The organism is Streptomyces sp. NPDC107454 (assembly GCF_055582885.1).
In genome coordinates this window covers 112,270-337,726 of record NZ_JBVJPA010000006.1, presented here as the reverse complement: position 1 = coordinate 337,726, position 225,457 = coordinate 112,270, and the positions used below count along the sequence as shown (strand labels likewise).

Below are 225,457 nucleotides of genomic sequence, written 5' to 3'. Positions count from 1 at the left end.
CCGTCTGACAGGCACCTCCTTCCCCGGCGCCCGCACCTCGCTGCCCTCCCCGCACGGCCGCGCCTACTCCGCCGACGGCACCGACGTGACCGCCCTCGACCCGCGCGTCGCCGGCGCGGCGGGTGAACTGGTCACCACGCTCGCCGACCTGAACCGCTTCTACGCGGCCCTGCTCGCGGGCGACCTGCTCCCGTCCCGCCAACTGCACGAAATGCTCGACACCCGCACCGCACAAGGCCTGTACGGCATGGGTCTGTATCCGGTGAAGCTGTCGTGCGGCACCACGGTGTGGGGGCACGACGGCCATATCTCCGGCAGCTACGTGCGCACCGCGGCCACCGTCGACGGCCGTCGTGTCCTCACCTTCCGGGTGAACACGGACGGGATCGAGGACCCGGACCTCGAACCCGACCTGCTCGCCGCCGAGTTCTGCCCCCGCACCCAGTAGAACGACCGGGTTTCGAGCAAAGATCCCAGCTCACGACACCCGTTCGAGTGACATGCACGGGAACTCCCGGGCAGGCCCTCATGGGCAGCGGGGCCGATCAGCGCGGCACGATGTCCGGCGCCCCCAGCCGCGCCGCGTCCGCCGTCTGGTCGTCCGGCTGGCGCTGGGACTCCCGCTCGGCCTCGACCCGCTTCTCGTAGTGCTCCACCTCGCGCTCGATCTGGTCCTTGTCCCAGCCGAGGACCGGCGCCATCAGCTCGGCGGCCTCGCGGGCGCTGCGCGTACCGCGGTCGAAGGTCTCGATGGAGATGCGGGTGCGCCGGGTCAGCACGTCGTCCAGGTGCCGCGCGCCCTCGTGCGAGGCGGCGTAGACGATCTCGGCCTTGAGGTAGTCCTCGGCGGCCGGAAGGGGTTCGCCCAGCGCGGGGTTGGCCGCGATGAGCTCGAATATCTCCTCGGCCAGCACACCGAACCGGTTCAGCAGATGCTCCACGCGCACCACATGGAGTCCGGTGCGCTGCGCGATGCGCGCCCGCGCGTTCCACAGCGCCCGGTACCCCTCGGCCCCGAGCAGGGGGACGTCCTCGGTGACGCATTCGGCGACCCGCTGGTCGAGGCCGTGCACCGCCTCGTCGACCGCGTCCTTGGCCATCACCCGGTACGTCGTGTACTTGCCGCCCGCCACGACCACCAGTCCCGGCACCGGGTGGGCCACGGTGTGCTCGCGCGAGAGCTTGCTGGTGGCGTCCGACTCGCCCGCGAGCAGCGGCCGCAGTCCCGCGTACACACCCTCCACGTCGTCGCGGGTCAGGGGCACCGAGAGCACCGAGTTCACATGCTCCAGCAGGTAGTCGATGTCGGCGCTGGAGGCCGCGGGGTGGGCCTTGTCGAGGTTCCAGTCGGTGTCCGTGGTGCCGATGATCCAGTGCCGTCCCCAGGGGATCACGAAGAGGACGGACTTCTCCGTGCGCAGGATCAGACCCGTCGCGGCGTTGATCCGGTCCTTCGGCACGACCAGGTGGATGCCCTTGGAGGCCCGTACGTGGAACTGGCCTCTCTCGCCCACCATGGCCTGGGTGTCGTCGGTCCACACGCCCGTTGCGTTGACGATCTGCTTGGCGTGGATCTCGTACTCCCCGCCGCCCTCGACGTCCTGCACCCTGGCGCCGACCACGCGCTCGCCCTCGCGCAGGAATCCGGTCACGCGGGCGCGGTTGGCGACCTTCGCGCCGTACGCCGCCGCCGTGCGCACCAACGTGGCCACATAGCGGGCGTCGTCCACCTGCGCGTCGTAGTACTGCAACGCGCCGACCAGCGCGTCCTTCTTCAAGGCGGGTGCTATGCGCAGGGCGTGGCCGCGCGTCAGATGGCGGTGGGTGGGCAGTCCGCGTCCATGTCCGCTCGTCATCGACATGGCGTCGTACAGCGCGACGCCCGATCCCGCGTACAGCCGCTCCCAGCCCTTGTGCTGGAGCGGGTAGAGGAAGGGCACCGGCTTCACCAGGTGCGGTGCGAGGCGCTCCAGCAGGAGTCCACGCTCCTTCAGTGCCTCGCGCACGAGGGCGAAGTCGAGCATCTCGAGATAGCGCAGTCCGCCGTGGATCAGCTTGCTGGACCTGCTGGAGGTGCCCGACGCCCAGTCGCGTGCCTCGACCAGGCCCGTGGACAGGCCGCGTGTCACGGCGTCGAGCGCCGTCCCCGCGCCGACCACGCCCGCGCCCACCACCAGCACATCCAGCTCACGCTCGGCCATTCCCGCCAGGGACTCGGCGCGCTCCGCCGGCCCCAGTTTCGCTGTCCTCACCGCTGCCTCCCGCTGTCTGTCGCGCTGGCCGCACCTGTCCGGCGACGCCCGGCTCACGTCCCCCTGACCCAAAGTCTGACCGCGATGTCCGTCATCGGCCACCACGCGCCCCCAGCCTGTGGACAACACTCCCGGAAACTCGCCCGCCCAATACCGTAAATCGGTCATATTTACTCCTAGTCTGACATTGCGCTCGCTCGTTCTGTCCACAGGGCTTGCGCACCTGTCCCGCTTCGGTTACTGGGAAGGACGGCCCACGCCATGCCCGCAGATCTCGCCGTCATCGGACTCGGACATCTCGGCCTGCCCCTGGCCCAGGCCGCCGTCGCCGCCGGCATCCCCACGCTCGGCTACAAGACCGGGCCGGAGGGCGGTTCACTCACCCCGGCCGAACTGCGCCGGATGCTCTCGGGGGGCTTCCGGCCGACCACCAACCCCGCCGAACTCGGCCGCGTCCGCACCGCCGTCATCTGCGCCCCGACCCCACCCGGCCCGGACGGCACCCCCGACCTGGGCCAAGTGGCCTCGGCCGCCCGCACCCTGGCCGAACAGCTGCGCCCGCACACCACCGTGATCCTGGAGTCGCCGGTTCACCCCGGCACCACCGAGGACTTCCTGCGCCCGTTCCTCGAAGAGGGCTCGGGCCTGCGCGCGGGGCGCGACTTCCACCTCGCGTACTCGCCCAGCCGCGTCGATCCCGGCAACCGCGACTTCACCCCCGCCAACACCCCCAAGGTCATCGGCGGCCTCACCCCCGCCTGCACCGAGTCGGCCGCCGCCTTCTACGGGCGCCTCACCGACAAGGTCGTACGCGCGCGTGGCCCCCGCGAGGCGGAGACCGTGCAGCTCCTGGAGACCAACTACCGGCACGTCAACATCGCCCTGGTCAACGAGATGGCCGTGCTCTGCCACGATCTGAACGTCGACCTGTGGGACGTCATCCGCTGCGCCGAGACCAAGCCGTTCGGATTCCAGGCGTTCCGGCCGGGACCCGGCGTCGGCGGCCACGGCATCGCCCAGGACCTCACGGGCCATTCGGGCCGCACCCTCCGGATGGTCGAACTGGCCCAGCAGGTCAACAGCCACATGCCGCAGTACGTCATCCAGCGCGCCGCCACGCTCCTCAACGAGCACGGGAAGTCGGCCCGCGCCGCACGCGTGCTCCTCCTCGGCGTCACCTACAAGCCCGACCTCGCCGACCAACAGGGCTCGCCCGCCCGGGAGATCGCCCTGCGGCTGATGGAACTCGGCGCGTCCGTCAGCTACCACGACCCGCACGTCCCGGCCTGGAACGTCCTCGGCCGCCCCGTGCCGCGCGCCGACTCCCTTTACGAGGCCGCCGCCGACGCCGACCTCACGATCCTGCTCCAGCAGCACCGCACATACGACCTCCAGGGGCTCTCCGTGAAGGCCCAGGTCCTGCTGGACACCAGAGGAGCGACCCCGACCGGAGCCGCGCACCGACTCTGACCCCGGCGAAACCCCTGGACGGGATGTCACTGCCGACTGCTACTGTGCGTCAGCTCTCGCACACCAGTGCGCCCGCGTCCCGGGCGCTCGCAGGTGTGCGCTCACATCCCTGGGGGGAACCGCATGAGTCAGTCGTCTCCGCCGCCGTCCGGTCCACCGGTCGACAACCCGTACGCGGACCAGAACCCGTACGCCGGCCGGCCGGGCCAGCCGCTCGCGCCGCAGCAGGACGCCGCCCAGGCCGGGTTCCCGCAGCAGGGTGTCCCGCAGGGCGCACCTCAGCCGGGCTTCCCGATGGCCCCCGTCGCCCCGGCCGCTCCGGTGCGCGACAAGCTCGGGCTCGGGCTCGCGGCCGCCGTCGGTGCCGCCCTGGTCGCGGCGGGCGTCTACGGAGTCATCATCGGCCTCACCAAGCACGAGATCGGCTGGGCGGCCGTCGGCGTCGGCTTCCTGATCGGCCTCGCCGCGGGCCGCGTCGGCGGGCGCAACCCGATCCTGCCGATCGCCGGCGTGATCCTTTCGGTGGCCTCGGTCTACCTCGGCCAGCTGGTCGGCGAGGCCATGATCGGCGCCAAGGAGGCCGGTGTCGGTTTCAACGAGATCTTCTTCCACCACTTCGGCATGGTCCAGGAAGCCTGGAAGGCCGAGGCCGACCCGCTGACCTTCCTCTTCTTCGCCATCGCCGCGTACGCGGCCTTCTCCGGCGCCAGGAAGGCCGGTCAGTAACCCCGCCCGGCATGCGCGAGGGCCCGCCCACCTCATGGTGGACGGGCCCTTCGGCGTCGTACGAGCCGGCGTACCGCTGCCGCTAGCGCTTGTGCTGCGAGTCCGCGACCGTCACCTCGACGCGCTGGAACTCCTTGAGCTCGCTGTAGCCGGTGGTGGCCATGGCACGGCGGAGGGCGCCGAAGATGTTCATGGAGCCGTCGGGGATGTGCGAGGGCCCGGTGAGGATCTCCTCGATGGTGCCGACGGTGCCCAGGTCGACCTTCTTGCCGCGCGGCAGCTCCTCGTTGACCGCTTCCATGCCCCAGTGGTGGCCTCTGCCGGGCGCGTCCGTGGCACGGGCCAGCGGGGAGCCCATCATCACCGAGTCGGCGCCGCAGGCGATCGCCTTGGGGAGGTCGCCGGACCAGCCGACACCGCCGTCCGCGATCACGTGCACATAGCGGCCGCCGGACTCGTCCATGTAGTCGCGGCGGGCCGCGGCCACGTCGGCGACGGCGGTCGCCATCGGGACCTGGATGCCCAGCACGTTGCGCGTGGTGTGCGCGGCGCCGCCGCCGAAGCCGACCAGGACACCGGCCGCGCCCGTGCGCATCAGGTGCAGCGCCGCCGTGTACGTGGCGCAGCCGCCGACGATCACGGGGACGTCGAGCTCGTAGATGAACTGCTTCAGGTTCAGCGGTTCGGCGGCACCGGAGACGTGCTCCGCGGAGACCGTCGTACCGCGGATGACGAAGATGTCCACGCCCGCGTCGACGACGGCCTTGGAGAACTGGGCCGTGCGCTGCGGCGACAGGGCGGCCGCGGTGACGACGCCCGAGTCGCGCACCTCCTTGATGCGCTGCCCGATCAGCTCCTCCTTGATGGGAGCGGCGTAGATCTCCTGGAGGCGGCGGGTCGCGGTCTCCGCGTCCAGCTCGGCGATCTCGTCGAGCAGCGGCTGCGGGTCCTCGTACCGCGTCCACAGGCCTTCGAGGTTCAGTACGCCCAGGCCGCCCAGCTCGCCGATGCGGATCGCGGTGGCCGGGGAGACGACCGAGTCCATCGGGGCTGCCAGGAACGGCAGCTCGAAGCGGTAGGCGTCGATCTGCCAGGCGATCGAGACCTCCTTCGGGTCTCGCGTACGGCGGCTCGGGACGACGGCGATGTCGTCGAAGGCGTACGCCCGGCGGCCGCGCTTGCCGCGCCCGATCTCGATCTCAGTCACGTGTGTGGCCTTTCCCTCTTCGCTTCTGCGCCTCCCAGTATCCCCGACACCTACGACAAGGGCGGCCCCGGAACCTCCGGGACCGCCCTCACGTACCTGTACGGCTGGTCGTCAGTACAGGTACGGCTAGTCGTTACGGCTGTAGTTCGGCGCCTCGACCGTCATCTGGATGTCGTGCGGGTGGCTCTCCTTGAGACCCGCCGAGGTGATCCGGACGAACCGGCCCTTGGACTCCATCTCGTCGATGGTGGCGGCACCCACGTACCCCATGGTCTGGCGCAGACCGCCGACGAGCTGGTGCAGCACGTTGGCCAGGGGGCCGCGGTAGGGCACCTGTCCCTCGATGCCCTCGGGTACGAGCTTGTCGTCGGAGGCCACGTCCGCCTGGAAGTAGCGGTCCTTCGAGTACGACCTGCCCTGGCCCCGGGACTGCATGGCGCCGAGGGAGCCCATGCCGCGGTAGGACTTGAACTGCTTGCCGTTGATGAAGAGCAGCTCGCCGGGCGACTCCTCACAGCCCGCCAGGAGGCTGCCGAGCATCACCGTGTCGGCACCGGCGGCCAGCGCCTTGCCGATGTCGCCGGAGTACTGCAGACCGCCGTCGCCGATCACCGGGACACCCGCGGCACGGGCCGCGAGGGCCGCTTCGTAGATGGCGGTGACCTGCGGGACGCCGATGCCGGCGACCACACGGGTGGTACAGATCGAGCCGGGGCCCACGCCCACCTTGACGCCGTCGACACCGGCGTCGATCAGGGCCTGAGCACCGTCACGGGTGGCGACGTTGCCGCCGATCACGTCGACGTGCACGCTCGACTTGATCTTCGCCATCCAGTTGAGCGCGTTGCTGTTGTGCCCGTGCGAGGTGTCGACGATCAGGAAGTCCACGCCGGCCTCGGCCAGCGCCTGAGCGCGCTCCAGTGCCTCGGGGCTGGCGCCGACGGCGGCACCCACCAGCAGCCGGCCCTCGGCGTCCTTCGCGGCGTTCGGGTACTTCTCGGCCTTCACAAAGTCCTTGACCGTGATGAGGCCCTTGAGGACGCCCGAGTCGTCGACCAGCGGAAGCTTCTCGATCTTGTGGCGGCGCAGCAGTTCCATGGCGTCGGTGCCGGAGATGCCGACCTTGCCGGTGACCAGGGGCATCGGCGTCATGACCTCGCGCACCTGGCGCGAACGGTCGGTCTCGAAGGCCATGTCACGGTTGGTGACGATGCCGAGCAGCTTGCCGCCACCGTCGGTGACGGGGACACCGCTGATGCGGAACTTGGCACACAGGGCGTCGGCCTCGGCCAGCGTCGCGTCCGGGTGCACCGTGATCGGGTCGGTGACCATGCCGGACTCGGAGCGCTTCACCAGGTCGACCTGGTTGACCTGGTCCTCGATGGAGAGGTTGCGGTGCAGTACACCGACGCCTCCCTGCCGGGCCATGGCGATCGCCATGCGCGACTCGGTCACCTTGTCCATCGCCGCGGAGAGCAGCGGGATGTTCACACGTACGTTGCGGGAGATGCGCGACGAGGTGTCGACCGCGTTGGGCAGCACCTCTGAGGCGCCCGGCAGCAGCAGCACGTCGTCGTAGGTCAGCCCGAGTGTCGCGAATTTGGCGGGCACTCCGTCGACGTTGGCAGTCATGACACCTTCCCCAAATGGCCTTGATCGGTGCGGATGTCCATGCTAACGGGAAGCAGGGGGCTTCCATTCCACGGTTCGGATCGCCCTCGGGCTTCGTAGGTTCGTACGGGCGGGATGGCGATGCCGTTCAGTTGTGGGCCGGGGCCCGGTCCTCGCCGGGGAACGACGCGCACCCCGCGCCCGGGAAAAACCGGTCCGCCCCTTGAAAGGGCGGACCCGTCGCGCCGGCCGACGCGTCCCCAGAGGTCCCGGGTGCCGCAGGCCCCTGGGACTCGCCTACTGCTCCGCCAGCGCCCGCAACCGGCTCAGTGCGCGGTGCTGGGCCACCCGAACGGCGCCCGGTGACATTCCCAACATCTGGCCCGTCTCCTCGGCCGTGAGGCCCACCGCGATGCGCAGCAGAAGCAGCTCGCGCTGGTTCTCGGGGAGGTTGGCCAGGAGTTTCTTGGCCCACTCGGCGTCGCTGCTGAGGAGAGCGCGCTCCTCCGGGCCGAGGGAGTCGTCGGGGCGCTCGGGCATCTCGTCCGAGGGAACCGCCGTCGAACCGGGGTGGCGCATCGCGGCACGCTGCAGGTCGGCGACCTTGTGCGCGGCGATGGCGAAGACGAACGCCTCGAAGGGGCGCCCGGTGTCCTTGTAGCGCGGCAGTGCGAGGAGCACCGCTACGCAGACCTCCTGGGCCAGGTCCTCGACGAAGTGCCGCGCGTCGCCCGGAAGCCGGGAGAGGCGGGTGCGGCAGTAGCGCAACGCCAAGGGGTGTACATGCGCGAGCAGGTCGTGCGTGGCCTGCTCGTCGCCGTCGACCGCGCGATGGACGAGCGCACCAATCGCCCCTTGGGCACTGGCAGCCTCGTCGTCGCGCATCGGTCCATGGTGCCTTGGCGTCGTCTTGTCCGTGGCACCGCGTCCGTAGTTGTGCACCGAAGCGTTATGAGCAGGTGCGCCGGAACTCATCTCCTGCGCCCTCCCCTTCCGCTCGACCGACTCGTCCCCGAGGAACTCCACACCTCAAGCATGCGGCATCCGCGGCGAAACGAGCAGCGGGCACTCGGCGGGCGCTGTTGTCGGCCCCGCCCACCATGAGGTAGGCGGGGTGCGTCGTACCCCCGCGACGGCTCACCTAACGAACCAGGCCCCACCGGAAACCGAGCGCCACGGCGTGCGCGCGGTCCGAGGCGCCGAGCTTCTTGAACAGCCGCCGGGCGTGCGTCTTCACGGTGTCCTCGGAGAGGAACAGCTCGCGGCCGATCTCGGCGTTGGAGCGACCGTGGCTCATGCCTTCCAGCACCTGGATCTCACGCGCCGTGAGCGTCGGCGCCGCGCCCATCTCGGCCGACCGCAGTCTGCGCGGGGCGAGCCGCCAGGTGGGGTCGGCGAGCGCCTGGGTCACGGTCGCGCGCAGCTCGGCGCGGGAGGCGTCCTTGTGCAGATAGCCGCGGGCCCCGGCGGCGACAGCGAGCGCCACACCGTCCAGGTCCTCGGCCACGGTGAGCATGATGATGCGCGCACCGGGGTCGGCGGACAGCAGCCGCCGGACGGTCTCGACGCCACCCAGTCCGGGCATGCGTACGTCCATCAGAATCAGGTCCGAGCGGTCGGCACCCCAGCGGCGGAGGACTTCCTCGCCGTTGGCTGCCGTCGTCACGCGCTCGACGCCGGGCACGGTCGCCACCGCTCGGCGGAGCGCCTCTCGGGCAAGCGGGGAGTCGTCGCAGACGAGGACGGATGTCATGGCCGCCCTCCGCAGCTGATGCGCGTCACCTTGAGCCTCCAGGCTGGTACGAATCGTCATCTGTGCGGTCGACACTCGCCGACGGAACTGCCGTCTGCCCGAGCGCTTGTTCCTTCAACCGCCTCCGCCCTCTCAACGATGGTCACTCGAAAGAGTTACGGGGCAGTCGGTCGCCTTCGGCACTCTACGTGAGGGCGCGGACACGAGGCAGACATGCGCAACGGACCCTCAACGTTTCATCACAACCTATGCCCCATTCAGCCTGTTTTCTTCCCCTTTGCTGGTGTCTGCGGCTAGATTCGCAATGAGTCATATTTTCATCTCCTTAGATCGTAGATGTACGGTCGGTGGGCACAGAGCGGCCCAGAACGGCAACAAGGGGACAAAGCAATGGCAGATTTCTCCCGCCTTCCCGGTCCGAACGCGGACCTCTGGGACTGGCAGCTCCTCGCGGCCTGCCGCGGGGTCGACAGCTCGCTCTTCTTCCACCCGGAGGGCGAGCGCGGTGCGGCACGGAGCGCTCGCGAGAACTCGGCCAAAGAGGTCTGCATGCGATGCCCGGTACGCGCCCAGTGCGCGGCGCACGCCCTGGCGGTGCGCGAACCGTACGGCGTGTGGGGCGGCCTGACCGAGGACGAGCGCGAGGAACTCATGGGGCGGGCGCGCAACCGGCTGGTGGCGGCGTCGACCACCGGGAGCGGCGATCCCGCTTCGAACAACTGAAGGAACGTTTCTGCTTTTTGGTCCACCGTCGGGCACGCGTACGCGTGCCCATGCTTTTTGATGGCGTCAGCCGCTTTCGGGCGGCGTCAGCGGCTCGCGGCCCGCGCCAGTTGGTCGAGCGTCGCCGCCACCGCCGGCACCTGTGCCAGGTCCGGCAGGGTGAGTGCGACGATCTCGCGCCGCACCGGCGGCTCCACCGTCACGGTGCGTGCGCCCTTGGGGCGTACGGACTCGATCGCGAGCTCCGGCAGGACCGCGACCCCGAGGCCCGCGCCGACCAGCCCGACCACGGCCGGGTAGTCGTCGGTGGCGAAGTCGATGCGGGGCACGAAGCCCGCGGCGCGGCAGACCTCCACCAGTTGTCCGCGACAGCGCGGGCAGCCCGCGATCCAGGGCTCCCCGGCGAGTTCGGCGATCGCGACCGAACCGGCCCGCGCGAGCCGGTGCTTCTCGGGGACCAGCCCGACGAGCCGGTCCCGCAGCAGGGGCCGTACGACCAGGTCGTCCCACTCCTCGGCACCCGCGGCCCCCTCGTAGCGGAACGCGAGGGCGATGTCGCAGTCCCCGGCCCGGAGCTTCTCGACGGACTCCGGCGGCTCGGCCTCCTCCAGGGAGACCCGGGTGCCGGGATGCGCGGCGCGCAGCGCGGCGAGGGCCGTGGGGACGAGCGTGGAACTGCCGCTGGGGAAGGAGACGAGCCGGACCCGGCCCGCGCGCAGGCCCGCGATCGCTGCGACCTCCTCCTCGGCCGCGGTCAGGCCCGCGATGATGCCCGCCGCGTGCCGGACCAGCGCCTCGCCCGCCTGGGTGAGGCGCATCTCGCGGCCGGTGCGGACGAGCAGCGGGGTGCCGACGGACGATTCGAGCGCCTTCATCTGCTGGCTGACGGCGGGCTGGGTACAGCCCAGTTCACGTCCCGCCGCCGAGAAGGAGCCGGTGGCGGCGACGGCGCGCAGAACACGGAGATGACGGGCCTCGATCACCTTTCGAGCATAAGTGAGCCTTGGGTGCGGCGGCGAATATCGCGTGGCCGCTTTGGCCCTCATCACCTAGCGTGCTGTCATGAAGCTTCTGTCCTTGAACATCGGCAGCCCGCGGGCCGTCCCGTACACGGACCAGCCGGAGGGCGTGACCGGCATCGACAAGCGACCGGTGGACGGGCCGGTGCGGGTGGCGGCACCCGGGCCCAAGGGGGTCGGCGCGAGCGGCCTCGCCGGGGACGCCGTGTGCGACCTGCGCCATCACGGCGGGAACGACCAGGCGGTGTACGCGGTCGCCCGCGAGGACCTCGACGACTGGGGGCGCGAGCTCGGCCGGCCGCTGGCGAGCGGCGCGTTCGGCGAGAACCTGACGACCCAGGGGCTCGACGTGTCCGGCGCGCGGATCGGCGAGCGCTGGCGCGTCGGCTCCGAGGTGGTCCTCGAAGTCACCTGCGGGCGCATCCCCTGCCGTACGTTCCAGGAGCACATCGGTGAGCGGCGCTGGGTGAAGCGGTTCACCCAGAAGGGGGCGCCCGGCGCCTATCTGCGGGTGATCGAGCCGGGCGAGATCCGGGCGGGCGACCCGATCGAGGTCGTGCACCGGCCCGGCCACGAGGTGACGGTCGCCCTCGCCTTCCGCGCCGAGACGACCGAACGGGCGCTGCTGCCAAGGGTGTTGGCCGCGGGCGACGCGCTGCACCCGGAGTTGCTGGAGATGGCGGAGAAGTACGTGGCACGGCACAGCGACTGACCGCTCGAAGCGGGGGCGCGGGACGGGGGCGTCCGGAGTGTGCGGGGGACTCGTGGAGCAAGCTCGGGCGTTGGGTGGCGGGGGCGCGGTGGGCCTGGTCAGGTCACTAGCCTTGGGCCATGACAACGGCTCTGATTACGGGATCGACCGCGGGCATCGGCGCCGCCTTCGCGCGGCGGCTGGCGGCTGACGGGCACAACCTCGTGCTGGTGGCGCGCGACACCAAGCGGCTGGGCGAGCAGGCGACCGAACTGCACGACCGGCACGGTATCGAGGCGGAGGTGCTGACCGCCGACCTGGCGACGGACGGGGGCATCGAGGCGGTGGCCGCCCGCCTCTCCGACCGCAAGAACCCGGTCGACCTGCTGATCAACAACGCGGGCTTCGGCAACAAGGGCCGCTATCTCGAGGTGTCGATGGCCGACGAGCTGACGATGCTCAAGGTGCACTGCGAGGCGGTGCTGCGGTTGACGTCGGCGGCGACCGAGGGCATGCGGGAGCGCGGCCGGGGCGGAGTCGTCAACGTCGCGTCGGTGGCCGCGTTCGTGCCGCGGGGTACGTACGGGGCGTCCAAGGCGTGGGTCGTGCAGTTCACGCAGGGCGCGGCGCGGGATCTGGCGGGCACCGGCGTACGGCTGATGGCGCTGGCCCCCGGCTTCGTCCGCACCGAGTTCCACCAGCGGGCCGGGATGGGCACGGACAACATCCCGAACTGGATGTGGCTGGATGCGGACAAGCTGGTCGCGGCGGCGCTCGCGGACCTGGCCCGCGGCAAGTCGCTGTCCGTCCCCGACCCCCGCTACAAGGCGCTGATGGGCCTGGTGAAGGTGGCGCCGCGAGGGCTGCTGGGCGGGGTCACGTCGAAGACGGGCCGGAAGTACGGCCCCCAGTAGGGGCCACCGCGCAGTGGGTGGTGTCGTCCCTCCGGTGGGAAACTGAGGGTGTTCAGCCGGACCCAGGGGGCCGGAGGCGACGCCATGACATTCGTACAGCTCATCGATTGCAGGACCAGCCGGTTCGACGAGATGAACCAGCTGATGGACACATGGGTCGAGAAGACCAGGGGCAAGCGGACCGCGACGCACAGTGTGATCGGCAAGGACCGCTCGGACGCGACCCACTTCATAGAGATCGTGGAGTTCCCCTCGTTCGAGGAGGCGATGCGGAACTCGAACCTCCCCGAGACCGACAGGGTCTTCCAGGAGATGGTGGCGCTCTGCGACGGGCTGCCGACGTTCACCGACCTGGACGTGGTGCGGGACGAGCAGTTGTTCGCGGCCAACATCCGCAGGTTCTTCGAGACGTTGGCCGGCCTGGGTGAACTGCCGCCGCTCAACGGTCTGATGGTGGAGAGCTACCACGACCACGATCCCGCCAACGAGCAGGACACCATCGGCCTCGACGCGATGCGGCGCGAGATCGAGATGTGGCGCGGCGGTTTCGACTTCACGTTCATCGTCGAGGACCAGCTCACCCAGGGCGACCGGGTCTGCACCCGGTGGGCCTGGAACGGCACCCACAAAGGCGACTTCATGGGGATCCCGGCGACCGGGAAGCAGGTCACCATGACCGGCACGACCGTCTTCCGCTGTCAGGAGGACGGGAAGATCGCCGAGGGCTGGTGGCAGTACGACCGGCTGGGGCTGTTGGCTCAGCTGGGGGCGCTGGACGCGCTGGAGCAGTAGTGCGGTGGCCGGTGGCGCGGTAGTCGGCCGTCGGCCGTCGAACAGTCGGTAGTCGGTAGTGCCGGGTACGGGAGAAGCCCCCGTTCCGTGTGGAACGGGGGCTTCTTCGGGAGTACGAGACTCAGTGGGAGTGCCCGTGGCCGTGGCCGTGACCGGCGTCGGCCTCCTCCTCGGCCGGCTTCTCGACGACCAGGGTCTCGGTCGTGAGGAGCAGGGAGGCGATGGAGGCGGCGTTCTCCAGGGCGGAGCGGGTGACCTTGACCGGGTCGATGACACCGGACTTGACCAGGTCGCCGTACTCGCCGGTGGCCGCGTTGAAGCCCTGGCCCTTGTCGAGCTCGGCGACCTTGGAGGTGATGACGTAACCCTCCAGGCCGGCGTTCTCGGCGATCCAGCGCAGCGGCTCGACGGCGGCGCGGCGGACGACCGCGACACCCGTGGCCTCGTCGCCGGTCTTGTCGAGGTTGCCCTCGAGGATCTTCACGGCGTGGACGAGCGCGGAGCCACCACCGGAGACGATGCCCTCCTCGACCGCGGCGCGGGTCGCGGAGATGGCGTCCTCCAGACGGTGCTTCTTCTCCTTGAGCTCGACCTCGGTGGCGGCGCCGACCTTGATCACGCACACGCCGCCGGCCAGCTTCGCGAGGCGCTCCTGGAGCTTCTCGCGGTCCCAGTCGGAGTCGGTGTTCTCGATTTCGGCCTTGATCTGGTTGACCCGGCCGACGACCTCCTCGGAGTTGCCGCCACCGTCGACGATGGTGGTGTCGTCCTTGGTGACGGTCACGCGGCGGGCGGTGCCCAGCACGTCCAGACCGACCTGGTCGAGCTTGAGGCCGACCTCCTCGGCGATGACCTGACCACCGGTGAGGGTGGCGATGTCGCCGAGCATGGCCTTGCGGCGGTCACCGAAGCCGGGAGCCTTCACGGCGACGGCGTTGAACGTGCCGCGGATCTTGTTCACGACCAGGGTCGACAGGGCCTCGCCCTCGACGTCCTCGGCGATGATCAGCAGCGGCCGGGAGGCGTTGGACTGGATGACCTTCTCCAGCAGCGGCAGCAGGTCCTGGATGGAGCTGATCTTGCCCTGGTGGATGAGGATGTACGGGTCGTCGAGGACGGCCTCCATACGCTCCTGGTCGGACACCATGTACGGCGACAGGTAGCCCTTGTCGAAGGCCATGCCCTCGGTGAAGTCGAGCTCCAGGCCGAAGGTGTTGGACTCCTCGACGGTGATGACACCGTCCTTGCCGACCTTGTCCATCGCCTCGGCGATGAGCTCGCCGACCTGCGGGTCCTGGGCGGACAGCGCGGCGACGGCGGCGATGTCGGACTTCTCGTCGATCGGGCGCGCGGTGGCGAGGAGCTCGTCCGAGACCGCCTTGACGGCCGCGTCGATGCCCTTCTTCAGCAGCGCCGGGGAGGCACCCGCGGCGACGTTCTTCAGGCCCTCGCGGACGAGCGCCTGGGCCAGCACGGTGGCGGTGGTCGTACCGTCACCCGCGATGTCGTTGGTCTTGGTCGCCACCTCCTTCACCAGCTGGGCGCCGAGGTTCTCGTACGGGTCGTCGAGCTCGACCTCGCGGGCGATGGTGACACCGTCGTTGGTGATGGTGGGTGCGCCGAACTTCTTGTCGATGACGACGTTGCGGCCCTTGGGGCCGATCGTCACCTTGACCGTGTCGGCAAGCTTGTTGACGCCGCGCTCGAGGGCGCGACGGGCGTCCTCGTCGAACTTCAGGATCTTCGCCATGGGAGCGATTCAGCCCTCTCGGAAAACTGGGGTGAACGAACCGCGCCCCCGACGCCCGGCTGGTTATGGTCGCGGGGGCCAGGGGCGCAGTTCACTGCAAAACTGGGTGGAACGGTGAAGCTCGGTGAACTACTTCTCGATGATCGCGAGCACGTCGCGAGCCGAGAGGACGAGGTACTCCTCGCCGTTGTACTTCACCTCGGTGCCGCCGTACTTGCTGTACAGCACGATGTCGCCGGTGCTGACGTCGAGCGGCAGGCGCTCGCCGTTCTCGAAGCGGCCCGGGCCCACGGCGAGGACGACGCCCTCCTGGGGCTTCTCCTTCGCGGTGTCCGGGATGACCAGGCCGGAAGCCGTGGTCTGCTCGGCGTCCAGCGGCTGGACCACAACACGGTCCTCGAGCGGCTTGATGGCAACCTTGGAGCTGGTGGTCGTCACGATCCGACCTCCCCCTTCGGAGATCTCACGGGGTTAACTGTCTGAGGTGGCGACCAGGTGGATCCGTCGTCGCGGGTGCCGGACCTGCCCGTCGCTATTGGCACTCTCCAGGGGGGAGTGCCAGGGCCGAGACTATGACCGCGATTAGCACTCGGTCAAGCGGAGTGCCAAAGCGTGCGGCGTGGCGCGGGGTTTTGGGCACCCGGCGTGCGTGTCGGCGCGCCCGGGGCCGGCCGCCCCCGGACCCCCGCCCGGGGCCTGAACGGCCTCGTCCTCGAACGCCGGACGGGCTGATGGACACCGGCCCGAGAGGTTCAGAGGTAGTTCTCCAGGCGCGCCGGTGTGAGGCCCTCCGCCTGGATGCGTCGCAGGAGTCTGACCGTCGCCTCCGTGAGGTTGGGCTCCTCGAAGCCGGAGAGGATGTCACCCCGTCGCAGGCGGCGGGCGTCGGGCTCCCGGCCGAGGACGACGGCCGCGACCCCGCAGTCGGCGGCGGCGCGCAGCGTGGTGGTGTCGTAGGTGCCGTAGGGCGGACGGAAGAGCCGGGGGCGGACGCCGAAGCGGGCCTTGAGCTTCTCCTGCTGGCCGCAGATCTCGGCCCGTTGCCCCGCGTACGGCAGTCCGCGCAGTGAGGCGTGGTGGAGGGTGTGGTTCTGCACGCTCGCGCCGACCGTCCGCAGCTGGGCGAAGTGCCCGTACCCCGGCCCGACGACACTGTCCGTGAGGAACATGCTGACGGGCAGCCGCAGTTCACGGACCATGTCGACGAACCGCGGATCGCGCTCGGCACCGTCGTCGTACGTCAGGAAGACCACCTTGTCGCGGGTGGGTACGCGGTCCACGACGGGGGCCAGCCCCGGCGCCGCGCCGCGGAGGGCGGGCCGGGCGGGCCGCCGCGGGGCGGCGGCGAGCGGGGTGGGCAGCCCCCAGTGCCGGTACGTCGACGGGGTCGGCCCGTTCGGCCGGGACCTGCGCACCTCCTGTGCGGCCTTCTTGCCCAGCCGTTCGATCGGGTCGACGGACTGGGCACAGCCGGTGCAGCCGGTCAGGAGCGCCGCGGTGAGCGCCCCCGCGACCAGCGCCCGCGTTCTCACAGGTAGTCCTCCAGCCGTGCCACCGCGTACCCCTTGTCGGTGACCAGCTTCAGGAAGCGGCGGATCATGTCGGGCATGGTGCCGTCCCAGTCCTCCCTGCCGCGGAAGTGGGTGAGGACGATGTCGCCGGGGTGCAGGTCGCGGTCCCAGTCGCGGTACTCCCAGTGGTCGACGAAGACCTCCTCGTCCCAGATGGGCGCGTACTTGATGCCGCAGGACTTGGCGGCACGCAGGGTGTCCCGGTTGTAGTTGCCGTAGGGCGGCCTGAAGACCTTCGGACGCTTGCCGAACTGCTTCTCCATGATGTCCTGCATGCCGCAGATCTCGTGCCGCTGCTCCTCGTACGACAGCCCCGGCAGGTAGGGGTGGGTGAGGGTGTGGTTGTTGAGGGTGACACCCCGGTCGCGCATCTTCCGGAAGTACCCGTAGTCGTCCTTGACCAGGTAGTTGCTCAGGAAGGCGGTGTAGGGGATCTTCAGGTCGCTCATCATCCTGAGGAACGCCGGGTCCTTCTCGGAGCCGTCGTCGATGGTGAGGAAGACGACCTTGTCCTTGGTGGGGACGGTCGTGAAGACCGGCGGCAGGCCGAGCTCTTCCTGATCGGTGACCTCGAAGCCGTCGCGGGGTCCGATGACCGGCTTCCTCGCCGGGGCCGGCGGTGCGGCGAGCGGGACCTTCGTGAGCCCCCAGTGCTTGGCCGCGACGGCCCGGGCGGCCTGCTGCGCGCGGAGTCTGGCGGCGTAGGAGTCGAGGGCGCGGGCCGGGGGCGCGTGCAGCGCCTGCTCGGGTCCCTCGACGGGACGGGCGCCGTTGGTGTCGTCGTCGGCGCAACCGGACGCGAGGGCGGCGACGGCGAGGACGGCCACTCCGCCCCAGACGCGCGCCCTCTTTGCATTGTTTTTGTACTTTTGTCGTACTGATCGCATGGTGTCGGATCCTCGCAGGCCACCGCCCGTCCAGGGCTCCGACACCGCGACCGGGGGCGCACCGTCCACCGACTGGCCCACACCCACCCGCGCTGACCGACAATGGGCCGGTGAACGACGTCTCCTTCGCCTCTCTCCTCACCCCCGAGGGCCACGCCCTGCTCGACGAGGTGCGCGGCACCGAACCGGCCCAGGAGCTGGCCGTCGCCACCCGGCTGCGCCGCGACCACCCGGCCGAACTGGTCTCGGCCGCACTCGGGCAGGCGCGGCTGCGGCAGCGGGCGGCGGCGAAGTTCGGCGCCGAGGACGCGGAGCGGATGTACTTCACCCCGAACGGGGTCGAGCAGTCCACGCGCACCGCGGTCGCCACCCATCGCGCGCGGCGGCTGCGGTCCCTGGGTGTGCGCTCGGTCGCCGACCTGTGCTCCGGCATCGGCGGCGACGCGATCGCGCTGGCCCGCGCCGGGATCCGCGTCCTCGCCGTCGACCGCGACCCGCTGACGGTGGCGGTGGCGCGCGCGAACGCCGAGGCGCTCGGGCTCGCCGACCTGATCGAGGTGCGCGAGGCCGATGTCACCGAGGTCGGCACGGAGGCGTACGACGCGGTCTTCGTGGACCCGGCGCGGCGCGGCGGACGCGGCCGGATCTTCGACCCGGAGGCGTACTCGCCCCCGCTCTCCTGGGCGATCGCGACGGCTCTGAAGGCCCCGCTCGCCGCCCTGAAGATCGCCCCTGGCATCCCCCACGAGGCGGTCCCCGCCGAGGCCGAGGCCGAGTGGATCTCGGACGCCGGTGATGTGAAGGAAGCGGTGCTGTGGTTCGGCACCGAGCCGGGGCTGGTGCGGGCCACCCTGCTGCCCGGCCCGCGCGAGCTGCGCGGCCGCGGCCTGCCCGACCCCGCGGTGCGAGAGGTCGGGCGCTACCTGTACGAGCCCGACGGCGCCGTCATCCGCGCCCATCTGGTGGCCGAGGTCGCCGAGGAAGTCGACGGCGGCCTGGTCGACGAGACGATCGCGTACATCACGGCGGACGAACTGCGCCCGACGCCGTACGCCGCCGCCTACGAGATCACCGACCGACTTCCCTTCAACGTGAAGAAGTTGAAGGCGCTGCTGCGGGAGCGGGGGGTCGGGGTACTGACGGTGAAGAAGCGGGGGTCGGCCGTCGAGCCGGAGGAACTCCGCAAGAAGGCCCTGCCCAAGCAGCACGGCCCCCACTCGGCCACCGTCTTCCTGACCAGGGTCGCGGGGGCACCGACGATGCTGCTCGGCCACCCGGCCCAGCGACACGCCTCCTAGGCCCTGTCGTGCGGACCGGCTCTAGCGACAGTCCCGCGCCCTCGTCTCCAGCAGCTCGCGTTCCCGTTCGTTGCGGGCCAGGCCCGCGGCTCGTTCGAACTCCGCGCGGGCCTCCTTCGTACGGCCGAGGCGGGCCAGCAGGTCCCCTCGGACGCTGGGCAGCAGGTGGTAGTCGCGCAGGGCCGGCTCGCCGGCCAGCCGGTCGACGATCTCCAGCGCCGGGGCGGGGCCCTCGGCCATGGAGACGGCGACGGCGCGGTTCAGCTCGACCACGGGAGACGGGGAACGGGTCGCCAGCAGCCCGTACAGGGTGGCGATCTGCCGCCAGTCCGTGTCCTCGTACGCGTACGCCTGGGCGTGGCAGGCGGCAATGGCGGCCTGGAGGGCGTACGGACCGGGGGGTCCGGTGGTGACGGCGCTCGCCCGGCCGAGGGCGGCGAAGCCGCGGCGGATCAGCAGGCGGTTCCAGCGGCGCCGGTTCTGGTCCTTGAGGAGGACGGGCTCGCCCGAGGGGCCGGTGCGGGCGGCGGCGCGGGACTCCTGGAGTTCCAACAGGGACACAAGACCGTGCACTTCGGGCTCTTTGGGCATCAACTCGGCGAGCACGCGGGCCAGTCGCAGCGCGTCCTCGCACAGGGCGGGGCGCAGCAGGTCGTCGCCCGCCGTGGCCGCGTATCCCTCGTTGAAGACCAGGTAGATGACCTCGAGCACGGACCCGAGGCGCGCCTCGCGGTCCGGGCCGTAGGGGACCTCGAAAGGGACGCCCTTCGTCGCCAGGGTCCGCTTGGCGCGCACGATGCGCTGGGCGACGGTCGCTTCCGGGGCGAGGAAGGCGCGGGCGATCTCGGGGGTGGTGAGACCGCCGACCAGGCGCAGGGTGAGGGCGATGCGGGCCTCGGCGGAGAGGACGGGGTGGCAGGCGGTGAAGACGAGCCGCAGCAGGTCGTCGTCGATGTCGTCCGGGTCGGAGGGTTCGTCGAGGTGGTGCGGGGCGGTCACCGAGAGGTCCCGCCCCACCTCCGCCAGCTTGCGCGCGTAACTCTCCCGGCGGCGTACGAGATCGATCGCGCGGCGCTTGGCCGTGGTCGTCAGCCAGGCGCCCGGGTTGTCCGGGACGCCGTCCCGCGGCCACTGTTCCAACGCCGCGACCAGGGCGTCCTGCGCGAGCTCCTCGGCGATGCCGACGTCGCCGACGATGCGGGAGACGCCCGCGATGACGCGGGGCGACTCGATCCGGAAGATCGTCTCGACGGCTTCGACGGCCTCGTCGGCACCTCCGGTGGCCCCGGACGCGACGGCCTGTGTGACGGGCGTGACGGTGGGCTGTTGCTCTTCCACAACCCACCATCAGACACCCGCGACGGCCGCAGACCAAGAAACCGCTCGGGCCTAGCCCTCGGCGATCTCCCGTACCTCGCAGGTCACCGTCCAGTGCTCCTCGTGCACCTTCAGGAACCGCTTGGTCCACTCCAGGGCCTCGGCCATGTCCTTGCACTGCATGAGCGCGTAGCCGCCGACGACCTCCTTGGACTCGGTGAAGGGCCCGTCGGTGACGGACAGCTGCCCGCCCGACCAGTGCACCCGCTTGCCCTGGGCGGACGGCGTCAGCCCGGCGGTGTCGAGCATGACCCCCGCCTTGGTGATCTCCTCGATCAGCTCGCCCATCCGCTGCATCAGCTCCGGGCTCGGGCCCTCGGCGGGTGCGGTGCTCTCGTCGATCTGGACCAGCGACAGGTAACGCGGCATGGTGACTCCTCGTGTCCGTGGTGCCTCGGAGGCGGGGCTTCTCCCTGCCTCTCACCCGTGCGTCGAACGGGAGACATCTGTTTCGACACCGTCCCCGAAATCCTTTGAACTTTCTCGCCGGGCGCTGCCCCTGGCTCCGTGTGGGCAGGGTCCTCGTATGCCCTTCGACCACAACGATCACTACCACCGGATGCTGCTGCGGAAGTTACCGAAGCACGGGCGTGTCGCCCTCGACGTCGGCTGTGGCACCGGGGGTTTCGCGCGGCGGATGGCGGCGCGGGGCTATGAGGTAGACGCCGTCGATCCGTCCGCCGAGGTGATCACCGCGGCGCGGCGGATCGGCGGTGGCCCCCGGTTCCGGCGGACGGACGTGGCCTCCGCCGGGCTGCCGAAGGGGCACTACGACGTCATCACCTGTCTGGCGAGCCTGCACCACATGCCGTTCGGCACGGTGACCAGGTTCCGGGAGGCGCTCGCGCCCGGCGGAGTGCTGCTGGTGCTGGGCTGCTACGCGGGGATCACCTGGTGGGACCTCGCCGCCGTGCCCGCCAATGCGGTGGCACGGGCGGGGGTGGCGATGGGTGAGCGGCTGCGCGGAGAGGAGGCCGTGCCCCTGCGGGCGCCGGTGCGCGAGCCGCGGATGTCGCTGGCGGACGTCCGGAGCGAGGCGGACCGGCTGCTGCCCGGCTCCCGTGTCCGCCAACTCCTCTACTGGCGTTATCTGTTGACGTACCGGGTCGGCGGGATCGACCGGGTCACTTGAGCGAGGTCCACAAGTCGCTCGCCTCCGGCTCGTCGGCCACCACCCGGTTGGGGTTCGACGGAGCCGTCACCACCGGCATGGTGATCGTCTTGACCTTGTCGGAGGAGAGGGACTTCAGGCTCTGGCCGAGTTTCATCAGTTCGCCGAGCGAGTCGAGCCCCGTGTCCGTCGTCAGACTGCCGGTGACGGCGTCGGCGACCTTGTAGAGCTTGGTGGGGTCGGTCAGCAGGGATGTCGACGCCATCTGTTCCAGCAGTGCCTTCACCAGCTTCTGCTGGAGGCCTATGCGGCCGAGGTCGCTGCCGTCGCCTATGCCGTGCCGGGTGCGGGCCAGCGCCAGGGCCTGGGTGCCGCCCAGGTGGTGCGTGCCCGCCTTCAGGCGCAGATGGCTCTTGTCGTCGTCGATGTTCTGGTCCGTCGTCACCGTGACGCCGCCGAGCGCGTCCACCAGCTTCGCGAAGCCGGAGAAGTCGATCTCGATGTAGTGGTCCATGCGGACGTCGGTGAGGGACTCGACGGTCTTCACCGCGCAGACCGGACCGCCCACCGAGTACGCGCTGTTGAACATCGCGCTGTACGCCACCGAGGTCGACCCGCCGGACGAGGTCGGGCACGACGGGCGGGTCACCAGGGTGTCCCGGGGAATGCTCACCACCGTCGCCTCGGTGCGGCCCTCGTCGATGTGGACGACCATCGCCGTGTCGGAACGGGCGCCCGAGCTGTCACCGCCCCCGAGCGTGGCGTTCGCCTTCCCGCTGCGCGAGTCGGAGCCGAGCACCAGGATGTTCACGGCGCCGCTCGGCAGCGGGGCGGCCGAGGCGGACGCGGACGCCGACGGGGCCGACACCGCCTTCGCCGGGCGGTCGTCGCCCAGCGCGCTGTTGATGTCCACGCTCTTGATGTTCTGGTTCAGATGCCAGTAGACCCAGCCCGCCCCCGCCGCGGAGAGCACGAGGACGCCGGCGAGCGTGATGCCGGCGGCTTTCAGCAGACCTCTCCGCCGTCCGGCACGTCTCGCGGCGCCCTCGTTCCCGTCCCCGCTCCCGACCCCGTTCCCGTCCCCGCGCCCGGCCCCACGTCCGCCCCCGCGCTCCTCTTCTGCAGTCACGCGGAGGAACGTAAGTCCGAATTATTACGAGCAGGAACCTCTTCTGGGGTTTCCTTCGGAAAATCTAAGACTTCTCACGCCGCCCTCAGCCCAGCGTCACCGTGGGCACCGGATTGCTCCCGCTCCATGACGCGTTGAACCCGAACGTCACTGATCCGCCGTTCGGTACCGTTCCGTTGTAGGAGGCGTTCGCGCACGTCACCGCCGCACCGGACTGGGTGCAGTCGGCGTTCCAGGCCTGGGTGATCCGCTGGCCCGCGCCGTACGTCCAGTTCACCTTCCACGACGACAGCGCGGTCCCGGAACAGGCGACCGTCACCTGCCCCGTGAACCCCGTGTTCCACTGGCTCTGGACGCTGTACGTCGCCGTGCAGGCGCCCGTGGGCGGTGGTGTCGTGGTCCCGCCCAGCGAGCCCGCGATCGCGTAGTACGCCGGTTTCGGCAGGTAGTTCTCGTCGTACGGGGTCGCCGCGCCGTAGCCGGAGAAGACGTCCGGGATCCAGGAGTCGGAGTCGGTGAAGCCCCAGACGGTGACGCCGTAGCACCGGGACACCGCCACGCACGCGTCGATCACGGCCTTGTAGTCGGCGGCCTGCTGCGTCAGCTTCGCGCTGTCGGAGGGGAGTTGCATACGGATGTCGAGCTCCGTGACCGCCACGTCGACGCCGAGGTCGGCGAAGCGCTGGATGTTCTGCTGGAGCGTGGACGGCACCTGGCCGAGGATGAGGTGGGCCTGGAGACCGACCCCGTCGATCGGGACGCCGCGCTCCTTCAGCGACTTGACCAGGTTGTAGAGGGCGGTGCTCTTGGCGTTGACGCCCTCGACGTTGTAGTCGTTGATGTAGAGCTTGGCGCTCGGGTCGGCCGCGTGCGCCCAGGTCAGGGCCTGGGCGATGTAGTCGGAGCCAAGGCCGTTGTACCAGAGGGTCGAGCGGTAGGTGCCGTCCTCGTTGAAGGGCTCGTTCACCACGTCCCAGGCGGCCAGCTTCCCCTTGTAGCGGGTGACCTCGGTGGTGATGTGGTCCTGGAGCAGCGAACTGAGCTGGGCGGACGTCCAGGTGCCGTTCGTCAGCCAGCTCGGGTTCTGGCTGTGCCAGACCAGCGTGTGGCCGCGCACCTGCTGGTTGTGGGCCTGCGCGAAGGCCACGATCTGGTCGGCCTCGGCCCAGTTGTAGGTGCCCCGGGTGGGCTCGACGGTCTCCCACTTCATGGCGTTGCCAGGAGTGAGCGAGTTGAACTGGGCCCCGGCGATGTCGCCGTACGTCCCCGTCAGCTTGGACCCGGTGACGGCGGTGCCGACCACCTTGCCCTTGGCGGCGGCGAGGTCACGCAGCGGGGTGTCGGCCGCGTGGGCGGCGGGGGCCGCGACCAGCAGGGCGCCGAGGGCGGCGATGCCGGTGAGGACGGACCCCAGGGATAAGCCTGTTCTCAGAGATCTCATGCGGGTGCCTCCGAAAGTTTCGGTCTTGCAACCGACTGGCTTCGGAGGAGTGTGGGGCGAGATGCCCCACACGTCAATACGTCCACTTCACTCCAGGCCGACCGCCGGAGCCGCCCCCGTGCTGCTGCGCACCACCAGACTCGTCGCCAGCTCCACCCTGGTCCCCGCCGCCGGCCGCTCCTCGCGCCCCAGCTCCAGCACCAGCTTGGCCGCCGCCTCCGCCATCTCCGTCAGCGGCTGCCGTACGGTCGTCAGCGGCGGCCCGACCCAGCGTGCCACCGGCAGATCGTCGAACCCCACGACGCTCAGGTCCTCCGGAATGCGCAGACCCAGCTCGCGGGCGGCCTCGTACAGGCCGAGCGCCTGGAGGTCGTTGCCGGTGAAGACGGCCGTCGGGCGGTCGGGGCGGCGCAACAGGTCGAGGCCCAGCCGGTAGCCGTCCTCGTGGTGGAAGTTCCCGACCCTGATCAGCTCCGGGTCCACGGGCAGTCCCGCCGTCTCCAGCGCCGCCCGGTATCCGTCGACCCGGGCACGGCTGCACATCATCCGCGAGGGCCCGCTGATCGCGCCGATCCGCCGGTGCCCCAGATCGACGAGATGGCGGGTCGCGGCCAGCCCGCCGTGCCAGTTGGTGGCGCCGATGGACGGCACGTCGTCGCCCGGGTCGCCCGCCGGGTCCATCACCACGAACGGGATGGACCTGCTGGTCAGCAGCGCGCGCTGGGACTCGTCCAGCCGGGACAGGACGAGGATCACGCCGTGCGGGCGACGGGCGGCGACCTGGTCGGCCCAGGTCCGCCCGGGGGTCAGCCGTCCCGCGCTCTCCGAGAGGACCACGCTCAGCCCCTCGTCCCGCGCCACGTTCTCGACGCCCCGGATCACCTCCATCGCCCAGGCGCTCTCCAGCTCGTGGAAGACCACGTCGATGAGGGGCGAGCGGGTCGCCTCGGCCCGGCGGCGCCGGTAGCCGTACGCGCGCAGCAGTTCCTCGACCCGGGTGCGGGTGGCCGGGGCGACATCGGCCCTGCCATTGAGCACCTTCGAAACAGTCGGCGGGGAGACGCCGGCCTCGCGGGCGATCTCGGCGAGGGTCGCGGTCCCCGAGGCACGGTCCGCCATCCGCTTCTCCACGGGCTTCGCGGGATTCATGGGCGCGATCGTATCCCCGGGTGCACGCCGGGCGACCCCTCTCCGACCTCAGTGAGGTCCTTAACATTCGGAGACTGGCGAGAAACATTCGGCCGCTGCGGGAACCGACGGCTCACTTCACGCGCACCTCGCACCGCATCCGCCGCTCCCGGCCCACCACCCGCTCGGGCCCGGTCAGCGTCACCGGTACTGCGTACCGCACGTCGCCCTCGGCGCTGGACACCCCCAACCGCAGCTCCAGCTCCCCCGGTTCGACGATCCGGTCGCCGTCCGGGCCGGTGTACGCGGCCAGGTCCGCCGGGACCGTGAAGTGGACCTCCGCCGACGCGCCCGCCTCCAGCGGCACCCGCGCGTAGCCCACCAGCCGGGCCACCGGCCGCGCCACCTTGCCGACCGGGTCGTGGAGATAGAGCTGCACGACCTCGGTACCGGCCCGCTCCCCCGTGTTGCGGACGGTCAGCCGCAGGGTCGTCTCGCCGTCCGTCGCGAACGCGGTGTCGTCGACCGACGGCGCCTGCCAGTCGTACGTCGTGTACGACAGCCCGTGTCCGAAGGCGAACAGCGGCGTCGGGTCGAGGTTGCTGGCCCCGCTGAGCTGTCCGAGCGGCGGCGCGAGATACGTCCACGGCTGTCCGGCCCGCTCGCGCGGCACGCTCACCGGGAGCCGCCCCGACGGGTTCACCCGCCCGGACAGCACCCCGGCCACCGCGGGACCTCCCTCCTGTCCCGCGAAGAACGCCTGCACCACCGCCGCGCACCGGTCCGCCCAGCGCCCGAGCGCGTACGGCCGCCCCGACAGCAGCACCAGCACGACCGGTGTCCCGGAGGCCAGCATCTTGTCGACCAGCTCTCCCTGCCCCTCGGGCAGTTCGAGGTCGGCCGCGTCGCACCCCTCGCCCGAGGTGCCCCGCCCGAACAGCCCCGACCGGTCGCCGACCGCGACCACACACACGTCGGCGGCCACCGGATCGTCGGTGAACTCCACGTCCGGCAGCTCGGCGCGCAGCGCCTCCAGCAGCGTCGGCACGCCCACCCCCATCTCGACCTCGGGATGGTCGAGGAGGACATGGCGGGGGAAGGTGTAGCAGCCGAGCATGGCCGCGGGATCGTCGGCGAGCGGACCGAGCACGGCGATCCGCCGCACCCGGGACGCCAGCGGCAACGTACCCCCGTTGGCGAGCAGGACGACCGACTCCTGCGCCAGCTGCCGGGCCAGCTCCCGCATGTGCGGCGGATCGAGATCGGCGGAAGCGGAGTCGGCGGGCGGTGCCCAGTCGGGGTCCAGCAGCCCCAGTTCGCACTTCTGCGTCAGCACCCGCAGCGCGGCCCGGTCCACATACTCCTCGTCGAGGGGCCCGGCGCCGTAACAGCGCACGGCGGGCAGCTCGACGTCCACGCCCGCCGCGAGCGCGAGCGCGGCCGCCCCCGAAGGGGAGTCGGTGAGCCCGTGCGCGGACTCCAGGAGGGACACCCCGAAGTAGTCGGCCACGACCGTGCCGGTGAACCCCCATTCCTCCCGCAGGAGTTCGGTGAGCAGTCGGCGGTGCGCGTGGGCGGGCAGTCCGTCGAGGTCGTTGTACGAGGCCATCACCGAGCGCGCCCCGCCCTCCCGTACGGCCATCTCGAACGGCGGCAGGATGACGTCCGCGAGTTCGCGCGGGCCGAGCGAGGCGGGCGCGTGGTTGCGGGCGCCTCGGGAGGCCGAGTAGCCGGCGAAGTGCTTGAGGGTGGCGACGACACCCGCCGACTCCAGGCCCTGGACATAGGCGGTGCCGACGGTCGCCACGAGGTAGGGGTCCTCGCCGATCGACTCCTCCGTACGGCCCCAGCGGGGATCGCGTACGACGTCGAGGACCGGGGCGAGGCCCTGGTGGACTCCGACCGAGCGCATCGAGGCGCCGATCGCCGCCGCCATCTCCTTCACCAGGGCCGGATCGAAGCTCGCGCCCCAGGCGAGCGGGGTCGGGAAGACCGTCGCCCGCCAGGCCGTGAACCCGGTGAGGCACTCCTCGTGGGCGAGCGCCGGCAGTCGGAAGCGGTTCGCGGACCGGATGCGCTCCTGGAGTGCGGCAAGACGGGCGGCGCCCTCGGCCGGGTCGACCGGTGCGGTGCCGAAGGGGCGGGTCAGCTGGCCGAGCCCGTGCGGGAGCAGCCGCGTCAGGTCGATGTCCTCGGACAGGGCGTGCTGCAGCGGCGCCATGTCCCCGCCCGGGGTCTGGTCCGAGCCGGGCCACACGCTGTAGAGCTGGGCGACTTTCTCTTCCGTGGTCATACGGGCGAGCAGGTCGGCGGCGCGGACGCCTGCGGGCAGAGCGGTGTCCTGCCAGGGGTCGGTCATGTAACTCCTCACATCCACAGGGGCATCTGGAGAGGCTGGTGCTCAGCCCTTGGTCGCGCCGAGCGTGATGCCGCCGATCAGCTGTCGTTCGGCGACCGCGTAGAAGGCCAGGGCGGGCGCCATGGCGAGGACCAGATACGCGAAGATGCGGGCCACGTCGGAGGCGTACTGGCCCTGGAACTGCTGGATCCCGACGGGGACCGTCCACCAGGTGGGTTCGCTGAAGACGAGCAGGGGGAGCAGGAAGTTGTTCCAGCTGCCCACGATGGCGAGGACGGAGACGGTGCCGAGCGCCGGGCGGGCCAGCGGCAGCAGGATGCGCCAGAAGAAGCCGAACGGGGAGCAGCCGTCGAGGGTGGCGGCCTCCTCCAGTTCGCCGGGGATCTCCCGGAAGAAGCCGCGCAGGATGACGATCGTCATGGGCAGGCCGAAGGCGGCCTGGGGCAGGATCACGCCCCAGGGGTTGTCCAGCAGCCCGAAGGTGCGCAGCAGGATGAACAGCGGCAGGATCGCCACCGCGAAGGGGAACATCAGCCCCATCGTGAAGACGGTGAAGAGCACTTCCCTGCCCCGGAAGGCGAACCGGGCGAGCGCGTAGGCGGCGAGCGCCGACGCCCCCACGGTCAACAGGGCGGTGGCGACCGCGATGAGGGTGCTGCTGCCCACGGACCGCCAGAACGGTCCCGAGCCGAGCAGCGAGGTGTAGTTCGAGGTCACCCAGGGGTGGGGAAGGCCGAAGGTGTTGCTGGAGAGCTGGTCGGTGGACTTGAAGCCGGAGACCAGGGCGTACAGCAGTGGGGTCACCATGACCGCGCCGACCAGCCACAGGGTCACGTACACGGGCAGCGTGCGCAGCCTGCGACGGCGTACGACACTCTTCGGGACGGTGTTCTTCACGACGGTGCTCATCGGCCTGCTCGCATGGTGGTGATGGCTCCTTCGGTGTCGCGGCGCAGCACGAAACGCTGGTAGGCGAGGGCGAAGACGAGGCTGATCAGGAACATCGCCACGCTGATCGCGCTGGCGTAGCCCATCTGGTAGCGCTTGAAGCCGTACTGGAACATGCTGATGACCATGGTTTCGGAGTGGTGGTCGGGACCGCCCGCGGAGATCACCCACACCAGGTCGAAGAGCTGGATGGCGCCGATCACGGACAGGAACACGCTGATCCGCAGGGTCGGCGCGAGCAGCGGGAGCGTGACGTGGCGGAAGCGCTGCCAGCTGCCGGCGCCGTCGATGCGTGCCGCCTCGTGCAGCTCCGCCGGGATGCCCTGGAGGCCTGCCAGGTAGAGCATCATGTGGAAGCCGAAGTACTTCCAGGTCATGACCAGGAAGAGGGTGGGCAGGACGGTGTTCTGGCCCGCGAACCAGAGCCCGCCCAGGCCGTCGAGACCGACCGCGCCGAGGACCTTGTCGGCGAGTCCGTCGCCCGGCGCGAAGATCATGCTGAACAGCACGCCGGTGATGACCTCGGACAGGATGTACGGCGCGAAGAACAGCATCCGGTAGACGGCCCGGCCGCGCAGTCTCTGGTTGAGCAGCACGGCCATGGCGAGCGCGAACGGCAGCTGGAGGACGAGGGAGAAGGCGATGAGCAGCAAGCCGCGCCACAGGTCCCCGAGGAACACCGGGTCGTGGAAGAGCCGGGTGTAGTTGTCGAACCCCACGGAGTCGGTGGGCGAGCCGAATCCGCCCCAGTTGAAGAAGCTGACGTAGAAGGCGTAGCCCATCGGCAGGAGGACGAGCATCCCGAACAGGGCGAGCGCCGGGACCGTGAAGACGAAGGCCGCGAACCAGTCGCGCACGCGCCGCAGGACGGGACGGCGGGGGCTCCCGCCCGGTGAAACGGCCGTCGCGCCGGTCGACTTGCCGAGATCGGGCACATACGTCGACGCGGTCGAGGTCGAGGTCGAGTGCGTCATCGCCGGCCGCTAGCTCTTCTCGCTCTTGGCGACCTGGGTCACCGAACGCGTGACCTGCTCGGGCGACTTGGAGCCGGCGATGAGCGCGGCGACGCTGTCGTTGATCTCCTGGCCGACGGCGGGGGCGTAGGCCTGGTCGAGGTAGAGCTGGAAGCCGGTGGACTTGTTCAGGGCGTCCGACACGGCGGTGAGGTTGGGGTCGGTCAGGGCGGGGAGCGCGTCCTTGGACACCGGTATCAGTCCGGTCTCCTTGACGAGGGTCTCGGCGAACTGCTTCTCCGCGAAGAACTTCAGGAACTCCACCGCCGCGTCCGGCGCCCCCTTGCGCACCGCGTGGCCGCCGCCCCCGCCGAACACCTCGGTGAGCGCGCCCTTTCCGCCCTCCACGGAGGGGAAGGAGAAGAAGCCGAGATCGGCGCCGAGGCCCTTGCCGGAGGACTTTTCGACGCTCGGTGCCCACTGGCCCATCAGCTCCATGGCCGCCTTGCCGTTGCCCATGGTGGCGGCCTGGCCGTTGGGCTCGGAGTAGGCGGCGCCGAGGACCCCCTTCTGGAAGGGTTCGAGCGCGACGAGGTCCTTGAGGTGCTGGCCGGCCGTGACGAACCCGGCGCCGGTGAAGTCGGCGTCGGTGGCGGCCTTCTGCATCGCCTCCAGCCCGGCGACACGCATCGACAGGTACGCCCAGTAGTACATGCCGGGCCACTTCTCCTTGCCAGCCAGCGCGATGGGCGTGATCCCGGCGCTCTTGAGGGCCTTGACGGCGTCGAGGTAGGCGGACCAGGTGGTGGGCGGGGTGGTGATCTTGGCCTTCTTGAAGAGCGCCTTGTTGTACCAGAAGCCGACCATGCCGATGTCGAACGGGACGGCGTACGTCTTGCTGTCGAACTGGTAGGCCGACATCGCGGCGGGTACGAAGTTCGTCGTCCACGGGGAGACCTTGTCCGTCAGGTCCTCGACCAGACCCGCGTCGATCTGCTGCTTGAGGACTCCGCCGCCCCAGGTGTGGAAGATGTCCGGCAGTTTCCCGGAGGTGGTCAGCGCGGTCATCTTGGACTTGTACGCCTCGTTCTCCAGCGTGACGATCTTGACCTTCACGTCCGGGTGCGCGGCCTCGAAGTCCTTGGCGCGCTGGGCCCACAGCTTCTTCGCCGGGTCGGTGGTGGTGATGTTCCACCACTCGATCGTCGTCTTGCCCGAACTGTTCCCGCTGTCGGAGGAACCGCACGCGCTCAGGGCTGCCGCCCCCAGTCCGGTCGCCGCGGATGCCGCCAGGAACCTCCGGCGGGAGAAAGAGGTGTAGGTGTTGCCCAACGCTCGCATCGCACACCTTCCGGAAGAGAGCCGATAATTATCGGCCGAGTGCGCCGGAAGTTACGGGGGTACGACAGGCGTGTCAACGCCCCTGACAAATATCGGGAGTTCTTTGACCGCGGGTGGTTCGTGGCTGGTCGCAGCCCCGCAACAACCTCAAGCCCCCGCCCGTGGGGCCGCCGTCAGCCCCGTCGCGCCGTACTCGCCCGAACGACCAGCTCAGTGGCCAGTTCGACCCTCGGAGAGACCGGTTCCTCGCCCAGCGCCAGCCGCAGCACCGTCCGGGTGGCCAGCTTCCCCATGTCCGCGAGCGGCTGCCGCACCGTCGTGAGCGGCGGCGCCGACCACCGGACCTCCGGCAGGTCGTCGAACCCGACGACACTCATGTCCTCGGGCACCCGCATCCCCCGCCGCCGCAACGCCTCGATCGCCCCGAGCGCCATCTGGTCACTCGCCGCGAACACGGCGGTCGGCGGTTCCTCCAGGTCGAGCAGCGTGTTGCAGCCGTCGAAGCCGGCCTGATGGTAGAAGTCACCCGGCACGATCAGCGCGTCGTCGACCGCGACCCCCGCGCCGTCCAGCGCCGCCCGGTACCCGTCGAGCCGCGCCCGCGAGCACAGCAACCGCACGGGCCCGGCGACAAAGCCGATCCGCCGGTGCCCGAGCCCGAGCAGATGCTCCGTCGCCGCCATCCCGCCCGCCCAGTTGGCGGCGCCGACGGTCGGCACGTCGAGGGTCGGGGACCCCGCCGGATCGATCACGACCAGCGGCACCCCGAGCCGCCGCAACTCCTCGTGCAGCCGGGGTTCGAGGACCGAGGTGACGAGGATCACGCCGTCCGAGGCGCGGGCGCGCAGATTGGTCATCCACTGCCGCGCCGAGCCCGACGCGCCGTGAATCGCGGACACGACCGTCCCCACACCCGCCGCGTGCGCGACCTCCTCGACCCCCCGGATGATCTCCACGGCCCAGGGGCTGTCGAGGTCGTTGAAGACCAGGTCGATCAGGGCCGCCCGGTCCCCCGGCGCGGACGACCTGCGCTGGTAGCCGTGGCGCCGCAGCAGGTCCTCGATGCGGGCCCGGGTCTCCGGCGACACGTCGGAGCGGCCGTTGACGACACGCGACACGGTGGGCACCGAGACACCGGCCTGCCGGGCGATCTCGGTGATCGTCACCTTGTTCTTGATGCTCTCCCGGGCCACTGCGCCCACCTCCGTCGACACGTCGAACCGCCCCTCTACCGTTCCACACCCACACACGAAACTTTGCAGGAGTCTTCCGGAAAAGCGAGGTCGGCGTGAAACCCGGCCGGGGACGAAGGCGTCAGGAGACCGACTCGAACCGCCACCGATGGACCGTCCGGGTCACCAACTCCCCTTCCGGCTCCGGGAGTTCCGGCAGGTCGGCGTCGTAGGGCGCATCCCACCAGGTGATGACGAGGACCCGGTCCTGCGGTGCGCGCAGGACCTCCCGGCGCAGCGGCTCGCTCACCAGCTGCTGTCTCCGCACCCAGGCGAGCAGCTCGTCGCCCCGCCCGGGGACGGCCCGCGCCTCCCACATCAGCGCGACGCTCACGAGTACAGGTTCTCCTTGGAGACCTCGTGCACATGGTCGTGGTCGTGGCCATGCTCGTGTGAACGGCCGGGCACATGCGGGTCCGTCACCGGGAGGGACGAGTCCGCCGACAGGTCCCAGTCGGAGGCGGCCCGGTTGCGGGAGACCATCTCCGCGCCCAGCGCGGCCACCATCGCCCCGTTGTCCGTGCACAGCTTCGGCCGCGGCACCCGCAGCCGGATCCCCGCGGCCTCGCACCGCTCCTGGGCGAGCGCACGCAGCCGTGAGTTCGCGGCCACGCCACCGCCGATCATGAGGTGGTCGACGCCCTGGTCCTTGCAGGCCCGTACGGCCTTGCGGGTCAGCACGTCGACGACCGCCTCCTGGAAGGACGCCGACACGTCACGCACCGGCACCTCCTCGCCCGCCGCCCGCTTGGCCTCGATCCAGCGCGCCACGGCCGTCTTCAGGCCGGAGAAGGAGAAGTCGTACGCCGGGTCGCGCGGCCCGGTGAGCCCGCGAGGGAAGGCGATCGCGGTGGGGTCGCCCTCCTTCGCGTACCGGTCGATGACCGGACCGCCGGGGAAGCCGAGGTTGAGCACGCGCGCGATCTTGTCGAAGGCCTCGCCCGCGGCGTCGTCGATGGTCGCGCCCATGGGCCGTACGTCGGAGGTGATGTCGGTCGAGAGCAGCAGGGACGAGTGGCCGCCCGACACGAGCAGGGCCATCGTCGGCTCCGGCAGCGGGCCGTGCTCCAGCTGGTCCACGCAGATGTGGGAGGCGAGGTGGTTGACGCCGTACAGGGGCTTGCCCAGCGCGTAGGCGTACGCCTTCGCCGCCGAGACCCCGACGAGCAGCGCGCCGGCCAGCCCGGGCCCCGCGGTGACGGCGATGCCGTCCAGGTCCCTGGCGCTCACCCCCGCGTCCTTGAGCGCCCGGTCGATGGTCGGCACCATCGCCTCCAGGTGGGCGCGGGAGGCGACCTCGGGCACGACGCCGCCGAAACGGGCGTGCTCGTCGACGCTGGACGCGACGGCGTCCGCGAGCAGCGTGTTGCCGCGGACGATGCCGACGCCGGTCTCGTCGCAGGAGGTCTCGATACCCAGGACCAGCGGTTCGTCAGCCATTGCTCTCTGTTCCTTGTACGCCGTTTACTGAGGGTGAACCCGGGGCGGAGCCGCTGTCGGACGCGGTGCGCATCCGCATGACCAGGGCGTCGACGTTGCCCGGCTGGTAGTAGCCGCGGCGGAAGCCGATGGGCTCGAAGCCGAAGCGCTCGTACAGCTTCTGCGCGCGGACGTTGTCCACGCGGCACTCGAGCATGACCTCGGCGCACTCGAACGCGGTCGCGGCCCGCAGCAGCTCGGTCAGCAGCCGGGCGCCGAGGCCGGTGCCCCACTGATCACGTCGTACGGCGATGGTCTGTACGTCGCCCAGGTCACCGGAGGCGGCGAGCCCGGCGTATCCGACGAGCCGGCCGCTCTCGGTCGCCACCACGTACCGGCGCGTCGCCCCGGGCCCGCGGGCGTGGGCCAGCTCGGACCAGAACATCCCCCGCGACCAGGCGTCCTCGGGGAAGAGGTCCTTCTCCAGCTCCAGTACGGGATCGATGTCCCACCAGCGCATCTCGCGCAGCTCGGCGGTCACTTCGGGGTGACCACCTTGTAGTTCTTGGGCACCTGGGCGTCCGGACGGCGCAGGTAGAGCGGCCGGGGCGCCTCCAGCTCCTCGCCCGCGGCGAGCTTCTCCGCCGCCAGGGACGCGAGCGCGCCGGCCGGGACATGCTCGGGAGCACGGGCGTCCGGGAAGGTGTCGGGATAGAGCAGCGCACCCGCACCCACGGCGGGCAGACCGGCGACCGTCCCGGCGATGTCGGCGGGCCGGTCGACGGCGGGCGCGGAGGCACGCGTACGGGGGTCGTCGTACAGCGCCCAGTACACCTCCTTGCGCCGGGCGTCCGTCGCGACGACGAACGGGCCCTCGACGCCGGTGCCGTCGGCGGCGTACGCGAGCCCGTCGAGGGTGCACAGGCCGTGCACGGGCACGCCGAGCACGAGGCCGAAGGTGTCGGCGGTCATGAGGCCGACGCGCAGCCCCGTGTACGGGCCGGGGCCTACGCCCACGACGATGCCGGTGACGGCGTCCAGTTCGAGACCTGCCTCGGCGAGCACCCGGTCGACGGCCGGCAGCAGCAGCTCTCCGTGCCGGCGCGCGTCCACCTGGCTCGACGAGGCGATGACGGACGTGCCGTCGTGCAGGGCGACGGTCACGGCGGGGGTGGCGGTATCCAGAGCGAGCAAGAGCACGCAAACAGCCTACGGCGCCCGAGCGGGACGCACGGCCGTCCCGGTCTGCGGGGCGGCGGCTGCTACCGTCACCACAAAGGACGTAATGGACACGAGCGCGGTACGAGAGGCGGGTACACAAGGTGGCCAGGAGCAGCTCGGGAATCGTGGCCGGGCTCACCGCGGCGGCTGTCGCGGTGGTCGGCTTCCTCGCCTACCAGGCGTCCGCGAACGTGCCCGACACCCTGAGCAAGCCCCCCGCGGGCGCGTCCAAGGTCCCCACCACGAAGGCTCCCCGGGACAAGAAGAACCCGGTGGCGCTGCCGACCGCCTCGGGCAGGGGTGAGCGGGTCGTCTACTCGGTCGACGACGACCGCGTGTGGCTGGTCACCGCGAACAACAGGACCGAGCGCACCTTCAAGGTCACCCCCGGCACGGTGGATCCGGCGGTCGGCACCTACGCCGTCACCTCTCGCTCCAAGGCCGTCACCGGATCGGACGGCGCCCAGATCGAGCACGTCGTCCGCTTCGCCGTCGTGGACGGCGTGGCGATCGGCTTCAGCTCCGCCATAGACGGCTCCACGGGCTCCCCCGACTCCACCAAGAAACTCGGCGGTATCCGGGAGTCCCGCAAGAACGGCACCGCGATGTGGAACTTCGCGACGGTCGGCGTGAAGGTAATCGTCATCCGGTAGTCGGCGGACCTGTGCGAAGGCGCGCCCTCAGGGGCGCGGGGCTGTGTACATCAGCGGCTCCGCCGCGGGGCGCGACCAGCCCCCACCGGGCCCGCGGCCGAGGAACCACCCGCGGAGCGCTCACGCGGCTTTGCGCGGCCGCGCCTGCGCACGCGGAGCCTCCGGCGCGGGCGCCCGAGGCGGCCTGGACACCGCGTCGGCCGCCGCACACGACGCCAAGAGGTCCCGCATCGACACCCCACCGCACGGCTGCTGCACCGGCACGTCACGTTCCGAAGCCGACATGGACGCCTCCTGGGGATTCGGGGGCAAGCGTGGTTAGGTAGACCTAACTACGGACTGAGGTCCATGTGACCACGGCCTGGACACCGAACGCAACATCTTGCCGACGACTTGTCGGAACCTTCACGTCCCCCGGCACCCTCACCCAGGGTGATCAGGCCGCGAGCACGCTCAGATCGGTCGTCGCCCAGCGCTCCCCGAGCCCGGTGATCGTGACGTGCCGTACCTCGTCCGTGGTGTCGCCGACGGCCCGGTGGATGACGACGTCGAGCCGGTCGTCGGTGAGCTCCTCGACCTTGCCCTCGCCCCACTCCACGACGATCACCGAGTCGGAGAGCGACACGTCGAGGTCGAGGTCCTCCATCTCGTCGAGCCCCCCGCCCAGCCGGTACGCGTCCACGTGCACGAGCGGCGGACCGTCACCGAGAGAGGGGTGCACCCGTGCGATGACGAACGTCGGCGAGGTGACCGCGCCCCGTACGCCGAGCCCCTCGCCGAGGCCGCGGGTCAGCGTCGTCTTGCCCGCGCCGAGTTCCCCGTTCAGCATCACGAGATCGCCCGCGCGCAGCAGCTTGGCCAGGTGAAGGCCCAACTCCCGCATCTGTTCCGGCGAGTTGACGGTGATCCGGACGTTCACGCCCTCGGCGGCGGGCTCAGCCGGGTTGTGCGCTGCTGCTGGTGCTGGTGCTTCCATAGCCACCCACGGTAGCCCCTGCCGGGACGGCGCCCGCGCGCATCAGAAGGTCGGCGAGACGGTCTATGACCACCTCGGGGTGCTCCAGCATGACCAGGTGCCCGGCGTCCGGGACGAGCACCAGTTCGGCGTCCGGCAGCAGGTCCGCGATCGCCTCACTGTGCTCACTCGGTGTCACCATGTCGCCGACTCCGGCCAGCACCAGCACCGGCAGTTCGGCGAAGTACGCGAGGGCCTCGGTCTTGTCGTGTTCGGTGAACGCCGGGTAGAACTCCGCGACGACGTCGATCGGGGTGCCCTCGATCATCCGTTCGGCGAACCGCACGATGGCCGGGTCGACGTCCCGGGACGCGAACGAGTACCGCTTGATGATCCCCGCGAACAGGTCGGCCGTGGCCCGCCGCCCCCGCTCCACCAGGGCGGCCTGCTGACCGAGCGCCTTCAGCACCCCGGGAAGCACCCGGCGTACCGCGTTGACGCCCGCGACGGGCAGCCCGAAGTTGACCTCGCCGAGCCGCCCCGACGACGTACCGACGAGCGCGACGGCGACGACCCGCTCGCGGACGAGGTCCGGATACCGGTCGGCCAGCGCCATGACGGTCATCCCGCCCATGGAGTGCCCCACCAGCACGATCGGCCCCTCGGGCACGGCCGCGTCGATGACGGCCTTCAGGTCCTGGCCGAGCTGGTCGATGGAGACGGGCGTGCCGTCCTGCGTCTGCGCGACCCCGCGCCCGGAGCGGCCGTGACTGCGCTGGTCCCAGTGCACCGTGCGCACCACCCCGCGCAGCGCGGCCCGCTGGAAGTGCCAGGAGTCCTGGTTGAGGCAGTACCCGTGGCTGAAGACGACGGTGACGGGGGCCGGGGCCTTGCGTCCGAAGAGCCGGCGCCGGCGCGGGGTGAACGTCACATCCTGCTCGATGTCGTCCACCTCGTAGTACAGCTCGGTGCCGTCGTCGGCGTACGCCTTGCCCGGCGTGCCGCGCAGCGAGCCGTACGGGCCCGTCGAGTCGAGAGCGAGGCGGGCCTTGTTGCGCATGCCGCGGCCCACCGTCAGCCGCTCTATGGCGACTCCGGCGGCGGCGCCCGCGGCGACCACGCCTATGGCGACGCCGGCGATACCGGCCTTGCGCCAGTTCCCGGCGGCGGAGGCGACGGCCGCCGCGGCGACGTCCGTGACGGCCTCCGCGCTGCTCTCGCTCACGTACCGCTCCTCTTCGCCGGGGTGTCGTTCACTTCAGTAGGTCGTGCTGGGGGTGGTGCCGGTCGTGCTGAGGGTGGTGCCGGAGGTACCGCCGGTGGTGCAACTATGTCCTGTTGCCCTGTTGTCCTGCGCGGGGCACCCCCTGTACTCCTTGCGGGTTACCCGCCTTGTTCCTTATTCACGTATACGCGCGGCACTCGGGTTCCGATCCGGGTGACGATTTCGTACGCGATCGTCCCCGCCGCCCGTGCCCAGTCCTCGGCGGTCGGCTCGCCCCGGTCACCCGGCCCGAACAGGATCGCCTCCGAGCCGGGCACCGGCTCGTCCCCGCCCAGGTCGACCACGAACTGGTCCATCGCGACCCGCCCCGCCACCGTCCGCCACTTGCCGCCCACCAGCACCGGTCCGGTGCCGGAGGCGTGGCGCGGCACGCCGTCCGCGTAGCCGACGGGGACGAGGCCGAGGGTGGTGGCACCCGCGGTGACGTAGTGATGCCCGTAACTGACCCCGTGGCCCCCCGGTACGTGCTTCACCAGCGCGAGGGACGCGCTCAGCGTCATGACCGGGCGCAGCCCGAAATCGGCCGGGGTGCCGATCTCGGGGCTGGGCGAGATGCCGTAGACCGCGATCCCCGTCCGTACGAGGTCGAAGTGGCTCTCCGGGAGGGTCAGCGTGGCCGGCGAGTTCGCGATGTGCCGCACCTCGGGGCGCACGCCCCGCTCCTCGGCGTACGTCACCATCTCGCGGAAACGGTCCAGTTGGGCACGGATGGAGGGATGCCCGGGTTCGTCGGCGCAGGCGAAGTGCGACCACAGACCGGTGATGCCGATCAGCCCGCGTTCCTCGGCGCGCAGTGCCTCGCGCACGAGTTCGGGCCAGTCGGCGGGCTGGCAGCCGCCGCGCCCGAGCCCGGTGTCGGCCTTGAGCTGGACCCGGGCAGCCGTCCCGGCCGCCTCGGCCGCGGCGGTGACCTCCCGCAGGGCCCACATCCCGCTCACCGACACGTCGAGGTCGGCCTCGATGGCCTCCCGCCACGGCCCGCCCGGCGTCCACAGCCAGCACATGATCCGGCTGTCGGTCAGGCCGGCCGCGCGCAGGGCGAGGGCCTCCTCGGGGGTGGCGGTGCCGAGCCAGGTGGCGCCCGCCTCCAGCGCGGCGCGGGCGCACGGGACCGCCCCGTGGCCGTACGCGTCGGACTTGACCACGGCCATCAAGGCCGCGGACGGCGCGTGGGCACGCAGGGTCCGCACGTTGGCTCGCAGGGCGGCCAGGTCGATCTCTGCGCGGGCGCGCAGGGGTGCTGTCTCGTTCATCGCGCCCCCAGTGTCTCAGAGGGGCCCGAGGGCCCCCGGAGGACGGTCAGGTGCCGGCCCTGTGGCCCCACACGTACACGTGGTCGTTCGTCTTGGTGACGTTCCACAGGGAGCGGGCGTCGGCCAGGCGCAGATTGACACAGCCGTACGAGCCGTTCGGGTCGTAGATGCTGCCGTAGATGGCGTGGAAGGCCTCTCCGCCGCTGAAGAACTGGCTGTACGGCATCGGGGTGTTGTACAGCGTCGACCAGTGGCTCTTGTGCTTCCAGTAGACCTTGAACGAGCCGGTCCTGGTCCGGTACCCGGCCCGGCCGCTGCGCATCGGCACCGGTCCCCACAGCACCTTCTTCCCCTTCTGCACCCAGGTGAGCTGCCGGGTCAGGTCCACACACGCGACGCGGTACGACCGCACGGGACACTTCCCGGCCGCGTTCGGGTTCTTCTTCGCGGACAGCAGCTGCATCCGGGCCCAGGTGACGGCGCCGGCGAAGCCGGTGTTCGGCTTGATCCCCTGCTTCGTCTGGAACGCCCGGATGGCGGCGCAGTCGCCCGCCGACTGCTTCCCGTCGACCTTCAGCTTCAGCCACCGCTCGACCTGCCGCTGGTACGGCCCGGTCAGCTTGGTGCACGTCACGGACTTGCCCGCGACGGCCTCACTGAGGGGGACGTACTCGATGAGCGCGTCCGTCTCCGCGGGGGCGTCCCTCGGCTCGACGGCGTCCTCCCGCGCGCTCGGTGTGTACACCCTGGGCGGCAGCATCTGGTCCGGCGTGTCCACCTGCCACGGCTGATGGGCCCCCGGCGGCACGCCGGGCACCAGCTCGCTTCCCGGCCCGGGGGCCGGGGGCCCGGCCTGCGCCGCCGCCCCCTCCACCGGCATCACCACCAGCAGTGCGAGGAGCACACCCACACTCCCGCGTCTCATTCGTCTGTTCATCATCATGCGACCAGCGATACGCAACCCCGACGCGAGCGGGGGTGAGCCGCGCGGACGGGGTCCCCCGTAATGGGCAACGCAGCGCCCCCGTAAGGGGCGCGGGGGGCCGCCCCAGGGGCACGGGGAACTGCGCGCTCAGCCCACACCCACCCGCAGCCAGATAACGCGCAGTCAGCGGAGCACGTCGCGGACGTCCCGCCACGCCCGAGGAATCGCCGCCGCGACATCATGCGCCCCCAAGGGCGCCCCGTCCGCCGCGAGCCTCCCCGCCAGCCCATGCAGATACGCGCCCACGCTTCCCGCGTCCAACGCCGACAACCCGGCCGCGAGCAACGACCCCGCAAGCCCCGACAGCACGTCCCCGCTCCCGGCCGTGGCCAGCCACGCCGTCCCCGTCGGATTCACCCGCACCGCACCGCCCGCCGGGTCCGCGACCAGAGTCGTCGACCCCTTCAGCAGCACGGTCGCCCCGTACCGAAGGGCCAACTCCCGCGCCGCAGCCAGCCGAGCCGCCTCGACCGACTCCCGCGAGACCCCGAGCAACGCCGCCGCCTCCCCGGCATGCGGAGTCATCAGCGTGGGCGCGGTACGGGCCCGTACGGCGGACCGGTCGGCGAGCCGCAGCCCGTCCGCGTCCACCAGCACCGGCACATCCGCCTCGAGCACCTGCGCCACCGCCGACGCGTCGTCCCCGACCCCGGGCCCCGCCACCCACGCCTGGACCCGCCCGGCCCGTGCGGGCCCCTGGTCCGACACGAGCGTCTCGGGAAAGCGGGAGATCACGGCATCCGCCGCGGGCCCGACGTAGCGCACCGCCCCCGCCCCACCCCGCAACGCGCCGGACACGGCGAGCACGGCGGCGCCGGGATACCGCGCGGACCCGGCCGCGATCCCGACGACCCCGCGCCGGTACTTGTCGCTCCCGGCCCCCGGCACCGGCAGCCGCGCCGCCACGTCCGCGTGCTGAAGGGCCTCCAGTTCGGCCTCCTCGGGCAGTTCGAGCCCGATGTCGACGAGGCGTACGGAACCGGCGTACTCACGCCCCGGGTCGATGAGCAGCCCGGGCTTGTGCGTCCCGAAGGTCACCGTCAGATCGGCGCGGACGGCGGTGCCCAGGACCTCTCCCGTGTCGGCCTCGATCCCGCTCGGCAGGTCCACGGCGACCACGGCGGCCCGGGAGTCCGCCGCGTACTGGGCCAGCGGCACCGCCTCGGGCCGCAGCCCGCCCTTGCCCCCGATGCCGACGATCCCGTCCACGACGAGGTCGGCCCGCAGGATCAACTCCTCGGCGGCGCCGGACCCGGCGACCGTGCCCCCGGCCCCCCGCAGCGCGGCCAGGCCCGCGCCGTGCGTCCGTTCGGGCACGAGCAGCACGGCGGTGACCCCCGCCCCCCGCCGCGCCAGCCGGGCCCCGGCGTACAGGGCGTCGCCGCCGTTGTCCCCGCTGCCCACGAGCAGCACGACCCGGCTGCCGTACACCCGTCCCAGCAAGTCCGCGCAGGCAGCGGCCAGTCCGGCCGCGGCGCGCTGCATCAGCGCACCCTCCGCAAGCCGCGCCATCAGCTCACGCTCTGCCGCCCTGACCGTCTCCACGCTGTACGCAGTACGCATGGGTCGAGTCTCCCGTACGCGCGCGCACCGCGCCGCCCCGGACGCCGGCCCCTCCCCCGCCCTACCCCTCTGCCACCACCACGGCCGAGGCCACCCCCGCGTCATGGCTCAGCGACACATGCCACGAGCGGACGCCCAGTTCGGCCGCGCGCGCCGCCACGGTCCCCGTCACCCGCAGCCGCGGCCTGCCGCTGTCCTCGACGTAGACCTCCGCGTCCGTCCAGTGCATGCCCGCCGGAGCGCCCAGCGCCTTGGCGACCGCCTCCTTCGCGGCGAAGCGCGCGGCCAGGGACGCGATGCCGCGGCGCTCCCCGTTCGGCAGGTGCAACTCCTGATCCAGGAAGAGCCGATGGGCCAGCCCCGGCGTACGCTCCAGCGCCGCCAGGAACCGGTCGATCTCGGCCACGTCGATACCGACCCCGATGATGCTCATGCCCAGCACCCTATGGGCCGGACGGCCGCCGACGTGCCGACCTCTCGGCGTTGATTGCGCGAGCTCAGTGCTCGGCGTTCTCCGGCACGGTGATCTGGTGCTCGCCCCAGCTCATCCGCGTCGTCGCCTCGTAGTTCACCGTCGTACCCGCGTCGAGACCCGCCTCCCGTGCCCTGGCCGACGGTTCGACCAGCACGCTCTGCTCGCTGAGCATCGCGCCGGTGGACGGGTCCACGACCAGCCGCTGCTGCACGCTCCCCAGCGGGGTCCGTGTCGTGCCGGGGAACGCGACACCGACGCCCTCGCGCCCGAGTGGATCGGTGACACGCCCGAGCCCCCGGACGCCGGGCAGGTCCGCGATCACCCGGTACGCGGCCGCCCGTACGGCGGGCTTCACCGGCATCGTGATGAGGTCGGCCGCCTGGCGCAGCACCGAGGCCGTGCGGCCGCCGCTGGTCTCGGCACCGCTGCTGTCCTCCTCGTACAGCTTCTCCAGCCGACGGCGCAACTCCGCACTGTTGGAGGGGAGTTCGCGCAGATCCTGGTACGAGACGTTCCGCGGGCCGAGGGCGTAGATCTTGTCGTCGGCGTTCGTCCGCATGACCATCGGCCGCCCGGTTCCGATCCTGTACCCCAGCGTGCCCTGTCCGGCCGCTGTCGAGGCCTCGGCCTGTACCGTGGCGGGCGAGCCCGCGGCCCGCCAGCGCGCCTTGTCCGCCTCGGTGCGGGGCGCGGTCACGTCGTCCAGACCGGAGACCATCAGGCTCTGGGTTCCCGGGCGCACACCCACCGACCACTCCCCGGCCGACGTGGTGCGCACGGCGAAGAGCTGTCCCTTCGCGCCGACGACGTTCACGTCCTCCGAGCGCGTGGTGGTCTGCCAGTACGTTCCCTCGGTGGCCGGTGTCTCCGCCTTCTTCGCCACACTGAGCAGTTCGAGGCGGCCGTCGACCTGGACGTCGGCACGGCCCTGCGACGCCGCCGAGGCCGACCCCGACGTGGCGGCCGGGGACTGCGGGTGGGCGCTCGCACGCACACCTGAAGGATCCTGCCCGTCGAGCGTGCTCACGACCACCACGGACGCCGCGACCGCCGCGACGGCCACGACGGTCCCGAGCGGCCGGATCCCGGCCCACAGGCGCCGCGGTTCCTGGGAGCGTGCCGCGCGACTGTCCGTCGCTCCGGCCAGGATGCGTGCCAGGTCGTCGTGCTGCCGCGGGGAGTCGGCCAGCCGGGCCGGGTCGAGTTCGTCGGGCCGGGCGTCCGCGAGCACCCTCAGGACGTCGGGCCGCCCGGACCGTGCGGGGGTGTTCTTCATGTGAGTGCTCCTTTGCGATCGGTGCTGCGGTGCGGGGTCCGAGCGGGTGGCACTTGCGCGGCCTGCGCTGGTGCGGGCGGGGCTTGCGCAGGCGCTACGGACGCCGTCTCCGCCGGGGACACCGCCTCCAGGGCCTTCTCCAGACGGCGGCGGGCCCGGTGCAGCCGGACGGTCAGCGTCGCGATGGTGCAGCCCAGGACCCGCGCCGCCTGCTTGGGGCTCAGCCCGTGCCAGGCGATCAGGGTCAGAAGCTCCCGGTCGGCGTCGGACAGACTCGCCAGGGCCTGCAACGCGGCTTCCCGGTCGGTCACGTCCGCCGCGACGTCACCGACGTCGCTCCGGGCCCCGCTGCTGATGCGCTGCGCCTCCTCGGCGGCGAGGGCGTACTGGTGGCTGTCGCGGCGGCGCAGTTCGCGCACCAGGTTGCGGGCCACTCCCAGCAGCCAGGGCAGTGCGGGTTGCGGAATGTCCCGCACGCGCCGCCAGGCGACGGTGAACGTCTCGCTCGTGATGTCCTCGCCTACCTGTCGGCCCACCAGACTCGTGGCATAGGCGAGGACGCGCGGATAGCACTCCTCGTAGACGTCCCTGAAGCGTTGGGCATGTGTCACGCGCCATCCCCTCATATCGGCTCTCTCACCAAGCAATGCGCGTGACGGCCCACTTCTTACAGGGCGAGCCGAAATTCATGCGGTGTGGTCCGCGTCACGCCACGGAGAGGCGAGGGGTGCCCGATACCGAACGAGCGGGAACGGCCGCAGCCGTTCCCGCTCGATCTCTGTGCTGTACGGCCGGACGAGTCCCGGCCCGGATCTCTCAGACGGTGCCGGAGTCCGAGATGACGATCTTCTTGGACGTGGAGCCGGAACGGCTGCCGAGCTTCTCGACGGCCTTGACGACGTCCATGCCCTTGACGACCTCACCGAAGACGACGTGCTTGCCGTCGAGCCAGTCGGTGACGATCGTGGTGATGAAGAACTGCGAGCCGTTGCTGTTCGGACCGGCGTTGGCCATGCTCAGCAGACCCGGCTTGGTGTGCTTGAGCTTGAAGTTCTCGTCCGGGAACTTCGCACCGAAGATGCTCTTGCCGCCGGTGCCGTTCTCGTTGGTGAAGTCACCGCCCTGCAGCATGAAGTCCGGGATCACACGGTGGAACGGCGAGCCCTTGTAGCCGAACCCGTTCTGACCGGTGGCCAGCTCACGGAAGTTGCGGGCCGTCTCCGGGACCACGTCGTCGTACAGCTTGAACTCGATCCGGCCGAGCGGCTCGCCGTCGGCGGACACCTCGAAGAAGACGTTCTGTCCCATGGCACTGCTCCTCTTGTATCCGAAAGGTCGTGTCCGAGAATAAGAGGGCACCGGCCCACGGGTCGCAGCGGAAACCCCCACAGCGGGACAAACGGCCTAACGCCACCATCGGGACGAGCCTTCTCGCCGGCCCTGGGGCCTGTCCGACGGATCAGGTTCTAGTCACCGTCTCCGCCGGACCGATTCGCACTCCGCCGCCGGTTGCTCTTCGCGAAGGCGTGCACCAGCTCCCCCGCGACGAGCGTCACCGCCGCCACGCCCCGGACCCAGCGGGGCCCGCCGCGCGACGCCCACACCACACACACGCACCCACCGATGACAAGCACCAGGAGACCGGCCAGCACCAGAACGCTCATGTTCCCCACCCTGCATTCGCATATCCGTACGGTGCGGGTGATCCTCTCAGGAGAGAACGCCCCCGCGGGATGTCACTGGGCTCACTTGCCGGAGCCGACGTGGTAGCCGACGGGGTCGACGTAGACGTCCGGAGCGTTGCCGCTGGAGGCGGAGATGGTGACGGCCAGATCGTTGAGGTTCACGATCTCCGAGATCTTCTCGTTGGGCGGGGTGACGGAGAGCCGGGTGTAGGTCTTGCCGGAGCCGCTGGTGTCCGGGATGAAGTGCAGCAGGAAGCGTGTCTCCTCGCCGGGGCCGATGGTGACGGTGGACGCGGAGACGTCGGTGCGGGCGGCGTCGGGCCCGGTGTCGCCCAGGCCGTCGGGGCCCACGAGCTGGACGCCCGGGAAGCCGTGCATGCTGCACTTGCTGGAACCGGTGTTCTTCAGGTTGACGACTATCTGGTCCTTGACCCCCGTGGCGGAGGCGCTGAAGGCGAGGCGGTCGGTCTTGCACATGGAGCCCGACGTCGTGGACTGGCTCTGGGCGGTGAGCCCGCTGCCGCCCTTGCCGGAGCCGGTGGAGGAGCCGGACGAGGAGGAACCTGAGGTCGAGGTCGAGGTCGAGCCCTTGCCGTCGGCGGAGGAACCGGACGCGGAGGAACCTGAGGTCGAGTCCGGGGCGCCGGTGGAGCCGCTCGCGGCGGTGGACGCGGTGGTGTTGGACGCACTGGTCTTGGCGGAAGCGCTCGATCCGTCGCTGCTGCCGCACGCGGTCAGCGAGAGGCCGGCAGCGGCGACGACGAGGGCGAGGGCGGACATCTTCTTGACGCGCATCGGTACTCCTGGGAAGCGGTGTCGTCGCGCTCGTTCCGGCTGAACGGGCGTTGTTGCTTCAGAGGAGACCCGCCGCCGGGCGGGCGTTGCGACAGGGCTTGCTTCAAGACGCCGCTGTGACAAGCGAGTCGACGCGCCGTTACGGGAAGCGCGCAACTGCCTCCCCGCTACGGCAAACACCGTGCAGCACTGGGCCGCCGCCAGCTCGCACCACACGTACTTGCCGCGCTGTCCGTTCCTGGCCAGCGACTGCCAGCCCCACAGATCGGCACAGGCCCGCACGAGGGCGAGGCCGCGCCCCTCCTCCGCGTCGACGACATGGTGTACGCGGGCGGCGCCGCCGCCAAGCTGGACACCGTGGTGCGCGACGGGCCCAACGGCCCCGTGTTCATCGACGCCGAAGCCCAACTCAACCGCTGTCGAACGCTCTTCCGTAGGGCAGAGACGGTGTCACTCGAACCCGAACGCTCGCGTGACTTCATCCACCGGCCGGCGAAGGAGCTGTAAGGAAATGACCACCCATGATGTCCGGCAGAAGTCGTCCTTCTCCGGCGGTGGCCAGGGCGACGCCTGTGTGGAAATCGCCAAGCGTCGCACCCACATAGCCATCCACGACTCCAAGACCCCGGCCCGAAGCACGCTCACCGTCCCGACCGAAGCCTTCTCCGCCTTCATCGAAGCCCTGAGCACCGACTTCGCCGGGTTCCGCGGCGGCGCAACGTGACGACCCTTGGCAACTGGCGGAAGTCGTCCTACTCCGGCGAAGGCGATGGGAACAACTGCGTGGAGATCGCCGACTCACTCACCCACATAGCCATCCGCGACTCCAAGACCCCGGCCAGGGCCACCCTCACCATCCCGGCCGGAGTCTTCACCACCTTCATCGACGCCCTAAAGGCAACTCACTCCACCGTCACCGACTTCGCCAGGTTCCGAGGCTGATCCACCTCGTTCCCCCGCGCCGTCGCCAGTTCGCACGCGAACACCTGCAACGGCACCGTCGCGACGAGCGGTTGAAGCAGCGTCGGCGTGGCCGGAATCCGGATCAGGTGGTCGGCGTAGGGCACCACCGCCTCGTCACCCTCCTCCGCGATCACGATCGTCCGCGCACCCCTCGCCCGGATCTCCTGGATGTTGGACACGATCTTGTCGTACAGAACCGAGCGCCCGCGCGGGGACGGCACGACGACCACGACCGGCAGATCGTCCTCGATCAACGCGATCGGCCCGTGCTTCAGCTCACCCGCCGCGAAGCCCTCGGCGTGCATGTAGGCGAGCTCCTTGAGCTTGAGGGCGCCTTCCAGGGCGACCGGATAGCCGACGTGCCGCCCCAGGAACAGCACGGTGTTCTTGTCGGCGAGCGATCGCGCGAGCTCGCGTACCGGCTCCATGGTCTCCAGGACCCGTTCCACCTCGCCGGAGATATGGGACAGGTCCCGGATGACGGCCTGGATCTCGTCACCCCACTTGGTGCCGCGCACCTGGCCCAGGTACAACGCGACGAGATAGCAGGCGACGAGCTGCGTCAGGAAGGCCTTGGTCGAGGCGACCGCGACCTCCGGACCCGCGTGCGTGTACAGCACCGCGTCCGACTCGCGCGGGATCGTCGAACCGTTCGTGTTGCAGATCGCCAGCACCTTGGAGCCCTGCTCACGGGCGTGCCGCAGCGCCATCAGCGTGTCCATGGTCTCGCCGGACTGGGAGATGGCGATCACCAGCGACCGCGTACCGAGAATCGGATCCCGGTAACGGAACTCGCTCGCGAGCTCCACCTCGCACGGGATGCGGGTCCAGTGCTCGATGGCGTACTTGGCGATCAGCCCGGCGTGGAAGGCGGTCCCGCACGCCACGATGACGACCTTGTCGATCTCGCGCAGCTCGTGAACCGGGATCCGCACCTCGTCGAGCGTCAGTGAACCGGCCGCGTCGATCCGGCCCAGGAGCGTATCGGCGACCGCCTTGGGCTGCTCGGCGATCTCCTTGAGCATGAAGTAGTCATAGCCCCCCTTTTCCGCGGCCGAGGCGTCCCAGTCGATGTGGTACTTACGCACGTCCGCCGGACGGCCGTCGAAACCGGTCACCGTCACGCCGTCCCGCCGCAGCTCCACCACCTGGTCCTGACCCAGCTCGATCGCCGACCGCGTGTGGGCGATGAACGCGGCGACATCCGAGGCGAGAAAGGCCTCGCCCTCTCCAACGCCCACCACGAGCGGCGAGTTCCGCCGCGCCCCCACCACCACGTCCGGATCGTCCGCGTGCACGGCGACCAGCGTGAACGCGCCCTCCAGGCGGCGGCACACCAGCCGCATCGACTCCGCGAGGTCGTCGCACGCCGAGAACTCCTCGGCGAGCAGGTGTGCGACCACCTCGGTGTCGGTCTCGGAGGCCAGCTCATGTCCGCGCTCAGCCAACTCGGCACGCAGCAGGGCGAAGTTCTCGATGATCCCGTTGTGCACGACGGCGACGCGCCCCGCGTTGTCGAGATGCGGATGAGCGTTCGCGTCCGTGGGGCCCCCGTGCGTGGCCCAGCGCGTGTGGCCGATCCCGGTCGACCCGGTCGGCAGCGGCCGGCCGACCAGCTCCTTCTCCAGGTTGACCAGCTTCCCGGCCTTCTTCGCGGCGGCGAGCCCCCCGTCCGCCGGCACGGCGACGCCCGCCGAGTCGTACCCCCGGTACTCCAGCCGCTTCAGCCCGGCCATCACCACGTCAAGCGCCGACTGCGACCCCACGTATCCCACGATTCCGCACATGCGCCGCAGCCTAAGCGCCAACAGCCTCCCGAACCCGGCACTCCGTGCCCGAATTCGGAAATTCTGGCCGGGTCGACGTTCGGCCTTTTTTGGGCACGGCGGGCTGCCGAACATCAGGCACTTTCACGCCACCCCACCACACCACCCATGCAACAAACAGCTGTTCGACCTGACCGTGCCCGGTGGGCGAGGAGCATCTGCTCAGTCGAGGGCCGCGGTGGCTTCGATCTCGACGAGGTGCTCGGGTACGTCCAGTGCCGCTACGCCCAGCAGCGTGGCCGGCGGGACCGGGGTGACCCCCAGCTTCGCGGCCGCCCGGGACATGCCTTCCAGGAGCAGGGGCATCTTGTCGGGGGTCCAGTCGACGACGTAGACGGTCAGTTTCGCCACGTCGTGGAAGGAACCACCGACCTCGGCCAGGGCGGTGGCGATGTTGAGGTAGCACTGCTCGACCTGTGCGGCGAGGTCGTGTTCGCCGACCGTGACCCCCTCGGCGTCCCAGGCGACCTGCCCGGCGACGAAGACCAGTTTCGACCCGGATGCGATCGACACCTGCCGGTAGACGTCGATCTTGGGCAATCCTGTGGGGCTCACCAGGGTAATGGCCATGCTTCCTGCCTCCTTGTCACGGGAGCCCGTGGGCTCGCTGCCACCGGACCAAGACATCCCTTGGTCTCTTGTGGTTACTCAGGAACCGTAGGAGAGTGTTCGCTGACATGGAAGAACGCACTTCTTAGTGACTGGGGAACCTCATGGTGACCAAGCAGTTCACGGGCTCGCCCGACGAGGCAGACCTGAGGCGCGCGGACTCTCTGGCGCGGGAAATCTTCTCGGACGTCGCCAACAAGTGGGCGCTCCTGATCATCGAGTCCCTGGGGGAGCACACCCTGCGCTTCGGCGAGCTGCGGAACGCGATCGAGGGCATCAGCCACAAGATGCTCACCCAGAACCTGCGCATGCTGGAGCGCAACGGCCTGGTTGAGCGGACGGTGCACCCTGTCGTACCGCCACGGGTCGAGTACACCCTCACCGAGCCGGGCCAGGCCCTTCGCGTGACGATCGACGGACTCTGCGACTGGACCCACCGGTACCTCGGCCACATCGAGACCTCCCGCCATCGCTTCGACGCCTGACGGGGCGACTGCGTCGCCAACCAGCGACCCCAGTTGGCCATTGAGTGCTTCAGTCGGCCACTGCGCCGCTCAGCTTGCTGCTTCGTCTTCGGGCCGGGGAATCGCGGTGCTCCCCAAGCGGGTGAAGTCGTGTCGTGCGGTCATGCACGCGGGGCGGGCCAGGAGTTGAGGGGCAGCGGGCCGCGGTCGATGACGGTGCGGATGCAGAAGGTGCTGCGGGCGTCGCGAACGGGACCGATGGCCAGGATCTGGTCGGTGAGCACCTTCTCGAAGGTGCGCAGGTCCGGTACGGCGAGCTCGACGAAGAAGTCGGCGTCGCCGGAGACCACATGGCAGGCGACCACGTGGTCGATCGCCTTCAGCGCCTCTTCGACCACCTGGGAGGTGGTGCGGGAGTGCTCGACCTTGAGGGAGAGGAACACCGTCAGCCCCAGCCCTAGGCGCTCACGGTCCAGGTCGGCCCGGTAGCCCGCCAGGACCCCGTCCTCCTCCAGCGCCTTGGTGCGGCGCAGGCAGGACGAGGGCGACAGGCGTACGGCCTCGGCGAGGTCGACGTTGGGGGTGCGGCCGTGACGCTGGAGATGGTCCAGGATCGCCCGGTCGATGCGGTCGTACAGGGGACGTGGCATGAAATGCAGCGTATCGGCAGTATCGGCGAACAATCGTGCGCTGCGGCGCCGTACCGGCACTCACTGCGCCATCGCATGCCGGGCTCGGCGGCGCATTCTGGTCACGCGCCGTGGCCGCCAAGCCGGTCCCGCTGCCGCCTCCGTACTCCCTCTCACCGCCATCGGACTGCCTCATGCACCCCTTCCCCCTGGAACCCGACCGCGCCGCGATGGCCGAAATGGGCCGTCTTGTCCTGGACCGTGTCGTCGACCGCACCGAGAACCTCGCGGGCCGCCCTGCGAGCAGCCCCCTGTCGCCGCGGGCCGAGGCCGAGCTCGTGGAGTCCTTCCTGGCGCCGCCGCCCGCCCGGGGCGGTGACCTGAAGGCTCTGCTCGCGCGCCTGGACGAGGCCGCCGACTGCGCTCTGGAGACGGCCGGACCCGGCCACCTGGCATACATCCCGGGCAGCGGTCTCTACTCGGCCGCGCTCGCCGAGTTCTACAACCGTGCCGTCAACCGCTACGGCGGCCTGGCCTCGGTCGCCCCGGCCCTCGCCGCGCTGGAGGAGAGTGTGATCCGCTGGATGGCCCGCGACGTGTGCGGCCTCCCGGAGGGCAGCGGCGGGCTGCTGACCAGCGGTGGTTCGATGGCCACCTTCTCCGCGACGGTCGCCGCCCGCCACAACAGGCTCGGCGAGGATCTCGCCGGCGGCACCGTCTATACCACCGCCTTCGCCCACCACTCCGTCGCCAAGGCCGCCCGACTCGCCGGCATCCCCGCCGCCCGCATACGTACCGTGCCGCACACCCCGGACCTGCGGATGGATCCCCACGCCGCCGCCGCGATGATCCGCGCCGACCGGGACGCCGGGCTGCGGCCGTTCCTGCTGGTGGCCACCGCCGGCACCACCGACACCGGCACCGTCGACCCGCTGCCCCGGCTGGCCGACCTGGCCCGCCGCGAGGACGTGTGGTTCCACGTCGACGCGGCCTACGGAGGCTTCTTCCGGCTCACCGCACGCGGCGAGGAACGCCTCGCCGGTATCGAGAAGGCCGACTCGATCACCCTGGACCCGCACAAGACCCTGTTCATGCCGTTCGGCACCGGCGCCCTGGTCGTCCGCGACCTCGCCGCCCTGCACGCCGCGCACGACGGCACCGGCAGCTACCTCCAGGACATGGGGGCGGCGGGGAGCGTCCCGGACTCGGGTCACCTCGGGCCCGAGCTGACCCACGAGATCCGCGGTCTGCGGGCCTGGCTTCCCCTGCACCTGCACGGGGTGGACGCCTTCCGCGAGGCCCTGGACGAGAAGCTCGACCTGGCCGAACACGTCCACGACACCCTGTCCGGCGTGGCGGAGCTGGAGGTCCCGCAGCGCCCTGACCTGTCCACCGTGATCTTCCGCTTCCGCCCCGCTGACGGCAGCCGGGCCGCCGCCGAGCGGGCCGACGAGGCGAGTCGCCGTCTGCTGGAGCGGATCAACGGCCACCGGCGCATCGTGCTCTCCAGCACGGTGGTCGACAGCCGCTACACCCTGCGCGTCTGCGTGGTCTCCCACCGCACCCACCACGACCGCATCGCCGAGGCGCTGAAGATCATCACTGCCGAGGCCGAGCGCCACACCACCGCGTAGCGATCTCCGGCCACCTGCGATGCCCGGAGCGGCCAACTGGAGGGTTCTGACCGCGCTTCCGTGGCGTACGACCCGGACGTCGTAGTCGGCGAGGGGCGTCCGGCGTAGCCGTCACGCAACCGCGGTCAGGACCAACTGGCACGCTCAGCCACTTCATTCCGCTCGTCCTCGCCGTCGCGGTCCTCGCCGGGCTGGCTGTCCGCCCGGATCTTCTCGGACGGCTGGCGGGAGGGGACGCCGCCAGGTAGGGGGGCGAAGAGATCGGTTCCGGCCGGAATGTTGCGGTCGCCAGGATTCCAGGGTGGAACGACCCCAAAACCGGTGACTTTGCCGTCGGTTTCAGCAGGGGCGGCGGTCACCACTCGGAGAACCGCATTCCGGACCAGTTGGCGGCAGAGAAATTCAGGCCGTCAGATCACGGACCTCCGGCGATCCTGACGCGCCGGTCGTCACACGTGACGGACCCCACCCCCCGCCCCGTCCACACTCCCGTAACAATGGACTGTGATCTCTCCGGTCTCCCCGATGCCCCGGAGCGCCCACCGGCACAGGCCGGAGGCGACTCCCTACGTCGACCTCACCCGAGCCGAGTGGAGCGTGCTGCGCGAAAAGACGCCGCTGCCGCTGACCGCCGAGGAGGTCGAGAAGCTGCGCGGTCTGGGCGATGTCATCGACCTCGACGAGGTGCGGGACATCTATCTGCCGTTGTCCAGACTGCTCAATCTGTACGTCGGGGCCACTGACGGGCTCAGAGGGGCGCTGAACACCTTCCTCGGCGAGAAGGGCTCCCAGTCCGGCACCCCGTTCGTCATAGGGGTGGCCGGATCGGTCGCCGTCGGCAAGTCCACCGTCGCGCGCCTGCTGCAGGCCCTGCTCTCCCGCTGGCCTGAACACCCGCGCGTCGAGCTGGTGACCACGGACGGCTTCCTGCTCCCCACCAAGGAGCTGGAGGCACGCGGTCTGATGTCGAGGAAAGGTTTCCCCGAGTCGTACGACCGTCGGGCCCTCACCCGGTTCGTCGCCGACATCAAGGCGGGGAAGGACGAGGTCACGGCGCCCGTCTACTCCCACCTGATCTACGACATCGTCCCCGACCAGCGGCTCACCGTCCGCCGCCCGGACATCCTCATCGTCGAGGGCCTGAACGTCCTGCAGCCCGCCCTCCCCGGCAAGGACGGCCGCACCCGCGTCGGCCTCGCGGACTACTTCGACTTCAGCGTGTACGTCGACGCCCGCGCCGAGGACATCGAGCGCTGGTACCTCAACCGGTTCAAGAAGCTCCGCCAGACCGCCTTCCAGAAGCCCGACTCCTACTTCCGCAGGTACACACAGGTCTCCGAGGAGGAGGCGCTCGACTACGCGCGCACCACCTGGCGCACCATCAACAAGCCCAACCTGCTGGAGAACGTGGCCCCCACCCGCGGCCGCGCCACCCTCGTCGTGCGCAAGGGCCCGGACCACAAGGTGCAGCGCCTGAGCCTGCGCAAGCTGTAGGGACGGGCCGCAGGGCCGTCATCCCGTGCGGGTAGCCTGCGCCGCATGCTGCATCTGCGTCTGATCACCCCGGCCGACCGTACCGACGACGTCGTACGGCTGATCGAGAGGACCGTGGGCACGACCCATCTCGTCGTACTCACGGGCGCCGCCCGCAACCCGGCAGGGGACGTGGTGACGTGTGACGTTGCGCGTGAAGCGGGCGACGAACTGATCGGCGGGCTGCGGGAGATGGAGCTCGACCGGACCGGGTCGATCGCCGTCGAGAACATCGATCTGTCGCTGTCGAAGCGTGCCGACAAGGCGGAGGACGAGGCGCCGGGCGAGGGCGCGGACGCGGTGCTGTGGGAGCACCTGGCCGACGCGACGCACGAGGAGTCGACACTCTCGGTGACCTACGTCGCCTTCCTCACGCTCGCCACGATGATCGCGGCCTGTGGTGTGGTCCTCGACAACGCGATCCTGATCGTGGGCGCGATGGCGGTGGGCCCGGAGTTCGGGCCGCTGGCCGGCATCTGCACGGCGCTGGTCCAACGCGTCCCCCGGCTGGCGTGGCGCTCCCTGAACGCACTGCTCGTGGGCTTCGCGGTGGCGTTGGTGGTGACGGTCGGCTTCACGTACTTCATGGACGCGGTGAGCCTGTTCAGCGCGGTCAAGCTGGACGCCGAGCGGCCCAACACCAACTTCATCTACCGCCCCGACCCGTTCTCGTTCGTCGTCGCGGTCCTGGCAGGCGTGGCCGGCACCCTCTCGCTGACCTCGGCGAAGTCGGGCGCGCTGGTCGGTGTCGCCATCTCGGTGACCACGGTGCCGGCGGCGGCGAACGCCGCCGTGGCCTTCACCTACGGCGAGTACCGGCAGGCCTGGGGCTCCACCGAGCAGCTGTTGCTCAACCTGCTGGGCATCGTGCTGGCCGGTACGTTCACGCTGGTCGTCCAGAAGTGGCTCTGGGCCCAGCAGCGTGAACGTGCCGCCAGAACAGGTCGGTTCTAGCCCAGCGCCGACTTCACCGCGTCCGCGAGCCGCCCCGCCACCGACCGCGCGTGGTCGATGTCGGCGGCCTCGACCATGACCCGGACGAGCGGCTCGGTGCCGGAGGGGCGCAGCAGCACCCGGCCGGTGGAGCCGAGTTCCCGCTCGGCCTCGGCGACCGCGGCCGCCAGTTCGGCGGAGCTGTTCACCCGCGAGCGGTCGACGTCGGGGACGTTGATGAGGACCTGCGGCAGCCGCTCCATGACGGACGCGAGGTCCTGGAGCGTACGGCCGGTCTGGGCGATCCGGGCCGCCAGCAGCAGGCCGGTCAGCGTGCCGTCGCCGGTGGTGGCGTGGTCGAGGATGATCACGTGCCCGGACTGCTCGCCGCCGAGCGCGTAGTTGTGCTCCTTCATCTCCTCCAGGACATAGCGGTCGCCGACCGCGGTCTGGATGAGGGAGACACCCTCGCGCTCCATGGCCAGCTTGAAGCCCAGGTTGGACATGACCGTCGCGACAACCGTGTCGGAGCGCAGCTCGGAACGCTCCCGCATCGCCAGCGCGAGTACGGCCAGGATCTGGTCGCCGTCCACCTCGGCACCCGTGTGGTCCACGGCGAGGCAGCGGTCGGCGTCGCCGTCGTGCGCGATGCCGAGGTCGGCCCCGTGCTCGACGACGGCGGCCTTCAGGAGGCCGAGGTGGGTGGAGCCGCAGCCGTCGTTGATGTTCAGGCCGTCGGGGGAGGCGCCGATCGTGATGATCTCGGCACCGGCCTGTGTGAAGGCCTCGGGAGACACCCGGGCGGCGGCGCCGTGCGCCTCGTCGAGGACGACCTTCAGGCCGTCGAGGCGGTTCGGGAGCACGCCGAGGAGGTGGGCGACGTACTGGTCGAGTCCCTCGTCGTACGCGCGCACGCGCCCGACCCCGGCGCCGGTGGGCCGGTCCCAGGGCGCACCGGTGCGGTGCTCCTCGTAGACGCCCTCGATCCTGTCCTCCAGCTCGTCGGCGAGCTTGTGGCCGCCGCGGGCGAAGAACTTGATGCCGTTGTCGGGCATGGCGTTGTGGCTGGCCGAGAGCATCACGCCGAGGTCGGCGCCCAGCGCGCCGGTGAGGTACGCCACCGCGGGGGTGGGCAGCACACCGACGAGCAGGACGTCCACACCCGCGCTGGCCAGGCCCGCGACCACAGCGGCTTCCAGGAACTCCCCGGACGCGCGCGGGTCCCGCCCGACCACTGCCACCGGCCGGTGGCCCTCGAACGTACCCGCCTCGGCCAGCACATGCGCCGCCGCCACGGAGAGACCGAGCGCCAGCTCGGCCGTCAGATCCGCGTTGGCGACACCGCGCACGCCGTCCGTGCCGAAGAGTCGTCCCACTGGTGTCCTCCTGATGAAGCTCAGTTTTCGGAAGTCATCCGATCATGCAAGCCTTTGAGCGCCTTGTGCCGTTATACGCCCTGGGCTGTGATAAACGAACGCCCCGGCGGCACACAGCGTGCCGCCGGGGCGAACGGTCGTACGAATACGCAGCAGCCAGTGATTAACGCTTGCTGTACTGCGGAGCCTTACGGGCCTTCTTGAGACCGGCCTTCTTGCGCTCGACCGCACGGTCGTCGCGCTTGAGGAAGCCGGCCTTCTTCAGGGCCGGGCGGTTGTTGTCCACGTCCGCCTCGTTCAGCGCGCGGGCGACACCGAGACGGAGCGCACCGGCCTGACCGGAGACGCCGCCACCCGAGATGCGGGCGATGACGTCGTAGCGGTTGTCGAGCTCGAGCACCTTGAAGGGCTCGTTGACTTCCTGCTGGTGCACCTTGTTGGGGAAGTAGTCCTCAAGGGTGCGACCGTTGATCTTCCACTTGCCGGTGCCCGGGACGATCCGGACGCGGGCGATGGCGTTCTTGCGACGGCCCAGGCCGGCGGCCGGCTGCGGGTCACCGAAGCGGCCCGCGAGCGACTCCGAGGTGTACTCGCCCTCGACGGGGACCTCGGACTCGGTGGTGTAGTTCTCGATGTCGACGAGCTCAGTCTCTTCGACCGGCTGCTCAACGGTGGTCTCGGCCACGATTCTCCTCAGATTCTTTTCTGTCTTAGGGGGTGGTGGCCGGAACTACTGCGCGACCTGGGTGATCTCGAACGGGACCGGCTGCTGAGCAGCGTGCGGGTGGTTCTCGCCCGCGTAGACCTTCAGCTTCGAGAGCACCTGACGGCCCAGGGTGTTCTTGGGAATCATGCCCTTGATGGCCTTCTCGATGGCCTTCTCGGGGTTCTTGGCCAGCAGCTCGTCGTAACGGACGGAGCGCAGACCACCCGGGTAGCCGGAGTGGCGGTACGCCAGCTTCTGGGTCTTCTTGTTGCCGGAGAGGTGCACCTTGTCGGCGTTGATGATGATGACGAAGTCACCAGCATCGACGTGGGGCGCAAAGATCGGCTTGTGCTTGCCCCGCAGGATGTTCGCGGCAGTGGTGGCCAGACGGCCCAGGACGACATCCTGGGCGTCGATGACATACCACTGGCGAGTGATGTCGCCGGGCTTGGGGCTGAACGTACGCACTTCGCAGCCTTCTTCTTCAGTGGATGGGTGCTGACACATGGCATCACTGAAGCGATCGTGCAGCTGGGGACGACAGTGCCGGGAACGATGCCCGTATGCCGCCCACTGGTAACTGCTCCAGGGAACCTACGTAGGGGCCTCTCGCGTGAGAACGACCAAGCCGATACGCATAACGAACTGCAAGAGTACCCGCGGTTGCCCGGACGGGTCAAAACGCGGGTTCGCGACCCGAGTGCCTGGGCATTCAGGGCCACGCGAACAGTCCCTGCGAACAGAGTAAGGCAGTCCTTTCCTCCGCAACGGTCCGACTACCCGGCGTCACCGGACAGCCGATGCCGGGGAGCCTGTCGAAGCGTGTCGCACCAACCACCCGGAGATGTCAGTTTTGCCCGTGGGCACTCAGGTCACGCTAGGGGCTCAAGTGCCCTCCGGTGCGGAACGCCACCCCCCTGAGCCCGTCTAAGATGCGCCCCATGAGTTATGGGCAGGGTGGGCAGGGGGAGCCTCCGTGGGATCCCTGGAAGCCTGGTTCTCAGCAACCCGATTGGGGACGTCGGAACCAGACTCCGGACTGGGCGGCACTCGCCGAGGCGTCCGAGACACGCAACCGTAGGCGCAGACTGCTGGTGATCGTCGGCTCGGCGGTCGCCACGATCGCGGTCGGCGCTGCCGTCGCCGTGGCCGTCGTCTCCTCGAACGGGGACAACCAGGCCGGGAACACGCCCAGCAAGCTGCCCGCCACCGCGAGCATCCCGAGTGACAGCGCGGCGCCGGTACCGACGTTCGCGCCGACCTCGGCGCCGCCGCCGCTGGATCCGATGGACTTCATATCCAGCGTGCAGAAGGACACCGCGCCGCTCAGCCCGGACATCCTCTTCCCCGGTTCGCAGCTCACGATGGGTGACCGCGTCTACCGCAAGGGGCCCACCGCCTCGACGACGAACTGCGCGTCGGCCGTGCAGGGCACGCTGCCCGCGGTGCTCAACAAGAACGACTGCACCCGGATGATGCGCGTCACGTACAGCAAGGACGGCATCTCGGTGACCGTCGGCGTCGCGGTCTTCAACACCGCGGCCCAAGCGGTCAAGGCGAAGTCCGAGGCGGACAGCAAGAGCATCATCACCTCACTGTCCGGCCAGGGCGTCGCCAACTTCTGCCGTACGGCGGTCTGCCGCTCGACCACCAACTCCTACGGCCGTTACGCCTACTTCACGCTGGCCGGCTTCAGCAACGGCAAGGACGTGACGACGAAGGACGCCAAGGTCTTCACGACCGGCGACGACCTGGCCGAGTTCGCCTTCCGCCAGATCCGCCGCCGCGGCGAGGCCCAGGCGTCGACGGCGGCCAACCAGTAACCGGCCGGCCGCCGTACCCGGGCCCGGGACCTGGGTCAGTTCTTCTTCATACGCAGCCGGATCGGCACGACCGCCGACTCCAGCTGTGTCTTCAGCGTCATCTTCGAGACCCCCTCGGTCCGCTCCTCGAAGCGGATCGGGATCTCGACGGCGCTGTGCCCCGCCCGTACGGCCTTGTACTTCAGCTCGACCTGGAAGCTGTAACCGGCGCTGTCCAGCGTGGCCAGGTCGATGTCGCGCAGGGCCTGGGCCGACCACAGGTTGAACCCGGCCGTGATGTCCCGGATCCGGGTGCCGAGCACGGTACGGGCGTACCGGTTGGCGAAGCGGGACAGCAGGACGCGGTGCGCGCCCCAGTCCTCGTCCAGCGAGCCGCCCTCGACGTACCGGCTGCCGATGACCAGCCCCACCCCGTTGGCCAGGGCCGTGCCGAGCATCCGGGGCACGGCCTCGACGGGGTGGCTGCCGTCGGCGTCCATCTGGACGACGTACTCGGCGCCCTCATCGAGCGCGAGGCTCATCCCGGCCGCGTAGGCGCGCCCGAGTCCGTCCTTCTCGGTGCGGTGCAGCACGCTCATCCGGCGCCGCCCCTTGGTGTTGTACTTCTCCGCCAGCTCGTCGGCGATCCTGCCGGTGCCGTCCGGGCTGGAGTCGTCCACGATCTTCAAGTGAAGCCCGTCGAGCGGCAGTTGAAGCACCGCTTCGGCCATTCTCGGCAGGTTGGCCGCCTCGTTGTAGGTCGGCATCACCACAGTGACGGCAGTGCCCGCCCCCAGGATGTTCGTCATTCCCCTTCTCCTCCCCATATGTCATCTTAAATTTCCCCCCGCCGGACGACCGTGTCCGGCACGGCACCCGGAAGGCCGCTGCGCTCAGGTGTGGATCTTGCGCTGGGCGGCGTCGTCCTTCTTCCCTGACGTGTCGCCCGTGGCCGCCTTGGCGGACTTTTCGAACAGCACCAGCGTGAGGCTGTCCAGCTTGCGTGTCTTCACGACGCGAAAGCCTCGCTCGACCGCGGTCGCCGTCGCCTTCGGCATACCGCTGAGCGGCTGTCCGTCGAACGTGGTGGACACCAGCCACAGCCGGTCGGCGTTCGCCAGGCACTTCGCGGGCCGCGGGCACTCCGCGGCGCCGAAGGAGCCCAGTTCCTGCGGGGTGCGGTACATGAGCACGTCCCGCGGACGCCCCTTGTCGTCGCGCAGCTCGTAGTCCATCGCCCGGCGCTCCGCCAGCGCCCCGCTGAACACGATCCCGTCGCCCTTGCGCTGCCCGGCCTCGATGAACTGGGCCGCACCGCGGAAGTCGGGCTCCCCGAGCGCGTTCTCGCGGGTCTCGCGGATGCCCGGGAGCGCCTGCCAGGCGAGCCCCGCGACCGCTGCCGCGGCAAGCACCCAGCCGAACCCACGCCGGGCCGCGGCCCCCGTACCCGCCTTCGGCCCGGCCACCGGCCCGGCGATCCGGCAGACCGCGACCGCGGCGAGCAGCACCCAGGCGGGCGCCGTGAACAGCAGATAGCGCGGCAGAAAGAGATGCAGTTTGGACGCGGTGACATAGGTCGCCAGCGGCGGCAGCACGATCCACACGGCCAGCGGAAGCGCCCGGCGGCCCGCGAAGAACAGGCCCAGAGCGCCCAGCGCCATCACCGGCGCGGCCACCGCCCAGGACCCGAAGAGGTTCTTCGGGAAGTCGACCAGGTCCTTCGTGACGGGGTTGTTCCAGGCGATCTGCCCGCTCTGGCCCGTGCCCTGGATCGCCATCGGGATGACGAAGCACAGGCCGACGGTGCCCGCCGCCGCGTACGCCCAGCCCACGATCCGGTCCCCCGAACGCCGGGCCATCAGGACCATCACGACATGCGCACCGAGCACCGCGAGCGAGGCCAGATGGCTCCAGCCGATCATCGGCACGGTGAGGGTGTAGCCCACCCACACCTTGAAGCCGGGCTGCTCCAGCGCCCTGGCGAGCAGCAGCGTCGACAGGAGCACGGCGGCCACGGCGAAGGCGTACGGCCTGATCTCCTGCCCGTAGCGCGTCACCGTCGGCACCACCGCGAACAGGAAGCCGGCGAGCAGCCCGGTCTGCGTGGTGAACAGCCGCCGCCCGAGCAGCGCGAGCAGTCCCGCGGAGGAGGCCATGGCCAGGGCGCCCGGGATACGCATCGCGGTCGGTGAGTCCCCGGCGAGCGAGACCCAGAAGTGCATCAGCACGTAGTACGGGGTGAACACCACGTCGATGGAGCGGATCAGCTGGCTCAGGTCGTGGAAGGAGAGCGTCGCCGCCCACCAGGTGGCGTGCTCGTCGCGCCACAGCTGTCGATGGCCGATCCCGCGCAGGATCAGCGCCAGCGCGGCGGCCGAGGGCAGCAGGAAGACGAGCAGCGCCGCGAGGCGCCCGCCGCGGTCACCGGTGTGCTGCTCGGCCTCGCGCCGCGCCCTCCGTCCTCCGGAACCGGCGCCCGCGGACGTCTCCGAGGCGGGCTCGTACCCCGCCGCCGTACCGCCGTCGACCGCCGTCGTGCCGCTCATCGCTTGACCCAGATCCGGTAGGCGTTCTGACCGCTGCTCGTCGTGAACGGGAAGACCGCGGCCAGGCGGTAGTGCGTGTTGCCCTTCAGCCCCTTCTTGACCGCCTCGTACGTCGCCGGGGTCACCGAGCCGTGCATCACGATCACGTCGAAGCGCCCGTCGCGCACCGCCTGTTCGAAGGCCTCGGGGCCGGTGTGCTGCTTGCCGTCCTTGCCCCGGTAGTCCATGAAGTAGGTGTTCTGCCACTGGTTCCAGCCGGTGACGTCGCGCAGGTAGTACGCGGGCACCTCCTGCTCCTCTGCCAGGTAGAACCCCTTCTTGTCGACGTGGGCCACCGTGCGCAGATAGGCGACCATCGGCGAGGAGTCCGGGAAGCTGTATGCCTTCTGCGCCTGCACCATGCCGAACACCAGCGCGAGGACGTACACCATGATCCCGAGCTGTGGATGCCGGAAGTGCGGGCCGACCAGGCGGGCCATGCCCAGGCCCGCCATGGGCGCGGCGAAGAGCAGGCCGAAGCCGACGTGCTTGTAGAGCGAGACCTCGGTGTGCAGATGGATCTGGTAGGCCGGTGCCAGCAGCGCCGTCCCGGTGAGCACCACTCCGAGCCCGGCGCGTCGCACCCGCCCGGCGGTCTCCCCTTCGATCCACGGCATCTCGCCCATCCGCCCGCGCAGCGCGTACGCGACCGAGCCGACGAGCGCCGCCAGGAAGACCAGACCGCCCCACTCGGCGCTGTGCTCCAGCAGCTTCATGGCGGAATCGGCGCCCTGAGCCCGGTTGGTGGTGGTGGAGCTGATGCCGCCGAGCGGCCCGGAGAGGACGTACCCGGCGCCGAGCAGCGCCCCGATGCCCGTGCCGAGGAACACCCCGCGTCCCAGGGCCTTCACCCCGCGGTGCCTGTGCGCGGTGACCACCGCGAGCAGCACCAGCGTCGGCAGATACAGACCGGAGGCGTACTTCACGGCGAAGGCCAGCGCGGCCGGTGGCGCGGCCAGCAGGACCGCCGCCGAGCGCATCCGGTCGGTGCGCACGACGGCGTACATCGACAGGGCCAGCAGGAAGATCGCCGCGGCGTCGTACGTGGCGAAGTTGCCGAGCACGGTCGTCGACTGGAGGACGGAGAAGAGGGCGGCCGCGCCGAGCGCCGCCCGCAGGTTGAACAGGCGCCGGGTCACCGCGTACAGCAGGCCGGTGGCGGCCAGCATGAACAACAGGCTGAGGACCCGGACGCCGGTCAGCCCGAAGTACGAGTCCACGGCGGCGGCGAGCACCGGGTACAGCTTCGGGTGGCCGGAGAAGTAGCCCGCGAAGTCGACCGGCAGCTTGGTGCCGTGCAGCAGGTTGTTCAGTTCGTAGTGGCCGGAGGCGATGTAGAGCGCCTCGTCCTGGAAGGCCGTCCCCCGCAGCCGCAGCGAGAGCCCGGCCTGCACCAGCAGCAGGCACCCCAGCACTCCGCGCCCGAGCAGCTTGCCGCGCCGGTTGTCCACGGCCCAGGAGGACTCGGGGACGGCGGGCAGCGTGTAGCCGGGGTCGTCGGGCTCGGGCTGGGGCTCGGGCTCCGGTTCGGTCGCACGGACCGGGGTTCCGGAGCTCGAAGGGGCCGAGGGCTCCGCGTACGGGTCGTACGTCTCGTAGTACGGCGGATACTCCTGCTGCTGGGGCGGCCACGCGTACGAGTCCTGCCCGTACGACTCCTGTTGGTACTCCTGGTACTGCTGGTACTGCTGCTGGTACTGCTGCTGGTGCTCCTGCGGCGGCTGCGGCTGTCTGCTGCTCATGGCTTGGTCACATCGAATCCGAAGCGGGAGGCGGCGGCCTGCTCGCGGAAGGTGCGCGTCGTGGCCGGACCGCTGGTGATGCGCCAGTCCGCTTCCTTGTCGAAGTTGAACCAGACGAAGCCGATCATGTCGTTGTGTGCGGCCGTCCCCTGGAAAAGGTCGGTGATGTCGGCCGGCTTGCGCTGCCCGGCCTCGGCCGCCGTCTCCGCGATGATCACGGGCTTCTTGGTGAAGGCACGGATCTGGGTCGTCGTCGGCCCGTACAGAGTCGAGAAGGTGGAGGGGCCGGTGCGGGCGTAGTAGCCGATGACTCCGACCCAGTCGACGTACTCCTCGCCCGGCCAGTACGGCTTCAAGCGCACGGTCGGCACCGGGTTGATCACGTTCGGGCTCCACACCCAGATGACCTGGGTGGCGCCCTCCTGGTCGAAGAGGTCGTGGACGTGCCGGTACGCGGCGACAAACTGCGCGGCGGTGGCCTTCTTCGTGCCCCAGGGGTACCAGAAGGCATTCATCTCGTGCGCGAAGCTGATCGCCACCGGCAGGTTGAGCTCCTTGACGGACCTCGCGTAGTCGCGGATGTACGCGTCGTCCGCGCCGGAGGCGATCTGCCCCAGCGTCTTGTCGAAGGGCTCCCAGGCGATGAAGGGCAGCGCCTTGTAGTCCCGGGCGTGCTGTACGGCGGCCGTCTCGTAGCGGTCGCCCCACGCCGAGTAAAACTCGATCAGGTTGGGCTTCTTGCCCGCGGACTTCGCGAAGGCGTCGACGTTCTTCATGTCGGCGGGCGCGCCATCGGCGGCCAGGCCGAGGTATTTCTTCGCAGGTTTCAGCAACGGGCGTACGTCGTACGGGGGTTCCGGCTTGGCCGCCTCGGTGGCCGCTGACCCGCTGGGGTCCGCCGCCTCGCCCTGGGCCCGTCGGTAATCGTCCCGGCCCTGCTCGGAGAACGTGCTGCAGCCGGCGAGGAGTGCGCCGGCGAGCAGGACTGCCGCCAGCGCACGAAAACGACTCATCACGCGATCTGCTCCCGGGGCTGGACGAGCACGCGCCCGACGACCATGGCATAGAAGAGGCCGGCGGACAGCATCAGCGCGAAGTCCGGCGGATAGAGCGTGAGCATGCGCCAGGCGGCGACGCCGATCCACAGCACCGCGGTCCCGGCGCTCCACACGATCATTCCGGTCCAGTACCGGCGCATGCCGTTCTTCTTGGCGCCCTGCGAGCCGGTCGGCTTCCAGCCCATCGGACGTCCGCGCAGTACGTCCCACACGGCGAAGACATGCGACCACCCGTACATCACGCGAACCGACCAGGCCTCCAGGCGGTACGGCGCCCGGTGCCACAGCGGCAGCACCAGCGTCACGTACGCCACGCTGGGCAGCACCCAGAGCGAGGCCTCGGCGCGCAGCAGATCGGGCCGCAGGATGAGCAGCCCGAGCGGGATCAGCGGGGCGAGGAAGGTCGCGAGGGCGGTCTGCAGGTAGTAGAGGAACCCGGAGACGTAGCACAGCCGCGTCTGGAACTTCAGGTCCATCTCCCAGAACCGCTTGCTGGTCAGCAGCGACAACGAGCCCATGCACCAGCGGTACTGCTGGTTGTGGAAGGCGCCGGCGGTGTCCGGGCACACACCGGCCGACAGCGCGACGGGCACGTAGCGCAGCTTCCAGCCCAGCGCCCGCAGGTCGAAGCCCGTGTACATGTCCTCAGAATGCTCAATCAGCGAGATGCCGCCGATCTGCTCCAGCGCGGCCCGCCGGTACACGGCGCACGAGCCGACGCAGATCGACCCGTCCTTCTCCTCCCGGGAGGTCTGCACGGACCGGTAGAACTGCTCCTGAACGGCCCCGGCCCCGCGCTCGATCCAGTTCTGCCGGTCGGTGATGCGGAAGAACTGCGGCGACTGCACGATCCCGACCCGTTCGTCGGCGTCCATGTAGGGCAGCAGCTCGTCGAGCAGATCAGCACGCGGCGCGAAGTCGGCGTCGAGGATGAGGATGTGATCGCCGTCGGTGATCCCGAAGGCGTGGTGGAGGTTGCCGGCCTTCTTGAACCAACCACGGTTCGGCCGCACCACGTAGTGGAAGCCGAAGTCCCGCGCCATGGCGCCGACCTCCAGGTCGGCGGCGTCGTCCAGCACGTACACCTTCACGACGCCCCGGTAGGTGCCCGCGAGCCGGTTCACGTTGACCCAGGTGTTGTGCAGCACCTCCAGCGGCTCACCGCACACCGGCAGGAAGACGTCCACGCTCGGGTGGACGGCGGGCCGCCAGTCCCGCACCAGCAGCTTGTGCGCCTTGATGTCGAAGTCCTTGCTGACCCCGTCCAGGTACAGCGAGATCAGGTAGTCCGCGACCACGAAGGCGAGCAGCGGCATCGTCAGCCAGAACCACGGGCTGGACGCCGTGAACAGGAACTGGCTCACCGCGAGACAGGCGAAGCTGATCAGCGAGCCCAGCGTCAGGACCCACAGGTGACGGCGCGTGTACGAGTACTTCTCCGCGTCGTCCGGCGGCTGTGGCAAGAGCCCATGGCTCTCCGGCTCGCGTCTGCGCCGATGAGGACGCTCAGCGCGCGCCGCAGCACTCACTGCACTACTCATGAACCCCCCCAGGACCTGGAACGGACCTGTGAACCCACCCCTGAGCCCGGCTGCCCCAAATTCGAACTTTCAGCCGGACTGCGAAAGCATAACCGGCTCTCCCGTTTATGACTCAACAACCTTGTTACGTGACGGTTTCATCAGGGGTCACAGGGGTAGCAGTCGCGCCGCACAGCAACGAAGCACACCCCCGCAGTGCGCAAAAAGGTCAACTGATGGTAAGAACAACCACTCAGTCTTCACGTTTGCGCCACACCTGTGATCATTCCGGGCGCGAACACTAGGGGGAGGTCCTGATTTGCCCGGGTTTTCCGTGCCCGCACGCGGTGGCCGCCATCGCAACCGGCGGCGCAGATGGCTGTTCTCCACAGTGACCGTGGCCGCTGCGGCACTGATCGGCACGACGATCAGCCTGGTGGCATCCTCGGCCCAGGCCGACCAAACCACCCAGGGCATCGACAATTTGCGCACCAACTGGGACCAGAACGAGGCCGGGCTCTCCCCGGCAGTTGTCCAGTCGTCCGCCTTCGGCCGGCTCTTCGCCACGAAACTGGACGGGCAGATATACGCCCAGCCCCTGGTGCTGGGCGACCAGGTGATCGCGGTCACCGAGAGCAACACCGCGTACGGCCTCGATCGCGCCACCGGCGCGATCGAGTGGAGCAAGAACTATGGAGCGTCATGGCCGGCCTCGGCGATCGGCTGCGGTGACCTGACCCCCAACATCGGGGCGACCGCGACCCCCGTGTACGACCCGGCCACCAAGGCCCTCTACTTCACCACCAAGGTCGACGACGGAACCTCCACGCACCGCCACCCGACCTGGCTGATGCACGCGGTGGACCCCAGCTCCGGAACCGAGCTCTCGGGCTGGCCGGTCACCATCCAGGGAAGTCCCAGCAACGACCCGAGCGTCAGCTTCGACGCCTACTACCAGCAGCAGCGTCCCGGCCTGCTGCTGATGGACGGCGTCGTCTACGCGGGCTTCGGCGCCCACTGCGACGCCTGGCCGTACCGCGGCTACGTCGTCGGCGTGAGCACCACATCGCACAGCATCACCTCGATGTGGGCCTCGGTGACCGGTGCCAGCACGGGCGGCGCCGGCCTCTGGCAGTCGGGCGGCGGACTGGTCTCCGACGGGTCCGGCCGGATCTTCTTCAGCACCGGCAACGGCATCAGCCCGGCGCCCGGACCGGGCAAGACCGTTCAGGGAACCCTGGCCGAGTCCGTCGTACGCCTCCAGGTCGGCTCGGACAACAGCCTCAGTACGGCCGACTTCTTCAGCCCGAGCGACGCCTCCACCCTGGACCTCAACGACCAGGACATCTCCTCGGGCGCACCGATGGCGCTGCCGGACGGCTTCGGCACCAGCGACCACCCCCACCTGCTGGTCCAGCAGGGCAAGGACGGGCGGATCTTCCTGCTCGACCGCGACGGCCTCGGCGGCATGGGCCAGGGCGCCCAGGGCGGCGACGCCGCGGTGAGCGTGTCCGGCCCCTACCAGGGCATGTGGGGTCACCCCGCGTTCTGGGGCGGCGACGGCGGCTATGTCTACGTCGTCGGCAACCAGGGCCCGCTGCGCGCCCTCAAGTACGGCGTGCGCAACGGCGGTACGCCCGCCCTCACCCTCACCGGCCAGAGCCAGGACACCTTCGGCTACACCAGCGGCTCGCCCCTGGTCACCTCCAACGGCACGGACGAGTCCAGCGCCCTGGTGTGGATGACCTCCGCGAGCAACGCCTCCGGGGCCGACGGCACCCTGCGCGCCTACAGCCCCACCCCCGACAGCAACGGCCTGCTCCAGCTGCTGTGGTCCGCGCCGATCGGCACGGCGACCAAGTTCAGCACGCCGACCGCCGACAACGGCAAGGTGTACGTCGGCACGCGGGACGGTGTGCTCTACGGCTTCGGCAGCCCGGCCAGGACCGCTCTCACCGCGGCCTCTCTGGACTTCGGCCAGGTCGGCGTGGGCGACAGCAGCTCCGCGACGATGAAACTGACGGCCACGCAGGACGTCAGCATCACCGGCCTCAAGGCCTCCGGGGCGTTCTCGGTCGACCCGTCCGTCGCGCCCACCTCCGACCAGCCCACGGCGCTGGCGACGGACGCCACCCTGGACGTCCCGATCAGCTTCACCCCCACCGCCACAGGCGGCATCAACGGCACACTGACTGCCAACCTCTCGGACGGCCAGAAACTGGTCTTCGCCCTCCACGGCGTCGGCACCAGACCCGGCTTCGGGGCGGCACCCGCCGCCCTGGACTTCGGCGAAGTGCCCACCGGCAGCACTTCGACGCTGAACCTTCAGGTCACCAACACCGGTACCGAACCGGAGACCATCGACTCGGTCGACTCCCCCAGCGGCGCCTTCTCCGCCTCGGGGCTGCCGAGCGCGGGGACGGTCGTACCGGCCGGTGGCTCGTTCGTGCTCTCGATCACCTACACCCCGACCGGCGACCAGGTCGACAGCGACGCGCTCGTGGTCACCAGCAGCGGCGGCGGCACCACCCACACCCTGAGCGTGCCGGTCAGCGCGACCGCCATCACCGGGCAGGGACACCTGGAGTTCTCCACCAGCTCCCTGGACTTCGGCGACGTCCCGATCGGCAGCTCCAAGTCGCTGTCGTTCACCATCACCAACACCGGCAACATCCCGGTGACGGTGACCAAGGCCAAGGCACCCACGGGTGACTTCAACAGCGCGGTGCAGCTGTCCGAGGGGCTGATCATCGGTCCTGAGCAGACCGCGGTGCAGAGCGTGACGTTCACTCCGCGCTCGGCTGCGGATCTGAGCGCCTTCTACGAGGTCACCGGCACCGGGACCGACGCGAACGGCAACAGCCAGGGCGCCATGTACGTGCCGGTCAAGGGCACCGGTACCGGCACCGCCACGACCACCTCGGCCGCCGACGGGAAGTGGCAGACCAACGGCTCGGCGGTGCCGGCCGACGGCGGCGGGGTCCAGCTGACCTCGGCCACCAGCAATCAGGCGGGCACGGCGGTGTACACCGAGCCGCTGCGCACCGATGGTCTGCGGGCCACCTTCACCACGAAGTTCGGCCCCGGCAGCGGCGGGAAGGGCATGACGCTCACTCTGCTCGACCCGGCCAAGAACTCCGCCTCCGCAGTGGGCGGGACCGGTGACAGCCTCGGCATCGCGGGGCGGCCGGGCACGGTGATCGCGTTCGGCACCGGCTGGAACGACACGCTCAAGACGCAGAACTTCGTGGGCGTCGGCCGCAGTGCGGCCGGCTCGTCGGCGATCGACTACCAGTCTGTGGCCACACTCGGCACCTCCCTGCGCCAGGGCACACACCAGGTCGACATCCAGGTGGCCACCGGCCATCTGTACGTCTGGATCGACGGGACGCAGGTGATGGACGCGACACCGACGCTGACGTCCACCGCGCTCCTGGCCTTCTCCGGTGCCACCGGCGACAGCGCCGACGTGCAGACGGTGAGCGGCCCGGTCGTCAGCGAGGCGGCGCCTGCGGCCCCGGAGCCGAAAGCGGCGACCTCGCTCCATCTCACCGCCCCGAGCACGGGTGTTCCGGGTCGGCTGTTGACCGTTGACGGCACGTTGACCTCGTCCGTGGCGCTTCCCGCAGGTCAGGTCGCGCACATCACGCGGAACGGAACAGCACTGCGCGATGTGACGACGAAGGCGGACGGCTCCTTCGCCTTCAGCGACACCCCGCCGGCAGAGGGCACTTACACCTACGCCGCGAGCTACGCGGGGGACGCAACACACGAGGCGGCGAGCACGGCAAGCCTCGTCCAGGTGTCCAAGCCGGCCACCTCGGTCACTCTGGCGGCCCCGGCCACGGCCACCCGCACGCACAAGCTGACCGTGTCCGGCACGCTCTCCGGCTCGCCCTTCGCCACCGGTGGGGTCGTCACGGTGACGAAGACCGACCTCGCACACCCGACCGGCGTCGCACTCGCCAACGCGAAGGTCGCCGCGGACGGTTCGTTCACGTTCGCGGACACCCCGCAGATCGGCGGCGCCAACACCTACAAGGTGGCCTACGGCGGCGACATCTCACACAAGCCGGGCAGCCGCAGCGCCACCGTCCAGGTGTCCCGAGTCTCGACGGACCTGACCATCACCACCGACCACTCGACGTACGCATATGGTCAGTCCGCGAAGGTCACCGCTCACCTCGGTACGACCTACAACAAGCGCACGGTGGCCATCTACGCTCAGCCGTTCGGCGGCAGATCGGTCCTGGTGAAGTCGGGCACGGTGGACTCCCACGGCAATCTGACAGGGTCCTACAAGCTCGCCCGCAACACCACGTTCAGCGCGGTGTTCGCCGGCGACTACCGGTACGCCCCGAGGACCGTCGCCCGAAGTGCCCAGTCCTATGTGCGGATCTCGGAGAAACTGTCCGGTTACTACACGAGCACGCGCTACGGCAGCACTCTGTACCAGGTGTACCACCACACCGCCAAGGAGCGACTCGACGCCACCGTCACACCCAACAAGGCCGGCCAGTGCCTCGTCTTCCGCGTGCAGCGGTACTACAGCGGCGCCTGGCACACGCAGACCACCACCCCCTGCTCCTCCCTCGGTTCCACCAGCGCCGGCCGCCACCAGATGTCTCTCACCAAGTCCGTCAACAGCAGGTTCCGCATCGCCGCGGAGTACATCCACAGCAGTAAGGACAACACCAACCTCAGCACCTGGGGCGCCTGGCAGTACTTCACCGTCAGGCAGTAAGCACGACTGCGACCCGGCTGAACAGCCCCGCCCTCGGACAGCGGCCCAGGGCGGGGCCTCGCCTTCCGGGCGGCAGGTCCTCGTGGCCGACCTCCATGCCCCGCCGCAGGCCGCGACCGGACGCGTCCATGGCCCGGCCGACGGCCCATGCAGTGGGGCGTACCACCGCCTTCCGGTCCTCCACCGGAAGCCGGTTCAGCAGCACCCGGCCCCCGGCAACGACCGCCGGTTCCGCGCCTCCTTGTTGCGCGCCGCGAGGAGTTCGTCCGCCGGGTAACCGACCTCCTCCAGCGTCAGCCCGTGCGGCCGTACGACATGGACGGCCGAGTCCCGTACGCCGGCCGCGAGCACCTTCCCGGGCCAGTCGGGCCCGCGGTGCCCGTCCCCCACGAACAGCAGCGCGCCGATGAGCGAGCGCACCATGTTGTGGCAGAAGGCGTCCGCGCGGACGGTGGCGGTGATGATCCCGTCGTCCCCGCGCACCAGGCTCAGCTCCTGGAGCGTACGAATGGTCGTGGCGCCCTCGCGCTTCTTGCAGTAGGCGGCGAAGTCGTGCTCGCCCACGAGCCGCTCGGCCGCCTCGTTCATGGCGTCGACGTCCAACGGCCAGTCGTGCCACAGGACGTGCCCCCGCAGCAGGGGGTCCACTCCCCCGGCGTTGTCGGTGACGCGGTAGGCGTACCGCCGCCAGATCGCGGAGAAGCGGGCGTTGAACCCGCTGGGGGCCTCCCTCAGGGACCACACCCGCACGTCCTTGGACAGCCGCCCGGCCAGCCGCTTGAGCAGCTTCTCCTCGTGCTCGGCCCACAGCTCGACGGGCAGATCCACGTGCGCCACCTGGCCGCGCGCGTGCACACCGGCGTCGGTGCGCCCGGCGACGGTCAGTTCGTACGTGGTGTCCCTGGACCGCGTGACGGTCCTGAGGGCGTCCTCGATCTCCCCCTGTACGGTCCGGCGCCCCGAGGCCTGCTTGGCCCATCCGGAGAACTCGGTCCCGTCGTACGACAGATCCAAACGCACCCGTACGAACCCGGGCTGTACTTCGTCACTCACACCTAGATCCTCTCAAGGCCGGCATCGGTGCCGGAAACGCGAAAGCGGGCCCGCCCCCGAAGGGACGGACCCGCTCACAGCCAGGCAGTGCCTCAGGCGTCCTTCGACTCCTCGGCGGGAGCCTCGGCGGCGTCCTCGACCTTGGCGTCCTCGACCTTGGCCGGAGCCTCGGTCTTGACCTCGGCGTCCTTGGCGGCACGCTTGGTCGCCGCCTCGGCCTCACCGGTGGCCTCCTGGGCCACGGTCAGGGCCTCCACCAGCTCGATGACGGCCATGGGCGCGTTGTCGCCACGGCGGTTACCGATCTTGGTGATACGGGTGTAGCCACCCGGGCGGTTCTCGTAGCGCGGGCCGATCTCGGTGAAGAGCGTGTGCACGATGCTCTTGTCCGTGATCACCGAGAGCACCTGACGGCGGTTGTGAAGGTCACCCTTCTTCGCCTTGGTGACCAGACGCTCCGCGTAGGGACGCAGGCGGCGGGCCTTGGCCTCGGTGGTGGTGATGCGGCCGTGCTCGAAGAGCGACTTCGCGAGGTTCGCGAGGAGCAGCTTCTCGTGCGCGGCACTGCCGCCCAGACGGGCACCCTTGGCGGGCTTCGGCATGGTTTCTCCTAGGTGTCTGCCCCGGCCGTACCAGGTACCGGGGTCAGTGTCCGAGCGGGCGATCGCCCGTCGGAGATCCGGGACGGCTCCGAAGGAGCGTCCCGGAAGGGGCGCGGGGAACTGCGCGACCAGCCACAGCGCACCCGCACCCGAGAACGAACCGTCAGTCCCGAGCTCTTAGTACTGCTCGGTCTCGACGAACCCGGCATCCGCATCGTCGTCCGCGCCAAAGGCGTCCGCCGCGGCGGTCGGGTCGAATCCGGGCGGGCTGTCCTTGAGGGCCAGGCCCATGCCGGCCAGCTTCGCCTTGACCTCGTCGATGGACTTCGCACCGAAGTTGCGGATGTCCAGGAGGTCGGCCTCGGAGCGGGCGACGAGCTCACCCACGGAGTGGATGCCCTCACGCTTGAGGCAGTTGTACGAACGAACGGTGAGCTCGAGCTCCTCGATCGGCAGCGCGAGGTCCGCGGCAAGGGCGGCGTCCGTGGGGGACGGGCCCATGTCGATGCCCTCGGCGTCGATGTTGAGCTCGCGAGCCAGACCGAACAGCTCGACCAGGGTCTTACCGGCCGACGCCATGGCGTCACGGGGACGCATGGCCTGCTTGGTCTCGACGTCGACGATCAGCTTGTCGAAGTCGGTGCGCTGCTCGACACGGGTCGCCTCGACCTTGTACGTGACCTTCAGCACCGGCGAGTAGATCGAGTCGACCGGGATGCGCCCGATCTCCTGACCGACCTGCTTGTTCTGAACGGCGGAGACGTAGCCGCGACCGCGCTCGACGGTCAGCTCCATCTCCAGCTTGCCCTTGCCGTTGAGCGTGGCGAGGACGAGGTCGGGGTTGTGCACCTCGACACCGGCCGGGGGCGCGATGTCGGCGGCGGTGACCAGACCCGGGCCCTGCTTGCGCAGGTACATCACGACCGGCTCGTCGTGCTCCGAGGAGACGACCAGCTGCTTGATGTTGAGGATCAGGTCGGTGACGTCCTCCTTGACGCCCGGCACGGTGGTGAACTCGTGCAGGACGCCGTCGATGCGGATGGACGTGACCGCCGCACCCGGGATCGAGGACAGGAGGGTCCGGCGCAGGGAGTTGCCGAGGGTGTAGCCGAAGCCCGGCTCCAGCGGCTCGATCACGAACCGGGAGCGGAATTCGTCGACGACCTCTTCGGTCAACGAGGGACGCTGAGCAATCAGCATGTTGCGATCCTTCAGTCATGGGCGCCCGCTATTTGACGCCCTGCTGCTACTGCAAGGGTACGGGCGGCACGCCTCTGAAGAGGCGTACCGCCCGGAACCTCAAGACAACCGAGCCTCAGACGCGGCGGCGCTTGGGCGGACGGCAGCCGTTGTGCGGGGTGGGGGTGACGTCCTGGATGGAGCCGACCTCGAGGCCAGTGGCCTGGAGGGAGCGGATCGCGGTCTCGCGACCGGAGCCCGGGCCCTTCACGAAGACGTCAACCTTGCGCATGCCGTGCTCCTGCGCGCGACGGGCGGCCGACTCGGCGGCCATCTGCGCGGCGAAGGGGGTGGACTTGCGCGAGCCCTTGAAGCCGACGTGGCCGGCGGAGGCCCAGGAGATCACGTTGCCCGAGGGGTCCGTGATCGAGACGATGGTGTTGTTGAACGTGCTCTTGATGTGAGCGTGCCCGTGAGCGACGTTCTTCTTTTCCTTGCGGCGCACCTTCTTGGCAGCGCCCTGACGACCCTTGGGGGGCATCTATTACTCCTACGGGAGGTGGTCGGTCCTACAGCGAAGACCGCTGATAAGCGTCCGCTGAGGACTACTTCTTGCCCGGCTTCTTCTTACCGGCGATGGCGCGACGCGGGCCCTTGCGGGTACGAGCGTTCGTGCTGGTGCGCTGACCGTGGACGGGCAGGCCACGACGGTGGCGCAGACCCTGGTAGCAGCCGATCTCGACCTTGCGGCGGATGTCGGCCTGAATCTCGCGACGGAGGTCACCCTCGGTCTTGATGTTGGCGTCCACGTACTCGCGGATCTTGACCAGCTCTTCTTCGGAGAGGTCACGAACGCGGGTGTTCGGGTTCACGCCGGTCTCGGCCAGCGTCTGCTGGGAAAGGGTCCGGCCGATGCCGAACACGTAGGTCAGGGCGACCTCCACACGCTTTTCGCGCGGGATGTCAACACCGGAAACGCGTGCCATTCAATGGCTCCAGTTGTCGTTCGGAGGTCTTCCGCAGAACCGGATCCCGCCCGCCGTCCTCTTCTTTTGCCGAAGATTCGGTACGAACCGGGTCCCCGGCCTCCGACCGGGGGTGTCAGGTCTGAGGAGACTCAGTCCTGGATTCTGCGTATGAACATGTACTGCTTGCGTCGCGCGAAGTATCTGCGGATGCAGAAGGTGCGGTCGTGCGTCAGCCCTGGCGCTGCTTGTGGCGCGGGTTTTCGCAGATGACCATGACCCGACCGTGACGGCGGATCACCCTGCACTTGTCGCAGATCTTCTTGACGCTCGGCTTGACCTTCATTGGGTGAGGTTCTCCGGGTCAGTGCCACCCCCCGCGCCCCGGAACCGGGAACACGGAGTAAGGGCAAGATCTACTTGTACCGGTAGACGATGCGGCCACGCGTCAGGTCGTACGGAGACAACTCCACCACGACCCGGTCGTCAGGGAGGATGCGGATGTAGTGCATACGCATCTTGCCGCTGATGTGTGCCAGGACCTGGTGGCCGTTCTGGAGCTCGACCTTGAACATGGCGTTCGGAAGAGACTCGACGACAGTGCCCTCGATCTCGATGGCACCTTGCTTCTTGGCCACGCTTCGCCCTTCGAATCGACTACCTTGATCGACTTCGCACGAGCGCATGCAGACATGCGGGTGCACGAGAGCCGACGAGTCAGTCTACGTCAGGCCTCTCGGAAAGACGAATCGAGAAAGAATGCCCCACTACGGAGATCGTTAAGCAACGGGGGTCGCCGGCACGTGGCCGCGAACCTTCCGGGGGCGGCTCCACGGAGACGTACGGCGATCACACCGCCACCCGCCGTATCCGCCCGGTACCCCGGGCTCGGGTGCCGCGATCCCCCACGCTCCGCCGACCCGGCCCCGTCCGCCACGGTCAGGCCAACGGATCCGTCACGCTCAGGCCGGCGGGGCGGGCGCAATTCAGACCAACGGGTCCAGCGCCGACGGCCCGTCGGGTCCGGTGCCGTCAGGCCAGCGGGTCCGGCGCCGCCGTGATCCCGTGCTCCGCCAGCTTCGCCCTGCCGCCGTCCGGGGCCGTGAGGACCAGCGGGCCCTGCTCCGTCAGCGCCACCGAGTGCTCCCAGTGCGAGGACCAGGTGCCGTCCGTCGTGATGACGGTCCAGTCGTCCTCCAGCACCTCGGTCCGCGGGGTGCCCAAGGACACCATCGGCTCGATGGCCAGGCAGAAGCCGGGAACCAGCTTCGGACCCTTGCCGCGCCGCTTCTCGACGTAGTTCAGCAGGTGCGGGTCCATGTGCATCTCGGTGCCGATGCCGTGGCCGCCGTAGTCCTCGATGATTCCGTACTTGCCGCCGCCGGGCTTCGGCTGACGGCGGATGTACGTCTCGATCGCACGCGAGACGTCGATGAGCCGGTTGCCCTGCTTCATCGCCGCGATGCCCGCCCACATCGACTCCTCGGTCACCCGGGAGAGCTCGAGCAGCTCCGGGGCGTGACCGGATCCCACGAACGCGGTGTACGCCGCGTCCCCGTGCCAGCCGTCCACGATCGCGCCGCAGTCGATCGAGATGACGTCGCCGTCCTTCAGGACCACCTTGTCGGACGGGATGCCGTGGACGACGACCTCGTTGGCCGAGGTGCAGATGGTCGCGGGGAAACCGCCGTACCCGAGGAAGTTCGACTTCGCCCCGTGCTCGGCCAGCACCTTGCGCGCGACCTCGTCCAGGTCCTTCGTCGTGGCACCCGGCACGGCCGCCTCACGTGTGGCCGCGTGAATGGCCGCGACGACCAACCCCGCCGCACGCATCTTGGCGATCTGCTCAGGGGTCTTGATCTGCACCATGGCGGCCCGCGCTCTCCGTCTTCTCCGTCATTCCGACGACGTACCCAACCAGGTCGTGCACCACTGCGTACACGACCACCTGCACAACACTACGGCCGCGGCACCCCCGGAGGGCACCGCGGCCGATGGCAGCGTGACGACTACTTGTCGCCGACCTTGCTCTTGAGCGCCTCCATGGCGCGCCCCGTGACCTCTTCCACCTTGCCGAGCGCCGAGATCGTCACGACCAGGCCCTGAGCGGCGTAGTAGTCGATGATCGGCTCGGTCTGCGTGTGGTAGACCTCGAGACGCGTACGGACGGTCTCCTCGGAGTCGTCGTCCCGCTGGTACAGCTCGCCGGCGCAGACGTCACAGACGCCTTCCGTCTTCGGCTGCTTGTACGTCACGTGGAAGACGTGCGAAGAGTCGTTGCGGCAGATGCGGCGGCCCGCGATGCGCTTGACCACCTCGTCCTCGGGGACCTCCAGGTCCAGCACCGCGTCCAGCTTCATGCCCTCGGCCTTGAGCATCTCGTCGAGCGCCTCGGCCTGCGAGACGTTACGAGGGAAGCCGTCCAGCAGGAAGCCGTTGGCGGCGTCGGGCTGCTCCATGCGGTCCTTGGCCATCCCGATGGTGACCTCGTCCGGCACCAGCTTGCCCGCGTCCATGTACGCCTTGGCCTGCTTGCCCAGCTCCGTGCCCTGGCTGATGTTGGCGCGGAAGAGGTCGCCCGTGGAGATGTGCGGAATCCCCAGGTTCTTGGCAAGGAACGCAGCCTGCGTTCCCTTACCGGCACCGGGCGGCCCGACGAGGACGATTCGCATCAGCGGAGGAACCCTTCGTAATTGCGCTGCTGAAGCTGGCTCTCGATCTGCTTCACCGTCTCAAGACCGACACCCACGATGATCAGGATGCTGGTACCACCGAACGGGAAGTTGCCGGTTGCCCCGAAACCCACCAACGCCATTGTCGGTACGAGAGCGATCAGACCCAGATACAGCGACCCCGGCCAGGTGATCCGGTTGAGTACGTAGCTCAGGTACTCAGCGGTCGGCCGGCCAGCCCGGATGCCCGGGATGAAGCCACCATACTTCTTCATGTTGTCCGCGACTTCCTCGGGGTTGAACGAGATCGCCACGTAGAAGAACGCGAAGAAAACGATCAGGAGGAAGTAAGAGACCAGGTAGATCGGGTGATCGCCCTTGGTCAGGTTCTGTGTGACCCAGGTCTTCCAGCCGGAGTTGCCGTTCGAGAACTGGGCGACCAGCGCCGGGATGTAGAGCAGCGACGACGCGAAGATGACGGGAATCACACCCGCCTGATTCACCTTCAGCGGGATGTAAGTGGACGTACCACCGTACGACCGGCGCCCGATCATGCGCTTCGCGTACTGGACCGGGATCCGCCGCTGGGCCTGCTCGACGAAGACGACCAGCGCGACCATGACCAGTCCGACCGCGATCACGGTGCCGAACTCGATCCAGCCGCCGGCCAGCGTGCCCTGCGTCTTGATCGCCCACAGGGCGGACGGGAAGGTCGCGGCGATCGAGATGAACATGAGGATCGACATGCCGTTGCCGATGCCACGGTCGGTGATGAGCTCGCCCAGCCACATGACGACGCCCGTACCGGCGGTCATGGTGACGACCATCACGATGGTCTGGAAGATCGACTGATCAGGAACGATCTGGCTGGCGACCTGGCAGTTACTGAACAGGGCGCCGCTGCGGGCGGTCGCGACAAGGCCGGTGCCCTGAAGGATCGCCAGCGCCACCGTCAGGTATCGGGTGTACTGCGTGATCTTCGCGGTGCCGGCCGAACCCTCCTTCTTGAGGGCTTCGAGGCGCGGGATCACCACCGTCAGCAGCTGCAGAATGATGCTCGCCGTGATGTACGGCATGATGCCGAGCGCGAAGATCGTGATCTGCAGCAGTGCGCCACCACTGAACATGTTGACCAGCCCGAACAGGCCCTGGTTGCCCTTGGCCACGTCGATACAGGTCTGGACGTTCTTGTAGTCGACACCTGGGATCGGAACGTGGGTACCGACCCGGTAGACCACGATGATGCCGAGCGTGAAGAGCAGCTTCTTGCGCAGGTCGGGCGTCTTGAACGCCCGGGCGAACGCGGTGAGCACGGTGCCTCCTGCGACCCCCGCGCAAGTGCGTCAGAGGTGACGGTCTTGAGGTTCGACGGATACGTAACGGATAAACAGCCAAGAGCCGCTCAGAGTTCCGTGTGGGCACAGCGAGCGAAAATTAGCAGTGCAGGCCACCATACCGGCGAGACTGCCCCCCTAGGAACGACCAACCGGGGATACCCCTTTTGTAGGGGCACCCCCGGTCGGGATCGCTCATGTCATCGAGACGCCTGAAAAGGTCAGACGAGCTCGGTGACGGTACCGCCGGCGGCGGTGATCTTCTCCTTGGCGGAGCCGGAAACGGCGTCAACCGAAACCTGCAGCGCGACGGAGATCTCGCCCTGGCCGAGGACCTTGACGAGGCTGTTCTTGCGAACGGCACCCTTGGCGACGAGACCCTCGACGGTGACCTCGCCACCCTCCGGGTACAGCGCGGCCAGCTTGTCGAGGTTCACGACCTGGAACTCGGTCTTGAACGGGTTCTTGAAGCCCTTCAGCTTCGGGAGGCGCATGTGGAGGGGCATCTGCCCGCCCTCGAAGCGCTCCGGAACCTGGTAGCGGGCCTTCGTGCCCTTGGTACCACGACCGGCCGTCTTACCCTTCGACGCCTCACCACGACCCACACGGGTCTTGGCGGTCTTGGCGCCCGGGGCGGGACGGAGGTTGTGGATCTTGAGCGGGTTGTTCTCCGCCATGATCAGTCGACCTCCTCAACCGTCACGAGGTGGCGGACGGTGTGCACCATTCCGCGGAACTCGGGGCGGTCCTCCTTGACGACCACGTCGTTCAGGCGCTTGAGCCCGAGCGAACGCAGGGTGTCGCGGTGGTTCTGCTTGCTGCCGATGTACGACTTCGTCTGCGTGATCCTGAGCTGAGCCATGATTACGCACCCGCTCCCGCACGCGCACGAAGCAGAGCCGCGGGGGCGACGTCCTCGAGGGGCAGACCACGGCGGGCCGCGATCTCCTCGGGACGCTGCAGACCCTTGAGGGCCTCCACGGTCGCGTGCACGATGTTGATCGCGTTGGACGAGCCGAGCGACTTCGACAGGATGTCGTGAACGCCGGCGCACTCGAGCACCGCACGCACCGGGCCACCGGCGATAACGCCGGTACCGGGGGAAGCAGGCTTGAGCAGGACGACGCCCGCGGCCTTCTCGCCCGTGATCGGGTGCGGGATGGTGCCCTGGATACGGGGGACCTTGAAGAAGTGCTTCTTGGCCTCCTCAACACCCTTGGCGATGGCGGCCGGCACCTCCTTGGCCTTGCCGTAACCGACACCCACGGTGCCGTCACCGTCGCCCACCACGACCAGCGCAGTGAAGCTGAAGCGACGACCACCCTTCACAACCTTGGCGACGCGGTTGATCGCGACAACGCGCTCAACGTACGCGGTCTTCTCGGCAGCAGCGCCGCCGTCACGGCCCTTCCGGTCCCGCCGCTCGCCGCCACCGGCACCGCTTCCGCGGCGCTGGGGTCCAGCCATTGGATTACCTCTCTCTTTTTCCGCTAGCTACGCAGCGACCTAAGTCGCTAGCGCGACGGGCGACTCAGAACTTGAGTCCGGCTTCGCGGGCGGCGTCCGCCAGAGCGGCAATGCGCCCGGCGTACTGGTTACCACCACGGTCGAATACGACAGCCTCGACACCGGCGGCCTTGGCGCGCTCGGCGACCAGGGCGCCGACCGACTTGGCCTGCGCGGACTTGTCGCCCTCGCCACCACGGACCGTGGTGTCCAGGGTCGACGCCGACGCGAGGGTGTGACCCTTAACGTCGTCGATGACCTGGGCCACGATGTGACGGTTGGAGCGCGTCACGACCAGGCGCGGACGCTCAGCCGTACCCGAGATGTGCTTACGGATCCGGATGTGGCGACGCTTGATGGCAGCACGCTTGTAAGCGTCGCCCTTAGCAATCTTGACACCGTATGCCATGGCTTACTTACCCGCCTTTCCGACCTTGCGGCGGATGACTTCGCCTTCGTACTTGACGCCCTTGGCCTTGTACGGGTCGGGCTTGCGCAGCTTGCGGATGTTGGCCGCAACCTCTCCGACCTTCTGCTTGTCGATGCCCTCGACCGAGAACCGCGTCGGGTTCTCGACCTTGAAGGTGATGCCTTCGGGGGCCTCGACGGTGATCGAGTGGCTGTAGCCGAGCGAGAACTCCAGGTTGGAGCCCTTCGCCAGGACGCGGTAACCGACACCGCTGATTTCGAGCTTCTTCACGTAACCCTGGGTCACGCCGGTGATCATGTTCGCCACCAGCGTGCGGGACAGGCCGTGCAGGGCCTTGTTCTGACGCTCGTCGTTCGGGCGGGTGACATTGAGAATGCCGTCCTCACCCTTGGCGACCTCGATCGGCGCCGCGACGGTGTGGGAGAGGGTGCCCTTGGGGCCCTTCACCTGGACCGTACGGCCGTCGATGGTGACGTCCACGCCGGCGGGAACCGTGATGGGGAGCTTGCCAATACGCGACATAGCTGTTTCCTCCGTTCCCTTCCGTTACCAGACGTAGGCGAGAACTTCTCCGCCTACGCCCTTCTTGCCGGCCTGCTTGTCGGTGAGGAGACCGTGCGACGTGGAGATGATCGCCACGCCGAGGCCACCGAGCACCTTGGGCAGGGAGGTGGACTTCGCGTACACGCGCAGACCCGGCTTCGAGATCCGCTTGATGCCCGCGATGGAGCGCTCACGGTTCGGGCCGAACTTCAGCTCGAGGACGAGCTTCTTGCCGACCTCGGCGTCCTCGACCTTCCAGCCGGTGATGAAGCCCTCCTGCTGGAGGATCTCCGCGATGTGAGACTTGATCTTGCTGTGCGGCATCGCGACATCGTCGTGGTACGCCGAGTTCGCGTTACGCAGACGAGTAAGCATGTCTGCGATGGGATCAGTCATGGTCATGAATTGGCCTTCGGCCTCTCTCGCCGGGGTTTCCTGTATGCGCCATCCCTCTCCCCACTCAGTGGCGGGACGGGTGCGGTGCGGGGACCTACGGCGTAGTAAGTCGATTGGGGCGGCAGGCGCCCAACCCTCCTAGCCTAAGCCATGGAGAGCAGGGCACCTGACCGAACCCTTTACTTACCGAGAGCCCTGGAATCCCTTGTTAGGGGGACTACCAGGAGCTCTTGGTCACGCCCGGCAGCTCGCCGCGGTGAGCCATCTCACGAAGGCAGACGCGGCACAGGCCGAACTTGCGGTACACGGAGTGCGGACGGCCGCAGCGCTGGCAGCGCGTGTAGCCACGTACGCCGAACTTGGGCTTACGAGCAGCCTTGGCAATCAGAGCCTTCTTCGCCATCTCGCTTACGCCTCCTTGAAGGGGAAGCCGAGGTGACGGAGAAGGGCACGGCCCTCAGCGTCGTTGGTCGCCGTGGTCACCACGGTGATGTCCATGCCCCGGGTACGGTCGATCTTGTCCTGGTCGATCTCGTGGAACATGACCTGCTCCGTGAGACCGAAGGTGTAGTTGCCACGGCCGTCGAACTGCTTGGGGGACAGACCACGGAAGTCGCGGATGCGCGGCAGCGCGAGCGACAGGGTGCGGTCCAGGAACTCCCACATGCGGTCGCCACGGAGCGTGACGTGGGCACCGATCGGCTGACCCTCACGCAGCTTGAACTGCGCGATGGACTTGCGGGCCTTGGTGACGGCCGGCTTCTGACCGGTGATCGTGGTCAGGTCACGGACGGCACCGTCCATGAGCTTGGAGTCACGGGCGGCGTCGCCGACACCCATGTTGACCACGATCTTGACGAGGCCGGGAATCTGCATGACGTTCTCGTACGAGAACTCCTCACGCAGCTTGCCCGCGATCTCCTCGCGGTACTTCGTCTTGAGACGCGGAGTGGTGGTGGTAGCCATCAGATGTCCTCACCCGTCCGCTTGGCAACGCGAACCTTGTTGCCCTCATCGTCGAAGCGGTAACCGACACGCGTGACGACCTTGTTGCCGTCCTTCTCCACGACGAGCTGAACGTTGCTCACGTGAATCGGGGCCTCGGTCGTGACGATGCCGCCGGCCTGCGAACCGCTGGCGGTCGGGCCGGCCTTGGTGTGCTTCTTGACCCGGTTGACGCCCTCGACCAGGACGCGCTCGTCGCGCGGGTAAGCGGCAATGACCTTGCCCTGCTTGCCCTTGTCCTTGCCGGTGATGACCTGAACCGTGTCACCCTTCTTGATCTTCATGCTTACAGCACCTCCGGCGCGAGCGAGATGATCTTCATGAACTTCTTCTCGCGCAGCTCACGGCCGACAGGGCCGAAGATACGGGTGCCGCGAGGGTCGCCGTCGTTCTTCAGAATGACGGCGGCGTTCTCGTCGAAGCGGATGTACGAGCCGTCCGGACGGCGGCGCTCCTTGACGGTGCGAACGATGACCGCCTTGACGACGTCACCCTTCTTCACGTTGCCGCCGGGGATCGCGTCCTTGACGGTGGCGACGATGACGTCACCGATGCCCGCGTAGCGGCGACCTGAGCCACCGAGCACACGGATGCAAAGGATTTCCTTCGCCCCCGTGTTGTCGGCGACACGCAGTCGCGACTCCTGCTGGATCACGTCTATCTCCTGATTGTCTGCCGGTTCCCGCGGGGATCCCTTCCGGGTCGCCCCGCGAGCCTGGCGGAACCGTCCTGCGGATGAGCCCCGCAGGAATTACTTGGCCTGTTGAGGGAGAAAACCTCCGCCGGGGGCCGGGCACCTGACGGTGCGGCAGGCCCCCGGCGGGGGGCAACGGGGGGACGGAGCCCCCCGTTTGATTACTTCGCCTTCTCGAGGATCTCCACGATGCGCCAGCGCTTCGTCGTGGACAGCGGACGCGTCTCCATGAGGAGGACGCGGTCGCCGATGCCCGCGGCGTTCTGCTCGTCGTGGGCCTTCAGCTTGCTCGTACGGCGGATGACCTTGCCGTACAGGGCGTGCTTGACGCGGTCCTCGACGGCGACGACGACGGTCTTGTCCATCTTGTCGCTGACGACGAGACCCTCACGGGTCTTGCGGAATCCGCGCGCCTCGGTGTTCTCAGTCACGTTGCTCTCGCTCATCAGGCGCTCTCCACCGTTTCGATGCCCAGCTCGCGCTCACGCATCAGGGTGTAGATCCGCGCGATGTCCTTGCGGACGGCCTTGAGCCGACCGTGGTTCTCGAGCTGACCGGTCGCCGCCTGGAAGCGGAGGTTGAACAGCTCTTCCTTGGCTTCGCGAAGCTTCGCGAGAAGCTCCTCGTCACCCAGTTCGCGCAGCTCGGACGCCTTGGTACCGGCCGACATCACGCTTCACCTGCCTCGCGCTTGACGATCCGGCACTTCATCGGCAGCTTGTGGGCTGCACGAGTGAGGGCCTCACGGGCGATCTTCTCGTTGGGGTAGGACAGTTCGAACATGACCCGGCCCGGGTGCACGTTCGCGATCCACCACTCCGGCGAACCCTTACCGGAACCCATGCGGGTCTCGGCAGGCTTCTTCGTGAGCGGGCGGTCCGGGTAGATGTTGATCCAGACCTTGCCGCCACGCTTGATGTGGCGGGTCATCGCGATACGTGCGGCCTCGATCTGACGGTTCGTCACGTACGCCGGCGTGAGGGCCTGAATGCCGTACTCGCCGAACGAAACCTGCGTACCGCCCTTGGCCTGACCACGGCGCTTGGGGTGGTGCTGCTTGCGGTGCTTGACCCTACGGGGGATCAGCATGTCGGTCAGGCCTCCGTTCCGGTGCTCTCAGCCGGAGCGGCAGCCGCCGGAGCCTCGGCCTTGGGGGCCTCGGCAGCGGGAGCCTGCTGCGGCTTGCGGCCGCGGCCGCCACGCTCGCCACCACGGCCACCACGGCCGGCCGGGCGGTCGTTGCCGCCACCACGGGCCGGGCGGTTGCCGGCGCGGGCAGCGGCGTTCTCGGCGCGGACCTCGGCGATGTTCTTGACGTCGCCCTTGTAGATCCAGACCTTCACACCGATACGGCCGAAGGTCGTCTTGGCCTCGAAGAAGCCGTAGTCGACGTTCGCGCGGAGCGTGTGCAGGGGCACACGGCCCTCGCGGTAGAACTCCGAGCGGGACATCTCGGCGCCGCCGAGACGGCCACCACACTGGATCTTGATGCCCTTGGCGCCGGCCTTCATCGTGCCCTGCATGCTCTTACGCATGGCACGACGGAAGGAGACGCGGGAGGACAGCTGCTCGGCAACGGCCTGAGCAACCAGCTGAGCGTCGGTCTCGGGGTTCTTGACCTCGAGGATGTTCAGCTGGACCTGCTTGCCCGTGAGCTTCTCGAGGTCACCGCGGATGCGGTCGGCCTCGGCGCCACGGCGGCCGATGACGATGCCGGGACGCGCGGTGTGGATGTCCACCCGCACGCGGTCACGGGTGCGCTCGATCTCAACCTTCGAGATGCCGGCGCGCTCCATGCCGGACGTCATCATCCGACGGATGGCGACGTCTTCCTTGACGTAGTCCTTGTACAGCTTGTCGGCGTACCAACGGGACTTGAAGTCCGTGGTGATGCCGAGCCGGAACCCATGCGGGTTAACCTTCTGGCCCATTACCGGGTTCCTTCCTTGCTGCTGACGACCACGGTGATGTGGCTGGTCCGCTTGCGGATCCGGTAGGCACGGCCCTGGGCGCGCGGACGGAACCGCTTCAGGGTCGGACCCTCGTCGACGTACGCCTCGGAGATGAAGAGGCTGTCGGCGTCGGTGTGGTCGTAGTTGTGCGCGGCGTTGGCAATGGCGCTGTCAAGCACCTTGCCGACCGGCACGCTCGCGGCCTGCGGGGCGAAACGCAGGACCGCCTGAGCCTCCGTGGCATCCATGCCACGGATAAGGTCCACCACGCGGCGGGCCTTCATGGGCGTAACGCGGATGTACCGCGCCTGGGCCCTGGCTTCCATGGTTGTCCTTCCAGTGTCTGTCATGGTCGATTCCACCCCGCGTTAGCGGCGCTTCGACTTCCGGTCGTCCTTGACGTGACCCCGGAAGGTGCGCGTCGGCGAGAACTCGCCGAGCTTGTGGCCGACCATCGACTCGGTGACAAACACCGGAATGTGGGTCTTGCCGTTGTGCACCGCGATCGTGTGGCCGAGCATGGCCGGGATGATCATCGAGCGACGGGACCAGGTCTTGATGACGTTCTTGGTACCGGCTTCGTTCTGAGCGTCCACCTTCTTTACGAGGTGGCCGTCAACGAAGGGTCCCTTCTTGAGACTGCGCGGCATCTAAACCCGCTCCTAGCGCTTCTTGTTCGTCTTGCGGCGGCGGACGATGTACTTGTTCGAAGCCTTCTTCGGCGAACGAGTACGACCCTCCTTCTGACCCCACGGGGAGACCGGGTGTCGACCACCGGAGGTCTTGCCCTCACCACCACCGTGCGGGTGGTCAACCGGGTTCATCGCCACACCGCGGACGGACGGGCGAACGCCCAGCCAGCGCTTACGGCCGGCCTTACCCCAGTTGATGTTGCTCTGCTCGGCGTTGCCGACCTCGCCGACCGTGGCGCGGCAGCGCTGGTCGACCAGGCGGATCTCACCGGAGGGCATGCGGAGGTGGGCCATCGTGCCCTCCTTCGCGAGCAGCTGCACCGAGGCACCGGCGGAGCGGGCGAACTTGGCGCCGCCACCGGGACGGATCTCGATCGCGTGGATCGTGGTACCGACCGGGATGTTGCGGAGCGCCAGGTTGTTGCCCGGCTTGATGTCGGCCCCGGGACCGTTCTCGACGCGGTCACCCTGCGACAGGTTGCGGGGGGCGAGGATGTAGCGCTTCTCGCCGTCCGCGTAGTGCAGCAGCGCGATGCGCGCGGTGCGGTTGGGGTCGTACTCGATGTGCGCGACCTTCGCCGGCACGCCGTCCTTGTCGTGACGACGGAAGTCGATCACGCGGTAGGCGCGCTTGTGTCCGCCACCCTGGTGGCGAACGGTCACACGACCGGAATTGTTACGGCCGCCCTTGCTGTGCAGGGGGCGAACCAGCGACTTCTCCGGCGTGGACCGCGTGACCTCGACGAAGTCGGCGACGCTGGAGCCACGACGGCCCGGCGTCGTCGGCTTGTACTTGCGGATTCCCATTTCTCAGTCCTCGTCCGATATCGGACCAGGGCGCTCCGTTAGGAGGCCTGGCCGAAGATGTCGATACGGTCGCCCTCAGCGAGGGTCACGATGGCGCGCTTGGTGTCAGCACGCTTACCGAAACCGCTCTTGGTGCGCTTGCGCTTGCCCTGGCGGTTGATCGTGTTGACCCCGGTGACCTTGACCGAGAAGACCGCCTGGACGGCCTGCTTGATCTGGGTCTTGTTGGCGCCCGGCGCGACGACGAAGGTGTACTTGCCCTCGTCGAGCAGCGCGTAGCTCTTCTCGGAGACGACCGGCTTGAGGAGCACGTCACGGGGGTCCGTGAAGCTCTTGCTCGTCGGCGTCTCGACGGTGTTCTTGCCCTCGGCCTCGTGGCGCCTCGCCTTGGCGACGCGCGCGGCCTTGGCGGCCTTGGCCGCCTTGGAGGCAATACTCGGGTGACGCGTAGCCATCAGGCTTCGCTCCCTTCGGTGTCAGCGGCCTTGGGGCCAGACACGAAGGACTCGAAAGCGGCCTGGGTGAAGACCACGTCGTCCGAGACGAGAACGTCGTACGTGTTCAGCTGGCCCGGCTCCAGGATGTGGACCTGGGGCAGGTTGCGCGCGGAGAGCAGCGCGGCCTCGTCGGAGCGCTCGATGACCAGGAGCACGTTCTTGCGCTCGCTGACCTTGCCGAGGAAGCTCTTGGCGGCCTTGGTGGAGGGGGTCTCGCCCTCGATCACGCCGGTGATGACGTGGATGCGAGCGTTGCGGGCCCGGTCGGTGAGGGCGTGGCGCAGGGCCGCGGCCTTCATCTTCTTCGGGGTCCGCTGCGAGTAGTCACGCGGCGTGGGGCCGTGAACGACGCCACCGCCGGCGAACTGCGGCGCGCGGGTCGAACCCTGGCGCGCGCGGCCGGTGCCCTTCTGGCGGTAAGGCTTCCGGCCACCACCGCGGACCTCGCCACGACGCTTGACCTTGTGCGTGCCCTGACGGGCGGCGGCCAGCTGTGCGACGACGACCTGGTGAAGCAGCGGGATGCTGATCTTCTCTACGTCGAAGATCTCGGCCGGGAGCTCAACGGTCCCGGCGTTGTCGCCGGAGGGCGACAGAATGTCAATGGTGCTCATAGTCCTCAGGCCCCCTTGGCCGCGGTACGGACCAGGACGAGGCCGCCGTTCGGACCCGGGATGGCTCCCTTGATGAGGAGCAGGCCCTTCTCCGCGTCAACGGCGTGAACGGTCAGGTTCTGGGTGGTGACCCGCTCGTTGCCCATGCGGCCCGCCATGCGGACGCCCTTGAACACACGGCCCGGGGTGGCACAGCCACCGATGGAGCCGGGAGAGCGGTGCTTGCGCTGGACACCGTGGCCGGCGCCGAGGCCACGGAAGTTGTGGCGCTTCATGACACCGGCGAAGCCCTTGCCCTTGCTCTTACCGGTGACGTCGACCTTCACGCCCGCCTCGAAGACCTCGGCGGAGATCTCCTGGCCGAGGGTGTACTCGGAGGCATCCGCGGTGCGGATCTCGACGAGGTGACGACGGGGGGTGACGTCGGCCTTGGCGAAGTGACCCTTGAGGGGCTTGTTCACCTTGCGCGGGTCGATCTCGCCGAAGGCGATCTGGACCGACTCGTAGCCGTCGCTGTCGTTGGTACGCACCTGGGTGACGACGTTGGGGCCGGCCTTGACGATGGTGACCGGAACAACACGGTTGTTCTCGTCCCACACCTGCGTCATGCCGAGCTTCTCGCCCAGGATGCCCTTGATCTGCTTAGCCATTCTCAGATCACCGATCCCTAGAGCTTGATCTCGATGTCGACACCGGCCGGGAGGTCGAGTCGCATCAGAGAGTCAACGGTCTTGGGCGTCGGGTCGAGAATGTCGATCAGGCGCTTGTGCGTGCGCATCTCGAAGTGCTCGCGCGAGTCCTTGTACTTGTGCGGCGACTTGATGACGCAGTACACGTTCTTCTCAGTGGGCAGCGGCACCGGGCCCGCGACCGACGCACCAGTGCGGGTCACCGTCTCGACGATCTTCTTCGCCGAGCTGTCGATGACCTCGTGGTCGTAGGCCTTGAGCCGGATGCGGATCTTCTGTCCCGCCATGGCTACTCAGTAGTCCTTTGTCTAGTGAAACGCTCTGGAACCCGGGGGTTCGCGTCCCGCATCTCCGACCCACGCGGTCGGGTGTGTCGCGCTCCTGCCGCAGAAATATCCGTAACGGATTTCCCTACGAGGGACGCGGCCCGCCCGAAAGCAACCGCAGGACCGGAGGCTGGAACACCCACCGGGCGCCTGGCCTGCACCCCGCTGACGCTTCCCGAAAGATTCCCGTACGTCCGCCCCAGCGCTGCCTTACGGCAGTTGAGGCGACGAGTACTGTGGGACTCGCTTCCGGTCCTCCCGACGGGAGGCGCGCAGCATCGGCACTCGACCGAGCAACTCCGACAGTCTGCCATACGGGGCGGGGGGCTGGCCAATCGAGCCGAGGATCGTACCCCTTGAGTGACGCAGGTCAAACCCTGGGCGCGCAAGACCCGGGATGCCGACGTGGCCGGGATGTCCGAGACGTCCGGGACATTGGGCCAGCGGGCGAACAGCATCCCGGCGACGACGACCCCCATTACCGTCTTCGCCGGCTCCGCAATGGGGCTCCCGGCCTTCGGGTCCGGCATGACTTTCCCCTTGTTAATCATGATCCGGAGGGTGGTGTCACCGGGGCCCCGAGGCTCTGACTGACCGCCGATTAGGGGCTTGACCACCGACTCTTCGCAGGTCGGGTGACTCTTCGTAACGTGGATGTGGCGATCGGTGCCGTGGGTAAGGCCAGGCAGGAGCGCGACCGGAGGACGCACGTGATCGACACCGGCGACATCGACGTCTACCTCGGCCTGGACGTCGGCAAGGGCGAACACCCCGCCACCGTTGTCACACCGGGCGGCAAGAAGGCATTCGACAAACACTTACCCGACACCGATCCCATGCTTCGCGAGTTATTCGCAAAGTTGCAGGCCAAACACGGGACGGTGCTGGTGGTCGTCGACCAATCGGCCTCGCTCGGCGCTCTGCCGCTAGCGGTGGCCATGCTGCTGCCGTCACTTCGGCGGATCGAGATCAACCGGGACGGCGCTTGAACGGCCGAGCCACATTCGGGGTGGGCCCGGCGGGGTACTCGATATCGCCGTCTCCAGACTGTCACTGGTAACCCGCGCAGTTCCTCGCATCCCTGCGGTCCCAGTGCTGGAATGCCAGGGCCGCGCCGTGGGGTGCACGGCACCACAGCCAACCCCCTGAAGCCAGCCGGGCCTGTAGGCTGCCCGGCTCGCACGTGCACGCCGTGCGTCTGGCCGCCAGAGACCCGGCCGGGGACTGACGGTGCCCCCCCCACCGCGCCGATCGCGACCGCCCGCGGCATTCTCCACGAGTACGCGCATACCGCGTGACCTGCGCGAGTGAGACGCCCTGTAAGAGCAGCGCCGCCGGAGGGTGCTGAGCCGCAATCTGCTGACGGCCCGGGTCCGGTCAACGCGTGGGACAGGTGTGCACCGTGCACCCTCGGCTGGCGGATCTGAACACTGTGCACGGTGTTCCGGAACGACACCTCGACGGCAGACTTGGCATGCACGCGCTCGGACTGCAGTGGGGGCTGAGTATCGCCCCGGGGCCTGGGGACGCCCGGCCCGCGCCATCGAAACCACGGGTATGGAAGGCAGACACAGATGCAGAAGTCGCTCGAGGCGCAGGACATTACGGTCACACACGGTAGCGGAATCGTTGTCAGCCCGTTCGACTGCAGCGTGGGGACTCACGACGACAACGACAGCCACGACCGTGGCATTAAGGACGTGTACGACGACGAGGACAGGTGCTGACCTAGCTCCAACAGGGCGCTCAGCCCGGTGCAACGACACCGGGCTGAGCGCCCTCCGCCTGGCACCAGTTCACCCACGTCCTACGAAAGGAACGCTCCCGTGACGACCCTCTACTCGGTAGCCGACACCGTCCACTCCGCCCTCCCGACCCCCGAGCTCGCCCGCCTGATCGGGCCGGTTCCTGTGGCCGAGTTCTGGCAGGAGTACTGGGAGCGGAAGCCACTCCTCATTCACCGTGAGAGCCCGGACTACTACGCCGATCTGCTGACTCTGGACGACATCGACGAGGTACTCTCCCTGGCGGGCATCGGCCTGAACGACATCCGCGTCGTCGTGGAGGGCAAGGAGACACCCGTGGCCGAACTCGGCTCGGGTCGAGGCCGCAACGGCACGTCGAACGCGCTGGAGATGCTTTACGACCGCTATCGCAGCGGTTCCACCATCGTGGTGAACTCGCTCCAGGAGCGACGGCTGTCACTGCAGCGCGCCGCGGGTGCGCTCGGGAGCGAACTGGGCGCCCGTATCCAGATGAACATCTATCTCACCCCGCCCGGCTCGCAGGGGTTCCTGCCACACTACGACACGCACGACGTGTTCATCGCGCAGGTATACGGCAGCAAGGTCTGGCGTATCACCGAGGCGCCGTACGAACTGCCACTGGCGAACCGGCCCCACGACAAGTCACAGCCGACGCGCGAGGCCACCCGGGAGTTCGAGCTGCGCGCCGGTGACCTGCTCTACATGCCGCGCGGGACCGTCCACTCCGGAGCCGCCAACGAGGCCGCCTCACTGCATGTCACCATTGGCCTGCATCCGGTTGTGTGGGCGCAGGCGATCCAGGACGAGTTCACCCGAATCGTCGCCGACGACGGACGGTTCCGCCGTTCCCTGCCCGTGGGCTTCGCCCGGGACCAGGCGGTGCGCGAGCGGCTGCACGCGGAGTGCGGCGAACTGTTCGACGCGCTGCACGAGCAGTTCTCCTCAGAGAAACTGATCGCCGATGCGGCAGCACGGGTGACCTCCATGGGAACACCGCCGCTGCGTCATCACCTCCTGGACCTGGAGGAACTCCCGCATACCGAGGTGGACACCCCGGTCCGTCGACGTCCGGGCGTACGGTGGCAGTTGACCGTCGAGGACGGGATCGCCGGACTGCACTTCCACAACAAGACCGTGCGTTTCCCCGCCGCCGTGGCCGAGGAGGTGCGCTACGTCGCCGAGCAGGGCACGGACTGGATCACCGGGAACTCGATCCCGGGTGAACTGGACGATCCTGGCCGTAAGACGCTGATGCGCACGCTGTTGGGCGAGGGCTTCCTCACCCTCCGCTGAACTCGCTGACTTCGATGCCGACCACCGTGAAGGTGACGACAAATGAGGAGCATCCGGCAAGTCGGCGGATGCCATTGCGCAGGATCCTGGAGCTGTTCCTGCCCTACCGGCTGAGGCTGGGGGTGATGCTCGGGCTGATTGCCGTGTCCTCCGTGCTGGCGATGGTTCCGCCGTTCCTGCTGCGGTCGATCCTGGACGTGGCGCTGCCTCAGGGCCGCGTCGGCCTGCTGAGCCTGCTGGCCGTCGGCATGCTCGCGGTGACGCTCATCGCCAGCGGCGTCGGCGTCTGGCAGTCCTACCTCTCGCTGGGTATCGGCGAGAACATGATGAACGACCTGCGCATCGCCGTATACACGCACCTCCAGCGGATGCCGCTGGCGTTCTTCACCCGGACCAAGACCGGCGAGGTGCAGTCCCGCATCTCCAACGACATCGGCGGCATGGGAGCCGTCGTCACCACGCTCTCAGGCAGCATCGTAGGGAACGTGACCACCGTGCTGGCGAGCCTGATCGCCATGCTGGCCCTGAACTGGCGGCTGACTGTCGTCTCGCTGCTGATGCTTCCGGTCTTCGCGTTGATCAGCCGTAACGTCGGCAACCAGCGACGGGCGATCACCCGCGAACGGCAGGCCCAACTGGCCCTGCTCTCAGTCCTGGTGGAGGAGTCGCTGTCGGTCAGCGGGTTCCTGCTCGGACGGGTCATGGGACGTACCCAGACCCTCGTCGAGCAGTTCACCAGGGAGTCCGGCAGACTCACCGACCTGACCATCCGGTCAGCCATGGCCGGCCGGTGGCGCGCGGTGACCATGCAGATCATCATGGCTGCCATGCCCATCGGGATCTACTGGGCGGCGGGGTTGACGGGCGATCAGGGCCACTTGGCGATCTCGGTCGGGACCCTGGTGGCGTACACCACCCTCCAGCAGGGGCTGTTCGGGCCGACCGTCTCCCTGTTGGGAGCAGGCATCACCCTGCAAAGCTCCCTCGCTCTCTTCGAGCGAATATTCGAGTACCTCGACCTGCCAGTGGAGGTGCCCGCGCCGAAACGACCCGTGCGCCTGCGCCGCCCCCGCGGCCACGTACGTCTGCAGAACGTCGACTTCTGCTATGGAGACCGCCCGGCCTTGCAGAACATCAGCATAGACATCCCAGCGGGGAGCCACCTCGCCGTCGTGGGCGCCACCGGCGCCGGAAAGACGACCCTCGGCTATCTCATTCCGCGACTGTACGAGGTCACTTCGGGCCGCATCCTCATCGACGGCGTCGACATCCGCGACCTCGACTTCGAGACACTCGCCTCCGTCGTCGGGGTCGTCTCGCAGGAGACGTACCTGTTCCACACCACTGTCGGCGACAACCTCCGGTTCGCTCGGCCGCAGGCGACGCCGGACGAGGTCATCGCCGCCACCAAGGCCGCCCAGATACACGACGTCATCGAGGGCCTGCCCGACGGGTACGACACCGTCGTCGGCGAACGCGGCTACCGCTTCTCGGGCGGGGAGAAGCAGCGTCTGGCCATCGCCCGCACCATGCTGCGCGACCCCCGCGTGCTGGTGCTCGACGAGGCCACCAGCTCACTGGACACCCGCACCGAGCGGACCGTCCAGCAGTCGTTGGACCGGCTCTCTGAGGGAAGGACCACCATCACCATCGCCCACCGTCTGTCCACCATCCAGCACGCCGACCAGATCATCACGCTCGACGGCGGGCGCCTCGTCGAGCAGGGCACGCATGCCGAACTCCTAGCCCGGCAGGGCCACTACGCGGCGCTGTTGGCCAGAAGAAGTCCTGGAGAGCCGATCGGCGCGACGAAGGACGCACGATGACTGACACAGACACACGCCTCCTACTCGCTTACGACGCGACCTGCGGAACGTGCCGCGCGATCTCCTGGGAAGTCGCCCGCGCCTCGGCCGGTCGGCTCAGCGTCGTTCCGCTCGGTCGTCCCGACATCCAGCAGTGGCGCGAACAGGCGCTGGGCAACGCCGCCCGCTGGGCGCCGACGCTGCTGCTGGTACGGGGCGACGACGTGCGCGCCTGGATCGGCCCCGCCATGGCGCCGATCCTGATCCGCCGGTTGGGCCCGCGTCACACCCTCCGGGTCGTCCATGCCCTGGGCCGCCTGCGGAGTAGCGGGAACCACTCACTGCTGAGGCTCGGCGCTGGCGCAGCAACTGCGGCGCAGTTGTTGCTCACCGGCAAGGCGCCGATTCCCGCCGCCCGCGAGAACGATGCGGCCGCGCAGTGGGTCGCTGCGCACCGCGGCGACCTACCGCGCGACTTCGACCAGGTGACGGAGTATCCGGTGGCATATCAGACGGCGATCTTCGCGGCCTCGCCACCTGATGTGCAGAGCCACCTGTGGGTTGAAGTGCTCAAACGCGACCGGGCGAAGCGGGGCGACCTCACGGCCGAGCAGGCAGAGGTCTTCGACCGCGCCATCACACTCGCCCATGACGAACGCCTGTTCATACCTCGCCGGGCACCAGACCCTGACCTCGATCAGCGCCTCGCCTCCCTTCGGCGGGACGCGACGCGGCAGTTCCCCCGCCCAGGCGCGCATCGCCTCCTGGTGACCCTCGGGGACATCCGCTGAGGTCGTCCCTACCGTGGAAGTTTCAGCGAGAAAGGACGGACACTCGCCGATCTTCGAGAGCATGACAGGCGAGCCGCGGCCGCGCGCCGCAGAAAGGATCTTCTTGTGGTTGTTGCCGCTGGTGGCAGCAATTAGTGCGGGGTCGAAGCCGCCGTGGATGGTGTGCCAGTCCACCATGCGCAGGCCCGACCAGTCGACGCGGATGTGAAATCCAGGCCGGATTGGTCGTAGAGGTCCTGGTTGCGGTCGCACGCCTCGGCGGCGGCCATGGCACTCGAGGCCCGTCGAAACCGAGCAGGTGGGGAAGAAGACGGTGTCGCGGACAGCGTAAGGGAGCGCTCCGCGAAGGGAGCTGAGCAGGCGCTCCGCGGACGTGATCGTCACCGCCACGAGGCCAGGGCGGGGCGCAACCACGCCTGCCGTCTACGTGTGCGAGACACGGTGCCCGAGTGTGCTGACATCGCCCAGGAAGGATGAGCCGGGCCGGCTTCACGCGAGTCGCGTCACCAGGGCGGACCTCCGCGGGGCCCGACGTGCAGGAGTGACAGCGGCCAAGATCACCTTCCCGCGTACGGTCAGCGATTCCCCACTGGCGGCCAGTCGAGCTCCCCACTGGCGGACTGCTGGAAAAGCACGGTGACCGCGAATAGCCCGGCGAGCTCCCGCCCAGGTAGAGGCCCACTCCGCGGCAATCGACACCGCCTGCCGCCTGCTGCGGCTGACCACCGTGCGGGCCCAAGCCGGCGACACGATCGCCCGAGCCGAACGCGAGGGTCTGTCCTATTCCGGGTGCCTCGCCGAGTTGCTGATGGCCGAGTGCGAGGGCCAGGGCCGACGCCGACCCGAACGACGCATGGGGGTGACCCACTTTCCCCTCGAGAAGTGGCTTCGGGAGTTCGACTACAGCATCAACCCCAACATCGATCCAGCCGTCGTCAACAAACCTCGCCACCTGAGAGTGCATCGCAAAGGGTTACCCCTTGTGTCTGATCGGGGACTCCGGCACCGGCAATGCAGACGACAAGCAGTTGGGCAAGACCATCGCCCGCTACGGGTGCATCGACCTCCTCCAAATCGACGAACACGGCTACCTCGAACTAGACCGACGCGGCACCGAAATGTTCTTCCAAGTTCTCACTGAGTGTGAGGAGAAGAACAGCATCGCGATCGCCTCGTCCTACCGCCTGGCCCGGACCAAGGCCCGAAGGAACGAAGAGACGCAGTAAGCAAGCGACTTTTTGCCAGATGTCGGGTGTAATTCACTCGCGGACGCGCACTGCGCCGATCAGGCTTGCCGTGTAAGAGCGTCAACTTGTTCCTTGCGGACGGCCAAGCCGCCTTCCCAGGTAGTTTTCCACGTTCACCTGCATGTTCCCCCCTTCACAGATGACCCATTTCGCATTGATGCTGACTGGCGCGCAGAGGCGAGACCAGTTCGACAAGTCGGCTGCTGCCCTCCGTGGCGGCCTCGCTGCCCTCGACGCCGGGCAGCGCTGACGACCATCGCTCTACTGGTGGGACACGACCCTTCAGCCTGATGTCAAGGAAGTCCATCGAGTCCTACCAAATTCATACCTACGCACGCCAATTCCCGAGGCCACTTCAAGACGTCTCGATGACAGAGGTTCTTCAACAACCGCGGCCGTTTGGAGCCAACACGGCGGAGCCATTGAACGACGTCATAGCCATTGGAGCAGTGAGGTGGGTTAAGTGACTCCCTTGGGAACGCATATACGGGTCGACGGTCCCTGCGGGGGTAATTCGAGCCCGGGACGCGCCAACGTCCAGGAGCGCAGGATTTGCCGGCTGAGTGGCTGTTAAAGGGGAGGACGAGCCTTGGGAATGTCGGAGTGCGCCGAGAATCTGGACGAACTGCTGAGAGTGGTGCGGCGGGGGGGATCCCTGGGGGAGGTACTGCGCTGGCTGGGTCTACGGATCGGGTCGGAGGTCGCCTGGGTCGGTGACACCGGCACGGTCCAGGCGGCGACGCCGGGGTTCCCCATGACGGCTCTCGGCGCCCTTCATGAGCATTTAGAGAGCTTAGCTGCGGGGCGGTTGGCCGCGGCGACTGCGCAGGTCAACGACGTTGTGGGGCACGTCGAGGCATTCGGGAGGCGTCAGCCGCGTCCGGTGCTGGTGACGGTCAGTAATGCGGAACTCTCACGGGAGGCGGCGGCGCTGGCATCGCGGGCCGGGGGGCTAGTGGAACTCTTGGGACGGGCGTCGCAGGCCGACGAAAGCTCGCGTGGATACGAGGAGAAGGCGCGGCAGATGCGGTTCGCGCTGCTGACCGCGCTGATGGCGGGGGAAGTCACACTCGCCAGGAAGATGACCACCGGTGACGTGCCGCTACTGCTGGGCGCCGAGCGAATACGGGTGTACTTGCTGCACTGTCCTCCAGCCGACCGCGACGGGCTCGCCCGTGAATACCAGGACGCCTCTGGGTACCACGAGTCGGGACTGATGGTGCACTGCCCTGCGTTCAAGGAGCACCTGATCTGCCCCGTGGCCGAGGATGTCGGCGCCGACGGACGCCTAGACCTCAGCGGGGTGCTGCGGCGCCTGATCAGCAGAAACCCCACGTACGCGCTGGGGGTCAGCAGGGTCCATCCGCTCGACGCTACGGCCGCGGCTTACGGCGAGGCTTTGCACGCTTTGGCCGTCGCTCGCAACTCCCCGGAGCGCCTGGCGGCCTACGGTGATCAGCTGTCGTTGGTGCACGCGCTGCCCCGCCAGGCGGCTCTCACCTGGGCCCGCGCGTACATCGAGCCATTGCGGGCCGTCCCGAAATCCACCCTCGCCATCACACGCCTGGCCGTGACCTTCCCGCGCACCGCCGTGGCCCGTCTGCTGCACATCAGCCGCAACACTGTCCGCGCACACTGCCGACGGGCGGAGCAGATCCTCGGGCTCGACCTCGCGGACGTCCGGGCCCGTGCTGCGCTCAACCTAGCGCTGTCGCTCAGCAGTCTCCACAACGATGTCCAGCCCGACCCTGGGGACACCGGGCAGGCGGCCGCGGCCAACCTGAGCGAACTACTCCTCACCCGCCCCGCGACAGTATGGGCGGAAACCTTCCTCCGGCCGCTCCGCGACGCCGAGCACCGCGGCCTGTACGCCACCGTGCGGACCTGGATCGAGGCCAACACCGACGCCCGGCAGGCCGCCGCACACCTGGGCCTGAGCCGGAACACCGTCCGGGCGCGACTGCGCGAGGCCGAGCGCCTACTCAATCGCGACCTGCTGACGACCGGGTCGGGCATCCATGACCTCGTCCACGCCCTCCATGCGGTGACTCGGCACGGTGCACCGCCGAGTACGTCTGGTCGGCCGGCGACCGGTGCCTCGGTGCCGGGGAGTGGCCCTCCCCATGCCTCGGCTGCGGCAATGGAGGCCAGCAAGGGGCGGCTTCACCCCGGACACGTTCATTAGCCCCCTGCCCCACACTGCGGGCACTGCGCACGTCGGCCAGGGCCACACTCTCGTCTTCGTGACCACGACCGAGGAAGGGTGCGTTTCCTCTTGAGTGACCTCGGAGCGCGGTGGCCGATCCCAACGGGGGCGCTGCCTCTTTACGGAACGGGGGCGTCGTCCTTCTGTTCCTAGTGATTCTCGGACTCTTCTGCCGCACCGGATGGACTTTCCTGGACAAAGGTCTCTATCTGCTCCCCGGTAAAATGTGCGAAGGCACTCTCGAACGGGACATGGTCAAAAGCGTGCTGCCGTCGGCGCGATCGGCCAGCAGTGGCTCCGACAGCCAGGGCGCGGGGGATGACCTTACTTTCCGGTGCCATGTCACCACTAGCAATGACTCGTCCATCTCCGAGGAAGCCGGGGCCCAGCCCACCTCGCGCGAGAAATGGCTCGCCTACTATCGAGGATCCGGAGGCCAGAATCGGATCATCCGCGTCTCCGTCTGCGACATAGAAACTCTGGCTCAGATTGATCCCGATGCGGACACCTCATCGGTGTACGTGCCCTGTGTTCCGCCAAGTGCCCCCTCCTACAACGCCTCCCAGCCCTATGCCGTCATCGGAGAGGCCCGGATCCACGGATCTGCCAAGGCCACGGGCGTGCCACTGCGGCAGACCCTGACGGACTTCGCCTATCAACTCACCAAACACGCCTACAAACTGGCCGAGTGCAAGGATCCCTGCGACTTTCCCGAGGAACTGCCCCGCTACGAGCACGCCCGATGAAGGACGAGGAGATCCTCGCCCAATTCGATCGCCGCGATCGGGTCGAATTGCGTACCTGCCGCGTCGGCGCGTCCCTGGCGCGTGCGCGCCCCGCCGGGGGTCGTTCTCACCGACCTTGGGGTGATCGACCGGGAGACACACACGGACCACGGCGGCAGCGATCAGCGCGGATACGGTCAGCTCCGTAGCGGGGCCGGCGCCTGTTGAGCCGGGAGTTCCGGATCGTCCCACTCGGTCATGGGCGAGCCCGACGGGTATCGGGCGCACTCGGAGTAGGCCACAACACCCAGACGGTCATAGGGGAAAGCCTCGACCCGAACGAAGTCGTCGGTGCCCGGGGGCTGCACATTCAGTACGGTCCAGTGGTCGTTGATCTCGTACCTGGTGACTTTCCAACCGCGCCGCGTCAGCTCCTCCCGCGCCCGTCGCAGCGCCGACACCGCCTGGGACGGGGTGACACCCTTCAACCCCCATTCGCTGCTCACCGCGACCACACCCGGCACACTGGGCGGTGAGTCGCTCACCTGCTTGGCCAGGTCCTTGAGCCCGGTGTAGTAGCACCCGGACCCGTCGACCTCCCGACCGCCGCCGGGCCACTTGGGGTCCAGCGTGGCCTGCGGCAGGTCGAGTGTGTCGTAGACCTGTTGCGTGAGGCCGTCGAGGCGCTGCGAGGTGACGGCTGGATCCGCGACGGGGTAGGGATCGCCGTTCCAGAGCCGCCCGGCCCCGCGAGCGACCCACACCCCTCCGGCTGCCGTCACCGCCATGGCCAACGCGGCGGCCGTGGCGAGAAGGACTTTCCGGGGCGGTCCGAGGGGACGACGTAGCTGTGTCATGCGGAGATCGTGCGGCGGGGAGGGCGAGGGGGTCATGAGCACGCGTACTCAACTGCCGTGTGTGGACCGGCGACCGCGTCTCACTGGCCGACCACCTCACAGCTTGACCAGCACTCCGTGCCAGGTCCAACCCGCGTCGAGGACCGCTTGCCGGAGTGGATTCGTCATCTCCCGCGTGTCGAAATGGAACGCCTCCACCTTGTGCCGGCGGCCATCGGGGCCCGGCTTCATCTCCCACCGCCGGTACACCGCGGGCGCGTGCCCACGTCCGTACTGCGGATTGGCGTGGTCGGACGAGCGCTTCTCCCATCGCTCGTCGAGGAATCGCACGTCACGCTTCTCCGGGACCAGGCACATCCGGGTCTTGAGGGTCACGCCCAGCCGCCGAATCTGGCACTCCGCCACCAGGTCGGCCTTCTCAGCAGGGATGGCGTTGCGCACACGGAACGGAACATCGGGCCCGTTGAGCGCGAGCAGTGCGGCCCGGAGTTCCATGGTCGGCAGCGGTACGACACCGCTGTCGGGGTGCTTGGTTCCGGTCAGCCTGTCGAAGAGGCCCATGAGATCAACCTGCCTGAGTATGCGCGCACGGACGGGATGAGTACGCCCCCCGATCCCTCGGGCGGCCGGCGTTGCTGGGATGGAGCCCATGACGACGCAGAACGACGGCGTGACGCAGTTCCCTGTCTTCCACAAGACGTGGTGGAAGGCGCCTCTCGTAGCCTCCCTCCTCGGTCTGCCGCTCCTCGCCTGGGAGTACAGCCTGTGCCGGGCCCACGGCGAGATGTGGGACGTGCTCTATTGGGCCATGGGCCTGTTCGCGATCGCCTGGGCCCTCCCCCACCGCTGGTCCATGCGAACGCTCCGCGTGATGACCGCCGGCCTCGCACTCGCGTGCACGCTTCTTCCCGCACTGCCGTTGGTGCTGCTGGGCGCGGCGTTGGCCTCGGGCTGACGACGGGCTGTGGCGGTGCCATGCCTGGAGTTGTCAGAAGCGTTCGACCTCTTGGCCGTCCGGAGCCTTGTAGCAACCGGATACGACGGTCAGGCTCAGCTTCGGCGGGTCGTTCTTCGACATTTGAACGATGTTGACGCTGACCTTCTTCTTGTCGTTGTCAGCGGTCAGGTTGATGTTCTTGTTCTTACTGGTGTCCGGCCCGTATTCGACGATTTTCCACCCGTGTTTCGGCAGTTCCGTTTTGAGCTGATTCATCGCGTCGTCGAGGTCGCTCGCCGATGCAGGGTAAAAGCTCCACGGGTGGAACATCCGGAAGTACGTCTTCGCGTCCTTGCCCGAGCAGTCCATGACTCCCGGTTGGCTGTCGGACGCCTTCCCCTTGACGCCGATCAGGTCGTAGATTCCGCTGGATACATCTTTCATCACATCCGAGGCGTCACTCGAGGTGCTCGTGCCGACGAGCGGGGTTGTGTCGGATTTTTTGTCAGTCACGCTACATCCGGTGAGGGTCGTGAGGGCAACGGGCACGGCAAGCGCGAAAGCGCTCAGTTTGGTCTTCACGTCAGGGGGCCTTACGTCTTCGGAGTGGGCTCTGGGCTGGTCAACTCGTCATCTCCTCTGGTAGCAGCGCTCTTACTTCACATGCGCCCAGGGGTCGGGCGGCGGCTTCAGCGCCACCGAATCGCCCTTCCCAACTACGACGAGAGCCTGATTCCTCAGACTCTTGGAGTGCTCATTCCAGTAACCGCTATGCCCTTCGGTGTCTGTGGTCATCTGGTTAGCTCCGAACTCCGGATCGCTGGGGATGATGAAGTTGTCCCCGCTGAGGCGGCCCCAGCGGCCGATGTCCGGAACCGGGTCTCCGTCGGCCTCCTCGTTCCACACATGTCCCTTGGGGACGTCCATCTCATCGGCACCGGACACCCTGACGCCGGGGCTGCCCGCGAAGGCCACGTCATCGGCATTGAGATGGCCCGTCTGGGCCGCAGCGCCGACGAGGGTCGACCCGTACGAGTGGGCGATCACGGTGCGGTGCGCTTCCGAATCACCGGAGTGCGATGCGTCGAGACCGTCCAAGAACTGATTGAAGGCCGGTGCTCCGTCGTACGCGTAATGTTTGAACGGTGCGTCCTTGACCACGCTGTCAGGTGCGTCGTAGCCGAGCCAGGTAATCGTGGAAACGGATTTTCCGTCGGCTTCGTCGTCGGCTGCGTGCCAGACATTGACCATCCGGTTGATGTTCCCGTCGATGTTTCCCAGCTCTGACGTCGTACCCGGAACATAGACCGCCTGATGATCCGCGGTGTCCGGGTTTCCATTGGCGACGATCGCGCGGCCGTCTCCTTCGGCACTGAATCCCAGCAGGTATGCCTGGGGCAGTCCGTTCTTACCAGTCGCGTCGAAGCGGGTCTGGATCGACTCCATGCCCTTGAGGGATGTGGTGAGGTGGTCGTACCGGTCCCCGTACCTGTTTGACCACTCCATCCATTCATCGGTATGCACCTTGGACGCGTAGCCCCCGGCGCTGATCCAGGTCCACTCATTGAGCGGCGGCGCCGGCATCGAATTCAGCTCTGTCTGCATCGCGCCCCGCTTCTCGTCGAACACGATGCGGTTGGCCTCGTCTCGAACCGTGGAAGGGAGCCCGTCGAGCGCGCCCACGGAGTCGGGTTGCATGGACAGCCAGGCGGTCTGCTCCTCCGCGCTGAGTCCCTTCCACCACTCCGCGTTGCCCTTCGGGTTGCCGTCCTTGGGCGGCTGCGGCAGCGAGTCGAGATACTTCTTGCCCGCCTCGCTCACACCCTTCGTGTCCGAGGAAGCGTCGGCCCAGTCCTTGTCGGAGACGGTCAGATCGTCGTCCGCCTTCAGCGCCCGCAGCTTCGGCGCCCACTTCTCGTCGGCCTCCGTCGCCTCCTTGAGGGCAGCGGCGATCTGGTCCGCGTAGTCCTGTGCGAGGCGGTGGTTGGGGTTGGGGTCGAAGTTGGCCGCCTGACGGCCCACCGCGGAGGCCGTGTCATCCGTCAGGCCGCTCACCGTGCCGCCTTCGGGGATCTTGCCGTCCTCGCCCTTCTCACCACCCGGCGGATACGCGATCGATCCGTCGGCGTTCACGGTGAGCTGCGCCGCCAGGGCGCCGTCGAGCGCCGCGTCGAGCTTGCTCTTGGCCGCTCCCACCTCGTACGAGAAGGCTTCGAGAGCCGTACTGACGAGACCGCATTCGGCCTGGATGTAGTGGAAGTTCTTGCCCAGCTCCGTCAGCTCTTTGACCGCCGCGGTCGCGGCCTCGCCCTTCAGGGAGTTCCTCATGGCCACGGCGATCTGGTTTTCGATGCGGTCCTTGGCCGCGCTCGCCATGTCAGAGGTGCTGCGGTATCCGTCGGCCGCTTCCGAGAACTCGGTCAGCTTGAGGGCTTTGAGCGTTGCGAGGTCCATGACGTCTCGTTACCGCCCCTTGTCCTGCCCGCCGACGGCCGGGGTATCCGAGTAGGCGACCTCCAGGTTGCCGATCTCGACCTTGATCGCCTCGTCGGTCTTCAGCTGGGCGTTGCCCGTCTTCGCCAGCAGAGCCGAGAGCTTCGCGCAACGCCCGTTCACAGCCTTGACGTAGCGCTCCCACGAGTCGTAAACGTCCTTCTGCGCTCCCGCGGTCTGGCAGCCAGCATCCTCGCCAACGCCGTTCTGACCGTCCGCCAGCTTCCCCAGCGCCTTGCCGATGCCCTCACGGAGCGAACCGACGTCTTCCCCTGCCTTGGCCCAGGCGCGCTTGTTCGACACCAGCGTGCCGCCTGCACCACCTGGGTCCATCGGTACGTGGTTCAGCTGCATCTGGGCAGAATGCCGTCCTGCCGCCGCAGTCTTGAGCTGTTCCCACTCGTCCCACGCCATGCGTGGCCCCTCCCCCGTGGCTCGTCGTACGCCGCCTCGCCCATGTAAATGTGCGACCGCGACGCTTGATGATCGAGAAATACGGTAGCGCCGCTTCATCACATGCCCATCCGTATCGGCCACCATGGCGCTTGAGTATCCGTACTCAGAGTGCGCCGGGGCCTCGGCCGGCAGAGGCATTGCCGTCGCCGTCCGGTGCGCCGGGAGGCGAGTACGGCGGAGGCGTAAACCCCGGTGCCGTGTACGAGAGTTGCCCTTGCGTGGCCGCTGTTGCCATGCTCAGGCTTGCGGTGGCCCGGCGCTTGCGGATGACCAGGAATGCCCCGACCGCCGCACCGAGGAGGGCTACAGCGCCGATGCCCAGGGTGATCCAGAGGGTGTTGCTGCCGTGGTCCCTCGATGAGGCTTCGGCTACCGCGTCCTTTGCCGGAGCAGCGGGGTCCTTACCAGCAGCAGCTCCAGGCGATGGTGACGCCGAGGTCCCAGCAGGGAAGTCCCCGAGCGGGTAGACATCGGTCGGGCCCGGGTCACCCGGGGTCTGCAAGGCGATGCGAGGGCGGACGATGCCGTAGCCGATGGAGTCGTTGCGCTTCGAGCCGTCTGTGGGGCCGCCGGCGGTGTTGAGCATGACCCGTAGGACCTGGTTGTTGGTCCACGTCGGGTGCTTGGACCAGATCAGGGCCGCGCTGGCGGAGGCGAGGGCGGTGGCGTCGCTGGTGCCGTGGGAACGGCAGAGGTCGATGCCGTTCAGACACGTGTGGTAGATCTCGTCGCCGGGGGCAGCAATGTCCACCTGGGGGCCGTACTGGGATTCGCTGGTCTTGCGGAGATTGCGGCCAACTGCGCCGACGGCCACCACACCCGGAGTTGCCGCTGGGTACTCCAGGCCCGCAGTGCCGTCGTTTCCCGTACCGGCGAAGATCAACGCCCCCTTGTCCAAGGCGTACCTCACAGCAGCGGTGAGTTGATTCGATCCTTCGAACGTCCGCATCGAAATGTTGATGACCCGTGCACCGGAATCGACGGCGTAGCGGATTCCGGTGCTAACCGTGTTGTTGAACTCCTTGCTGTACAGGTTGGAGTCCAATCCACGGTCTGGTACTCGGATGGGGAGCACCTTTGCGCCAGGCGCGAGGCCGAAAGTTCCGGTGCCCCCATTCGCCTTGCCGGTGCCGGCAATCGCAAGGGCCATCGCAGTTCCGTGGCCGTCATAGTCCGTGTGTTCATCCCCGGGCGACAGCGGTGCCTCGTCCTTGCCAGGGAGTACCTGCCCCTTCAAGTCGGCGAGGTCGTCCTTCACTCCTGTGTCGATTACGGCGACCGTCACCCCTTTGCCCGTGCTGGTCTGCCACATCTGCTCGGCCTTCATGGCCTTGAGGTGCCACTCCCTCTCGCGGATGGACTCCGCGTGGGCGGGAGTGGCCGCGATACCGACCAACACCAGGCCAACGGCCCCGGAGACAACGCTCCCGTAGCGGGCATTCCTCATCGTGGTGGCAGGCATCTGCTTCCTCTTAGTGTGTGCAGGGTCAGTCGATAGCTGGTGACTAGGTGGCTGAGCGGCCGTTCCGCTGCTCGGTGTCCTGCTCCTCGCTTCGCTCGGCGGCCCTTCCGCCCTGCTTGTTGTTCTGTCGCGAATTCGATGGCCGAGTGCCGTTCGGCGGCGCACCGGTACGTCCAGCTGCGCCTGATGCGGGCGTGCCGTCACCAGAGTCCTGGTTCCGTACCAAGCCCGAACCGCCGGGGGTGAACGGCCGGGTTCCCGAGCGTCTCTGCGGCTGCGGACGGCCGCCGACGACTCCACGGTCCACGCCTGCGCCCGTGCCCATGGTCCGACGGCCGTTCGGTGTCGCACTCTGCCCGACGCCCGCTCGCCCTGTACTGGCGGCGGTCCTCTGAGTAGTCGAGCCACGACCACCGGCCGAGCTGCGCGTTTCACCGCCGACGACATTGCCTCGCGGCAATCCGTTGGCGGGCCGACCGGCGGGCGATGGCGTGGGGCTGCCACCGACGATGCCGGAGCCGCCGCCCGGCACACGCCCGGGAGTTGCGCCCGTGGTCCCTCGGCCCGTAGGCACTGCGGGGCGACCGCCGACCACTGGCCGCGCCGTGCCTGTCGGGCCCTCCGGCTCGGTCGTACCACCGCTACCCGGCACACCTCTGGAGACCGGACCTGCCGGTCCGCGCCCGGGTTGGGCCGAAGGGCGGCCGCCGATCGCCGTGCGGCCCAGCCTCGGGGGATTGGCGGATGGGCTTGGTACGCCGCTTGCCATCGGCGGAATCGGCCCTGCGGGCAGTGCCCCGCCGCCGTCAGCCCTGCCTCCGTTCGGCAGCCCGACTGGGCTCGTCGAAGATGCCGATGGCGTTTGCGGAAGCACCTCCGTCCCGTCGACGTTCATACGCACACGGTCCGAGAGATCAGGCAACGACTGCTGGGTTGTGCCACGCGAGTGGGATTCGACGTTGGCTGCTCCCTCACCCCCAGTTGCCTGGGTCATGACTCGATGTGATCCGCCGGCCGGAGAAACTTCCGTCGCTCCTCCGGCCGAGGATGTGCGAGGGCCGCCGCCTCCGCCGGACACGACCTCATCGTCAGAGACTTTGCCCGGTGTCGGCTGAATCGCCTCCGGCGGCGGCGGAAACTTGGGCCTCTCCAGCCCGTCCAGCTGCGTCGCCGACAGCTGGTACGCCTGCCCCAGCTTCGTCATCTGGGCGGCGGCCTCCTGGCGGACCTTCTCCTTGTTCGCCGCCAGTGCCGCGAGCTCGGTCGTGGACTTACTGCTCACCGCTGCCGCGTCAGGGTCGTTGTGGGCCGCTGTCGCCGCGTCCAGGTTCGCCTGGGCGCCGGCCTTGTCGCGGGGGATCGACGCCTGGGCCGTGGCGATCGCGTCGGAGGCGTGGCCCAGCCAGGTCGCCGAATCCTCGCTGAAGTCGCCCAGGCGCAGAGTCGAGTTGGCGAGATCGCCCGTCCAGGCGCGGAACGCGTCCGCTCCCTCGCCCTTCCATTCCACCCACTGCGGGCGGACCTTGAGCTCTTCGGCGATCTTGCGGATCTCCTTGGCCGCCGCGGTCAGTCGGCTGGCGGCGGCCTGCACGGTGCCGGCGTTCGCCTGGTCGAGCCACGCCAGCATCTGCTCGTGGCTCATGTCTTCGAAGGACGTGCCGCCGGTCCCCTTGCCGGACATCAGAACTCCTCCATCGGATCCATCAGATGCTGCCACCCGAGTCGCCGCCCGCCGCCGCCTGGTCCGGCTTCGCGTCGCTGCCGCCGTCGTGGCTCTTCTTCGGGAGGCCGGGGTCGTATTGCCCGCCGTAGTGCTTCGCGGTCTCCACGCTGATCGCCTTCATGCGGTCCCGCACGTCCAGGTCGATGTTCTGATAGCCCTTGTGCGAGGCCAGCACCGCGATGTTCATGCCCTCCATGGAGTCGGACAACAGCTTCGACAGGCTCTCCAGCTCGGTGATCACCGTCTCGTACGAGGTGAACAGTCCGGATGCCTCTGCCCACGCACCAGCTCCGCCGCCGAACTGGTGGCGTGCCAGCTGCTCCTGGCCCACCTCGCCCGGACCCGCCGCTGAGCCCTTCAGGTCGCGGATCAGGTCATCCACGCGCTTCTGGAACTTCGTGAACGACGACAGCTCGGTGACCACATCGCCGACCGCGTCCCGCGCCGCGTCGAACACACCCGACGCCCACGAGGACGTCGTCCCCGACGCCGATCCACTATCACTCGGCAGCACAACACCCTCCCCCCGTAAAACGAAACAGCCGAAGCCGCACCAACAACTCTAGCTACCGGCAGTGACAGTCCACAGTCGCCCCATCGCAGGGAGCGATCACAACAGGCCATCCGCTATCCAACGAGGATCAGTACGGCCAGTTGGCCAGGGCGACGCGGGCCCGGTGGGCGAGCGACACGGTGCCGGGTGTTGAGGTCGTTGAGGAGCACGGCTCTACTCAACCTCCTCGCGCGTAACGGCACATGAGTGCGCGTACTCACGTGAGGGCGCGAGTGACCAGAGGGAGCGGGTGGTCAGCTCTTCGACGCGTACGTCACGAAGTTCGCCCACGCGGTGGGGGCGAGTGCCAGACGGGGGCCCTGGAGGTTCTTGGAGTCGCGGATGTGGATGGTGGCGGGGGTGGCGGCTATCTCGACGCACTCGTTACCGCTGTCGCTGTCGCTGTAGCTGCTCTTGAACCATTTCAGCTCGGCTGCGTCACCGGCTGAGGTCTTGTGGATCATGTCTCTCCCAGCACTTGCTCGATGAAGGCCAGCGACTCGTGCGGCGTGAGGGCCTGGGCTCGGATCATTCCATAGCGCAGTTCGAGAACCCGGAGCTGCCGCGGGTCGGAGACCGGATGCCCGTTGAACGCTCCAGGGGAACGCCCTACCGCCGTACCGTCCGCAAACCTCAATACGTGGATCCTGCCGTCCAGTCCGGGATGGGCCTCACGATGAGTTGGCATCACTTGGAGCGTCACGTACCGCAACTGGGCCACCCTCAAGAGGTGTTCGAGTTGTCGGCGCCACTCCATTGTGCCTCCGATCGGGCGCCGAATCGCCGACTCCTCCTGCACGAAGCTCAGCGCCGGAGCAGGTGACCGCTCAAAGGCGGACTTGCGGGCCATGCGCGCGGCCACCGCTCGTTCCACCTCGTCCAGCGAGTAGGGCGGTTGCCGCGCTTCGAACACGGCTCGCGCGTGGCCCTCCGTCTGCAACAGGCCGTTGATGGCGTGGCTCTCGTACACCCCCATCTCAACCGCCCGGTCCTCCAACATCTTCAGCTCGCGCACCTTCTTCGGATACCTAGCCTTCTCCATGTCCTCCTTGAACGCACTGATGAGCCCCCGCGCGTTCAGGACCTCGTCCGCCCTGTCCAGGAACTCCGCCCGCGGGATGCGCGCCCCGCGCTCCACCTTGCGGACCAGGTCCTCGCCGTACCCGATGGCCAGCCCGAAGTCGGCCGCCCGCATCCCGGCGGCCTCCCGCCAGAGCCTGATCTGCCGGCCGGCCGACTCCACCACAGGGGCGATCTCGTCCTCCGGACTGACGTCCCAGCCCGGCTCATCCGTACCCTCGCCCGTACCCTCGCTGCTCATGCCCACCCACCTCCAACGCCCACCCGTACCCGTACGGCACTCGGGACAGCCGGGACAGAGCAGGACAGCGGCCGGACATTCCCTGTACGCACAGGCGTCATCGCAGCTCAGAGTAGGCAGGGTCCGCCACGCTGAGTGATGTGAATAAGGAAACCGCCGGGTCCCCAGCCCAACTCGACTGCCAAATCCGCAACTTCAGTGTGCTGCTGTCTCCCACGCCCCGCGGCGCCCGGCTGGGACGGTTGCTCGCCGTCGAGCAACTCCGTTCCTGGGACCTTCCGTTACGTCCGGCTGAGCAGATCGTGGGTGAGCTGGCCGCCAACGCGGCCACGCACGGCCGCGTACCGGGCCGGGACTTCCGGCTCACGCTGTACGTCGTCGGCGACACCTTGCGGATCGAGGTGACCGACGCCCGGGGTGATCAAATCCCCCGGGCCCGGACTGCGGACGTCGACGCCGAGTCCGGGCGCGGTCTGATCCTCGTGGACGCCCTCGCCGACCGCTGGGGTGTGGCGCCGGGCCCCGCCCCGCGCAAGACCGTCTGGGCCGAACTCGCCCTCTCATCACCGGAGCACAGCGGATCGTGCTTCGGCGCGACCGGCGGTCTTCCCTAAGAAACACGAGGAGAAAGAAATCCCACCAAGCCCCACCCCTCCCGCCCGCCGAAACGGCGACCATCGCGCAAACTCACTCCCCCGGGTGAATATGCCCAACTCGGGTGGATTCGGGACCGGTTGCCTGCCTTACGCTCAGCGCGGCACCGCACAACCGCAGACATGCGGCAGAAAATGCGACGGCCCTCGCCGGGACTGGCATCCCAGTGCGAGGGCCTGACCACCGAGGAAGAGGCACTTCCTGATGGACACCCAAAACCCTAGCGCGCCCCCGCGCGCCCAGTCTCGTATCGCGGGCAAAAACCACCCGGGCCGCCCGAACCGGCACCCTCATTCCGGCGTCGTTCACGACAACACCCGCCACACCACCCGCTTCACGGTGATCGGCAACCACCTCGCCCAGCACCCGGAGCTTTCAGGACTCGCGATCGGGCTGGCCGTCTACATCCAGTCGCTCCCCAGCGGCGCCCGCGTCGACATCAAGACCCTCGCCGCCCGCTTCCCCGAAGGCCCGACCCGGATCGCCGCCGCCCTGCGCGAACTCGAAACCCACGGCTACCTCCGCCGCACCCGCGAACGCACCCCCGGCGGCCGCATCGTCACCCGCACGATCTCCTGCAACCAGCCCGGCCACCGCGGAACGGCGGCCGACACCCCCAGCAGGCCCACCCGACGCCCGGATCCGGCCGAACGCCCGCCCCGCAAGCTCCTCCCCGCCGTGCCCCAGCCCGCGCACGCCTCCCCCACCCTTCTCCGGGCCGCCACCGACCTCCTCGCCGGCCTCCGCCGCCACGACCCCCGCCTCCTCCTCTCCGCCACCGACACGGAGCACCTGGCCCCCGGAGTCGCCGCCTGGCTGGAACGCGATCTCACCCCCAGCGCCGTACAACGCGCGCTCACCGCGGACCTGCCGCCCGAAGACCTGCGGCGCCCAGCCGCACTTCTCGCCCATCGACTCGCCGCGCAACTGCCGCCTCCTCCACCGCCGTTCCGAGTGCCCATGCCGCCCCCGGACGTACGGCATCCGCTCCAGAACTGCGAGGGCTGCGACCGCGCCTTCCGCTCCCCCGGCCCCGGCCGCTGCCGTGAATGTCGATCCTCACGCAATGAAGGTCGCGCAGCTTGAACATGCCGATCCTTGCCGCCCCCGCCCCCGCCCCCGCCCCCGCCCCCATCCACCGCAGTCCGAAGGAGGTCCCGCGGCAGCACGGCCGGCTCCTTGGACGTGAGGTTCCTGCACTGGAGTCCGCCGCTGCGGCAGTGCAGGACTCGCCCTCACCAGTGCCCCGGCCGGATAACCTGGCCAGGGCACTCCTGGAGGACACCATGAGCACACTGGCCGACCACGGACACGAGCTGATCCCCCGCCCCGAGCAGAATCCGGACGCGCTCCGCGCAGCTCTCGCCACCGTTGCCCCGGGCCGCCTGGAGGAGATGCAGGCCACGAAGGACGAAGTCTTCGCCAAGGCGGTCGAGTGGCAGTCCCTGAGCCCTGTACAGAGCTGGGTCCTGATCTGGGCCAGGGACATCGAGATCGCCCGCCGCCCAGACCTGTCCGCCCGCTTCGCCCACGCGCAGAGCAGGCTGGAGCATGAGGACCCCGTCACCGCCCAGGACGCCCTGCGGGAACTGGGCGCCGTCCTGGACGACGCCATGAAGGCAGTGCGCGGTTGAGCTGAAAGTGGGAGTACGCCTTCGGTGCGGAAGAAGTCGCCCGCACCGCTCCCGCCAACTTCCTCACCAGGGTGGAAGAGAAAGCGGACGAGCTCGTCAGGGCAGCCGAAGCCGCCCACATCCACGGCCGGACCCATCAGGGCACGGATCCGAAGGGCGGCGACATCATCGTCCCTGGCGGCATGTTCACCTATCAGGTCGTCGTACGCCGCGAACGCGTCTACGTCGTTCAGATCACTTACCTGGGCTTCTGACGTCAGACAAGGAGCGAGCGCCGCGGCCGGCGCCCCGGACGACGCGCAGCAGGGCGGCTCCCGCCGGTACCAGGCCATGCGCGACTTCGTTCAGTCCATGACCTACACCACCACCGCACCAACACTCCGCCTGGAGCACTCCCACGCGACACCTCACCCCCGCCCGACGATGCTGAACGCATGGCAGAAGAGACCAGCACACTCGCCGAGCGGCCCGAACAGCCCCTTCCCCCTGTTCGGGACTGGCCCGCCGGTGAGCTGAACGCCACCGAGTTCGAACCGGTGCTCGCGGAGCTGATGCGGGAGGGGCCGCTGACACGGATCCGGCTGCCGTACGGGGAGGGCTGGGCGTGGCTGGCGACGCGCTACGACGACGTGAAGATGATCACGAACGATCCCCGGTTCAGCCGGCGGGAGGCCTCCGTCCGGCAGGTCACGCGACTCGCGCCGCACTTCGCGCCGCGCCCCGGGGCCCTGGCCTGGGCCGATCAGCCCGACCACAACCGGCTCCGGAACGCCGTCTCGGCCGCCTACACCGTGAGTGCCGTGAAGCGCCTGCGCCCCCGCGCCCAGGAGATGCTCGACACCCTGGTGGACGGGATGGTGGCGGACGGCCCCCCGGCGGACCTGGTCGAGCGGGTCCTCGAACCCTTCCCGATCAACGTCGTCTGCGAGGTCATGGGCGTACCCGTCGACGAGCGGCAGAAGTTGCACGACTGGACGCGGGAGATCATCAGCACGGCGGGCGGCGCCGAGGCCTCCGAGCAGGCCAAGAAGGGGCTCTTCGGGTGGATCGGGGAGGCCGTCCGCGAGCACCGCGACAGCGAGAGCACGAGCGAGAGCACGAGCGACGGGGACAGCGAAGACGTGCTGGCCCTGCTCGGTGGTGCCGTGCGGCGCGGCCAGCTCGGCCTGGAGGAGGCGATCAGTGTCGCCGGGCCGCTCCAGATCGGCGGCGAGGCCGTCACCAACAACAGCGGCCAGATGTTCTACCTCCTCCTCACCAGGCCCGACCTGCTGGAACGCTTCCGCGACGACCCCGCCTCCCGCCCGGCGGGCATCGAGGAACTCCTGCGCCACATCCCGCACCGCGCCGCCGTCGGGCTGCCCCGCATCGCCACGCAGGACGTCGACATCCACGGCACCCTCGTCAGCGCGGGCGACGCCGTCTACGTCTCCTACCTGGCCGCCAACCGCGACCCGGACGTCTTCCCCGACCCCGACCGGATCGACTTCGACCGGGACGCGGGCGCCCATGTCTCGTTCGGCAACGGCCCGCACTTCTGTACGGGCGCCGTCTTCTCCCGTATGCAGATCGAGCTGCTGATCGGCACCCTGCTCGAACGCCTGCCCGGACTGCGCTTCGCCGTGCCCGCCGATCAGGTTCCCTTCCGGCAGCGCACGATGATCCGCGGTCCGGTGGCCTTGCCGGTCACCTGGTGACACCCCGGCCCACACGGTGACTCTCCGGCGGGCCCAGATACGTCGGCCCGAGCCCACCCGTGTCGATCACCAGCCGTTGCAGCACCACCGTCGGGTCGACCATCCAGAACTTCAGGCGGTGCACCCCGGGGACAGCAACCTCGTGCCTCGTCGACGTCATGTTCACGTTGTCCGAGGTGTTGCGGGCCCACTGGCTGTTCATCAGGCCGTCGTCGGCTCCCGTGGCCGCGTGGATGTCGACCGTCCGCGGCGGCGCGTCGTCGAGGGAGAGTGCGTAGCGAAGACCGCCCGTCGGGAGGGCCGGGTTGCGCGGGGACAGATACGCCCACACGGTCACCGTGCCGGCGCTCAACAGGCTCACCTCGTACTCCAGGCGGGGGGAGGCCGTGCCGCCCGGCGTCCGGCGCGGGGCCGTCACGGGGTACGGCGTCATGCCCGCCCCGGTGCGGCCGATCCGGTCGATCCGCCGCCAGGTGCCCACCGCCCGTACGCAGTGCTCCGCGTCCATCGCCACATACCCGCCCGCCTCGACGAATCCCCGCAGTCCACGGGCGGCCGGGCGCTCGGCGATCACCGGCACGACCACCGAGGCTCCCGCACCGCTCACCGTGATCCGGGCCCGCGTACGGCCGTGCGGCGCCCGCGACCAGTCCGCCCGAACCACCGTCCGCGTCTGCTGACCGACCCGCCCGCGCGGACGATCCACGGCTCCGACGCCTCGATCCGGTAGTCGAAGGCGTCCCGGCCCCGGTTGAACACCTCGATGTACGGCGCCGGACCCGTCCGGTACGGGCTCAGTACCGCCTCCGCGCCCGGGGAACCGTCGACCGCCACCCCCAGCTCGGCGCCCTGCGGCAGTTCGATGCGGCGCACCGCGGGGAACAGGACGTCCGGCAGTGCCACGTTGTTCAGCTCCGGCTGCTGCCAGCTCGCGTTCGGGCCGTAGCGCGCCACATCGCCGTAGTCGATGTGCGGCTGTGTCTGGAAGCCCGCCCATTTGCCGCCCGCGACGCCGTGGTTGAAGCGTTCGGCGAGCGCGAAGTCCCGTTGCAGGCCGGCCTCGGCCGCCGCGGCCAGGTCGTTCGTCGCCGCCCGGCCCTGGGCGGCGTAGAGCAGGTTCGTGAACTCGGCCTCCCGCAGCTCGTACAGGTTGGCCGTCGCCTCGACCTCGTAGCCGACGAGCTCGAACCACGCGTCCCGCGCCGAGTCCGGCAGCCGTCGCGCGATGCGCCCGGCCCGTGCCGCGAGCGTCCGCCACTCCTGCGTGACCTGCTCGAGTTCACGGCCGTAGAAGGGGGTTGCCTGGTCGTCGTACACCACCGCGCCCGATGCCGGGTCGAGGGTGATCCGGCGGTTGAGGAGTTCCGGCTTGCGGCGCGACTGGAGTTGTCCGTACGTCGCCAGTACGTCCGCGATCGCCGCCGCCTGCTCCGCGCCGAAGTTCTGCCGCGCGTACCGCCTCTCCCACTCGCCGAGCGCGCCCGGGTCGTCCCAACGGCCGGGATTCCAGGCGTAGTCGAGGAAGAACTCGGCGGGCAGCTCGTTGCCCTTGAGGTCGCCGACGTTCGTCACCCACAGCCCGTGGTTGCCGTACGCGTGCGCCTGGTGGAGCTGGTCCCAGAGATTGGGCAGGTTGGCCGTGTCGACCCACTTGTAGTTGCGGCCCGCGCCCACGTAGTCGAAGTGGTAGTAGAGGCCGTAGCCGCCGGGCCGCGCGGGTTCGGCCGGGTCGGGGTGCTTGCGGATGTTGCCCCAGTTGTCGTCCGTCAGTACGACGGTGACGTCGCCCGGGGCCCGCAGCCCGCGGTCCCAGTACCGCTGGACCTCCTTGTAGAGCGTCCACACCTGGGGGACCGAGGCCGGGTCGCGGCCCGTCACCTCGGCGATGATCGTCCGCTGCGCGTCGATGATCTCCCGCATCAGCTCGACGCCGTCGCCGTCCGGCAGGCTGGTGTCGCCGTTTCCGCGCATCCCGAGCGTGACGACGCCCTCGAAGTCCTGGTCGGCCATCCGGCGGATGCCGTCGCGCCAGTACGCCTTGAGCGCGTCGGCGTTGCGGCGGAACGACCACTCCCCCGTACCGCCGTACGGGTCATGGCCGGGCGTGACGACGGTTCCGGCGCTGTCGCGCACGGCGGGTACCGCGTGCCGGTTCCACTCCTCGATGCCCCGCATCATGGGCGCCTCGTGAGACGTGCCCATGACAATCCCGTACTCCTTGGCGCGGGCATGGTTGCGCGGGTCGTCCTCGGCGAAGGCACGGCCCCACACCGCCGGCCACAGGTAGTTCGCCCTCAGGCGGAGCAGTACCTCGAAGACCTTCGCGTAGAAGTCGGCGTTGAAGCCGCCGTCGTACCCGGGCGCCTTGCCGGGGCCGAAGCAGGCGGGGGCCCAGGTGCCGAGGGCCGGGTTCTCGTCGTTGATGAAGATCCCGCGGTACTTCACCGCGGGAGTGCCCTGGGTGTGCCGTCCCGGCAGCACGTGGAGCGCGTCGCGGCGGACCGGGCGAACGTCGTCCCACCAGTACCAGGGCGAGACGCCGATGCCGTACGAGACGTCGTACGCACCGAAGATCGTGCCGCGGGGGTCGCTGCCCGCGATGACGAAGGCACGGTCGACGCCGGGCATCGGCCGCTCCACGACGGTCTGCAGGGAGGTCTCCCACCGTCCCCGCACCCCCGTGACATCCAGCTTCCCGGTGGCGATCAGGCCGTCGATCAGCGGGCTGCGCCCGATCGTCCCGACGAGCACGACCTCCCGGGCCATTCCGTCTCCGGGCCGTACGTCCGTCACCCGTTCGAGGTCGTCACGAAGGTCGCCCGCCACCCGTACGACTCCGGGGTGGTCCTCCGGGGAGACCACGACCGGCGCGCCCACCAGCGAGAACGCTCCGCCGGTGAAGGAGATGTATGCGCCGGGGTCGGTGGGCCGCGGCCGCCCCCCGTCCGCCCACGCCTCGCCCGACAGCACCGGTAGCGCCGCGAGTCCGGCACCGAGTCCGGCACCGAGAACGGTTCTGCGGCTGACGTCTCCAGACATGCCTCACCCCTCGCCCCGACGGCGTACGAATTTGCTCAGCGGCATGACAAATAGTGGAGGGAGGGTCACGCGGGGGGAATGGGTCGTCGGCGTCGAATACTTTCGGAGGACGTCGCTGGCTTACGGAGACCGTCATCGGCCTACGGAGGACGTCATCGACTTACGGAGGACGCCATCGGGCCACGGAGGACGTCGTCGGCCTACGGAGGACGTCATCGGGCCACGGAGGCGACATCTCGCTTACGGAGACCGCCATCGGCCACGGAGGCCGTCATTGGCCGACGGAGGCGTCATCGGCCCACGGAGGCTCATCACGCTCACGGTGACCGCCATCAACTTACGGAGGTCGCCATCAGCCTCCGAAGGCACTCAGCACGCTTACAGAGATCGTGATCGACCAACGAAGACCGTCATGGGCAAAGATCGTCGGCGGTGCCGGCCACGGCCGGGCCGAGTCCCGCCGGGAGGTGGGCCACGACCAGGGCGACAGCCGCTTCGGCCGTGTCGGTCTCGCCGAGGACGGTCCCGGCGCGTGGCACGAAGACCCGGAAGCGCCCGTCGTGCCGAGGCAGGACGCTCGGCACCCGCAGCACGTACGGGTACCGGGTACAGCTGCTCAGATGCAAGGCGAAGTGGCTGTTGTACGGACACAGCTGCCGCAGTGTCCGTTCCGCGTGGGCCGCCTCGATGAGGTGCACGATGCCCGGGTAGCCCACCCCCGGCCGGAGGACCTCGTGCCGCTCGCGACGCCACTGCCACACCAGCGCCAGCTGCCGCCACCGCGCCTCCACGGCATCGGCCGGGCCACGCAGATGCGCCGCCGCCACGTCCGGAAGAACCGGCTTCGCCGGCAGCGGCCGATGTCTCGCCGCGCCCAGGTCGCTGGAATCCATGCACGCAGTGTGCGCGATGGGCACGGCAAAGGGGCCCGTACGACCGAAGTCGTACGGGCCCCTTCAAGGAGCTCGCGAGGAGCTACCAGGCTGTCAAGCCAACAAGGACTACTTGTTGATCTTGATGACCTGGCCGGCGCCCACGGTCCGGCCACCCTCACGGATGGCGAACTTCAGGCCCTCCTCCATGGCGACGGGCTGGATGAGCGAAACGGTCATCTCAGTGTTGTCGCCCGGCATGACCATCTCGGTGCCCTCGGGGAGGGTCACAACGCCGGTCACGTCCGTCGTACGGAAGTAGAACTGCGGACGGTAGTTGTTGAAGAACGGCGTGTGGCGGCCACCCTCGTCCTTGGACAGGATGTAGGCCTGGGCCTCGAACTCGGTGTGCGGCGTGACCGAACCGGGCTTGATGATGACCTGGCCGCGCTCGACGTCCTCGCGCTTGATGCCACGGAGGAGCAGACCGACGTTCTCACCGGCCTGGCCCTCGTCGAGCAGCTTGCGGAACATCTCGATGCCGGTGACCGTGGTGGTGGTCTTGTCCTGCTTGATGCCCACGATGTCGACGGTCTCGTTGACCTTGAGGACACCACGCTCGATACGACCGGTGACGACGGTGCCACGACCGGTGATCGTGAAGACGTCCTCGATCGGCATCAGGAACGGCTTGTCGACGTCACGCTCGGGCTGCGGGATGTTCTCGTCGACGGCCTGCATGAGGTCGAGGACGGTCTGGCCCCACTCCTTGTCGCCCTCAAGGGCCTTGAGCGCCGAGACCTTGACGACCGGCAGGTCGTCGCCCGGGAACTCGTACTCGGAGAGCAGCTCGCGAACCTCGAGCTCGACGAGCTCCAGGATCTCCTCGTCGTCCACCATGTCGGCCTTGTTCAGGGCGACGACGATGTAGGGAACGCCGACCTGGCGGGCCAGGAGCACGTGCTCCTTGGTCTGCGGCATCGGGCCGTCGGTGGCCGCAACCACGAGGATGGCGCCGTCCATCTGCGCCGCACCCGTGATCATGTTCTTGATGTAGTCCGCGTGACCGGGGCAGTCGACGTGGGCGTAGTGACGCGTCTCGGTCTGGTACTCGACGTGCGCGATGGAGATGGTGATACCGCGCTGGCGCTCCTCAGGAGCCTTGTCGATCTGGTCGAAGGCCGAGGCCTCGTTCAGGTCCGGGTACGCGTCGTGCAGCACCTTGGTAATGGCGGCCGTGAGGGTCGTCTTACCGTGGTCGATGTGACCGATGGTGCCGATGTTGACGTGCGGCTTAGTCCGCTCGAACTTCGCCTTCGCCACTGGGTCCTCCTGTGGAGTGGTTCTGGTACGCCTTACTCATCGGCGCCAGGTGATCTTTGCTGGGATGCCGCCCGCCGGGGTTCTCCCCCGGGGGACGATCTCTCGTCCCCTTGCCGGTTCGAAGCCCCGGCGGTCGGTGTCAAGCCTAAAGCGTGTAAACGGGGTGCGTTACTCGCCCTTGGCCTTCGCGATGATCTCCTCGGCGACGTTCCGGGGAACCTCGGCGTAGGAGTCGAACTGCATCGAGTAGCTTGCGCGACCCGAGGTCTTGCTGCGGAGGTCGCCGACGTAGCCGAACATCTCCGAGAGGGGCACGAGGCCCTTCACGACGCGGGCGCCGCTGCGCTCCTCCATGGCCTGGATCTGGCCACGGCGGGAGTTGAGGTCGCCGATGACATCACCCATCGACTCCTCGGGCGTGGTGACCTCGACGGCCATCATCGGCTCGAGGAGCACGGGAGAAGCCTTGCGCGCGGCCTCCTTGAAGGCCTGCGAACCGGCGATCTTGAACGCGAGCTCGGAGGAGTCGACCTCGTGGTAGCCACCGTCGAGAAGAGTGACGCGGACGCCCGTCATCTCGTAGCCGGCCAGGATGCCGAACTGCATGGCCTCCTGCGCACCGGCGTCCACCGACGGGATGTACTCCCGCGGGATACGGCCACCGGTCACCTTGTTCACGAACTCGTACGCCGGACCATCGGTCTCGGTGATGGGCTCGATCGCGATCTGCACCTTGGCGAACTGACCGGTACCACCGGTCTGCTTCTTGTGGGTGTAGTCGTGACGCTCGACGGTCTTGCGGATCGTCTCGCGGTACGCGACCTGCGGCTTGCCGACGTTGGCCTCGACCCTGAACTCGCGCTTCATACGGTCGACCAGCACCTCGAGGTGCAGCTCGCCCATACCGCCGAGGATGGTCTGGCCCGTCTCCTCGTCCGAGTGAACGTGGAAGGAGGGGTCCTCCTCCGCGAGACGCTGGATGGCGACACCCAGCTTCTCCTGGTCACCCTTGGACTTGGGCTCGATGGCGACCTGGATGACCGGCGCCGGGAAGTCCATGGACTCCAGGATCACCGGGTTCTTTTCATCGCAGAGCGTCTCACCGGTCGTGGTCTGCTTCAGACCCATCACGGCGACGATGTCGCCGGCGCCCACCGCGTCGATCTCCTCACGCTTGTTCGCGTGCATGCGGTAGATCTTGCCGATGCGCTCCTTCTTGCCCTTGACGGAGTTCAGCACGGCAGTGCCGGTCTCCAGGCGGCCCGAGTACACCCGGACGAAGGTGAGCTTACCGAGGTGCGGGTCGCTCATGATCTTGAACGCCAGCGCAGACAGCGGCTCGTCCTCGGACGGCTTGCGCTTGACGACGACCTCGGGGTTCTTGACGTCGTGGCCCTCGATGGCCTCGACGTCGAGCGGGGTCGGCAGGTAGCGCACGACCGCGTCGAGCAGGGGCTGGACGCCCTTGTTCTTGAACGCGGTGCCACAGAACACCGGGGTGACCGTGACGCCGTCACCCTTGCCGGACGCGATGGTGATGCGACGGATCGCGGCGTACAGCTGCTCCTCGGTGGGCTCCTGGCCCTCAAGGAACAGCTCCATGATCTCGTCGTCGTTCTCCGCGACGGTCTCGACCAGCCGGCCGCGGTACTCCTCGGCGGCCTCGGCGTGCGTGGCGGGGATGTCGACGACGTCGTACATCTCGCCCTTCGCCGCCTCGGCGGACCACACGAGCGCCTTCATGCGGACCAGGTCCACAACGCCCTTGAAGTCCATCTCGGCACCGATCGGCAGCTGCATGATGATCGGGACAGCGCCGAGGCGGTCCTTGATCATGTCCACGCAGCGGTGGAACTCGGCGCCGGTGCGGTCAAGCTTGTTCACGAAGCAGATGCGCGGCACGCCGTAACGGTCGGCCTGACGCCACACCGTCTCGGACTGCGGCTCGACACCGGCGACACCGTCGAACACCGTGACGGCACCGTCGAGGACGCGCAGCGAGCGCTCCACCTCGACCGTGAAGTCGACGTGCCCCGGGGTGTCGATGATGTTGATCGTGTAGTCGTTGTCCTCGAGCGGCCAGTGACAGGTGGTGGCAGCAGAGGTGATCGTGATGCCACGCTCCTGCTCCTGCTCCATCCAGTCCATGGTGGCAGCGCCGTCGTGGACCTCACCGATCTTGTAGCTGACGCCGGTGTAGAAGAGGATCCGCTCGGTGGTGGTCGTCTTGCCCGCGTCGATGTGGGCCATGATCCCGATGTTGCGGACCCTGGCCAGGTCAAGTGAAGTGGTAGCCATAAGGCTTCGGTCTTCTCTCGGTCTCGATGGGGGTAGCGACTACCAGCGGTAGTGCGCGAAGGCCTTGTTGGACTCGGCCATCTTGTGGGTGTCCTCGCGCTTCTTCACAGCGGCACCAAGGCCGTTGGAGGCGTCGAGAAGCTCGTTGAGCAGACGCTCGGTCATGGTCTTCTCGCGACGGGCGCGGGAGTAACCGACCAGCCAGCGCAGCGCGAGCGTGTTGGCACGACCGGGCTTGACCTCGATCGGAACCTGGTACGTCGCACCACCGACACGGCGGGACTTGACCTCGAGGGTCGGCTTGATGTTCTCCAGCGCGCGCTTCAGCGTGATGATCGGGTCGTTGCCCGTCTTCTCACGCAGACCCTCCATGGCGCCGTAGACGATGCGCTCGGCGGTGGAGCGCTTGCCGTTCAGCAGCACCTTGTTGATGAGGGAGGTCACCAGAGGGGAACCGTAGACCGGGTCGATGATGACCGGGCGCTTCGGGGCGGGGCCCTTACGAGGCATTTCTACTTCTCCTTCTTGGCGCCGTAGCGGCTGCGGGCCTGCTTGCGGTTCTTGACACCCTGGGTGTCGAGCGAACCACGGATGATCTTGTAGCGAACACCCGGCAGGTCCTTCACACGGCCGCCGCGCACGAGCACGATGGAGTGCTCCTGCAGGTTGTGTCCCTCACCCGGAATGTAAGCGGTGACCTCGATCCCGCTGGTCAGACGCACACGCGCGACCTTACGCAGGGCCGAGTTCGGCTTCTTCGGGGTGGTCGTGAACACACGCGTGCAGACGCCGCGACGCTGGGGCGAACCCTCGAGTGCGGGCGTCTTGTTCTTCTCGACCTTGTCCTGCCGGCCCTTCCGGACCAGCTGCTGGATCGTAGGCACTACTTCTCCGGTTTCTGTGTGCCGAATGGTGAAGCTAACCTGGAACATCTCCGACCCACGCGGTCGGGTGTGTCGAATGCTGCAGACTCCCGCCGCGAGGCGAAAAGGGCGCAGATTACGGTGGCCGGTTACGGCTCGCCTTGCGGTTTGAAGGCACGCACGCGAGCCAGGGCACACCCCAGGCACAAGGTCTGAGCGTACCTACCTCAACGACTTCGGTCAAAACAAATGCTGTCCAGGGCGACACGCCGGACTTCTTGCCACGTCAGCGCGCTGCTCCCGCAGGCCGGACGAGACTCGGGGACGGGGCGTCCATGAGGCGGTCGTGGGGTCGTTGCGGGGTGATTGTTGGGCCGGCCTTAGCGCATTCCCGGGGCGCTCGTCCCCAAAAGTTTCCGATCCCCGACGGTCCCGCGCAATCTCTGTCCACCGTCGTGTGCCCTTCAGTACGTTGATCGGTCGGCTGTGGCGATCGGGGGAACCATGACGGCAGCACACGCACCGGACTCATCCGGGGCATCCGGGTCATCGGGCTCATCGGACTTACCTGGTTCGTGGGACTCGTCGGGCTTACCCGGCGACGGGGGGCTCGACGACCGGGTGCCGTTCCTGGCCCGGCTGGAGAGCGAGGACCGCTCGGCGCTGCTCGATCTCGGGCACGAGCTCTCGTACGCGCCCCGGGTGGTGCTCCTGCACCAGAGCGAGCCGTCCTCGCACGTCCTGTTCGTCACGCACGGCTGGACGAAGGTGACCGCGGCCGCCTCCAACGGCTACGAGGCGCTGCTCGCGCTGCGCGGCCCCGGCGACATCATCGGGGAGTCCGCGGCGCTCACCGGGCGCCCGCGGTCGGCCACCGTGACGGCCCTGGAGCCGGTCCGTACGGTCGCGGTCGAACGCGGCCGGTTCACCGAGTTCCTCGCCCGCTCCCCCGCCGTCTCCTTCGCCCTCCTCGGCCTCACCTCCGATCGCACCCGGGCGGCCGATCGGCGCCGCCTGGAATTCGCCTCCCTCAGCGTGCGGGAGCGCTTCGCGATTCTGCTGCTGGACCTCGCCCGCACCCACGGTCGGCGCACAGACCAGGGCATCGAACTCTCCGTCCCCCTGAGCAAACAGGAACTCGCCGGGTCGGTGGGGGCCTCCCGCGAGATGGTCCAACGCCTGCTGAAGGACCTGCGGGAACGGGGGGTCGTGACGACGGGGCGCCGGGCGCTGGTGATCGTGCGGCCGGATGTGCTGCGGCGGATTGCGCGGGGGTGACGTGGGTCCGGTGGATCACTTCGGCTGCCGGCCGGTGGGGGCTGGTCGCGCGCGAGGGACCGGGCGTTCTGTGTACGCCGTCACACTCCGACTGCGTCATCCGCCCTCACGTCACCCCAACCCCGCCCGCCACTCTTCTGCCACTGCCGCACCACCTGCGAAAGGCGACCATGACCGACCCCGTGAGCCGGACGATCCTGTTGCTCGACATCGAGAAGTACAGCGACCGGGACGACATCGAGCAGACGTACCTGCGGCGCATGCTGTACGACGTCGCCGACCGCACTCTGGAGCGCGCCGGCATCGACGAACGCCTGCGCCTGCGCGCCGACCGGGGCGACTCCGTGATGGAGCTGATCGACGCCAACGCCTCCGTCACCGCACTGCTGCGCGCCCTGCTCACCGAGGTCCCCGCCCAGCTGCACGCGGTCAACCGGATGGCGTCCAGCTCGGCACAGATCCGGCTGCGCGGCGTCGTCGCCACGGGCTACGTCGCCGTGGACGAGCACGACGGCTGGGTCGGCTCCGACCTCAACCACGCCTGCCGCCTCCTCGACGCCCAGCTGCTGCGCGCGGCCCTGCGGGAGCGGAGGGACGACTTCGCCCTGTGCGTCTCGGAGAGCGTGCACACGGGGATCGTGCGGCACGGTCACGCGGGCATCCCCGCGGGGGACTTCCACGCGGTGACCGTGGACAGCAAGAACGGCCCGCTGCGCGCCTGGCTGCACGGCCCGGTACCGGGGGCCGGCGACGACCACAGTGAGAAGGGGGGAACCTCGGTGCCGGGCGCCAGCTCGGGGGAGCGTCCGGCACCGAGGCGGGACCGGCCGGGGGACCAGGCGCCCGGGTCCCAGGCCCCCGAGGCCCGCGCGGCCCGGCCCTCCGCCCCTCCCGCGGGCGCCGTCTTCCACTTCGACGGAGGCGCCCCCACCTTCGGCGGCAGCCTCGTCGGCGGCGACCAGCACGGCGTGTCCGGCGGCCAGGTCACCGGAGACGTCCACCTCGGCGGGTCCGGGGGTGAGTCGGCGTGACGGTGCCTCCACCCACGACGCCGGGCCCCGACGACCTGCCCCCGAAGGACGTACACCCGGCCCCCGAACCGGACACCCGGCGCCAGGACGCGGAGGGGGAAGGAGAGGGAGAACAGGAACGGACGCAGGAGGCGCGCGCGGCTCAGCGCGAGCTGTTCGCGCACACCCCGGGGTTCATCCTCGGCTCGGCCGCGTCCTTCGGCGGGAGTCTGGTCGGTGGCGCCCAGCACGGCGTGTCCGGCGGTGAGGTCGCCGGTGACGTGTTCATGGGCGGCAAGACGGAGATCCACCACCACGGCTCGGCGGCTTCGGCGACGTACGCCTCCGGAGAGATCCCACGGCGCCACCTCGAAGACCTGGACGCCGTCTTCGTCGAGAGCCCCGCCTTCGCCGCCGCCCTGGACCGGCTGCGCGAAGAACGCGTCCTCGTCCTCGCCGGCGCCCACGCCACCGGCCGCCACGCCGCCGCGCTGATGCTCCTGCACCGTCTGGGTGTGCCCGCCGTGCACGCCCTCTCGCCGGAGACGAGCCCGGCGACCCTGAGCGCCCCGCTCACCGCACCCGGCGGGCACGTCCTGCGCGATCTGCCGCTGAGCCGCAACCGGCCGCTGCGCGACACCCATCTCTACGCGGCCCGCGACCAGCTCAAGAAGGTCGACGGGTATCTGGTGGTGACGGTCGAGAACTCACCCTTCCTGCTGGGCGCCACCGCCTCCGTCTGGCAGCCGCCGGAGGCGTCGGCCGTCGTCCGCGCGTATGTGAGCAGGCACCGCGCGCGGGACACCGACGGCCTCCTCGCCCTCGCCCCGGTGCGGGACTTCCTCGCCCGGGGGCACCACCAGCCCTCCGAGGCGGCCGAGTTCGCGAAGGAGGTGGCGGGTTACGACGGCGGCGAGGCGGCTGCGGCCCGGCTCGCGGAGTTCGGGCAGGCGGCCGTGGAGCAGCAGTGCCGGGAGTGGCTGAGCGACCCCGAGTCCACGCTGCGCGACAAGGCCTTCCTCATCTCGCTCGCCGTCTTCGACCGGGCGCCGTACGTCCTCGCCGCCGAGCTCGCGGACAAGCTGTTCGTGCACTTCCAGCGCTTGCAGCACCCGGAGGAGCCGCCGGAGATCCCGGTGTTCGGGCTCGCCGCCGAGACCCGGCTCGCGCGGGCCCGCGCCGAGGGGGAAGTGCGGGACGAGGCGACCGAATGGGGCCCGGTACCGCAGTTCACCGCGTTCTTCCGGAAGGAGAACACCCCGCGCGCCCTGCTCACCGAGGTGTGGACGGGACATCCCTCGGCGCGGCCTGCGCTGATCGCCTGGCTGCGGGAGCTGGCCCGTGACGGGCGTCCCGTCGTACGGACCCGGGCCGCCGCGGCCACCGCCATGCTCGCCCTCGCCGACCTGCCCTCCGCGGTCGCGCTGCTGATCGACGGCTGGGCGGTGTCGAAGACGTTCGGCCCCCGTGTCACCGCCGCGAACACCCTCACGCTCGCCCAGCTCCTCGACGCGCCCGTCGTCCTGCGCCTGCTCACCCAGTGGTGCACGGACGCCCACCCGGCCCGCCGCTGGACCGCGATCCGCGCCTTCGGGCTGCTCGCGCCGTTACGCCCGGACCTGGTGGCCCCGGCCCTGAGCGCCCTCGCGACCCTGGCCCGCGCCGACCACAGCAGCCCGGCCGAGGCGGCCAACCTGATCGAGTCCACGGCCCTGCTGCTCTCGGTGGGCCTCAGGCGCGGCGAGATGCTCTCCGAGCTGGTGCGGCTGCTCCACCACGACACCCCCGCGGTCCGCGCGCTGGCGCTGGGCGCCTTCGTCCTGGCGTGCGACAACGCCGAGGAGGGCGCGCTCGTCGAGTGGTACGCCGGTGACGGCATGTACCAGGCGGACTCGGCCCGCGACCTCGCCACCCTCTGGCGCACCGCCCTCGGCGACCGCGCCCACACCCGGGGCGCCCTGAACGCCCTGCACACCTGGGTGTACGTGGCCGAGCGCCGCCCGGACACGGCCCAGGCCCTGGAGCTGCTGCTGCCCGCGCTGGTCGTCACGGCGGACGACCACAAACGCCTCAGCCACGAACTGCGCACCCTGCGCGGCCGGGACGGCGGCCCGCGCCCGCCTCTCGCCGACCGCCTGCTCTCCGCACTGCGTCCCCCCGTCCCGACAGCCTGACACAGAGTTACGAGGAGTTGACCCATGGCGGAATTCCGCCGCCCGCCGGAGTGGCAGCAACAGGCCGACCGGCACACCACGCTGATCGACCCGGTGCTCACCGTGCGGCCGATCTCCCGTTTCGACTACACGGCCCGGCGGCCGGTCTCCGCGATCGACCACGCACTGGTGTTCGCCACTGCGGGTGGCAGCTACGACGCGTACATGCCACCGCACCGGCCGAGCCGCACGGACGCCGCGACCCGCCGCTACACCTCGGTCTACGAGGTAGACATGGGCAGCCACCCGGTCCAGCTGGAACTCGAACTGCCCAGCGACGACGACGCGTTCTCGTTCGGTGCCACCGCCGATCTGACCTGGCGCGTCGCGGACCCGATCGCGTACGTGGCCGGCGGCGAACGCGATGTGCCCACACGGCTCGCCCGTGAACTCCACCAGCTGGCGCGACCGGTCAGCCGCCGGTTCTCCATCGAGGACAGCCGGGACGCCGAGGCCGAGGTCCAGTACGCGGTCGAGAGCGGCGTCTTCGCCGACGGCATCGGGCTCGCGGTCACCTGCGCGGTGCGGCTGCGCCTGGACGACGACGCGATCGCGCACAGACGGCGCAAACGGGCGCTGCGCTACGAGGCCGACATGCTCGACCCCGAGCACGAGTACCGGCTGCGCCAGGCCCAGCAGCTGCACGAGCTGGAGGTGCTGCGCCAGTACCAGTCCCAGGAGCTGATGGCCCAGAAGATCGCCTTCTACCAGCACCACCTGCAACACGGGGGTGTCGCCCAGTGGGCCTTCCACCTCGCCGCGCACCCCGAGGACACCCGGATGGTCATCGGCGCCCTCCAGAAGGACCAGCTCTCCGCCATCGAGAGCCAGCTGGAACTGATCGCCGGAGACACCCTGGAGGACTACCAGAAGGCCGAGTCGGCCCGCTCCACCCTGCGCGTGGTCAAGGAACTCAGCAGCCGCCAGGAGCCCCCGCCGCAGCCCCCGGTTCCCGGCCGACCGGCGCCGCCGCCCGGGGGCGTACCGCAGCAGCCGTACGACCCCTCGCAGCCACAGCCGTTCAACCCCTCACCGCCGTACGGGGCCGCCGCCCAGCCCTACGGCGGTGTTCCGGGCGCCCCCTACACCCCGCCGGGGCCGCCCGTGTCCCACCAGCCGTACGTCCCACCCGCGCCCGGAACCGTGCCGCCGGGGCCGTACCAGGCGCCCCCGGCCGCCCCCGCCGCCGGTATCCCGTACGACCAGGCCCCGCCGCCCCCGGCCGTGGCTCCCACGCCCGTCATTCCGCCCGCGCCCTCCGCCTATCCGCCGCCCCCGGCGCCGGAGTCCTCCGAGACGGGCCCGGAGTGACCACCACCGCTCCCGGCGCCAGAACCGCCGAACGGCTGCTGGAGGAGCTGCGGGGCGAGATCGCCCGGGCCGACAGCAAGGCGTCCGTGCTCGTGGCGGCGCTCGGGATGACGGCAGGGGTGTTCAGCGGGCTGCTGGCCGGACGGAACTGGTCACCGAGCTCGCTCTCCGCACCCGGTACGGCCGTCTGGTGGACCGGCGCCCTGGCCCTCGCCTTCGCCCTGTTCGCGCTGCTGCTCGCGGTGCTCCCCCGGTACCGCGCCAGTTCATGGGCCCCGGGCCGGCCCCTCTGTTTCTTCGGCGACATCCAACAAGCCGTACGTGAAGGTCAGTTGGCGACCGCTCTCGCCGACACCGACCGCGACCCCGCCGTCGGACTCACCGCGGCGCTCACCGAGACCAGCCGTATCGCCGCCCGCAAGCACCAGTGGATCCGTACCGGCCTGATCGCCTTCTGCGCGGGCACGGTGCTGCTTCCCGCCGGGCTGCTCATCGGCTGACGTCCCCATCCTGAAGGAGCCCCACCTTGTCCTACCCACCAGACCCGGCCGCCTCGGAGCCCGGCCCCGTCTACCCGGGCCCCCCGTACCCAGGCACGCCCGCGCCCCCGTACCCCGGGGCTGCCTCGACTCCTCCCCCGTACCCCGGGGCTGCCGTTCCCTCGCCCCCCTATCCCGGGTCCGCCGCTTCCCCACCCCTGTACCCCGGGGCCGCCGCCCCGCCCCCATACCCCGGGGCCGCCGCTCCGCCCCTGTACCCGGAGACCTCCGCGCCCCCGTCCTATCCGGGCGGCGCACCCCAGTACCCGGCGGCCGGGGCCGCACCTTCGTACCCCGCGGCGCCGCCCGCCTACCCGGGGGCCGCACCCACGTACCCGAGCGGCCCGCAGCCCACCGCACCGCCGTACATCCCGCCGCAGCCGCCCCCCGCCCCCACACCCACGGCACCGCCGGAGGCCCCCGCACCCGACGACCTCGACTACCGTCACGCGGGCTCCCGCGTCCACGTGGCCGCGCACCAGCGCGGTGCCGACGCCACCGCGATCGGGCAGCTGGCGGTCCAGGTGCCGGGCTTCCTGGTGAGCCTCGCCGTGGTCGCCTCGTTCGCCGTGGGGATCCTCGGCACGGCCATCGGCTGGCTGGTCATCCTCGCCTGGCTGGCCTCCGGGGCGCTCGTCTTCCACCGGCCCACCGAGCTGGCCTTCGCCCGGCACGTGATGAAGCTCAGGGCGCCGCTCGCCCAGGAGCGGGCCCGTCTGGAGCCGGTCTGGCGCGAGGTCACCGCCCGAGCGGGCATCGAGGCACACACGTACGAGCTGATGGTGGACAACAGCACGGACCTGAACGCCGTGGCGGCCGCCGGCCATGTCGTCGGCGTCACGACGTACGCGCTGAACGAGATCCCCAGCAGCAACCTCGCCGCCGTACTCGCCCATGAACTCGGCCACCACACCGGCGGTCACGCCTGGACGGGCCTGCTCGGCTACTGGTACTCCCTGCCCGGCCGGATCGCCTGGGCCTTCATGCGGGGCATCGCCCGGATCGCCATCCGGGTCGCACGTGTCTTCTCTTTCGCCGCGACCGGGATGGTCTACCTCTTCATCGGGATGTTCGTGATCGGCGGATTCCTCGCCGCCTGGTACATCACCGTGCCGCTCGTCGTCGCCCCCTATCTGCTCGCCTACGTGGGTCGCCAGGGCGAGCTGCGTGCCGACCGGCAGGCGGCCGACCTCGGCTTCGCGCCCCAGCTGGCGCAGGTCCTGTACCACTTCCAGGCCCAGGAGGACGCCGTGAAGGCGCAGGCCGCGGCGCAGGGCAGGCAGCTCAAGGAACCGGGCGGCCTGGCCAGGCTGCTGACCACCCACCCGGACAACCACACCCGGCTCCAGGCCCTGGAGCCCTACCTCCAGCTCGGCCGCTGACCACGGACGCCCTGCACCGGACAACGCCGAAGGGCGGCCACCCCGTACGAAACGGAGTGGCCGCCCTTCAGTACTTCAGACGTACGCCTTACTGGTTGTACGGACCGTAGTCGTAGTCCTCCAGCGGGACGGCCTGGCCGGAGCCGGTGCCGAACGGCGAGTAGTCGATGTCGTCGTAGCCGACGGCCGAGTACATCGCGGCCTTGGCCTCCTCGGTCGGCTCGACCCGGATGTTGCGGTAACGGGACAGACCCGTACCGGCCGGGATGAGCTTACCGATGATGACGTTCTCCTTGAGGCCGATCAGGGAGTCGGACTTGGCGTTGATCGCCGCGTCCGTCAGAACCCTGGTCGTCTCCTGGAAGGACGCCGCCGACAGCCACGACTCGGTCGCCAGCGAGGCCTTGGTGATACCCATCAGCTGCGGACGGCCGGAGGCCGGGTGGCCGCCTTCCTGGACCACACGACGGTTCTCGGTCTCGAACTTCGAGCGCTCGACCAGCTCGCCGGGCAGCAGCTCCGCGTCGCCCGACTCGATGATCGTCACACGGCGCAGCATCTGCCGGATGATGATCTCGATGTGCTTGTCGTGGATCGACACACCCTGCGAGTTGTAGACCTTCTGGACCTCGCCGACCAGGTGGACCTGGACGGCACGCTGACCCAGGATGCGCAGCACGTCGTGCGGGTTGGTGGCACCCACGGTGAGCTTCTGGCCCACCTCGACGTGCTCGCCCTCGGACACCAGGAGCCGGGCACGCTTCGAGATCGGGAACGCCGTCTCGTCGCTGCCGTCGTCCGGGGTGACCACGAGCTTCTTGGTCTTCTCGGTCTCCTCGATCCGCACGCGGCCGGAGGCCTCGGAGATCGGGGCGACACCCTTGGGCGTACGAGCCTCGAAGAGCTCGACGACACGGGGCAGACCCTGGGTGATGTCGTCACCGGCCACACCACCGGTGTGGAAGGTACGCATCGTCAGCTGGGTACCGGGCTCACCGATGGACTGGGCGGCGATGATGCCGACCGCCTCACCGATGTCGACCAGCTTGCCGGTGGCCAGCGAACGGCCGTAGCACATGGCGCAGGTGCCGACGGCGGACTCGCAGGTCAGGACCGAACGGGTCTTGACCTCCTCGATGCCGTGCTTGACCAGCTCGTCGATGAGGACGTCGCCGAGGTCGGTGTTGGCCGGGGCCAGCACCCTGCCGTCGACGGTGATGTCCTCGGCCAGCGCACGTGCGTACACGCTGGTCTCGACGTTCTCCGCCTTGCGCAGCACACCGTCCGCGCCGCGCTCCGCGATGTGCAGCTTGAGGCCACGGTCGGTGCCGCAGTCCTCCTCGCGGATGATGACGTCCTGGGAGACGTCGACCAGACGACGGGTGAGGTAACCCGAGTCGGCGGTACGCAGAGCCGTGTCCGCCAGACCCTTACGAGCACCGTGCGTCGAGATGAAGTACTCCAGCACCGACAGGCCCTCACGGAAGGAGGCCTTGATCGGACGCGGGATCGTCTCGTTCTTGGCGTTCGACACCAGACCACGCATACCGGCGATCTGACGCATCTGCATCATGTTTCCTCGGGCACCCGAGTCAACCATCATGAAGATGGGGTTCGTCTTCGGGAAGTTCGCGTTCATCGCCTCGGCAACCTCGTTGGTCGCCTTGGTCCAGATCGCGATGAGCTCCTGAGTGCGCTCTTCCTTGGTGATCAGACCGCGCTCGTACTGCTTCTGGACCTTCTCGTCCTGCGCCTCGTAGCCCTTGACGATCTCCTTCTTCGCCTCGGGAACGACGACGTCGGAGATGGCCACGGTGACGCCGGAACGGGTCGCCCAGTAGAAGCCCGCCGCCTTCAGGTTGTCGAGCGTCGCCGCCACGATGACCTTGGGGTAGCGCTCGGCCAGGTCGTTGACGATCTCGGAGAGCTGCTTCTTGCCCACCGAGTAGTCGACGAACGGGTAGTCCTCGGGCAGCAGCTCGTTGAAGAGCGCGCGGCCCAGGGTCGTACGGAGGCGGAAGGTGTCACCCTGCTGCCACTCGGGCTCGCCCTCCTCCTGCGCCGGCGGGGTCCAGCCACGCGGCGGGATGGTGCCCACCGGGAAGCGGATGTCGACGGCCGACTGGAGCGCGAGCTCCCCGGCGTCGAACGCCATCGTCGCCTCGGCGGTCGAGCCGAAGGCACGGCCCTCGCCCTTGACGTCGCGCAGCTCGCCGTCCGTGGTCAGGAAGAACAGACCGAGGACCATGTCCTGGGTCGGCATCGTGACCGGGCGGCCGTCGGCGGGCTTGAGGATGTTGTTCGAGGACAGCATCAGGATGCGGGCCTCGGCCTGCGCCTCCGCGGAGAGCGGCAGGTGGACGGCCATCTGGTCACCGTCGAAGTCCGCGTTGAACGCGGTGCAGACGAGCGGGTGGATCTGGATGGCCTTGCCCTCGACCAGCTGCGGCTCGAAGGCCTGGATGCCGAGGCGGTGCAGCGTGGGCGCACGGTTCAGCAGAACCGGGTGCTCCGCGATGACCTCTTCCAGGACGTCGTACACGACCGTGCGGCCGCGCTCGACCATCCGCTTGGCGCTCTTGATGTTCTGCGCGTGGTTCAGGTCGACCAGGCGCTTCATCACGAACGGCTTGAAGAGCTCCAGCGCCATGGCCTTGGGCAGACCACACTGGTGCAGCTTCAGCTGTGGACCGACGACGATCACGGAACGCGCGGAGTAGTCCACACGCTTGCCGAGCAGGTTCTGACGGAATCGACCCTGCTTACCCTTCAGCATGTCGCTGAGGGACTTCAGCGGACGGTTGCCGGGGCCCGTGACGGGGCGACCACGACGGCCGTTGTCGAAGAGCGCGTCGACGGCCTCCTGAAGCATGCGCTTCTCGTTGTTCACGATGATCTCGGGGGCACCGAGGTCAAGGAGTCGCTTCAGACGGTTGTTGCGGTTGATCACGCGGCGGTACAGGTCGTTCAGGTCGGAGGTCGCGAAGCGGCCACCGTCCAGCTGCACCATCGGACGCAGGTCCGGCGGGATGACCGGCACGCAGTCGAGCACCATGCCCTTGGGGCTGTTGCTGGTCTGCAGGAACGCGGAGACGACCTTGAGGCGCTTGAGCGCACGGGTCTTCTTCTGGCCCTTGCCGGTGCGGATGATCTCGCGGAGGCGCTCGGCCTCCTCGTCGAGGTCGAAGGACTCCAGGCGCTTCTGCAGCGCCGCGGCACCCATCGAACCGTCGAAGTACGTGCCGAAGCGGTCACGCAGCTCGCGGTAGAGGAGCTCGTCACCCTCGAGGTCCTGGACCTTCAGGTTCTTGAAGCGGGTCCACACCTCGTCGAGACGGTCGATCTCGCGCTGCGAACGGTCACGCAGCTGCTTCATCTCACGCTCGGCACCCTCGCGCACCTTGCGGCGCACGTCGGCCTTGGCACCCTCGGCCTCGAGCTCGGCCAGGTCGGTCTCGAGCTTCTTGGCGCGGGCCTCGAGGTCGGCGTCGCGGCGGTTCTCGATCTGCTGACGCTCGACGGAGACGTGCGCCTCCAGCGAGGGCAGGTCGCGGGTGCGGCGCTCCTCGTCGACGAACGTGATCATGTACGCCGCGAAGTAGATGACCTTCTCGAGGTCCTTCGGGGCGAGGTCGAGCAGGTAGCCCAGACGCGACGGAACGCCCTTGAAGTACCAGATGTGGGTGACGGGAGCGGCCAGCTCGATGTGGCCCATCCGCTCACGACGCACCTTGGCGCGAGTGACCTCGACGCCGCAGCGCTCACAGATGATGCCCTTGAAGCGGACACGCTTGTACTTACCGCAGTAGCACTCCCAGTCCCGGGTCGGACCGAAGATCTTCTCGCAGAAGAGTCCGTCCTTTTCGGGCTTGAGGGTGCGGTAGTTGATGGTCTCGGGCTTCTTGACCTCGCCGTGGCTCCACTGACGGATGTCGTCAGCGGTGGCCAGACCGATCCGGAGCTCATCGAAGAAGTTGACGTCGAGCACTATGCGTCAATCCCTCTCAGGGTTGTAAGTCTTGGGGTCTGAAACGGGGGTCCTGGGGCCGGCGGGCCTTATGCACCTTTTCCAAGGGCGTTCAAAGGCCCGCCGAACTCCCGTCAGACCTCTTCGACGCTGCTCGGCTCGCGCCGGGACAGGTCGATGCCGAGCTCCTCCGCCGCGCGGAAGACGTCCTCGTCGGTGTCACGCATTTCGATGGACATACCGTCGCTGGACAGCACCTCCACGTTGAGGCAGAGAGACTGCATCTCCTTGATGAGCACCTTGAAGGACTCGGGGATGCCGGGCTCGGGGATGTTCTCGCCCTTGACGATGGCCTCGTAGACCTTCACGCGGCCGGTCACGTCGTCGGACTTGATGGTCAGCAGCTCCTGGAGGGCGTAAGCGGCGCCGTATGCCTCCAGCGCCCACACCTCCATCTCACCGAAGCGCTGGCCACCGAACTGGGCCTTACCACCCAGCGGCTGCTGGGTGATCATCGAGTACGGACCGGTCGAGCGGGCGTGCAGCTTGTCGTCGACCAGGTGGTGGAGCTTGAGGATGTACATGTAGCCGACCGAGATCGGCTCCGGGAACGGCTCGCCGGAGCGGCCGTCGAACAGCGGCGCCTTGCCGGACGGAAGCACCATGCGCTCGCCGTCGCGGTTCGGGATCGTGTGGTTCAGCAGACCGGCCAGCTCGTCCTCACGCGCACCGTCGAAGACGGGGGTGGCGACGTTCGTGCCGGGGGCGACCACGTCGGCCTCGATGGCCTGCAGTCGCTGCGCCCAGTCGTCGGCGAGACCGGAGACGTCCCAGCCGCGGCTGGCGAGCCAGCCGAGGTGGATCTCCAGGACCTGTCCCGGGTTCATTCGGGACGGGACACCGAGCGGGTTGAGGATGATGTCGACCGGGGTGCCGTCCTCCAGGAACGGCATGTCCTCGATCGGCAGGATCTTGGAGATGACACCCTTGTTGCCGTGACGGCCGGCGAGCTTGTCACCGTCCGTGATCTTGCGCTTCTGCGCCACGTAGACACGAACCAGCTGGTTCACGCCCGGCGGCAGCTCGTCGCCCTCTTCACGGTCGAAGACGCGGACCCCGATGACCTTGCCGATCTCGCCGTGCGGCACCTTCAGCGAGGTGTCGCGCACCTCGCGCGCCTTCTCACCGAAGATCGCACGGAGCAGGCGCTCCTCCGGGGTCAGCTCGGTCTCACCCTTGGGCGTGACCTTGCCGACCAGGATGTCACCGGCGACGACCTCGGCACCGATGCGGATGATGCCGCGCTCGTCGAGGTCGGCGAGGACCTCCTCGGAGACGTTCGGGATGTCCCGGGTGATCTCCTCGGGGCCGAGCTTGGTGTCACGGGCGTCGACCTCGTGCTCCTCGATGTGGATCGAGGAGAGGACGTCGTCCTGCACGAGGCGCTGCGACAGGATGATCGCGTCCTCGTAGTTGTGACCCTCCCACGGCATGAACGCCACGAGCAGGTTCTTGCCGAGCGCCATCTCGCCGTTCTCGGTCGCCGGGCCGTCGGCCAGAACCTGACCGGCGATGACCCGGGCGCCCTCGTCCACGACAACCTTCTGGTTGACGGAGGTGCCCTGGTTCGAGCGCGAGAACTTGTGCAGGCGGTACGTGGTGTACGTGCCGTCGTCGTTGGCGGTGGTGACGTAGTCCGCGGAGACCTCCTGGACCACACCGTCCTTCTCCGACTTCAGGACGTCACCGGCGTCGACCGCACAGCGGTACTCCATGCCGGTGCCGACCAGCGGCGCCTCGGACTTGATGAGCGGCACGGCCTGGCGCATCATGTTCGCGCCCATGAGGGCACGGTTGGCGTCGTCGTGCTCGAGGAACGGGATCATGGCGGTCGCGACCGACACCATCTGGCGCGGCGAGACGTCCATGTAGTCGACGTCCTCACCGGGGACGTAGTCGACCTCTCCGCCACGACGGCGGACCAGAACGCGGGACTCCTCGAAGCGGAGCTCGTCCGTCAGCGGCGCGTTGGCCTGCGCGATGACGAATCGGTCCTCTTCGTCGGCCGTGAGGTAGTCGACCTCGTCGGTGACGACACCGCCGGTGACCTTGCGGTACGGCGTCTCGACGAAACCGAACGCGTTGACCCGGCCGTAGGAGGCGAGCGAGCCGATCAGACCGATGTTCGGGCCTTCAGGGGTCTCGATCGGGCACATGCGGCCGTAGTGCGAGGGGTGCACGTCACGGACCTCGAAGCCGGCCCGCTCACGGGAGAGACCACCCGGGCCAAGAGCCGACAGACGGCGCTTGTGGGTGAGACCCGACAGCGGGTTGTTCTGGTCCATGAACTGCGACAGCTGGCTGGTGCCGAAGAACTCCTTGATGGAGGCGACGACCGGCCGGATGTTGATCAGGGTCTGCGGCGTGATCGCCTCGACGTCCTGGGTCGTCATGCGCTCGCGGACGACGCGCTCCATACGAGCCAGACCCGTGCGGACCTGGTTCTGGATGAGCTCGCCGACGTTGCGCAGACGACGGTTGCCGAAGTGGTCGATGTCGTCCGTCTCGACGACGATCTGCGTGCCGTTGTCACCGACGGTCTCGGTCTCACCGGCGTGCAGCTTCACCAGGTACTTGATCGTCGAGATGATGTCCTCGACGGTCAGGATCCCGGCGTCGAGCGGGGCCTCGCCGCCCAGCTTCTTGTTGACCTTGTAACGGCCGACCTTCGCGAGGTCGTAGCGCTTCGGGTTGAAGTAGAGGTTCTCAAGAAGCGTCTGCGCGGCCTCGCGGGTCGGGGGCTCGCCCGGACGCAGCTTGCGGTAGATGTCGAGCAGCGCGTCGTCCTGGCCCTGGGTGTGGTCCTTCTCCAGGGTGGCGCGCATGGACTCGTACTCGCCGAACTCCTCGAGGATCTGCTCGGTCGTCCAACCGAGAGCCTTCAGGAGAACGGTGACGGACTGCTTGCGCTTGCGGTCGATGCGGACACCGACCATGTCGCGCTTGTCGATCTCCATCTCCAGCCAGGCACCCCGGGACGGGATGACCTTGGCGGAGAAGATGTCCTTGTCGGACGTCTTGTCGATGGAGGAGTCGAAGTAGACGCCCGGCGAGCGGACGAGCTGCGACACCACGACACGCTCGGTGCCGTTGATGACGAAGGTGCCCTTGTTGGTCATGAGCGGGAAGTCGCCCATGAAGACCGTCTGGGACTTGATCTCGCCGGTCTCGTTGTTGGTGAACTCGGCGGTGACGAAGAGCGGGGCCGCGTACGTGAAGTCGCGGTCCTTGCACTCGTCGATGGAATTCTTCGGGGGCTCGAAGCGGTGGTCCCGGAACGTCAGGGACATCGACCCGGAGAAGTCCTCGATCGGGGAGATCTCCTCGAAGATCTCCTCCAGACCGGACTTCGTGGGGACGTCCTGTCCGTTGTCCAGAGCCGCCTCGACACGAGCCTTCCACGCGTCGTTGCCGAGCAGCCAGTCGAAGCTCTCGGTTTGCAGCGCAAGAAGGTTCGGAACCTCGAGGGGCTCCTTGATCTTTGCAAAGGAGATGCGCAGCGGGGCGGTGCTGGCGCCGTTGTTCGTATTCGCGGTCGAGGCAGTGCGCGAGGCGGCCAAGAGGGGGTCCTTCCGAGGGCTCGGACTCACTACGCGCGTACCGGCCCCCCACTGTGGGCACAGAGACAGTCCGTTCCCGATTCAGCCAAAAGGCCAGGTCAGGGATGATCTAGTCATCGGTGCTCACGCGAGGGCATGCCCCTGGTGACGGGCAGGAGGCAGCTAACAGGCAGCGCAAAGGGTCAGTGTAGCCACTAGGCCCACTGATGTCCAGTCCCGGTTTCTTGAGACCATCGTTGTTCTCAACACCTGCGGCAAGCCACGCCCTCAATGCACATCGATACTGCCCTCTTCGCCACCGATCCATGCCTCGGATCCGGATCGTTGTGACGACGCGTCCTGAGAATTGCGCGCTGCGTGCGGTTCGTCAAGGCCCCCCATGCCCTAAGCAAGTGCCGCGATCGTCACGTGCAACCTGTCTTGCAGCCCGTCTTGCAGCCCGTCACGGGCTCGGCCGGAGGCACAACGAAGATCACCATACTCGTCGCCACCGACAGTGCAAGGCAGCCGCCACCTGCCCCCCGGAACGCCGAAGAGCGACCACCCAGTTGGGTGATCGCTCCTCAGTGCGTCAGCGTTACAGGTCCACTAGTAGTCCTGTATCGGCTCGCAAGGGGCCCTCAGCGGGCCCGTGGGACTACTTGACCTCGACGGAGGCGCCGGCGCCCTTGAGGGACTCGGCAGCCTTCTCGGCGGCCTCCTTGGCGACCTTCTCGAGAACGGGCTTCGGGGCGCCGTCCACGAGGTCCTTGGCCTCCTTCAGGCCCAGGGAGGTCAGCTCACGCACGACCTTGATGACCTGGATCTTCTTCTCGCCGGCACCCGTGAGGATGACGTCGAACTCGTCCTGCTCCTCGACGGCCTCGACGGCGGCGGGGCCGGCCGGACCGGCAACGGCGACCGCGGCGGCGGCGGTGACGTCGAACTTCTCCTCGAACGCCTTCACGAACTCGGAGAGCTCGATGAGGGTCATGTCCTCGAACTGCGCGAGCAGGTCTTCCTGGCTGAGCTTCGCCATGATGGGCGATCCTTCCACTTATTCGGCTGGTGCCGGGATGTACATGTGAGGCGGGCGTACTTTCGGCCCGCTGCGACCACTGCCTGGGCGGAACTGCTCAGGCGGCGGTCAATGCGCGAGCCGAATTACTCGGCACCGCCCTGCTCGGCCTGCTTGGCACGAAGAGCGTCCACGGTGCGGACGAGCTTCGAGGGGAGCGCCTGGAAGAGCTGGGCAGCCTGAGTCTGCTTGCCCTTGAAGGCACCCGCCAGCTTGGCGAGCAGAACCTCGCGGGACTCGAGGTCCGCAAGCTTCTTGATCTCGTCGGCGGACAGCGCCTTGCCGTCAAGGACACCGCCCTTGATGACGAGGTTGGGGTTGTCCTTGGCGAAGTCACGAAGACCCTTCGCGGACACCACCGGGTCACCGGTGATGAACGCGACCGCCGTCGGACCGTTGAACAGGTCGTCGAGCGTGGAGATCCCGGCCTCGTTGGCCGCAATCTTGGTCAGCGTGTTCTTCACCACGGCGTACTGGGCGTCTTCACCGAGCGAACGACGCAGCGTCTTGAGCTGCGCCACGGTGAGACCCCGGTACTCGGTCAGCACAGCGGCGTTCGAGCTGCGGAACTGGTCCGCGAGCTCGGCTACCGCGGCAGCCTTGTCGGGCCTTGCCATAGAGCGTCGGCCTCCTTCCGGGTGATGAGGACCGCTCAGAAGGGGCTGGGCAAAACGAAACGCCCCGGCGCAGGCGCACGGGGCGTAGCTCGACCGGTACGTCCGCAAGCTGGGCAAGCGAACTCCGGGAGCACATCCACGGTCACCTACGCGGGTCGTCCGCAGTTTCAGCGGATCCTTCGGCCGCCCTGCCCTCTTGCGAGTACAAGGCAACGACCAGCGGTCTTTGGCTTCTGGGGAACAGTACGTGACGGGGTCGCTGTCAAGCAAATCCGCTCGACAGCGCCTCGTCCCGGCACTCGACGGCACCTCGGCTCAGCGCCCCACGGCGCCTCGGCTCCGCGGCGGTTCAGTGCCGGATCAGCCCTTCTGGGCGTCCTTCATCATCTGCGCGAGGTCGACGGTGTCCTTGGCGGGCGGGGCCTTCACCGTCACCGGCTTGTTGTAGTCGAGGAAGACCATGGTCATGTCGAGCGGGCCCTTGTCGGAGGCGGCGCGCACCCGGACCTGCTTGGTGTGGTCGTCCGGCCCGATCCACATGTCCATCGTGAGCTTGTCGGCGCCCAGCTCCTCGTACTGCTTCAGGCTCTTCTCGCGCTTGTCCCGCGTCGCCTTGTCCTTCTTCTTGAGCTCGGCGCGGAGTTCGTCGAGGGTGACCGTGCCGTTGTAGTGGGTGGTCTGCACGCCGTCGATCTTCTCGGTGCCGACCTTCTTCACGTCCTTGGAGCCGGTCAGATAGGTCGACTCCTGGGACGGGTCCTGCTCGGCCTGGTCGGAGAGCTTGCTCGCGTCGACGCCCGGGGAGCCGCCCGCACCCTTGGCCATCCCGGAGATGTCGAACTTCATCCACCTCTTGCCGTCCATCTCCTTGGCGGCGGCCGCGCCCCCGCCCAGGTACATCGCCCCGTCGACGACCCGGATCTCCACCTTGCCGTCGGCGCCCTGGTCCAGAGCGGTCATCTTCATGCTCATGGCCAGCGGCTTCATGCTCATCGACGCCTGGGCCTCGACGCGGCCCGACTCCGGGACCTTGCCGGTCATCCGGTAGCTGAGCGAGGTGATGGCCTCGCTGTTCTTCGCCGCCTTGGCCACGGCCGCCGCGGGCGTCATCTTCGGCGACTCGTCGCTCTTCCCGCAGGCGACGGCGCCCCCTCCGAGGACCAGGGCCGCGAGCGCGGCCCCCGCCGCTCCGTGCCGTACGGAGTTACGCACAGAAAACATCAGGATCCCCCCAGGGAACACATGAGCGATACACAGACTTCGCCCGCAGCGTAGCCCAGGGAGGTTCCAGCGGTCTCGTGAATTCTTTTGAGTTTCTTGGTACTCGAGTTTTTGGTACTTGATCTTCTTCGTACCTGAGCTTCTTGGTACCTGGGCCTCTGGGCGCCCGGAGGCTCAGCTCGAGGTGCCCGACCCGCTCGACGTGTCGCTGCTGCCCGGCGTCAGGCCCTGTGTCTTCAGCAGGTCCTTGAAGTCGGTCGTGTCGCCCGCCGGGGGCGCCACGGTGGCGACCTTCACTCCGTAGTCGCTGTAGTACGTCGTGGAGGACATCGTGCCGCTCGTCATCTCGCCCTTGGAGACCGCCTTGACGAGCAGGTCCTTGCCGTTGACCCAGATGTCGACGTCCTCCGTCGTGATGCCGGCCTGGGTGAACTGCTTCTTGAGGGAGGCGAGTTGGCTCGCGGTGAGGTGGGAGCTCTTGGCCGCGAGGTCCGAGACGTTCACCGTGCCCGCGTAGTGCGTGGCCTTCTCGCCACGGACCGTCTCGTCGCCGACCTTCTTCACATCGCCGGAGGCCAGCAGGAGCTTCACCGACTGGTTCGGCGAGCTGTTCTGCATCTGGTCCTTCAGGAACGCGCCGGAGCCGCCCGCGATCTTCGCCAGGTCGTCGTACGCGTACTTGATCCAGTGCTTGCCACCCGTGTGCTCGGCGAACGCCTCGCCCATCTTGGCGTAGTAGGCGTCCGACAGATAGCGGGCCTGCATGGAGGTACTGCCCGTCTTGCGCATCGCGTCGGCCATCGTGCCGCCGGTGTACGTGATCGTCATGTCACCGGTGAGGCCGTTGCCCCAGCCCATGGAGCCGTCCGACTTCATGGACATCAGCGTGCCCAGACTCGTCGTGGACTCGATCCTGGCGGTGTCGGCGCCGTCGGTGGACTTCTCGGCCGACTGCAGGGCCGCTATGGGGCTGACGTGGGTCGTGCCCTGGGCCGCCTTGTCGTCCTTGCCGGAGCCCCCGGAGGAGCCCGAGGAACAGGCCGCCACGCCCGCCAGCGCGCTCACCAACGCGATCGAAAGGGTCACTCGGCGCACGTGCGTGCTCTTCATTCGTCCCACCCCTATGCGAATCCTGAGAGCTGCACGCTAACGCAGCCCACTGACACACGTATCCGGGAATGAGGACGGGCCCCGCACCTCGAAAGGTTGCGGGGCCCGTGCCAAGAACGCGTATGCGACGCGGTCACCGTGGTGAGCGGAAGGCTCAGACGGCGGCCGGGTCCTCCTCGACGAGGAGGTTGCGGGTGCGGTTCGGGTCGACCGGAACGCCGGGGCCGATCGTGGTGCTGATCGCGGCCTTCTTGATGTAGCGACCCTTGGCGGCGGACGGCTTCAGACGAAGGATCTCGTCCAGCGCGGCGCCGTAGTTCTCGACCAGCTTGGCCTCGTCGAAGGAGGTCTTGCCGATGATGAAGTGCAGGTTCGAGTGCTTGTCGACGCGGAACTCGATCTTGCCGCCCTTGATCTCGGTCACGGCCTTGGCCACGTCCGGGGTCACGGTGCCGGTCTTCGGGTTCGGCATCAGACCACGCGGGCCGAGGACACGGCCCAGACGGCCGACCTTGCCCATGAGGTCCGGGGTGGCGACGACGGCGTCGAAGTCCAGACGGCCCTTCGACACCTCGTCGATGAGCTCGTCGGAGCCGACGATGTCGGCGCCCGCGGCGAGTGCGGCCTCGGCACGGTCACCGGTCGCGAAGACCAGGACCCGGGCGGTCTTACCGGTGCCGTGCGGGAGGTTCACGGTGCCGCGGACCATCTGGTCGGCCTTGCGCGGGTCTACACCCAGGCGGAAGGCGACCTCGACGGTGCCGTCGAACTTGCTCGTGGAGGTCTCCTTGGCGAGACGGACGGCCTCGAGCGGGGCGTAGAGCTTCTCCCGGTCGATCTTGGCGTCCGCAGCGCGGAGAGACTTGCTGCGCTTGCTCACTACTGCTCCTGATGTGTTCTGAGGAGTCGTGGTACGGACCGAGCAGGTCCTGCCACGTGCGGCTCGCGCCGCATGGTTCCTACGAAGGTCGGTGTCAGCCCTCGACCGTGATGCCCATGGAACGGGCGGTGCCGGCGATGATCTTCGACGCGGCGTCCAGGTCGTTGGCGTTGAGGTCGGGCATCTTCGTGGTGGCGATCTCGCGGACCTGCGCCTGGGTGATCTTGGCGACCTTGGTCTTGTGCGGCTCGCCGGAGCCCTTCTCGACACCCGCGGCCTTGAGGATCATCTTGGCGGCCGGCGGAGTCTTGGTGATGAAGGTGAAGGAGCGGTCTTCGTAGACCGTGATCTCCACCGGGATGACCCAACCGCGCTGCGACTCGGTCGCGGCGTTGTAGGCCTTGCAGAACTCCATGATGTTGACGCCGTGCTGGCCCAGCGCCGGGCCGACCGGCGGAGCCGGGTTGGCCGCGCCGGCCTGGATCTGGAGCTTGATAAGCCCCGTGACCTTCTTCTTCTTGGGAGGCATGTGCTCTCTCCGGGTCCTAGTGAGAGTTTTCAGCTTCCGCCCGGATCATCCGGATGGAGGCATACCGCACAACGATAACGGGTATCCATGCGGGGCCAAAAACCGAGCAGGTCAGACGGGCTGTGTGAGCCCGTCTGACCTGTTCGGAAGACGTACGTCCAGAAGCTGCTAGTTCTTCTGGATCTGGTCGAACGAAAGCTCGACCGGGGTCTCGCGACCGAAGATCTCCACCAGGCCCTTGACCTTCTTGGAGTCGGCGTTGATCTCGTTGATGGTCGCCTGCAACGTGGCGAACGGGCCGTCCGTGACGGTGACCGAGTCGCCGACCTCGAAGTCCAGCACCTGGACCTCGACCTTGCGCTGCGGAGCGGGCTTGCCCTCGGCCTCGGCGGCCTCACGGGCGGCCTTCTCCTCGGCCTCCGGGGCGAGCATCTTGACGATCTCGTCCAGCGTCAGCGGGTACGGGTCGTAGGCGTTGCCCACGAAGCCGGTGACACCGGGAGTGTTGCGGACGACACCCCAGGACTCGTTCGTCAGGTCCATGCGGACCAGAACGTAGCCCGGGAGCTTGTTCTGCTTGATCGTCTTGCGCTCGCCGTTCTTGATCTGCGCGACCTCTTCCTGCGGCACCTCGGCCTGGAAGATGAAGTCCTCGACGTTCAGCGAGACGGCGCGCTGCTCGAGGTTGGTCTTCACGCGGTTCTCGTAACCGGCGTAGGTGTGGATGACGTACCACTCGCCGGGGAGCGTGCGCAGCTCCTCGCGCAGTGCGGTGACGGGGTCGACGGGTTCGGCCTCTTCTTCGGCCTCTTCCTCGTCGCCTTCCTCGGCGTCTACGGCGAGGTCCTCGTCGGGAACGTCCTCGTCCTCGACGTCCTCACCGGACTCGTCCTCGACGTGCAGGGCCGCTTCCTCGGCGGGCTCGCCGGTGGCGGCATCGGCAGCCTCGAACTCGTCCACGACGTCCGCGCCCTCGACGATGTCGAGCTCGTCGTCAACGGACTCGACCGACTCGCTGGCATCGTTCAGGTTCGGGTCAGACACGGTGGCTGCTTCTTCCTGGATACATGGGGGTGGAACGCGCGAAAGGGGCGCCGGTGACGGCGCCCTTCGCTCTCGGCTCAGCCGAAGACGTACTTGGCGGCGTGGTTGAGCCCATAGTCAATCACGGTCACCAGGCCAATCATGATGACGACGAAGACAATCACCACTGTGGTGTACGTCGTCAGCTGATTGCGAGTCGGCCAGACGACCTTGCGGAGTTCCGCGACGATCTGGCGGTAGAAAGTGGCAAGGCGCTTCAGCGGGCCCTTCTTGGCACGCTTACCGCCCTTGCGGGCCTTCTTCTGAGACTCGGGCGCCTCGGCATCAGGCATGTCGATGGAGCCCACGGCGTCCGTCACTCGTCCTCACCTGATTCCGGGTCGTGGCCGTGCCGCGCCCGGTTGAGCCGCACGGCGGTGCATTGCGGTACGTACATGCGCACACATCCTGGCGAAGGTGTGTGTAGCAGGGCCGGAGGGACTTGAACCCCCAACCGCTGGTTTTGGAGACCAGTGCTCTACCAATTGAGCTACGACCCTTTGTTTCCCCCAACGTACCGCATCCACCCGGATGCTCGGTGTGCATCGGATGAGTGCGGCCGGTGAAGGCCAACGAGGTGAGAGTGTACGTGGTCCGGGGCCGGTCGTCGAACAGAAAGTGTCCGTACGGGCTTTGTCCGCCGAAGATCGACCGGTGAGGGATCCGGATCCGGACGGTTGTTCTCTTGGTGTTCAGTCCGTGAAACCCGCGTGCCGGGGGAGTTTCCGGTCTGAAACGATGGGTGCCATGAGCCCTGCAACCCCTCCCACCGAGCGCCGGGTCTCCGCCCGAGTCGGCGCGATCTCCGAGTCCGCCACCCTCGCCGTGGACGCCAAGGCCAAGGCACTCAAGGCCGCCGGCCGTCCGGTGATCGGTTTCGGCGCCGGTGAGCCCGACTTCCCGACCCCGGACTACATCGTCCAGGCCGCCATCGAGGCCTGCTCGAACCCCAAGTACCACCGCTACACGCCGGCCGGCGGGCTCCCCGAGCTGAAGGCCGCGATCGCCGCGAAGACCCTGCGCGACTCCGGCTACGAGGTGGAGGCCGCCCAGGTCCTGGTCACCAACGGTGGTAAGCAGGCCATCTACGAGGCCTTCGCCGCGATCCTCGACCCGGGCGACGAGGTCATCGTCCCGGCGCCCTACTGGACGACGTACCCGGAGTCGATCCGTCTCGCCGGCGGTGTCCCGGTCGAGGTCGTCGCCGACGAGACCACCGGCTACCGCGTCTCGGTCGAGCAGCTGGAGGCCGCCCGCACCGAGAACACCAAGGTGCTGCTCTTCGTCTCCCCGTCCAACCCGACGGGCGCGGTCTACAGCCGCGAGCAGATCGAGGAGATCGGCCGCTGGGCCGCCGAGAAGGGCCTGTGGGTCCTGACGGACGAGATCTACGAGCACCTGGTCTACGGGGACGCGGAGTTCCACTCCCTCCCGGTGGTCGTCCCCGAGCTCGCCGACAAGTGCATCGTCGTGAACGGCGTCGCGAAGACGTACGCCATGACGGGCTGGCGCGTGGGCTGGGTCATCGGCCCGAAGGACGTCGTCAAGGCCGCGACCAACCTCCAGTCGCACGCCACCTCGAACGTGTCCAACGTCGCCCAGGTCGCCGCCCTCGCCGCCGTCTCCGGCGATCTGACGGCCGTCGCCGAGATGCGCGAGGCCTTCGACCGCCGCCGCAAGACCATCGTGCGGATGCTCAACGAGATCGACGGCGTGCTCTGCCCCGAGCCCGAGGGTGCCTTCTACGCGTACCCCTCGGTCAAGGCCCTCGTCGGCAAGGAGATCCGCGGCAAGCGCCCCAAGGACACGGTCGAGCTGGCCGCGCTCATCCTGGAGGAGGCCGAGGTCGCGGTCGTCCCGGGCGAGGCCTTCGGCACCCCGGGGTACCTGCGCCTGTCGTACGCCCTCGGTGACGAGGATCTCGTCGAGGGCGTCAGCCGGATCCAGAAGCTCCTGGCCGAGGCACAGGACTGACGTTTTCGCGCTCCACGCGTGTGTGCGGGCCGTTTCCCTCGGGGGGAGACGGCCCGCTTCTTCGTGCGAGCAAGACCACTAACGGGGAAAGCGCTACCGACACGGCGGGAACGTACGGCAGGATCCTGGAATGGAGCGCGTACGTGATCTCTCTGAACTGCCGAAAGCCCATCTGCACCTGCACTTCACCGGTTCGATGCGGCCCACCACCGTGCTGGAGCTGGCCGACAAGTACGGCGTCCGGCTGCCCGAAGCCCTCACCGACGCCCTGACCAGCGGCGAACCGCCCCGGCTGCGGGCGACCGACGAGCGCGGCTGGTTCCGCTTCCAGCGGCTGTACGACGCGGCCCGGTCCTGCCTCAGAGAGCCCGAGGACATCCAGCGGCTGGTGCGCGAGGCCGCCGAGGAGGATCTGAAGGACGGCTCCGGCTGGCTGGAGATCCAGGTCGACCCGACCTCGTACGCGCCCCGGCTGGGCGGGCTCATCCCGGCCCTGGAGATCATCCTGGACGCGGTGGACTCGGCCGTGCGGGAGACCGGGCTCGGGATGCGCGTCCTGGTGGCCGCGAACCGCATGAAGCACCCGCTGGACGCCCGCACCCTGGCCCGGCTCGCCGTGCGCTACGCGGACCGCGGCGTCGTCGGCTTCGGGCTCTCCAACGACGAGCGGCGGGGCATGGCGCGGGACTTCGACCGGGCCTTCGCGATCGCGCGGGACGGCGGTCTGCTGTCAGCGCCGCACGGCGGCGAGCTGACCGGCCCCGCGTCGGTCCGCGACTGCCTGGACGACCTGCACGCCACCCGGATCGGGCACGGTGTGCGCGCCGCCGAGGACCCGCGGCTGCTGAAGCGGCTCGCGGACCGCGGCATCACCTGCGAGGTGTGCCCCGCGTCGAACGTCGCCCTGGGGGTCTACGAGAAAGCCGAGGACGTCCCCCTGCGCACCCTCTTCGAAGCCGGCGTCCCGATGGCCCTCGGCGCCGACGACCCCCTGCTGTTCGGCTCCCGGCTGGCCGCCCAGTACGAGCTGGCACGCCACCACCACGGCTTCACGGACGCGGAACTGGCCGAGCTCGCACGCCAGTCGGTGCGGGCCACGGCGGCCCCCAAGGACGTCAAGGAGAAGCTGCTGTCGGGCATCGACGACTGGCTGGCCGCCCCGGTCGCCTGAAGTGGGCGTACGGCGGATACGCCTGGAAGCCGATGTCCAGCTCGACGTGACGGCCTCGGGACGGCGGCAGGTGCGGGGTGAGGGAGGCGACGAGCACGTCCTGCCCCTTCGCGGCCCGCTTCCCATGCGGCCCGAACCCGGCCGCCACCTCCAGGTGCGTGGCCGCCGAGGCGAAGGTGTCGCGGGCGCCGAGGAGGAAGAGGGTCCCCGCGTGCACGGCCGGATGGATCCGGTCCCGCGCGTCGAGGCGGTCCCGGCGCTGCTCCCAGCGCGCTTCCCAGGCGGCCGCGTGGGCGGCGGTGCGCTCCTCGTTCGTGCGCACGGTGAGCGGGGTGCCGGCGCGCAGCCGACGGCGCAGTTCGGGCCAGGCGGAGGGCCGCAGGCCCGGCGACCGGTGGGCGAGGACGAGGTCGACCGGCACCCCGGGCACGCAGGCCCTGGGGATGCTCCGCCGCAGTGGGACGTACACGATCGTGTGCCGGGAGAACGCGGCGAACGAGAAGAGCGCGGCGAGGCGGGCGAGTCCGTCGTGGTCGCCCACGAGGTAGCCCCAGCCTTCGAAGGGGTCACTGAGCGTGGTGTGCCGCAGCGGCTGACGCGGCTGGACGACCCGGTGGGCGTGGGGGCCGACGCGCGGCGTGAACTCCGTGACGCTCAGCCGCACAGGGAGCGCCGCACGGCCGTGGGTGCTTGCCTCATCGGGCCAGGGTGACCGTCACGAGGGCTCGTCCGCAACGGAGATTCCGCCCAGCAGCGTGCGGGCGATCGACAGGGCGAACTCGTCCACGGGCGGCGGCTTGCCCTGCTCGGTGGAGTCGTAGGCGAAGGCGCGCTGGGCGCAGGCGCCCAGCAGGAGCGAGGCGGCCGCGTAGGTGTCGACCCCGGCGCGGACCCGGCCCGCGTCCTGTTCGGCGCGGAGATAGGCGTCGAGACCCCGGATGGGCATGTGGGGGCCCGACCCCATGGAACGCATCGACTCCTCGTGCCGGCGCTTGAGCTGCGTTTCCGCGTACAAGGAGGCGGCGATCGGAAAACTCTGCTCATAGAAGAGGGCCGCCTGGCGGGCGATCTCGGTGAGGTTCTCCAGGAGGGTGCCCCGGCCCGGCTCGGCCGCGAGGCCGGCCAGCAGCGGGGTCAGCTGGGGCAGGCGCTCTTTGAGCACCTTGACGAACAGTTCCTCCTTGCTCGGGAAGTACTTGTAGAGCGCCGCCTCCGAGCAGCCCGCGGCCTTGGCGATCTCCTTGGTCGTGGCGCGGGCGAGGCCGATGGTGAGCATGAGCTCGTGCGCCGCGTCGAGGATGCGGATCCGGGCCGGTTTCTGCTGCATGGGCCCCAAGGATTCCATGGTCACCCCTGTTCGGCCTTGACGGGTGGGTGAGTGCTTACCCACTCTAGGAGCAAGCAGAGGTGAGTGAATACTCACCCACCCGATTCGTCCAGGGGGATCACGTCATGAAACTCACCGTCTTCGGAGCCACCGGCGGCATCGGCCAGGAGATCGTCCGGCAGGCGCTGGACTCCGGCCACCAGGTCACGGCCGTCGTACGGGACCCGGCGCGGCTGACCGTCACGGGTGCGGGCCTGGAGGTGTTCCGCGCCGACCTCACGGACCCGCAGGCGCTGCGCCCCGCGGTCGTGGGCCGGGACGCCGTCCTCTCCGGGCTCGGCGCCCGCAGCCGCAAGGACGCCGGGATCGCCACCCGGCTGACCCGTACGGTGCTGGGCGCCATGGAGGCCGAGGGGGTCCGCCGACTGCTGGTGGTGAGCGCGGGGCCGGTCGGTCCCGACCCCGAGGGCGCGGCGTTCGCCGACCGTGCCGCGCGGGGCCTGGTCTCGCTGATCCTGAAGGACGTCTACGCCGACCTGGCGGCCATGGAGGGCGAGCTGGCCCGGAGCGCGACCGACTGGACGGTCGTACGCCCGCCGCGCCTGCAGAACAAGCCGGTGACCGGCTCGTACCGGACGGTCGTCGGAGGCTTCCCGCTCAAGGGCCGGTTCATCGGGCGCGCCGACGTGGCGCACGCGATGCTGGCAATGATCAACGACCCCGGGACGGTGAAGCAGGGCGTCGGAGTCGCGTACTAGGAGCCCTGGAACCGGAGCCCCGTCTAGAGCTCCACGCCCACCGTCACCGGCTCGTTGACGAGGGTGATCCCGAAGGCGTCGCGGACGCCGGCGACGACCTCGCGGGCCAGCGCGAGGAGGTCCTCGGTGGTGGCCCGGCCCCGGTTGGTGAGGGCCAGCGTGTGCTTGGTGGAGATCCGGGCGGGTCCGGAGCCGTATCCCTTGGTGAAGCCGGACTTGTCGATCAGCCAGGCCGCGGAGGTCTTGGTGTGGCCCTCGCCCGCCGGGTACGCGGGCGGCGCGGCGTCGGTGCCCAGCCGCTCCGCCACGCGCGCGTGGAACGCGGCGAACTCCTCGTCCGTGAGGATCGGGTTGGTGAAGAACGACCCGGCCGACCAGGTGTCGTGGTCCTCGGGGTCGAGCACCATGCCCTTGCCGGAGCGCAGCTTCAGGACGGTCTCGCGGGCGGCGGCGAGCGGCACCCTGTCGCCGGGCTCGACCCCGAGGGAGCGCGCCGTCTCGGCGTACTTGATCGGCGCCGACAGCCCGTCCGCGTCCTCCAGCTCGAACCTGACGCGCAGCACGACGTACCGCTCGGGGTCGGCCTTGAAACGGCTGTGGCGGTACGAGAAGGCGCAGTCGGCGTTGGCCAGGGTGACCGTCTCGCGCGTCCTGCGGTCGTACGCGATCACTTCGGTGATGGTGGACGACACTTCCTGGCCGTACGCGCCCACGTTCTGGATCGGGGTCGCGCCGGCGGAACCGGGGATCCCGGCGAGGCACTCGACGCCGGCGAGCCCGGCCTCGACGGTGCGGGCGACCGCGTCGGTCCACACCTCGCCCGCCGCCAGCTCCAGCCTCGTACCGTCGAGGGCGAAGCCGGTGCTCGCGATGCGCAGGGCGGTCCCGGCGAAGCCCTTGTCGCCGATGACCAGGTTCGATCCACCGCCGATGATCAGCAGCGGCGTACCGGTGTCGTCGGCCTCCCGGACGGCGGCGATCACCTCGGCGTCGGTCGTGGCGGTGATCAGCCGGGTCGCGGGACCCCCCAGCCGGAAGGTGGTCAGCGGGGCGAGCGGAGCGTCGTGGAGTTCCTGCACGGGCTCAAGAGTACGAGAAGGGCCCCGCCGGTCGAGGCGGGGCCGCTTCTGGGTGTGCACGGGATGAACCAATCAAGGGTTTGGATCCTGGACCCTCCACCGGCGAGCGGTTGCCCTCCCACTCACCACGAGGCGGTCTCCCTGCCTCAGCGTGAGGCGGTTTCCAGAACCGGCGCCTGGGCCAGATCCTGCCCCTGGGGCGACTCGGGGGCGACGACCCGGGTCTGAGCCGCACGCCGCGCCGTCGGGATGAGCAGCGCCGCGACGCCCGCCAGGGCGACCACCGCGGCGCCCACCACGAGCGCGGGCCGCAGACCGTCCACGAAGGTCTGCGCGGTCCCGTAGCCGCCCTGCGCGGAGAAGATCGAGGACATCACCGCGATGCCGAGCGCGCCGCCCACCTCACGCAGCGCGTTGTTGGCGCCGGAGGCGATGCCCTGCTCCTGCGGACGGACGCTGGACATGACCAGGTTGGAGGCCGGGGCGAAGTACAGGGACATTCCGATGCCGCTGACGATCAGGGCGGGCAGCTGGGCGGCGTACGAGGCATGGGCGGCGACCACGGAGGCGTAGTACGCGAGCCCGGCGGCCTGGAGGAAGAGCCCGGTGGCGACCACGGGACGCCCGCCGACGCGGTCGGAGAGGTACCCGGCGATCGGCGCGACGAGCATCGGCATCCCGGTCCAGGGCAGCATCCGCAGACCGGCCTGGGTGGGCGAGTAGCCGAGGACGCCCTGCATGTACTGGCTGAGCAGGAAGATCGAGCCGAACATCCCGAGGAACATCAGCAGGCTCGCGGCGTTGATCCCGGCGAAGGCACGGGAGCGGAAGAGCCGCATCGGCAGCATCGGGTTCTTGGCGCGGATGCCGTGGAGGACGAAGCCGGTGAGCAGCGCGGCGCCGGCGAGCAGACCGGTCAGGACGATCGGGCTGGTCCAGCCCTCGGCGGGCCCGCGGACCAGGCCGTACACGATCCCGAACAGACCGCCGCTGACGAGCAGGGTGCCGGTGATGTCGAGCGGGGCGCCGGTGCCGTGGGACTCGGCCAGCCGCAGCCGGGCGAGGGGCAGCAGGGCGAGGCCCAGCGGAACGTTCAGCCAGAAGATCCAGTGCCAGGAGACGTGTTCGGTGAGGCTGCCGCCGATGAGGGGTCCGGAGGCGACCGCGAGTCCGTTCACGGCGCCCCAGATCCCGTACGCCATGCCGCGCTTGGCGACCGGCACCGCGGCCGTCAGCAGGGTGAGCGTGAGCGGCATCATGATCGCCGCGCCGACGCCCTGGACCGCGCGGGCGGCGATCAACGAGTCGAGGCCGGGCGCCATGGCGGCGGCCGCCGAGGCGCCGGTGAAGACGGAGAGACCGACGAGGAAGAGCCGACGACGGCCGAACCGGTCGCCGAGCGCCGCACCGAACATCAGCAGGACGGCGAAGGTGAGCGTGTAGGCGCTCACGGTCCATTCCAGGTCGTCCAGCGCTCCGCCGAGATCCTTGCGGATGGAGGGCAGTGCGGTGGTGACGACGAGATTGTCGAGAGCCGCCATGAATCCGGCGACGCTGGTGATGATGAGGGCCCAGGTGGCTCCCCCGCGACGTGCGGTCTGCTGTGACATCGCTCCCCCTAAGGGTGTTCGTCCCTATGGTTAGTTATTGATAACTAACTTTCGCGGGCAGAAAAGGGCGCCGACATCCGCCTCCCCCACCCGTTTCCCCGCTCTACCTGCCTACTTCTCCAGCCGGCCCTTGACCCGCGCCGACGGATACATCCCTTCCCAGACCTTGTGCTCGGGCGGAAAACCCATGGCCACCAGGCAGTTGACGAGCATGCCGTACGCCATGAAGGTCGTCGTGTCGTTCGGCTCGGCACCGAGCGGCAGATGAACCGTCTCCCACAGCCGCATCCAGTCGGCCCGCACGACCTCGCCGAGCTCACGATCGCCGGCCCGCTCCGCGGCCGCGGTCGCGACGTACATCTGCATCTGCATCAGCAGCTGCTCGGGGTGGTCCGCGATCGCCTTGGTGTACGCGTTCGCCATGGAATGCAGGGCATCCTCGCCCTCCAGGCCCTTCGCGGCCTCCCCGAAGGTGCGAATGGTGTCCTCCATGCAGCGGCGCGCCGCCGCGAGGAAGATCGCCCGCTTGCCGGGGAAGAGCCGGAAGAGATACGGCTGCGAGACACCCACGCGCTTGGCGATCGCCTCGGTGGAGGTGCCGTAGTACCCACCCCGGGCGAACTCCGCGATCGCCGCGCGGATGACGCTCTCGCGCCTCTCGTCTGCGCTCATCCTGACCATGCGACTAAGTTAGTGCCCAATCACTAACTACGTCAAGCGGTGGCCCGGAGCGGCTTCGAACGGCACGACGACCGGCACCCGCACTCGCACGGAAGGGGCCGTGGCGGTACGTCGCAAGCCCGTCGCTCACGGCCGGATCGAGCAGCGGCTCCCTTGCCCGGCCCACGTCTGATCCAGCGGCGATGGGCTCGACGTACCGCCACGGCCCCGACCCACCCACTGTCGGACAGCCGGACGGCGGCCGGCAGACAACCCGACCCCAGACGACAGACGACGGACACCGACAGACAACCGGACCACGGACGAACCGAGTACGGCCACGCGTGGCCAGACATGGCCAGACATGACCAGACATGACCAGACATGACCAGACACACGTAAGGGGCGCCGACCATGGCCGACGCCCCTTACCCGCTCCTACCCTCGCCCTCCATGACGGCCATCAGGCCAGTCGAACGACCGCTCGCGACATGCCCAGGACCTTCTGCCCCGCGCTCATCGCGGTGAGGTCGACGCGGACGGTGTTGTCGTCCAGCTTGGCCGCTACCTTGCCGCTGACCTCGATGGTCGCTCCCTTGTCGTCGTTGGGGACGACGACGGGCTTGGTGAAGCGGACGCCGTACTCCACGACCGCACCCGGGTCACCGGCCCAGTCGGTGACGACACGGATCGCCTCGGCCATGGTGAACATGCCGTGCGCGATGACGTCGGGGAGACCGACCTCGACCGCGAACTTCTCGTTCCAGTGGATGGGGTTGAAGTCCCCGGAGGCGCCCGCGTACTGCACGAGTGTGGCGCGTGTCACGGGGAAGGTCCGGGCCGGCAGCTCGGTACCGACCTCGACGTCGCCATACGCGATCTTCGCCGCCATGGTCAGCCCTCCTCCGCCGCACGTGCCACGAGCTTGGTGACGGCCGTCACCACGTGCTCGCCCGCCTCGTCATGAACCTCACCGCGGATGTCCACGATGTCGTTGCCCGCCATGGACTTGATCACCTCGATGGTCGAGGTGACCGTGAGCCGGTCGCCCGCGCGCACCGGACGGGTGTAGGCGAACTTCTGGTCACCATGCACCACACGGCTGTAGTCGAGACCCAGTTGGGGGTCCTGGACGACCTGCCCCGCGGCCTTGAAGGTGATCGCGAACACAAAGGTCGGTGGGGCGATCACATCGGAGTACCCGAGCGCCTTGGCGGCCTCCGGGTCCGTGTACGCCGGGTTGGTGTCCCCCACGGCCTCCGCGAACTCGCGGATCTTCTCCCGACCGACCTCATAGGGGGCGGTGGGCGGGTAGGACCGCCCCACGAAGGACTGGTCGAGCGCCATGGGCTCGGTACCTCCTGGTTTTCAGCCGGTGCAGCGATTCTCGGACCGATGCCCGTACGAGGACTGTCGGCGACTGCTCGACGACCACTCGCACGTCGGCACTCGGCCGGTGAACGACACGAGGCCGCCCCCGTTACTGGGGACGGCCTCGTGTACGAGCCTGATTTATCGCGTTTCGCGGTGCGCGGTGTGCGCGTTGCAACGCGGGCAGTGCTTCTTCATCTCCAGTCGGTCCGGGTCGTTACGCCGGTTCTTCTTGGTGATGTAGTTCCGCTCCTTGCACTCCACGCAGGCCAGCGTGATCTTCGGGCGGACGTCGGTGGCAGCCACAGGAGTGCTCCTTGACGAACGGATGGGACATTAACGCATAGAAGAGTAGCCGATCGAAGGACCGACCCCACAATCGGCTACTGTCTGTAGCGGTGACCGGACTTGAACCGGTGACACAGCGATTATGAGCCGCTTGCTCTACCGACTGAGCTACACCGCTGTGATGCGATTGGTCCCCGCCTTGCGACGGGAACCCCTCACACCAGAGCCCCAATACGGAATCGAACCGTAGACCTTCTCCTTACCATGGAGACGCTCTACCGACTGAGCTATTGGGGCGAGCGATGAAGACATTACACGCTCGCCCGCCGATCGCCCAAATCCGTTTCGCGGCACCCGCCCCGGCCTGTTCCCGGCCGTTCGCCGCCGCGACTCCGGCCCCTTACGAACGGTGTGTCACGACCGCGACTCCGGCCGCTCACGCCCCACGGATCACGGGCACACAGCCCGGTCGACAGCCCCCGGTCCCAGCCTCTCCGCCCGTCCGACCAGCGGCTCCGTCCGGCCGCCCCGACTCGCGTGCCCGGCTCTCATCTCCCGCTTTCTGTCCGTGCACGGACCACACCGGTACGACTATTGCGCTCCTCCCGGACGAGGAGGGCTCGCCACCCTAGGCTCGACTCACGCTGCGTGATCTTGCCCCTCACCGCCCACGACCTCGCCCCACCCCTCCACCGCCCCCTCTCCTCCCCCCCCCACACACACACCCCCACCACCGAAGCGCCCACCTCCCCGGTCGCCCCTCTCAACTGAAGCGCCCCACCTCCCCAGTCGCCCCTCCCCGCAGCCGCCCCCGAGCCCCAGGAGCGCGATGCCCGACAGCCAGCCGCAGCCACCCCACTCCTCGTCGGGACAGACCGACACCGCCACCCTGCTGCTGCGCGGAGCGCGGCTCACCGACGGCCGGACTGTGGACGTGCGGCTGGGCGCCGGGCGCATCGAGGCGGTCGGCACCGCCGGGAGCCTGGCGACGCCCTCCTCCGGCTCGCGCGCCTCGAAGGTGGACCTCGACGGCTACCTGCTCCTGCCGGCCCCCGCCGAGCCCCACGCGCACGGCGACACGGCCCTGACGGCCGACGGCGACGGCCCCCTCTCGTACGACACCCAGGAGGTCCAGCGCCGGGCCACCGAGGCCGCGTTGCTGCAACTCGGGCACGGGGCGACGGCGTCGCGCTCGCACGTGCGCGTCGGCGACGTACAGGGTCTCGACGCGCTGACGGCGGTGCTCCAGGCGCGGCGGGCGCTGCGCGGGCTGGCCGAGCTGACGGCGGTGGCGATGCCGCGGGTGCTAACCGGGGTCGCCGGTGCCGACGGGCTCGCGATTCTGCGGGACGCCGTGAAGATGGGCGCTTCGGTGGTGGGCGGCTGCCCGGACGCCGACCCGGATCCGACGGGGTACGTGGAGGCGGTCCTGGAACTCGCCTCGGAACACGGCTGCCCGGTCGACCTGCACACGGACGCCGCCGATCCCGCCCGGCTCGCCCGGCTCGCGGCGATGGCGGGCGGCCTGCGGTCCGGCGTGACGCTCGGCCCGTGCGGCGGCCTCGGCCGGCTGCCGTCCGAGGTGGCCTCCCGGGCGGCCGACCAACTCGCCGCGGCGGGCGTGACCGTGGTGTGCCTGCCACAAGGCGGCTGCGGGGGCGTGGACCGGCGCGGAACGCCTCCGGTACGGATGCTGCGGGCGGCCGGGGTACGGATCGCCGCGGGCAGCGGCGCCCTCCGGGACGTATCGAACCCCGTGGGCCGCGGCGACCCCCTGGAGGCCGCGTACCTGCTGGCCTCACGGCACGGTCTGCGCCCCGAGGACGCGTACGACGCCGTGAGCTCCGGCGCGCGGGCCGCCCTCGGGCTGCCCGAGGTACGCGTGGAAGCGGGTTTCCCGGCCGAGTTGCTCGCGGTGCGCGGGAACCGGCTGGCAGGGGCGCTGTCGCTCGCGTACAGCCGGATCGTGGTGCACCGGGGGCGCGTGGTCGCACGGACCAGCGCGGTGCGGGAGTACTGCAACTCGGCGGCTGCTGCGGGCCTGGACCTGCCCCGACAGGGACGCGGAGAGCCTTCCTAGCGGCAACTGCCGTCCAGCACCCCGCACATTGTGCGCGCGGCCACAACCACCGCCCGAGCGCCCCCTGTTCACCACGCGGGCCGAGAGCACGACGACCTCCGCCGCCGCGCGACCCTGTGGACAACTCAAGAGACCCCTGAGTTGTCCACAGGGTCGTGCGGCGAACGGGTCCATCCGGGCGTACGGTCGGAAACATGCGCATTGTCATCGCTGGAGGTCATGGTCAGATCGCGCTGCGGCTGGAGCGACTGCTCGCCGCGCGCGGTGACGAGGTCGCGGGGATCATCCGCCGCGCCGAGCAGGGCGACGATCTGCGGGCGGCCGGTGCCGAGCCGGTCCTTTGTGATCTGGAGTCGGCTTCGGTGGAGGAGGTCGCCGCCCATCTGCACGGCGCGGACGCGGCCGTCTTCGCGGCGGGCGCGGGCCCGGGCAGCGGTCCGGCCCGCAAGGAGACGGTGGACAGGGGCGCCGCCGTCCTGTTCGCCGACGCCGCGGAACGAGCGAGAGTACGGCGCCACGTCGTCGTGTCGTCCATGGGCGCGAACCCGGCCCACCCGGGCGACGACGTCTTCGACCTGTATCTGCGCGCCAAGGGCGAGGCCGACGAGTACGTACGCGGTCGTACGTCCCTGGAGTGGACGATCCTGCGCCCCGGATCGCTGATCGACGACGCCGGCACCGGCCTCGTACGCCTGGAGGCCTCGACCGGCCGCGGAGCGGTCTCGCGGGACGACGTCGCCGCGGTCCTGGCGGAGCTGGTGGAGACTCCTGCGACGGCCGGGCTGACCCTGGAGTTGATCAGCGGCTCGACGCCGATTTCGGTGGCGGTCAAATCGGTCGCGGGGAACTAGACACCGACCGGACCAGGCCATTCGCCGGCCCGCTCAGAACAACGGAAGCTGCCCGGGAAAGTCGGGCACGGAGTACCCGTCCAGCGTCGGCTGGGCCGCACCCAGCTGCGCCGGCCGACGCGACCCAGGACACGAGACCAGCTCCCCGCTCCCCCGCGCACCGGGCGGATCATGCCGGGCGAACCGTCCCGCGACGACGGCGATCTCCCTACGGCACTCGGGGCAGTTCCTACGACGCGATGACATGAGATCAGTCTGCCCGGCGGGCAACCGCCGCACCGACACCACCCGGCCCCGACCCCTACCCCGGCCCCAAGAGGCGGTGCGGCCGGCCCCGATGGCCGCCCGGACCTGTGGCCTCACGGCGATGGCACGTCAGCGTGATCCAGCCCCGTGACCTGCTCTTCAGACAGATCACGGGGCCTTTGTTCCTGTGAGGCCGACGTTGCGGGACGCGTCGATGTTCGCTCAACTGTGGGAGACGGTGAGGCCGTAGAAGGCGACCCGAGCACCCTTGGTGGCGCGGTCACGTCAAGGCTGACGGCGGGGCAACGCACTCGTACCGGAGCACTCGCTTCACCAGCCACGGAACGCCGCGCGCCGAGCCGACGGATGCGCAGACCGCGCAGGGGCCGGGGGAACGCGCGGCGGACGGAGCGAGGGACACGTCGCCTCGGAGTCGACCGCTGACCCAGGCCGACGTCGCTGGGGCCCTTTCAACGAGAGACCGTCCGGCAAACACGCAAACGACTCTTGGAGCGCTCACCTTCATCCAAGCGTGCCCTCGTTCGCCGCTCAACGCAGGAGCGCCCGGCTGTCCGCGAGGTCGCAACCACCAGGGGACCGCATCGATCCGGCCACCGAGCACGGCTGGGGCGAAACGCGTACCCACCGCCAACTACGTCTGCTGTCACGGAACCTGACAGAGCGGAGCCGTAGTCAGACCGTTGACGATCTATCGAAGGATTGTCGACGACCTGTCGAAATCCGGCCTGCTCGCGGGGGTTTACTAGACAGTCGCGTCTGTCCACGCGGACAGCCGGACACGGTCGGCTGTGCTCGCTGTGGACAGTCGCAGCCGATAGTCGATAAGGAGCACGGCAATGCTGAAGAAGTCACTGGTGGCGATTCTGAGCGCTTCCGCCCTCGCGATAGGGGCGCTCGGACTGAGTGCCGAGTCCGCGTCGGCAGCTTCCACCTGGAAGCTGAAGGCCACGTGCAGCTCGGTCAACATACGAGCGCACTCCAACACCAGCGCGAAGGTCACTGGCGTCGCTTACAAGGGCGACCTCATGAACGGCACGAAGGTGGACTACAAGGGCTACAAGGACATCAAGGTGGACAAGGCCTGGATCTACGGCAAGGTGGTGCGCAAGGACCACAAGGTCATCTACGGCTGGGCCGCGCTCAAGTGCTTCAACCCTTACGAGCAGTAGGGGAAACCTGCTCGGACAAGACCACGGCCTCTGACTGTTTCACCCGGTCAGAGGCCGTCCCCTGGCCGTGGGTGTGGGATCTGAATCCGAACCCACGGTGACTCGCACCACGACGGTTCCCAAGAGCCACCCCCGTCCGCCGGGTTTGCGTGAGCTGGAATGGGCGCCGCAGCGTCCTGCTCTCCGCGGTCACCTGGGCCGTGGCGGGTGGCACGAACAAGTTCCGCCGCTCCCGCCACGCCCAGGCCACCGCGAGCGTGACCGCCGGCAGGGGTGACCGACCTGCTCCGTGACCGCCGCCCCATTCGGCCACCCCGCTCAACGCCGCGGTCGCACGGGTCCAAGAGGCCGCCCACGTCGCCGACTTCGAGGCCCTCGACAAGATCGCACGTGCCGGCCGGTCGGCCGGCATCTGGCTGGTCATCAGCCTCCGGCGACCAGCGTGGACGAACCTCTCCACCGACGTCCGCGCAGAAACCGGGTACGGGGAGGCCTGGGCAAAAGCTCGGGAAAAAGTGCACAGCGCGGCTGAGGTCGCTTCCCTGCTCGCGCGGCGACCCTACGACCTGCGTCAAGCCGGGGTCCCTTTCTGGCTGAGCTCCGGCGTGGACCCGATGCGGTGCGCCCGGCGTGCAGGTCACACGATCGCGGTGCCGTTCAGGGTCTACGAGAGAGTGCTCGCGCAGACCCAGGAGCGAGCCAACCGGCGGACAGCCGCCGCCCTGCGCGAGTGGAACGAGCCGGAGTGACCGCCCACCCGTCCCCTCGGGCGACGCCTGGAGGACGCAGGCTGATCAGGAGCGGGATCCGGGCGAGCCAGAGTGAGACAAGTCACCCCTTTTCGACTCCGATCGAAAGATCACGTTCGAAAACGAAGAGACCCTCTCCGATCTACGTTTCCGCAGATCGGAGAGGGTCTACCTTCATGTGGCGGCGCCAGGATTCGAACCTGGGAAGGCTGAGCCGGCAGATTTACAGTCTGCTCCCTTTGGCCGCTCGGGCACACCGCCGGGGTTGCTGCCCTGAGGACCGCTTTTCGGCGGTGCTCCCTGGCAACGACGTAAACGATACCCGATGCTCGGGGGTGCTTCGCCACCCGATTGATCTGCGCCTGGAGGGGAGGGGGTGGCTAGGCTTATGCGGATGCGGCCGGGGACCTACGCCGGGCTCGACGGCCGCCCCTACGCACCCCGATACAAGGAGCCACAGGACATGGCCGACTCCAGTTTCGACATCGTCTCGAAGGTCGAGCGGCAGGAGGTCGACAACGCCCTCAACCAGGCCGCCAAGGAGATCTCGCAGCGCTACGACTTCAAGAACGTGGGCGCCTCCATCTCCTGGTCCGGCGAGAAGATCCTGATGGAGGCGAACTCCGAGGAGCGGGTCAAAGCCATCCTCGATGTGTTCGAGACCAAGCTGGTCAAGCGCGGTATCTCGCTGAAGGCGCTGGACGCGGGCGAGCCCCAGCTCTCCGGCAAGGAGTACAAGATCTTCGCGTCCATCGAGGAGGGCATCTCCCAGGAGAACGCGAAGAAGGTGGCGAAGATCATTCGCGACGAGGGCCCGAAGGGCGTGAAGGCGCAGGTGCAGGGCGACGAGCTGCGCGTCAGCTCGAAGAGCCGTGACGACCTGCAGGCCGTGCAGGCACTGCTCAAGGGCAAGGACTTCGACTTCGCGCTGCAGTACGTGAACTACCGGTAGCCATCGGCCACCGACCGGCTTCAGCCGGTGGTTCATTGCGCGTGCGAGGAAATTTGCGCGTACGAGGAAGGGTGGGCCCCCGGGGGTGCCCACCCTGCTCGCCCGCTGGCTGCGGCCTCGGGCCGTGCGCTCAACGGCGCGAGTCGCCGAACAGGATGCGGTAGAGGATGAGCAGAACGAGCGAGCCGCCGATCGCGGCGGCCCACGTGGCGCCGTCGTAGAACTGCTTGGCGATCGGGTGGTCCAGCCAGCGCGCGGAGATCCAGCCGCCGATGAACGCGCCCGCGATGCCGATGACGGTCGTTCCGATGAAGCCGCCCGGGTCGCGGCCCGGCAGCAGGAATTTGGCGATGGCTCCGGCCAACAGTCCCAGAATGATCCAGCTGATGATGCCCATGCCCTGAACCTGCCTCTCCGCGCTGTGCTTGTGCTGTGATCCTGCTCCGGACCTGCTGTCTCATGCCTTCGAGTTCGAGCAGCCGGTGGTCGTGCTGGTGTTCGTGGCGCGTTGTCGGGAAAGACGCCTCGTCGGCAGCGGTCGGTTGCAGCGATCAGTAGGGTGCCGCCCATGGCACAGTCCGGATCCGAGTTGCGGCGCACCCTGGGCGTCGGGGACGCCGTGGTCATCGGGCTCGGGTCGATGGTGGGTGCCGGGATCTTCGCGGCGTTGGGCCCCGCCGCACGGGCGGCCGGGTCCGGTCTGCTCCTAGGGCTCGCGATCGCGGCCGTGGTCGCGTACTGCAACGCGATGTCCTCGGCACGGCTGGCCGCTCTGTATCCCGCCTCCGGTGGCACCTATGTGTACGGGCGTGAGCGTCTCGGCGCCTTCTGGGGCTATCTGGCGGGCTGGTCGTTCATCGTCGGGAAGACGGCCTCCTGTGCGGCGATGGCGCTCACCGTGGGCGCGTACGTCCGGCCGGGGCAGGCGCACGCGGTGGCGGTCGGGGCCGTGGTGGCCCTCACCGCGGTGAACTACGGCGGCATGCACAAGTCCGCCCAGCTGACCCGGGTCATCGTTTCGGTGGTCCTCGCGGTCCTCGCTTCCGTGGTGGTCGTGTGTCTCGGATCGGACGCCTCCGACGCCGGACGGCTGGACGTCGGGGTCTCCGGTGGCGCGGGCGGGGTGCTTCAGGCGGCGGGGCTGCTGTTCTTCGCGTTCGCCGGATACGCGCGGATCGCGACGCTCGGTGAGGAGGTACGGGATCCGGCACGCACCATTCCGCGCGCGATCCCGACGGCTCTGGGTGTCGCGCTCGTGGTGTACGTGGCGGTCGCGGTGGCGGTCCTTTCGGTGCTGGGGCCGGAGGGGCTCGGGCGTGCCTCGGCGCCGCTGGCCGACGCGGTACGGACGGCCGGTGTGCCGGGGCTGGTGCCGGTGGTTCGGGTGGGTGCGGCCGTGGCCGCGCTCGGCTCGCTCCTCGCCCTGATCCTGGGCGTCTCACGGACGACACTGGCCATGGCCCGCGACGGTCATCTGCCGGGCGCCCTGGCCGACGTACACCCGCGTTTCCAGGTGCCGCACCGGGCGGAGCTGGCCGTGGGCGCGGTGGTCGCCGCGCTGGCCGCGACGGTGGACGTGCGGGGCGCGATCGGGTTCTCCTCCTTCGGTGTACTGGCGTACTACGCCGTGGCCAACGCGTCGGCGTGGACCCTGAGCCCCGCTCCGGCGGCGCGACTGGTGCCGGTGCTCGGACTCGTCGGGTGCGTGACCCTGGCGTTCGCACTTCCGGCGCTGTCAGTCGTCGTGGGCGCGGCTGTGCTGGGGGTGGGGGTGGCGGCGTACGGCGTGAGGGGGTGGCGGCGTACGCCGTGACCGGGTGGATGGCGTACAGCGTGACGGGGTGCGCGGCCTCGCGGTAGCCGCCGACGGGGCGTCGGGGGCAGGCAGGTCGCTACGAGGTCTGCGCCGCCGCCGTGCGTATGCGGAAGTCGGGCCAAGGGGCCAAGTCCGTGTCGTCGTTGGACTCCTCGTACCAGCCGGAGCCCTCCAGCCAGGTGTCCAGCCACGCCTCCAGGTCGGGCGCGTCCACGTACCAGGCGCGGTCGGCCTCGTCGGCGTTCGGCTCGAAGAGCAGGACCGTGCCCCGGGGGCTGCGGCAGTCCACGCACGCGTACATCCCGCAGCCCCAGTGGGATATCGGCAGGACGCCCTCCGGCCAGGGCCAGTCGGGGTCCTGTCGACCGCTCTCCCGGTGGGCGAGGTACTGCGGGACGGCGGCGGGCTCGCCGGACGGGGCGCCGTCGAGCAGCGGCAACAGGCCGTACTCCGGACCAAAGCCGCCGTCCCCTATCTGCAGGTAGAGCGCGGCGAGCAGTGGCGGCAGGGTGAAGCCCAGGACGGCTTCGGCGCGGGTGACCGTCGTCGCGTCCACGGGGTCGGGGAGCGAAGGCCAGCCCCACGGGCGGGTGTTGCGGGCCTCCGTACCGACCCGTGCCAGCAACTGCTCGATTTCGGTCATGGCTTCATGATGCAGCGCGCCACTGACAATCGGGCGGCCTGTGGATAACCCATCAGGCCATGCGTACGTCGACGCCGCTCTCGGTGAGGAAGGCGAGCAGTTCCTCGAAGGTCGGGGGTCTGCGGTCGCGGCACGGTGTCACGCCGAGGCAGGTACGGGCGACGTCGGCGTCGTGCCAGACGAGAGTGAAGGGCGGCTCGGCGCCGTAGCCGCCTCGCAGGCAGTCGGCGACGGCGTTCAGGTCGTGGCCGAAGTAGCCGCCGGGGCCGTTCACCGCCTCGCCCAGCGCGCAGTGGAAGGCCGGCGCGTCGGTGACGTGGCGGCCGTCGAGATGGTAGGTGGAGCCTGGCTCTGGGTCCGGCCCGTACGGGTTCGTTCCTTCGCGTGCCCGGCCGAGCCAGAACTCGCGCCCCTGCGAGCTGCATCGGGCCCAGCTGTTCGGCTCGGACTGGCGATCGTGCCACCACACGTCCCAGGCCTCGCGGGCTGCCCTGGGAAGCCGCCGCGACCAGGGGTCGAGCGTGAGATCGACCAGGCCCCGGCCGTGCGCGGAGGGGATCCAGGCGATGATCTCGCCTTCGAGTACGGAGCCGACCGTCCGGCCGACCCGGTTGAGGCGCAGCACGCGGGCGTGTCCCAGGTCCTCGTCACCCGCTTCGAGCGCGTCGCGCAGGGATCCGCGCGGAGAGCAGCCGAGCAGGCGCACCGGCGGGTCGGCCGGTTCGAGGAATTCGCCCGGGACTTGGCCGAGGTCCCTGCAGTGGCCCCACGGCTCGCCGTCCACGCCCAGCAGCCGGTGTCCCGCGGAGAGTAACGGCCGTTGGGGGTGTTCGGGCTGGGTGTCCGGGACCGCCGACGCCTCGATGGTGATGTCGCGCAGCGTCGGGTCGAGCGCGCACGGGCGGTCGCCGAGGACCCGTGCGTACTCCAGTGGCCATTCCTCCCCGACCGGGGTGTGCGTGGCGTCGAGGGTCCGCACCAATAGGCCGCCCAACGGAGCGGAGCCCGTGGTGCGGGCCCGCTCCACGGCCCCGACGAGCTCGCCCCGGGGTGCGCAGCCCAGCAGGTCGTACCGGACGCGCGGGGGAGGGAGCGGATCGGCGTAGAGCTCGTCAGTGGCGTCCTTGCACAGCGCCCATATCGACTCGCCGATGCCCCTGTTGCTGTACGCCGCCACGGCGTACTTCGGATTCTGCACCCCCGCGCCGCCCTGTCAGCGCGTGGCGAACGGCTCGTCCGTGCGGACGATTTCGCGGCCCAGCGGGAGCAACGAGACCGGGATGAGTTTGAAGTTGGCGATGCCGAACGGGATCGTCTCGGAATGTTCCCGATCACGCCACAAGGCCGCTGCGGTTCCGCCTGAACGCCTGACGAGCTGATACTTGTCTTGGCAGGCAGTGGCGACGGAAAAACCTGGAGAGGTGCCGATCATGAAGCTGTTCAGCTTCCTACTGAACGTCCTGTGGTTCGTCTTCTGTGGCATCTGGATGGCGATCGCGTACACGCTGGCCGCGCTGGTGTGCTTCATCTTGATCGTCACCATCCCGTTCGGCATCGCTTCGCTGCGTATCGCGGGCTACGTGCTGTGGCCGTTCGGCCGAACCACTGTAGAGCGGCCGGACGCCGGCGCGCCGTCGTTCATCGGCAACGTGATCTGGGTGATCTTCGCGGGCTGGTGGCTGGCGCTGGGGCACCTGATCACCAGCATCCCGCTGTTCCTGTCGATCGTCGGCATCCCGTTCGGATGGGCCAACCTGAAGCTCATCCCCATCTCATTGATGCCGCTGGGGCGCGAGGTGGTCCCAACCGATCAGAGGTTCGGTGGCCGCTGACCTTGGCACGCGCCAGGCCGAAGCCACGAGTGCGAAGGGCCTGCCTGGCTCGCCTCTCCTAGATGTCGCCGCCTAACGCTTGCCCTGTAATGATCTTCGGGTCGATGGCGGCGCGGCTGCTCGGTCGACGGACGGAAGAGTGAGCTGTATGACGGACGCAGCAGACCTGGCGCTGGCGCACCGCCTGGCCGATCAGGCAGACAAGGTCGCGCGGCACTACTTCCGTGCACCCGACCTGGGTGCCGATGACAAGCGCGACGGAAGTCCGGTCACCGAGGCGGACCGGGAGATCGAACATGGCCTGCGCGCGTCGATCCGTGCGGAACATCCGGGCGACGCGTTCGTTGGTGAGGAGTTCGGTGCCCATGGGCGGAGCAGCCGCCGATGGATCATCGATGCCATTGACGGCACAGCGAGTTTCCTCGCGGGCGAGCCGGAATGGAGCACCCTCATCGCCCTGGAAGAACACGGCGCCGTGACCATGGGCATGGTCTCCGCCCCCGCGCTCGGGCGCCGCTGGTGGGCAGCCCCGGGCGGCGCGGCCTGGATGGGGCCGTGCCCCTCCGATCCATCAGCACCACTGCGCCAACTGACGCTCACGGTGGGAGGAAACGCCAAGGATGCTGCCATAGGAATCTGGCCCCCTCCGTCCCGGCTGAGCGAAACCGAACGCGCGGTTGCGGCGCGGCTCGCAGCAGGCACCGCAACCGTGCTCCCCGCGCTCGACTGGTCCACGGTGGACCCCACCGCACCGCCACCCCGCAAGCCGTCTACCGCATCCGGCACCTGCCACGGCGCTCTCCTGGTCGCGACAGGAAAGGCCGATGCCTTCCTTCTGCTGGGCGCTGGCCCCTGGGACATCGCCGCAGTGATCCCCATCGTCGAGGAGGCCGGCGGCACCTTCAGCGACCTCTCTGGCCAGCGGCGAACGGATACGGGCGCCGCACTGTTTGCCCGACCCGGCCTCCACCAAGAGCTCCTGAAGATGACCGAAGCCCCCAACTGACCAGCGCATCACGGCTGTTTGACCCCGTCCCAGCGGTTGCGGGACAAGCTTTAGATCGCTCCAGGCCACACCACTCTCGCGGCGCATGCCAGGAGTGGCGACTGAAGCATTGGAGTCAACACTTCGCTGAATGCAACACAACAGCACAGATCAGCTGCTGGGGCGGTACGGCGACCCCGGGGGGCGACGGCCGAGGAGGTCGCTGAGGGGATGCTTCAATCGACTGGCCACGGCCACACCTGGCCGACATTGTTCGTGACTATGAGTCTTACCTGGCGGGGCGCCTGGCGGCCGACTTGCAGAGCTACCTCTACTGGCTAGAGGAGGGCCGGCCTCCCGCAGCGGGCGAACGGCTGCCCGACCTTTAGTCGACGGGCCAGTCCGTCTTAACTGATCGTTTCAGAATGAAGTTCGGAGTCGTCTCAAGCAGATGATGCTGTAGGCGAGTTGGAGCAGGCTGAGGTGGATGTCGGCGCGTACTGATGACGCTCGCTCGCGCCGTGCCCGCGCTGATCGACCGCGACGACCCGATACCGGGCAATCAGCCGCGAGGCCACCACCTCCCACTCACCCGCATGACCGGCCAAGCCGTGCAGCAGCACGACCGGCTCCCCCGGCCCGCCCCGGTCCCGGCAGACAAGCCGAACCCCGTCGCGCACCACCACACGCTCGGACCACACCACGACCGCCCCCAGGAATCGTCTCGCCCCGATCATGCCCCGACAGCCACGAGCCGCGCTCAAGGCCGCCCTTCTCGAAGGCGCGCCGCCATGAAACACCGGCCACGTCCGCGGCGACGGTGCCCTGCGACCGCAGCGGGGCAACTGCCACTGTCAGACCCAGGTGGCAGCATCACCGAAGTGAACGCCCTGAGGCGTCCTCAACTCACCTCCGTAGCAAACGAAGAGGAGCATTCCCCTTGCGACTGCATCGCGTAGCGCCCGGCATCGCCGCGGGCATCCTCGCCCCGGCCCTCCTGCTCGCCACCCCGTCCTTCGCCGCCACGGCGGCACCGACCGCGATGACGGTGCCCGCGGTGTCCTCGTCCGCGGACGAGCCGGACGCCGACGACCTGAGGGTGGCCATAGTCCGGATCCTCGCCGACCCGGACAGCGGCCGGCGTGTGACACGAGAAGCCAACGCCCTCCTGGACGCCAACGACCCCGAGGCGATGCGCGCCTGGCTGGAGACCGGCTACCGCATCGCCCAGGCCGAGGACGACCGCGTCGCCATCACGCGCCTGCTCGCCGACCCCGACAGCGGCCGGCGCGTCATCGCCGAGGTCAACGCCCTCCTAGACGCCAACGACTCCGACGCGATCCGCGCCTGGCTGGAGACCGGCTACCGCATCGCCCAGGCCGAGGACGACCGCGTCGCCATCGCCCGTATCCTCGCCGACCCGTCCATCAGCCCGGCCCTGCGCGCGGCAGCCAACGCCGCCCTCGACGACAACACACCCGAAGCACTGCGCCACTTCCTGGAAGTCGGCAGGTACCAGGTCGCCTGACCGGCACGGCGCCGCACCACAGCGCGTCGCCCGGGCGGGGCCGCCTGCACCTCTGTGTGCCGGCGGCCCCGCCCGGCAGGCCCTGTGCCGGCTCGGCGCCCTCCGCAGAGCTCTGTGGTCTCGCCGCCCGGTGCGGCATGGGCCACTGACACCTCCGACAGCAGAAAGCACATTCTTCGATGACCACACAACCCCTACGCACCGAGCGCAGCGGTCCGCAGACCGCTTCCGTCGTGACCGACCTGCCGGTCAAGCCTCAGCTCGTCAAAGCGGTGTTCAGGGACGTGACCTCGTTGCATGTCTCCCGGCCGGCCGCGTGGGCCGCCGCGTCGGTGACGCGGACCGTGCTGACGGAGATCATCGACGGCGCGAGAAGCGCGGCGGCCGAGGAGGCCAGGAAGAGGCTGATTCCCAAGGACCTCATCTCGGCGATCGACCGGAACGTCGAGGTGGAGGTGGGATCGGCGTGGTACCTGCACAGCCCGACCTTCCACGGCCTGATGGGCGAGGTGCGCAACGCCGATGGTGCGCTCGTGTCTCTTCGTGAGCGCCGCGGGGCGCGTACACCGAGTGGTGTGGCTGGCGCCCACCGGTTCGAGGCCGGGGTGAGAAGGCTGCTGGGGAGCCGGGGGGGTGAGGGCGGTCCCGGCGATGGTCCGCGACCTGGACGGAATCGCGAGCGTGTTCCTGACGGCCCTGGCCCGGGACGCGGCCAAGGTCGTCCGCGAGGGCGGGGTCAAGCAGTTCGGGACAGTCAGTCTGGTGATGCCGGGCGAGCCAGCCCCGGCCCCGCTGCTCAAGGACCCCCTCCTCGCCCTGTCCACCCGCCGCGGGGACGGGCGGACTGTTGGCGGGGACGACGTCCTGGCCGCCGTCACGATGCAGCTGTTCGGCGATCTCAGACAACGCGCCATCACCGAGGCAGCCGAGATGACACGGAACACGTCGGCCAACTGATCGGGCCCGCCCCTGCGCTCTGCCCACTGCGCACGGTTCCCACGTGTGCGCGGCTCCCTGAATCTGCCGCCCGCATTCGGCTCCGGTCGGCTCGCGAGAACGGGCTCGTCGCATGGGCGCGGACCGCCGGCCGCAGGCACCCCACGGGGAAGACCTCCCTTAAGTGGCAGCGGTCCGCTCGCCAATGGCCTGAATCTCGTTAGCGTGGGGCAGGACAGGGTGAATCGCTGTCGTCGCCGACGCACGACAACACCACGACCGAAGGGCGCAAGAAGATGCGCCGTGACGCCGACTACGCCGAGACAGAGTGGGAGACGATCCGCGACCGCACTCAGGGCGGCTTGCAGGAGAAGGCCGAACTGACACCAGCGGCGCACATCGGCGGGCGTCCGCCGTACGGCTACCGCATCGCCAACAAGGGGACCCCCGGCTCATACCTGGTGATCGACGAGGACGAGGCGAAGATCATCCGGCATGTGTACGACTTGGTCGTCGGCGAAGGGCTCAACCTTCGCAAGGCCACCATCCGTCTCATCGCCGAAGGGGTCACGGCGCGTTCCGGCAAGACATGGACGCGCGACAACCTCCGGGATCGCATCATGTCGACGCCTGTCCTCGACGGTGTACTCGTCTTCCGCGGAAAGCACGCCAATACCGACGAGAACGGCAATCCCATCTGGGGCGACTCCGTACGGATTGATCTGCCTCGGATCCTGACCGAGGAACAGAGCGCGGAGCTTCGACGCAAGGTCGCCGAAACGGCGAAGCAGAGTAGTGGGCAGCGGTGGTTCTATCCGCTGAGCGGTCGGCTCCTGGGCCTTTGCGGAAAGACATATGCGGGGATCAGCTTCACCCCAACACGGGAGGGTGCCCGGTTCTACCGATGCTCCGGCAACGCGCCCAAAGACCCTAGCAAGAAGTCGTGTGGCTGCTCGCGCGTCGACGCCAACGCGCTTGAGCGCCATGTGTGGAAGCACGTCACCGAGATCGCGAGCGATAGCAAAAAGCTCCAGGCGCTGGCTGCCGAATGGATCGGGATGGCGGAAGTGGACACCACTGCCCTGGTCGACCGGATCGCAGCCCTTGACCACCAGATCGAGGGTATGAACGCTTCGATCACGGCCGTCATCATCGCTTCGGCCAAGCAAAGCAAGTCAGCCGACGCTATTGAAACGGCTACAGCCGTTCTGAACGACGAACTCCAACAGCTTCAGAACCTGCGCGACGAGGCGGCCGAATGGCTTGCGGAGATGGAGGAGTCCGACCGGCGCGCCCGGGACCTCATCGCGCTGGCAAGCATGGCGAAGAAGTCGTTCCCGGACATGGCCCCGGAGCAGCAAGCGGCCATCTTGTCCATGCTGGAACTAAAGGTCACGATCACGGGCCCGGTGCCCGACGATCGGCGCGGCGGCGTCCCCTGCACCGTTCGCGCCTGGTACGCCGCTGCTGGCCTCGGCGTCCCTGCTGCCGCACTCTCCGACGAGGAGTGGGCAAAGTGTCGCTCCCCTACTCCCTAAAGGGCGCCGGGGCACCGTTCGCCGATCCGTCGACGCCATCTTCAATAAGGCACGCACCGGCAAGTCCTGGCCCGTTGTGGTCAAGGAGACCGGGGCCACCATCCAGGCTTCGAAGCACTTCAACACCTGGACGTCCGACGACACCTGGAGCCGTGTGTGCGCTGCCCTGGCGGACGTAGAACAGGTCCCTCTCCCGGAGCTTCAGCTACTGCCCTCGATGGTCATCGAAGGACGGGTCGACCCGAGCGCGATGCTGATTGCAGAAGAACGATCCCGAACGGGATGCCGATGATGGTGATACACAGCAGCACGCCGGCGGCCAAGTAGCCGAGGAACAGCCAGAAGCCGCTCAGGACGAGCCAAATGACATTGAGGATTGTCTTCATTGCTGGCGACCTGCCATCTGCTCGAGCCGGGCGATGCGCTCCGCCATCGGCGGGTGCGTGGAGAACATCTTCGACATTCCCTGACCCGGGCGGAAGGGGTTGGCGATCATCATGTGGCTCGCGGTCTCGATGCGCGGCTCGGGAGGCAGCGGCAGTTGTTTGGTGCCCGCCTCGAGCTTGCGCAGGGCACTGGCGAGGGCGAGGGGGTCGCCGGTGAGCTGGGCGCCGGACGCGTCCGCCTCGTACTCCCTGGAGCGGCTGATGGCCAGCTGGATGAGGGACGCGGCGAGCGGACCCAGGATCATGATCAGCAGCATGCCGAGGATGCCGGGGCCCTCGTCGTCGTTCGAACGGCCGATCGGGATCAGCCAGGCGAAATTCACCAGGAACATGATCACGGAGGCGAGGGCGCCCGCGACCGACGAGATCAGGATGTCGCGGTTGTAGACATGGCTGAGCTCGTGGCCGATGACGCCGCGCAGCTCGCGCTCGTCCAGGATGCGCAGGATTCCATCGGTGCAGCACACCGCCGCGTTGCGCGGGTTGCGCCCCGTCGCGAACGCGTTCGGCGCTTCGGTCGGTGAGATGTACAGGCGCGGCATGGGCTGGCGGGCCTGGGTCGAGAGCTCCCGGACGATGCGGTACAGGGCCGGGGCCTCGAATTCGCTCACCGGGCGTGCGCGCATCGCGCGTAGAGCCAGTTTGTCGCTGTTCCAGTACGCGTACGCGTTCGTCCCGATCGCGATGAACAGCGCGACGACGAGGCCTGTACGCCCGAAGAAACTGCCGATGACGATGATGAGTGCGGACAGTCCCCCGAGGAGTACGGCGGTCCTGAGCCCATTGTGCCGGCGGTGCACGGTACGCCCTCCAAGTGGTGCGGCAGGGGAACCCTTTGCTTGCTGATGCATTGCTTCCACTTTTCAGTGGAACCTCCCGCACTGGTCAACGCCAGGCGGGGAGCACTAGTTCCCTTGTGCGCGCGACAGCGCACGTGGACCGTCCGGGTGACGGTCCGGGTGACGGCCTCAGAACAGGCCGGTCGCGGAGAAGCGCAGGACCAGCTGGGGTGCTCCGGAGAGGGCGATGCCCAGGACGGCCGTCAGGGCGATCGCGGCGGTCAGCGGGGCCGGGACGCGGTGCTTCTCGGGCTCCCCCTCGGGGGCGCGGAAGAGCAGGGTCGTCCACTGGAGGTAGTAGAAGAGCGCGATCACGACGTTGACGGCCATGACCACGGCCAGCCAGCCGAGCCCCGCGTCGACGGCCGCCGCGAAGACGGTGACCTTGGCGAAGAGCCCGATGATGCCCGGCGGCAGTCCGGCGAGGCAGAGCAGGAAGAAGCCGAGGATCAGCGCGGACAGGGGGCTCCTCGCGTACAGGCCCCGGTAGTCGCTGATGCGGTTCAGGGGGCTCGTACGGGCGACGAGGGCGGCCACGGCGAAGGCGCCGAGGTTCACCACCGCGTACATCAGGGCGTACGCGACGGTGGAGCCGATGGCCTTCGCGGCGTCCTTGGAGTAGGCGGCGGACGCGATCGGGACCAGGAGGTAGCCGGCCTGGCCGACGGAGGACCAGGCGAGCAGGCGGACCGCGCTGTACGCGCGCGTGGCCTGCTGGCGCAGGGCGCCGACGTTGCCGACGGTCATGGTGAGGGCGGCCAGCGCGGCGAGCGCCGGGCCCCAGACGTCCCCGTACGAGGGAAGGGCGACGACGGTGACAAGGATCAGGCCGGAGAAGCCGACCGCCTTGCCGACGACCGACAAGTAGGCGGCGACCGGCAAAGGCGCCCCTACGTAGGTGTCGGGCACCCAGAAGTGGAAGGGCACGGCAGCCGTCTTGAAGGCGAAGCCGACAAGGGTGAGAACGACGCCCGCCTGGGCGAGAGTGTGGAACTGTCCGTCGACGTGCTGGATCTTGTCCGCGATCTGGGTCAGGTAGAGGCTGCCGGTCGTCGCGTAGACGAAGCTGACGCCCATGAGACTGACGGCGGTCGCGGTGACGGAGGACAGGAAGAACTTCAGGGCCGCCTCGGAGGACTTCTTGTCGCCGCGTTTGATACCGACGAGCGCGAAGGCGGGCAGTGAGGCGACTTCGAGGGCGACGATGAGCGTCGCGAGGTCGCGGGAGGCGGGCAGCAGGGCGGCGCCCGCGGCCGAGGAGAGCAACAGGAACCAGAACTCCCCTTCGGGGAGGTCTTTGTTGGCGTCCTTCAGGGCCGTGACCGACAGCAGTGCCGCCAGGAGCGCTCCGCCGAGGACCAGGAACTGGATGACGAGGGTGAAGCGGTCCGCCGTGTAGCTACAGGCGTGCGCGTCGCCCGTCAGACAGAAGGTGGCGCGGTCGCCGTCCCGGAGGGGCAGCAGCATGAGTGCGGACGCGGCGAGCCCCGCCACCGACACCCAGCCGAGTACCGCCTTCTTCTCCTCTCCGATGAAGAGGTCGGCGACGAGCACGACGAGTCCGACGACCGCGGCGAGGGTGGGCGGCGCGATCGCGAGCCAGTCGACGGACTGGACCAGGGAGCTCATCGGGTGCCTCCTGCGAGGAGCTGCTGAACGGCCGGGTCGGTCAGGCCGAGGAGGGCCTTGGGCCACAGACCGGCGACGACGGTGAGGGCGACGAGCGGCGTCCAGGCCGCGAACTCGTAGCTCTGGACGTCGGCGAGCTTCGGCGCCTCCTGCCCCGGGGTCTCGCCCATGCACACACGGCGTACGACGACGAGCATGTACGCGGCCGTGAGCAGCGTGCCGAATGCGGCGATCGCCATGAACGTCAGATACGCGGGACGGCTGAGGTCGGCGGCGGGTTTGAACGCGCCGAACAGAGCCAGCATCTCGCCCCAGAATCCGGCGAGGCCCGGGAGCCCGAGCGAGGCGACGGCGGCGAAGGCGAGGAGTCCGCCGAGACGCGGAGCCTTGCCGTAGAGCGCGGCGCCGGTCTCCTCGGCGAGGGTGTCGAGGTCGGTGGTGCCCGTGCGGTCCTTCAGCGCCCCGACGAGGAAGAAGAGGAGCCCGGTGATGAGACCGTGGGCGATGTTGGCGAACAGCGCGCCGTTCACGCCGGTCGGAGTCATCGTCGCGATGCCGAGCAGGACGAATCCCATGTGACCGACGGACGAGTACGCGATGAGCCGCTTGAGATCGCCCTTCGCACCCTGTTTCGCGAGGGCCAGGCAGGCCAGGGATCCGTAGATGATCCCGACCACGGCGAAGGCGGCGAGGTAGGGGGCGAAGGTGTGCATCCCACCCGGCGCGATCGGCAGCAGAATCCGGACGAAACCGTACGTACCCATCTTCAGCAGTACGCCGGCCAGCAGGACCGAGCCGACGGTGGGCGCGGCGGTGTGGGCATCCGGCAGCCAGCTGTGCAGCGGCCACATCGGCGTCTTGACCGCGAGCCCGATTCCGATCGACAAAACGGCGATGACCTGCACGGATGTACTCAGCGACCGGCCGTTGTCAGTGGCGAGTGCCACCATGTCGAATGTGCCCGCCTTGATTCCGATCAGGAGCAGGCCCAGCAGCATGACGACCGAACCGAGCAGTGTGAAGAGGATGAACTTCCAGGCCGCGGCCTGGCGCTGCGCACCGCCCCACCGGGCGATGAGGAAGTACATCGGGACGAGCACCATCTCGAACGCGAGGAAGAACAGCAGCAGATCGAGGACGGCGAAGGTCGCGAGGGTGCCGGACTCGAGGACGAGCAGCAGTGCGACGAAGGCCTTCGGGGTCGGCCCCGCAGGCATCTTGAAGTAGCTGTAGAGCGCGCAGAGGAAGGTCAGCAGCGCGGTCAGGACCAGAAGGGGGAGGGAAATGCCGTCGATGCCGAGGTGGATCCGCACGTCGAGTGCGGGGATCCAGCTGATGTCCGTCGTGGCCTGCATCTTCGACGGATGGTCGTGGTCGAAGCCGAGCGCGAGGACGACCGCGGCGATGAGCACCACGCCAGTGACGATCACGCCGTGCCGCAGCACGGCCTGGTCCGGTGACTTCCCCTTCAGTCCGGGCGGCGCGGGCAGGAGAGCGGCGGCGGCGCCGATGAGCGGCCCGACGACGATCAACGCGAGAAGAATCTGCATCACGGACTCACTGATATCGATCACGCCTGCTCACGCTCCCGTGGCGACGAGGAGGGCGGCGACCACCAGGACGACGGTGCCGGCGAGCAGCGCGCTCACATAGGTCTGCACATTGCCGGTCTGCGCGCGCCGTACGGCGGCGCCGAGCAGGCGGGGTAGGGCGGCGGCACCGCGTACGTAGGTGTCGACGACCTCACGGTCGAGGAACCGCACGAGTGCGGCACCGGCCTGGACGGGGCGGACGAACAGCACGTTGTACACGGCGTCGAGGTGGAATCCGACGGCCGCGTGCCGGTGCAGCGGGCCGAGCAGCAGCCGTCCGGGATCTGCCGGGTCGGGGGCGTAGGCCACGTCTCCGAACGCGGGTGCGTGGCTGGCGATCGCCTCTGCCTCGACCACCCCGGCGTCGGCGTCGGGGTGGGCCGCGACCGCACCCGCTGGGATGGGCGCAGCCAGCGCGGTGGTGTGCCGCCAGGCCCCGTAGGTGACGATCCCGCCGACCAGGGCAAGGCCCGTGCCGAGGACGGAGGTGGTGAGGACCGGTGTCAGGTCGCGGCCGTCGAACCAGTCGGGCAGTGGGCCGTATGCGAGCCCGAAAGCGAGGGAAGGGACGGCGAGCACCCACAGCACGACGGTCATGCTGCCCGGCTCCTTGCCGTGGTCGGGGGCTTCGACGCCCCGGCCGTGGAAGGCCAGCAGCCACAGCCGGGTCGCGTACGCGGCGGTGAGTACGGCGGTGACCAGACCGGCGACGAGGACGATCCAGCCCGCGGAGCCGGGGGCGTGCTCGGTGTGGCCGGTGGCGACGTGCTCGGCTGCTCCGAGGACGGCCTCCTTGGAGAAGAAGCCGCTGAACGGCGGGATCGCGGCGAGCGCGAGCAGCGCCACGGTCATCGTCCAGTAGGCGTCGGGAACGCGGGATCGCAGGCCGCTCATACGGGACATGACGGCCAGCGAGTTGGTGCCGGAGGCGTGGATGATCACGCCGGCGGCGAGGAACAGCAGCGCCTTGAAGGCGCCGTGGGACAGGAGGTGGAAGACGGCGGCACCGCGGTCGCCGACGGCGAGGGCACCGGCCATGTATCCGAGCTGGCCGATCGTCGAGTACGCGAGGACGCGCTTGATGTCGTCCTGGGCGAGTGCGGCGAGTGCCGAGCCCGCCATCGTGACGGCGGCCATGACGGCGAGGACCACCATCGCGGCCGAGGAGGCCTGGAAGACGGGGAGGAGCCGGGCGACGAAGTAGATACCGGCCGCGACCATCGTCGCCGCGTGGATCAGGGCGGAGACGGGTGTCGGGCCCGCCATCGCGTCGGGCAGCCAGGTGTGCAGCGGGAAGAGCGCCGACTTGCCCGCCACACCGGCGAGGAGCAGCAGGGCGATCAGCGTCGGATGGTGCAGTCCCCCGCTCGCGACGGTGCCGAGAACCGTGGTGATGCGGAAGGACCCGGCGTCGGTGCCCAGGGCGAACAGACCGATGAGGAAGGGGACGTCGCCGAGTTTGGTGACCAGGAAGGCCTTGATCGAGGCGGCGCGGGCTTCGGGGGTCTCCCAGTAGTGGCCGACCAGGAAGTACGAGCAGATGCCCATGACCTCCCAGCCGACCAGGAGCACGATCAGGTCGCCGGAGTAGACGACGAGCAGCATCGCGGAGGTGAAGAGGGAGACGAGAGCGGCGTAGGAGGGGTAGCGCGGGTCGTTGCGCAGGTAACCCGTCGAGTAGATCTGCACGCAGGAGGCGACGACGCCGACGAGTACGGCGACGAGAGCGGCGAAGCCGTCGATGTGCAGGGAGAGTTCGATCGGGACCGAGCCGGTGGGCGTCAGTTCGGTGGCCGCGTTGATGGCCTGGCCGCCGCCCTGGCGCACGGCGACCAGTACGGCGAGGACGAGCGAGGTGAGGGACGGGAGTACCGCGAGGGGGCGGACATAGCCGGGGGCCGTGCGGCCGAGGAGGAGTCCGGCCGCGGCGCCCAGGAACGGAAGGAGGGGGACGAGGACGGCGAGGGTGGTCGTGGTCACGCGGTGGCCTCAGCCTTCTCGTCTCCCGTGACGGGGGCTTCTTCGGTGCCGTCGCCGTGGGAGCCGTCCGGGGCGGGGCCCTCGGCGGTGTCGCGGAGCTTGTCGATGTCCGAGGTCCCGCGGCCCCGGTAGACGGCGAGGACGATCGCCAGGCCGATGCCGATCTCGGCGGCCGCGATGGCGATGGTGAACAGGGTCAGGGCCTGGCCGGAGTGGAGCGTGTCGCGGGCGGTCCTGGACAGCCAGACGTCGAAGGCGACGAGGTTCAGGTTGACGGCGTTGAGCATGAGCTCGACGGACATCAGCACCAGGATCGCGTTGCGGCGCGCGAGGACTCCGTACAGGCCCGTGCAGAAGAGGAGGGCGGAGAGCACGGCGGGATAGGCGAGGTGCATCAGCGGGTCCCTTCCTTCTCGCTCCGGCGGCTCTGGGAATCCGCGGGGGTGGCCCCGTCCGCCTTGGTGGTGGCGTCGGCCTTCGCCTTGCGGGAGAGGACGATCGCGCCGACCAGGGCGGCGAGGAGGAGGACGGAGAGCGCCTCGAAGGGGAGGACCCAGTTCTGGAAGAGGCTCGCTCCGGTGACCTCGGTGGAGCCGGCGGCGGGGCCCTTCAGGTCGACCCAAGTGGTGCGGAACGCGTCCACGACCACCCAGACGAGGGCGGCGGCCGCGGCGACGGCCACGGTGAGGGCGGCCCAGCGGTTGCCGGAGTCGGCGTCCGGGGAGCGGCCGATCGGCGCCTTGGTGAGCATCAGACCGAACAGAAGGAGGACGACGACGGAACCGACGTAGATGAGTACCTGCACCCAGGCGATGAACTCGGCCGTGAGCAGGAGGTACTCGACGGCGAGGCCGCCGAGCGTCATCACCAGCCACAGGGCGGCGTGCACCAGCTGCTTGGTGGTGACGGTGACGATCGCGGCGCCGAAGGTGACCAGGCCGACGAGGAGGAAGGCGATCTCGACGCCCGTCGGGGAGAGGAAGCCGTGGCTTTCGGCGGCGGTGGTCGTGGCCCGCGCCGCGGCGACCGTGGCTGCTGCGAGGCTCACGACGCACCGTCCTGCGGGTCGGAGGGCTTGGAGGGCTCGGGCGTGCCTGAGGCCGTGCCTGAGGCCGCGTCCGTGATCGTGCCTGAGGCCGCGTCCGAGGTTGTGCCTGTGGTCGTGCCGCCGGCCGGGGGTTCGGGCTGGGCAGCCTGCTGGGCTGTCCGCGCCGCGAGTTCGACTGCGTCGGCTGCTGCGGCTGCCTCGGCGGCGAGTTTGTCGGCGGTTTTGCGGGCGGCGGCCAGTTCCTTCGGTTCCTCGGCGCCGGGGTCGAGAGCGGGCGGGGCCGGAACCGTCCACATCCACTCGCGGAGCTTGTCGCGCTCGTGGGTGAGTTCGTGGATGTCGGTCTCCGCGTACTCGAACTCCGGGGACCAGAACAGCGCGTCGAAAGGACAGACCTCGATGCAGATACCGCAGTACATGCACAGGGAGAAGTCGATGGCGAAGCGGTCGAGGACGTTGCGGCTGCGCTCGCGGCCACCGGGGGCGGCCGCCGGGACCGTCTCCTTGTGGGAGTCGATGTAGATGCACCAGTCCGGGCACTCGCGGGCGCACAGCATGCAGACCGTGCAGTTCTCCTCGAACAGGCCGATGACGCCGCGGGAGCGGGGCGGGAGTTCGGGCTGGGCGTCCGGGTACTGCGCGGTGACGGTCTTCTTCGTCATCGTGCGGAGGGTGACGGCCAGGCCCTTGGCGAGTCCGGAGCCAGGAATGCGGGGACGGGTGGACGGGAGAGGCTCAGCCATGGTTACGAGATCACCACCTTGACGATGCCGGTGAGGGCGATCTGGGCGAGAGAGAGGGGGACGAGGAGGGTCCAGGAGAGTTTCTGGAGCTGGTCCTCGCGCAGGCGGGGGTAGGTGACGCGCAGCCAGATCACGACGAAGGCGAGGAGGGCCGTCTTCAGAAGGGTCCAGAGCCAGCCGAGGCCGTCGGCACCCCACGGGCCGTGCCAGCCGCCCAGGAAGAGGACGGTGGTCAGACCGCACAGGACGACGATTCCGGCGTACTCGGCAAGGAGGAAGAGTGCGAAACGCAGGCCGGTGTACTCGGTGTACGCGCCGAAGATGATCTCCGAGTCGGCGACGGGCATGTCGAAGGGCGGACGCTGGAGTTCGGCGAGGCCCGCCACGAAGAAGACGACCGCGCCGACGATCTGCCAGGGCACCCACCACCACTCGAAGGCGGCGACGATGCCGGGCAGGGAGACCGTGCCGGCCGCCATCGCGACGGAGGCGGCGGTCAGCAGCATCGGGAGTTCGTACGCGAGGAGCTGCGCGGCGGTGCGCAGGCCGCCGAGGAGGGAGAACTTGTTGGCCGAGGCCCAGCCCGCCATGAGCGAGCCGAGGACACCCACGCCCATCACGGCGAGAACGAAGAAGATGCCCGCGTCGACGAGCTGGCCGACGGCGCCCTCACCCGGGCCGATCGGGATGGCGAGGAGGACGAGAAGGTACGGGAGAAGGGCGACGGCGGGGGCGAGCTGGAAGATACGGCGGTCCGCACCCGTGGGGACGATGTCTTCCTTCTGCGCGAACTTCACGCCGTCCGCGACGAGTTGGGCCCAGCCGTGGAAGCCGCCGGCGTACATCGGGCCGAGGCGGCCCTGCATGTGGGCCATCACCTTGTGCTCGGTCTGACCGACGATCAGGGGGAACGTCAGGAACACGACGAAGACGACGAGGAGGCGTAGGGCGACGTCGAGAGCGTCGTTCACTGCGTGCCTCCGGCTGGGTTTCTGGGGGTTCTGGGGGTCGAGTCTTCGGGAGCGGGGTCTTCGGGAGCGGGGGTGGAGCCGGGGTCCGGCTCGGAGTCCGGCTCGGAGTCCGGCTCGGGGGATGCCGGGGGTTTCGCGGTGGCCTCGGGGTCCGGGCTCGGGGCAGCCGCGGGCTCCGAGGTGGCCCCCGACTCCGACTCCGACTCCGACCTGGACTCCGGCTTCGGCGCCTGCGCCAGCTCCTGCTGCTGCTCTTGCTCCTGCTCCTGCCCCTGCCCCTGCCCCTGCTTCGACTCCTGTTGCGGCTCCTGCTCCTGCTCCTGCTTCGACTCCTGTTGCGGCTCCTGCTCCTGCTCCTGCTTCGACTCCTGTTGCGGCTCGTCGAACGCGGGGCGGGCGTGGTGCCAAGGGGCGTCGGAGCTGCGCGGTGCCGCGGCAGCGGGCGGCTGCTCGGTGCCCTGTGTCCTCCGTGTCGCCGAGCCCTGGCTCGCGCTGCGCGTACGGCGGGGGCCGGCGGGAGGCGTCGGCCCGGCGGCCTCCGGGGCCGCGGGGGCGGCTGTCGAGGTCGCCTGTTCGTCGGCAGCCGGGGCCTCGGTCTGCTGGCTGGCCGAGCCCTGGCTGGCGCTGCGCGCCCGGCGAGCGGGCGTCGGGGCCTGCGCGCCGGCAGCGGCAGCAGTGGTGGCACCGGCGGCGGGACCGGTTCCCGTGTCGCCAGTCGTGGTGGTCTGGCTTGCTGAGCCCTCGCCCGCCGTGCGGGCCCGCCGTACCGGGCGGTCGCCGGCGGCTCGGGCCGCTCCGCGCGCCGGGCGGGCGGGGGCCGGGGGGAGTTGGCCCTTCAGGGGACCCCAGTCGTTGGGGTCGGGCACGCCGGGCGGAAGCATCTGGCGGCGCTTGGGACCACCGTGATCGGACTCCCCCGGCTCCTTCGCCCCGGGCCAGGCCTTGGCGACGCGGGCGGCGAGGACGAAGTCCTTGCGGAGGGGGTGGCCTTCGAAGCCCTCGGGGAGAAGAAGGGGGTCGAGACCCGGGTGGCCCTCGAAGGTGACGCCGAACATCTCATGGGTCTCGCGCTCGTGCCAGCCGGCGCCGGCGTACACGGAGACCGCCGTGGCCAGGACGGGTGCCGAGTGCGGGACGGTCGTACGGACGAGGAGGCGGCGTACGGGAGACAGGGCCACCACGTGCGCGGCGACGCGGAAGCCCGTGCCGGGTTCGTCGACGGCGCTCAGCCAGTCGAAGTAGGTGCAGCCCAGCGAGTCGCGCGCGGTCTCCAGGGCGGAGAGCCAGGCACTCGGCGGTACGTCGACCGTCAGGACCTCGTACGACTCCTCGGCCGTGGCCTCCGGGCCGAAGAGCTCCTCGACGGGGGCGGGAAGCCAGCCGACGGTCATCGGTCCTCCCCCACGGCGGGCGGACGCACCAGGTCGCTCTGGAGGGCGGCGGCCGACGGACGCGGCGAGGAGCTGTAGCGCTCCCCCAGCGACTCCCGGGCGATCTTCTCCTGGAGCTTGAGGATGCCCTGCAGCAGCGCTTCGGGGCGGGGCGGGCACCCGGGGACGTAGACGTCCACCGGGATGATCTGGTCGACGCCCTTGGTGACGGAGTAGGAGTCCCAGTACGGGCCGCCGCAGTTGGAGCACGCGCCGAAGGAGATGACGTACTTCGGCTCGGGCATCTGCTCGTAGAGGCGCTTGACGGCCGGGGCCATCTTGTCCGTGACCGTGCCGGAGACGACCATCAGGTCGGCCTGGCGCGGACCCGGTGCGAACGGGATCACGCCGAGCCGGATGAAGTCGTGGCGGGCCATCGACGCGGCGATGAACTCGATCGCGCAGCAGGCGAGGCCGAAGTTGAAGACCCAGAGCGAGTAGCGGCGGCCCCAGTTCAGGACCACCTTCATCGGCTCCGGGGCCAGCCGGGAGAGCGCGCCGAGCCGCTTCGGCTCGGGAAGCAGCACCGGCTCGGAGAGCGAGGGGGTCACGTCCGAGGGGGTCACGTCCATGTCAGGACGCCCTTCTTGTATGCGTACAGCAGGCCCACGGCCAGGAAGCCGAGGAAGATGAACATCTCCACGAGGGTGGCCGCGCCGTAGCCGGGCGCGGCGAAGACGGTCGCCCAGGGGAAGAGGAAGATCGAGTCGACGGCGAAGATGACGTAGAGGAAGGCGTAGACGTAGTAGCGGACCTGGGTGTGGGCCCAGCCCTCGCCTACGGGGTCGACGCCGCACTCGTACGTCAGGAGTTTCTCGGGGGTCGGGATCACCGGCCGCAGCAGGCGGCCCGCCCCGAAGGCGACGGCGACGAAGAGCACGCCGACGACGGCGAGCAGTCCGACGACCGAGTACGACTGGAAGTAGCCCGCCGCGACGACGGCCCCGGTTGCCGTGACAACGGTCGGTTCCGGCACGTCAGCCCCTCACTCCCTGACCTCGTTGCGCCCGGCGCGCGCCCCGTCGCGCACGCTGTGATGCGCCCCGTTCGACGATCTGTACGGACGGGAGTCTAGGGCCTGCTAAAGAGACGGTAAGCAGGCCGTCACGCATTGGCTATCGGGGACATGTCAGGGACTCGTCCGCATCGCCCGTCGCCGGGTTCGCGCACTCGCCCGGCTCAGATGTCACCGGGTTCCCGTCCGCACCTCGCGGTCACTTCCCATTTCACCTCGCGAGCACATCCAGGTACACCGCGCGGCGGCCTCGGCTTTCACCTCAAGGGGTGGGGTTTTCCCCAGTGGATCGCGGCGGTCGACCTCATGGCGCGGCGGCTCGCCGCCGGGCAGGCTAGCCAATATGACCGAACGCATCATCCCCCTCGGCCCCCTCGGCCCGTCGGACACGCCTCAAGCCTCGGACATACCGGGCACATCGGGTGTACCGGATGTACTAGATGCACAAGATGTACCGGACGAGGCGGCCGACAGCGATCGGCTGCCTCCCCCACGTTTCGCACTCGGCCGGCAGACGTGGAAGGAGATCGCGCATCTCCTCTCCAATCTGCCGGTCTCGATCCTCGGCTTCGTGTACGTCGTGACGCTCGTCTCCACGGGCGCGGGGCTGGCCGTGACGGTGATCGGGCTGCCCCTGCTCGCGGGCGGGCTGCGGGGCGCGCGGCTGCTGGGCCGGATGGAGCGGGCGCGGGCGCGCAAGCTGCTCGGCGTGCGGATCGACGAGCCGAGCCCGATGCCGGTGCGCGGGACGGGCTTCTTCTCCTGGTTGTGGTCGAGCCTGCGGGACTCGGTGGCCTGGCGGACGGTGCTGTACGACTTCATCCGGCTGCCGTGGGGCATCGTCACGTTCACGGTCACGCTGACGTCGTTGTTCCTGCTGTGGCCGGTGCTGCCGTTCCTCGCGCGGGGGCTGACGAACGTCGACCGGGCCATGGTGCGCGGGCTGCTGTCGCCCTCGGACGAGTTGGAGCGGCGCATCGCCGAGCTGGAGTCGGACCGGGGGGTCGTGGTCGACACGGCCGCGGCGGACCTGCGGCGCATCGAACGGGACCTGCACGACGGGGCGCAGGCGCGGCTCGTCAACCTCGCGATGGGGCTCGGGCTTGCCAAGGAGAAGATTCTCGAGGGGCAGGCCGACGAGACCGTCGCGGCCATGGTCGACGAGGCGCACGGCGAGGTGAAGCTGGCCCTGCAGGAGCTGCGCGATCTGGCCCGCGGCATCCATCCCGCGGTCCTCACCGACCGGGGCCTCGACGCGGCGCTGTCGTCGGTCGCCTCGCGCTGCACCGTGCCGGTGAAGGTGACGGCCGACCTCCCGACGAGACCGGCCGCCGCCATCGAGGGCATCGCCTACTTCACCGTGTCCGAGCTGCTGCAGAACGTCAGCAAGCACAGTGGGGCGCGCTCCGCGTCCGTCGACGTGTGGCGGACGGACGAGCGGCTGCTCATACAGGTCCAGGACGACGGGCGCGGTGGGGCCGCCCTCGACGGCGGTACGGGGATGGCGGGGCTCGCGGACCGGCTGGGCGCGGTGGACGGGCTGTTCATCATCGACTCACCGCCCGGCGGCCCGACCATCATCACGGCGGAGCTGCCTTGGCGGGACCGGGGGGACCGGCGGGACGGGCAGGGCTGACGGGGCTGACGGGGCTGACGGGGCTGACGGGCAGGCCTATGGGGTGACCTGTGCGGGTCCGCCTCGACGGGTCCGCCTTGGCGCGTCCGCCCTGGCGCGTCCGCCCTGGCGCGTCCGCCTTGACCGGGGCCGTCGGCATGCGGCTTCCGTCGGGCTCCGAGGTAGGGAAAACCCCCGTCCCAAGACGCCGACCCGCTCCATGGTCGGCAAGGGCCGAGAACAGCAGGGTGGGGGGTACGAACCGACGAGCAGGACGAGCAGAACGGACGAGACCGATGGCGACGGAGTACGGACAGGGGTACGGGTACCCGAGCGGGCCCGGATTCCACGAGGCGGGTGCCGAGGGGCGGCGGCACCGTCTCCCGACACCGCTGCGGGCGCCGATCGAGGCGCGCAGCTGGCGCGAGTTCGGTTACGTGATGTCGGGCCTGCCGGTCGGCATCCTCATGTTCACGTTCGCCGTCACGATGTTCTCGCTCGGCATGGGCCTGCTGATCACCTTCCTGGGGATCCCGGTGCTCGCCGCGGCCCTGGCCGGTGTCCTCGGGTTCGGCGCGCTGGAGCGGGCGCGGGCGCGCGGGTTGCTCGGGATCGAGGTGGCCGCGCCGGAGCCCCTGCGGGTGCGCAAGCACGGGGCGCTCGCATGGATGGGGGCGATCCTCAAGAGCGGTTCGGCTTGGCGGCATCTGCTGTACTCGGTGGTGCAGTTCCCGTGGTCGGTGTTCTCGTTCGTGGTGGCGCTGACCTTCTGGGCGTACGGCTGGGCGATGCTGACGTATCCGCTCTGGTTCTGGCTCTTCCCGGTGTACGGCGGGCAGGGCGGGCTCCAGCTCTACGGCGACGGCACGCACCGCGTCTACCTGGACAACCCCTTCGAGATCACCGTCACCGCGCTGCTGGGGCTGCTGATCACGATGGCCACGCCGTGGATCGTGCGGGCGCTGACCACGGTGGACCGGGTGATGGTGGCGGGGCTGCTCGGGCCGTCGCGGCTGGCGAGCCGGGTGGTCGAGCTGGAGTCGGACCGGGGGGTCGTGGTCGACACGGCCGCGGCGGACCTGCGGCGCATCGAGCGGGACCTGCACGACGGGGCGCAGGCGCGGCTCGTCAATCTCGCGATGGGGCTCGGTCTTGCCAAGGAGAAGCTCACCGAGGATCCGCAGGCCGCGGCGCGGATGGTGGACGAGGCGCACGGTGAGGTGAAGACGGCGTTGCAGGAGCTGCGGGATCTGGCGCGGGGGATTCATCCGGCCGTGCTGACCGATCGTGGGCTGGATGCGGCGCTGTCTTCCGTGGCCTCGCGGTGCACCGTGCCGGTGCAGGTGGAGGTGGATCTTCCCGCTCGGCCGGCGCCGGCGATCGAGGGGATCGCGTACTTCACCGTCTCCGAGCTGCTGCAGAACGTCAGTAAGCATGCGCGGGCGACGCGGGCCACGGTGGATGTGTGGCGGGTCGAGAACCGGTTGATGCTTCAGGTTGTCGACGATGGTGTGGGTGGGGCCGATGTTTCCGGTGGGTCCGGGCTTGCGGGGCTGGCGGAGCGGCTCGATGCGGTGGACGGGGTTTTGGTGGTGGACTCTCCTGTGGGTGGGCCCAGTCGGATTACTGCGGAGTTGCCCTGGCGGGGGTGAGCGGGGGTGGGGGGTGGGGTGTTTCTCGCCCCCGCCGCCCCTACCCGTCCCATCCCCGGGGCTCCGCCCCCGGCCCCCCGGCGGGGCTCCGCCCCTGCACCCCGCCACGGGCGCCGCCCCCGGCCCCCGCGGGGCAGCTGCCCCGCACCCCACCACAACCGTCACCTCTGACCCCCACGGGGCGGCGCCCGCGCCCCACCACAGGCGGCGCCACTGACCGCCTCGGGGCTCGGCCCCCGTACCCCCACCACAGACGGCCCCCGTACCCCGCCGGGGCGCTGCCCCTGACCCGACCGGGCGCAGCCCCAAACCGGACCGGGCTCGGCCCTCAACCCGACCGGCCTCGCCCCCGAACCTCGCGGGACTCCGCCCCCGAACCCCACCACGCGCATGCCCCCAGCCCCCGCAGGGCTCGGCCCCCACCCCCGACAGGACTCCGCCCCGAACCCCACCACGCACGTACCCCCAGCCCCCACAGAGCTCCGCCCCGCCAAGAGGCCTCACCCCAACACGCACAGACCCCACCTCTCGCCCTCTCGCCCCTCGCTCCCCACAGCCGGCCCAAGCCCGCCACCCCCCTGAACCCCACCCCGGAGCCAAAAGTGCGCCCCCCGCATTCCCCCTCCCCCCTCCCCCTGATTCCCCTTGATTCCCCTTGCTCGGGGGCGGGTGGGTTCGAATGCTGGGATGCTGTGGGCTGATGTATGGGCGGGGACGCGGCCGGCTTGGGTCGGGGAATGGTGTGGGGGGCCGAGAATCGTGGAGGACAGGGTGCGGGTGGTCATCGCCGAGGATTCAGTGCTGCTCAGGGAGGGCCTGACCCGGTTGTTGACCGACCGCGGGCACGATGTCGTGGCCGGTGTCGGAGACGGCGACGCGCTGATCAAGACCATCACCGACCTGGCGGCCCAGGACGCGCTGCCGGACGTCGTGGTCGCCGACGTACGGATGCCGCCGACACACACCGACGAGGGCGTGAAGGCGGCCGTGCAACTGCGCAAGCATCACCCGGGGGTGGGGGTGCTGGTGCTGTCGCAGTACGTGGAGGAGCGCTACGCCACCGAACTGCTGGCCGGTTCGAGCCGTGGGGTCGGCTACCTGCTCAAGGACCGCGTCGCGGAGGTGCGCGAGTTCGTGGACGCGGTGGTGCGGGTGGCCCAGGGGGGTACCGCTCTGGACCCGGAGGTGGTCGCGCAGCTGCTCGGGCGCAGTCGTAAGCAGGACGTACTGGCCGGGCTCACCCCGCGGGAGCGGGAGGTCCTAGGACTTATGGCCGAGGGACGCACGAACTCGGCGATCGCGCGGCAGCTCGTGGTGAGTGACGGCGCGGTCGAGAAACACGTCAGCAATATCTTCCTGAAACTCGGGCTTTCCCCGAGCGACGGTGATCACCGGCGTGTTCTCGCGGTCCTCACCTATCTGAACTCCTGAGGGACTGACACTGGGTCAGCCGAACACACCGCGTCGGCCGAACGGATTCGCCCTCGAAGGACAGGGGCCCGACACGGCACCAGAGCGGCGCGAGACGGGCACGAGAACCAAAGGATGAGGTAGAAGCGTCTTCCAGAGGAGCGTCGGGGGCGAGTAAGTCATGACAAGTCAGGGCGTCGAACCATCTCAAAATGGTGTCCATCATGCGAACGGCCGAGGGAAGGCGACCCTTACAGACGTAGGGTTGATCCCGGGAAGGCCTGCGGGAAGGCCGCTCCCAGACAGCCGCCTCGAAGGAGGTCCAGTTAAGTGACCAGCCAGGTCAGTAGCCCAGCGGAGCATGCCGACGGAGCCGTCGTAGGAGAACAGCGCAAACCGGCGGGGGTAAAGGAAACACGCCGGCTCGACCGGGTGATCATCCGGTTCGCGGGTGACTCCGGTGATGGAATGCAACTCACCGGCGACCGCTTCACCTCCGAGACGGCGTCGTTCGGGAACGATCTTTCGACGCTGCCGAACTTCCCCGCCGAAATCCGAGCGCCCGCAGGCACCCTGCCGGGCGTTTCTTCATTTCAGCTGCATTTCGCCGACCATGACATCCTTACGCCCGGTGACGCGCCGAATGTGCTGGTGGCCATGAATCCGGCGGCGCTCAAGGCGAACATCGGTGATGTGCCGCGCGGCGCGGAGATCATCGTCAACACGGACGAGTTCACGAAGCGGGCGATGGCGAAGGTCGGTTACGCGGCCAGCCCGCTGGAGGACGGTTCACTGGACGGGTACGCCGTCCATCCGGTCCCGCTGACGACGATGACGGTCGAGGCGCTCAAGGAGTTCGAGCTGTCCCGCAAGGAGGCCGAGCGCAGCAAGAACATGTTCGCGCTGGGCCTGCTGTCCTGGATGTACCACCGGCCCACCGAGGGCACCGAGAAGTTCCTGCGGACCAAGTTCGCGAAGAAACCCGAGATCGCCGCCGCCAACATCGCCGCGTTCCGGGCGGGCTGGAACTTCGGCGAGACGACCGAGGACTTCGCGGTCTCCTACGAGGTCGCCCCGGCCGCCAAGACCTTCCCGACCGGCACCTACCGCAACATCTCCGGGAACCTGGCCCTGTCGTACGGCCTGATCGCCGCCTCCAAACAGGCGGACCTGCCCCTCTACCTGGGCTCCTACCCGATCACCCCGGCCTCCGACATCCTGCACGAGCTGAGCCGGCACAAGAACTTCGGCGTACGCACCTTCCAGGCCGAGGACGAGATCGCGGGTATCGGCGCTGCCCTGGGCGCGGCCTTCGGCGGCTCGCTCGCGGTCACCACGACCTCCGGGCCTGGCGTGGCGCTGAAGTCGGAGACCATCGGGCTCGCGGTCTCCCTCGAACTGCCACTGCTGGTCATCGACATCCAGCGCGGCGGGCCTTCCACGGGGCTGCCGACGAAGACGGAGCAGGCGGACCTGCTCCAGGCGATGTACGGGCGCAACGGAGAGGCCCCGGTCCCGGTGGTCGCCCCGTGCACGCCGACCGACTGCTTCGACGCCGCCCTGGAGGCGGCCCGGATCGCCCTCACCTACCGCACTCCCGTCCTCCTCCTCTCCGACGGCTACCTGGCCAACGGCTCCGAACCGTGGCGGATCCCGGAGGTCGACGAGCTTCCGGACCTGCGGGTGCAGTTCGCGCAGGGTCCGAACCACACCCTGGACGACGGCACCGAGGTGTTCTGGCCCTACAAGCGTGATCCGGGGACCCTGGCCCGGCCGTGGGCGATCCCGGGCACACCGGGGCTCGAGCACCGCATCGGCGGCATCGAGAAGCAGGACGGCACGGGCAACATCTCCTACGACCCCGCCAACCACGACTTCATGGTCCGCACCCGCCAGGCGAAGATCGACGGCATCGACGTCCCGGACATCGAGGTCGACGACCCCTCCGACGAGGCCGACACCCTCGTTCTGGGCTGGGGTTCGACGTACGGACCCATCACCGCGGCGGTACGGCGGCTGCGGGCGGCCGGGGAGAACATCGCGCAGGCCCATCTGCGCCACCTCAACCCCTTCCCCCGGAATCTCGGCGCGGTGCTGGGGCGTTACGAGAAGGTGGTGATCCCCGAGATGAACCTCGGCCAGCTCGCCACGCTCGTCCGGGCGAAGTACCTGGTCGACGCGCACTCCTACAACCAGGTCAACGGCATGCCGTTCAAGGCCGAACAGCTCGCCACGGCGCTCAAGGAGGCCATCGATGGCTGAGACGACCGCAGGAAGCGCGGACACGATCGAGGCCCTCAGCCTGGTGCCCAAGGCCGAGGCCAGGCAGTCCATGAAGGACTTCAAGTCCGATCAGGAAGTGCGCTGGTGCCCCGGTTGCGGTGACTACGCGATCCTGGCCGCCGTACAGGGCTTCATGCCCGAGCTCGGCCTCGCCAAGGAGAACATCGTCTTCGTGTCGGGCATCGGCTGCTCGTCCCGCTTCCCGTACTACATGGACACGTACGGCATGCACTCCATCCACGGCCGCGCGCCCGCCATCGCGACGGGCCTCGCCTCCAGCAGGCGGGATCTGAGCGTGTGGGTGGTGACCGGTGACGGGGACGCCCTCTCCATCGGCGGCAACCATCTGATCCACGCGCTGCGCCGCAACGTGAACCTGAAGATCCTGCTGTTCAACAACCGGATCTACGGCCTCACCAAGGGGCAGTACTCGCCGACCTCCGAGGTCGGCAAGATCACCAAGTCGACGCCGATGGGCTCGCTGGACGCGCCCTTCAACCCGGTGTCCCTGGCCATCGGCGCGGAGGCGTCCTTCGTGGCCCGGACCGTGGACTCCGACCGCAAGCACCTCACCGAGGTACTGCGGCAGGCCGCCGCCCACCCGGGCACCGCGCTGGTGGAGATCTACCAGAACTGCAACATCTTCAACGACGGCGCCTTCGAGGCCCTCAAGGACAAGCAGCAGGCCGAGGAAGCGGTGATCCGGCTCGAACACGGGCAGCAGATCCGCTTCGGCGCGGACCGCGACAAGGGTGTCGTACGGGATCAGCTGACCGGTGACCTGAAGGTCGTCACCGTCACCCCGGAGAACGAGGCGGAGATCCTGGTCCACGACGCCCACTCCGCGTCCCCGACCACGGCCTTCGCGCTCTCCCGGCTGGCCGACCCGGACACCCTGCACCACACCCCGATCGGCGTCCTGCGCTCCGTGGAGCGACCGGTCTACGACACCCAGATGGCCGACCAGCTCGACACGGCCATCGAACAGAACGGCAAGGGCGACCTCGCGACGCTCCTCGCGGGCGGGGACACCTGGACGGTCGTCGGCTGAGCGGGCCGACCGTTCGAGGCGTTCCTCAAGGCGTTCGTCGAGGCGTTCAAGAAGTTCCACGGGCCCGGGTGGCCGACACCCGGGCCTCGTCGTACGCGTGGCGGGACTTCTCCACGTCGTCCATCCGGTCCTTGGTCCAGACGGCCAGGGCGCGCACCTGCTCGGCGGCCTCGCGGCCCAGTGCGGTGAGCGAGTAGTCGACGCGGGGCGGGATCACGGGCTGCGCGTCACGGTGGACGAGACCGTCGCGCTCCAGGGTCTGGAGGGTCTGGGTGAGCATCTTCTCGCTGACCCGGCCGATCGCCCGGCGCAGCTCGCTGAAGCGGTAGGGGCGGTCGAGGAGCTCGATCAGTACGAGCACACCCCAACGGCTGGTGACGTGCTCCAGGACGAGGCGGTACGGGCACACCGCCTCGCCCGTGTCGTACTTGGAGACGGCCGCAGGCTTGGACACGGCCGGGGTGTCGGTGGGTACCTCTGCACTTACTCCCATGCCAGTACCTTACTTCAAAGTGGGTACTTTCGCAGAGTTAGCGCACCTCCTAGGGTTAGTGACAGACCTACCCCACAAGGAGCCAAGTCATGAGCATCGTCGTCACCGGAGCCACCGGACACCTCGGCCGCCACGTCATCGAGGGACTGCTGGAGAAGGTTCCGGCCGACCAGATCACCGCCGTCGTCCGCGACACGGAGAAGGCCGCCGGCTTCGCGGCCCGCGGCGTGAAGATCGCGGTCGCCGACTACAACGAGCCCGAGACCTTCGGAACCCTCTTCGCCGCAGGCGACAAGGTGCTGCTCATCTCCGGCAACGAGTTCGACAAGGGCCGCGTGGCCCAGCACCAGGTCGTCCTGGACGCCGCCAAGGCCGCCGGGGTCGCGCTCTTCGCGTACACCAGCGCGCCGGGCACCCTCACCGCCGCCCTCGCCGACGACCACAAGGGCACCGAGAAGGCGATCCTGGAGTCGGGTGTGCCCTACGCCCTGCTGCGCAACGGCTGGTACAACGAGAACTACACCGAGAACCTCGCCCCGGTCCTCGAGTACGGCGCCGTCACCCAGGCCGCCGGCGACGGCAAGGTCGCCTCCGCCTCCCGCGCGGACTACGCGGCCGCCGCCGTGGCCGTACTGAGCGGCGAGGGCCACGAGAACAAGACGTACGAGCTGAGCGGCGACACCGCGTGGAGCTTCGCCGAGTACGCCGCCCTGGTGGCCGAGCGGTCCGGCAAGGAGATCGCCTACAACGCCGTCTCCGTCGAGGCGCTCACCGGCATCCTGACCGGCGCCGGACTGCCCGGCCCCCTCGCCGCGATCCTGGCGGGCGTCGACGCGTCCATCGAGAAGGGCGAGCTCGCGGGCACCAGCGGTGACCTGTCCCGGCTGACCGGCCGCCCGACCACGCCGGTCGCCGAGTCGATCGCGGCGGCACTGAAGGGCTGACTCCCCCCCTCGGGGCCCTGGCACCGCCGCCCCTCCGAACCCCCGCCTGTCATGACCGTATGGCGATACGGGCATGACAGGCGGGGGCGCTCGGCGCTACCTTCTTGGAGGCTGCACGGGAGCAGCTGTTCGAGAGGGAGGGCCGGTGGCCGTGCAGCAGGCGAAGAATTCGATGGGTGCGGCCGGCTCCGCTGGTTCCGGGGGCCCCGCCGGCTCCGCGGGTTCCAGTGGCCCCGCCGGCTCGACAGGTCCCCAGATCTCCAGGGCCGAGCAGCGCGTCGGGCTGTTGAACGGCTTCGCCGCGTACGGCATGTGGGGGCTCGTTCCGCTCTTCTGGCCGCTGCTGAAGCCGGCCGGAGCCCTCGAGATCCTCGCCCACCGAATGGTGTGGTCGCTCGCCGTGGTCGGCATCGCCCTGCTGGTGATGCGGCGCTGGGCCTGGCTCGGCGAGCTGCTGCGACAGCCGCGCAGGCTCGCGCTGATCAGCGTCGCGGCGGCCGTGATCACGGTCAACTGGGGCGTCTACATCTGGGCCGTGAACAGCGAGCACGTCGTCGAGGCGTCCCTCGGCTACTTCATCAACCCGCTCGTCACCATCGCCATGGGCGTCCTGCTGCTGAAGGAACGGCTGCGCCCCCTGCAGTGGACGGCGGTCGGTGTCGGCTTCTCCGCGGTAGTTGTCCTCACCGTCGGGTACGGCCGGCCGCCGTGGATCTCCCTCACCCTCGCCTTCTCCTTCGCCACGTACGGGCTGGTGAAGAAGAAGGTCAACCTCGGCGGGATCGAGTCGCTCGCCGCCGAGACGGCGATCCAGTTCCTGCCCGCGCTCGCCTATCTGCTGTGGCTGGGTTCGAGCAGGGGCGCGACCTTCGGCACGCAGGGCGCGGGGCACGCGACGCTGCTCGCGGCGACGGGCGTGGTAACCGCACTTCCGCTGGTGTGCTTCGGCGCGGCAGCGATACGGGTGCCGTTGTCCACGCTGGGACTGCTGCAGTACCTCGCCCCGGTGTTCCAGTTCCTGCTCGGCATCCTCTACTTCCACGAGGCCATGCCGCCGGAGCGGTGGGCCGGGTTCGCGCTGGTCTGGATCGCGCTGTCGCTGCTCACCTTCGACGCGCTGCGGACCGCGCGCCGGGCGGCTCGGGCGCTCAGGGCCGGGGCGCTCGCGGGTGCCGTCGCGGGCGTGCGGGGTGCCACCGCCGTGGACGCCACGTCGTAGAGAGCGCGCGCGTGCAGTGAGCGTCGCCCGCCCCGACGATCCGGGTTCGCTATGCGAACCACCCTGACCGGATTGCGCTCTTGACGGAACGTCAGCCTCAGAAACACCATCAGGCACCTCATTCCCACAAGGAATCCGGAGCCCCCCACATGAAGCTCTCCGTTCCCGGGCGTGCCACCGGCGCCGTCGTCGTCGCGGCCGTCACGCTCCTCACCACCGGCGCGATAACCGGCGCGGCGCCGGCCCCCACCGCCGCGGCAGCCGCACCCGACATCCCCGTGGCCAACGTCAAGGCCCATCTCGCACAGCTGCAGTCCATCGCCACCGCCAACGGCGGCAATCGCGCACACGGCCGCACCGGCTACAAGGCCTCCATCGACTATGTGAAGGCGAAGCTGGACGCGGCCGGATTCACCACGACCCTCCAGCAGTTCACGTCCTCCGGCCGCACCGGGTACAACCTGATCGCCGACTGGCCCGGCGGCGACGCCAACCAGGTCGTCATGGCGGGCTCCCACCTCGACAGCGTGACCGCGGGACCCGGCATCAACGACAACGGATCCGGGTCCGCCGCGATCCTGGAGACCGCGCTCGCCGTCTCCCGGGCCCAGTACCAGCCCACCAAGCACCTGCGGTTCGCCTGGTGGGGCGCGGAGGAGCTGGGGATGGTCGGCTCGAAGTACTACGTGAACAGCCTGTCCTCCGCGAACCGGGCGAAGATCAGCGACTATCTGAACTTCGACATGATCGGCTCACCGAACCCCGGTTACTTCGTCTACGACGACGACCCCACGATCGAGAAGACCTTCAAGGACTACTTCGCGGGCGTCGGCATCGCCACGGAGCCGGAGACCGAAGGCGACGGCCGCTCGGACCACTCTCCCTTCAAGAACGTGGGCGTCCCGGTCGGCGGTCTCTTCAGCGGCGCCGACTACATCAAGACGGCCGCGCAGGCCGCCAAGTGGGGCGGCACCTCCGGCCAGGCCTTCGACCGCTGCTACCACGCCTCCTGCGACACGGCGTCCAACATCGACGACACGGCGCTGAACCGGAACGCGGACGCGCTGGCGTACGCCGTGTGGACGCTGTCTTCCTAGGATTCCTGGGATTCCTGGGATTCCTGGGCTCCTAGGGGGTGTACGGGTTGTCCGCCAGGGAGCGGGCCCGGGCCCGGTCCGCGAGGCGGGTCATGCGGGTGCGGGCCGACTCGAGCTGTTCGAGGTCGTCGGCGGCGGGGCCGCCGTCGGCCACGAGCTCGGCCCACAGCGTGATCAGGTCCTGCCCCAGGTTCAGCCCCTGCACGGGGTCGCGCACGGCGCGCCAGGCCGAGGCGGCGCTCTGTACGTTGCCGTACGCGGCCTCGGGGTCCTGGCGCCGCCTGCGGATCCGGGCAAGGTCGAGGGACAGGTGGAACGCCCGGAGCGGGTCACCGGCCAAATAGGCGATGTACGAGGTCAGCTCGCGCAGCCGCAGCACCTCCGGGTGCTCGGGGCCCAGCGACCGCGACGCGTCCGCGCCGACCCGCTCCGCCATCCCCGTGGCCTCTTCGATCCGGCCCATCTTCACGGCCTCGTTGATCCGCGCCACGGGCTCCACGAGGAACGCCGCGCCCTCCGTCTCCTGAACCGGTGCCAGCACGGACTCGGCGACGGCGTCGAAGCCGCGCGCGGGAGTGGGCTTCGGTTCCGGCTCAGGCTCGGGGTCCATGACGGACATGGCCTCCATCGCGGGGGCCGGACGCTCAGGCGTCAGCCCCACGGGCGGCGGGCCGAACTCGCCCGTCGGAGCCACCGCGACGCCGGGGGCGGCGTCCCGCGTCGGCTCCGGCAGCGCCCGCAGCGCATGCGTCGCTGCGGCCCCGGGCAGGGGCTGAGGCTCCGAGACCGGCACCCGCGGCGCCGCGGGAGGGGCCGCAGGCATCGTGGGAGGGGCCGCGGGGATCGCGGGAGGGGCCGCGGGCACCCCGGGCACCTCGGCCGGCGGCGCCACCCGTACCGGCTCGCCCGTGTACCGGCTCGACCCGTCCCCGTACACCTCCAGCGGTACGACGAAGCCGATCCGTTCGTCGTGGATGGTGGCGAGGACGGAGTGACCGGCGGCGAGGGCGAGTCGGTGGAGGTGGTTCAGGACGGCGGCCTGGACGGTCTCGCCGGGCACGACGCCGACCGTGACGCCGCCGACCGTGACGCCGCCCTCGCTTTCCCCTGCGGGCGCGGTGACCCACACCTCCAACGGACCGGCACCGGGGCCTACCGCCGAGCGCTGCCGCTTGGATTCCCGCTTCTGTTCGCGGCTGAGTCGAGACATCGATTCCCTCACTCGGGTCGTACTTCCATGCGTCGACCTTGCCTCAAGATCCCGTCAGGTACATACAGTCAAGTCTCTCGGCTCACCACCGCTGCATGCGTCACTACGGCGTCACAGCCTCGTAAGAGTGGCCGATTACGCCGACAACGACCGAGGAGAGTGGTCAGGGTGATGCAGGGGAGCATGCGGCAGGAGGCGGAGGGACCCGAGATCTGGCTCCGCGGGCCGGTCGCCGACACCGTGGAACCCATTCTGTGGCCCGAACCCGGCGGGGGCGAACCCGGCCACGCGGTCGGCCCACGGCGGTTCGCCTGGGTCGCGACGCACGGCGGGGCCGGCACGACCACGCTCGCCGCGGTCTTCGGCGGCCATGACGCCGGGCGGAACTGGCCCCGGCCCGACCAGGGAGAACCGGGGTCGGTGCTCCTCGTCGGGCGTACGCACGCGGCGGGACTGGACGCCATCTCGCACACCCTCGACACCTTCCGCCGGGGCGAGGCGCCCCCGGGGCTCGACCTCGACGCCGTGGTGCTGGTGGCGGACGCGCCCGGGCGGCTGCCCCGCCCGCTCGCCCAGCGCGTCAAGGTGATCGATTCGATGATCGACGTGTATCAGGTGCCGTGGATCCCGGCGTGGCGCATCGGTGACATCACCTCGGCGTTGCCCCGCGAGACGGCCGCGCTGGCCCGCCTGACGGGCTCCGCGCGCCTGCCCTGAACCCCGGCAGAACCCCGCCATCCCCGTTTCTCGGCATGGACGTCACATGCGTATGCATATATTGTGTACGCATGTAGTTGCCGGTCGTGGCGTTCCGCGGCCCGTCGCACGCGCACCCTGGGGGACCCATGAGCCGTCATTTCCTGTTCCTGCTCGGCAGCAGCCGCCCCGACGGCAACACCGAGCTGCTGGCCCGCCGGGCCTCCGAACAGTTGCCCGCGGATGTCGAACAGCGCTGGCTGAGCCTCGCCGAGCACCCGCTGCCCGACTTCGTGGACCTGCGGCGCGACAGCGACCACGTACACCCGGCCGCGGGCAGCAATCCGGCGCTGCTGCTCGACGCCACCCTGGCGGCCACCGACATCGTGATCGCCTCGCCGCTGTACTGGTACTCGGTGTCCGGCCTCACCAAGCGCTACCTGGACTACTGGTCGGGCTGGCTGCGCACGCCCGGCGTCGACTTCAAGGCCAGGATGGCGGGGCGCACCCTCTGGGGCGTCACCGCGCTGGCGCACGAGGAGGAAGAGGTCGCCGACCCGCTGATCGGCACTCTCCACCACTCGGCCGCGTACCTGGGCATGCGTTTCGGCGGGGTCCTGCTCGGCAACGGCAGCAGGCCCGGTGACGTGCTGAAGGACACGGCCGCGCTGGCGCATGCGAAGACGTTCTTCGCACGGGAGGCACCACTCGCCCGCTACCCCTACGAAACGCACGACACGCAGGGGCAGCCGCGTGCTAGCGGCTACGCGGTGATGTCCTTCGCCGTGAACCGCGCCCACGCCGCCGAGCCGAACACCGCCGCGTACAGGCCCTGGAGTCCGAGATTGCGGACGAGGTCGTCCCAGTACACCGGGTCGCGCATGAGGTCGGCGAAGGACAGCCAGTAGTGGGAGAAGAAGTACGGCTGAAGGGCGTGGAGCTGGGGGATCTGGTCGAGGATCTGGATGGTGATGAGAAGGCCGACCGTCGTCGCCATCGCCGCGATGCCGCTGTTGGTCAGCGTCGACACGAACAGGCCGAGGGCCGCGACGCCGATCAGTGACGCGGCCACGACCAGCGCGATGAGAAGCGCCCGCCCGAGCCCCTCGGTGAAGCTGATCCGGGTCCCGGAGATCGTCGTCAGCTCGCCCAGGGGGAAGAGCAGAGCGCCGACCGTGAGCGCCGAGAGCGCCACCACCAGGGTCGCGACCAGGCAGAACGTCATGGTGGTCGCGTATTTGGTGAGCAGCAGGCGGGTACGGCCGGCGGGTGCGACCAGCAGGTAGCGCAGCGTCCCCGCGTTCGCCTCGCCCGCGATCGCGTCGCCCGCGATGACGCCGATGGCCATCGGCAGGAAGAAGGGGAGGGTCGCGGCGAGCGCCGTGAACACCAGGAACAGGCCGTTGTTGGTGATCTGCGAGATGAACGCCGGTCCTTCGCCGCCGCCACCGCCCGCCGACGAGCCGTCGCGCGTCTCTATCTTGATCGCGATCCCGATGAGGATCGGCACGGCCGCGAGCACGGCGAGCAGCGCGATGGTCCGCCAGCGCCGGAAGGTGGTGAGGAGCTCGCTGCGGAAGAGTCCGAAGGTCCACAGGGGGCTCGGTTTCCGTACCTCCGTGTCCTCGACGCGTACCGTCTCGGCTCCGGCCTCGACCTCAGCCCGCGACATCGAACCCCTCCCCCGTCAGCGCCACGAACGCGTCCTCCAGTGAGGCCCGTTCGACGCCGAAGCCACGGACGCGGACGCCCGCCGTGACCAGCGCGGCGTTCAGTTCGGCGAGTTCGCGGTCCGGAGGTTCGGCAGTCACGCCCGTCTCCGTCACGACGAGATCCGTGACTCCCTGTTCCTTCAGTACACGCGCCGCGTCCCCGGGGTCCGGGGTGGTCACGACCAGCCGCCCCCGCGCCCCGGCCGCGAGCTCCGCCACCGGGCCCTGGGTGATCAGCCGCCCCTGAGCCATCACGGCGGCGTGCGTGCACACCTGCTCGATCTCGTCGAGCAGGTGTGAGGAGAGGAAGACGGTCGTGCCGTCCGAGGCCAGCTCCCTCACGAGGGAACGGATCTCGCGCATGCCCTGCGGGTCGAGGCCGTTGGTCGGCTCGTCCAGGACGAGCAGGCGACGGGGCTGGAGCAGCGCGGCCGCGAGGCCGAGCCGCTGCTTCATGCCGAGCGAGTACGCCTTCGCCTTCTTGCCCGCGGCCGCGGTGAGTCCGACCCGGTCGAGGGCGGCCCCGACGCGGGTACGCCGGGTGCGCGGGTCGGCGGTCGGGTCGGCGGCGTCGTACCGGAGGAGGTTGTCGCGTCCGGAGAGGAAGCCGTACAACGCGGGGCCCTCGATGAGGGCGCCCACGTGCGGGAGCACGGCGCGGGTGGCCCGGGGCATGGGCTGCCCCAGCACACGCGCCGTGCCCGAGGTCGGCTCGATCAGGCCCATCAGCATGCGGATGGTGGTGGTCTTGCCCGAGCCGTTGGGTCCGAGGAAGCCGAAGACGCTGCCCGCCGGGACGGTCAGATCGAGGCCGTCCACGGCGAGCTGTCCGCCGCGGAAGCGCTTGGTGAGCGCGCGGGTGGCGATCACCGTGCCCTCGTCGGACCGCTCCTCCATGGGCTCCCTCGTTTCGGCTTCGTCCGTACGTCAGTTCCGTACGTCAGTTCCGTACGTCAGTTCCGTACGTACGGTACTCAGTGGGCCGCGTTGGCCGCCTTCACCAGCGCGTCCTTGGTGACCGCACCGGCGTACACCTTGCCGTCGTCCGTGATCAGCGCGTTGACCAGGCGGGTCGAGAAGACCGTGCCCGAGCCGAACTTGCCCTTGACGTGGTCACCGAGGGAGTTCAGGAACCCGGAGACGTTGCCGCCCTCGGACGAGGAGCCGGAGGGCATGCCCTGGCCGCCCGTGTCGAACTCCGCGATGGTGCTCCAGCCCTTGCCGATGGTCTTCAGACCATCGAGCCCCTTGCCGAGGTCACCGCGGTTCGGAGCGGACTCCGGAGCCTTGGTGTCCTTGCCGTCCTTGCCCTCGGTGACCTTCGCACCCTTCGGCGGGGTGAAGTCGAAGGTCGAGGCGGCCGGCTTGGCGAAGGCGACCTGGGTGAACCCGGCGTCCACGACGGCCGCGCCGCCACCCGTCGGGACCAGCGTGAACTTCAGCGGCACCCCGGTCTTCGCGTCCACCGCGACGGTGATCGCGCCGACCGTGGAACCGGACTGCTTCGGCTTGATGAGCAGCTTGTAGGCGTCACGGCCCGCGACCTGCGCCGTGCCGTCGACCGTCACGGAGGTCGTGTCGTCGACCGACTTCAGGGCCTCGTCGGCGAGCTCCTTGGGCGTCGTCGGGACGTCCTTCGGCGCCTTCTCCTGGCCCTTTTCGGCTTCGGGGGCCGTCGAGTGGTACACCTCGTTCGACTTGCTGTCGTACGCCCACACGTCGTTGCCGTTGTGGATGATGCTGTACTCGGCGGCGTTCTCCAGGACGGAGATCTTGGCCTTGTCCGGGCCGTCGGCCGCGACGCGCACCGTGTGCGTGCCGGAGGCCAGCTCCATGAGCTTGGACTGCGGGTCGGCGGAGGAGCCGTCGGACCCCTTGGTGGCGCCGGACAGCATGCCGCTCTCCAGGCCGCCCAGGCTGGGCAGTCCAAGATCGGTGCTGACCTTGACCGTGCCGGACAGCTGCTGGACGTCCGACTTGGCGATCTTCTCGATGAGCTGCTCTGCGGTGATCTTCGGCAGGCTGGGGTCCCCGGAGTCGGCGAGCGCCGGGACGAGCCCGATGGTCGCGGCCGCCACCCCCACCACTGCGACCGGAACGACGTAACGAGCCGCCTTGCGCCGGCCCGCGCGGACGTCGTCGGCCTCGTCGGGCAGCCCTTCCGCCCCGGCGGTCCTGTCGGATTCGTACGGTGCCATGTGTGCCTTACCTCCGTCGTCGGCGGCGGCCTACCGTCCTCACTTCTCCACCCCTATAGCCGCCATTCTCACCCGAACCGGTGAGGAGTGGTGTTCTCAATCTGACCAAATCGTCCGACGAGAAGCGTCAGACCCCGGACTCAACTCCACGTAGTCCTGCGGTATGACGTGAGGAGGCGGTGGCTCCCCCGACCCGTAGGGGTTGGGGAAACCACCGCCTGAGCCTCACAGAGCCCCGGTACCCGTCAGCGCTGCACGAACACGTAGTCCGCCTGGTAGGGCACGCCCACGATCGTGCCCGGCGAGCAGGAGCCGGCCGGGGCGGCGCCGCCCACGGTGTTGAGCCGCAGGATCTCCTGCGTGTCGGCCAGCAGACCGCGGTGCTTGCCGGACCTGGTGGCCTTGAGGTCCAGCTCGGCGATGTTCTTGTCGCCGTTCGGAGTCTTGGAGATCACCGCTCCGGTGACCGCGCTGCGGTCGGGCGCGACCCACTGCGGCGTACCGGAGTTGGGCTTCACGAACGTGTGCACGATGTCGCCACCGAGCAGCGCCGCGACGTCACGCTGAGCGAAGGCGTAGCCACCGCCCTCGGCGGGCTTGCACTCGTAGATCTGCTTGCCCTTGACCACGGACGCCTGGAAGTTGCCGAGGGCGTCACGGAAGTCGAAGGAGCCGGTGACCTTGTGGAGCTGGCCGCGGACGGCTCCACCCGGGAACTCGGCGGTGTGCAGATTGGCGTAGAACGCCCCCGGGTCGTTCTTCAACCGCTCCAGCAGCGCGGCATCCTTCACCTTCACGGTGCCGACCACGTGGTGGCCCTTGATCCTGCCGAGCAGCCCGGTGAAGTCGATCTTGACGCCGCCGTTGGCGCCCTTGGCGCCCTGGTGGATGTGGAGCATGGTCGGCCTGCCGGTGCCGCGCCAGGTCACGGCGACGGACACCTTGTCCCCCTTGACCTTGATGAACTCCAGGGCCGCGCCGTCCTTGTCGCCGACGGCGGGGCCGCCCTGGACGGGCACCTCGTTGGCGCCACGGAGGCTGGTGGCGAGGATGCTGCCGCCGCTGCCACCGACGACTCCGCTCTGCGCGACGATGGTCTGGTCGCCGTGCGCCGAGTGGCCCATGCCGCCGTGGTCACCGTGGTGGCTGCCGCCGGCGGCGACCGCCGGGATGACGGCGGCGGCGACACCGGCCGCGGCCGCCACCGCGACACCGGCCATGATCAGGCCCTTGCGACGCATGTCCGACATGGCATTGAACGTGGCGTTCGATTCCATGATTCTTTTTTCTCCCCGTAATGCAGCCGACGCCCCCTGCGTCAGCTTCTGTGCGGGAGTACGGACCGATTCCTACCCTGGACTCAATCCAACAGTGTGACGTGCGTCACAGGGCAGAGGGCCTCTTTGCCTGCCCCGGGGAGGGCGTACGTCAGTGGCTTGCTCCGGGCACCTATCCGGCCCGGTGCACCACCGCGTCCACCAGCTCCATGAGCGCCGCCTTGGCATCGCACTCGGGGAGCGGAACGAGCGCCGCGCGGGCCTCCTCCGCGTATCGCACGGTGTCACGGCGGGCCTGTTCCAGCGCGGGATGCGTCCGCAACAGGGCCAGCGCCTCCGCGTGCCGGTCGTCGTCCGTGAGGTCCGAGTCGAGCAGCTCGCACAGCGCGATGTCCTCGGCGAGACCGAGCCGCTCCGCCCGCTCACGCAGCCGCAGCACCGGCAGCGTGGCGATGCCCTCGCGCAGGTCCGTACCCGGCGTCTTCCCGGACTCGTGCGAGTCGGAGGCGATGTCCAGCACGTCGTCCGCGAGCTGGAAGGCGACGCCCAGCCGCTCCCCGTACTGCGTCAGCACGTCCACGACCGTCTCGTCGGCGCCCGACATCATCGCGCCGAACCGGCACGCCACGGCGACCAGTGAGCCGGTCTTGCCGCCGAGCACGTCGAGGTAGTGGTCGACCGGGTCGCGCCCGTCGCGCGGCCCCGCCGTCTCCAGGATCTGTCCGGTGACGAGCCGCTCGAACGCCTCGGCCTGGATACGGACGGCCTCGGGCCCGAGGTCGGCCAGGGTGTGGGACGCGCGCGCGAAGAGGAAGTCGCCGGTGAGCACGGCAACCGAGTTGCCCCAGCGGGTGTTCGCGCTGGGCACGCCGCGCCGCGCGTCGGCCTCGTCCATCACGTCGTCGTGGTACAGGGTGGCGAGATGGGTCAGTTCGACAACCACGGCCGAGGGCACGACACCCGGCGCGTAGGGGTCACCGAACTGCGCGGCGAGCATCACGAGCAGCGGACGGAACCGCTTCCCGCCGGCGCGCAGCAGGTGCTGCGCGGCCTCTGTGATGAAGGGGACCTCACTCTTGGTGACTTCGAGCAAGCCCTCCTCCACAGCCGTCAATCCGGCCTGGACATCGGCTTCGAGAGCCTGGTCCCGCACGCTCAGCCCGAACGGCCCGACGACGGTCACGAGAGGTTCTCCTGTCTGCTGACGATCACATGGCGAACTCGGTCGATCATTCGGTCGATGACACGGTTTGTCGATGTGTCGCTGCCATCACTCAAGTCAGCGTATCCGGTCACGTTTCGATCACCACGAGCGCCCACCGTCCCCACTGCCGACTTCCTCCCGACTTCCCTCTCCCCGCCACCCGATGTCCCCCGAGCGGCAGACAGTCCCACACCCGGGCGATACGGAATCACGGGCGATATGTTCTTGATCAGTCGATACGACCGGATATGAGACGTATTGACTGATCGGACGTTGTTGAGGGCCGACCGCCGAAGACGACCGGGGCACCGAGGCCGACCCCAGGGCACCAAGGACACCGAGGACACCCAGGACACCGTGATGAGCATGCACATCCGTACGTCCTTCTCGCACGAGACGACTCACGAGGATCTGTGGATCCCTCTCCCGGACGGCACCCGCCTGCACGCGCGCGTGTGGCGCCCGCTGACCGACGCGCCCGTCCCCGCGCTCCTCGAATATCTCCCGGACCGGCTCACCGACCGGACCGCGCCACGCGACTGGCAGCGCCACCCCTGGTACGCGGGCCACGGCTACGCCTCCGTCCGGGTGGATGCCCGCGGTTACGGCAACTCGGAGGGCGTGCCGACGGACCCGTACGGGGAGAGTGAGCGGGCCGACGGGGTGGAAGTGATCCACTGGCTGGCGGACCGGCCCTGGTGCAGCGGCGCGGTGGGCATGTTCGGCATCTCCCGGGGCGGCTTCACCTCCCTCCGGATCGCGGCCCTCGCGCCCGAACCGCTCAAGGCGATCGTCACGGTCTGTGCGACCGACGATCCCTATGACAACGACGGGCACCGCATGGGAGGTTCCGTCCTCGCCGTCGAGACGCATGCCCGGGCGGCCACGGCGCTCGCCGACGTCGCCCGTCCGCCGGATCCGGCGCATGTGGGCCAGGCGATGTGGCGCGACATGTGGGTGAAGCGCCTGGAGACGGTGGAGCCGTTCATCCATACGTGGCTGTCCCACCCGACCCGGGACGCGTACTGGCGCCACGCCGGTGTGCGCGAGGACGGGGGATACGGCGGGATCCGGGCCGCCGTGCTCGCGGTGGGCGGCTGGCACGACCCGTACCGCGACACGGTGCTGCGGCTGGTCGAGAGCCTTCCCGCCGACCGTGTGCGCGGCCTGATCGGCCCCTGGTGCCATCAGTACCCGGACCGGGGCCTGCCGCCGGGCCCGGCGATCGGCTTCCTCCAGGAGACGCTGAGGTGGTGGGACCACTGGCTCAGACCGACCGGTACGAGCGTCACCGAGCCCGAGCCTGCCGCCAACCGCGGCCCCGTCCCCGTCCCCGTCCCCGTCCCCGTCCCCGACGTGATCGGCCATCCTGGCCTCGGCGTGATCAACAATCCCGGCCTCGGCGTGGATGGCGGTCCTGACCCCGGTGCGACCGCCGATCCGGACCCCGGCGTGGACGGCGATCTAGGGCCCGGCGTGGACGACGATCCGGACCCCGACGTGGACGACGATCCAGAGCCCGACGTGGACGACGATCCGGACCCCGACGTGGACGACGATCCAGAGCCCGACGTGGACGACGATCCGGACCCCGGCGTAGACGACGATCCAGAGCCCGACGTGGACGACGATCCAGAGCCCGGCGTAGACGACGATCCGGACCCCGGCACGAACTACGACCCGAGCTCCGGCGTGCGCAACCGTGACGTCATGGCGGAGCCCCTCCTGCGCTCCTACGTCATGGCCGCGCACCCTCCGGCGACGACGTACCCGTCCCTTCCCGGCCGCTGGGTGGGCGACACCGCCTGGCCCTCCCCCTCCGTGACCCCGATCGCGTACGCGCTGCGGGGCGCACCGGTGCTGGTGCGCTCCCCTCAGCACACGGGCGTGGACGCGGGCCGTTTCCGCCCCGTCGGGAACGACGCGGACCTGCCGCCGAACCAGCGGGAGGAGGACGCGAGATCGGCCTGCTTCGAGTTCGAGGTCCCGGGGGAGACCTGGATCCTGGGGCGCCCCAGGGTCCGCCTCCGTCTGACGTCCCACTCCCCCTGGGGTCAGGTGATCGCCCGGGTGTGCGACGTCGCCGCCGACGGCTCCTCGACGCTGGTGACCCGGGGTGCTCTGAACCTGACAGCGCGCTACGGCCCCGACCACGCTGCCTCCTGGAATCCGGGCTCTACGGAGGACGTGGTTTTCGACCTGACCGCCATCGGCTACGCGTTCCCGCCCGGCCACCGCATCCGGCTCTCCCTCTCCTCCGCCTACTGGCCGTGGATCTGGCCCCAGCCGGGCTCGGCGGCGGGGTTCGTCCTGGACCCGGCGGCCAGTTCCCTCGAACTTCCGGTGCGAGCAAGGGAGTCGGACCCGAGGATCACCTTCGAGGAGCCGGAGCAGTCCGAACCCCTGGGAGTGACATCCCCGGCCACCCTTGACGAGCCCCGCCCCGAACGCCTGGTCGCCCGTGACGTGGCGAGGGGCGAGTGGCGCCTGGAGGTCGACCCCGGCCAGGACGGCACCCGTGTCCACCCGGACGGCCTCGAATGCACGGAGGACGCCCGGGACACCTACACCATCGACGAATCGGACCCGCTCTCCGCCCGTACCCGCTCGACGAGGTCGATCCGTCTGCACCGCCCGGAGCTGCCCTGGGACGCCCGGGTCGAGACACGCTCCGAACTCAGCTGCGACGCCCGGGAGTTCATCACCTCGAACGAGCTGATCTGCAAGGACGGCAGCGAGGTGGTCTTCCATCGGACGTGGGAGAGAAGAATCCCCCGGACAGCGGACCGGAGGCCCGGCGGCGGCATGGGCAACCCTGAGGAGCATGGCGCGGACCGGTGAATTCCTGATGGCCCTGGACGAGGGGATGCTCGCGTACTTCCGCGAAATGGCCGACGAGATGGTCACGCGTTTCGGGATCCCCCGGGCCGAGGCGGCGGCGAGGATCAACAGGGCTTACGCGGGGCAGGAGTTCGAGCCCTACCCGGACCCAATGTGCCACGAACTCCCCGAATACCGGGCCTACGGCCTCTACTTCAAGCCCAATACCGGCCGGCTGCCCGACGACGACCCCGACACGGCCCTGCCCGTGTGGGAGGTCCGCCCGGCTCCGCCCGCGGGCTCACCGGTCTGGACAGTCGAGGCGTGATGTCCGATTTGCCGCCAGTGCCGCTTTATTTCTGCTTGGTCGCGTGAATTGGGTCACTCCCATGCGAAGTGGGCTCTTTATCCCCTCTTGACGACTCCCCCTTTGCATAAGGCAAGTTGAGCGTCGCGTTCCGGATTAATCGGGCATTTTCTCCCTCTTATCACCCAGGTGAAAGCGATCTACACCGGGAAATGAGGGCTTGTTCCGGACATGTGCTCTCGCATACGTTCACGTCGATCCGGACGGACCGCCAATCCTGCCGCCGACCGGAATATCCCAGCCCCCCACACACACACGCACGGCAGGAGCGGGGAACCCAGGTAAGCCGCCGATCCGGACACCGGAACGGCTAGGGGTGAAGTCGCACACACCGTGCGGCCGGGCAGCTCCCGCCCGAACCCGACAGCTCACTTCGCAGGCGCCGGAGAGGAATTCGCCATGTCCGCACGAGGCAAGCACCGCAACTTCAAGATCCAGGGCATGCTCACTCGGGGCATCCTCGCCGCAGGAATGGGCGGAGTCGCACTCGCCCTTCCGCTCGTGAGCGCGACCTGCGCGCAGGCCGCCACGGCCACCAGCACCGACGTCCAGCTCATCACGTACAAGGTGGCCGCGGGCGACACCCTGGCCACGATCGCGAAGAAGTACCCCACGAGCGGCGGCCCGGCGAAGCTGTACGCCGCCAACCGCGCGGTCATAGGCCCCGACCCGACGACGCTCCGTCCGGGCCTCACCCTGACCGTTGGCACCAGAACGGTCAAAACCCCCACGAAGACGAGCCCGGCGAAGACGGCGCCCACCACCTCGAAGACGTACGCGAACAACCTCGACGGATGGATCAAGCACTCGCTGGACATCATGGCCCGCGCCAAGATCCCCGGCACCTACAACGGCATCCACCGCAACGTCATGCGCGAGTCCTCCGGAAACCCCCTGGCCATCAACAACTGGGACTCCAACGCCAAGGCCGGCATCCCCTCCAAGGGCCTGCTCCAGGTCATCGACCCCACGTTCAAGGCCTACCACGTGCCGGGAACGTCGATGAACCCCTACGACCCGGTCGCGAACATCACCGCCGCCTGCAACTACGCGGCGGCGAAGTACGGCTCGATCGACAACGTCAACGGGCCCTACTGACAGGACCGGCGGGGCCGGTAGGGCTGGTAGGGCCGGTACGACTGCCGGGACCGATACGGCCAGTACGACCGATATAGCCGATATAGCTGGTATGACCGATACAGTTGATACGGCTGATACGGCTGATACGGCTGATACGGCTAGTGAGGTCGGAGAGACTCGGAGAGCTGACGGGACCCGCCGGGCTCTCCGGACTCCCGGAAGCGATCCGGCCGGCACGGGAACAGCCGCTCCAGCACCACCGCGATCCCGTCGTCCTCGTTCGACAGCGTCACCTCGTCGGCCACCGCCTTCAGCTCCGGATGGGCGTTGGCCATGGCGACCCCCCGGGCGGCCCAGTCGAACATGGGGATGTCGTTGGGCATGTCGCCGAAGGCGATGGTGGCGGCGGGAGTGAGACCGAGGTGGGCGGCGGCGAGCGCCAGACCGGTTGCCTTGGTCACGCCGCATGGCTGGAGTTCGACGGTTCCGGGCCCCGACATGGTGACGGTGGCCAGCGAGCCCACCACGCCCCGGGCCGCCGAGGCCAACTCGTCGTCGGACAGCGAGGGGTGCCGGAGCAACACCTTGCTGATCGGCTCCGTCCACAGGTCGTCGCGGTGGTGCACCCGTACTGCCGGAAGCGTCGGATGCGGCATCACGTACCCCGGCTCGATGAGCGTCAGCCCGTCCACACCGTCCTGGTCCACAGCCGCGTAGAGCAGCCCGACCTCCGCCTCGATCTTGCCGATCGCGGTCTCCGCGAGTTCCCTGTCCAGGGTCACCGACCACAGCAGTCGGTCCGCCGCCGCGTCGTACAGCTGCGCCCCCTGCCCGCACACCGCCAGCCCCGCGCCGCCGAGTTCGTCGAGCAGCGGTCGTACTCTCGGCGCCGGGCGCCCCGTCACGACCAGGTGTCGGGCGCCCGCCTCGGCCACCCTCTCCAACGCGGCCCGGGACCGGTCGGAGAGGGTGTCGTCGCCGCGGAGCAGCGTTCCGTCCAGGTCAGTGGCGATAAGTGAATATGCAGTCGGAGCGGCCATGATCCGAAGAATACGGATCGAACGACTCATCGGCCCGGCGTGAACCGGACGACGTCCGGTATCCCGTCAGCAACGCCGTTCACCGTACGGGGCGTACTGGGTGTACAAAGCGCACTTCCGCCCCCGCACACCGAGCGGGCGGTACGAAAAGACTCCGAGCGGAATGTCACTCCAGAGGATGACGCGGCTGCGGTGACTGTGCCCGTCTGAGCCCAACACAAGCTCCGGCGCGACGGGTTGGGCCCCGCCCACGGCGTGGCCCACCAGTCACCGACCCCTCCGGCCGTACTGACCCCGGTCACCTCACCCGTGCGCGCCCGCCAAGTGCTTGGCCAGCCGCGGCGAAGCGAACTCCGTACCGCACACGAACCGCATCACCGGCCCGTACGAAGCCGCCGCCGGCAACCCCGTGAAGTACAGCCCGGGCACCGAGGAGCAGTACCCCGCACCGAGCTTGGGAGTGCCGCGGCTCACCGCGAGCGCCGTACGCAACTCGTGTGCCAGGAAGTCCATCGCGGCGATGTCCACGCGATATCCGGTCGCCGCGATGACATGGTCGGCGGAGAGCTCCTCGCCCCGCCCGCCCAGGGTCTGCACGGAGAGAACCGGACGCCCGCCGGAGACATCGGCTCGAACGATCCCGGAGACCTCGCTGACCTCGACCTTGCCCTCGAAGCGGTCGCGCAGCCACCACGCCCCGAGGGGGCCGAGCACCCGGCGGACCAGGTAGTGCCGGGCGTCGGCGGGCAGATAGCGGTAGGGGTGCGGGTAGTAGCTGAGCGCCCACAGGGACCAGGCGCGCCCGAAGGGCGACTCGGGACGCAGCTTCGGCTGCTTCCAGGGCGGTGTGCCGAAGGCGACCCTGCCCCGCCCCCGGGACACCACCCGGACCTGCGCGCCCGCCTCCGCCGCGAGCGCCGCCGTCTCCAGCGCGGACTGGCCCGCGCCGACGACGATCAGTTCCTTGCCGGAGAACCGGGCGAGGTCGTGGTGCTGGGAGCTGTGCGAGACGGGGCCGGTGGGTGCGGGTCCGTCCGCCGCCGCGCCGCCGAGCTCGGGCGGCAGATGGGCGAGTCCGTACAGCCCCGTGGCCACGACGACCGCCCGCGCCGTGAACGACTCCCCCGAGTCCAGCTTGAGTTCGAAGCCCTCGCCGCCCCGGCGGTCGACGGACACCACCCGCACCCGCTCCAGCTCGGGCACCAGCTTCTCCTGGAACCACTCGCCGTACGCGATGAACGTCTCGACCGGAATGATGTCCTCGTCCGTGACGAGCCGCCTGATCCCCGCCGCGTCGCAGTAGTCCGCGATCGTGTGGCCGGGCTGCGGGGCGTCGAGGCTGGACGCGGCCGGGGTCGACTTGAGGAGCATCCCCTCGGGCATGTGGTCACGCCAGCTCACCATGGGCTCGCCGAACACGCGCACCGGGATGCCACGCGCCCGCAGATGGGCGGCGGTGGACAGGCCGAACGGGCCGGCACCGATGACTGCTACCGGATGAATCACGAAGTCCCTCCCCAGGACACGTACTTTCGTCACTTCGTGGTCGTACTGGTGCTGCTGCCACGGCGGTTGGTCCGCCACAGCTGATACAGATGCCTCGCGCCCGGCCGCACGAAGCGCGCGAGCATCGTGAAGAACGGCCGCAGGTCGTCACCCGCGAGCCAGGCCAGCTCCGTACCGCTCGCGCGAGCCGGCGCGTGCGGGGTCGTGTAGCCGCTGCGCCGGTAGGCGAGCAGGGCCGGCAGGTCGATGTTCTCCACGATGTACCGGTGACCGGCCCGCTGTTCCCCTTCGGGAACGGTGCGCCCGGTCAGGTCGAGATGCATGGCCCGGACGACGTCGATCCCCGACTCGTTCTCGAAGAGCCGGAACTGCGCGCCCATCCGGGGGTTGAAGTCGAGAAGTTTGTACCGACCGTCGCGCCGGTCGAAGCGCAGGTCGAGGTCGATGACGCCGCTGAAGCCGATCTGTTTGATGAAACGCGCGGCGAGGTCCGCGAGTTCCGGATTGTCGACGACGTACGCGTTCGCCGTCATTCCCGCGTGCGGCGGCCAGGAGCGGACCTTCACGCCCGTGAACATCGCGAGCGGCGTCGAGTCCGCGTCGAAGTACGCGTGCACGATCCAGTCCTCCGCCTCCTCCCTGGGCAGGTACTCCTGGAGGATCACGCCCGGCTGATCACCCCAGTCCCGGGCGAGTGACAGCAGCCCCTCCCGGGTCGCGATCCTCGTCGTCCCGTTCACCGCCGGCTGGCTGCGGCGTATGAACGCCTCCCGGTTCTTGGCGACGATCGGAAACCGAGCGCTCTCGGCGAACGCCACGATCTCGTCGTACGACTGTGGAAAGGCCGCCGCCGGACTGGGGATGCCGTGTTCCACACAGAGTTCGTGCAGGCCCTGCTTGCTGGCGAGGCGCCGGGGCAGTTTGGCGTCGACCCGGGGGAAGAGGAACCGCTCCCCCAGCTCGTCCTGGTGCTCGGCGATCAGGACGGCCGCCTCCTCGTCCGTCGGGACGAGCACCGTCGGCCGCCCGATGCGGGCCCCGATCCGCAGCAGCCCCTCGACGAGACGCTCCGGCTCCTCCGTCCCCGTCGTCGGCCAGACGAAGGCACGGCGCAGATAGCGCGAGGCCGCGGCGGGCGTGTAACGGTCCTCGGTGATCGCATACATCGGTATGCCGAGACGGCCCAGACTTCGGATGGCGCCCACACCGCCGTGGTGCAGCGGATAGTCGCCAAACTTCACGATCAGGCCCGGAACGTTCCGATCGGCGTCGAACGGCACTCCGCTGGCGCTCCTGGCCACGGGTCCCCCCACGTGTCCCCCCTACGGACCGGACCCACCCCGTCCGTGTCCCCAAAGGACGCTAAGCCGGAACTACCGCGTCCGACAAGGCCTATTCGGACATTGCGAACTCTTTAGGCACTGTCCAGGCAACTCTTCGGATACTGCCACGGCGCCTCACGACGACTCGCCGCAACTCATGGCAACTCTTTGGGCACTGCCACAGCACGTCACTCCCCCGTAACCTGTGCCGCGACCACCCGGAGCACGTGCAACACCCACACATGCACCGCGCGGATCACACGGCCAAGACAGACACACGCATCAGACAGCGCGCACGACCACGAAAGCGAGGCACCACCCGATGCCCCCCTTCGATGTCCCCGAGGGCGATCCCTTCGGCCCGCACAACCTCCCCTACGGCGTCTTCTCCCGGGCGGGAGCGTCCGAGCGGAGCGTCGGCGTCCGACTCGGCGACCACGTCCTCGACGCGGGAGCGACGGCTCGTGCGCTCGGCTCCCCGTACGCCGAACTGCTCGCGCGGCCCACCCTGAACCCGCTGCTCGCCGCCGGCCGCACGGCCTGGTCCGACGTACGCCGCGCACTCACCGCGTGGGTGACGGTCCCGGCCCACCGGGAAACCATCGCACCCCTCCTGCACCCCCTCTCCGAGGTGACCCTGCACCTCCCCTTCGAGGTCGCGGACTACGTCGACTTCTACGCCTCCGAGAACCACGCCCGGAACGTCGGACAGATCTTCCGCCCCGACGCCACCGACTCCCTCACCCCCAACTGGAAGCACCTGCCGATCGGTTACCACGGCCGCTCCGGCACGGTCGTGGTGTCGGGCACGGAGGTGGTCCGCCCCTCGGGCCAGCGCAAGGCCCCTTCCGACACCGCCCCCGTCTTCGGCCCCTCCGTCCGGCTCGACATCGAGGCGGAGGTCGGCTTCGTGGTCGGCGCACCCTCGACCAGGGGCACGCCCGTCCCGCTCTCCTCCTTCCGCGACCACGTCTTCGGTCTCTGCCTCCTCAACGACTGGTCGGCGCGCGACATCCAGGCCTGGGAGTACGTCCCTCTCGGCCCCTTCCTCGGCAAGTCCTTCGCCACCTCGGTGTCGGCCTGGATCACCCCGCTCGACGCGCTGGACGACGCACGGGTCGCGCCCCCGGCCCGCACGCACACCCTCCTCCCCTACCTGGACGACTCCGAGGACGAGCCAGGCGGCTACGACCTCCGTATCTCCGTCGCCGTCAACGGCCACGTCGTCTCCGAACCCCCCTTCTCCACCATGTACTGGACGGCCGCCCAGCAACTGGCCCACATGACGGTCAACGGAGCCTCCCTGCGCACCGGCGACCTGTACGGCTCGGGAACCGTCAGCGGCCCCTCGGAGCACGAGCGCGGCTCCCTCCTGGAACTCACCTGGAACGGCCGCGACACCCTCGACCTCCCCGACGGCAAGCGGGCCTTCCTGGAGGACGGCGACGAGGTCACCCTGACGGCCTGGGCCCCGGGCCCCGACGGCACCCGAGTGGGACTGGGCGAGGTGAGCGGCCGCATCACCCCGGCCCCCAACCCCTCCTGATCACCCCGGCCCCCAACCCCTCCTGGCACCGGCGGGGTCCGGGGCAACAGCCGCGGCGGGGTGCAGGGGCGAAGCCCCGCGGTGGTCCCCCCCGGGGAGGGGAGCCCACGGGGTCGAAGGGGCGGAGCCCCTGGGATGGGACGGGCAGGGGCGGTGGGGCGAAGACCCCTACCCCGCCGGCCCCACGCCCTCGCACCGCCGCACCCCCGCACCCCGTCGGTAGGGTCCGTCGCGAGGCCGCTCGCGCGGCCCTGGCCACGGCCACGGCGGACTCCGACGCGGACGTCAGGGCGTACGCGTCACGGGCCCTGTGACCACAGGGCTGAGCAGAGAGCTGGTCAGAGGGCGGGGGCGCCCTATATCCAGTCCTCCGGCTCCGGTTCCGCGTCCATCTCGGGCCAGTCCGGGTCCGGTGCCTCGCCGGCCGCGGCGGCCGGTGCTGCTCCGGGGGCGCCGCCGCCCAGGGAAGCGAGCACCCCGATCACGCCCTCTCCGTATGTCGCGAGCTTCTTCTCGCCCACCCCGCTGATGCCGCCGAGGCCTTCGACCGAGGTGGGCCACACCGTGGCGATCTCCCGGAGCGTGGCGTCGTGGAAGATGACGTACGCCGGAACACCCTGTTCCTTGGCCTGTTCCGCACGCCAGGAGCGCAGGGCCTCGAAGGCGGGGACGAGCTCCTGGGGCAGGTCGGCCGCCGCGGCCTTGGCCTTGCGATCGCCCCGCGAGGAGGAGGACGAGCGGGAGACGGTGGGCTTCGGCGGCTCCTTGCGGAGCGGCACCTCGCGCTCGCGCCGCAGCACCGTCCCGCTCTCCTCGGTCAGCACCAGCGTCCCGTACTCGCCCTCGACCGCGAGCAGGCCTTGCGCCAGCAACTGCCGTACCACGCCGCGCCATTCGGACTCGGCGAGGTCCTCACCGATGCCGAACACGGACAGCTGGTCGTGATCGAACTGGATCACCTTGGCGGTGCGCCGCCCCAGCAGGATGTCGATGATCTGTCCGGCGCCGAACTTCTGTCCGCGCTCGCGCTGCAGTCGTACCACCGTGGACAGCAGCTTCTGTGCCACGACCGTGCCGTCCGAGGTCTCGGGCGGTGCGAGGCATGTGTCGCAGTTGCCGCATGCCGGGGTGTGCGGGTCCTGGCCGAAGTAGGCGAGGAGCTGGGAGCGCCGGCACTGGACCGTCTCGCACAGGGCCAGCATCGAGTCCAGGTGGGCGGCGGCCCGGCGGCGGAACGCCTCGTCGCCCTCCGAGCCCTGGATCATCTTGCGCTGCTGGACGACGTCCTGAAGCCCGTACGCCATCCATGCCGTGGACGGCAGTCCGTCACGGCCCGCGCGTCCCGTCTCCTGGTAGTAGCCCTCGACCGACTTGGGCAGGTCGAGGTGGGCCACGAACCGCACGTCCGGCTTGTCGATACCCATGCCGAAGGCGATGGTGGCGACCACGACCAGGCCCTCTTCGCGCAGGAAGCGCGACTGGTGGGTGGCGCGGGTGCCCGCGTCCAGACCCGCGTGGTACGGCACCGCCTCGACGCCGTTGCGGGAGAGGAACTCGGCCGTCTTCTCCACCGAGTTGCGCGAGAGGCAGTACACGATGCCCGCGTCGCCCGCGTGCTCGTCACGCAGGAAGGACAGCAGCTGCTTCTTGGGGTCGGCCTTCGGGACGATCCGGTACTGGATGTTGGGACGGTCGAAGCTCGCCTCGAAGTGGCGGGCGGTCGGCATGGCCAGGCGCTGGGTGATCTCCTTGTGCGTCGCGCGGGTGGCCGTGGCCGTCAGCGCGATGCGCGGGACGTCCGGCCAGCGCTCGCCGAGCAGGGAGAGCGCGAGATAGTCGGGACGGAAGTCGTGTCCCCACTGGGCCACGCAGTGCGCCTCGTCGATCGCGAAGACGGAGATCTTCCCGCGTGACAGCAGGTCCAGCGTGGTCTCCAGGCGAAGCCGCTCCGGGGCCAGGTAGAGCACGTCGAGCTCCCCTGACAGGAACTCGGCCTCCACCACGCGCCGCTCGTCGAAGTCCTGCGTGGAGTTCATGAACCCGGCACGCACGCCCAGCGCGCGCAACGCGTCCACCTGATCCTGCATCAGCGCGATGAGGGGGGAAACCACGACTCCCGTCCCCGGTCTGACCAGGGCCGGAATCTGGTAGCAGAGCGACTTGCCGCCACCCGTCGGCATCAGGACGACAGCGTCACCGCCCGCCACCACGTGCTCGATGATCGCTTCCTGCTCGCCGCGGAAGGCGTCGTACCCGAAGACACGGTGGAGCGTGGCCAGTGCCTCGCTCCCTCCCAGCATCTCCGTCGCGTCCGCTTCGGTCATCACACCCGTCCCGCCCATCGTCCTGTCCCCCGTACGTCGCGCCTCGACCACTGCGTCCACGATAGGGGTCCGCGCCGACAGCCCGAGAGTTATCCACAGGCTGCGACCGATCGGCTTCCCTACGCACTCGCGTCCGGCCGGTCTCACTCCCCTGCACGGCGCGCCCTGCGCGCGTTCAATCCGTTGGCCCCACTCACATGGCGACGCCTTTCGATCCGAGGACATGCTGCTCGGGCGGGGAAGAGGGGGGCAGACGGGGCACGCGATGCGCTGATCACGGCTCGGGCCCCGCTGCCTCACGAGGAGGGAGCGGGGCCCGGGCCGTGCGTGGTTCAGCGGACGAAGACTCCCGCCTGGCTCGCCAGGTTCAGGAAGTACTGCGGCGCCACACCGAGCACCAGCGTGACCGCCACGCCGAACCCGATCGCCGTCATGGTCAGCGGCGAGGGCACGGCGACCGTCGGTCCCTCCGGCCGGGGCTCGCTGAAGAACATGAGCACGATCACGCGGATGTAGAAGAACGCCGCGATCGCCGACGAGATCACACCGACCACGACCAGCGCGCCCGCGCCGCCCTCCGCCGCCGCCTTGAAGACGGCGAACTTCCCGGCGAAGCCGGAGGTCAGCGGAATACCCGCGAACGCCAGCAGGAAGACCGCGAAGACGGCCGCCACCAGCGGTGACCTGCGTCCCAGACCCGCCCACTTGGACAGGTGCGTGGCCTCGCCGCCCGCGTCGCGGACCAGGGTCACGACCGCGAAGGCCCCGATCGTCACGAACGAGTACGCGCCCAGGTAGAAGAGGACCGACGAGACGCCGTCCGGCGAGGTCGCGATGACGCCCGCGAGGATGAATCCGGCGTGCGCGATGGACGAGTACGCCAGGAGCCGCTTGATGTCGGTCTGGGTGATCGCGACGATCGCACCGCCCAGCATGGTGACGATCGCGACGGCCCACATGACCGGCCGCCAGTCCCAGCGCAGGCCCGGCAGGACGACGTACAGCAGCCGCAGCAGCGCCCCGAAGGCGGCCACCTTCGTCGCCGCGGCCATGAAGCCGGTGACCGGTGTCGGCGCGCCCTGGTAGACGTCGGGGGTCCACATGTGGAACGGCACCGCGCCGACCTTGAAGAGCAGGCCCATGACGACCATCGCGGCGCCGATGAGCAGCAGCACGTCGTTGCCCATGGTGCCGGCGAGCGCCGGGTCGACGTTCGGGATCGTGCCGTCCACGACCTGCGCGATCGTCGCGTAGGACACGGAGCCCGCGTAGCCGTAGAGCAGGGCGATGCCGAAGAGGGTGAACGCGGAGGCGAAGGCGCCGAGCAGGAAGTACTTGACCGCGGCCTCCTGCGACATGAGCCGCTTGCGGCGGGCCACGGCGCACAGCAGGTAGAGGGGCAGCGAGAAGACTTCCAGCGCGATGAACAGGGTCAGCAGGTCGTTGGCCGACGGGAAGACCAGCATGCCGCCGATCGCGAAGAGCAGCAGCGGGAACACCTCGGTGGTGGTGAACCCGGCCTTCACCGCGGCCTTCTCACTGTCGCTGCCGGGCACGGAGGCGGCCTGCGCGGCGAACGAGTCGACGCGGTTGCCGTGCGCCTCCGGGTCGAGCCGTCGCTCGGCGAAGGTGAAGACACCGAGGATGCCCGCCAGCAGGATCGTGCCCTGCAGGAACAGGGACGGTCCGTCGACGGCGATCGCACCCATGGCCGCGATGTGCGCCTTTGTGGTGCCGTATCCGCCCGCCGCCAGGGCGATCACCGCGGCGAAGGCGGCGGCGAGTGCGACGACGGACAGAAAGACCTGCGCGTAGTAGCGGGACTTGCGCGGCACGAAGGCCTCGACGAGCACCCCTACGAGCGCCGCCCCGATCACGATCAGGGTGGGCGACAATTGCCCGTATTCGATCTTCGGCGCGTCGATCTTGGAGATCGGTTCGGCCGCGGTTGTCCACAGGCTGTGGACAGCTGCTGTGCTCACTTGGCCGCCTCCACCTCGGGCTTGGGGTCCGTCTTATGGACGTCGGACATGGTCTGCTGGACCGCCGGGTTGACGATGTCGGTGACCGGCTTCGGATAGACACCCAGGAAGATCAGCAGGGCGATCAGCGGGGCGACCACCAGAAGCTCACGCACCCTGAGGTCGGGCATCTCGGCGACCTCCGCCTTCACCGGGCCCGTCATCGTCCGCTGATAGAGGACGAGTGTGTAGAGCGCGGCGAGGACGATGCCGAAGGTGGCGACGATGCCGACGGCCGGGTAGCGCTCGAACGCGCCCACCAGGACCAGGAATTCACTCACGAAGGGCGCGAGCCCGGGGAGCGAGAGGGTCGCGAGGCCGCCGATCAGGAAGGTGCCCGCGAGCACCGGGGCGACTTTCTGCACCCCTCCGTAGTCGGCGATCAGACGCGAGCCGCGCCGCGAGATCAGGAAGCCCGCCACCAGCATCAGGGCGGCGGTCGAGATCCCGTGGTTGACCATGTAGAGCGTCGCGCCCGACTGGCCCTGACTGGTCATCGCGAAGATGCCCAGGATGATGAACCCGAAGTGCGAGATCGACGCGTACGCCACCAGCCGTTTGATGTCCCGCTGGCCGACCGCGAGCAGCGCCCCGTAGATGATGCTGATGAGGGCGAGGACGAGGATGACCGGCGTCGCCCACTTGCTCGCCTCCGGGAAGAGCTGGAGGCAGAAGCGGAGCATCGCGAAGGTACCGACCTTGTCGACCACCGCCGTGATCAGTACCGCGACCGGGGCCGTGGCCTCTCCCATGGCGTTGGGCAGCCAGGTGTGCAGCGGCCACAGGGGCGCCTTCACCGCGAACGCGAAGAAGAAGCCGAGGAACAGCCACCGCTCCGTATTGGTCGCCATGTGCAGCGAGCCGTTGGCGCGGGCCTGCACGATCTCCTGGAGCGAGAAGTTTCCGGCCACTACGTAGAGGCCGATGACGGCGGCCAGCATGATCAGGCCGCCGACCAGGTTGTAGAGGAGGAACTTCACCGCGGCGTACGAGCGTTGAGTCGCCGCCGCGTCGTCCCCGTGCTCGTGGGCACGGTCCCCGAAGCCGCCGATGAGGAAGTACATCGGAATCAGCATGGCTTCGAAGAAGATGTAGAAGAGGAAGACGTCGGTGGCCTCGAAAGAGATGATCACCATCGCCTCGACGGCCAGGATCAGGGCGAAGAAGCCCTGGGTCGGCCGCCAGCGACTGCTTCCTGTCTCCTGCGGGTCGGCGTCGTGCCAGCCCGCCAGGATCACGAACGGGATCAGCAGCGCGGTCAGCGCGACGAGCGCCACCCCGATGCCGTCCACGCCCAGCTCGTACCGCACTCCGAAGTCCTTGATCCAGGCGTGGGATTCGGTGAGCTGGTAGCGGTCGCCGCCGGGGTCGAAGCGTACGAGCACGATCGCGGCCAGGACGAGTGTGGCGAGCGAGACGAGCAGCGCCAGCCACTTGGCGGCGACACGTTGCGCGGCCGGCACGGCGGCCGTGGCGATCGCCCCGATCGCCGGGAGCGCCGCCGTCGCTGTCAGCAGAGGAAAGGACATCGGTATCAGACCGCCCTCATCAGCAGGGTCGCGGCGACGAGGATCGCCACACCGCCGAACATCGAGACCGCGTAACTGCGCGCATAGCCGTTCTGCAGTTTGCGCAGCCGCCCGGAGAGGCCGCCCATGGAGGCCGCGGTGCCGTTGACGACCCCGTCGACCAGGGTGTGGTCGACGTACACCAGGGAGCGTGTGAGGTGCTCCCCGCCGCGCACCAGCACGACGTGGTTGAAGTCGTCCTGGAGCAGGTCGCGCCGGGCGGCCCGGGTGAGCAGGGAACCGCGCGGGGCGACGACCGGGACGGGGCTGCGCCCGTACTGGGCGTACGCGATTCCGGCGCCGACGACGAGCAGCACCATGGTGGCCAGCGTGACCGTGAGGGCGCTGACGGGCGAGTTGCCCTCCGAGTGCCCGGTGACCGGCTCCAGCCAGTTGAGGAAGCGGTCGCCGATACTGAAGAAACCGCCCGCGAAGACCGATCCGACGGCCAGCACGATCATGGGGATCGTCATGGACCTCGGGGACTCGTGCGGGTGCGGCTCATGCCCTTCGGCGTCCGGCTGCCAGCGCTTCTCCCCGAAGAACGTCATGATCATCACGCGGGTCATGTAGTACGCCGTGATGGCCGCGCCCAGCAGGGCCGCGCCGCCGAGGATCCAGCCCTCGGTGCCGCCCTTCGCGAAGGCCGCCTCGATGATCTTGTCCTTGGAGAAGAAGCCGGAGAGGCCCGGGAAGCCGATGATGGCGAGGTAGCCGAGGCCGAAGGTGACGAAGGTGATCGGCATGTACGTGCGCAGGCCGCCGTACTTGCGCATGTCGACCTCGTCGTTCATGCCGTGCATGACCGAGCCGGCGCCGAGGAACAGTCCGGCCTTGAAGAAGCCGTGCGTCACCAGGTGCATGATCGCGAAGACGTAGCCGATGGGGCCGAGGCCCGCGGCCAGCACCATGTAGCCGATCTGCGACATCGTCGATCCGGCGAGCGCCTTCTTGATGTCGTCCTTCGCGCAACCGACGATCGCACCGAACAGGAGCGTGACGGCGCCGACCACGGTGACGACGAGCTGGGCGTCGGGCGCGGCGTTGAAGATCGCGGCGGAGCGGACGATCAGGTAGACACCCGCGGTCACCATGGTCGCGGCGTGGATGAGGGCCGAGACCGGGGTCGGGCCCTCCATCGCGTCCCCGAGCCAGGACTGCAGCGGCACCTGGGCGGACTTGCCGCAGGCGGCGAGCAGCAGCATCAGGGCGACGGCGGTGAGCTTGCCCTCGGTCGCGCCACCGACGAGCCCCGGGTGCCCCTCGGTACCGAGCACCGGCCCGAAGGCGAAGGACCCGAAGGTGGTGAACATCAGCATGATGGCGATCGACAGGCCCATGTCGCCGACGCGGTTGACCAGGAAGGCCTTCTTCGCGGCGGTGGCGGCGCTTGGCTTGTGCTGCCAGAAGCCGATCAGCAGGTACGAGGCGAGGCCGACGCCCTCCCAGCCGACGTACAGCAGCAAGTAGTTGTCGGCGAGGACGAGCAGCAGCATCGCCGCGAGGAACAGGTTCAGGTAGCCGAAGAAGCGGCGGCGCCGCTCGTCGTGCTCCATGTAGCCGATCGAGTACAGGTGGATCAGTGAGCCGACGCCGGTGATCAGCAGGACGAACGTCATCGACAGCTGGTCGAGCTGGAAGGAGACGTTCGCCTGGAAGCCCTCGACGGGGACCCAGCTGAACAGGTACTGGCTCATGGCCCGGTGGTCCGCGCTCTTGCCCAGCATGTCGGCGAAGAGGATCGCGCCGATCACGAAGGACGCGGCCGCGAGCGCCGTGCCGATCCAGTGGCCGACGGCATCGAGCCGCCGGCCGCCGCACAGCAGTACGGCCGCTCCGAGCAGAGGCGCCGCTACCAGCAGCGCAATCAGGTTCTCCACGATTCAGCGACCCCTTACAGCTTCATCAGGCTGGCGTCGTCGACCGAGGCCGAGTGGCGGGAACGGAAGAGCGACACGATGATCGCGAGCCCGACCACGACCTCCGCGGCGGCGACGACCATCGTGAAGAAGGCGATGATCTGGCCGTCGAGATTGCCGTGCATGCGGGAGAAGACGACGAACGCGAGGTTGCAGGCGTTGAGCATGAGCTCGACGCACATGAACACCACGATCGCGTTGCGTCTGATCAGCACGCCGGTGGCGCCGATCGTGAACAACAGGGCGGCGAGATAGAGGTAGTTGACCGGGTTCACTTGGACGCCTCCTCCGTCTTCGTGCGCTCCAGGCGTTCTTCGGCCCGCTGCTCCAGCGCCTTCAGATCGCTCAGCGCCTCGGTGGACACGTCACGGATCTGGCCGCGGTCCCGCAGTGTCTTGCTGACGGTCAGCTCGGACGGGGTGCCGTCCGGAAGAAGGCCCGCGATGTCCACCGCGTTGTGCCGGGCGTAGACACCGGGGGCCGGCAGTGGCGGTACGTGCTTGCCTTCCCGTACGCGCTGCTCGGACAGCTCGCGCTGGGTCTTGGCGCGCTCGGTGCGCTCGCGGTGCGTGAGCACCATGGCTCCGACGGCGGCCGTGATGAGCAGGGCGCCCGTGATTTCGAAGGCGAACACGTACTTCGTGAAGATGAGGGCGGCGAGGCCCTCCACGTTCCCGTTGGCGTTGGCCTTGCCCAGGCCGTTGAAGTCCTTCAGGGACGCGTTGCCGATGCCCGCGATCAGCAGGACGCCGAAGCCGAGTCCGCACAGCAGGGCCAGCCAGCGCTGCCCCTTGATGGTCTCCTTCAGGGAGTCCGCCGCGGTGACACCGACGAGCATGACCACGAAGAGGAACAGCATCATGATCGCGCCGGTGTAGACGACGATCTGCACGACGCCCAGGAAGTAGGCGCCGTTGGCGAGGTAGAACACCGCCAGGACGATCATGGTCCCGGCGAGGCAGAGCGCGCTGTGCACGGTCTTCTTCATGAAGACGGTGCACAGGGCGCCGATCACGGCGACCGTGCCGAGGACCCAGAACTGGAAGGCCTCTCCGGTGGAGGTGGAGTAGGCGGCCAGGCCGGTCATGCCCCCACCCCCTCTTCCGTGGGCTTCTCGCCCTTGGAGACGGCGACTTGGCGCTCCGTGCCCGGCGCCGCCTCGGTCACCAGACCCCGGTAGTAGTCCTGCTCGTCCGTGCCGGGGAAGATCGAGTGCGGTGTGTCGACCATGCCCTCGTCGAGCCCGGCGAGCAGCTGCTCCTTGGTGTAGATGAGGTTGGCGCGGCTGGAGTCGGCGAGCTCGAACTCGTTCGTCATCGTGAGCGCGCGGGTGGGGCACGCCTCGATGCACAGGCCGCACAGGATGCAGCGGGCGTAGTTGATCTGGTAGACGCGGCCGTACCGCTCGCCCGGCGAGTAGCGCTCCTCGTCGGTGTTGTCCGCGCCCTCCACATAGATGGCGTCCGCGGGGCAGGCCCAGGCGCACAGCTCGCAGCCGATGCACTTCTCCAGACCGTCCGGATGACGGTTGAGCTGGTGCCGGCCGTGGAACCGCGGGGCGGTGGTCTTCTGCTGCTCCGGGTACTGCTCCGTCAGGCGCTTCTTGAACATGGCCTTGAAGGTCACGCCGAAGCCGGCGACGGGGTTCTGGAAACCGGGCTTGGTCTCCTTCGGCTCCTCAGCCATCGGACCCCTCCTTTCCGTCACGAGTTCCGCCATCCGATCCGTCACTCGCAGTATCGGACCCACCACTGACAATCAACTCGCGCTCGCGGCGCGGGCGGCGCCGCGGCACGGGTGGCAGCTCCTGTCCCGGCAGTGGCGGCACCGGGAATCCACCGGCCATCGGGTCGAAGGCGGCGGGCTCGGCGGGCGCTTCCTGGGCGCCCTGCTTGTCGCGGAAGATGTCCGCGGCGAACGAGAGCAGCAGCAGGACGAGGACGCCGCCGCCGACGTACAGGGCGATGTCGGCGAAGTCGTAGTTCTCGTTCCTGAGGGTCCGTACGGTCGCGACGAGCATCAGCCAGACCACGGAGACCGGGATGAGGACCTTCCAGCCGAGCTTCATCAGCTGGTCGTAGCGGACGCGTGGCAGCGTGCCGCGCAGCCAGATGAAGAAGAACAGCAGCAGCTGCACCTTCACCACGAACCAGAGCATCGGCCACCAGCCGTGGTTGGCGCCCTCCCAGAAGGTGCTGATGGGCCACGGGGCCCGCCAGCCGCCCAGGAAGAGCGTGGTCGACACGGCCGAGACCGTCACCATGTTCACGTACTCGGCGAGCATGAACAGCGCGAACTTGATGGACGAGTACTCGGTGTTGAAACCGCCGACGAGGTCGCCCTCGGACTCCGGCATGTCGAAGGGGGCGCGGTTGGTCTCGCCGACCATCGTGATGATGTAGATCAGGAACGAGACCGGCAGCAGGATGATGTACCAGCGGTCGTGCTGCTGTTCCACGATCGTCGAGGTCGACATCGACCCGGAGTAGAGGAACACCGAGGCGAAAGCGGCGCCCATGGCGATCTCGTACGAGATCATCTGCGCGCAGGACCGCAGACCGCCCAGCAGCGGGTAGGTGGATCCAGAACTCCAGCCCGCCAGCACGATCCCGTAGATGCCCACCGAGGCGACCGCGAGGATGTAGAGCATCGCGATCGGCAGGTCCGTGAGCTGCATCGTGGTGCGGTGGCCGAAGATCGAGATCTCGTTGCCCGCGGGCCCGAAGGGGATCACCGCGATCGCCATGAAGGCCGGGATGGCCGCGACGATCGGCGCGAGGATGTAGACCACCTTGTCCGCGCGTTTGACGATGACGTCTTCCTTGAGCATCAGTTTGACGCCGTCGGCGAGCGACTGGAGCATGCCCCAGGGGCCGTGCCGGTTGGGTCCGATGCGCAGCTGCATCCAGGCGACGACCTTGCGCTCCCACACGATGGAGAAGAGCACGGTCACCATCAGGAAGGCGAAGCAGAAGACCGCCTTGACGACGACCAGCCACCAGGGGTCGCGGCCGAACATGGAGAGGTCTTCAGCGGCGAGGTACGGCGTCATTCCTCCACCTCCTTGGGGGCCTCGGTGGCGAGAGTCGCCGGGCCGATGCGGACGAGTGCGCCGGGCAGCGCCCCCGTGTCGGAGGCGACGCCCCCTCCGGTGGAGTTCAGCGGGAGCCAGACCACGCGGTCGGGCATCTCGGTGATCTGCAGCGGGAGTTCGACGGTTCCGGCGCTACTGGTGACCGCGAGGAGGTCGCCTTCCTCGACGCCCGCCTCGGCTGCCGTGGCGGCCGACACACGCGCGCGTGCGGCATGCCGGGTCCCTGCGAGCGCGTCGTCGCCCTCCTGGAGCCGGCCCTGGTCGAGCAACAGCCGGTGGCCCGCGAGCACGGCCTCCCCGGCGGCGGGACGCGGCAGTGATGCCGCGACCTCCACGGGCCCGGTGGCCCGCAGGCCGCCCCAGGGACCGAGCCGGTCCAGCTCCCCGCGCGTGGTGCGCAGATCCGGCAGACCCAGGTGTACGTCCATGGCGTCGGCGAGCATCTGCAGGACACGCGCGTCGGTGGGTGCCAGGCGGCGGGTCATCTGGTCGGGCTTGAGCGCGGCCTCGAAGAAACGCACCCTGCCCTCCCAGTTCAGGAAGGTGCCCGCCTTCTCGACGACCGCGGCCACCGGGAGGACGACATCCGCGTGCTCGGTGACCTCACCGGGCCGCAGTTCGAGCGACACCAGGAAGCCGACTTCCGAAAGGGCCGCACGCGCGCGTGCCGGGTCGGGAAGGTCGGCGACCTCCACGCCCGCCACCACCAGGGCTCGCAGCTCCCCGCCGATGGCGGCCTCGACGATCTGGCCGGTGTCGCGCCCGTAGCGGTGCGGGAGTGCGGAGACGCCCCAGGCGGCCGCGACCTCCTCCCGCGCGCGCGGGTCGGTGGCCGGACGCCCGCCCGGCAGCAGCGACGGCAGCGCGCCCGCCTCGATCGCGCCGCGCTCCCCGGCCCGGCGCGGGATCCACACCAGCGTGGCGCCGGTCGCGGACGCGGCCCGTACGGCGGCGGTGAGCCCGCCCGCCACGCCCGCGAGCCGCTCGCCGACGACGATCACCGCACCCTCGGTGCGCAGCGCCTCGGCGGCCTTGGCACCGTCGCCCTCCAGGCCGACGCCGCTCGCGAGAGCGTCCAGCCACTCGGTCTCGGTGCCGGGCGCGGCAGGCAGCAGCGTGCCGCCCGCCTTGTCCAGGCCGCGTGTCGCGTACGTGGCGAGCGAGAACGTCTTCTGTCCGTGTCCGCGCCAGGCCTTGCGCAGCCGCAGGAAGACTCCGGGCGCCTCCTCCTCGGACTCGAAGCCGACGAGCAGGACGGCGGGCGCCTTCTCCAAGGTGGTGTACGTGAGGCCCGTACCGTCGAGGTCCCGTCCGTGTCCGGCGACCCGGGAGGCCAAGAAGTCGGCCTCCTCGGCGCTGTGCACGCGCGCGCGGAAGTCGATGTCGTTCGTGTCGAGGGCCACGCGCGCGAACTTGCTGTAGGCGTAGGCGTCCTCGACGGTGAGACGGCCACCGGTCAGGACGCCGGTCCGGCCGCGGGCCGCCGACAGTCCCCGGGCCGCCGCCTCCAGGGCTTCGGGCCAGGAAGCGGGCTCCAGTTCACCCGACTCGCCCCGTACGAGGGGTGTCTCGAGCCGGTCCCGCTGCTGCGCGTACCGGAACCCGAACCGCCCCTTGTCGCAGAGCCACTCCTCGTTGACCTCGGGGTCGGGGGAGGCCAGGCGCCGCATGACCTTGCCGCGACGGTGGTCGATGCGGGTCGCGCAGCCACCCGCGCAGTGCTCGCACACCGAGTGCGAGGAGACGAGGTCGAACGGACGCGAGCGGAAGCGATACGCCGCCGAGGTCAGCGCGCCCACCGGGCAGATCTGGATGGTGTTCCCGGAGAAGTACGACTCGAACGGGTCGCCCTCGCCGGTGCCGACCTGCTGGAGCGCGCCCCGCTCGATCAGCTCGATCATCGGGTCGCCCGCGATCTGGTTGGAGAAGCGGGTGCAGCGGGCGCACAGCACGCACCGCTCGCGGTCGAGCAGTACCTGCGTGGAGATCGGGACCGGCTTCTCGTAGGTCCGCTTCTTGCCCTCGAAGCGGGATTCGGCGTTGCCGTGCGACATCGCCTGGTTCTGCAGCGGGCACTCGCCGCCCTTGTCACAGACCGGGCAGTCCAGCGGGTGGTTGATGAGCAGCAGCTCCATCACACCGTGCTGGGCCTTTTCGGCGGCGGGCGAGGTGAGGTGAGTCTTCACCACCATTCCGTCCGTACACGTGATCGTGCAGGACGCCATGGGCTTGCGCTGGCCCTCGACCTCGACGATGCACTGGCGGCAGGCGCCGGCCGGGTCGAGCAGCGGATGGTCGCAGAATCGGGGGATCTCGATGCCGAGCTGTTCGGCGGCCCGGATGACCAGGGTGCCCTTGGGCACGCTGATCTCGGCTCCGTCGATCGTCAGCGAGACGAGATCCTCCGGCGGAACCGCCGCCTCTCCCCCTCCCGAGGGAGCGCTGGTGGTCACCGTCATGCGTTCACCTCCGTGCGGTCGGCCCAAGCCGTGGACTTGGCCGGGTCAAAGGGGCAGCCGCGGCCCGTGATGTGCTCCTCGTACTCCTCGCGGAAGTACTTGAGCGAGGAGAAGATCGGCGAGGCGGCGCCGTCGCCGAGGGCGCAGAACGACTTGCCGTTGATGTTGTCGGCGATGTCGTTGAGCTTGTCGAGGTCCGACATGACGCCCTTGCCGGCCTCGATGTCGCGCAGCAACTGCACGAGCCAGTACGTCCCTTCGCGGCAGGGCGTGCACTTGCCGCAGGACTCGTGGGCGTAGAACTCGGTCCACCGGGTGACCGCCCGCACGACGCAGGTCGTCTCGTCGAAGCACTGGAGTGCTTTTGTGCCGAGCATGGAACCCGCGGCACCCACTCCTTCGTAATCAAGAGGGACGTCGACGTGCTCGTCGGTGAACATCGGGGTCGAGGAGCCGCCCGGCGTCCAGAACTTCAACCGGTGGCCGGGACGCATCCCGCCGCTCATCTCGAGGAGTTGACGGAGTGTGATGCCGAGCGGAGCCTCGTACTGGCCGGGGCTGGCGACGTGGCCGCTGAGCGAGTACAGCGTGAAGCCCGGGGACTTCTCGCTGCCCATCGACCTGAACCATTCCTTGCCTTTTCGGAGGATTGCGGGAACTGACGCGATCGACTCGACGTTATTCACCACAGTCGGGCACGCGTAGAGGCCCGCGACGGCTGGGAAGGGGGGACGGAGCCGCGGTTGACCACGGCGGCCTTCGAGCGAGTCGAGCAGCGCGGTCTCCTCACCGCAGATGTACGCGCCCGCGCCCGCGTGCACGGTGAGCTTGAGGTCGAGTCCGCTGCCGAGGATGTTCTCGCCCAGGTAGCCCGCCGCGTAGGCCTCTCGAACGGCCTCGTGCAACCGCCGCAACACGGGGACGACTTCACCGCGGAGATAGATGAACGCATGCGAAGACCGGATGGCATAACACGCGATCACAATGCCCTCGATGAGGCTGTGCGGGTTCGCGAAGAGGAGCGGGATGTCCTTGCAGGTTCCCGGTTCCGATTCGTCGGCGTTGACAACTAGATAGTGAGGTTTGCCATCGCCCTGAGGAATGAACTGCCACTTCATTCCGGTGGGGAATCCCGCGCCGCCCCGGCCGCGCAGACCGGAGTCCTTGACGTACGCGATCAGGTCGTCGGGCGACATGGCCAGCGCCTTGCGCAGCCCCTCGTACCCCTCGTGCCTCCGGTAGACGTCCAGCGTCCAGGCCTTCTCCTCGTCCCAGAAGGCCGACAGCACGGGTGCGAGCAGCTTCTCCGGGCTGGTCTCGTCGATCTCGGGTGCCAACGTCATCACTCCCCCTCCTCGGCTGCGGGACCCGCCGGGTGCGACGGATCGGAGGCCGATGTGTCCTGCGGCGCGTCGTGCGAGCTCAGGTGCTCCGCCGGCGGCTGGTCCTGCGGTGCCCCGCCGCCTCGCGGGTGGACCACACGCGCGTGGACGCTCTCCCCCTTGGCCAGGCGGAGGCCGATCAGTGAGGCGGGTCCCGCGCTGCCGCCCGCCTCCACGGCTCCCTCGCGCTCGTCGGGGAAGCCCGCCAGGATCCGCGCGGTGTCCTTGAAGGTGCACAAGGGGGCGCCGCGGGTGGGTGCGACCTGTGCTCCCGTGCGCAGGTCGTCCACGAGGCGCTTCGCGGAGTCCACGGTCTGGTTGTCGAAGAACTCCCAGTTGACCATCACGACCGGTGCGAAGTCGCAGGCCGCGTTGCACTCGATGTGCTCCAGCGTGACCTTGCCGTCGTCGGTGGTCTCGCCGTTGCCGACGCCCAGGTGGTCCTGCAGGGCCTCGAAGATCGCGTCGCCGCCCATGACCGCGCACAGGGTGTTGGTGCACACACCCACCTGGTAGTCACCGCTCGGCTTGCGCCGGTACATCGAGTAGAAGGTCGCGACAGCGGTGACCTCGGCCGTGGTCAGGTTCAGTACGTCCGCGCAGAACCGCTGCCCCGTGCGCGTGACGTGGCCCTCCTCCGACTGCACGAGATGCAGCAACGGAAGGAGCGCCGAACGGGAGTCCGGGTAGCGGGCGACAATCTCGCGCGCGTCCGCCTCGAGCCGGGCCCGGACATCGTCCGGATAGTCGGGCGCGGGCAGTTGGGGCATGCCCAGGCTGACGCCCTCGGGGGTGGTGGTCACCGGTCGACGCCTCCCATCACGGGGTCGATGGACGCGACGGCGACGATGACGTCGGCGACCTGGCCGCCCTCGCACATCGCCGCCATGGCCTGCAGATTGGTGAAGGACGGGTCGCGGAAGTGGACCCGGTAGGGGCGGGTGCCTCCGTCGGACACGGCGTGCACCCCGAGCTCGCCCTTGGGCGACTCGACCGCCGCGTACGCCTGTCCCGGCGGGACGCGGAAGCCCTCGGTCACCAGCTTGAAGTGGTGGATCAGGGCCTCCATGGAGGTGCCCATGATCTTCTTGATGTGGTCGAGGGAGTTGCCGAGACCGTCGGGGCCCAGTGCGAGCTGGGCGGGCCAGGCGATCTTCTTGTCGGCGACCATGACCGGGCCGGGCTGCAGCCGGTCCAGGCACTGCTCGACGATGTGCAGCGACTGGCGCATTTCCTCCAGGCGGATCAGGAAGCGCCCGTAGGAGTCGCAGGTGTCGGCGGTCGGGATCTCGAAGTCGTACGTCTCGTAGCCGCAGTACGGCTGGGCCTTGCGCAGGTCGTGCGGCAGGCCCGCGGAGCGCAGGACGGGGCCGGTGGCGCCGAGGGCCATGCAGCCGGCCAGGTCGAGGTAGCCGACGTCCTGCATACGTGCCTTGAAGATGGGGTTCCCGGTGGCGAGCTTGTCGTACTCGGGAAGGTTCTTGTGCATCTTCTTCACGAACTCGCGGATCTGGTCCACCGCGCCGGGCGGCAGGTCCTGGGCGAGTCCGCCGGGGCGGATGTACGCGTGGTTCATCCGCAGGCCGGTGATCAGCTCGTAGATGTCGAGGATGAGCTCACGGTCACGGAACCCGTAGATCATGATCGTGGTGGCGCCGAGTTCCATGCCTCCGGTGGCGATGCACACCAGGTGGGAGGAGAGTCGGTTCAGCTCCATCAGGAGGACGCGGATGATCGAGGCACGGTCGGGGATCTGGTCCTCGATGCCGAGGAGCTTCTCGACGGCGAGACAGTAGGCCGTCTCGTTGAAGAACGGCGTCAGATAGTCCATGCGCGTCACGAACGTGGTGCCCTGGGTCCACGTGCGGAACTCGAGGTTCTTCTCGATGCCGGTGTGGAGGTAGCCGATGCCGCAGCGGGCCTCGGTGACCGTCTCACCGTCGATCTCCAGGATGAGCCGGAGCACGCCGTGGGTGGACGGGTGCTGCGGGCCCATGTTGACGATGATGCGTTCGTCGTCGGACTTCGCCGCGGACTGGGCGATCTCGTCCCAGTCGCCACCGGTGACCGTATATACGGTGCCCTCGGTCGTCTCCCGCGCCGCCGCGGCGGACGCGCCGGAAGAAGGGGTCTGCGTGCTCATGAGTACGACCTCCGCTGGTCCGGAGCAGGGATCTGGGCGCCCTTGTACTCGATGGGGATGCCACCGAGGGGGTAGTCCTTGCGCTGCGGGTGGCCCTGCCAGTCGTCCGGCATCATGATCCGCGTCAGTGCCGGGTGGCCGTCGAAGATCAGGCCGAAGAAGTCGTACGTCTCGCGCTCGTGCCAGTCGTTCGTCGGGTAGACCGAGACGAGCGAGGGGACGTGCGGGTCGGCGTCGGGGGCGCTGACTTCGAGGCGGATCAGCCGGTTGTGGGTGATCGAGCGCAGGTGGTAGACGGCGTGCAGCTCCCGGCCCTTGTCGCTGGGGTAGTGCACTCCGCTCACGCCCGTGCACAGTTCGAAGCGCAG

At 69.2% G+C, this 225,457-nt stretch carries 210 protein-coding genes, 4 tRNA genes, 10 pseudogenes and 1 riboswitch (2 of these 225 running past the window's edge); of the genes and pseudogenes, 66 read left to right on the top strand and 158 right to left on the bottom strand.

The genetic code is table 11. The features are described from left to right. Positions 1-448: the final stretch of a serine hydrolase domain-containing protein gene (locus ACZ69M_RS17280; RefSeq protein WP_470050624.1), read on the top strand. It extends 716 nt beyond the left edge of the window; only the last 448 of its 1,164 coding nucleotides appear in the window; its start codon lies off the left edge, out of view; it ends in the stop codon at positions 446-448. 97 nt (positions 449-545) lie between these two features. On the opposite strand, the gene ACZ69M_RS17275 is transcribed toward ACZ69M_RS17280, so the two are convergent. Further along, positions 546-2,252: a glycerol-3-phosphate dehydrogenase/oxidase gene (locus ACZ69M_RS17275; RefSeq protein WP_470050623.1), complete on the bottom strand. Its 1,707-nt coding sequence runs from the start codon at positions 2,250-2,252 to the stop codon at positions 546-548. A gap of 261 nt (positions 2,253-2,513) precedes the next feature. Here ACZ69M_RS17275 and ACZ69M_RS17270 point away from each other — a divergent pair, with 261 nt between their 5' ends. Beyond that, positions 2,514-3,722: a nucleotide sugar dehydrogenase gene (locus ACZ69M_RS17270; protein WP_470050621.1), complete on the top strand. Its 1,209-nt coding sequence runs from the start codon at positions 2,514-2,516 to the stop codon at positions 3,720-3,722. A 123-nt stretch (positions 3,723-3,845) separates the two neighbouring features. Continuing rightward, positions 3,846-4,448 (top strand): hypothetical protein, encoded by a 603-nt coding sequence (locus tag ACZ69M_RS17265; RefSeq protein WP_470050620.1) that lies wholly within the window; start codon positions 3,846-3,848, stop codon positions 4,446-4,448. Positions 4,449-4,530: 82 nt separating this feature from the next. Here the strand turns inward: ACZ69M_RS17265 and ACZ69M_RS17260 are convergent, their stop codons facing one another. The 4 genes from ACZ69M_RS17260 to ACZ69M_RS17245 form a co-directional block, all read right to left on the bottom strand. Next, complete coding sequence (locus ACZ69M_RS17260; RefSeq protein WP_470050618.1) at positions 4,531-5,655, bottom strand: GuaB3 family IMP dehydrogenase-related protein; 1,125 nt, start codon at positions 5,653-5,655, stop codon at positions 4,531-4,533. 126 nt (positions 5,656-5,781) lie between these two features. Continuing rightward, positions 5,782-7,287 (bottom strand): IMP dehydrogenase, encoded by a 1,506-nt coding sequence (guaB, locus tag ACZ69M_RS17255; RefSeq protein ID WP_351699750.1) that lies wholly within the window; start codon positions 7,285-7,287, stop codon positions 5,782-5,784. A gap of 276 nt (positions 7,288-7,563) precedes the next feature. Then, positions 7,564-8,151, bottom strand: coding sequence for a sigma-70 family RNA polymerase sigma factor (locus tag ACZ69M_RS17250; RefSeq protein ID WP_381940540.1), 588 nt, complete (start codon positions 8,149-8,151; stop codon positions 7,564-7,566). 256 nt (positions 8,152-8,407) lie between these two features. After that, complete coding sequence (locus tag ACZ69M_RS17245) at positions 8,408-9,019, bottom strand: response regulator transcription factor (RefSeq protein ID WP_003948568.1); 612 nt, start codon at positions 9,017-9,019, stop codon at positions 8,408-8,410. 390 nt (positions 9,020-9,409) lie between these two features. Here ACZ69M_RS17245 and ACZ69M_RS17240 point away from each other — a divergent pair, with 390 nt between their 5' ends. Continuing rightward, complete coding sequence (locus ACZ69M_RS17240) at positions 9,410-9,742, top strand: WhiB family transcriptional regulator (RefSeq protein WP_060901471.1); 333 nt, start codon at positions 9,410-9,412, stop codon at positions 9,740-9,742. A gap of 86 nt (positions 9,743-9,828) precedes the next feature. Here the strand turns inward: ACZ69M_RS17240 and ACZ69M_RS17235 are convergent, their stop codons facing one another. After that, positions 9,829-10,725 carry a LysR family transcriptional regulator gene (locus ACZ69M_RS17235; RefSeq protein ID WP_060901472.1) on the bottom strand — a complete coding sequence of 299 codons (897 nt, stop codon included), beginning with the start codon at positions 10,723-10,725 and terminating at the stop codon, positions 9,829-9,831. Between the two features lie 79 nt (positions 10,726-10,804). Here ACZ69M_RS17235 and ACZ69M_RS17230 point away from each other — a divergent pair, with 79 nt between their 5' ends. The 3 genes from ACZ69M_RS17230 (at position 10,805) to ACZ69M_RS17220 (ending at position 13,158) form a co-directional block, all read left to right on the top strand. Beyond that, on the top strand, positions 10,805-11,473 hold the full coding sequence (locus ACZ69M_RS17230) for an MOSC domain-containing protein (protein WP_470050614.1): 669 nt from the start codon (positions 10,805-10,807) through the stop codon (positions 11,471-11,473). A 119-nt stretch (positions 11,474-11,592) separates the two neighbouring features. After that, positions 11,593-12,366, top strand: coding sequence for an SDR family NAD(P)-dependent oxidoreductase (locus ACZ69M_RS17225; protein ID WP_352050544.1), 774 nt, complete (start codon positions 11,593-11,595; stop codon positions 12,364-12,366). A gap of 84 nt (positions 12,367-12,450) precedes the next feature. Further along, on the top strand, positions 12,451-13,158 hold the full coding sequence (locus tag ACZ69M_RS17220) for an ester cyclase (protein WP_470050612.1): 708 nt from the start codon (positions 12,451-12,453) through the stop codon (positions 13,156-13,158). A gap of 121 nt (positions 13,159-13,279) precedes the next feature. Here ACZ69M_RS17220 and groL read toward each other — a convergent pair whose 3' ends face one another. From groL to ACZ69M_RS17200, 4 genes are all read right to left on the bottom strand, one after another. Then, a complete protein-coding gene (gene groL / locus ACZ69M_RS17215) occupies positions 13,280-14,908 on the bottom strand; it encodes a chaperonin GroEL (RefSeq protein ID WP_470050610.1) in 1,629 nt (542 codons plus the stop codon). Between the two features lie 129 nt (positions 14,909-15,037). Next, complete coding sequence (groES, locus tag ACZ69M_RS17210) at positions 15,038-15,346, bottom strand: co-chaperone GroES (protein ID WP_060901476.1); 309 nt, start codon at positions 15,344-15,346, stop codon at positions 15,038-15,040. Between the two features lie 314 nt (positions 15,347-15,660). After that, a complete protein-coding gene (locus tag ACZ69M_RS17205) occupies positions 15,661-16,440 on the bottom strand; it encodes a polysaccharide deacetylase family protein (protein WP_470050608.1) in 780 nt (259 codons plus the stop codon). After that, positions 16,437-17,366 (bottom strand): polysaccharide deacetylase family protein, encoded by a 930-nt coding sequence (locus ACZ69M_RS17200; RefSeq protein WP_470050607.1) that lies wholly within the window; start codon positions 17,364-17,366, stop codon positions 16,437-16,439. Before ACZ69M_RS17200 ends, ACZ69M_RS17205 begins: the two co-directional genes overlap by 4 nt. 110 nt (positions 17,367-17,476) lie before the next feature. Between ACZ69M_RS17200 and ACZ69M_RS17195 the strand changes: the two genes are divergently transcribed. Then, on the top strand, positions 17,477-18,664 hold the full coding sequence (locus tag ACZ69M_RS17195) for a THUMP-like domain-containing protein (protein ID WP_470050605.1): 1,188 nt from the start codon (positions 17,477-17,479) through the stop codon (positions 18,662-18,664). A 21-nt stretch (positions 18,665-18,685) separates the two neighbouring features. Here the strand turns inward: ACZ69M_RS17195 and ACZ69M_RS17190 are convergent, their stop codons facing one another. Then, on the bottom strand, positions 18,686-20,002 hold the full coding sequence (locus tag ACZ69M_RS17190) for an RNA polymerase sigma factor (protein ID WP_470050604.1): 1,317 nt from the start codon (positions 20,000-20,002) through the stop codon (positions 18,686-18,688). Between the two features lie 51 nt (positions 20,003-20,053). Continuing rightward, positions 20,054-20,410, bottom strand: a complete 357-nt coding sequence (locus ACZ69M_RS17185; RefSeq protein ID WP_060901481.1) for a YciI family protein — start codon at positions 20,408-20,410, stop codon at positions 20,054-20,056. Positions 20,411-20,567: 157 nt separating this feature from the next. Here ACZ69M_RS17185 and ACZ69M_RS17180 point away from each other — a divergent pair, with 157 nt between their 5' ends. Continuing rightward, a complete protein-coding gene (locus ACZ69M_RS17180; protein WP_470050601.1) occupies positions 20,568-21,173 on the top strand; it encodes a class I SAM-dependent methyltransferase in 606 nt (201 codons plus the stop codon). Here the strand turns inward: ACZ69M_RS17180 and ACZ69M_RS17175 are convergent. The 12 genes from ACZ69M_RS17175 to tsaB form a co-directional block, all read right to left on the bottom strand. Then, complete coding sequence (locus tag ACZ69M_RS17175; protein WP_470050962.1) at positions 21,166-22,164, bottom strand: LCP family protein; 999 nt, start codon at positions 22,162-22,164, stop codon at positions 21,166-21,168. The genes ACZ69M_RS17180 and ACZ69M_RS17175 overlap by 8 nt on opposite strands. 202 nt (positions 22,165-22,366) lie before the next feature. Beyond that, positions 22,367-23,722 carry a glycoside hydrolase family 10 protein gene (locus ACZ69M_RS17170; RefSeq protein ID WP_470050599.1) on the bottom strand — a complete coding sequence of 452 codons (1,356 nt, stop codon included), beginning with the start codon at positions 23,720-23,722 and terminating at the stop codon, positions 22,367-22,369. A gap of 87 nt (positions 23,723-23,809) precedes the next feature. Further along, a complete protein-coding gene (locus tag ACZ69M_RS17165) occupies positions 23,810-24,871 on the bottom strand; it encodes a LacI family DNA-binding transcriptional regulator (protein WP_470050598.1) in 1,062 nt (353 codons plus the stop codon). Positions 24,872-24,983: 112 nt separating this feature from the next. Further along, on the bottom strand, positions 24,984-27,209 hold the full coding sequence (locus ACZ69M_RS17160) for a beta-xylosidase/alpha-l-arabinosidase (protein WP_470050596.1): 2,226 nt from the start codon (positions 27,207-27,209) through the stop codon (positions 24,984-24,986). 42 nt (positions 27,210-27,251) lie between these two features. After that, positions 27,252-28,118, bottom strand: coding sequence for a carbohydrate ABC transporter permease (locus ACZ69M_RS17155; RefSeq protein WP_470050594.1), 867 nt, complete (start codon positions 28,116-28,118; stop codon positions 27,252-27,254). Then, positions 28,115-29,131: a carbohydrate ABC transporter permease gene (locus tag ACZ69M_RS17150; RefSeq protein ID WP_470050592.1), complete on the bottom strand. Its 1,017-nt coding sequence runs from the start codon at positions 29,129-29,131 to the stop codon at positions 28,115-28,117. Before ACZ69M_RS17150 ends, ACZ69M_RS17155 begins: the two co-directional genes overlap by 4 nt. A gap of 9 nt (positions 29,132-29,140) precedes the next feature. Continuing rightward, complete coding sequence (locus ACZ69M_RS17145) at positions 29,141-30,451, bottom strand: extracellular solute-binding protein (protein ID WP_470050590.1); 1,311 nt, start codon at positions 30,449-30,451, stop codon at positions 29,141-29,143. A 173-nt stretch (positions 30,452-30,624) separates the two neighbouring features. Then, complete coding sequence (locus ACZ69M_RS17140; RefSeq protein ID WP_470050588.1) at positions 30,625-31,665, bottom strand: LacI family DNA-binding transcriptional regulator; 1,041 nt, start codon at positions 31,663-31,665, stop codon at positions 30,625-30,627. A 100-nt stretch (positions 31,666-31,765) separates the two neighbouring features. After that, on the bottom strand, positions 31,766-32,017 hold the full coding sequence (locus ACZ69M_RS17135; protein ID WP_470050586.1) for a hypothetical protein: 252 nt from the start codon (positions 32,015-32,017) through the stop codon (positions 31,766-31,768). Beyond that, complete coding sequence (gene tsaD / locus ACZ69M_RS17130; RefSeq protein WP_470050584.1) at positions 32,014-33,123, bottom strand: tRNA (adenosine(37)-N6)-threonylcarbamoyltransferase complex transferase subunit TsaD; 1,110 nt, start codon at positions 33,121-33,123, stop codon at positions 32,014-32,016. Before tsaD ends, ACZ69M_RS17135 begins: the two co-directional genes overlap by 4 nt. After that, positions 33,116-33,622: a ribosomal protein S18-alanine N-acetyltransferase gene (gene rimI, locus ACZ69M_RS17125; RefSeq protein ID WP_060895788.1), complete on the bottom strand. Its 507-nt coding sequence runs from the start codon at positions 33,620-33,622 to the stop codon at positions 33,116-33,118. Before rimI ends, tsaD begins: the two co-directional genes overlap by 8 nt. A 17-nt stretch (positions 33,623-33,639) precedes the next feature. Then, positions 33,640-34,302 (bottom strand): tRNA (adenosine(37)-N6)-threonylcarbamoyltransferase complex dimerization subunit type 1 TsaB, encoded by a 663-nt coding sequence (tsaB, locus tag ACZ69M_RS17120; protein ID WP_470050583.1) that lies wholly within the window; start codon positions 34,300-34,302, stop codon positions 33,640-33,642. 122 nt (positions 34,303-34,424) lie between these two features. Between tsaB and ACZ69M_RS17115 the strand changes: the two genes are divergently transcribed. Beyond that, entirely contained in the window at positions 34,425-34,976 is a 552-nt protein-coding gene (locus tag ACZ69M_RS17115; protein ID WP_470050581.1) for a hypothetical protein, read from the top strand. 436 nt (positions 34,977-35,412) lie between these two features. Here ACZ69M_RS17115 and tsaE read toward each other — a convergent pair whose 3' ends face one another. From tsaE to ACZ69M_RS17055, 12 genes and pseudogenes are all read right to left on the bottom strand, one after another. Further along, on the bottom strand, positions 35,413-35,952 hold the full coding sequence (tsaE, locus tag ACZ69M_RS17110) for a tRNA (adenosine(37)-N6)-threonylcarbamoyltransferase complex ATPase subunit type 1 TsaE (protein ID WP_470050579.1): 540 nt from the start codon (positions 35,950-35,952) through the stop codon (positions 35,413-35,415). Next, positions 35,912-37,156, bottom strand: a complete 1,245-nt coding sequence (locus tag ACZ69M_RS17105) for an alpha/beta fold hydrolase (RefSeq protein ID WP_470050577.1) — start codon at positions 37,154-37,156, stop codon at positions 35,912-35,914. The genes tsaE and ACZ69M_RS17105 overlap by 41 nt, the downstream gene beginning before the upstream one ends. 158 nt (positions 37,157-37,314) lie before the next feature. Further along, positions 37,315-38,469, bottom strand: coding sequence for an alanine racemase (gene alr / locus ACZ69M_RS17100; RefSeq protein WP_470050576.1), 1,155 nt, complete (start codon positions 38,467-38,469; stop codon positions 37,315-37,317). A gap of 46 nt (positions 38,470-38,515) precedes the next feature. Next, positions 38,516-39,394, bottom strand: coding sequence for a L,D-transpeptidase family protein (locus ACZ69M_RS17095; protein WP_470050574.1), 879 nt, complete (start codon positions 39,392-39,394; stop codon positions 38,516-38,518). Positions 39,395-39,577: 183 nt separating this feature from the next. Then, positions 39,578-41,017, bottom strand: coding sequence for an NAD(P)H-hydrate dehydratase (locus ACZ69M_RS17090; RefSeq protein ID WP_470050572.1), 1,440 nt, complete (start codon positions 41,015-41,017; stop codon positions 39,578-39,580). Between the two features lie 61 nt (positions 41,018-41,078). Continuing rightward, positions 41,079-41,450, bottom strand: a complete 372-nt coding sequence (locus tag ACZ69M_RS17085) for a holo-ACP synthase (protein WP_060895278.1) — start codon at positions 41,448-41,450, stop codon at positions 41,079-41,081. A gap of 64 nt (positions 41,451-41,514) precedes the next feature. Beyond that, positions 41,515-42,768, bottom strand: a complete 1,254-nt coding sequence (locus ACZ69M_RS17080) for a CU044_5270 family protein (RefSeq protein ID WP_470050571.1) — start codon at positions 42,766-42,768, stop codon at positions 41,515-41,517. Then, positions 42,765-43,379 (bottom strand): RNA polymerase sigma factor, encoded by a 615-nt coding sequence (locus ACZ69M_RS17075; protein ID WP_470050569.1) that lies wholly within the window; start codon positions 43,377-43,379, stop codon positions 42,765-42,767. Before ACZ69M_RS17075 ends, ACZ69M_RS17080 begins: the two co-directional genes overlap by 4 nt. A 205-nt stretch (positions 43,380-43,584) precedes the next feature. Continuing rightward, the gene (locus tag ACZ69M_RS17070) at positions 43,585-44,076 is read right to left on the bottom strand and encodes a peptidylprolyl isomerase (RefSeq protein ID WP_470050567.1); all 492 of its coding nucleotides are present in this window, start codon (positions 44,074-44,076) and stop codon (positions 43,585-43,587) included. 158 nt (positions 44,077-44,234) lie between these two features. After that, positions 44,235-44,432 carry a hypothetical protein gene (locus ACZ69M_RS17065; RefSeq protein ID WP_470050565.1) on the bottom strand — a complete coding sequence of 66 codons (198 nt, stop codon included), beginning with the start codon at positions 44,430-44,432 and terminating at the stop codon, positions 44,235-44,237. 81 nt (positions 44,433-44,513) lie between these two features. After that, positions 44,514-45,248: a DUF4232 domain-containing protein gene (locus ACZ69M_RS17060; protein WP_470050960.1), complete on the bottom strand. Its 735-nt coding sequence runs from the start codon at positions 45,246-45,248 to the stop codon at positions 44,514-44,516. 192 nt (positions 45,249-45,440) lie between these two features. Then, positions 45,441-45,563, bottom strand: a pseudogene (locus ACZ69M_RS17055) (ATP-binding protein); the annotation flags it as partial. A 3-nt stretch (positions 45,564-45,566) separates the two neighbouring features. Between ACZ69M_RS17055 and ACZ69M_RS17050 the strand changes: the two are divergent. The 3 genes and pseudogenes from ACZ69M_RS17050 to ACZ69M_RS17040 all read left to right on the top strand — a co-directional run. After that, positions 45,567-45,755, top strand: a pseudogene (locus ACZ69M_RS17050) (Scr1 family TA system antitoxin-like transcriptional regulator); the annotation flags it as partial. 4 nt (positions 45,756-45,759) lie between these two features. Beyond that, positions 45,760-45,972: a DUF397 domain-containing protein gene (locus ACZ69M_RS17045; protein ID WP_470050564.1), complete on the top strand. Its 213-nt coding sequence runs from the start codon at positions 45,760-45,762 to the stop codon at positions 45,970-45,972. Beyond that, positions 45,969-46,190: a DUF397 domain-containing protein gene (locus ACZ69M_RS17040; protein ID WP_470050562.1), complete on the top strand. Its 222-nt coding sequence runs from the start codon at positions 45,969-45,971 to the stop codon at positions 46,188-46,190. The genes ACZ69M_RS17045 and ACZ69M_RS17040 overlap by 4 nt, the downstream gene beginning before the upstream one ends. On the opposite strand, the gene glmS is transcribed toward ACZ69M_RS17040, so the two are convergent. Beyond that, positions 46,151-47,998 carry a glutamine--fructose-6-phosphate transaminase (isomerizing) gene (gene glmS / locus ACZ69M_RS17035; protein WP_470050561.1) on the bottom strand — a complete coding sequence of 616 codons (1,848 nt, stop codon included), beginning with the start codon at positions 47,996-47,998 and terminating at the stop codon, positions 46,151-46,153. The genes ACZ69M_RS17040 and glmS overlap by 40 nt on opposite strands. 201 nt (positions 47,999-48,199) lie before the next feature. After that, the gene (locus ACZ69M_RS17030; RefSeq protein WP_470050559.1) at positions 48,200-48,607 is read right to left on the bottom strand and encodes a RidA family protein; all 408 of its coding nucleotides are present in this window, start codon (positions 48,605-48,607) and stop codon (positions 48,200-48,202) included. A 143-nt stretch (positions 48,608-48,750) separates the two neighbouring features. Here ACZ69M_RS17030 and ACZ69M_RS17025 point away from each other — a divergent pair, with 143 nt between their 5' ends. Next, positions 48,751-49,131, top strand: a complete 381-nt coding sequence (locus tag ACZ69M_RS17025) for a winged helix-turn-helix transcriptional regulator (RefSeq protein ID WP_470050557.1) — start codon at positions 48,751-48,753, stop codon at positions 49,129-49,131. Between the two features lie 140 nt (positions 49,132-49,271). Here the strand turns inward: ACZ69M_RS17025 and ACZ69M_RS17020 are convergent, their stop codons facing one another. Beyond that, complete coding sequence (locus ACZ69M_RS17020) at positions 49,272-49,760, bottom strand: Lrp/AsnC family transcriptional regulator (protein WP_355434740.1); 489 nt, start codon at positions 49,758-49,760, stop codon at positions 49,272-49,274. A gap of 173 nt (positions 49,761-49,933) precedes the next feature. On the opposite strand from ACZ69M_RS17020, the gene ACZ69M_RS17015 reads away from it, so the two are divergent. Next, positions 49,934-51,373 (top strand): pyridoxal phosphate-dependent decarboxylase family protein, encoded by a 1,440-nt coding sequence (locus ACZ69M_RS17015; RefSeq protein ID WP_470050555.1) that lies wholly within the window; start codon positions 49,934-49,936, stop codon positions 51,371-51,373. Between the two features lie 125 nt (positions 51,374-51,498). On the opposite strand, the gene ACZ69M_RS17010 is transcribed toward ACZ69M_RS17015, so the two are convergent. Continuing rightward, entirely contained in the window at positions 51,499-51,735 is a 237-nt protein-coding gene (locus ACZ69M_RS17010) for a hypothetical protein (RefSeq protein ID WP_470050553.1), read from the bottom strand. Between the two features lie 163 nt (positions 51,736-51,898). Here ACZ69M_RS17010 and coaA point away from each other — a divergent pair, with 163 nt between their 5' ends. Both coaA and ACZ69M_RS17000 read left to right on the top strand, forming a co-directional pair. Then, positions 51,899-52,867 carry a type I pantothenate kinase gene (gene coaA, locus ACZ69M_RS17005; RefSeq protein ID WP_168494664.1) on the top strand — a complete coding sequence of 323 codons (969 nt, stop codon included), beginning with the start codon at positions 51,899-51,901 and terminating at the stop codon, positions 52,865-52,867. Positions 52,868-52,912: 45 nt separating this feature from the next. Beyond that, positions 52,913-53,860, top strand: a complete 948-nt coding sequence (locus tag ACZ69M_RS17000) for a DUF389 domain-containing protein (protein ID WP_470050551.1) — start codon at positions 52,913-52,915, stop codon at positions 53,858-53,860. Here the strand turns inward: ACZ69M_RS17000 and glmM are convergent. The 3 genes from glmM to rplM form a co-directional block, all read right to left on the bottom strand. Further along, positions 53,857-55,215: a phosphoglucosamine mutase gene (glmM, locus tag ACZ69M_RS16995; RefSeq protein ID WP_470050549.1), complete on the bottom strand. Its 1,359-nt coding sequence runs from the start codon at positions 55,213-55,215 to the stop codon at positions 53,857-53,859. The genes ACZ69M_RS17000 and glmM overlap by 4 nt on opposite strands. A gap of 163 nt (positions 55,216-55,378) precedes the next feature. Beyond that, complete coding sequence (gene rpsI, locus ACZ69M_RS16990) at positions 55,379-55,900, bottom strand: 30S ribosomal protein S9 (protein WP_060895271.1); 522 nt, start codon at positions 55,898-55,900, stop codon at positions 55,379-55,381. A 45-nt stretch (positions 55,901-55,945) separates the two neighbouring features. Continuing rightward, a complete protein-coding gene (gene rplM, locus ACZ69M_RS16985) occupies positions 55,946-56,389 on the bottom strand; it encodes a 50S ribosomal protein L13 (RefSeq protein WP_060895272.1) in 444 nt (147 codons plus the stop codon). A 473-nt stretch (positions 56,390-56,862) separates the two neighbouring features. Here rplM and ACZ69M_RS16980 point away from each other — a divergent pair, with 473 nt between their 5' ends. Then, complete coding sequence (locus ACZ69M_RS16980; RefSeq protein WP_470050546.1) at positions 56,863-57,744, top strand: hypothetical protein; 882 nt, start codon at positions 56,863-56,865, stop codon at positions 57,742-57,744. Between the two features lie 35 nt (positions 57,745-57,779). Here the strand turns inward: ACZ69M_RS16980 and ACZ69M_RS16975 are convergent, their stop codons facing one another. The 5 genes from ACZ69M_RS16975 to ACZ69M_RS16955 form a co-directional block, all read right to left on the bottom strand. Beyond that, on the bottom strand, positions 57,780-58,532 hold the full coding sequence (locus tag ACZ69M_RS16975) for a polyprenol monophosphomannose synthase (RefSeq protein WP_470050544.1): 753 nt from the start codon (positions 58,530-58,532) through the stop codon (positions 57,780-57,782). 84 nt (positions 58,533-58,616) lie between these two features. Continuing rightward, entirely contained in the window at positions 58,617-60,269 is a 1,653-nt protein-coding gene (locus ACZ69M_RS16970; protein WP_470050542.1) for a glycosyltransferase family 39 protein, read from the bottom strand. Next, positions 60,266-62,050: an ArnT family glycosyltransferase gene (locus ACZ69M_RS16965; protein ID WP_470050540.1), complete on the bottom strand. Its 1,785-nt coding sequence runs from the start codon at positions 62,048-62,050 to the stop codon at positions 60,266-60,268. The genes ACZ69M_RS16970 and ACZ69M_RS16965 overlap by 4 nt, the downstream gene beginning before the upstream one ends. Beyond that, entirely contained in the window at positions 62,047-63,063 is a 1,017-nt protein-coding gene (locus tag ACZ69M_RS16960) for a glycoside hydrolase family 26 protein (protein WP_470050538.1), read from the bottom strand. Before ACZ69M_RS16960 ends, ACZ69M_RS16965 begins: the two co-directional genes overlap by 4 nt. After that, the gene (locus ACZ69M_RS16955) at positions 63,063-64,649 is read right to left on the bottom strand and encodes a glycosyltransferase family 2 protein (RefSeq protein ID WP_470050536.1); all 1,587 of its coding nucleotides are present in this window, start codon (positions 64,647-64,649) and stop codon (positions 63,063-63,065) included. Before ACZ69M_RS16955 ends, ACZ69M_RS16960 begins: the two co-directional genes overlap by 1 nt. Positions 64,650-65,025: 376 nt before the next feature. On the opposite strand from ACZ69M_RS16955, the gene ACZ69M_RS16950 reads away from it, so the two are divergent. Beyond that, positions 65,026-69,372 (top strand): Ig-like domain-containing protein, encoded by a 4,347-nt coding sequence (locus tag ACZ69M_RS16950; protein WP_470050534.1) that lies wholly within the window; start codon positions 65,026-65,028, stop codon positions 69,370-69,372. 195 nt (positions 69,373-69,567) lie between these two features. Here ACZ69M_RS16950 and truA read toward each other — a convergent pair whose 3' ends face one another. The 31 genes from truA to rpsJ all read right to left on the bottom strand — a co-directional run bounded on the left by truA (position 69,568) and on the right by rpsJ (position 87,289). Next, entirely contained in the window at positions 69,568-70,425 is an 858-nt protein-coding gene (gene truA, locus ACZ69M_RS16945; protein ID WP_470050532.1) for a tRNA pseudouridine(38-40) synthase TruA, read from the bottom strand. 92 nt (positions 70,426-70,517) lie between these two features. After that, positions 70,518-71,027, bottom strand: a complete 510-nt coding sequence (gene rplQ / locus ACZ69M_RS16940) for a 50S ribosomal protein L17 (RefSeq protein WP_470050531.1) — start codon at positions 71,025-71,027, stop codon at positions 70,518-70,520. A 177-nt stretch (positions 71,028-71,204) separates the two neighbouring features. Beyond that, entirely contained in the window at positions 71,205-72,227 is a 1,023-nt protein-coding gene (locus ACZ69M_RS16935; protein ID WP_003966937.1) for a DNA-directed RNA polymerase subunit alpha, read from the bottom strand. A gap of 115 nt (positions 72,228-72,342) precedes the next feature. Then, positions 72,343-72,747 (bottom strand): 30S ribosomal protein S11, encoded by a 405-nt coding sequence (rpsK, locus tag ACZ69M_RS16930; protein ID WP_003956432.1) that lies wholly within the window; start codon positions 72,745-72,747, stop codon positions 72,343-72,345. A 64-nt stretch (positions 72,748-72,811) separates the two neighbouring features. Next, positions 72,812-73,192, bottom strand: coding sequence for a 30S ribosomal protein S13 (gene rpsM, locus ACZ69M_RS16925; protein WP_060901485.1), 381 nt, complete (start codon positions 73,190-73,192; stop codon positions 72,812-72,814). 211 nt (positions 73,193-73,403) lie between these two features. Continuing rightward, complete coding sequence (rpmJ, locus tag ACZ69M_RS16920; protein WP_003998809.1) at positions 73,404-73,517, bottom strand: 50S ribosomal protein L36; 114 nt, start codon at positions 73,515-73,517, stop codon at positions 73,404-73,406. Positions 73,518-73,587: 70 nt separating this feature from the next. Then, entirely contained in the window at positions 73,588-73,809 is a 222-nt protein-coding gene (gene infA, locus ACZ69M_RS16915) for a translation initiation factor IF-1 (RefSeq protein ID WP_003948620.1), read from the bottom strand. A gap of 394 nt (positions 73,810-74,203) precedes the next feature. After that, on the bottom strand, positions 74,204-75,040 hold the full coding sequence (gene map, locus ACZ69M_RS16910; RefSeq protein WP_470050528.1) for a type I methionyl aminopeptidase: 837 nt from the start codon (positions 75,038-75,040) through the stop codon (positions 74,204-74,206). A 140-nt stretch (positions 75,041-75,180) separates the two neighbouring features. Further along, the gene (locus tag ACZ69M_RS16905) at positions 75,181-75,843 is read right to left on the bottom strand and encodes an adenylate kinase (RefSeq protein WP_470050527.1); all 663 of its coding nucleotides are present in this window, start codon (positions 75,841-75,843) and stop codon (positions 75,181-75,183) included. Further along, positions 75,843-77,156, bottom strand: a complete 1,314-nt coding sequence (secY, locus tag ACZ69M_RS16900; RefSeq protein ID WP_470050525.1) for a preprotein translocase subunit SecY — start codon at positions 77,154-77,156, stop codon at positions 75,843-75,845. Before secY ends, ACZ69M_RS16905 begins: the two co-directional genes overlap by 1 nt. Positions 77,157-77,398: 242 nt before the next feature. Beyond that, positions 77,399-77,854: a 50S ribosomal protein L15 gene (gene rplO, locus ACZ69M_RS16895; protein WP_060901489.1), complete on the bottom strand. Its 456-nt coding sequence runs from the start codon at positions 77,852-77,854 to the stop codon at positions 77,399-77,401. Positions 77,855-77,856: 2 nt separating this feature from the next. After that, positions 77,857-78,039, bottom strand: coding sequence for a 50S ribosomal protein L30 (gene rpmD / locus ACZ69M_RS16890; RefSeq protein ID WP_060901490.1), 183 nt, complete (start codon positions 78,037-78,039; stop codon positions 77,857-77,859). Positions 78,040-78,041: 2 nt separating this feature from the next. Then, positions 78,042-78,644, bottom strand: a complete 603-nt coding sequence (rpsE, locus tag ACZ69M_RS16885) for a 30S ribosomal protein S5 (protein ID WP_221353022.1) — start codon at positions 78,642-78,644, stop codon at positions 78,042-78,044. A gap of 64 nt (positions 78,645-78,708) precedes the next feature. Beyond that, complete coding sequence (gene rplR, locus ACZ69M_RS16880; RefSeq protein WP_067367094.1) at positions 78,709-79,092, bottom strand: 50S ribosomal protein L18; 384 nt, start codon at positions 79,090-79,092, stop codon at positions 78,709-78,711. Between the two features lie 3 nt (positions 79,093-79,095). Continuing rightward, positions 79,096-79,635 carry a 50S ribosomal protein L6 gene (gene rplF / locus ACZ69M_RS16875; RefSeq protein WP_101400121.1) on the bottom strand — a complete coding sequence of 180 codons (540 nt, stop codon included), beginning with the start codon at positions 79,633-79,635 and terminating at the stop codon, positions 79,096-79,098. 24 nt (positions 79,636-79,659) lie between these two features. After that, entirely contained in the window at positions 79,660-80,058 is a 399-nt protein-coding gene (gene rpsH / locus ACZ69M_RS16870) for a 30S ribosomal protein S8 (RefSeq protein ID WP_055614920.1), read from the bottom strand. Positions 80,059-80,269: 211 nt separating this feature from the next. Then, positions 80,270-80,455, bottom strand: a complete 186-nt coding sequence (locus ACZ69M_RS16865) for a type Z 30S ribosomal protein S14 (RefSeq protein ID WP_003948630.1) — start codon at positions 80,453-80,455, stop codon at positions 80,270-80,272. Positions 80,456-80,460: 5 nt separating this feature from the next. Then, positions 80,461-81,018 carry a 50S ribosomal protein L5 gene (gene rplE / locus ACZ69M_RS16860; protein ID WP_398401897.1) on the bottom strand — a complete coding sequence of 186 codons (558 nt, stop codon included), beginning with the start codon at positions 81,016-81,018 and terminating at the stop codon, positions 80,461-80,463. Continuing rightward, positions 81,018-81,341, bottom strand: coding sequence for a 50S ribosomal protein L24 (gene rplX / locus ACZ69M_RS16855; protein WP_067367101.1), 324 nt, complete (start codon positions 81,339-81,341; stop codon positions 81,018-81,020). The genes rplE and rplX overlap by 1 nt, the downstream gene beginning before the upstream one ends. 2 nt (positions 81,342-81,343) lie before the next feature. Next, positions 81,344-81,712 carry a 50S ribosomal protein L14 gene (gene rplN / locus ACZ69M_RS16850; protein WP_003998823.1) on the bottom strand — a complete coding sequence of 123 codons (369 nt, stop codon included), beginning with the start codon at positions 81,710-81,712 and terminating at the stop codon, positions 81,344-81,346. Positions 81,713-81,912: 200 nt separating this feature from the next. Then, a complete protein-coding gene (gene rpsQ, locus ACZ69M_RS16845; RefSeq protein ID WP_403690269.1) occupies positions 81,913-82,197 on the bottom strand; it encodes a 30S ribosomal protein S17 in 285 nt (94 codons plus the stop codon). Beyond that, positions 82,197-82,421 carry a 50S ribosomal protein L29 gene (gene rpmC / locus ACZ69M_RS16840; protein WP_003998824.1) on the bottom strand — a complete coding sequence of 75 codons (225 nt, stop codon included), beginning with the start codon at positions 82,419-82,421 and terminating at the stop codon, positions 82,197-82,199. The genes rpsQ and rpmC overlap by 1 nt, the downstream gene beginning before the upstream one ends. Beyond that, entirely contained in the window at positions 82,421-82,840 is a 420-nt protein-coding gene (rplP, locus tag ACZ69M_RS16835; RefSeq protein ID WP_010986348.1) for a 50S ribosomal protein L16, read from the bottom strand. The genes rpmC and rplP overlap by 1 nt, the downstream gene beginning before the upstream one ends. Before the next feature lie 5 nt (positions 82,841-82,845). Then, entirely contained in the window at positions 82,846-83,682 is an 837-nt protein-coding gene (rpsC, locus tag ACZ69M_RS16830) for a 30S ribosomal protein S3 (RefSeq protein WP_067367107.1), read from the bottom strand. Further along, positions 83,682-84,029, bottom strand: coding sequence for a 50S ribosomal protein L22 (rplV, locus tag ACZ69M_RS16825; RefSeq protein ID WP_003974262.1), 348 nt, complete (start codon positions 84,027-84,029; stop codon positions 83,682-83,684). Before rplV ends, rpsC begins: the two co-directional genes overlap by 1 nt. Before the next feature lie 42 nt (positions 84,030-84,071). Beyond that, the gene (gene rpsS / locus ACZ69M_RS16820; protein WP_015035577.1) at positions 84,072-84,353 is read right to left on the bottom strand and encodes a 30S ribosomal protein S19; all 282 of its coding nucleotides are present in this window, start codon (positions 84,351-84,353) and stop codon (positions 84,072-84,074) included. A gap of 12 nt (positions 84,354-84,365) precedes the next feature. After that, the gene (rplB, locus tag ACZ69M_RS16815; protein ID WP_153289116.1) at positions 84,366-85,202 is read right to left on the bottom strand and encodes a 50S ribosomal protein L2; all 837 of its coding nucleotides are present in this window, start codon (positions 85,200-85,202) and stop codon (positions 84,366-84,368) included. Positions 85,203-85,240: 38 nt separating this feature from the next. Next, entirely contained in the window at positions 85,241-85,657 is a 417-nt protein-coding gene (gene rplW, locus ACZ69M_RS16810) for a 50S ribosomal protein L23 (RefSeq protein ID WP_470050521.1), read from the bottom strand. Next, complete coding sequence (rplD, locus tag ACZ69M_RS16805; RefSeq protein WP_355302895.1) at positions 85,657-86,313, bottom strand: 50S ribosomal protein L4; 657 nt, start codon at positions 86,311-86,313, stop codon at positions 85,657-85,659. The genes rplW and rplD overlap by 1 nt, the downstream gene beginning before the upstream one ends. Positions 86,314-86,318: 5 nt before the next feature. Further along, on the bottom strand, positions 86,319-86,963 hold the full coding sequence (gene rplC / locus ACZ69M_RS16800) for a 50S ribosomal protein L3 (RefSeq protein ID WP_470050519.1): 645 nt from the start codon (positions 86,961-86,963) through the stop codon (positions 86,319-86,321). A gap of 17 nt (positions 86,964-86,980) precedes the next feature. Next, positions 86,981-87,289: a 30S ribosomal protein S10 gene (rpsJ, locus tag ACZ69M_RS16795; protein ID WP_003948644.1), complete on the bottom strand. Its 309-nt coding sequence runs from the start codon at positions 87,287-87,289 to the stop codon at positions 86,981-86,983. A gap of 749 nt (positions 87,290-88,038) precedes the next feature. Between rpsJ and ACZ69M_RS16790 the strand changes: the two are divergent. The 8 genes and pseudogenes from ACZ69M_RS16790 to ACZ69M_RS16755 all read left to right on the top strand — a co-directional run. Next, positions 88,039-88,266: pseudogene (locus tag ACZ69M_RS16790) on the top strand (IS110 family transposase); the annotation flags it as partial. 636 nt (positions 88,267-88,902) lie between these two features. Then, entirely contained in the window at positions 88,903-89,055 is a 153-nt protein-coding gene (locus ACZ69M_RS16785; RefSeq protein WP_470050517.1) for a hypothetical protein, read from the top strand. 99 nt (positions 89,056-89,154) lie between these two features. Continuing rightward, the gene (locus tag ACZ69M_RS16780; protein ID WP_470050515.1) at positions 89,155-90,387 is read left to right on the top strand and encodes a cupin domain-containing protein; all 1,233 of its coding nucleotides are present in this window, start codon (positions 89,155-89,157) and stop codon (positions 90,385-90,387) included. A gap of 68 nt (positions 90,388-90,455) precedes the next feature. Continuing rightward, on the top strand, positions 90,456-92,213 hold the full coding sequence (locus ACZ69M_RS16775) for an ABC transporter ATP-binding protein (RefSeq protein ID WP_470050513.1): 1,758 nt from the start codon (positions 90,456-90,458) through the stop codon (positions 92,211-92,213). Next, positions 92,210-92,983 (top strand): hypothetical protein, encoded by a 774-nt coding sequence (locus ACZ69M_RS16770; protein WP_470050511.1) that lies wholly within the window; start codon positions 92,210-92,212, stop codon positions 92,981-92,983. The genes ACZ69M_RS16775 and ACZ69M_RS16770 overlap by 4 nt, the downstream gene beginning before the upstream one ends. Positions 92,984-93,629: 646 nt before the next feature. Further along, positions 93,630-94,209, top strand: a pseudogene (locus ACZ69M_RS16765) (ATP-binding protein). Between the two features lie 616 nt (positions 94,210-94,825). Beyond that, the gene (locus ACZ69M_RS16760) at positions 94,826-96,415 is read left to right on the top strand and encodes a helix-turn-helix domain-containing protein (protein ID WP_470050510.1); all 1,590 of its coding nucleotides are present in this window, start codon (positions 94,826-94,828) and stop codon (positions 96,413-96,415) included. Between the two features lie 173 nt (positions 96,416-96,588). After that, positions 96,589-97,182 (top strand): hypothetical protein, encoded by a 594-nt coding sequence (locus tag ACZ69M_RS16755; RefSeq protein WP_470050508.1) that lies wholly within the window; start codon positions 96,589-96,591, stop codon positions 97,180-97,182. A gap of 176 nt (positions 97,183-97,358) precedes the next feature. On the opposite strand, the gene ACZ69M_RS16750 is transcribed toward ACZ69M_RS16755, so the two are convergent. Beyond that, positions 97,359-98,018 carry a hypothetical protein gene (locus ACZ69M_RS16750; RefSeq protein WP_470050506.1) on the bottom strand — a complete coding sequence of 220 codons (660 nt, stop codon included), beginning with the start codon at positions 98,016-98,018 and terminating at the stop codon, positions 97,359-97,361. Between the two features lie 96 nt (positions 98,019-98,114). Then, positions 98,115-98,579 carry a hypothetical protein gene (locus tag ACZ69M_RS16745; RefSeq protein WP_470050504.1) on the bottom strand — a complete coding sequence of 155 codons (465 nt, stop codon included), beginning with the start codon at positions 98,577-98,579 and terminating at the stop codon, positions 98,115-98,117. An 88-nt stretch (positions 98,580-98,667) separates the two neighbouring features. On the opposite strand from ACZ69M_RS16745, the gene ACZ69M_RS16740 reads away from it, so the two are divergent. Then, complete coding sequence (locus tag ACZ69M_RS16740) at positions 98,668-98,973, top strand: hypothetical protein (RefSeq protein WP_470050502.1); 306 nt, start codon at positions 98,668-98,670, stop codon at positions 98,971-98,973. A 33-nt stretch (positions 98,974-99,006) separates the two neighbouring features. Here ACZ69M_RS16740 and ACZ69M_RS16735 read toward each other — a convergent pair whose 3' ends face one another. The 8 genes from ACZ69M_RS16735 to ACZ69M_RS16700 form a co-directional block, all read right to left on the bottom strand. Next, entirely contained in the window at positions 99,007-99,537 is a 531-nt protein-coding gene (locus ACZ69M_RS16735; RefSeq protein WP_470050500.1) for a hypothetical protein, read from the bottom strand. 72 nt (positions 99,538-99,609) lie between these two features. Next, positions 99,610-101,409, bottom strand: a complete 1,800-nt coding sequence (locus tag ACZ69M_RS16730; RefSeq protein ID WP_470050498.1) for an alpha/beta hydrolase — start codon at positions 101,407-101,409, stop codon at positions 99,610-99,612. 9 nt (positions 101,410-101,418) lie between these two features. Further along, positions 101,419-101,862: a hypothetical protein gene (locus ACZ69M_RS16725; RefSeq protein WP_470050497.1), complete on the bottom strand. Its 444-nt coding sequence runs from the start codon at positions 101,860-101,862 to the stop codon at positions 101,419-101,421. Positions 101,863-102,007: 145 nt separating this feature from the next. Next, positions 102,008-103,366, bottom strand: a complete 1,359-nt coding sequence (mycP, locus tag ACZ69M_RS16720; protein WP_470050495.1) for a type VII secretion-associated serine protease mycosin — start codon at positions 103,364-103,366, stop codon at positions 102,008-102,010. Between the two features lie 43 nt (positions 103,367-103,409). Further along, positions 103,410-105,047, bottom strand: a complete 1,638-nt coding sequence (locus tag ACZ69M_RS16715; protein WP_470050493.1) for a translation initiation factor IF-2 — start codon at positions 105,045-105,047, stop codon at positions 103,410-103,412. Positions 105,048-105,069: 22 nt separating this feature from the next. After that, positions 105,070-105,603, bottom strand: a complete 534-nt coding sequence (locus ACZ69M_RS16710; protein WP_470050491.1) for a hypothetical protein — start codon at positions 105,601-105,603, stop codon at positions 105,070-105,072. A 293-nt stretch (positions 105,604-105,896) separates the two neighbouring features. Next, positions 105,897-106,106 (bottom strand): DUF397 domain-containing protein, encoded by a 210-nt coding sequence (locus tag ACZ69M_RS16705; RefSeq protein ID WP_470050490.1) that lies wholly within the window; start codon positions 106,104-106,106, stop codon positions 105,897-105,899. Beyond that, positions 106,103-106,963, bottom strand: coding sequence for a helix-turn-helix domain-containing protein (locus ACZ69M_RS16700; RefSeq protein WP_470050488.1), 861 nt, complete (start codon positions 106,961-106,963; stop codon positions 106,103-106,105). Before ACZ69M_RS16700 ends, ACZ69M_RS16705 begins: the two co-directional genes overlap by 4 nt. Before the next feature lie 140 nt (positions 106,964-107,103). On the opposite strand from ACZ69M_RS16700, the gene ACZ69M_RS16695 reads away from it, so the two are divergent. From ACZ69M_RS16695 to ACZ69M_RS16675, 5 genes are all read left to right on the top strand, one after another. Continuing rightward, positions 107,104-107,577: an ATP-binding protein gene (locus ACZ69M_RS16695; protein WP_470050486.1), complete on the top strand. Its 474-nt coding sequence runs from the start codon at positions 107,104-107,106 to the stop codon at positions 107,575-107,577. A gap of 244 nt (positions 107,578-107,821) precedes the next feature. Then, positions 107,822-108,703: a helix-turn-helix domain-containing protein gene (locus ACZ69M_RS16690; RefSeq protein ID WP_470050484.1), complete on the top strand. Its 882-nt coding sequence runs from the start codon at positions 107,822-107,824 to the stop codon at positions 108,701-108,703. Between the two features lie 200 nt (positions 108,704-108,903). After that, positions 108,904-109,251 carry a hypothetical protein gene (locus tag ACZ69M_RS16685; RefSeq protein ID WP_470050482.1) on the top strand — a complete coding sequence of 116 codons (348 nt, stop codon included), beginning with the start codon at positions 108,904-108,906 and terminating at the stop codon, positions 109,249-109,251. Between the two features lie 71 nt (positions 109,252-109,322). Then, on the top strand, positions 109,323-109,505 hold the full coding sequence (locus tag ACZ69M_RS16680; RefSeq protein ID WP_470050480.1) for a hypothetical protein: 183 nt from the start codon (positions 109,323-109,325) through the stop codon (positions 109,503-109,505). Positions 109,506-109,685: 180 nt separating this feature from the next. Then, positions 109,686-110,948, top strand: coding sequence for a cytochrome P450 (locus ACZ69M_RS16675; protein WP_470050478.1), 1,263 nt, complete (start codon positions 109,686-109,688; stop codon positions 110,946-110,948). Here the strand turns inward: ACZ69M_RS16675 and ACZ69M_RS16670 are convergent. The 6 genes and pseudogenes from ACZ69M_RS16670 to rpsL all read right to left on the bottom strand — a co-directional run bounded on the left by ACZ69M_RS16670 (position 110,938) and on the right by rpsL (position 119,364). Beyond that, positions 110,938-113,987 (bottom strand): annotated as a pseudogene (locus tag ACZ69M_RS16670) (glycosyl hydrolase 115 family protein). The gene ACZ69M_RS16675 and the pseudogene ACZ69M_RS16670 overlap by 11 nt on opposite strands. A 410-nt stretch (positions 113,988-114,397) precedes the next feature. Then, positions 114,398-114,880: a DUF6193 family natural product biosynthesis protein gene (locus tag ACZ69M_RS16665; protein ID WP_470050476.1), complete on the bottom strand. Its 483-nt coding sequence runs from the start codon at positions 114,878-114,880 to the stop codon at positions 114,398-114,400. Positions 114,881-114,988: 108 nt separating this feature from the next. Then, positions 114,989-116,182, bottom strand: a complete 1,194-nt coding sequence (tuf, locus tag ACZ69M_RS16660; protein ID WP_101400105.1) for an elongation factor Tu — start codon at positions 116,180-116,182, stop codon at positions 114,989-114,991. A gap of 168 nt (positions 116,183-116,350) precedes the next feature. Beyond that, positions 116,351-118,480 (bottom strand): elongation factor G, encoded by a 2,130-nt coding sequence (gene fusA, locus ACZ69M_RS16655; RefSeq protein ID WP_470050474.1) that lies wholly within the window; start codon positions 118,478-118,480, stop codon positions 116,351-116,353. 39 nt (positions 118,481-118,519) lie between these two features. Further along, on the bottom strand, positions 118,520-118,990 hold the full coding sequence (gene rpsG, locus ACZ69M_RS16650; RefSeq protein WP_003992340.1) for a 30S ribosomal protein S7: 471 nt from the start codon (positions 118,988-118,990) through the stop codon (positions 118,520-118,522). Between the two features lie 2 nt (positions 118,991-118,992). Continuing rightward, positions 118,993-119,364: a 30S ribosomal protein S12 gene (rpsL, locus tag ACZ69M_RS16645; RefSeq protein ID WP_003948652.1), complete on the bottom strand. Its 372-nt coding sequence runs from the start codon at positions 119,362-119,364 to the stop codon at positions 118,993-118,995. A 600-nt stretch (positions 119,365-119,964) separates the two neighbouring features. Between rpsL and ACZ69M_RS16640 the strand changes: the two genes are divergently transcribed. From ACZ69M_RS16640 to ACZ69M_RS16615, 6 genes are all read left to right on the top strand, one after another. After that, the gene (locus ACZ69M_RS16640; protein WP_470050472.1) at positions 119,965-120,621 is read left to right on the top strand and encodes a Crp/Fnr family transcriptional regulator; all 657 of its coding nucleotides are present in this window, start codon (positions 119,965-119,967) and stop codon (positions 120,619-120,621) included. 170 nt (positions 120,622-120,791) lie between these two features. Next, positions 120,792-121,652, top strand: coding sequence for a hypothetical protein (locus ACZ69M_RS16635; protein WP_470050470.1), 861 nt, complete (start codon positions 120,792-120,794; stop codon positions 121,650-121,652). Beyond that, the gene (locus ACZ69M_RS16630) at positions 121,649-123,805 is read left to right on the top strand and encodes a hypothetical protein (protein ID WP_470050468.1); all 2,157 of its coding nucleotides are present in this window, start codon (positions 121,649-121,651) and stop codon (positions 123,803-123,805) included. Before ACZ69M_RS16635 ends, ACZ69M_RS16630 begins: the two co-directional genes overlap by 4 nt. 24 nt (positions 123,806-123,829) lie before the next feature. After that, positions 123,830-125,155 carry a PE-PGRS family protein gene (locus ACZ69M_RS16625; protein WP_470050466.1) on the top strand — a complete coding sequence of 442 codons (1,326 nt, stop codon included), beginning with the start codon at positions 123,830-123,832 and terminating at the stop codon, positions 125,153-125,155. Next, on the top strand, positions 125,152-125,655 hold the full coding sequence (locus ACZ69M_RS16620; RefSeq protein ID WP_470050465.1) for a Pycsar system effector family protein: 504 nt from the start codon (positions 125,152-125,154) through the stop codon (positions 125,653-125,655). Before ACZ69M_RS16625 ends, ACZ69M_RS16620 begins: the two co-directional genes overlap by 4 nt. Positions 125,656-125,681: 26 nt before the next feature. Beyond that, complete coding sequence (locus ACZ69M_RS16615; protein WP_470050463.1) at positions 125,682-127,076, top strand: M48 family metalloprotease; 1,395 nt, start codon at positions 125,682-125,684, stop codon at positions 127,074-127,076. 88 nt (positions 127,077-127,164) lie between these two features. On the opposite strand, the gene ACZ69M_RS16610 is transcribed toward ACZ69M_RS16615, so the two are convergent. The 11 genes from ACZ69M_RS16610 to ACZ69M_RS16560 all read right to left on the bottom strand — a co-directional run bounded on the left by ACZ69M_RS16610 (position 127,165) and on the right by ACZ69M_RS16560 (position 141,660). Further along, positions 127,165-131,064 carry a DNA-directed RNA polymerase subunit beta' gene (locus tag ACZ69M_RS16610; protein ID WP_060901496.1) on the bottom strand — a complete coding sequence of 1,300 codons (3,900 nt, stop codon included), beginning with the start codon at positions 131,062-131,064 and terminating at the stop codon, positions 127,165-127,167. A 113-nt stretch (positions 131,065-131,177) separates the two neighbouring features. Continuing rightward, a complete protein-coding gene (gene rpoB / locus ACZ69M_RS16605) occupies positions 131,178-134,663 on the bottom strand; it encodes a DNA-directed RNA polymerase subunit beta (RefSeq protein WP_101400099.1) in 3,486 nt (1,161 codons plus the stop codon). A gap of 637 nt (positions 134,664-135,300) precedes the next feature. Beyond that, complete coding sequence (rplL, locus tag ACZ69M_RS16600) at positions 135,301-135,681, bottom strand: 50S ribosomal protein L7/L12 (RefSeq protein WP_470050460.1); 381 nt, start codon at positions 135,679-135,681, stop codon at positions 135,301-135,303. Between the two features lie 125 nt (positions 135,682-135,806). Beyond that, a complete protein-coding gene (rplJ, locus tag ACZ69M_RS16595) occupies positions 135,807-136,337 on the bottom strand; it encodes a 50S ribosomal protein L10 (RefSeq protein WP_060901499.1) in 531 nt (176 codons plus the stop codon). 360 nt (positions 136,338-136,697) lie between these two features. Continuing rightward, positions 136,698-137,549: an SCO4651 family lipoprotein gene (locus ACZ69M_RS16590; protein ID WP_470050958.1), complete on the bottom strand. Its 852-nt coding sequence runs from the start codon at positions 137,547-137,549 to the stop codon at positions 136,698-136,700. Between the two features lie 183 nt (positions 137,550-137,732). Then, the gene (locus ACZ69M_RS16585; protein ID WP_470050458.1) at positions 137,733-138,668 is read right to left on the bottom strand and encodes an SCO4651 family lipoprotein; all 936 of its coding nucleotides are present in this window, start codon (positions 138,666-138,668) and stop codon (positions 137,733-137,735) included. A 154-nt stretch (positions 138,669-138,822) separates the two neighbouring features. Beyond that, positions 138,823-139,548, bottom strand: coding sequence for a 50S ribosomal protein L1 (rplA, locus tag ACZ69M_RS16580; protein ID WP_060901502.1), 726 nt, complete (start codon positions 139,546-139,548; stop codon positions 138,823-138,825). Positions 139,549-139,642: 94 nt separating this feature from the next. After that, entirely contained in the window at positions 139,643-140,077 is a 435-nt protein-coding gene (gene rplK / locus ACZ69M_RS16575) for a 50S ribosomal protein L11 (RefSeq protein ID WP_030359033.1), read from the bottom strand. 168 nt (positions 140,078-140,245) lie between these two features. Beyond that, the gene (gene nusG, locus ACZ69M_RS16570; RefSeq protein WP_470050456.1) at positions 140,246-141,121 is read right to left on the bottom strand and encodes a transcription termination/antitermination protein NusG; all 876 of its coding nucleotides are present in this window, start codon (positions 141,119-141,121) and stop codon (positions 140,246-140,248) included. Between the two features lie 77 nt (positions 141,122-141,198). After that, on the bottom strand, positions 141,199-141,480 hold the full coding sequence (gene secE / locus ACZ69M_RS16565; protein WP_067367170.1) for a preprotein translocase subunit SecE: 282 nt from the start codon (positions 141,478-141,480) through the stop codon (positions 141,199-141,201). A 107-nt stretch (positions 141,481-141,587) separates the two neighbouring features. After that, positions 141,588-141,660 (bottom strand) — tRNA-Trp (locus ACZ69M_RS16560). 247 nt (positions 141,661-141,907) lie between these two features. On the opposite strand from ACZ69M_RS16560, the gene ACZ69M_RS16555 reads away from it, so the two are divergent. Together ACZ69M_RS16555 and ACZ69M_RS16550 are read left to right on the top strand one after the other, a co-directional pair. Further along, positions 141,908-143,134 (top strand): pyridoxal phosphate-dependent aminotransferase, encoded by a 1,227-nt coding sequence (locus tag ACZ69M_RS16555; protein WP_470050454.1) that lies wholly within the window; start codon positions 141,908-141,910, stop codon positions 143,132-143,134. A 130-nt stretch (positions 143,135-143,264) separates the two neighbouring features. Next, positions 143,265-144,305 (top strand): adenosine deaminase, encoded by a 1,041-nt coding sequence (locus ACZ69M_RS16550; RefSeq protein ID WP_351302474.1) that lies wholly within the window; start codon positions 143,265-143,267, stop codon positions 144,303-144,305. Here the strand turns inward: ACZ69M_RS16550 and ACZ69M_RS16545 are convergent. Continuing rightward, positions 144,250-144,969: a hypothetical protein gene (locus ACZ69M_RS16545; protein ID WP_470050452.1), complete on the bottom strand. Its 720-nt coding sequence runs from the start codon at positions 144,967-144,969 to the stop codon at positions 144,250-144,252. The two genes, ACZ69M_RS16550 and ACZ69M_RS16545, sit on opposite strands and share 56 nt — an antisense overlap. 51 nt (positions 144,970-145,020) lie before the next feature. Next, positions 145,021-145,632, bottom strand: a complete 612-nt coding sequence (locus ACZ69M_RS16540; RefSeq protein ID WP_470050450.1) for a TetR/AcrR family transcriptional regulator — start codon at positions 145,630-145,632, stop codon at positions 145,021-145,023. Between the two features lie 125 nt (positions 145,633-145,757). On the opposite strand from ACZ69M_RS16540, the gene ACZ69M_RS16535 reads away from it, so the two are divergent. Further along, the gene (locus tag ACZ69M_RS16535; protein WP_470050448.1) at positions 145,758-146,390 is read left to right on the top strand and encodes an NAD(P)-dependent oxidoreductase; all 633 of its coding nucleotides are present in this window, start codon (positions 145,758-145,760) and stop codon (positions 146,388-146,390) included. A gap of 23 nt (positions 146,391-146,413) precedes the next feature. Here ACZ69M_RS16535 and ACZ69M_RS16530 read toward each other — a convergent pair whose 3' ends face one another. From ACZ69M_RS16530 to ACZ69M_RS16495, 8 genes are all read right to left on the bottom strand, one after another. Continuing rightward, complete coding sequence (locus tag ACZ69M_RS16530; RefSeq protein ID WP_470050446.1) at positions 146,414-147,469, bottom strand: UDP-N-acetylmuramate dehydrogenase; 1,056 nt, start codon at positions 147,467-147,469, stop codon at positions 146,414-146,416. A gap of 146 nt (positions 147,470-147,615) precedes the next feature. Next, complete coding sequence (locus tag ACZ69M_RS16525) at positions 147,616-149,079, bottom strand: DHA2 family efflux MFS transporter permease subunit (protein ID WP_470050444.1); 1,464 nt, start codon at positions 149,077-149,079, stop codon at positions 147,616-147,618. Between the two features lie 111 nt (positions 149,080-149,190). After that, the gene (locus tag ACZ69M_RS16520; RefSeq protein WP_470050442.1) at positions 149,191-149,760 is read right to left on the bottom strand and encodes a TetR/AcrR family transcriptional regulator; all 570 of its coding nucleotides are present in this window, start codon (positions 149,758-149,760) and stop codon (positions 149,191-149,193) included. 442 nt (positions 149,761-150,202) lie between these two features. Beyond that, positions 150,203-150,631, bottom strand: a complete 429-nt coding sequence (locus ACZ69M_RS16515; RefSeq protein ID WP_470050440.1) for a MaoC family dehydratase — start codon at positions 150,629-150,631, stop codon at positions 150,203-150,205. A gap of 2 nt (positions 150,632-150,633) precedes the next feature. Further along, positions 150,634-151,086 carry an FAS1-like dehydratase domain-containing protein gene (locus ACZ69M_RS16510; RefSeq protein WP_470050438.1) on the bottom strand — a complete coding sequence of 151 codons (453 nt, stop codon included), beginning with the start codon at positions 151,084-151,086 and terminating at the stop codon, positions 150,634-150,636. 165 nt (positions 151,087-151,251) lie between these two features. Beyond that, positions 151,252-151,416, bottom strand: a complete 165-nt coding sequence (gene rpmG / locus ACZ69M_RS16505; RefSeq protein WP_004571794.1) for a 50S ribosomal protein L33 — start codon at positions 151,414-151,416, stop codon at positions 151,252-151,254. An 87-nt stretch (positions 151,417-151,503) separates the two neighbouring features. Continuing rightward, a tRNA-Met gene (locus ACZ69M_RS16500) sits at positions 151,504-151,576 on the bottom strand. 46 nt (positions 151,577-151,622) lie between these two features. After that, a tRNA-Thr gene (locus tag ACZ69M_RS16495) sits at positions 151,623-151,695 on the bottom strand. A gap of 532 nt (positions 151,696-152,227) precedes the next feature. Between ACZ69M_RS16495 and ACZ69M_RS16490 the strand changes: the two genes are divergently transcribed. Together ACZ69M_RS16490 and ACZ69M_RS16485 are read left to right on the top strand one after the other, a co-directional pair. Continuing rightward, positions 152,228-153,478, top strand: a complete 1,251-nt coding sequence (locus ACZ69M_RS16490; protein ID WP_470050435.1) for an amidohydrolase family protein — start codon at positions 152,228-152,230, stop codon at positions 153,476-153,478. 194 nt (positions 153,479-153,672) lie between these two features. Further along, positions 153,673-154,329, top strand: coding sequence for an NAD(P)H-binding protein (locus ACZ69M_RS16485; protein WP_470050433.1), 657 nt, complete (start codon positions 153,673-153,675; stop codon positions 154,327-154,329). 33 nt (positions 154,330-154,362) lie between these two features. Here the strand turns inward: ACZ69M_RS16485 and ACZ69M_RS16480 are convergent, their stop codons facing one another. Further along, positions 154,363-154,575: a hypothetical protein gene (locus ACZ69M_RS16480; RefSeq protein ID WP_060901523.1), complete on the bottom strand. Its 213-nt coding sequence runs from the start codon at positions 154,573-154,575 to the stop codon at positions 154,363-154,365. Between the two features lie 857 nt (positions 154,576-155,432). Between ACZ69M_RS16480 and ACZ69M_RS16475 the strand changes: the two genes are divergently transcribed. Further along, positions 155,433-155,765, top strand: coding sequence for a hypothetical protein (locus ACZ69M_RS16475; protein ID WP_352046393.1), 333 nt, complete (start codon positions 155,433-155,435; stop codon positions 155,763-155,765). A 928-nt stretch (positions 155,766-156,693) separates the two neighbouring features. Here the strand turns inward: ACZ69M_RS16475 and ACZ69M_RS16470 are convergent. Continuing rightward, a tRNA-Tyr gene (locus tag ACZ69M_RS16470) sits at positions 156,694-156,775 on the bottom strand. 202 nt (positions 156,776-156,977) lie between these two features. Between ACZ69M_RS16470 and ACZ69M_RS16465 the strand changes: the two genes are divergently transcribed. Next, entirely contained in the window at positions 156,978-157,466 is a 489-nt protein-coding gene (locus ACZ69M_RS16465) for a YajQ family cyclic di-GMP-binding protein (protein ID WP_101403673.1), read from the top strand. A 130-nt stretch (positions 157,467-157,596) separates the two neighbouring features. Here ACZ69M_RS16465 and ACZ69M_RS16460 read toward each other — a convergent pair whose 3' ends face one another. Next, positions 157,597-157,863, bottom strand: coding sequence for a GlsB/YeaQ/YmgE family stress response membrane protein (locus tag ACZ69M_RS16460; protein ID WP_054228314.1), 267 nt, complete (start codon positions 157,861-157,863; stop codon positions 157,597-157,599). A gap of 171 nt (positions 157,864-158,034) precedes the next feature. On the opposite strand from ACZ69M_RS16460, the gene ACZ69M_RS16455 reads away from it, so the two are divergent. Next, a complete protein-coding gene (locus ACZ69M_RS16455; protein WP_470050430.1) occupies positions 158,035-159,279 on the top strand; it encodes an APC family permease in 1,245 nt (414 codons plus the stop codon). A 79-nt stretch (positions 159,280-159,358) separates the two neighbouring features. On the opposite strand, the gene ACZ69M_RS16450 is transcribed toward ACZ69M_RS16455, so the two are convergent. The 3 genes and pseudogenes from ACZ69M_RS16450 to ACZ69M_RS16440 all read right to left on the bottom strand — a co-directional run. Next, the gene (locus tag ACZ69M_RS16450) at positions 159,359-159,925 is read right to left on the bottom strand and encodes an SMI1/KNR4 family protein (protein WP_470050428.1); all 567 of its coding nucleotides are present in this window, start codon (positions 159,923-159,925) and stop codon (positions 159,359-159,361) included. Positions 159,926-159,977: 52 nt separating this feature from the next. Further along, positions 159,978-161,123, bottom strand: coding sequence for a barstar family protein (locus tag ACZ69M_RS16445; RefSeq protein ID WP_470050426.1), 1,146 nt, complete (start codon positions 161,121-161,123; stop codon positions 159,978-159,980). Between the two features lie 15 nt (positions 161,124-161,138). After that, positions 161,139-161,237 (bottom strand): annotated as a pseudogene (locus ACZ69M_RS16440) (YccF domain-containing protein); the annotation flags it as partial. Between the two features lie 118 nt (positions 161,238-161,355). Between ACZ69M_RS16440 and ACZ69M_RS16435 the strand changes: the two are divergent. Next, on the top strand, positions 161,356-161,757 hold the full coding sequence (locus tag ACZ69M_RS16435; protein ID WP_351706001.1) for a YccF domain-containing protein: 402 nt from the start codon (positions 161,356-161,358) through the stop codon (positions 161,755-161,757). Positions 161,758-161,905: 148 nt separating this feature from the next. Continuing rightward, entirely contained in the window at positions 161,906-162,763 is an 858-nt protein-coding gene (locus ACZ69M_RS16430; protein WP_470050424.1) for an inositol monophosphatase family protein, read from the top strand. Between the two features lie 485 nt (positions 162,764-163,248). Here the strand turns inward: ACZ69M_RS16430 and ACZ69M_RS16425 are convergent. After that, positions 163,249-163,479: pseudogene (locus ACZ69M_RS16425) on the bottom strand (alpha/beta fold hydrolase); the annotation flags it as partial. Between the two features lie 203 nt (positions 163,480-163,682). Between ACZ69M_RS16425 and ACZ69M_RS16420 the strand changes: the two are divergent. From ACZ69M_RS16420 to ACZ69M_RS16410, 3 genes and pseudogenes are all read left to right on the top strand, one after another. Beyond that, on the top strand, positions 163,683-164,270 hold the full coding sequence (locus tag ACZ69M_RS16420; protein WP_470050422.1) for an ALF repeat-containing protein: 588 nt from the start codon (positions 163,683-163,685) through the stop codon (positions 164,268-164,270). Between the two features lie 179 nt (positions 164,271-164,449). Next, a pseudogene (locus ACZ69M_RS16415) lies at positions 164,450-165,227 on the top strand (hypothetical protein). A 275-nt stretch (positions 165,228-165,502) separates the two neighbouring features. Beyond that, complete coding sequence (locus tag ACZ69M_RS16410) at positions 165,503-166,744, top strand: recombinase family protein (RefSeq protein WP_470050420.1); 1,242 nt, start codon at positions 165,503-165,505, stop codon at positions 166,742-166,744. Between the two features lie 269 nt (positions 166,745-167,013). Here ACZ69M_RS16410 and ACZ69M_RS16405 read toward each other — a convergent pair. From ACZ69M_RS16405 to ACZ69M_RS16350, 12 genes and pseudogenes are all read right to left on the bottom strand, one after another. Beyond that, a pseudogene (locus tag ACZ69M_RS16405) lies at positions 167,014-167,130 on the bottom strand (YccF domain-containing protein); the annotation flags it as partial. Further along, positions 167,127-167,990 carry a zinc metalloprotease HtpX gene (htpX, locus tag ACZ69M_RS16400; RefSeq protein ID WP_470050418.1) on the bottom strand — a complete coding sequence of 288 codons (864 nt, stop codon included), beginning with the start codon at positions 167,988-167,990 and terminating at the stop codon, positions 167,127-167,129. The gene htpX and the pseudogene ACZ69M_RS16405, both read right to left, overlap by 4 nt. Positions 167,991-168,158: 168 nt before the next feature. After that, the gene (locus ACZ69M_RS16395) at positions 168,159-169,658 is read right to left on the bottom strand and encodes an NADH-quinone oxidoreductase subunit N (protein ID WP_470050416.1); all 1,500 of its coding nucleotides are present in this window, start codon (positions 169,656-169,658) and stop codon (positions 168,159-168,161) included. Further along, positions 169,655-171,232 (bottom strand): NADH-quinone oxidoreductase subunit M, encoded by a 1,578-nt coding sequence (locus ACZ69M_RS16390; RefSeq protein ID WP_470050414.1) that lies wholly within the window; start codon positions 171,230-171,232, stop codon positions 169,655-169,657. Before ACZ69M_RS16390 ends, ACZ69M_RS16395 begins: the two co-directional genes overlap by 4 nt. Before the next feature lie 6 nt (positions 171,233-171,238). Beyond that, entirely contained in the window at positions 171,239-173,230 is a 1,992-nt protein-coding gene (locus ACZ69M_RS16385) for an NADH-quinone oxidoreductase subunit 5 family protein (protein ID WP_470050412.1), read from the bottom strand. Continuing rightward, positions 173,227-173,625, bottom strand: coding sequence for an NADH-quinone oxidoreductase subunit NuoK (gene nuoK / locus ACZ69M_RS16380; protein ID WP_054228323.1), 399 nt, complete (start codon positions 173,623-173,625; stop codon positions 173,227-173,229). Before nuoK (ACZ69M_RS16380) ends, ACZ69M_RS16385 begins: the two co-directional genes overlap by 4 nt. Next, positions 173,625-174,278 (bottom strand): NADH-quinone oxidoreductase subunit J family protein, encoded by a 654-nt coding sequence (locus ACZ69M_RS16375; RefSeq protein WP_470050410.1) that lies wholly within the window; start codon positions 174,276-174,278, stop codon positions 173,625-173,627. The genes nuoK (ACZ69M_RS16380) and ACZ69M_RS16375 overlap by 1 nt, the downstream gene beginning before the upstream one ends. Continuing rightward, complete coding sequence (locus ACZ69M_RS16370) at positions 174,275-175,021, bottom strand: NuoI/complex I 23 kDa subunit family protein (RefSeq protein ID WP_470050408.1); 747 nt, start codon at positions 175,019-175,021, stop codon at positions 174,275-174,277. The genes ACZ69M_RS16375 and ACZ69M_RS16370 overlap by 4 nt, the downstream gene beginning before the upstream one ends. A 2-nt stretch (positions 175,022-175,023) precedes the next feature. After that, positions 175,024-175,992 carry a complex I subunit 1/NuoH family protein gene (locus tag ACZ69M_RS16365; RefSeq protein WP_470050406.1) on the bottom strand — a complete coding sequence of 323 codons (969 nt, stop codon included), beginning with the start codon at positions 175,990-175,992 and terminating at the stop codon, positions 175,024-175,026. Continuing rightward, on the bottom strand, positions 175,989-177,383 hold the full coding sequence (locus ACZ69M_RS16360; RefSeq protein ID WP_470050404.1) for an NADH-quinone oxidoreductase subunit C: 1,395 nt from the start codon (positions 177,381-177,383) through the stop codon (positions 175,989-175,991). Before ACZ69M_RS16360 ends, ACZ69M_RS16365 begins: the two co-directional genes overlap by 4 nt. Further along, positions 177,380-177,994, bottom strand: coding sequence for an NADH-quinone oxidoreductase subunit B (locus ACZ69M_RS16355; protein WP_470050402.1), 615 nt, complete (start codon positions 177,992-177,994; stop codon positions 177,380-177,382). The genes ACZ69M_RS16360 and ACZ69M_RS16355 overlap by 4 nt, the downstream gene beginning before the upstream one ends. Further along, positions 177,985-178,398 (bottom strand): NADH-quinone oxidoreductase subunit A, encoded by a 414-nt coding sequence (locus ACZ69M_RS16350; RefSeq protein ID WP_352046379.1) that lies wholly within the window; start codon positions 178,396-178,398, stop codon positions 177,985-177,987. The genes ACZ69M_RS16355 and ACZ69M_RS16350 overlap by 10 nt, the downstream gene beginning before the upstream one ends. A 382-nt stretch (positions 178,399-178,780) precedes the next feature. On the opposite strand from ACZ69M_RS16350, the gene ACZ69M_RS16345 reads away from it, so the two are divergent. The 5 genes from ACZ69M_RS16345 (at position 178,781) to ACZ69M_RS16325 (ending at position 186,448) form a co-directional block, all read left to right on the top strand. Continuing rightward, a complete protein-coding gene (locus ACZ69M_RS16345) occupies positions 178,781-180,073 on the top strand; it encodes a sensor histidine kinase (RefSeq protein WP_470050401.1) in 1,293 nt (430 codons plus the stop codon). 275 nt (positions 180,074-180,348) lie between these two features. After that, entirely contained in the window at positions 180,349-181,704 is a 1,356-nt protein-coding gene (locus tag ACZ69M_RS16340) for a sensor histidine kinase (protein ID WP_470050399.1), read from the top strand. A gap of 771 nt (positions 181,705-182,475) precedes the next feature. Further along, positions 182,476-183,135, top strand: a complete 660-nt coding sequence (locus ACZ69M_RS16335) for a LuxR C-terminal-related transcriptional regulator (protein ID WP_470050956.1) — start codon at positions 182,476-182,478, stop codon at positions 183,133-183,135. Positions 183,136-183,444: 309 nt separating this feature from the next. After that, positions 183,445-185,376: a 2-oxoacid:acceptor oxidoreductase subunit alpha gene (locus ACZ69M_RS16330; protein ID WP_470050397.1), complete on the top strand. Its 1,932-nt coding sequence runs from the start codon at positions 183,445-183,447 to the stop codon at positions 185,374-185,376. Beyond that, positions 185,369-186,448 (top strand): 2-oxoacid:ferredoxin oxidoreductase subunit beta, encoded by a 1,080-nt coding sequence (locus ACZ69M_RS16325; protein ID WP_470050396.1) that lies wholly within the window; start codon positions 185,369-185,371, stop codon positions 186,446-186,448. The genes ACZ69M_RS16330 and ACZ69M_RS16325 overlap by 8 nt, the downstream gene beginning before the upstream one ends. Positions 186,449-186,494: 46 nt before the next feature. Here the strand turns inward: ACZ69M_RS16325 and ACZ69M_RS16320 are convergent, their stop codons facing one another. Next, complete coding sequence (locus ACZ69M_RS16320) at positions 186,495-186,941, bottom strand: winged helix-turn-helix transcriptional regulator (RefSeq protein ID WP_470050394.1); 447 nt, start codon at positions 186,939-186,941, stop codon at positions 186,495-186,497. 89 nt (positions 186,942-187,030) lie between these two features. Here ACZ69M_RS16320 and ACZ69M_RS16315 point away from each other — a divergent pair, with 89 nt between their 5' ends. The 3 genes from ACZ69M_RS16315 to ACZ69M_RS16305 all read left to right on the top strand — a co-directional run bounded on the left by ACZ69M_RS16315 (position 187,031) and on the right by ACZ69M_RS16305 (position 190,201). Next, positions 187,031-187,885 carry an SDR family oxidoreductase gene (locus tag ACZ69M_RS16315; RefSeq protein WP_470050392.1) on the top strand — a complete coding sequence of 285 codons (855 nt, stop codon included), beginning with the start codon at positions 187,031-187,033 and terminating at the stop codon, positions 187,883-187,885. Between the two features lie 145 nt (positions 187,886-188,030). After that, positions 188,031-189,104, top strand: a complete 1,074-nt coding sequence (gene rarD / locus ACZ69M_RS16310; protein ID WP_470050390.1) for an EamA family transporter RarD — start codon at positions 188,031-188,033, stop codon at positions 189,102-189,104. Between the two features lie 149 nt (positions 189,105-189,253). Beyond that, a complete protein-coding gene (locus ACZ69M_RS16305) occupies positions 189,254-190,201 on the top strand; it encodes a M28 family metallopeptidase (protein WP_470050388.1) in 948 nt (315 codons plus the stop codon). 31 nt (positions 190,202-190,232) lie between these two features. Here the strand turns inward: ACZ69M_RS16305 and ACZ69M_RS16300 are convergent, their stop codons facing one another. Then, a complete protein-coding gene (locus tag ACZ69M_RS16300) occupies positions 190,233-191,411 on the bottom strand; it encodes a tetratricopeptide repeat protein (protein WP_470050386.1) in 1,179 nt (392 codons plus the stop codon). A 171-nt stretch (positions 191,412-191,582) separates the two neighbouring features. Between ACZ69M_RS16300 and ACZ69M_RS16295 the strand changes: the two genes are divergently transcribed. Both ACZ69M_RS16295 and ACZ69M_RS16290 read left to right on the top strand, forming a co-directional pair. After that, a complete protein-coding gene (locus tag ACZ69M_RS16295; protein ID WP_470050954.1) occupies positions 191,583-192,128 on the top strand; it encodes a DUF6668 family protein in 546 nt (181 codons plus the stop codon). 128 nt (positions 192,129-192,256) lie between these two features. Continuing rightward, a pseudogene (locus ACZ69M_RS16290) lies at positions 192,257-192,838 on the top strand (flavodoxin family protein); the annotation flags it as partial. A gap of 32 nt (positions 192,839-192,870) precedes the next feature. Here the strand turns inward: ACZ69M_RS16290 and ACZ69M_RS16285 are convergent. The 5 genes from ACZ69M_RS16285 to ACZ69M_RS16265 all read right to left on the bottom strand — a co-directional run bounded on the left by ACZ69M_RS16285 (position 192,871) and on the right by ACZ69M_RS16265 (position 198,477). Continuing rightward, the gene (locus ACZ69M_RS16285) at positions 192,871-193,779 is read right to left on the bottom strand and encodes an ABC transporter permease (RefSeq protein ID WP_470050384.1); all 909 of its coding nucleotides are present in this window, start codon (positions 193,777-193,779) and stop codon (positions 192,871-192,873) included. Then, on the bottom strand, positions 193,766-194,716 hold the full coding sequence (locus ACZ69M_RS16280; protein ID WP_470050382.1) for an ABC transporter ATP-binding protein: 951 nt from the start codon (positions 194,714-194,716) through the stop codon (positions 193,766-193,768). Before ACZ69M_RS16280 ends, ACZ69M_RS16285 begins: the two co-directional genes overlap by 14 nt. A gap of 77 nt (positions 194,717-194,793) precedes the next feature. Further along, the gene (locus tag ACZ69M_RS16275; protein ID WP_470050381.1) at positions 194,794-196,017 is read right to left on the bottom strand and encodes a LolA family protein; all 1,224 of its coding nucleotides are present in this window, start codon (positions 196,015-196,017) and stop codon (positions 194,794-194,796) included. 245 nt (positions 196,018-196,262) lie between these two features. Then, positions 196,263-197,267: a CHRD domain-containing protein gene (locus ACZ69M_RS16270; protein ID WP_470050380.1), complete on the bottom strand. Its 1,005-nt coding sequence runs from the start codon at positions 197,265-197,267 to the stop codon at positions 196,263-196,265. A 199-nt stretch (positions 197,268-197,466) separates the two neighbouring features. Then, positions 197,467-198,477: a polyprenyl synthetase family protein gene (locus ACZ69M_RS16265; protein WP_470050378.1), complete on the bottom strand. Its 1,011-nt coding sequence runs from the start codon at positions 198,475-198,477 to the stop codon at positions 197,467-197,469. A gap of 387 nt (positions 198,478-198,864) precedes the next feature. Here ACZ69M_RS16265 and ACZ69M_RS16260 point away from each other — a divergent pair, with 387 nt between their 5' ends. The 3 genes from ACZ69M_RS16260 (at position 198,865) to ACZ69M_RS16250 (ending at position 202,783) form a co-directional block, all read left to right on the top strand. After that, positions 198,865-201,339 carry a CocE/NonD family hydrolase gene (locus tag ACZ69M_RS16260; protein WP_470050953.1) on the top strand — a complete coding sequence of 825 codons (2,475 nt, stop codon included), beginning with the start codon at positions 198,865-198,867 and terminating at the stop codon, positions 201,337-201,339. Then, positions 201,323-201,646 carry a hypothetical protein gene (locus ACZ69M_RS16255; RefSeq protein WP_470050376.1) on the top strand — a complete coding sequence of 108 codons (324 nt, stop codon included), beginning with the start codon at positions 201,323-201,325 and terminating at the stop codon, positions 201,644-201,646. The genes ACZ69M_RS16260 and ACZ69M_RS16255 overlap by 17 nt, the downstream gene beginning before the upstream one ends. A 316-nt stretch (positions 201,647-201,962) precedes the next feature. Beyond that, a riboswitch (cyclic di-AMP (ydaO/yuaA leader) is annotated at positions 201,963-202,082 on the top strand. 2 nt (positions 202,083-202,084) lie between these two features. Further along, positions 202,085-202,783, top strand: a complete 699-nt coding sequence (locus ACZ69M_RS16250) for a transglycosylase SLT domain-containing protein (protein WP_470050374.1) — start codon at positions 202,085-202,087, stop codon at positions 202,781-202,783. Between the two features lie 140 nt (positions 202,784-202,923). Here ACZ69M_RS16250 and ACZ69M_RS16245 read toward each other — a convergent pair whose 3' ends face one another. The 3 genes from ACZ69M_RS16245 to ACZ69M_RS16235 form a co-directional block, all read right to left on the bottom strand. Then, positions 202,924-203,805: an HAD family hydrolase gene (locus ACZ69M_RS16245; RefSeq protein WP_470050372.1), complete on the bottom strand. Its 882-nt coding sequence runs from the start codon at positions 203,803-203,805 to the stop codon at positions 202,924-202,926. Positions 203,806-204,108: 303 nt separating this feature from the next. Further along, a complete protein-coding gene (locus ACZ69M_RS16240; RefSeq protein WP_470050370.1) occupies positions 204,109-205,311 on the bottom strand; it encodes an FAD-dependent oxidoreductase in 1,203 nt (400 codons plus the stop codon). A 29-nt stretch (positions 205,312-205,340) separates the two neighbouring features. Beyond that, positions 205,341-206,591 carry a carboxylate--amine ligase gene (locus ACZ69M_RS16235; RefSeq protein ID WP_470050951.1) on the bottom strand — a complete coding sequence of 417 codons (1,251 nt, stop codon included), beginning with the start codon at positions 206,589-206,591 and terminating at the stop codon, positions 205,341-205,343. Between the two features lie 364 nt (positions 206,592-206,955). On the opposite strand from ACZ69M_RS16235, the gene fahA reads away from it, so the two are divergent. Continuing rightward, on the top strand, positions 206,956-208,179 hold the full coding sequence (fahA, locus tag ACZ69M_RS16230; RefSeq protein ID WP_470050368.1) for a fumarylacetoacetase: 1,224 nt from the start codon (positions 206,956-206,958) through the stop codon (positions 208,177-208,179). 356 nt (positions 208,180-208,535) lie between these two features. Here fahA and recQ read toward each other — a convergent pair whose 3' ends face one another. The 13 genes from recQ to ACZ69M_RS16165 all read right to left on the bottom strand — a co-directional run. Then, positions 208,536-210,521: a DNA helicase RecQ gene (recQ, locus tag ACZ69M_RS16225; protein WP_470050949.1), complete on the bottom strand. Its 1,986-nt coding sequence runs from the start codon at positions 210,519-210,521 to the stop codon at positions 208,536-208,538. 314 nt (positions 210,522-210,835) lie between these two features. Then, positions 210,836-212,485, bottom strand: a complete 1,650-nt coding sequence (gene nuoN / locus ACZ69M_RS16220) for an NADH-quinone oxidoreductase subunit NuoN (protein WP_352046351.1) — start codon at positions 212,483-212,485, stop codon at positions 210,836-210,838. Further along, positions 212,482-214,053, bottom strand: a complete 1,572-nt coding sequence (locus tag ACZ69M_RS16215) for an NADH-quinone oxidoreductase subunit M (protein ID WP_470050366.1) — start codon at positions 214,051-214,053, stop codon at positions 212,482-212,484. The genes nuoN and ACZ69M_RS16215 overlap by 4 nt, the downstream gene beginning before the upstream one ends. A 5-nt stretch (positions 214,054-214,058) precedes the next feature. After that, on the bottom strand, positions 214,059-215,972 hold the full coding sequence (nuoL, locus tag ACZ69M_RS16210) for an NADH-quinone oxidoreductase subunit L (RefSeq protein ID WP_470050364.1): 1,914 nt from the start codon (positions 215,970-215,972) through the stop codon (positions 214,059-214,061). 14 nt (positions 215,973-215,986) lie between these two features. After that, positions 215,987-216,286, bottom strand: a complete 300-nt coding sequence (nuoK, locus tag ACZ69M_RS16205; protein ID WP_018568277.1) for an NADH-quinone oxidoreductase subunit NuoK — start codon at positions 216,284-216,286, stop codon at positions 215,987-215,989. Next, positions 216,283-217,098, bottom strand: coding sequence for an NADH-quinone oxidoreductase subunit J (locus tag ACZ69M_RS16200; RefSeq protein ID WP_470050362.1), 816 nt, complete (start codon positions 217,096-217,098; stop codon positions 216,283-216,285). The genes nuoK (ACZ69M_RS16205) and ACZ69M_RS16200 overlap by 4 nt, the downstream gene beginning before the upstream one ends. Continuing rightward, a complete protein-coding gene (gene nuoI, locus ACZ69M_RS16195) occupies positions 217,095-217,697 on the bottom strand; it encodes an NADH-quinone oxidoreductase subunit NuoI (protein WP_054232155.1) in 603 nt (200 codons plus the stop codon). The genes ACZ69M_RS16200 and nuoI overlap by 4 nt, the downstream gene beginning before the upstream one ends. After that, the gene (gene nuoH / locus ACZ69M_RS16190) at positions 217,690-219,063 is read right to left on the bottom strand and encodes an NADH-quinone oxidoreductase subunit NuoH (RefSeq protein WP_470050360.1); all 1,374 of its coding nucleotides are present in this window, start codon (positions 219,061-219,063) and stop codon (positions 217,690-217,692) included. Before nuoH ends, nuoI begins: the two co-directional genes overlap by 8 nt. Then, the gene (locus tag ACZ69M_RS16185) at positions 219,060-221,564 is read right to left on the bottom strand and encodes an NADH-quinone oxidoreductase subunit G (RefSeq protein ID WP_470050358.1); all 2,505 of its coding nucleotides are present in this window, start codon (positions 221,562-221,564) and stop codon (positions 219,060-219,062) included. The genes nuoH and ACZ69M_RS16185 overlap by 4 nt, the downstream gene beginning before the upstream one ends. Then, positions 221,561-222,910 carry an NADH-quinone oxidoreductase subunit NuoF gene (gene nuoF / locus ACZ69M_RS16180; protein WP_470050356.1) on the bottom strand — a complete coding sequence of 450 codons (1,350 nt, stop codon included), beginning with the start codon at positions 222,908-222,910 and terminating at the stop codon, positions 221,561-221,563. The genes ACZ69M_RS16185 and nuoF overlap by 4 nt, the downstream gene beginning before the upstream one ends. Continuing rightward, the gene (nuoE, locus tag ACZ69M_RS16175) at positions 222,907-223,716 is read right to left on the bottom strand and encodes an NADH-quinone oxidoreductase subunit NuoE (protein ID WP_470050947.1); all 810 of its coding nucleotides are present in this window, start codon (positions 223,714-223,716) and stop codon (positions 222,907-222,909) included. Before nuoE ends, nuoF begins: the two co-directional genes overlap by 4 nt. A 29-nt stretch (positions 223,717-223,745) precedes the next feature. Next, complete coding sequence (locus ACZ69M_RS16170) at positions 223,746-225,089, bottom strand: NADH-quinone oxidoreductase subunit D (protein WP_352046345.1); 1,344 nt, start codon at positions 225,087-225,089, stop codon at positions 223,746-223,748. Continuing rightward, positions 225,086-225,457, bottom strand: the 3' portion of a protein-coding gene (locus ACZ69M_RS16165) for an NADH-quinone oxidoreductase subunit C (protein ID WP_470050354.1). The gene runs 369 nt beyond the window's last position; 372 of the gene's 741 nt are visible here — the last part of the coding sequence; its start codon lies beyond the right edge, outside the window; its stop codon occupies positions 225,086-225,088. Before ACZ69M_RS16165 ends, ACZ69M_RS16170 begins: the two co-directional genes overlap by 4 nt.

What these genes read in the sequence shown, in the direction of transcription:
- rpmJ (WP_003998809.1), bottom strand. Translation starts at nt 73,517, where the DNA reads ATGAAGGTCAAGCCGAGCGTCAAGAAGATCTGCGACAAGTGCAGGGTG.
- ACZ69M_RS16970 (WP_470050542.1), bottom strand. Translation starts at nt 60,269, where the DNA reads ATGAGCGGCACGACGGCGGTCGACGGCGGTACGGCGGCGGGGTACGAG.
- ACZ69M_RS17070 (WP_470050567.1), bottom strand. Translation starts at nt 44,076, where the DNA reads ATGGGACAGAACGTCTTCTTCGAGGTGTCCGCCGACGGCGAGCCGCTC.
- ACZ69M_RS17150 (WP_470050592.1), bottom strand. Translation starts at nt 29,131, where the DNA reads ATGACGCACTCGACCTCGACCTCGACCGCGTCGACGTATGTGCCCGAT.
- ACZ69M_RS16250 (WP_470050374.1), top strand. Translation starts at nt 202,085, where the DNA reads ATGTCCGCACGAGGCAAGCACCGCAACTTCAAGATCCAGGGCATGCTC.
- ACZ69M_RS16675 (WP_470050478.1), top strand. Translation starts at nt 109,686, where the DNA reads ATGGCAGAAGAGACCAGCACACTCGCCGAGCGGCCCGAACAGCCCCTT.
- ACZ69M_RS16515 (WP_470050440.1), bottom strand. Translation starts at nt 150,631, where the DNA reads ATGGCGGCGAAGATCGCGTATGGCGACGTCGAGGTCGGTACCGAGCTG.
- ACZ69M_RS17240 (WP_060901471.1), top strand. Translation starts at nt 9,410, where the DNA reads ATGGCAGATTTCTCCCGCCTTCCCGGTCCGAACGCGGACCTCTGGGAC.
- ACZ69M_RS17160 (WP_470050596.1), bottom strand. Translation starts at nt 27,209, where the DNA reads ATGACCGACCCCTGGCAGGACACCGCTCTGCCCGCAGGCGTCCGCGCC.
- ACZ69M_RS16455 (WP_470050430.1), top strand. Translation starts at nt 158,035, where the DNA reads ATGGCACAGTCCGGATCCGAGTTGCGGCGCACCCTGGGCGTCGGGGAC.
- rplF (WP_101400121.1), bottom strand. Translation starts at nt 79,635, where the DNA reads ATGTCGCGTATTGGCAAGCTCCCCATCACGGTTCCCGCCGGCGTGGAC.
- ACZ69M_RS16905 (WP_470050527.1), bottom strand. Translation starts at nt 75,843, where the DNA reads ATGCGAATCGTCCTCGTCGGGCCGCCCGGTGCCGGTAAGGGAACGCAG.
- ACZ69M_RS16320 (WP_470050394.1), bottom strand. Translation starts at nt 186,941, where the DNA reads ATGGGAGTAAGTGCAGAGGTACCCACCGACACCCCGGCCGTGTCCAAG.
- ACZ69M_RS16635 (WP_470050470.1), top strand. Translation starts at nt 120,792, where the DNA reads ATGACCGACCCCGTGAGCCGGACGATCCTGTTGCTCGACATCGAGAAG.
- ACZ69M_RS16450 (WP_470050428.1), bottom strand. Translation starts at nt 159,925, where the DNA reads ATGACCGAAATCGAGCAGTTGCTGGCACGGGTCGGTACGGAGGCCCGC.
- rplE (WP_398401897.1), bottom strand. Translation starts at nt 81,018, where the DNA reads ATGGCTACCACCACCACTCCGCGTCTCAAGACGAAGTACCGCGAGGAG.
- ACZ69M_RS17220 (WP_470050612.1), top strand. Translation starts at nt 12,451, where the DNA reads ATGACATTCGTACAGCTCATCGATTGCAGGACCAGCCGGTTCGACGAG.
- ACZ69M_RS16550 (WP_351302474.1), top strand. Translation starts at nt 143,265, where the DNA reads ATGGAGCGCGTACGTGATCTCTCTGAACTGCCGAAAGCCCATCTGCAC.
- ACZ69M_RS17020 (WP_355434740.1), bottom strand. Translation starts at nt 49,760, where the DNA reads ATGCCACGTCCCCTGTACGACCGCATCGACCGGGCGATCCTGGACCAT.
- ACZ69M_RS17155 (WP_470050594.1), bottom strand. Translation starts at nt 28,118, where the DNA reads ATGAGCACCGTCGTGAAGAACACCGTCCCGAAGAGTGTCGTACGCCGT.
- ACZ69M_RS17250 (WP_381940540.1), bottom strand. Translation starts at nt 8,151, where the DNA reads ATGCGCGACGACGAGGCTGCCAGTGCCCAAGGGGCGATTGGTGCGCTC.
- nuoE (WP_470050947.1), bottom strand. Translation starts at nt 223,716, where the DNA reads ATGCCCCAACTGCCCGCGCCCGACTATCCGGACGATGTCCGGGCCCGG.
- ACZ69M_RS16965 (WP_470050540.1), bottom strand. Translation starts at nt 62,050, where the DNA reads ATGAGCAGCAGACAGCCGCAGCCGCCGCAGGAGCACCAGCAGCAGTAC.
- rplR (WP_067367094.1), bottom strand. Translation starts at nt 79,092, where the DNA reads ATGGCATACGGTGTCAAGATTGCTAAGGGCGACGCTTACAAGCGTGCT.
- ACZ69M_RS16730 (WP_470050498.1), bottom strand. Translation starts at nt 101,409, where the DNA reads ATGGACCTCGCAACGCTCAAAGCCCTCAAGCTGACCGAGTTCTCGGAA.
- ACZ69M_RS17145 (WP_470050590.1), bottom strand. Translation starts at nt 30,451, where the DNA reads ATGCGAGCGTTGGGCAACACCTACACCTCTTTCTCCCGCCGGAGGTTC.
- rplO (WP_060901489.1), bottom strand. Translation starts at nt 77,854, where the DNA reads ATGGCGGAGAACAACCCGCTCAAGATCCACAACCTCCGTCCCGCCCCG.
- ACZ69M_RS16760 (WP_470050510.1), top strand. Translation starts at nt 94,826, where the DNA reads ATGTCGGAGTGCGCCGAGAATCTGGACGAACTGCTGAGAGTGGTGCGG.
- rplQ (WP_470050531.1), bottom strand. Translation starts at nt 71,027, where the DNA reads ATGCCGAAGCCCGCCAAGGGTGCCCGTCTGGGCGGCAGTGCCGCGCAC.
- tsaD (WP_470050584.1), bottom strand. Translation starts at nt 33,123, where the DNA reads ATGGCTGACGAACCGCTGGTCCTGGGTATCGAGACCTCCTGCGACGAG.
- ACZ69M_RS17265 (WP_470050620.1), top strand. Translation starts at nt 3,846, where the DNA reads ATGAGTCAGTCGTCTCCGCCGCCGTCCGGTCCACCGGTCGACAACCCG.
- ACZ69M_RS16865 (WP_003948630.1), bottom strand. Translation starts at nt 80,455, where the DNA reads ATGGCGAAGAAGGCTCTGATTGCCAAGGCTGCTCGTAAGCCCAAGTTC.
- ACZ69M_RS16360 (WP_470050404.1), bottom strand. Translation starts at nt 177,383, where the DNA reads ATGACCGTCGGCTGGCTTCCCGCCCCCGTCGAGGAGCTCTTCGGCCCG.
- ACZ69M_RS16980 (WP_470050546.1), top strand. Translation starts at nt 56,863, where the DNA reads ATGAGTTATGGGCAGGGTGGGCAGGGGGAGCCTCCGTGGGATCCCTGG.
- ACZ69M_RS16955 (WP_470050536.1), bottom strand. Translation starts at nt 64,649, where the DNA reads ATGAGTAGTGCAGTGAGTGCTGCGGCGCGCGCTGAGCGTCCTCATCGG.
- ACZ69M_RS16525 (WP_470050444.1), bottom strand. Translation starts at nt 149,079, where the DNA reads ATGTCACAGCAGACCGCACGTCGCGGGGGAGCCACCTGGGCCCTCATC.
- ACZ69M_RS16275 (WP_470050381.1), bottom strand. Translation starts at nt 196,017, where the DNA reads ATGGCACCGTACGAATCCGACAGGACCGCCGGGGCGGAAGGGCTGCCC.
- fusA (WP_470050474.1), bottom strand. Translation starts at nt 118,480, where the DNA reads ATGGCTACCACTTCACTTGACCTGGCCAGGGTCCGCAACATCGGGATC.
- ACZ69M_RS16260 (WP_470050953.1), top strand. Translation starts at nt 198,865, where the DNA reads ATGCACATCCGTACGTCCTTCTCGCACGAGACGACTCACGAGGATCTG.
- ACZ69M_RS16745 (WP_470050504.1), bottom strand. Translation starts at nt 98,579, where the DNA reads ATGGGCCTCTTCGACAGGCTGACCGGAACCAAGCACCCCGACAGCGGT.
- ACZ69M_RS16270 (WP_470050380.1), bottom strand. Translation starts at nt 197,267, where the DNA reads ATGTCGGACATGCGTCGCAAGGGCCTGATCATGGCCGGTGTCGCGGTG.
- ACZ69M_RS17065 (WP_470050565.1), bottom strand. Translation starts at nt 44,432, where the DNA reads ATGAGCGTTCTGGTGCTGGCCGGTCTCCTGGTGCTTGTCATCGGTGGG.
- ACZ69M_RS16715 (WP_470050493.1), bottom strand. Translation starts at nt 105,047, where the DNA reads ATGTCCGGCAAGGGGACCGGCGGCACGTCCTTCGAAGACATGAGCCAC.
- guaB (WP_351699750.1), bottom strand. Translation starts at nt 7,287, where the DNA reads ATGACTGCCAACGTCGACGGAGTGCCCGCCAAATTCGCGACACTCGGG.
- glmS (WP_470050561.1), bottom strand. Translation starts at nt 47,998, where the DNA reads ATGTGCGGAATCGTGGGATACGTGGGGTCGCAGTCGGCGCTTGACGTG.
- ACZ69M_RS16510 (WP_470050438.1), bottom strand. Translation starts at nt 151,086, where the DNA reads ATGGCGCTCGACCAGTCCTTCGTGGGGCGGTCCTACCCGCCCACCGCC.
- ACZ69M_RS16435 (WP_351706001.1), top strand. Translation starts at nt 161,356, where the DNA reads ATGAAGCTGTTCAGCTTCCTACTGAACGTCCTGTGGTTCGTCTTCTGT.
- ACZ69M_RS16485 (WP_470050433.1), top strand. Translation starts at nt 153,673, where the DNA reads ATGCGCATTGTCATCGCTGGAGGTCATGGTCAGATCGCGCTGCGGCTG.
- groL (WP_470050610.1), bottom strand. Translation starts at nt 14,908, where the DNA reads ATGGCGAAGATCCTGAAGTTCGACGAGGACGCCCGTCGCGCCCTCGAG.
- rpsQ (WP_403690269.1), bottom strand. Translation starts at nt 82,197, where the DNA reads ATGAGCGAGAGCAACGTGACTGAGAACACCGAGGCGCGCGGATTCCGC.
- rplW (WP_470050521.1), bottom strand. Translation starts at nt 85,657, where the DNA reads ATGGCTACGCGTCACCCGAGTATTGCCTCCAAGGCGGCCAAGGCCGCC.
- rplV (WP_003974262.1), bottom strand. Translation starts at nt 84,029, where the DNA reads ATGGAAGCCAGGGCCCAGGCGCGGTACATCCGCGTTACGCCCATGAAG.
- ACZ69M_RS16775 (WP_470050513.1), top strand. Translation starts at nt 90,456, where the DNA reads ATGCCATTGCGCAGGATCCTGGAGCTGTTCCTGCCCTACCGGCTGAGG.
- nuoH (WP_470050360.1), bottom strand. Translation starts at nt 219,063, where the DNA reads ATGACGCCGTACCTCGCCGCTGAAGACCTCTCCATGTTCGGCCGCGAC.
- ACZ69M_RS16935 (WP_003966937.1), bottom strand. Translation starts at nt 72,227, where the DNA reads ATGCTGATTGCTCAGCGTCCCTCGTTGACCGAAGAGGTCGTCGACGAA.
- rplX (WP_067367101.1), bottom strand. Translation starts at nt 81,341, where the DNA reads ATGAAGATCAAGAAGGGTGACACGGTTCAGGTCATCACCGGCAAGGAC.
- ACZ69M_RS16325 (WP_470050396.1), top strand. Translation starts at nt 185,369, where the DNA reads ATGGCTGAGACGACCGCAGGAAGCGCGGACACGATCGAGGCCCTCAGC.
- ACZ69M_RS17000 (WP_470050551.1), top strand. Translation starts at nt 52,913, where the DNA reads ATGCTGCATCTGCGTCTGATCACCCCGGCCGACCGTACCGACGACGTC.
- ACZ69M_RS17025 (WP_470050557.1), top strand. Translation starts at nt 48,751, where the DNA reads ATGGTGACCAAGCAGTTCACGGGCTCGCCCGACGAGGCAGACCTGAGG.
- ACZ69M_RS16395 (WP_470050416.1), bottom strand. Translation starts at nt 169,658, where the DNA reads ATGAGCTCCCTGGTCCAGTCCGTCGACTGGCTCGCGATCGCGCCGCCC.
- ACZ69M_RS16280 (WP_470050382.1), bottom strand. Translation starts at nt 194,716, where the DNA reads ATGGAGGAGCGGTCCGACGAGGGCACGGTGATCGCCACCCGCGCGCTC.
- ACZ69M_RS16345 (WP_470050401.1), top strand. Translation starts at nt 178,781, where the DNA reads ATGACCGAACGCATCATCCCCCTCGGCCCCCTCGGCCCGTCGGACACG.
- ACZ69M_RS16215 (WP_470050366.1), bottom strand. Translation starts at nt 214,053, where the DNA reads ATGTCCTTTCCTCTGCTGACAGCGACGGCGGCGCTCCCGGCGATCGGG.
- coaA (WP_168494664.1), top strand. Translation starts at nt 51,899, where the DNA reads ATGCCCCGGAGCGCCCACCGGCACAGGCCGGAGGCGACTCCCTACGTC.
- tsaE (WP_470050579.1), bottom strand. Translation starts at nt 35,952, where the DNA reads ATGGAAGCACCAGCACCAGCAGCAGCGCACAACCCGGCTGAGCCCGCC.
- ACZ69M_RS16315 (WP_470050392.1), top strand. Translation starts at nt 187,031, where the DNA reads ATGAGCATCGTCGTCACCGGAGCCACCGGACACCTCGGCCGCCACGTC.
- rpmD (WP_060901490.1), bottom strand. Translation starts at nt 78,039, where the DNA reads ATGGCTCAGCTCAGGATCACGCAGACGAAGTCGTACATCGGCAGCAAG.
- mycP (WP_470050495.1), bottom strand. Translation starts at nt 103,366, where the DNA reads ATGCCTGCCACCACGATGAGGAATGCCCGCTACGGGAGCGTTGTCTCC.
- ACZ69M_RS16960 (WP_470050538.1), bottom strand. Translation starts at nt 63,063, where the DNA reads ATGAGTCGTTTTCGTGCGCTGGCGGCAGTCCTGCTCGCCGGCGCACTC.
- ACZ69M_RS16355 (WP_470050402.1), bottom strand. Translation starts at nt 177,994, where the DNA reads ATGGACGTGACCCCCTCGGACGTGACCCCCTCGCTCTCCGAGCCGGTG.
- ACZ69M_RS17165 (WP_470050598.1), bottom strand. Translation starts at nt 24,871, where the DNA reads ATGAATCCCGCGAAGCCCGTGGAGAAGCGGATGGCGGACCGTGCCTCG.
- rplC (WP_470050519.1), bottom strand. Translation starts at nt 86,963, where the DNA reads ATGGCTAAGCAGATCAAGGGCATCCTGGGCGAGAAGCTCGGCATGACG.
- ACZ69M_RS17015 (WP_470050555.1), top strand. Translation starts at nt 49,934, where the DNA reads ATGCACCCCTTCCCCCTGGAACCCGACCGCGCCGCGATGGCCGAAATG.
- ACZ69M_RS17180 (WP_470050601.1), top strand. Translation starts at nt 20,568, where the DNA reads ATGCCCTTCGACCACAACGATCACTACCACCGGATGCTGCTGCGGAAG.
- rpsG (WP_003992340.1), bottom strand. Translation starts at nt 118,990, where the DNA reads ATGCCTCGTAAGGGCCCCGCCCCGAAGCGCCCGGTCATCATCGACCCG.
- ACZ69M_RS16785 (WP_470050517.1), top strand. Translation starts at nt 88,903, where the DNA reads ATGCAGAAGTCGCTCGAGGCGCAGGACATTACGGTCACACACGGTAGC.
- ACZ69M_RS16300 (WP_470050386.1), bottom strand. Translation starts at nt 191,411, where the DNA reads ATGTCTCGACTCAGCCGCGAACAGAAGCGGGAATCCAAGCGGCAGCGC.
- rplD (WP_355302895.1), bottom strand. Translation starts at nt 86,313, where the DNA reads ATGAGCACCATTGACATTCTGTCGCCCTCCGGCGACAACGCCGGGACC.
- rplB (WP_153289116.1), bottom strand. Translation starts at nt 85,202, where the DNA reads ATGGGAATCCGCAAGTACAAGCCGACGACGCCGGGCCGTCGTGGCTCC.
- ACZ69M_RS17185 (WP_060901481.1), bottom strand. Translation starts at nt 20,410, where the DNA reads ATGCCGCGTTACCTGTCGCTGGTCCAGATCGACGAGAGCACCGCACCC.
- ACZ69M_RS16460 (WP_054228314.1), bottom strand. Translation starts at nt 157,863, where the DNA reads ATGGGCATCATCAGCTGGATCATTCTGGGACTGTTGGCCGGAGCCATC.
- ACZ69M_RS17230 (WP_470050614.1), top strand. Translation starts at nt 10,805, where the DNA reads ATGAAGCTTCTGTCCTTGAACATCGGCAGCCCGCGGGCCGTCCCGTAC.
- map (WP_470050528.1), bottom strand. Translation starts at nt 75,040, where the DNA reads ATGGTGCAGATCAAGACCCCTGAGCAGATCGCCAAGATGCGTGCGGCG.
- ACZ69M_RS17030 (WP_470050559.1), bottom strand. Translation starts at nt 48,607, where the DNA reads ATGGCCATTACCCTGGTGAGCCCCACAGGATTGCCCAAGATCGACGTC.
- ACZ69M_RS16975 (WP_470050544.1), bottom strand. Translation starts at nt 58,532, where the DNA reads ATGACGAACATCCTGGGGGCGGGCACTGCCGTCACTGTGGTGATGCCG.
- nuoK (WP_054228323.1), bottom strand. Translation starts at nt 173,625, where the DNA reads ATGCACCTCGCCTATCCCGCCGTGCTCTCCGCCCTCCTCTTCTGCACG.
- ACZ69M_RS16700 (WP_470050488.1), bottom strand. Translation starts at nt 106,963, where the DNA reads ATGAGCAGCGAGGGTACGGGCGAGGGTACGGATGAGCCGGGCTGGGAC.
- rpsC (WP_067367107.1), bottom strand. Translation starts at nt 83,682, where the DNA reads ATGGGCCAGAAGGTTAACCCGCATGGGTTCCGGCTCGGCATCACCACG.
- ACZ69M_RS16170 (WP_352046345.1), bottom strand. Translation starts at nt 225,089, where the DNA reads ATGAGCACGCAGACCCCTTCTTCCGGCGCGTCCGCCGCGGCGGCGCGG.
- ACZ69M_RS16475 (WP_352046393.1), top strand. Translation starts at nt 155,433, where the DNA reads ATGCTGAAGAAGTCACTGGTGGCGATTCTGAGCGCTTCCGCCCTCGCG.
- ACZ69M_RS16540 (WP_470050450.1), bottom strand. Translation starts at nt 145,632, where the DNA reads ATGCAGCAGAAACCGGCCCGGATCCGCATCCTCGACGCGGCGCACGAG.
- ACZ69M_RS16340 (WP_470050399.1), top strand. Translation starts at nt 180,349, where the DNA reads ATGGCGACGGAGTACGGACAGGGGTACGGGTACCCGAGCGGGCCCGGA.
- ACZ69M_RS16255 (WP_470050376.1), top strand. Translation starts at nt 201,323, where the DNA reads ATGGCGCGGACCGGTGAATTCCTGATGGCCCTGGACGAGGGGATGCTC.
- ACZ69M_RS16200 (WP_470050362.1), bottom strand. Translation starts at nt 217,098, where the DNA reads ATGACCGGCCTGGCCGCCTACTCCACCTCCACCGGAGAGGCCTTCCAG.
- rpsM (WP_060901485.1), bottom strand. Translation starts at nt 73,192, where the DNA reads ATGGCACGCGTTTCCGGTGTTGACATCCCGCGCGAAAAGCGTGTGGAG.
- ACZ69M_RS16555 (WP_470050454.1), top strand. Translation starts at nt 141,908, where the DNA reads ATGAGCCCTGCAACCCCTCCCACCGAGCGCCGGGTCTCCGCCCGAGTC.
- ACZ69M_RS16625 (WP_470050466.1), top strand. Translation starts at nt 123,830, where the DNA reads ATGGCGGAATTCCGCCGCCCGCCGGAGTGGCAGCAACAGGCCGACCGG.
- ACZ69M_RS17090 (WP_470050572.1), bottom strand. Translation starts at nt 41,017, where the DNA reads ATGCGTACTGCGTACAGCGTGGAGACGGTCAGGGCGGCAGAGCGTGAG.
- ACZ69M_RS16740 (WP_470050502.1), top strand. Translation starts at nt 98,668, where the DNA reads ATGACGACGCAGAACGACGGCGTGACGCAGTTCCCTGTCTTCCACAAG.
- ACZ69M_RS16480 (WP_060901523.1), bottom strand. Translation starts at nt 154,575, where the DNA reads ATGTCATCGCGTCGTAGGAACTGCCCCGAGTGCCGTAGGGAGATCGCC.
- ACZ69M_RS17045 (WP_470050564.1), top strand. Translation starts at nt 45,760, where the DNA reads ATGACCACCCATGATGTCCGGCAGAAGTCGTCCTTCTCCGGCGGTGGC.
- ACZ69M_RS16520 (WP_470050442.1), bottom strand. Translation starts at nt 149,760, where the DNA reads ATGGTCAGGATGAGCGCAGACGAGAGGCGCGAGAGCGTCATCCGCGCG.
- ACZ69M_RS16690 (WP_470050484.1), top strand. Translation starts at nt 107,822, where the DNA reads ATGGACACCCAAAACCCTAGCGCGCCCCCGCGCGCCCAGTCTCGTATC.
- ACZ69M_RS16370 (WP_470050408.1), bottom strand. Translation starts at nt 175,021, where the DNA reads ATGGCTGAGCCTCTCCCGTCCACCCGTCCCCGCATTCCTGGCTCCGGA.
- rpsK (WP_003956432.1), bottom strand. Translation starts at nt 72,747, where the DNA reads ATGCCCCCCAAGGGTCGTCAGGGCGCTGCCAAGAAGGTGCGCCGCAAG.
- ACZ69M_RS16750 (WP_470050506.1), bottom strand. Translation starts at nt 98,018, where the DNA reads ATGACACAGCTACGTCGTCCCCTCGGACCGCCCCGGAAAGTCCTTCTC.
- ACZ69M_RS16410 (WP_470050420.1), top strand. Translation starts at nt 165,503, where the DNA reads ATGCGCCGTGACGCCGACTACGCCGAGACAGAGTGGGAGACGATCCGC.
- ACZ69M_RS17170 (WP_470050599.1), bottom strand. Translation starts at nt 23,722, where the DNA reads ATGAGATCTCTGAGAACAGGCTTATCCCTGGGGTCCGTCCTCACCGGC.
- ACZ69M_RS16535 (WP_470050448.1), top strand. Translation starts at nt 145,758, where the DNA reads ATGAAACTCACCGTCTTCGGAGCCACCGGCGGCATCGGCCAGGAGATC.
- rplK (WP_030359033.1), bottom strand. Translation starts at nt 140,077, where the DNA reads ATGCCTCCCAAGAAGAAGAAGGTCACGGGGCTTATCAAGCTCCAGATC.
- rpmC (WP_003998824.1), bottom strand. Translation starts at nt 82,421, where the DNA reads ATGTCGGCCGGTACCAAGGCGTCCGAGCTGCGCGAACTGGGTGACGAG.
- ACZ69M_RS16285 (WP_470050384.1), bottom strand. Translation starts at nt 193,779, where the DNA reads ATGTCGCGGGCTGAGGTCGAGGCCGGAGCCGAGACGGTACGCGTCGAG.
- rplP (WP_010986348.1), bottom strand. Translation starts at nt 82,840, where the DNA reads ATGCTGATCCCCCGTAGGGTCAAGCACCGCAAGCAGCACCACCCCAAG.
- ACZ69M_RS16705 (WP_470050490.1), bottom strand. Translation starts at nt 106,106, where the DNA reads ATGATCCACAAGACCTCAGCCGGTGACGCAGCCGAGCTGAAATGGTTC.
- ACZ69M_RS17245 (WP_003948568.1), bottom strand. Translation starts at nt 9,019, where the DNA reads ATGACATCCGTCCTCGTCTGCGACGACTCCCCGCTTGCCCGAGAGGCG.
- rimI (WP_060895788.1), bottom strand. Translation starts at nt 33,622, where the DNA reads ATGCGCTGGTGGGACATCGATCCCGTACTGGAGCTGGAGAAGGACCTC.
- ACZ69M_RS16770 (WP_470050511.1), top strand. Translation starts at nt 92,210, where the DNA reads ATGACTGACACAGACACACGCCTCCTACTCGCTTACGACGCGACCTGC.
- ACZ69M_RS17225 (WP_352050544.1), top strand. Translation starts at nt 11,593, where the DNA reads ATGACAACGGCTCTGATTACGGGATCGACCGCGGGCATCGGCGCCGCC.
- ACZ69M_RS16725 (WP_470050497.1), bottom strand. Translation starts at nt 101,862, where the DNA reads ATGGCGTGGGACGAGTGGGAACAGCTCAAGACTGCGGCGGCAGGACGG.
- ACZ69M_RS16490 (WP_470050435.1), top strand. Translation starts at nt 152,228, where the DNA reads ATGCCCGACAGCCAGCCGCAGCCACCCCACTCCTCGTCGGGACAGACC.
- ACZ69M_RS16585 (WP_470050458.1), bottom strand. Translation starts at nt 138,668, where the DNA reads ATGAAGAGCACGCACGTGCGCCGAGTGACCCTTTCGATCGCGTTGGTG.
- ACZ69M_RS16685 (WP_470050482.1), top strand. Translation starts at nt 108,904, where the DNA reads ATGAGCACACTGGCCGACCACGGACACGAGCTGATCCCCCGCCCCGAG.
- ACZ69M_RS16305 (WP_470050388.1), top strand. Translation starts at nt 189,254, where the DNA reads ATGAAGCTCTCCGTTCCCGGGCGTGCCACCGGCGCCGTCGTCGTCGCG.
- ACZ69M_RS16665 (WP_470050476.1), bottom strand. Translation starts at nt 114,880, where the DNA reads ATGGATTCCAGCGACCTGGGCGCGGCGAGACATCGGCCGCTGCCGGCG.
- rpsJ (WP_003948644.1), bottom strand. Translation starts at nt 87,289, where the DNA reads ATGGCGGGACAGAAGATCCGCATCCGGCTCAAGGCCTACGACCACGAG.
- rpsE (WP_221353022.1), bottom strand. Translation starts at nt 78,644, where the DNA reads ATGGCTGGACCCCAGCGCCGCGGAAGCGGTGCCGGTGGCGGCGAGCGG.
- recQ (WP_470050949.1), bottom strand. Translation starts at nt 210,521, where the DNA reads ATGGGCGGGACGGGTGTGATGACCGAAGCGGACGCGACGGAGATGCTG.
- rplJ (WP_060901499.1), bottom strand. Translation starts at nt 136,337, where the DNA reads ATGGCAAGGCCCGACAAGGCTGCCGCGGTAGCCGAGCTCGCGGACCAG.
- alr (WP_470050576.1), bottom strand. Translation starts at nt 38,469, where the DNA reads ATGAACGAGACAGCACCCCTGCGCGCCCGCGCAGAGATCGACCTGGCC.
- ACZ69M_RS17080 (WP_470050571.1), bottom strand. Translation starts at nt 42,768, where the DNA reads ATGAAGAACACCCCCGCACGGTCCGGGCGGCCCGACGTCCTGAGGGTG.
- nuoI (WP_054232155.1), bottom strand. Translation starts at nt 217,697, where the DNA reads ATGGCTGAGGAGCCGAAGGAGACCAAGCCCGGTTTCCAGAACCCCGTC.
- ACZ69M_RS17060 (WP_470050960.1), bottom strand. Translation starts at nt 45,248, where the DNA reads ATGCGCGTCAAGAAGATGTCCGCCCTCGCCCTCGTCGTCGCCGCTGCC.
- fahA (WP_470050368.1), top strand. Translation starts at nt 206,956, where the DNA reads ATGCCCCCCTTCGATGTCCCCGAGGGCGATCCCTTCGGCCCGCACAAC.
- ACZ69M_RS16185 (WP_470050358.1), bottom strand. Translation starts at nt 221,564, where the DNA reads ATGACGGTGACCACCAGCGCTCCCTCGGGAGGGGGAGAGGCGGCGGTT.
- ACZ69M_RS16430 (WP_470050424.1), top strand. Translation starts at nt 161,906, where the DNA reads ATGACGGACGCAGCAGACCTGGCGCTGGCGCACCGCCTGGCCGATCAG.
- ACZ69M_RS16465 (WP_101403673.1), top strand. Translation starts at nt 156,978, where the DNA reads ATGGCCGACTCCAGTTTCGACATCGTCTCGAAGGTCGAGCGGCAGGAG.
- ACZ69M_RS17200 (WP_470050607.1), bottom strand. Translation starts at nt 17,366, where the DNA reads ATGCGATCAGTACGACAAAAGTACAAAAACAATGCAAAGAGGGCGCGC.
- rpsH (WP_055614920.1), bottom strand. Translation starts at nt 80,058, where the DNA reads ATGACCATGACTGATCCCATCGCAGACATGCTTACTCGTCTGCGTAAC.
- ACZ69M_RS16245 (WP_470050372.1), bottom strand. Translation starts at nt 203,805, where the DNA reads ATGGCCGCTCCGACTGCATATTCACTTATCGCCACTGACCTGGACGGA.
- ACZ69M_RS17085 (WP_060895278.1), bottom strand. Translation starts at nt 41,450, where the DNA reads ATGAGCATCATCGGGGTCGGTATCGACGTGGCCGAGATCGACCGGTTC.
- ACZ69M_RS16295 (WP_470050954.1), top strand. Translation starts at nt 191,583, where the DNA reads ATGCAGGGGAGCATGCGGCAGGAGGCGGAGGGACCCGAGATCTGGCTC.
- ACZ69M_RS17270 (WP_470050621.1), top strand. Translation starts at nt 2,514, where the DNA reads ATGCCCGCAGATCTCGCCGTCATCGGACTCGGACATCTCGGCCTGCCC.
- rplL (WP_470050460.1), bottom strand. Translation starts at nt 135,681, where the DNA reads ATGGCGAAGCTCAGCCAGGAAGACCTGCTCGCGCAGTTCGAGGACATG.
- ACZ69M_RS17095 (WP_470050574.1), bottom strand. Translation starts at nt 39,394, where the DNA reads ATGAGACGCGGGAGTGTGGGTGTGCTCCTCGCACTGCTGGTGGTGATG.
- rpsS (WP_015035577.1), bottom strand. Translation starts at nt 84,353, where the DNA reads ATGCCGCGCAGTCTCAAGAAGGGACCCTTCGTTGACGGCCACCTCGTA.